Below are 230,686 nucleotides of genomic sequence, written 5' to 3' on the forward strand. Positions count from 1 at the left end.
ATCCGGACCATAGGGCTTGCTCAGCAAGTAGGTGTCGGGGCTAAGCTGATGATTGTCGGAAATGATGTCGCGGGTATGGCCCGAGGTGAACAGCACCGCCACTGCAGGCACCTGGACCTTGGCCCAGGCGGCCAGGTCGGAACTCTTGATCAGCCCGGGCATCACCACGTCGGTAAAAATCAGGTCCACCGTCGCCCCGTCCAGCAGCAACTGCATGGCACTGTCGCCATTGCCCGCGAGCAACACCTGGTAGCCCGAGGCCTGGAGAAATTCGGCGGCGGTACCACGTACTTCCTCGTTGTCCTCCACCACCAGGATCGTCTCGTTGCCGCCTGTGCCTGGCACACTTCGCGATGGCATCTCACGGCTCTGGGCGCGTTCACTGCGAGGAAAATACATGTGCACGCACGTGCCGCCGCCGACCTCGCTGGTCATCTCGATATGCCCACCGCTCTGTTTGACGAAACCGAACACCATGCTCAGGCCCAGGCCGGTGCCCTGGCCGTCGGCCTTGGTGGTGAAGAACGGTTCGAACGCCTGCTTGAGGGTCGCCGCATCCATGCCCTCGCCGGGGTCGATCACCGACAGGCGCACATAGTCGCCAGCGCTGATGCCCTTGCCGACGCACACGAAGCGATCGAGCACGACGTTTTTGCCACTGATCACAATCGTGCCTTCGCTATGCATCGCGTCACGGGCATTGATCGCCAGGTTGAGCAAGGCGTTTTCCAACTGGTTGCGGTCGACCGAAATGCACCAGGGGTCGTCGGGCAGTTGCACATCGATCTGAATGGTTTCGCCCAGCGCACGCTGCAGCAATTCCCCCAGGCGCTGGTAGATTTGCCGAGGGTTGTAGACCGCCGGCGACAAGGGCTGGCGGCGGGCAAAGGCGAGCAGTTGCGAGGACAGCATGGCACCGCGCTCGACGGCTGCCAGGGCGGCACCGACCCGGCGCTGCACGTTGGCGTTCTCGGCTTCATGGCGGGCCAACAGGTGCAGGTTGCCGGCGATCACCTGCAACAGATTATTGAAGTCATGGGCAATGCCGCCGGTCAATCCACCAATGGCTTCGAGTTTCTGCGACTGGCGCAATTGCTCCTCAGCGGCGAGGCGCCCTTCCACCTCATCGGCGACCCGCTGCTCCAGGTTGCGGGTGAACTTGAGCAGGTTCTCTTCGGCAGTCTTGCGCTCGTGGATATCGATCAGCACCCCGGGAAAACGCAGGGGTTGAGCTTGTTCATCGAACTCGCAGCAACCACTGGCCAGCACCCAGCAATAACTGTCATCCGCCCGCCGGATACGGTATTCAGCATTGAACGGGCCACCATTTTCCAGGGCTTGCTCCACCAGCTGATTAACCTCTGGCAAGTCATCGGGATGGATTCTGGTCGCGGCGTACTCGGGTGACATCAGCTCCAGCGACTGCTCGCACGGATAGGAAAAAGTCCGTGCAAACCGCTCATCCCCGGACAGCAGATTGGCCCGAATGTCCCAGACAAACGACCCCAGCAAGGCCCCGGCATTGAGCGCCAGGCGTACCCGTTCGTTGTCGGCACGATAGGCTGCTTCGGCCTGTTCGCGCAGGCGTTCAGAGGTCATGTGGGCGGTGGTTTCCACGACAATCGCGAGGACCCCGGCCGGCACGCCGTCATCATCGGCCACCGGGCTGTAGTAGAGGTCCATGAACACGGCTTCGGGCTGGCCGTTACGCAACAGCTCCAGCTCTTTGTTGCGGTATGAAAGGGTGCCACCAGCCAGGCAGGTGTCGACCACGTTACGGTTGAATTCGGCGACTTCCGGCCAACCCAGTTCCACTGGCGAGCCGAGCAGATAGGGATGACGCCCGCCGGCAAACACCGAATAGGCATCGTTGTAGATCATGTAGCCGGGGCGTCCCCAGAGCATCACCAGCGGCACCGGTGAGGCCAGCAGCAACTGCACCGAACTGCGCAGGCTGCGCGACCAGGTATCGTAGCTGCCCAGTTCGGTGACGCTCCAGTCGAACGCGCGAATGCGTTCGGCCATTTCGCCGCTCCACCCGCTACAACCATGATTCTGCGTTAGAAACTGCATCGATGGACTCTGTGCGCACAGCGCAAAGGTGGAACAACGGACCGACGCAGGTGGGCCCGCGCTCAAAGCTTGGAGCGCGGCCGGCGCTGATGGTTTCATTGTTGTCCAACTCGCGGCGCTTGTCAGCCCGCGATGTGCGGGCCGAGCTACGCTACGCTCAGCAGCAAGCGGAAACTTCAACTGGCAGTTTTTCCCGGTTGCCAGCATTGCCGCGACGCCGCACTCCTCTTCAAATCGATCCTGCAGGGCATGAGCCCACCCACCCCGCCTACAGGACTGTAATGACATGGACGTTGACCCGCGCTTCACCCGTCGCGATAAATCCCGCAACCGACTGCTGGCCCATTTGCTCAGCCTTGCGCTGGCCCTGCTGCCTTGCCTGGCCACGGCCCGTGCCGATGGTTTGCCGCCCCCAGGCACCGCCCTGCAGTCCCGTGCGATTCAGGTCGGTGACACGACCTGGGCCTATTACGAGGGCGAGAAAAACGGCCCGAGCCTGCTGCTCGTCCATGGGTTTGCTTCCGGCAAGGACGTTTGGGCCCGCCTCGCCGCAGACCTCGGCACAGACTTTCACCTGATCATTCCCGACCTTCCTGGCTGGGGTCAATCGACGCGCCTCCCGGGCCAGAACTATGACATTGAAGCCCAGGCGACGCGCCTTGATGGGTTTATCCAGGCGCTTGATCTCCAACAGCTCACCCTGGTCGGTCATTCCATGGGCGGCGCCATAACCGGAGTGCATGCCGTCGAACGGCCACAGCGGATAGCCCGACTGGCGCTGATCGGATCCTTGGGATTGAGCTTTGTCGAAAACGACTTCATCCGTGCCCTGAATGCCGGTGACAACCCGTTTATCTACGATGACCGTGCCGGTGTCGAACGCACCGCGCGCCTGGTCTACCTCGATCCACTGCCGATGTCCGACCAGCAGGTGGCAGACGCCATCAGTCTCAACCGCACCCAGCGCGCCTTCATCGAATCGACCCTGGAGCAAATCCGCCCGCCTTCCCAGTGGCAGGCATTGGACCCGCGCCTGGGCCGGCTCAACATACCGGTGCTCGGCGTCGGCTGTCGCGAGGATCGAGTGATCGATATCTCTGCCCTGCAGACCCTGGAAAACCGTCTGCCGCCCCATCAGGCCCGGCAGTTGGTGACCCTGGACGGCTGCAACCACTTACCCATGCTGGAACGTCCAGTGGAAACCGCGCGACTGTTGCGCAATTTCGCCAACGGCTGACTCAATGAAAATCCCGACTGTGCACGCTGATGCCATTCAGCAGCGGACTCAGGTCGCTCAGGCGGCCGGCGATCAGGTGGCGCACTTCGCCGACCTTTTCCCAGCGCCCGTCGACCTTGAGCAATTGCGCCCCGACCAGGGCCTTGCGCTGGCGCTCGGCGAGGTCGCGCCAGACCACCACGTTGATGTTGCCAAACTCGTCTTCCAGGGTGACGAAGGTCACGCCACTGGCGGTGCCCGGACGCTGGCGGCCGGTGACCAGGCCGGCGACGCTGACGTTGCGCCCGTGTTCGACCTCCAGCAACTGCCGTGAGCTGCGGCAACGCCGGGCCCGCAACTGCTCGCGCAACAGTGCCAGCGGATGAGGGCCGAGCGTGGTGCCGACGCTGTGGTAGTCGGCGTGCAGGTCTTCACTGACGGTGGGGGTCGGCAGGCTCACCGGCGGTTCGTCCTGGCTCGGCAAGCCGGCGAACAGTCCCAGTTGTTGCTGCACCCCCGCCACCTCCCAACGCGCCCGGTGACGATTGCCGGCGAGCGGACGCAAGGCGCCGGCATCGGCCAGCAACGCATGGGCCCGGGCATCGAGCCCGGCGCGCTGGCCAAGGTCGGCCACATCGACGAAGGCCCGGCACAGGCGCGCCGCCTCGATACGCCGGGCGTCCTCCTCGCGAAACCCCTTGATCATGCGCAAGCCCAGGCGGATCGCCGGCTGCTGCTGGGCAATCGGTTCCAGGCTGCAATCCCAGGCACTGGCGCTGATGTCCACCGGGCGGATCTGCAGTTGATGCCGGCGCGCGTCCTGGAGGATCTGGTCGGGACTGTAGAAACCCATCGGCCAGCTGTTGATCAAGGCACAGGCAAACGCCGCCGGCTCATGGCATTTGAGCCAGCAACTGGCGTAGGTCAGCAGGGCAAAGCTGGCGGCGTGGGACTCGGGGAAACCGTAGCTGCCAAACCCCTTGATCTGCTCGAAGATCTGCGCGGCAAACGCCTCTGAATAGCCGTTTTTCAGCATGCCTTCGCGCAGGCGCACCTGGTGCGAGTCGAGGCCACCGTGACGTTTCCAGGCGGCCATGGCGCGGCGCAGTTGATCCGCCTCGCCGGGGCTGTAGTCGGCCGCCACGATGGCGATCTGCATGACCTGTTCCTGGAACAACGGCACCCCCAGGGTGCGCTTGAGCACCGCTTCGAGCGCCACGCTGGGATAGGTTTCTGGCTCCTCCTTGTTCCGCCGCCGCAGATAGGGGTGCACCATCCCGCCCTGGATCGGCCCGGGACGGACGATCGCCACTTCGATCACCAGGTCATAGAAGGTGCGAGGCTGCAGCCGGGGCAGCATCGACATCTGCGCCCGGGACTCGATCTGGAACACGCCAATGGTGTCGGCGCGGCAGATCATCTCGTAGGTCGGCGGGTCTTCGGCCGGGATATTCGCCAGGCTCAGGTCCAACCCGCGGTGGTAGCGCAGCAGGTCGAAACAGCGGCGAATGGCGCTGAGCATGCCCAGGGCCAGGATGTCGACCTTGAGCAAGCCGACCATGTCCAGGTCGTCCTTGTCCCACTGGATGATCGTGCGCTCGGCCATGGCCGCGTTTTCCACCGGCACCAGGCTGTCCAGCGGCTGCTCGGAAATCACGAAGCCACCCGGATGCTGGGACAGGTGCCGAGGGAAGCCGATCAGTTGCCGGGTCAGGCTCAACACCCGGCGCAGCAGCGGGGTGTCAGGGTCAAAGCCACTTTCACGCAAACGCGCAAGCCCCGGCGCGTCGTCACTCCAGTGGCCGCAGCAGTCGGCCAGGGCGTTGATCTGGTCGGGCGGTAAACCAAGGACCTTGGCCACATCGCGGATCGCCCCGGCCGCGTGGTAAGTGCTGACCACTGCCGTCAGCGCCGCCCGGCGCCGACCATAGCGCTGGAACACGTATTGCAGGACCTCCTCACGGCGCTCGTGCTCAAAATCGACGTCGATATCCGGCGGCTCGTTGCGCTCGCGGGACAGGAACCGCTCGAACAGCATGTTCATCCGGCTCGGATCGATTTCGGTAATGCCCAGGGCAAAACACACCGCCGAGTTGGCCGCCGAGCCTCGACCCTGGCACAGGATGCGCTGGCGCCGGGCGAAGCTGACGATGTCCTCGACGGTGAGGAAATAGCTCTCGTAGCCCAGCTCGGCAATCAGTTGCAGTTCCTTGTCGATCAGCGCCTGCACCTTGCTGTCCGGGCCTTGCGGCCAGCGCCGGGCCAGGCCCTGCGCGGTCAAGTGGCGCAGCCAGGAGGTCGGCGTCTGCCCTTCAGGCACCAGCTCACGAGGGTATTGATAGCGCAACTGAGTGAGATCGAAACGGCAGCGTTGGGCAATCTCCAGGGTTTCGTCGAGCAGCGCGCGCGGATACAGCTCACCCAGCGCCTCAAGACTGCGCAGATGCCGCTCGCCATTGGGGTGCAGGCGCTGCCCGGCGGCGGCCACCGGCACGTGCAGGGCAATCGCGGTCATGCAGTCCTGCAGCGCCCGGCGACCACGGGCATGCATGTGCACATCACCGCTGGCCACGGCACGGATCTGCAACTGTGCCGCCAGGGCCTGCAGATCGGCCAGGCGCCGGGCATCGTTCTGCCCGCAATGCAACTCCACCGCCAGCCACAACCGCGCGCCAAACAGCCCTTTTAACCAGGCGCCCTCGCCCGGCGCATCGTCCGGGTCCGGCAGCCACAAGACCAACAGCCCGGGCAGGGGCTCGGCAAAGTCTTCGCGCAGGACCCGGTACTGGCCTTTTTCCGCACGCCGCCGGGCCTGGGTGATCAGCCGGCACAGGGCCTGATAACCCTCGATGTTCTCCACCAGCAGCACCAGCTTCGGGCCGTTCTCGATGCGCATTTCACTGCCGATGATCAGCGGCAACCCCTGCACCCTGGCCGCTTGCCAGGCGCGAACGATGCCGGCCAGGGTGCATTCGTCGGTGATCGCCAGGGCCTGGTAGCCCTGGCGCCTGGCCCGTTCGAACAGTTCCCCGGCACTGGAGGCACCGCGCTGGAAACTGAAGTTCGACAGGCAGTGCAGCTCGGCATACCCGCCGCTCATGCAAACCAGCCCTGCAGCCACAGCGGCCCACCCTCGCCCACCCCGCGATAGGCCCAGCCCTGTTGCCCGGCACGAGTCTGGATCAGGTAATAGTCGCGGCGCACATCGGCGCCATCCCACCAGCCGGACTCGATGCGTTCCGGCCCCATGAGAATCCGTGCCGCGCCTTCCTGTACCGCCTGCGGCTCGGTCAGCAACCAGCCCGGGCGCTGCGCCCGCGACAGCAGCGTGGCAGGCTGGCTCTGGGCATGGGGTTGCCAGGCACACTCGGGGCGGTGGTCGGCCTGGAATCCCAGGCCCTGCACGGCATCGTCGCCCAGGCGGGCGCGCAGGCGCTCGCGCAACTGCTCCCAGGGCAAGGATTGCTGCGGGCGTTCGTCGAACAGCTCGCGGCGCTGCGGTACAAAGCTCGGCAAGTCCTGCGCCGACAGGCGAAACCCACGTACCGGAGCCTCGACCTGTACCTGTTCCAGGCGCCCCCGGGCCAGCTCGAACAGCATGCCCGGGTCGCGCTCGGCACTCAGCAGCCCGACCTTGATCAGGGTATCAGGCAGGCCGGCGTGCTCCAGGTACAGGTCGAACCGCTGCACGCCACTGTCACGACCACAGAGAAACGCCGCCAGGTCAGCGGTCAGCCGGCGCAACGGAAACAGCAGGGCCTGGTGCGATTGCACATCAAAATTCAGTTCGATGCGTACGTCGAAGCGGTCCGGCGGCAGGTAGAAGGCCAAGGCCAGCGGTCGGTCGCCCAGCAGGGTATCGAGGTGCTTGAGCACCGCTGCCTCAAACCGCCGGGCCAGGGTTTGCCGGGGCAGCGCCTGGACCTGGCCCAAGGTGCGCAGGCCCATGCGTGACAGGGCGTTGGCGACCGTCGGCGCCAGGCCGATGCGCTCGACCGGCATCTGCCCAAGCAACGGCCCCAGGGCCTGGGAGTCCGACACCGCCAGGCCGTCGTAGGCGTTGGCCAGGATCCGCGCGGCCAAGGGATTGGGCGCCGCCACCAGGCGATGGCGAAACCCCAGGGCCGTCAGCTCGGCACGCAAGCGGGCCTCGAACTGCGGCCAGGGCCCGAACAGCGCCAGGCTCGACTCGATTTCAAACAGTACGGTACGTGGGAAATGCACGCTGACCTGGGAACTGAAGCGGTAGGCCCAGGCCGCGAGAAACTGCTGCCAGTGTTCCACTCCCGCCTGGTCATAGTCGGCGCAGGCAAAAGCCTTGCTCAGGGCCTGGGCGGCCGTCATCGACTGCCCGGCCCGCAAGCCCAGGGCCCGCGCCGACTCATTCACCGCCTGCAACACCCGGCGTTGTGCCGGGCCGCTCAGCAGCGCCAGCGGCTCGTCGGGGTCGCTGCGCTGACGCAAGACCGCGTCCAGCGCCAGTTGCGGGAACAGGATACAGACCCAGCGCATAGCAACCTCAATGCCCCGGGGCGAAGGCAATGGGCGCCGTACGGGCCAGCCCGCCGCGGCACTTGAGCACCCGCAACTGGGCGGGCCGCGCATCGATAGCGATGCGCAGGGCTGCCGGCGAAGGGTTGATCGCGTCCTTGATCGAGCGATAGGCGAAGGCCAGGGTCTGGCCGGTTTCGGCAGCCACCTGCAAACGCCGCAAGGCGCGGTCATCGGCCTGTTTCGGCCAGCACAGTACTGCGCCGCAACTGCCCGAGCGCAGGCATTGTTCCGCCGCCCACAGGGCCTCGCGGTCACTGGCCTGGATGACCGACAACTGGCGCAGGTCGATCCCGGCGTTCTGCCACGCCTGGGGATAGGGCACGCAGGGCGGCGCCACCAGCACCACCCGCTCACCGTCCGCGGTCAGCCGGGCCAGGGCCGGCCACACCAGCTGCAACTCACCGACGCCCTGCCCCGCAATCAATATCTCGCTGAGTGCCGCTTCCGGCCAGCCGCCGCTGGGCAATGCCGCGTCCAGCGCAGCATGCCCGGTGGGTTGGCGGCTGACGTCGGCGGGCGCAGGCCGGCCTTTCCAGACCTGGCCGCGATGGAACAGGGTGTCCAGCGCAACGACGGCACCCATCAGCCTTGTCTCACCAGGCCGCAGAACACCCCTTCGATTGCCAGGTCCTGATCGGCGCTGACCACAATGGGGCTGTAGGCCGGGTTGCGCGGCAGCAAGCGCACGCTGTCCCCGGCCCGCTCAAAGCGCTTGATGGTGACTTCGCCTTCGAGCCGGGCGACCACAATCTGGCCGTTCTGCACCTCGGCACTGCGGCGCACGCCCACCAGGTCGCCGTCGAGGATGCCGTCGCCGATCATCGAGTCGCCCTGCACCCGCAGCAGGTAGTCCGGGGTCCGCGAGAACAGTGCCGGGTCCAGCCACAGCCGGCTGTGCACCTCGGCATCGACCCCCATCGGCGCACCAGCGGCTACCCGCCCGAGCACCGGGATGTCCAGCAACTCGGGGCGCCGCGGCTGGTTGAGCAGGCGAATGCCCCGTGCCTGATGCGGGTTGACCTCGATGAACCCGCCCTCGGTCAGCGCCAACACGTGCTTGCGCGCCACGCTGCGCGAGGCAAAACCAAAGGCCTCGCTGATTTCAGCGAGGCTCGGGGATTGGCCCTGTTGCGCGATACGGTCGCGGATAAAGGTCAGGATGGCGGCACGGCGAGGCGTTAAAGTATTCATGGAGTACATTTGTACTCCTCTCGAATATTTCTTACAAGAGCCATCCGCCGAGGGGTTACCCATAGCTACAGTGGTTTTGGGTTCTCGCAGGTGCGCCCGCCCAACTTGTGTAGGGACGAGCTTGCTCGCGATGGTGGTGTGTCAGGCGCTATCGATGTTGAATGGACTGGCCTCATCGCGGCATAGGTATCTACACAACTTTGTAGCGGCCTCTGGGGTGTTGGATTAGACCGAGTACATATCCATTTCTGCGGTAACGGCCACCTATGATTCCGCTTTTACAGCGGCTCACTTTTGGAGGAGCCCAAAAGTAAGCAAAAGGCTCATACCGGTATGACTCACCCACATGGGTTACAAATCAGTTCACGCACATAGGTAACAGTTATTAACTGGCATGGTCGATTTCGCGAGGATCTGACCATGCCCTGGAGAGAGCTGAAACCTATGGATCGAAAAGTGATGTTCATCGCTGCCTATCTGGCGGACAAACACACCTTCAGCAAGCTGTGCAGTGACTACGAGATCAGTCGAAAGACTGGCTATAAATGGGTCGAGCGATACAAAGCTGAAGGGCCTAGTGGGCTTGAGGAACGCAGCCGTTGCCGGCACAACCAGAGCTACGTGGTGCCTGTCGCTGTTAGGCAGGCAATCATCGAGCTTCGGTCTATCGGAGAAACAACTCCAGGGCCTAAGAAGATCCAAAATGACTTGCTCAAGCGCTTTCCCGATCAGGATCCGCCGTCAAAAACGACCATCTACAACATCCTTAAAGCAGCCGACTTAATTACGCCGCAGCGTGTACGACGGCGTGTCGCGGTCTATCCCAAACCTTTGAGCAAGGCAGAAAAACCTAATCAGCTCTTTAGCGCGGACTACAAGGGCCAGTTTCTGACGGGCGCCGGAGTTTGGTGCTATCCACTGACGATCATGGATCACGCCAGCCGTTTTCTACTGGCCTGCCAGAGTATGTCCAGTACCAATCTGAAGGAGACCCAACAGACCTTTGAGCGAGTTTTCCGCGAGTACGGGTTGCCGGAGCGTATTCGAACTGACAATGGTGTGCCATTTGCCAGTACCGGCCGTGCCGGGCTGTCGCAGCTGTCGATATGGTGGCTGCGACTAGGGATTATTCCTGAGCGAATTGAGCCTGGCCGTCCGGACCAGAATGGGCGTCACGAACGCATGCACCGAACGCTGAAAAGTACCTTGCCTCAACCGCCCGCCATTCCTTGGGAGGCTCAGCAGAGACAGTTTGACCGCTTTATGCAGCACTACAATTATGAGCGGGGGCACGAGGCGCTTGACCAGAAAACGCCTGCTTCCTGCTATTCACCCTCGACTCGGACTTACCCGGAAAAGTTGCCTGAAATGGGGTATGCGAGCCACGTGGAGTGTTACCTGGCTGATAGTAATGGAATCATTAATCGAGCAGGTCTGCGGATTTATATAGCCAATGTGCTTAAGCATCAGACCATTGGAATGGAGATGATCAGTGATGATGTGTGGGAGGTGATATTCGGTCCGGTAATCCTAGGCCGGGTCTATGCTAGAGAGGCAAAGAACGGGTACGTGTCGATAAAAGTGTTACCTATGTAAAGGTACTTTTTTGTAACCCATGTGGTTGTCCCGTACATACCCCACCACTCGGCACCTCGCTTGGGCTCGGTGTGCCCAGGATCAAAAGCCAGAGCCAGAGCCAGAGCCAGAGCCAGAGCCAGAGCCAGAGCCAGATCAAAAGATGGCTGACTTCGTCAGCGTCTTAGGAAGTAGAAGCCACACCGCGCATGCCCTAGCGATCAGGTCGGCTCTAAGGCCGCCTCGCTTTGTTTTTGATCCTGGGCGCCCCGTTAACCACGCTGGCCGTACTTCGATATTGATTTGGGGGGTAAACCGGCAGGACGCCGGTTTAGCCGCACTGGGCCAGGGAGGGCCCATTGCGGCGGCCCCCCAAATCAATGTCGGAGTACGGGCATGCCGAGCCTAAGCGAGGCACCGAGTGGTGGGGCAAGAGCGTTTTGCTTACTTTTGCGCTGTTCAAAAGTGAGCCGCCGTCAGGCGGAACCATAGGAGGCCGTTACCGCAAAAATGGATATGTACTCCGCTTAATCCAACACCCCAGAGGCCCAGAGGTCAGTACACAAGCAGGTTCTTTCTCCACAGGTGCAACGTCGCACCACAGCTGTGTAGATACCTATGCCTATCGCGGGCAAGCCCGCCCTTACCACTCAACAGCCCGAGCCCGCCTGCAGCTGCATGACCCGCCGTAAGGGCGGAACCCTAAGCCGCCATAACCGCAGCACCGGATATACCCACAAACCCAGGATCAAAAGACCGCAGCTATCGACGGTGAATGCCCGTCAGCCGATATGCAGCGCACGCAGGTCGAGGCGGCCATCCTTGAGGGGTGGGCACCAGTAGTAACCACCGGTGATCGGCCGGCTCATGCGGTACAGGCCATCGGCGATCCCGTCTTCCAGGCCACTCATGCGGCGCAACTGGGCTTCGAAGGCATTGAATGAATGACCGAAGGCCAGGAACATCAGGCCGGCACGCTCGCCTTCGATCCACGGCATCGAGCGACGGACGATGAACGCCTCTGGGGTGAAGCTTTCCTGGGCGGTGCGTTTGACGTGGGCGGAAATCGGCGCGTCGTCGAGCTCTTCGTTATCGCTTTTACGCCGGCCCATGATGTTGTCCTGCTCATGGGACGCCAATGCATTGAAGCCGCTAAGGTCATGCTGCCACTGCTGGATCGCGGCAAAACTGCCACCCACCTGGCCATCCTCGCCCTCAGCCACCAGTGCGGCCGCCACGGCGGCATCATCGTGGGGGTTTTCGGTGCCGTCTTCGTAGCCGGTCAGGTCGTGGCCGGTCATGTGGCGGAAGGTTTCGTTCATCTGCACCAGGCGCAGGGCCGGGGCCAGCGCCGCCTCGATGGCGCGGCTGCGGTTGAGCAGTTCGCCGCGGTCTTCACCGTGCAGCCAGAGCCACAGCGCGTGCTGGGTCGACGGGTTGTCGACGCCCACGCCGATCATCGCCGGGAACGGCCGCAGCCCAGGCACCTTGGCCTCCAGGGCGTTGACCAGCGACTTGCCAAACCCAACCACCGCCGTCTTCCCGTCAACCCACTGCATCAGTTGGTCGAGCGCCGCCGGCAATGCCTCAACGGCCTGCAGCGCAAAAAACAGATGCCGCGCCTGAGGCGGGACGGGGGTGGCGAGGATGCCCGGCTGGTAGTAACTCATGAGAACTCCTTTAGAAAGGCAGGAATTCTACCCGCCACGCGGGGGTTTGTGTGAGGGCAAGGGTTATTGTGCCTGCGCCTCACCTCGGTACGCACTCGGGCTCTGCCCGGTCCAGCGCTTGAAGGCACGCCGGAAACTGCGCACATCGCTGTAGCCGACTTCTTCGGTGATGCGTTCGATGGACATCTCGGGGTTGGCCAACAGGCTCATGGTGCGCGCCTGGCGTACTTGCTCCAGCAGGGCCTCGAAGGTCAGGGCATGTTCGGTCAGGCGACGGCGCAGGGTGCGGCCGCTCATGTTCAGGTCGCCAGCGATTTTCTCGATGTGGCTGCCCTGGGTCAGGTCGCGGGAGATGGCCCGCTCCACTGCTTGAATCAGGTCGAGCTTCTGGTGCACCTCGGCCCCTTCCAGCTCCAGCAGCTTGACCGCCTGGCGCAGCGCCAGGGAATGGTGGTTGGGCAGGCGCACGTCGAGCCAGCGGGCTTCGAGCACCAGGCGGTTGTGCAGGCAGCCAAAGCGCACATCCGTGCCCAGCAGGCGGTGATATTCGGCCAGGTAATCGGGGGCTGCGTGGACGAACTCGACCCGCACACAGCTGAAATCGGCACCCACCAGCGCTCGGCCGTAGACCAGCAGGCTGGCAAAGAACTCTTCCACGGCGAACATCTGCACGTCGGCGAACGGCAGGCGACACTCGGCGTCGACAAACACCTGGGTGGCCACTTCGCGGACGCTGGAGACCACGATCCCGCCCGAGGTGTGCTGGTGGCGCATACCCAGCTCGAATGCGTCACGCAGGGTCTTGCACAGCGACAACACATGCCCCAGCAACCCCAGGGTGCCCAGCACGTTCTGGTTGCCCACCCACAGCCCGAGCCCCTGGTTGGGGATGACCTTGAGTGCGCGCTGGATCATCGCCACGGCCTGGCGGTAGGAAATACGTTGTGCCGGGTCTTGCAGGTCGTCGAGGGAAAACCCCAGGCCACGGCACAGGCTGTGGGGGTCGATGCCGTTGGCACTGGCCACTTCGGCCAGGGTCTGCAGTAGGAACGGTGACACCAGCGCCAGTTCGTAGTGGGGATCGATGACTTTGATGGGCATGGCGACTGGCTTCCGGTCAGGTTCAGTTGTTATTTTTGTAACCAATTATGTCGCAGAACGTTAGCACGTCTGGCCGCCTGACCGCCAACCCGCAACCAACCTCGCCGGCCAGGCGCCATGGCGAGCATAGGCTGGCCGCAGAAGTCCCCTCTGTGTCCGCCAATACCCTGCCCTGTCGGGCGCTGAGGGCTTATTTCTATGTTGCGGCTAGCGTCAAGGCCGGCGATGCGCCCCCAGACAATAATAAGAGTTAAAAAAATGAATCCGACCCGTGTCTCCCCTCCCCTGCGCCTGGCGATAAGCCTGGCCCTGCTGTCGAGTGTCTGCCTGTCGGCACAGGCCACCGAATCCGGTGTCGACAACATCGGCCCGGGCACCGATGGCTTCTTCATGCTGCCATTGGACGTCAACAGCCTTCCGGACAACATGGTTGCGTTCAATCTCTACTACAACTTCTACAAGGCCAGAAAGCTCAATATCAGCTCCCTGGGTGGCAAGGTGCCGGGGGTCGAGATCACCTCCGAAGCAGTGATTCCGCGCCTGGACTACTTGACCCCGCTGCGGATCGCCGGTGGTCGCCTGGGTTTCTACGCAGCCCAGCCCTGGATCAAGCAGCGCGTGCAGGCCTTCGGCCTGGAGGATGACCGCGAAAGCATGGGCGACACCACCGTGGCCCCGATCATTTTGTGGGACATGGGGAAAAACCTGACCTTGGGTGCGGCACTGGAGATCACCATTCCTACCGGCGAATACGACGCCACGCGACTGGCCAACACCAGCAACAACTTCTACACCTACAAACCGCTGTTTTCCTTCACCTGGTTGCCGACCGAGCGGACCGAGCTGTCACTCAAGACCACCTACAGCTTCAACGAAGAGAACCACGACACCGATTACCGCTCAGGGCAGATTTTCCACTTCGACTATTCCGCCAGCTACAAAGTGACCGACAACCTCAACCTCGGCCTCAACGGTTATTACCTCAAGCAGACCACCGACGATAAACAATACGGCAAGACCGTGCAGTTCAACGGCCAGGACGTCAACGACGGGGTGCGTGGCGAGGTGTTCGCCATTGGTCCGGCGATGTATCTGACTTTTCTCAAGTACGCGAGCGCCGAGTTGCGCTGGGCCAAGGAATTCGACGTGGAAAACCGTCCGGAAGGCCAGATGCTGTGGGCCAAGGTCACCATTCCCTACGCGTTCTGACAACGCGCCTCACGCCCGGCGTGCCACGGCCAGCGGAGCGCGAGGTGCGCCCAGGGCGTTGAGCAGGCAGTGCATTGCCTCCTCCCGGCTGCGCTCGAAGCGATATCGCGACTCGATGTACAGCGCCAATTGCAACGCTACCGGTTCGTCCAGGGGCAACGGTGCCTGCTGCATACCCAGGGCCGTGGCGACCCGGCTCGGCAGGCTCAGGCCGAACGGCTGGCGGTCGGCGATCAACTTCGCCGCCAGGGTGCTCTGGGTGCTTACGGCGATGTTGCGCCGCAGGCTTTTCAGGCCCAGGTGCAGATCCACCGGGCTCAGCCCGTCGCGCCGGCTGGAGACCTGGATCTGCGGTTGCGCCAGGTAAGCCTGCAGGGTGCGCGGCGGCTCTCGCAGCGCCTCGCCATAGGCGAACACATAGTGATCGACCGGCAGCACCTGCTTGTGCAAGCCGGCCAGGCCCGCCAGGGGTTGGTCGAGATCGATCAGGATGTCCAGTTTGCCCGCTGCCAGTTCCTGCAGGGCGTCCCGGCGTCGCGGCTGGAAATACCGCACCTGCCAATCGGCATGCGGGGCCTGGAGCAAGGCTTCGAGCAACACCGGCTGCAGGCAGTCCAGGCAACTGATGCGCAGCAGCGGATCGCTTTGCCGCGCGGCCGGGATCATCCGCAAGCCATCGCGCAGGCACTCCAGCGCGGCGCGCACGTAATCGGCCAGGCGGTGCGCCACCAGGGTCGGCGTCACCCCCAGGCGGCTCTTGATGAACAGCGGGTCGCCACACAAGTCACGCAGGCGGCGCAGCGCGTTGCTCATCGCCGGTTGCGACAGGCTCATGACTTCGGCAGCGCGGGTGACGCTGCGTTGCTGGTAGATGGCATCGAAGGCGAGCAGCAGGTTGAGGTCGAGCTGGCGTAAATCAAGCATGGTCTTGCTCCGGCAAATCGCTTAACGTCGGGCAGCCTAACCAGTGAACCGGAACATGCTGTGAGCCCTAAATGACAAAAAGCGATCAGCCGATAGCCAACGCGTTCTACGCCCCCAGCCTGCTGCCGGCCATCGAAGAACTGCTGGCCCGGGGAGTGGCGCGCGAACAGATCGAGGCCTTGTTTCGCCGTACGCTGTTTGAACTGCGCACCCCGTTTACGCGGATACCACTGTTTCTGTCCCGGCGCTTCTGGGCCTTTGCCCAGGCCACGACCGCCGACCCGCTGCTGGGGCTGGCGGCCGGGCGGCGCTTCGTGTCCACCTCGACCAACGGCCTGACCTACCTGTTTGATGTGGCCGCATCGCTGGACAGCGCCTGCGCGTACTTCGTGCGTTTCTTCCCGTTTTTCAACGGCCATTTCCAGGCCCGGGTGGTGCGCAGCGAAGACTCGGTGCAACTGCACTTACTGGACTGCGGCAGCCTGCGCGCCACCGCCGCGATGACTGACTACATCCTCATCAGCATCTGCAGCATGCTGCGCCGCAAGGTGCTGGCCAGCGGGCTGGGGCAAGACCCGATCCTGGGGGTGGGCCTGGTGCACTCGGCCCCAGCCAGCCCCTCGGCTCACGAGCAGGCCTTCCGTGCTCCGGTGCAGTGGCGCCAGGCACACAACGTGATCCACCTCGAACCCCAGGTATTCGTGCAGGCGCTGACCCCGGGCAATCATCAACTGGAGGAGACACTGGTCGAACTGCTGGAGCAGACTCGGCGCAACAGCGAGCCGACCTTGCTCGAACTGGTCAGCGACCACCTGATCCGCGACTTGCCCGGCGCCCACTGGCAAGACTTCTGCACCTCCCAGCACCTGCTCGAACGCACCGCCGCCCGGCGCCTGAAAGCCCTGGGCTGGAGTTTTTCCGAGTTGCTGGACGAGTACCGCAGCTATCGCGCCGAAGACCTGCTGCAACACTCGCCGTTGGAGCTGGTGGAGATTTCCGACCAGCTCGGCTACAGCGATGTGCAAAGTTTCAACCGCGCTTGCCTGCGCTGGTTCGAATGCGCACCGGGGTCGTACCGATCACGCCACCAGGCATGACCGGTACGGGCAGGGTCAGGGTTTCAACGGCCATTCCTGGTCCAGGTCCGAGAGGCTTTTGCCGTCATCGGGGTGTTTCCAGGTCTGTGGTGGCGGGTTCTCTTCAGGGCTGGCTTCGTCCTGATCTTCTTCGTCGTCGTTATCGCGGTATTGATCGTGTTGTTTGTCAGCGGCCATGGCACTCTCCTCCTGAGATGGGTTTCAAATTTCAGGATAGAACAAAGCCACGGCTTCGCTATATTGAGGGCAACGCTGGCTTGCGCGTCTGTCGCGCCAGGCGAAAAGCAAAAAACCTGCGAAGCGTGAGCCGCGCAGGTTTTTTGTGAATCGCAGAAACAAAAAACCCCGGTCTTGCGACCAGGGCCTTTGCTATCGACTCGAAACAGACATCGGCATGACCAATGTTTGCTTCGTAGCACCAAGGCGTTCAGTGGGCCCTGGAGCAGATATGGCGCAGCGGACGGGACTCGAACCCGCGACCCCCGGCGTGACAGGCCGGTATTCTAACCGACTGAACTACCGCTGCGTATCGCTGTGGACTTGCGTCCAGTTAATTCGTCTGACTGTAAAGCTTCGAGGCTTTGCAATCTCAAACCGGGTAAACCCGATCTGGAAAATATGGCGCAGCGGACGGGACTCGAACCCGCGACCCCCGGCGTGACAGGCCGGTATTCTAACCGACTGAACTACCGCTGCGCGTCGGTGGAGGCTTTTCAGCTTCCATCTTGCTTTCGCAAGACTCTCAAGAAGTGGTGGGTGATGACGGGATCGAACCGCCGACATTCTGCTTGTAAGGCAGACGCTCTCCCAGCTGAGCTAATCACCCGTTTGCTTCTCCGAGGCCGCGAAATTTACGCAGATACCGAAGCTAAGTCAATACCCTGATTGAAGTTTTTTTCAAAAACAGCTGAAAGCCACAAGCGGCACGCTCCAAGTCAAAGCAGTGGTGCGCAGGCAGTGACGCCTGCGACCGGCTTTTACTTGTCGCTGCCCTTCACTGCTCGTAGATCATCTTCTTGGTCATGCCGCCGTCGACCACGAACTCCTGGCCGGTGACAAACCCGGCATTGCGCGACAGCAGCCACGCTACCATCGCCGCGACATCTTCGACCGTACCTACCCTGCCCGCCGGATGCTGGGCATGATCGGCATCACTCAATGGTTCGGCACGTCGCGCCGACGGGTCGCGGGCATCGATCCAGCCAGGGCTGACCGCATTGACCCGGACTTCCGGGCCAAGGCTGATGGCCAGGGCGTGGGTCAAGGCCAGCAAGCCGCCCTTGCTCGCCGCGTAGGCCTCGGTGTCAGGTTCCGACTGCCCGGCCCGGGTCGAGGCCAGGTTGACGATGGCACCGTTGTGGGCCCGCAGATACGGCGCACAGTGCTTGGCCAACAGCATTGGCCCACTGAGGTTGACCGCCAACACCCGATTCCAGTAGGCCAGGTCGAGGCTTTCCAGGGTGATATTGCGCGGGTCGGCAACCGCCGCGTTGCACACCAGGGCATCCAGGCGCCCAAACTGCCCCAGTACTTCGGCAACGCCCTGGGTCACTTGCTGCTCATCGGCAACGTCCATAGTGATGAACCAGGCATGCTCACCCAACGCCTTGGCAACCTTGGAACCACGCTCACGGTCGAGATCGGTCAGCACCACCTGCCAGCCTTCGCTGATCAACCAGGCGGCAATCCCCAGACCGATGCCGCGGGCAGCACCTGTGACCAGGGCAACCCGGCCATTGCTGCCGCTAGCAGGCGTTGCGATCTCGATCACAAGGCAGCCAGCCCGCGCGCCAGGTCCGCTTGCAGGTCGACCACATCTTCGAGGCCGACGGCAATCCGGATCAGGCTGTCACGAATACCCGCCGCCTCGCGCTCCTGTGGCGCCAGGCGCCCATGAGAGGTGGTGCTTGGGTGGGTAATGGTGGTCTTGCTGTCACCCAGGTTGGCGGTGATCGAGATCAGCCGGGTGGCATCGATGAAGCGCCATGCGCCTTCTTTGCCACCCTTGACCTCGAAGCTCACGACCGCGCCAAAGCCCTTCTGCTGGCGCTGGGCCAACTCGTGCTGCGGGTGGCTCTTGAGGCCGGCGTAATGCACTTTCTCGATACCGTCCTGCTGCTCCAGCCATTCGGCCAGTTGCTGGGCGTTGGCACAGTGCGCCTTCATGCGCAGGCTCAAGGTTTCCAGGCCCTTGAGGAAGATCCAGGCGTTGAACGGGCTCAGGGTCGGCCCGGCTGTACGCAGGAAGCCGACGATTTCCTTCATCTGCTCGCTGCGCCCAGCCACCACGCCGCCCATGCACCGGCCCTGGCCGTCGATGAACTTGGTGGCCGAGTGCACCACGACGTCCGCGCCGAGCTTGAGCGGTTGCTGCAAGGCAGGCGTGCAGAAGCAGTTGTCGACCACCAGCATTGCGCCTTTGGCGTGCGCGACTTCGGACAATGCGCTGATGTCCACCAGTTCGGCCAACGGATTGGACGGCGACTCGACGAACAGCAGTTTGGTGTTGGACTTGATCGCCGCGCCCCAGCCGGACAGGTCCGCCAGGGGGACGTAGTCGACTTCGATGCCAAAGCGCTTGAAGTACTTCTCAAACAGGCTGATGGTCGAACCAAACACACTGCGCGACACCAGCACATGGTCGCCAGCACTGCACAGGCTCATCACCACCGCAAGAATTGCCGCCATGCCAGTGGCCGTGGCCACCGCCTGCTCGGCGCCTTCGAGGGCGGCAATGCGCTCCTCGAACGCCCGCACAGTGGGGTTGGTGTAGCGCGAGTAGACGTTGCCCGGCACTTCGCCAGCAAAGCGCGCCGCAGCATCGGCCGCGGTACGGAACACATAGCTGGAGGTGAAGAACATCGGATCACCGTGTTCGCCCTCCGGCGTGCGGTGCTGGCCGGCACGTACGGCCAGGGTATCGAACGCTACGCCATCGAGGTCGCTGTCCAGCCGACCGGCATCCCAATCCTGACTCATGCTGTCACTCCTTGCCCTGCTCTTGTCATGAAGAGCCTGTAGTAGATACAAAACCGGCCCCTCAGGGCCGGTAGAAACTCAGTTGTTGTACAGATCGATGATCGCACTGACTGCCTGGGTCTTGACCTTGGAGGCGTCGTTACGCGCCTGCTCGATCTTGTTCAGGTAAGCCTCGTCGACGTCGCCGGTGACGTACTTGCCGTCGAACACTGCGCAATCGAACTTTTCGATCTTGATCTTGCCGCCGCCGACCGCTTCGATCAAGTCAGGCAGGTCCTGATAGATCAGCCAGTCAGCACCGATCAGGTCGGCCACGTCCTGGGTCGAACGATTGTGCGCGATCAGTTCGTGAGCGCTTGGCATGTCGATGCCGTAGACGTTCGGGTAACGCACGGCCGGTGCCGCGGAGCAGAAGTAGACATTCTTGGCGCCAGCTTCACGGGCCATCTGGATGATCTGCTTGCAGGTGGTGCCGCGCACGATCGAGTCGTCCACCAGCATCACGTTCTTGCCGCGGAACTCCAGCTCGATGGCGTTGAGCTTCTGGCGTACGGATTTTTTCCGCGCTGCCTGGCCCGGCATGATGAAGGTCCGGCCGATGTAGCGGTTTTTCACGAAACCTTCGCGGAACTTCACGCCCAGGTGGTTCGCCAATTCCAGGGCCGCGGTGCGGCTGGTGTCCGGAATCGGGATGACCACGTCGATGTCGTGCTCGGGACGCTCGCGCAGGATCTTCTCGGCCAGCTTCTCACCCATGCGCAGGCGAGCCTTGTACACCGACACGCCGTCGATGATCGAGTCCGGACGCGCCAGGTACACGTGTTCGAAGATGCACGGAGTCAGGGACGGGTTGGTCGCGCACTGACGGGTGTGCAGCTTGCCCTCTTCAGTGATGTAGACCGCTTCGCCCGGCGCCAGGTCGCGGATCAGGGTAAAGCCCAGCACGTCCAGGGACACGCTCTCGGAGGCGATCATGTACTCGACGCCTTCGTCGGTGTGACGCTGGCCGAAGACGATCGGACGGATGCCGTGCGGGTCGCGGAAGCCGACGATACCGTAGCCGGTGATCATCGCCACGACCGCGTAGCCACCTATGCAACGGTTGTGCACATCGGTGACGGCAGCGAACACGTCTTCTTCGGTTGGCTGCAACTTGCCGCGCTGGGCCAGTTCGTGAGCGAACACGTTGAGCAGCACTTCCGAGTCGGAGTTGGTATTGACGTGGCGCAGATCAGACTCGTAGATCTCCTTGGCCAACTGTTCAACGTTGGTCAGGTTGCCGTTGTGCGCCAGGGTGATGCCATATGGCGAGTTGACGTAAAACGGTTGAGCTTCGGCCGAGGTCGAGCTACCGGCAGTCGGATAACGCACATGGCCAATGCCCATGTGGCCGACGAGGCGCTGCATGTGACGCTGATGAAACACGTCACGTACCAGACCATTGTCCTTGCGCAGAAATAACCGGCCGTCGTGGCTGGTCACAATCCCGGCAGCGTCCTGGCCGCGGTGCTGGAGGACGGTTAGCGCGTCATACAGCGCCTGATTGACGTTCGACTTACCGACGATACCGACGATGCCACACATGCGACGCAACCCCTACTTAATGAAACTGAACTGAACACGACTCACTGCGGCGTTTTCGCCGTCGGCAAGAGGTGCTCCTTGAACGGTATGTCAGCGGGTACGCTGATACCGCTGGCCAGCCACTGACTGCTCCACCCCAATATGAGGTTTTTGGACCAGTCTGCAACCAATAGAAATTGTGGCACGAGCCGCGACTCCTGCCACCATGAATCCTGCTGTACCGGGCCCAGGCTCAACAGCCCGACTGCGGTGACCACCAGCAAGGCGCCACGCGCCGCACCGAAGGCCATGCCGAGGAATCGATCGGTCCCGGAGAGGCCGGTGACGCGAACCAGTTCGCCGATAAGATAATTGATCATTGCACCCACCACGAGGGTGGCCACAAACAAGATGGCGCAGCCGGCGATCACGCGGGCCGAAGGTGTTTCGATGTATCCGGCGAGGTACTCGGACAATGAGCCACCAAACATCCAGGCAACGGCTCCTGCGATGATCCAGGTCACCAGCGATAATGCTTCTTTTACGAAGCCGCGGCTCAGACTGATCAAAGCGGAGATGGCGATGATTGCAACGATCGCCCAGTCAACCCAGGTAAATGGCACAGTACAGCCTACAGATGGATAAGGCGGCGCATTTTAGCAGAGCCCATGGCTATCGGTAAGCTGCGATTTTCAGTGCATTTCAAATAGGGACGATCGTTTCAGCCGCGCTCGGGCTGGAAACGCACCACAAAACCCTTGAGGTTCTGTTTGCGGTTCAGCAGGTCACGCAGACGGTCGGCTTCGGCGCGCTCGATCAGCGGCCCGACGAACACCCGATTCTTGCCATCCGCGGTGCGGATATAGGCGTTGTAGCCCTGGCTGCGCAGGGTTTTCTGCAGGCTTTCGGCGCTTTCACGATTGGCCAGGCTGGCCAGTTGCACCGACCAGCTGACCGACAGGCCATTGGCATCGACCCGACTCTGGGTGGTGTCAGGCTTGCTGGCGGGCACAGCCGGAGCAGGTACTGGCTTGGGTGCTGGCGGCGGAGTAACTGGCTTGGCCACCACCGGCGCCGCGACGATCGGTGCGCTCGGGGCGACAGTTGGCGTGCTCGCGGCCGGTGCCTGCTCCATGGCAATTTCGGCATCGCTGGGCACAGGTTCCTGCGGCAGCGCTTGTGGCTCGGGAACCACCACCGGCTCGACCTGGACCTGAGGCATGGCCGGCGCCTGTGGTGCGGCCGGAGCCTGGACCACCACCTGGCGCTGTTCATCCTCACGGGAGAACATCATCGGCAGGAAAATCACCGCCAGGGCCACCAGCACCAGTGCACCGACCATCCGCTGCTTGTACGCGTTATCCAGCAAAGCCATCTGCAGCTTCCTCCGTGGAGTGCCGAGCGAGCCATTCAAGGGCCTCGGCGACACAATAAAATGATCCGAACAGCAGAATCTCGTCGTCTGCCGTTGCCTGCGCGCTCTGCCCTTCCAGGGCTTCAGCCACACTTGCATAGGAGGTCACGGACGCGCCAAGGTTCTGCAACGCGGCCTGTATATCCGCAACCGGGCGGGCGCGCGCAGAATCCAGCGGGGCGACAGCCCAGTGCTGGACACTAGCACTCAATTCACCGACAACTCCATCAAGATCCTTGTCGGCCAGCAATCCGAAGACCGCCAGGCGCCGACCCGCCACCGGCCGCCGGGCCAGGCGCTGCGCCAGGTACTCGGCCGCGTGCGGATTGTGCCCGACGTCCAGCATCAGGTTCAGGCGCTTGCCCTGCCAGTTGAACTGACGCCGATCCAGGCGCCCAACCACGCGGGTCGCCTGCAATGCCGTGGCAATCTGCTCAGGCACCCAAGGCAAGTCCAGCAAGGCGTAGGCCTGCAGCGCCAGTGCCGCGTTTTCCATCGGCAGGTCGAGCAATGGCAGATCCCGCAGCTCAAGCGTACGCCCCTGGCCGTCGACACCGCGCCACTGCCAGTGCTGGTCCGTCAGGCCCAGGTCAAAATCCCGACCCCGCAGGAAAAATGGGCAGGCCAGCTCGCGCGCCTTGTCCAGCAGGGGTTGTGGTGGATTGAGGTCGCCACACAGCGCCGGGGCGCCGTGGCGGAAAATCCCGGCCTTCTCGAAGGCCACCGATTCCCGGGTATTGCCCAGGTAGTCGGCATGATCGACACCGATACTGGTGACCAGCGCGATATCTGCATCCACCAGGTTGACCGTGTCCAGGCGCCCGCCAAGACCAACTTCCAGAACCACCGCATCCAGACCTGCGCGCTGGAACAGCCAGAACGCCGCCAGGGTGCCCATTTCGAAGTAGGTCAGGGAGATTTCGCCACGGCCCACCTCCACCGCAGTGAAGGCCTCGCACAGCTGTTCGTCAGTGGCCAACACGCCATTGACCTGCACCCGCTCGTTGTAATGCAGCAGATGCGGAGAATTGTAGACACCCACCTTCAGGCCCTGCGCGCGCAGCAAGGAAGCCACGAACGCACAGGTAGAACCCTTGCCATTGGTGCCGGTGACCGTGATCACCCGAGGCGCCGGCTTGCCCAGCCCCATCCGGGACGCTACCTCTTGCGAGCGCGCAAGCCCCATGTCGATGGCGGACGGATGCAACTGCTCAAGGTAGGCGAGCCATTCGCCAAGGGTACGTTGGGTCATAGGTTGGCAGGCACCGGCGGAACCACGATTGGCTCGATAGGTGCGGCGACGAACTCAGGCGTCGGCAGGCCCATCAGTTGCGCCAGCAGGTTACCCAGGCGTGGACGCAGCTCGGAACGGGCAATGATCATATCGATGGCGCCGTGCTCCAGCAGGAACTCGCTGCGCTGGAAGCCTTCTGGCAGTTTTTCACGTACGGTCTGCTCGATCACGCGCGGACCGGCGAAGCCGATCAGGGCCTTGGGTTCGCCGACGATCACGTCGCCCAGCATCGCCAGGCTGGCGGAAACGCCGCCGTAGACCGGGTCGGTCAGTACCGAGATGAACGGAATGCCTTCTTCACGCAGACGCGCCAGGACCGCCGAGGTCTTGGCCATTTGCATCAACGAGATCAGGGCTTCCTGCATCCGCGCGCCACCGGAAGCGGCGAAGCAGATCATCGGGCAACGGTGCTCCAGCGCATAGTTGGCCGCACGCACGAAGCGCTCGCCGACGATCGCGCCCATGGAACCGCCCATGAAGGAGAATTCGAACGCCGACACCACCACCGGCATGCCCAACAGGGTACCGCTCATGGAGATCAGGGCGTCTTTTTCACCGGTCTGCTTCTGGGCAGCAGTCAGGCGGTCCTTGTACTTCTTGCCGTCGCGGAATTTCAGACGGTCAACCGGCTCCAGCTCGGCGCCCAATTCGGCACGGCCTTCAGCGTCGAGGAAGATGTCGATCCGTGCACGGGCGCCAATGCGCATGTGGTGATTGCACTTGGGGCAAACATCCAGGGTCTTTTCCAGTTCCGGACGGTACAGCACCGCCTCGCAGGATGGGCACTTGTGCCACAGACCTTCAGGCACCGAGCTTTTTTTCACCTCGGAACGCATGATCGAAGGGATCAGTTTGTCTACTAACCAGTTGCTCATGCTTTCTTTCTCCAGTACCGGCGGCCCGAACGCTCTGGTTCGCAGCCCCGTGTATGCCCTTGAGCTAAATTCATGTGTGCGGCGATGATCGGTACGCTACGGCGGTCAGCACTAGGCCGTGACCTGCCTGCAACGCACTCCATCCTCAGCCATCCAGACAACCCGCGCTTGGGGTTGCCACTTCGGTTCTGGCCCGCCCGAAGGCGACGCCTGCCTGCTGTGTGCAGCGCATGTTTTGTACCATGCAGTGGACGGCGGCAGACTGCCAGCCGTCACATCGTCGCGGTGCTGCTGCGTACGGCCTGCATAAATGCGTGAATCCTTGCGTGATCCTTGATGCCCTTGCCCTGCTCTACCCCACCACTGACATCCACCGCGTACGGCCGGACCCGGGCAATGGCCTGCGCCACGTTGTCCGGGGTCAGGCCGCCGGCCAGGATAATCGGCTTGCGCAAACCCGGCGGTATCAATGACCAGTCGAAGGCCTCGCCGGTTCCACCGGGCACTCCTTCGACATAGGTATCGAGCAAGATCCCACTGGCACTCGGGTAGGCATCACAGGCAGCGGCGATATCGTCCCCGGCCTTGACCCGCAGGGCCTTGATATAGGGCCGGTGCCAGCCTTCGCAATCGGCCAGGGTTTCATCACCATGGAACTGCAACAGGTCCAGCGGCACGGCATCGAGGATCTCGCCGAGCTCGCAGCGACTGGCGTTGACGAACAAACCCACGGTGGTCACGAACGGCGGCAGCGCGGCGATAATTGCCCGCGCCTGCTGGACCGTGACCGCCCGCGGGCTCTTGGCGTAGAACACCAACCCGATGGCATCGGCCCCGGCCTCGACCGCCGCCAGCGCGTCTTCAATGCGGGTAATCCCACAAATTTTGCTGCGAACGGCTGGCATGTCGGGGGAACCTCAGGGCAAATCCGGGAAAGTCCCGGATGGTAGCAAATGCATTGGCGGGCGTCAGCCGTCAAGTTCCGAGAAGCCGGTGAGGAAATGCGGCCCGATGTAACGCTCTGGCAGCGGGAATTCATCACGGTACTCGACCTGCACCAGGTACAGCCCGAAGGGATGGGCCGTGACCCCGCCCGTGCGGCGGATCCGGCTCTCCAGCACCTCCTTGGCCCACTCCACCGGACGCTCGCCGGTACCGATGGTCATCAGCACCCCGGCAATGTTACGCACCATGTGATGCAGGAAGGCACTGGCGCGAATGTCCAGCACGATCATTTTGCCGTGCCGGGTCACGCGCAGGTGATGGATCTGCTTGACCGGCGACTTGGCCTGGCACTGCCCCGCGCGAAAGGCGCTGAAATCGTGCGTACCGAGCAAATGCTGCGCAGCTTCGGCCATGCGTTGCTCATCCAGCGGCCGATGGTTCCAGGTCACTTCCTCGTTGAGGTGGGCCGGGCGGATCTGGTCGTTGTAGATGACATAACGATAACGTCGGGCAATGGCCTTGAAGCGCGCATGGAAATCCGCCGGCATGACCTTGGCCCAACTGACGCTGATGTCGTGGGGCAAGTTGATGTTGGCGCCCATGACCCAGGCCTTCAGCGAACGCTCCACCTGGGTGTCGAAATGCACCACCTGGCCACAGGCGTGCACACCGGCATCGGTGCGCCCCGCGCAATGCAGGGACACCGGCGAATCGGCGACTTTCGACAAGGCCGTCTCGAGGGCTTGTTGCACGGTGGCCACGCCGGAGGCCTGGCGCTGCCAGCCGCGGTAGCGCGAGCCTTTGTATTCGACGCCCAACGCGATCCGGAAAAAGCCGTCGGCCGCCATTTCGGCGGCCGGGTTATCTATATTTGCCAAGGGGTGACAGCCTGCTGATTTACGCTAAGGCGGGCATTATAAGGGTGTGCGCCGGGGATGCCATGTTCGCGCTGTTTTTTGTTTTGTGCTTGCTCACAGTGAATCTGGCTACCCGCAAATTTTGCGTACGGCCAACAAACCTGTGGGAGCGGGCTTGCCCGCGATAGCGGTATGTCAGCCACCATCGATGTTGAATGAGCCGGCCCCATCGCGGGCAAGCCCGCTCCCACAGTAGTTCTGGGTGTTCGCAGATTTTGGGTACACCCACTTAACCTGTGGGAGCGGGCTTGCCCGCGATAGCGGTATGTCAGCCACCATCGATGTTGAATGGGCCGGCCCCATCGCGGGCAAGCCCGCTCCCACAGTAGTTCTGGGGTGTTCGTAGATTTTGGGTACACCTACTCAACCTGTGGGAGCTGGCCTGCCAGCGATAGCGGTGGGTCAGGCACCATAGATGTTGAATGGACCGGCCCCATCGCTAGCAGGCTAGCTCCCACAGGGGAAATTCGTACACCAGGTAAAGCCAGGCCGGCCGGTAGGCCGCCTCGCCCGCCCTTACCACTCAACAGGCCGAGCGTTAGCTCGCCTGCTGCTCTTGATCCACCCGCCCCATCACGCCCAGAGCCGCTCAATCACACCAGACGAGCAAGCATCTCCTTGGCTTCGCCTTTCTGTCCGTCGTTGCCCTCGCTGAGGACCTCACCGAGAATATCCCGCGCGCCGTCCTTGTCGCCCATGTCGATGTAGGCCTGGGCCAGGTCCAGCTTGGTAGCGACTTCATCGGTGCCCGACAGGAAGTCGAACTCCGGTTCGTCGTTGTCCATCGCCAGCGCCGCGTCTTCGGCGGTGAAGCTCGGCTCGCCGATAGGCGGATGTTCGAGATCCTCGGCAAAACGGTCCAGTTCAGCGTGAACATCATCCAGGTCGGTGATGAAGTCATCCGATGTGGCGGGTGCATCCATCTCATCAGCCAGGGACAGGTCGAAATCCGCCGGTAACTCCAGGTCGTCAGGCGTCACTTCGGCTACCGCCGGCTCCTCGCTTACGGCCAGGTCCTGGGGCTCATCGTCCAGGCCCAGGACCGCGGCGTCCTCAGCCAGGACCGACTCCGGTACATCGCCAGCCAGGTCCAGGTCGAAATCCGCCAGGTCGGCCGGGCTTTGCGGCGCCTCAGCCGGCGACTCGAAACTCAGATCGTCGTCCAGCGGGAAGTCTTCCAGGTCGGCAACCGGTTCGGTCGCGACCACGGCCGGCGACACCGCCTCCAGTTCGTCCAGGCTGAGATCGAAGGCAGCGTCGAGGTCGTCATCCAGCGCAACTTCTGCTGGCGCAACTGGTGCCGCAACCGGCTCCTCGGGCTGATCCAGGTCGAGATCAAAGGCGCTGTCGAAGTCATCTTCCAGCGCCGTCACTGCTGCAGCCGGCTCTACTGGCGGGGCGGCCTGTGGTGCGTCCAGGTCGAGGTCGAAGGCACTGTCGAAATCATCGTCCAGCGCCGGTTCTTCAGCGCTCGGCGCAGGTTCTTGCGGCTCGTCCAGCAGCAGGTCCTTGACGTATTGCGCATCCAGCTCGGCCGCTACCGCAGCGGCAGCGATACCACCGACTGCAGCGACCGCCGCCATGGCCGGGAAGCGGCTCTTGAGCTCTTCAACTTGTGCAAAGTTCTTGCCATTGGCAACCAACTGGCGCTCCTGCACCACGAACGCATCGCGATCGCCCTGCATGCCGTGGACTTCCATCAGCTTGAGGCGCAGCTCGCTGCGTTGTGGCTCTTGCTTGATGCCTTCCTCGAGCAGGCTGGCGGCCTGGTTCAGGCGCCCCTCATCGATATGGGCCTGGGCATGGCCCAGCACGTCGTCCGCCCGCTCGCCGGCCGGCGCCACCAATGGCGCGGCAATCGGCGTGGTCATTACCACCGGGGTAACAACTGCCGCAACGACCGGCGCTGGCGTCGGCGCGGTGGCCAACTTGGCAGTCGGGGCTGGTTCTTCGAGGCCTTCGAAACTGCTCTCCGGCAGATCCAGGTCTTCGTTGAAATCCGATTCCTCGGCCAACGCACGCGCCATGCGCACATGCTTCTCGGCTTCCTGCTGCGCCTTGCGCCGGCGGGCCAGCAGCAACAGCAGCAACGCCAGGACAATCGCGCCACCCCCGATCAGCCCCATCAACAGCGGGCTGGTCAGCAGTTCGTTGTAGGTTTGCTCAGGTGTCGCCTTGGCAGGTGTTTCGCCAGGGGTGGCAGTCGGTACAGCGTCAGTCGCTGCAGGCGCAGTGGCCGGTACGGACTCGGCAGGCAGCGTCTCGGACGCAACCGCTTCAGGCGTCGCGCCGCCTTCAGCCTGCAACTTGGCCAGTTGATTGTTCTTCAGTTCGATCAAGCGTTGCAGCTTGTCCATCTGGCTTTGCAGGTCGGCCACGCGGCTTTTCAGCTCGGCATTGTCGCGCCGGGTGGTGTCCAGGCTTTCCTGGGTCACCGCCAGTTTGTTACTGATGCCCTTGCTGTCGCCGACCGCGCCTTTACCGGTGTTTTTGCCCGACTCGGCCGAGACCAGGCTCAAGCTGTCGCGGGCCGCACCCTGCGCCGCAGCAGCGTCAGGTGCACGACCGGTGGCATCCAGTTGCTGGGCCTGGGTCCGTGGCACATAGCGACGGCCCTGGCGCCAGGCCTTGTTCTGCGCAGCCACTTCGGCAATGGCCTGGGTCTGCGGCAGTTGGGTGATTTGCGTGGCATCCGGCAGGCGCAGGACCTGGCCGGCCTTCAAGCGGTTGATGTTGCCATCGATGAACGCATCGGGGTTCAACGCCTGGATTGCCAGCATGGTCTGCTGGATCGAACCGCCGTTGCGTGCCTTGGCGGCGATTTCCCAGAGGGTGTCGCGGGCCACGGTGGTGTGTTGTGCTGTCGCCCCGGTGACTGGCGCATTGATCGCCGGCGCGGCTTGCCCGGCAGCCTCGGCCGTTTGCGGCGAGAACTTGGACGGGTCGAGCAGCACGCTGTAGTCGCGCAGCAGGCGGCCGTTGGGCCACATCACCTGGACCAGGAACTTGACCATGGGTTCGGACAATGGCTGGCTGGAGGTCACCCGCAGAATGCTCTTGCCATTGGCATTGAGCACCGGGGTAAAGGTCAGGTCATTGAGGAACGCCTGGCGATCCACGCCGGCCTTGGCGAAGTCATCGGCTGAGGCCAGGCTCGGCACCACTTCGGCCACCGTCAGGTCCTTGACATCGAGCAACTCGATCTCGGCCACCAACGGTTGGTTCAGGGTCGACTTCAGGGTCAGTTCCCCGAGCCCAAGGGCATGCGCCATACCGGAGGACAGCGCCGAGGCGGCCGCTATTGCTAACACCAGTTTGCGAACTTGAACCATAGCCTCATCCTTTGTTTGAACATTCCTCGGCCAGCGAGAAGGTGTTGTTTGTCGCTGCCACAAGGCATTGCGCACAGGCCTCGGATGAGGCTGTACGCGATTATTTCACTGACACGCCAGGGAGCCCCCGCAGGCGCTCCGCTTGCAAGCATAGCGCTCAGCTAGAATCATTCTGAAAATTGTTGCCAAGTATCTTTTACACAAGGGCTTTTATCAACAACTCGGCCACTTGCACCGCGTTGAGCGCTGCGCCTTTGCGCACGTTATCTGACGTCAGCCACAAATTAAGTTCCGTCGGGTCGTCGACCCCGCTGCGAACCCGACCGACGTAGACCACGTCCTGGCCAACCGCATCGCCGACTGGAGTCGGGTAATCGCCCGCCTCCACCAGCTCGACACCTTCGGCAACCTCCAGTGCAGCGTTCACCGCCGCCAGGTCAACCGGCTTGGCCGACGCCAGGGTCACGCTAAAGCTATCGCCAAAAAACACCGGGGCTTGAACGCAGGTTACGGAAATTTTCAGTGCTGGCTGTCCGAGGACCGCACGCAGTTCGTGGACCAGGCGTTTTTCCAGCAGGGTGTGGCCTTGCGCATCCGGCGTGCCGACCTGTGCCAGCAGGTTGAATGCCATCTGCCGATCAAAAAAGCGCGGCTCCAATGGACGCACATTCAACAGCTCGGCGGTCTGCCGGGCCAACTCGGTCACCGCCTCGCGGCCCTGGGTGGACACAGCCAGGCTGGCGGTCAGGGTCACGCGCTGCACATCCAGCAGTTCGCGCAACGGCGCGAGCACCACTGCCAGGGTGGTGGCCGAGGCGCTCGGGCTGCTGACCTGGAACGGTTTTTTCAGGCTGGCCAGCACTTGGGCATTGGCCTCCGGCACCACCTGGGGCGCCTGCTCGGCCGGCAAGGCTCCTGACAGATCGATCAGCGAGCAGCCGGCGGCCGTCGCACGCGGGGCAAAGCTCAAGGTGACCGCTGGGCCTGCGGCGAAGAACACCAGCTGGACTTTGCTGAAATCAAACTCATCGACCTCCCGCACCCGCACGTTCTTGCCACGAAACGGTACCGAATGCCCGGCCGATTCGCTGCTGGCGAGCAGGTGCAGGTTAGCGATCGGGAAGTCGCGCTCTTCGAGAATCTGGACGAGGGTTTCGCCGACAGTACCGGTGGCGCCGACAACGGCGATATCAAAGGACTGGCTCATGGTTCTACCTCAGGCGAAACGGGGGGAGCGGCACTTTACCGGGTGGGTGGCGCACAGGCAATTATGCAGTGTCTGTATCGACTCCATCGCGGGCAAGCCCGCTCCCACAGGGTTCAACGCATGCCCGCGATGACGGACTTTCGGTGGGCAAAAAAAACCCGCGCCTCTCGCAAGGCACGGGTTCTTTCACAACTTCAACCGATCAACGTTCCAGCAGGATCCGCAGCATGCGCCGCAGTGGTTCGGCCGCGCCCCACAGCAACTGGTCGCCGACGGTGAACGCGCCCAGGTACTGGGTGCCCATGTTGAGCTTGCGCAGACGGCCAACCGGTACATTCAGGGTGCCGGTGACCTTGGTCGGGCTCAGCTCCTGCATGCTGCTGTCGCGGTTGTTCGGCACCAGCTTGACCCATGGGTTGTGCTGGCTGATCAAGCCTTCGATATCGGCGATCGGCACGTCTTTGTTCAGCTTGATGGTCAGCGCCTGGCTGTGGCAGCGCATGGCGCCGATCCGCACGCAGATACCGTCCACCGGGATCGGGCTCTTGAAGCGACCGAGGATCTTGTTGGTCTCGGCCTGGGCCTTCCACTCTTCACGGCTCTGGCCGTTCGGCAGTTCCTTGTCGATCCACGGGATCAGGCTGCCGGCCAGTGGTACACCGAAGTTCTCGGTCGGATAGGCGTCGCTGCGCATGGCTTCGGCCACACGGCGGTCGATGTCGAGGATGGCGCTGGCCGGGTTGGCCAGTTCATCGGCAACTGCGGCGTGGGTCGCGCCCATCTGCTTGATCAGCTCGCGCATGTTCTGCGCGCCGGCACCGGAGGCCGCCTGGTAGGTCATGGCGCTCATCCACTCCACCAGACCGGCTTCGAACAGGCCACCCAGGCCCATCAGCATCAGGCTGACGGTGCAGTTGCCGCCGATGTAGTTCTTGGTGCCCGCATCCAGCTGCTGGTCGATGACCTTGCGGTTGACCGGGTCCAGCACGATGACCGCGTCATCCTGCATGCGCAGGCTGGAAGCGGCATCGATCCAGTAGCCCTGCCAACCGGCTTCACGCAGCTTGGGGAAGACTTCGCTGGTGTAGTCGCCACCCTGGCAGGTCAGAATCACGTCGAGGGTCTTGAGCTCTTCAATGCTGTAAGCGTCTTTGAGCGGAGCAATATCCTTGCCCACGGACGGGCCTTGGCCACCGACATTGGAAGTGGTGAAAAACACCGGCTCAATGAGATCGAAATCCTGCTCTTCCAGCATCCGCTGCATGAGCACGGAACCGACCATACCGCGCCAACCGATCAGACCTACACGTTTCATCGCAACTACACCTTTTACAAAAAGTGGGCTCGCTTGCCGGCATCAGCAACAAGCGGGGCCCGAGAGATTACAGATTCCGCAGCGCCGCGACTACTGCGTCGCCCATTTCCTGCGTTCCGACTTTGGTGCAACCGGTCGACCAGATGTCGCCAGTGCGCAAGCCCTGGTCCAGGACCAGGCTGACCGCCTGCTCGATGGCAGCGGCCGCCGCTTGCTGGTTGAAGCTGTAGCGCAGCATCATCGACACCGACAAAATGGTCGCCAGCGGGTTGGCAATGCCAAGGCCTGCGATGTCCGGCGCCGAGCCGTGGCAAGGCTCGTACATGCCCTTGTTGTGGGTATCCAGGGACGCCGAAGGCAGCATGCCGATGGAGCCGGTGAGCATCGAGGCCTGGTCGGACAGGATGTCGCCGAACATGTTGTCGGTAACGATCACGTCGAACTGCTTGGGTGCACGCACCAGTTGCATGGCGGCGTTGTCGACGTACATGTGGCTCAGTTCGACCTCAGGGTAATCCTTGGCCACCTGCTCGACCACTTCACGCCACAGTTGGCTGGACGCCAGCACGTTGGCCTTGTCCACCGAGCACAGCTTCTTGCCACGGACCATGGCCATGTCAAAACCGACACGGGCAATCCGGCGGATTTCGCTTTCGCTGTACGGCAGGGTGTCGTAGGACTGGCGCTCGCCGTTTTCCAGGGTGCGGGTGCCGCGTGGCGCGCCGAAGTAGATGCCGCCGGTCAGTTCGCGAACGATCAGGATGTCCAGGCCGGCAACGATTTCCGGCTTCAGGCTGGAAGCCTCGGCCAGTTGCGGGTAAAGGATCGCCGGACGCAGGTTACCGAACAGGCCCAGTTGCGCACGGATTTTCAGCAGGCCGCGCTCAGGGCGGATGTCACGCTCGATGGTGTCCCATTTCGGGCCGCCCACGGCGCCCAGCAGTACCGCGTCGGCCGCGCGCGCGCGCTCCAGGGTTTCGTCCGCCAGCGGTACGCCGTGCTTGTCGATGGCCGCGCCGCCGATCACGTCGTGGCTCAGTTCCAGGCCCAGGGCGAACTTGTCGCTGGCCAGCTCCAGCACCTTGACCGCTTCGGCCATGATTTCCGGACCAATACCGTCGCCTGGGAGAATCAGAATCTGCTTGCTCATGGGTTCCTCATGTCATCAGTCGGCGCGCCATACGAGGCACGCCCGGAAAAATTCTAGCGTTCGGCTATCAACACCAGCACGTCGGTGCTGAACGAACCGTCGGCTTCGATCTGGAAATACTCGCGCACTTCGCTACCCATTGCCTGCTGCAGCTCGCGGATCGCCCCGCGCATCACTTCAGGGGTGCGCATGCGCTCGACCCAGGAGCTGTATTCCAGGCGCAGCCGTTGACGGCTGGTGCTACGGGCAAACAACCCCGCCTCACTGACCTGGCGCAACCACTCGCCGGCGGAGTAATCGCGCACATGGCTGGTGTCGCGCAGCACTTCGACGCTCTGCAGGTAAGTGTCGAACAACGGGCTACCCGGCGACAAGACATCAATGAACGCCGCCACCCCGCCCGGCTTCAAAACCCGCCGCACTTCGCGCAGGGCCAGGCCGAGATCGCTCCAATGGTGCGCCGAATACCGGCTGAAGACGAAGTCGAATTCAGCATCGGCGAACGGCAACCGCTCGGCGGCGCCCAGGACTGTCGATACGTTGCTCAAGCCACGCTCAACCGCAGCACCGGCGACCACATCGAGCATCTGCTGCGACAGGTCGTAGGCCACCACTTCCTTGACCAGCGCGGCCACATGAAAACTCACATGCCCGGCGCCGCAGCCCAGGTCCAGCACCCGCGCATCACCGCGCCCTGCCACTTCGCCCTGGAGCAGCGCGAACTCAGTGCCCTGGGCGTGCACGGCACTGCTCAGGTAGGCCGCAGCCTGTTCACCGAATTGCTTTTGTACGACTTGGGTGTGCTGGGTGGTGCTGGTCATGGGGACTTCCTTTTAGGCGGTTAGCCTTGTGGTGTCTGATCTGGCCTGATCGCGGGCGAGCCCGCTCCCACAGGTTTTGTGACAGTGCAAATCACTGTGGGAGCGGGCTTGCCCGCGATCAGGGCGACACTACCTACCTGAATCTCGGTTCAATCACGCGTCACGAAACAACCACGGCTGGCTCGCCCGGTGCTTGGCCTCAAACGTGGCAATCGCCTCGTGGTCCTGCAAGGTCAGGCCGATGTCATCCAGGCCATTGAGCAGGCAGTGCTTGCGAAAGGCGTCGATCTCGAAATTCAGCACCTTGCCGTCGGGACGGGTCACGGTCTGGGCCTGCAGGTCGACCTGCAACTGATAACCCGGCGTGCTTTCCACCTGCTGGAACAGTTCGTCAACTTCAGCGTCGCTCAAGATGATCGGCAACAAGCCGTTCTTGAAGCTGTTGTTGAAGAAGATATCGGCGTAGCTCGGCGCGATGATGCTGCGAAAGCCGTACTCTTCCAGGGCCCACGGCGCATGCTCGCGGCTCGAGCCGCAACCGAAGTTCTCACGGGCCAGCAACACGCTGGCGCCCTGGTAACGTTCGGCATTGAGCACGAAGTCCTTGTTCAGCGGACGCTTGGAGTTGTCCTGGTACGGCTGCCCGACATCGAGGTAGCGCCACTCGTCGAACAGGTTCGGACCAAAACCGGTGCGCTTGATCGACTTCAAGAATTGCTTGGGAATGATCTGGTCGGTGTCCACGTTGGCACGATCCAGAGGCGCGACAAGACCAGTGTGCTGGGTAAAAGCTTTCATGCTGCGCTCCTTCAGATCAATTCGCGGACGTCAATGAAACGGCCGTTGACAGCGGCCGCGGCGGCCATCGCCGGGCTTACCAGGTGAGTACGACCACCGGCGCCCTGACGGCCTTCGAAGTTACGGTTGGAGGTGGACGCGCAATGCTCGCCACTTTCCAAACGGTCCGGGTTCATCGCCAGACACATCGAGCAGCCTGGCTCACGCCATTCGAAACCGGCCTCGAGGAAAATCTTGTCCAGGCCTTCCGATTCCGCCTGGGCCTTCACCAGCCCCGAACCCGGGACCACGATGGCTTGCTTGATGGTCGAGGCCACCTTGCGGCCCTTGGCGATCACGGCTGCCGCGCGCAAGTCTTCGATCCGCGAGTTGGTGCAGGAACCAATGAACACGCGGTCCAGCTGAATGTCGGTGATCGCCTGGTTGGCGGTCAAACCCATGTACTTCAAGGCACGGACGATGGAATCGCGCTTGACCAGGTCCATTTCCTTGGCCGGATCCGGCACGTTCTGATCAACCGCCAGTACCATCTCAGGCGAGGTGCCCCAGCTGACTTGTGGCTTGATCTGGGTCGCGTCGAGTTCAACGATGGTGTCGAACTTGGCATCGGCGTCCGACACCAGGTCTTTCCACGCTTCGACCGCCAAGTCCCATTCCGCGCCTTTCGGGGCGAAAGGACGGCCCTTGACGTACGCCACGGTTTTTTCGTCGGCGGCTACCAGGCCCACACGGGCACCGGCTTCGATGGACATGTTGCAGATGGTCATGCGGCCCTCAACGGACAGGTCACGAATCGCGCTACCGGCGAATTCGATCGCATGGCCATTACCGCCGGCGGTGCCGATCTTGCCGATCACGGCGAGCACGATGTCCTTGGCAGTCACGCCAAACGGCAAGGTGCCTTCGACGGACACCAGCATGTTCTTCATTTTCTTGGCCACCAGGCACTGGGTGGCGAGCACGTGCTCGACCTCGGAGGTGCCGATGCCGTGGGCCAGGGCCCCAAAGGCACCGTGGGTCGAGGTATGGGAGTCGCCGCAGACCACGGTCATGCCCGGCAAGGTGGCGCCCTGCTCCGGGCCGATGACGTGGACAATGCCTTGGCGCACGTCGTTCATCTTGAATTCGACGATGCCGTATTCGTCACAGTTGTCGTCGAGGGTCTGAACCTGCAAACGCGAGACCTGGTCGACAATCGCCTCGATGCCGCCCTTGCGCTCCGGGGTGGTCGGTACGTTGTGGTCCGGGGTCGCGATGTTGGCATCGATGCGCCACGGCTTGCGCCCGGCCAGACGCAGGCCTTCAAAGGCTTGCGGCGAGGTCACTTCGTGAATGATGTGACGATCGATATAGATCAGCGCCGAACCATCGTCGCGCTGCTTGACCAAATGCGAATCCCAGAGCTTGTCGTAGAGCGTTTTGCCGGCCATCAGACGTTTCCTCATCAGCTTGTTTCTATGCCCTGGGCCTTGAGCGACTCAATAACCCCTTGGCTTGTGAGGTCGATCCTATGGGGTTACATTAAATAACTCAAATTCATATTTTTCATGCTTTGGATAACCAACTGGAATACGAACATGGACCTGGCCAACCTCAATGCTTTTATTGCCATTGCCGAGACCGGCAGCTTCTCCGGGGCCGGTGAACGCCTGCACCTGACCCAGCCGGCCATCAGCAAACGCATCGCCGGCCTGGAGCAACAGCTCAAGGTGCGCCTGTTTGATCGCCTGGGTCGCGAAGTGGGCCTGACCGAAGCCGGGCGCGCCCTGCTGCCGCGGGCCTACCAGATCCTCAACGTGCTGGATGACACCCGCCGCGCCCTGACCAACCTGACCGGCGAGGTCACCGGTCGCCTGACCCTGGCCACCAGTCACCACATCGGCCTGCATCGCTTGCCACCCTTATTAAGGGCGTTCACCCGCCAATACCCCGAGGTGGCGCTGGACATCCAGTTCCTCGACTCGGAAGTGGCCTATGAGGAAATTCTTCACGGCCGCGCTGAACTGGCAGTGATTACCCTGGCCCCGGAACCCCACACCCTGGTCAAGGCCACCCCGGTCTGGGACGACCCGCTGGATTTCGTGGTGGCCCCCGAGCATTCGCTGATCAGCAATGGCGCGGTCAGCCTGGCCGACATCGCCCTGCACCCGGCGGTCTTCCCCGGCGGCAACACCTTCACCCATCACATCGTCCAGCGCCTGTTCGAGGCCCAGGGACTGACGCCGAACATCGCCATGAGCACCAATTACCTGGAAACCATCAAGATGATGGTGTCTATCGGCCTGGCCTGGAGCGTCCTGCCGCGCACCATGCTCGACGACCAGGTGGCGCGCATCCCATTGCCGGGCATACAACTCACTCGCCAGCTAGGCTATATCGTGCACACCGAAAGGACGTTGTCGAATGCCGCGCGGGCCTTCATGGCTTTGCTGGACGCACAGATCGATTTGCCAGGGACTGATGGCTAACTTGTGCTACTCCTATAGAGCCGCAAAACCCGTGCCTAACGCCCCATTCAGCCCAAGGCCTGCTGCCAATGCCCAAATCTGTTGACCGCCCTCGTCCCCATACGCCATTGATGCCGCGTATCCAGGCGCTTGACCCCCACACTTCGGAGCAAAGTTGGGAAAGCGCTCCGCAGTTGCTGGCCGCCCTTAATGGCGCGCGCCTGGGTGCCTGGTATTGGGACATCGAGCGCGGGCTGATCAGTTGGTCGCGGGGCACCCAGGCATTGTTCGGCTTCGACCCCCGCAAACCCTTGCCGGCCGACCTTGAATACCTCGACCTGCTGCCCGCCGAGGACCGGCCCAAGACCTTGCGTGCGTTCAATGCGGTGATCGCCGGCGCGCCCCTGGAACAAGTGATGCACCACCGCATCCGCTGGCCGGATGGCAGCCTGCACTGGCTGGAAATCAGCGGTAGCCTGCTGCCGGACAAACAGGGCCGGCCACGGATGATCGGGGTGATCCGCGAGATCACCCATCAGCGCCAGCGCGAACAGGCCCTGAGCAGTTCGGAAAAACGCTTCGCCACGCTGTTTCACCTGTGCCCCAACATGGTCTTGCTGACCCGCCAGGAAGACGGCCTGATCACCGAGGCCAACCAGTATTTCGAGAGCCTGTTCGGCTGGCCGGTACAGGACGCCATTGGTCGTACCACTCTGGAACTGGGGTTGTGGGTGCACCCCGAGCAGCGGGCCAAGCTGGTCAAGGCGACCAAGGCCAAGGGCGAGCTGGTAAGCATGGAAGTGCAGTTCCGCGCCAGCAATGGGCAGATCCATGACGGCATCCTCAGCGCGCAGAAGGTCGAACTCGAAGGCCAGCCCTACCTGCTGAGCACCTTTCTCGACACCACCGAACGCAAAATCGCCGAAGACGCGCTCAAGGACAGCCAGGAGCGCCTGGACCTGGCCCTGGATTCCGCCCAACTGGGCACCTGGGACTGGCACATCCCCAGCGGCATGCTCTATGGTTCGGCGCGGGCCGCCCAACTGCACGGGCTGGAACCGATCCCATTTCATGAATCCTTCGAGGAGTTTTTCGAAGGGGTTCCCGGCGAAGAGCGCGACAGCATGCGCGACGCCTACCGCAGCCTGCGTGAAGGTCCGGCCGGCAACTATCAACTGACTTACCGGGTGCAGTTGGCCGATGGCACATCACGCTACCTGGAAAGCCGCGCGCGCCTGTACCGCGACGAAGACGGCCAGCCCTTGCGCATGGCCGGGACCTTGCTCGACATCACCGACCAGGTGGAGCGCGAGCAGCGCCTGGTGGCTTCCGAAGAGAAGTTCGCCACTCTGTTCCAGGTCAGCCCGGACCCGATCTGCGTGACCCGCCAGGACAGCGGCCAGTTCATCGAAATCAACAACAGCTTCACCCAGACCTTCGGATGGACCGCCGCCGACGTGATCGGCCGCAGCGCCGACGACATCGGCCTGTGGGACGCCTCGGCGCAAAGCCTGCGGCGGATCGAACAGGTGATCCGCGAACAGGGCCTGAACAATGTGGCGATCATGGTCCAGCACAAGGACGGCCAGTCCCTGACCTGCGTGATTTCCAGCCGGCAGATCAGCGTCGGCGAACAACCGTGCATCGTCACCACCCTGCGCGACATAACCCAGCAACAGCGCTCGGAGGCCGCGCTCAAGGCCAGTGAAGAGAAATTCGCCAAGGCGTTTCACTCCAGCCCCGACGCCATCACCATCACTGAACGCGACACTGGGCGTTACCTGGAGGTCAACGACGGCTTCTGCCGCCTGACCGGCTACCGTGCCGAGGAAGTGGTCGGCAAAACCGTGTACCAGGTCGGAATCTGGGCCGAAGAAAAGCAGCGCTCGATGCTGCTGGCGGAGCTGCAACTCAAGGGCCGGGTGCACCACCTGGAAATGCTCGGGCGCAACAAGAGCGGGCAGTTGCTCACCGTCGAGGTTTCGGTGGAACCGATCACCCTCAATGAAACCGACTGCCTGCTACTGACCGCGCGGGACGTCAGCCTGCTGAAGAATGCCGAAGCGCAGATCCGTCACCTGGCCTACCACGACTCCCTGACCAACCTGCCCAACCGCGCCCTCCTGATGGACCGCCTGAGCCAGCAGATCGCCCTGCTCAAGCGCCACAACCTGCGTGGCGCGCTGCTGTTCCTCGACCTCGACCACTTCAAGCACATCAATGACTCCCTGGGCCACCCGGTGGGCGATACGGTGCTGAAGATCATCACCGCACGCCTGGAAGCCAGCGTTCGCATGGAAGACACCGTGGCCCGCCTGGGCGGTGACGAGTTCGTGGTCCTGCTCAGTGGCCTGGAAGGCTCGCGCAATGAAGTCAGCGATCAGGTGCGGGACCTGGCCGACACCCTGCGCGAGCTGCTGTCGGAGCCGATGTTCCTCGACGGTCACCGCCTGCAGGTCACGCCCAGTATCGGCGTGGCCTTGATTCCCGACCACGGCTCCACCCCGACCGACCTGCTCAAGCGCGCGGATATTGCCCTGTATCGGGCCAAGGACTCGGGGCGCAACACCACGCAGATGTACCACAACACCATGCAGAAGGCCGCCAGCGAGCGCTTGCGCATGGAAACCGACCTGCGCCTGGCCCTGTCACGGGGTGAGTTCCGGGTGCACTACCAACCCCAGGTCGATGCCCGCGGCGAGCGCATCGTCGGCGCCGAAGCGCTGGTGCGCTGGAACCACCCGCAATTGGGCGCCCAGTCGCCCAACGAGTTCATCAAGGTACTGGAAGACAGCGGTCTGATCCTCGAAGTCGGCACCTGGATCCTCGATGAAGCCTGCCAGGCCTTCAAGCAACTGATCGCCAGGGGCAAGGTCGATCCGCTGAACTTCAGCCTGTGCGTGAACATCAGCCCGCGACAGTTCCGCCAGGCCGATTTCGTCGAGCGCATCGAGCGCAGCCTCAGCAGCCACGGCCTGCCCTGCTCGCTGCTGAAACTGGAAATCACCGAAGGCATCGTGATCCAGAACCTGGAGGACACCATCAACAAAATGCGCCGCCTGAAAAAACTCGGCGTCAGCTTTGCCATGGACGACTTCGGCACCGGCTACTCATCGCTGACCTACCTCAAGCGCCTGCCGGTGGACACCTTGAAAATCGACCAGTCGTTCATCCGCGACGCTACCAGCGACCCCAACGACGCCGAAATCATCCGCGCCATCGTCGCCATGGCCCGCAGCCTGGGACTGGAAGTCATCGCCGAGGGCGTGGAAACCCCGGAACAGCTTGAGTTTTTGCAGGGCCTGGGCTGTCACTTGTACCAGGGCTACCTGCATAGCCGGCCGTTGCCGGTGGAGGAGTTTCAGTTGCTGTTGCAATAACCGGTGGCCAGGTCGCACTCGCCGGGTAACGTGGCCCGCGCGGCCAGAAGCCAGAAGCCATCTACACTCACACCTCATATTTCCCGGCATTGCCTTGCCGCACGCTCCCTCGCCGAGACTCCTTGCCGTGCCCAGCATCTATCAGCTCAAACCTGCGTTTCAGAACTGCTTGCGACCGCTGGTCCGGCGCTTGTTCGCCAACGGCACCACGGCCAATCAGATCACCCTGCTGGCAGGCCTCGGTTCGGTGTTGGTGGGGGTCGCGATCAGCGCGTTTGCCCAGCACGCCTGGATGTTCGCCCTGATTCCCCTGTGGATGCTGCTGCGCATGGCCCTCAACGCCATCGACGGCATGCTCGCCCGCGAGTTCAACCAGCAATCACCGCTGGGGGCCTATCTCAATGAGCTGTGCGACGTGGTCGCCGACTGCGCACTGATCCTGCCCTTCGCCCTGATCGCCGACGTCAGCCTGCTGCTGGTAATGCTGGTCACCCTGCTTGCGGTGTTCAGCGAATACAGCGGCGTATTGGGCCCGATGATCGGTGCTTCGCGGCGTTATGACGGGCCGATGGGCAAGAGCGACCGGGCGTTGGTGCTGGGGCTCCTGGCCATGGCTATCGCCCTGGGTTGGGCCAGCGCCCCGTGGATCAACGGGGTGTTCGCGCTGATCGCGGTCCTGCTGGCCTACACCCTGTTCAACCGGGTCCGCCAGGGTCTCAAGGAAGTCCAGGAAAACGCCCCCTCAGTCTAAGGAAGCTGTCATGCGCCAAGCCCAGCACCAGACATTCACCACCCACGACGGTGTGCAACTGTTCTATCGCTACTGGCCAGGCACCCCGGCCCCCGGCGAACCGCGCAAAGCCGTGCTGCTGTTCCACCGCGGCCATGAACATTCCGCGCGCATCGCCCATCTGGCAGACGAACTGGACCTGCCTGAAGTGGATTTTTTTGCCTGGGATTCACGCGGCCATGGGCTGTCCCCGGGCGAACGCGGCGACAGCCCGAGCTTCGCCACCAGCGTGCGTGACGTGCAGACGTTCTGCGATCACCTGCAGGCGACCTACCAGATCGCCGAGTCGGACATGGCCGTGATTGCCCAGAGCGTTGGCGCGGTGATAGTCGCCACTTGGGTCCACGACTACGCCCCACGCATCCGCGCACTGGTGCTGGCGTCGCCGGCGTTCAAAGTAAAGCTCTACGTACCCTTCGCCCGCCAGGGGCTGGCCCTGATGCGGCGGTTTCGCGGTAACTTCTTCGTCAACAGCTACGTCAAGGCACGCTTTCTCAGCCATGACCCAGAACGGGTGGCCTCCTACGACAGCGACCCGCTGATCACCAAAGCCATTTCAGTGAATGTACTGCTCGGCCTGTATGACGCCGCCGAGCGCGTGGTGGCCGATGCCCAGGCGATTCAGGTGCCCACCCAGCTCCTGATCTCTGGTGCCGACTTCGTGGTGCATCGCCAACCACAGGAGCAGTTCTTCGAGCGCCTGGGCAGCCTGCACAAGGAAAAACACATCCTGCCGGGCTTCTTCCACGACACCCTCGGCGAAAAGCGTCGCGCTATCGCCGTCGCCAGTGCCCGGCGCTTCATAGTGCAGAACTTCCAGCAACCGCTCGCACGCCCTTCGCTGCTGGCCGCCGACCGCCTGGGCCTGACGTGCGCCGAATCGGAAGCCCTGGCCGCGCCCTTGCCGCACAACTCCCTGCGCGACCGCTACTGGCGCATGACCCGCGCCAGTATGCGTTTGGGCAGTCGACTGTCGAGCGGGGTCAAGCTGGGTTTCGACACCGGTTTCGACTCCGGCAGCACCCTGGACTACGTCTACCGCAACACCCCCACTGGCACCTCTGCGATCGGGCGGATGATCGACCGCAGTTACCTGGACTCGATCGGCTGGCGCGGCATTCGCCAGCGCAAACTGCATGTCGAGGAACTGCTGCGCCTGGCGATCGCCCAATTGCGCGAGCAAGGCAGCGCGGTGCGGATCGTCGACATCGCCGCCGGTCACGGACGCTACATTCTCGAAGCCTTGCAGGGGGTTACCCCGCTGCCCGAATCAATACTGTTGCGTGACTACAGCGACATCAACGTGCGCGACGGCAGTGCGTTGATCCGCGAGAAGGGCCTGGAAAACATCGCCCGTTTCATCAAGGCCGATGCCTTCGACCGCTCCGACCTGGCGGCCCTCGACCCGCAACCGACCCTCGCCGTGGTGTCCGGCCTGTATGAACTGTTCGCCGACAACCAGATGGTCGGCGGCTCCCTTGCGGGTCTGGCGGACGCGGTGCCCGTCGGCGGTTACCTGGTCTACACCGGCCAACCCTGGCACCCGCAACTGGAACTGATTGCCCGCGCCCTGACCAGCCACCGCGAAGGCCAGGCCTGGGTCATGCGCCGCCGCAGCCAGGCAGAAATGGACCAGTTGGTGGAAGCCGCAGGTTTTCGCAAAATCACCCAGCGGGTCGATGAGTGGGGCATCTTCAGCGTCGCCCTGGCCCAGCGCGTGCAGGCATGAGCAACGCCATCACCGGGCAGCGTGAACCCGGCTTGTTGAAGCCCGCGGTGCTCTGGCTGCTGGTGTTGGCACCGTTGTTTTTTGCCACCTACGGCTTTGCCACCTGGGCCACTACCCAGCGCGGCGAAGTCGGCAGCCTGGTATTTGGTTGGGAAAACCACATGCCGTTCTGGGCGTGGACCATCGTGCCCTATTGGTCGATCGACCTACTGTATGGCCTGTCGTTGCTGCTACCCGACACTCGCCAGGAGCTCAAGCGCCATGCGTTGCGCCTGCTGACCGCGCAACTGATCGCGGTCAGTTGTTTTCTGCTGTGGCCATTACGCTTCACCTTCGAACGGCCCGAACTCGATGGGGTTTTCGGCTGGCTGTTCGAGGTCCTGGCCGGCTTCGACAAACCGTTCAATCAGGCTCCCTCCCTGCACATTGCCCTGCTGGTGGTGTTATGGACCTGCTACCAGCGACATTTATCGGGCCTCTGGCGCGGGTTGATGCATGTCTGGTTTGGCCTGATCGGGGTGTCGGTGCTGACCACCTACCAGCATCACTTCATCGATTTGCCCACGGGCGCCTTGCTCGGCTGGCTGTGTGTCTGGCTGTGGCCGCTGGATCGCCCGAGTCCGCTGTGCAGTGCCCGGCTGGCCCGCGACAGCCAACGCTGGAAACTCAGCCTGTGCTACCTGGCAGGTGCCGGGATCTTGGGTCTCCTGGCCTGGCGCATCGGTGGCGGCGGGTTGTGGTTGCTCTGGCCGGCGCTGGCCTTGCTGTTGGTCGCGCTGAATTACGCGGTGCTGGACGCCAATGGTTTTCAAAAGCGCGCCGACGGGCGCCTGAGCTGGGCCGCACGCTGGTTGTTGGCGCCCTACCTGGCCGCGGCCTGGCTCAACTCACGCGGGTGGACGCGCCACCATCCGCAGCCCGACCTAGTGCTCGATGGCGTGTGGCTGGGACGGATGCCGACCCACCGGGAACTGCAGGACAGCCCGTTCAAGGCGGTGCTCGACCTGTGTGCCGAGTTGTCGCTGGACCCGGGAAACCTGGCCTACCGCTCGCTGCCCGTGCTCGACCTGACCGCCCCCACCACCGCGCAATGCCTGGAAGCCGCGCAGGCCATCGAAGACCTGCGCCAGCACGGTCCGCTGCTGGTCTGTTGCGCCCTCGGTTATTCACGCAGTGCCACTGCGGTGGCCGCCTGGCTGTTGCGCAGCGGCAGGGCTGCCAACCTCGATCAAGCGCTCCTGCAACTGCAACGAGCCCGCCCGGGCATCGTCCTGCGCCAGGCCCACCGAGTCGCCCTGACACCCTTGTGCTTGAGCACGGAGCCTGCCCATGACCACTGACATGGAACTGCATACGACCGCCAGCCTGCTGCGCCGCGGGGCCTCCCTGGATCAACTGTCCACCGGCCTCGCGCTGGTCGGCGCCTTGCTGGGCTTGAGCCAGTATCTGTTGGCCAGCCCCGGTGTCTGGGCGGTGCTGTGCAGTGCCGCCCTGCTGGTACTGGGCGTGCTGCAAAAATACTGGGCCGTGCGGGTCGCGCTCGACGCGGAACTGTTCCAGCGCATAGCCGACGGCAATCAACCCCTGCCCCTGCGTACCGAGGCCCTGGATCACGCCCTCGCCGCCCTCGGCCTGCAACCTGCCGCGCGGGGTGGTCGCCTGTGGAGCGAACGTACCGGCGGCGCCCTCAACCTGCTTCGGCGCCAGGCCCTGCTGGTGGCGGTGCAGGTGCTGCTGACACTGGGCTTCATCCTGGCCGGCCCCTGGCTGGCCTTCGCTGAATAAGGAACTTTCATGCTCGAACCCTTGGTCGCCACCCTCATCACCTCCGCGGCACGCACCATTACCGGCGCCCGTAGCCTGTGGCTCGGTTGCGCGCCGCAAGCGGTGCAGCGCATCTACTTCGCCAACCACAGCAGCCATGGCGACTTCGTGCTGCTCTGGGCCTCGCTGCCCCCGGCCCTGCGCAAAATGACCCGGCCGGTGGCGGGCGCCGATTACTGGCAAACCACCCCGCTGCGCCGCTACATCATCAATCGTGTGTTCAATGGCGTGCTGGTCGACCGTGAGCGCAAGGAACCGACTGACAACCCCTTGCTGCCGATGCTCGAGGCCTTGGCCAACGGCGACTCACTGATCATCTTCCCCGAGGGCACACGTAACCTCGCGGACGGCCTGCTGCCGTTCAAAAGCGGGATCTATCACTTGGCCAAAGCACACCCCGAGGTCGAGCTGGTGCCGGTGTGGATCGCCAACCTCAACCGCGTCATGCCCAAGGGCCGGTTCCTGCCGCTGCCCTTGCTATGCACCACCCGTTTTGGCGCGGCGCTAACCCTCGATATTGATGAAAGCAAAGAACAGTTTCTCCAGCGCAGCCGTGCAGCGCTGCTGGACCTGGCTGAGGAGCCGGCCTGACATGGACAGACAAACCCTGATGCTGTTTGGCGGGATTGGTGCTTTCCTGCTGCTCGCCTCGCTGATCGGCTGGATCCTCAAGCTGCGCAAGCGCGGTACACCGGACCCGGTGATCGATAATCTCAACGCGCGGATCAACGCCTGGTGGGTGATGGTGGCGGTGATCGGCATCGCTTTCTGGCTCGGCACCAGCGCGGTCATCCTGCTGTTCTACGCCGTATCCTTCTACGCCCTGCGCGAGTTCATGACCCTCACCCCGACCCGGCGCAGCGACTACCCGGCCCTGGTGGCGGCCTTCTACCTGGCGCTGCCGCTGCAGTACCTGCTGATTTATTTCGACTGGTACGGGCTGTTCTCGATCTTCATTCCGGTCTACGTATTCCTGTTGCTGCCGATCCTCGCGTCATTGGGCGGGGACAGCACGCACTTTCTCGAGCGCGCCTCCAAGGTCCAATGGGGGCTGATGATTGCGGTGTTCTGCGTGTCCCACGTACCCGCCCTGCTGACCCTGGACATTGCTGGATACGAGGGCCGCAACCTGCTGCTGATCGCCTACCTGGTGATCGTGGTGCAAATGTCGGACGTGTTGCAGTACGTCTGCGGCAAACTGTTTGGCAAACACAAGATCGCGCCCAACCTGTCCCCGTCCAAAACCGTCGAAGGTTTTATCGGCGGTATCCTCCTGGCTTCCGTGATCGGGGCCGCGTTGTGCTGGATTACCCCGTTCAATGCCTGGCAGTCGTTCCTGATCGCCCTGCTGATCAACCTACTGGGGTTTGCCGGTGGCATCGTGATGTCGGCGATCAAGCGCGACCGTGGCGTCAAGGACTGGGGGCACATGATCGAAGGCCACGGCGGCATGCTCGACCGTCTGGACTCGGTGTGTTTCGCCGCGCCGATCTTCTTTCACCTGGTGCGGTATGGATGGACGTGAGTCTGGCGGCTCCTACAGACAGCCGATAAAAAAGGGCGCCATCGGCGCCCTTCTTCATTGCGGTGACTCAGTGCTGCAGTGCTGGTTTTTGCTCGCCGTTGATCGGGATGCGTTTGGCTTTCGCCTCTTCCGGCACGATGCGCAGCAGGTCAATACTCAACAGGCCATTGCGCAGGTCCGCGGCCTTGATTTCGATGTGATCGGCCAGGCGGAACGACAGTTTGAAAGCGCGCTGGGCGATGCCCTGGTGCAGGAAGGTCACGCTGTCGTTGCTGTCGCGTTTGCCGCCACTGATGGTCAACACGCCTTTTTCGACTTGCAGTTCCAGGTCTTCTTCCTGGAAGCCGGCTGCCGCCACGACGATGCGGTACTGGTCATCACCGTGTTTTTCAACGTTGTAGGGTGGGTAGCTGCTGCCGGGCTCGTTGCGCAGCGCAGACTCGAACAGATCGTTGAAACGATCGAAACCAACCGAAGAACGGAACAGTGGAGCCAGGGAAAATGCGGTACTCATGGTTCAAATCTCCTGAAAACAATCAGCAAGGTTTTTTGTCTCCGCGACCCGAGTTCGGCATCGCGTAACCCTTAGATAGGGACCGCTGATTGCATTTCAAGAGGTTTTCTGCAGTTTTTTTCAGGCCGCCTCCGCGACCTGCAAACCCAGCAAACGCGAGACCTGGTCCAGTTCCGTCTCCCGGCGCATGAGGGTAAACAGCTCCACCGCCTCGGGATAATTGCGGGTCAACATCGCCAGCCATTGCTTCAAGCGACCCGGCGATTGGCGCGCGGTCATCTGCGCCTTGGCCTGCAGCCAGAATTCCTGGATCAACGGCAACAGCTCGGCCCAGGTCATCTCCACCACCTCTTCACCCGCCCGCGCGGCAGCGATCTGTCGCGCCAGGTCCGGGCGCGACACCAGGCCGCGACCCAGCATGATGTCTTCCACTCCACTGATCTCGCGGCAGCGGCGCCAGTCGTCGACGCTCCAGATATCGCCATTGGCGAACACCGGCACCTTGACCACCTCCTGCACCCGCGGGATCCACTCCCAATGCGCCGGCGGCTTGTAGCCATCCATCTTGGTCCGCGCGTGCACCACGATATGCTCGGCGCCGCCTTCGGCCAGCGCCGTGGCACACACCAGCGAACCGTCCGGGCTATCGAAGCCCAGGCGCATCTTGGCGGTCACCGGAATGTGCGCCGGAACCGCACGCCGCACATGCTCGACGATCTGGTTGAGCAGCTCGGGCTCCTTGAGCAATACCGCACCGCCACGGGATTTGTTGACGGTCTTGGCCGGGCAACCGAAGTTCAGGTCGATCACCTGCGAGCCCAGCTCACAGGCCAGCGCCGCGTTTTCCGCCAGGCACACCGGATCGGAACCGAGCAATTGCACACGCAGCGGCACGCCGGCTGCGGTCTTGGCACCGGTGAGCAATTCAGGACCGAACTTGTGGAAATAGGCAGGCGTGAGCAGTTGATCGTTGATCCGGATGAACTCGGTCACGCACCAATCGATACCGCCAACCCGGGTCAGCACGTCCCGCAGGATGTTGTCGACCAACCCCTCCATGGGCGCCAAGGCAATTTGCATGGAAAACACTCAACAAAAATCGTGCGGCAGTTTAGCCGGTTTCGCCGACCAGGGCATGCCGTACCGGTGGACGGTTTCGCGTCGTTTCGACGAAAAAGCCGAGTTAAACCGTCGACACGCCGCAAAGAAAGTCGGGCTGGCAAAGTAAAAGCACTTTCATATGCATTTACTCCGACGCCCAGTTAGTGGATGAACATGTTTGAGTGACTCTTTCGAGACATAACGATCTACTTACGTGACGGCAGTTACGGCTCGGTTCGCGAACTGGATAATTTTCTAGAAACAAAAATGATGTACAGCATCAGAAGTCACCTGGAGGGGGAGTCTAAATCAAGCATTGTGGCGTGCTTACGCTGCAGGCCTAAAAAGCCGAATCGACCAAACACATTGTAGGACTCATCCCTCACAACAAGAGGAAAGTAGAGCGATAACACAGGATAAAGCCGACTCCACAAACTCTCGACAATCGTGAATAGTCAAACTTGCATTATGAACAAATCAAAACCTCAACGTATCCACCTTAAAAACACAGAACGAGACATCATAGAAAACCATCCAAGACTAATGACTCACGAAAGCAAAACAACTGAATTTCATCGACCACGCACCTTAAAACAGAAAACAACATCACCACATCAAGCCAACTTTAACCCACCAAAAACGCAAACTTACGGAGCCACCTCCAACACCTGAAACAACATAAATACACATAAATACACATAAATACACATAAAACCTCACATACAGGATAGACAACATGACAAAAACCAATAGAGACATTATTGTCATCGGAGGCGAATCACCTGAAGAACGAAAGTACATGGCGCCTATTGATGAATACATACGATCACTATCAGAAAAAGCCAACCCTACGATTCTTTTTATTTCAACAGCCAATGGTGACGATCCGATCAAGGCCCGCGAGTTCTTTAACAAATATGAAAGTTCAGGCTGCATTGTCATTCAACTGACATTTTTCATACCGCCGTTCACGCACGCAGCACATATTTCATCATTGATAGACCAAGCTGACATTATCTACGTCGCTGGTGGCAACACGAGAGCAATGCTCGCCATTTGGCGGGAATTCGGTGTAACCGACTGTCTGAGAAAAGCGTGGGTAAACGGTAAAATTCTCTGTGGTGTCAGCGCCGGAGCAATTTGTTGGTTCGACTACGGACACTCGGACTCTGGAGGAGAATACGCACTGATCAACGGCCTAGGGTTACTCTCCGGAGCACTATGTCCGCACTTCAGCTCAGAGGCCGAACGACATGCATCCTTCGTCGAGTTAGTGCGTTCAAAAAACATTCACCCTGCCTATGCAGTAGATGATGGCATTGCGCTCCACTTCAAAAATGGCAAATACCATAAAACAATCCGCAACGAGATGTTACGCAACAGCTATTACATCAATACGGCATACCCACATGTCCGTTCACTGTGAACCCAGAATGCCCACGATATTGTCGCGCCGACACTCAGACTTAACATCACCCTCATCAATTACCTTGCAACGGCCAATAAAACTACCGTCTGCGTAAACGCTTCTGGATTTACAGTGCGCCCCTTTACCCAGCGCGCAGGTGTTTTTCACTTCCGAGTGGAAGCGCTATCCTGGCGCACAAAAAAACGGCACCGTTGCGGCGCCGTTCGTTTATCAAGCCAAATTACTTACGCGCCGCCTCCCACGACTTCAGCAGTTCGGCATAACTCACGGTCTCGCCCTTGGGTTTCTCGTTGGCCAGTTTCGGTTTTGGTGCGCCCGGCTGGTCGAACCAGTATTGCGCGTCGCGTTCCGGGTTCATTTTCGGGCCGCAAACCGGTTGGACCTTGGAGCGTTCGAGGCGGGCCATGATGGCGTCCTGGTCCTTGGCCAGGCCGTCGAGGGCCTGTTGCGGGGTTTTCTCGCCACTGGCGGCTTCGGCAATGTGGCTCCACCACAGCTGGGCCAAGCGCGGGTAGTCCGGCACGTTGGTCCCGGTCGGGGTCCATTGCACGCGGGCCGGGCTGCGGTAGAACTCCACCAGGCCACCGAGCTTGGGTGCCAGGTCGGTCATGGCCTGGGAGTTGATGTCCGACTCACGAATCGGCGTCAGGCCGACGATGGTCTTTTTCAGCGACACGGTTTTTGAAGTGACGAACTGGGCATAGAGCCAGGCCGCCAGTTTCTGTTTCTCCGGCGTCGACTTCATGAACGTCCAAGACCCCACGTCCTGATAGCCCAGCTTCATGCCCTCCTCCCAATACGGTCCGCGCGGCGATGGCGCCATCCGCCATTTCGGCGTGCCGTCGGCGTTCATCACCGCCAACCCTGGCTTGGTCATGTCGGCCGTAAAGGCGGTGTACCAGAAGATCTGCTGGGCGATGTTGCCCTGGGAGGGCACCGGCCCGGATTCGGAGAAGGTCATGCCGGCCGCTTCCGGTGGCGCGTAGGCCTTCATCCAGTCGACATACTTCTGTGTCGCGAACACCGCCGCCGGGCCGTTGGTATCGCCACCACGGGTCACGCTGGAGCCGACCGGGTGGCAATCCTCGACGCGAATGCCCCACTCATCCACCGGCAAGCCATTGGGCAGGCCCTTGTCGCCCCCACCGGCCATGGAGAACCAGGCATCGGTGAACCGCCAGCCCAGGGACGGGTCTTTCTTGCCGTAGTCCATGTGCCCATACACCCGCTTGCCGTCGATTTCCTTGACGTCTTCGGTGAAGAACTTGGCGATGTCCTCATAGGCCGACCAGTTCACCGGCACGCCCAGCTCATAGCCGTACTTTTCCTTGAACTTGGCCTTCAGGTCCGCCCGCTCGAACCAGTCGGCGCGAAACCAGTAGAGGTTGGCGAATTGCTGGTCGGGCAGTTGATAGATCTTGCCGTCTGGCGCGGTGGTGAAGGAAAGACCGATGAAATCCTTGAGATCGAGGGTCGGCGAGGTGTAGTCCTTGCCTTCATTGGCCATCAGGTCGGTGATTGATTCGGTTTTGCCATAGCGAAAGTGCGTGCCGATCAGGTCCGAGTCGTTGACCCAACCGTCATAGATGTTTTTGTCCGACTGCATCTGGGTCTGCAGTTTTTCCACCACGTCGCCTTCTTGCAACAGGTCGTGGGTCAGCTTGATCCCGGTGATTTCGTTGAAGGCCTTGGCCAGCACCTTGGACTCGTATTCGTGGGTGGCGATGGTTTCCGAGACCACGTTGATCTTCATTCCACGAAACGGCTCGGCGGCCTTGATGAACCACTTCAGCTCTTCCAGCTGTTGCTCGGCCGTGAGAGTCGAGGGTTTGAATTCGCTGCCAATCCATTTTTTCGCGGCGTCTTCATAGGCATCGGCCCAGGCTGCAACGCTCAACCCGCTGAGTGCCAGCATGGCTGCCACTGAAATGCTATGTCGCAGCTTATTGTTTTTCTCGAACATAGAGACCTCCTGTATTAGGTTTCGGAGCACGATTGCCGGGTGTCGGCTAGCCCCAACGCATCACGACCAACAGCCACACCAGGGACAGGCCGGTGGCCACCCAGATGCTCCAGCCGGTAGCGCCAATCACCAGCAAATGCAGGTAGGCGCTGCCGAGAAGACCGATAAACAACCGATCACCACGGGTGGTGCTGATCGGTAAAAAGCCGCGCCGGGCGATGCTCGGCGAACGCAGTTCCCAGGTGGTCATGCCCACCAGCAGCAAGGCGATGGCGCCGAAGAACAGCGCGGTCGGCTGGGTCCAGTTCATCCACTCCATCATCAGCTCCTCACACTCGTCCCAGGGCAAAGCCCTTGGCCACATGGTTGCGTACGAACCAGATCACCAGCATGCCCGGCAGGATCGTCAGCACCCCGGCCGCCGCCAACACCCCCCAATCGATCCCCGAGGCCGATACGGTGCGGGTCATCACCGCGGCGATCGGCTTGGCATTGACCGAGGTCAGGGTGCGCGCCAGCAGCAGCTCGACCCAGGAAAACATGAAGCAGAAGAACGCCGTCACACCGATGCCCGAGCCGATCAGCGGGATGAAAATCTTGACGAAGAACTTGGGAAAACTGTAGCCGTCGATGTAGGCGGTTTCGTCGATTTCCTTCGGCACTCCGGACATGAACCCTTCGAGGATCCACACTGCCAGCGGCACGTTGAACAGGCAGTGGGCCAGGGCCACCGCGATGTGGGTGTCGAACAGGCCGATCGACGAATACAGCTGGAAGAACGGCAACAGGAAGACCGCTGGCGGCGCCATGCGGTTGGTCAGCAGCCAGAAGAACAAGTGCTTGTCGCCGAGGAACCGATAACGGGAGAACGCGTAGGCCGCTGGCAGCGCCACGCTCAGGGAAATCACCGTGTTCAGGCTCACGTAGTACAACGAGTTGAGGTAGCCGGTGTACCAGCTCGGGTCGGTGAAGATCACTTTGTAGTTGGCCAGGGTGAAGTCCTGGGGAAACAGGGTCAGGCCACCGAGGATTTCCGTGTTGCTCTTGAACGACATGTTCAGCAACCAGTAGATCGGCACCAGCAGGAACAGGATGTAGAGCAACAGAGGCAGCAGCTTGGTCTTGCTCATGTCGGGCCTCAGCGGTTGGCGTCGGAGTGGGTCATGGCGGTGTAGAACAGCCAGGACACCAGCAGGATGATCAGGAAGTACACCAGCGAGAAGGCCGCCGCCGGCCCCAGGTCAAACTGGCCGATCGCCATCTGGGTCAAGGTCTGGCTGAGGAAGGTGGTGGCGTTGCCCGGCCCACCACCGGTGAGCACGAACGGCTCGGTGTAGATCATGAAGCTGTCCATGAAACGCAGCATCACCGCGATCAGCAGCACACTCTTGAGCTTGGGCAACTGGATGTGGCGAAACACCGCCCAACTCGATGCCCGGTCGATCCGGGCGGCCTGGTAGTAGACATCCGGGATCGCCCGCAGACCGGAGAAACACAACAGGGCCACCAGCGAGGTCCAGTGCCAGACATCCATCACCAACACCGTGACCCAGGCATCCATGGTGTTGGCCGCGTAGTTGTAGCTGATGCCCATGGCGTTGAGGGTCGAGCCCAGCAGGCCGATGTCGGCGCGGCCGAAAATCTGCCAGATGGTGCCGACCACGTTCCATGGAATCAGCAGCGGGATTGCCAGGATGATCAGCACCAGCGACGACCAGCGGCCCTTGGTCGGCATGGTCAGGGCGATGCCGATGCCCAGCGGGATCTCGATCAGCAGCACGCAGGTGGAATAGATGAACTGGCGCAGCAGCGAGTCGTGCAGCCGTGGGTCCAGCAGCACCTGTTTGTACCAGTCGGCCCCGACGAAGTAGCGGCTGGACTGGTCGAAGATGTCCTGCACCGAATAGTTGACCACGGTCATCATCGGGATCACCGCACTGAACGCCACCAGCAGGAACACCGGCAGCACCAGCCACCAGGCCTTGTTGTTCTGCACCTTGTTCATGGCTGCCCCTCGTTGCTGGCGTGCATGGGCAGCAGATAGTCATCGGCGTAGACCATCAGCCACTGCGCCGGAAAGCTGATATAGGCGGTGCCCTGGGGCACCGGCTTGTCTTCGGCCAGGCGCACTTTGAGCGGCACGCCGCCCAGGTTCAGGGTCATGATCTTGTAGGTGCCCAGGTCCTCGACATGCACCACCGTCGCTTGCATTGCCTCATCGAAGGGCTCGTCCCAGACATGCACGAACTCCGGGCGGATGCCAACCTTCAGCGATTTGCCGGCGGCCTCGGCGATGCGCTGCTGCAGACCTTCGGACAACGGCAAGTCGATGTCAGCGAAACCCACGCCCCCGGGACGTGGGCTGACCTCGATCAGGTTCATCCCCGGGCTGCCGATGAAATAACCGACGAAGGTATGGCTCGGCCGCTCGAACAGCTCGCGCGGGGTACCGAACTGGACGATCTGCCCGCCGTACATCACCGCGATCTTGTCGGCGAAAGTCGAGGCCTCGAGTTGATCGTGAGTGACGTAGACCATGGTGATGTTGAATTGCTCGTGGATCTGCTTGAGCTTGCGCCGCAGCTTCCACTTAAGGTGCGGGTCGATCACCGTCAGCGGCTCGTCGAACAGGATCGCCGACACGTCGTCACGCACCAACCCGCGGCCCATCGAGACTTTCTGTTTTTCGTCGGCGCTGAGGTTGCGCGCCTTTTTCCCCAGCAGCGCCTGCAGGTCGAGGACCTCGGCGATTTCCTGGACCTTGCTGTGTACCCGGGCCTCGGCCATGCCTTGATTGCGCAGGGGAAAAGCCAGGTTATCGAACACCGTCATGGTGTCGTAGACCACCGGAAACTGGAAAACCTGAGCGATGTTGCGCTTCTCCGGGGTCAGTTGGTTGACCACCTTGTTGTCGAACAGCACCTGCCCTTCGGAGGGGCTGAGCAGGCCGGAAATGATGTTGAGCAAGGTCGACTTGCCGCATCCGGAAGGCCCGAGCAAGGCGTAGGCCCCGCCCTGCTCCCAGACATGGTTCATCTCACGGATCGCGTAGTCTTCAGGCCCCGCCGGGGTGCGGGTGTAGCTGTGGGCGAGGTTGTGCAAGTGAATTTCGGCCATCAGGCAACCCTCGCGACACGCCGGCCGGGCGCCTGCAGCAGGCGTCCCTGGCCGTCGAAGACAAACAGTTTGTGGGTCGGGATGTAGATGCGGATCGGCGCATCGACGTCGTACTCGTGCACCCCGGGCAAGTGCAGCACCAGCAGGAAGTGTTCGTTGCGCACATGCAGGAAGGTTTCCGAACCGCTGATTTCCGCCACTTCGACGGTCACCGCCAGTTCCAGGTCGTCGTCGTTGCTCGGCACCAGGGAAATATGGCTGGGGCGCACGCCAAAGCGGAACTCACCTTCACCCACCGGACGCAAGTCGACGTTCAGCGGGAAGTGCACAAAATTGGCGAAGCTGACTTCGTTGCCGGCGATGCGCCCCGGCATCAAGTTGATCGGTGGCTCGGAGAACAGTTCGGCGGCCAGCACGGTCTGCGGCTGATGATAGACCTCGGCGGTCTTGCCGCTCTGGATCACCCGGCCCTCGTGCAGGATGGTGGTGGTGCCGCCCAGGGCCAGCGCCTCGTTGGGTTCGGTGGTGGCGTAGATGGCGATGGTATGGCGCGCCTGGAACAACTCGCGCATTTCCTGGCGCAGCTCTTCGCGCAGCTTGTAGTCGAGGTTGACCAGGGGTTCGTCGAACAGGATCAGTTCGGCATCCTTGACCAGCGCCCGGGCCATGGCGGTGCGCTGCTGCTGGCCGCCCGACAACTCCAGCGGATAACGCTTGAGGAACTTGTCGATGCGCAGCATCTGCGCGGTCTCGTGCACCTTGCTCTGGATCAGCTCGGCCGAGACCCCGGCTTGGCGCAAGGGCGAGGCGATGTTCTCGAACACGGTCATGGTCGGGTAGTTGATGAACTGTTGATAGACCATCGACACGTTGCGCAGACGCACCGGGCGCTGGGTGACATCGACCCCGTTCATCAGGAGACGCCCGCTGTCCGGCTTGTCGAGACCGGCCATCAAGCGCATCAGGCTGGTCTTGCCCGACAGCGTGCGGCCCAGCAGGACGTTGAACGACCCGGGCTCGAAGTGCAGGTTGGCATCATCGATCCAGACTTGGCCCTCGACGGTGCGGCTGACATGCTCCAGCGTTAATGACATGGCTCGGCCTTTTTCTTATTGGAGTCAAGCGACCGAGGTGACAGAGCGACATTCGTGCCAGAAATTCCAAAGGCTTGATCTGCCTGGGCTTTGACGAAAAAGAACAGGATGATGGGTTCGCGCCTGAACAGAAATGAACAACTTCACCTGCGCAATTGAACAGTTGCCGAGTTGACTTTGAACAATTGTGAACAACACTCAATCGATTACGTCGTTGCGTTCGTCCATAACAAAAACAATAAATGTTTGCCCAGGGACTGCCTGCCATGTCCGCGCCTGCCTCGCCCTTGCCTCACGATGCCATCATCCAGAACTCCTGGTCTCGCTGCCGCGCGTTCGGGCTCGATCATCAAAGTCCCCCGGCGTTCGACCAACTCCCCGCCGCCGGTATCGCGCGCCTGCTGGAAAGCCAGCACGCACTGGTGCAGACCACCCACCAAGAGGTGCTGCCTTATTACGAGAACATCCTGAGCAACTCCAACTGCCTGATCATGCTGGCCGACAACCAGGGCCAAGTGCTGACCTCATGGGGTACCCAACGTTTTATCGAGCCGAGCCTGAGCCGTGGCTTCAACGCCGGTGCCAGTTGGCGTGAGCAATCCAGCGGCACCAACGCCATCGGTACCGCCCTGGCCTGCGAACAGGCCGTGCATATCGCCCACGATGAGCACTTTCTCAAGGCCAACCGCTTCATGACCGGCTCCGCCGCACCGATTTTCGATGCCGAGCGGCGGCTGATCGCCGTGCTCGATGTATCCAGCGACAGCTACCTGCCCCCGGACCACACCCTGGGCATGGTCAAGATGATGAGCCAGACCGTGGAAAACCGGCTGATCCTCAATCTGTTCAAGGGTGAACACTTCCAGTTGGTGTTCAACACCGGGCTGAACAACCTCGACAGCCAATGGGCCGGCCTGCTGATTTTTGATGAAAGCGGTCAGGTGCTCTCGGCCAATCGGCGCGCGGACAATCTGCTGGGCATCAGCTTGTCGCGGGTCAGCATCGACAGTCTGTTCAAGGTCTCGTTGCTGGAGTTGCTCAACCAGCCCGACGGCCTGCCCTTCGCCCTGCAGGCGGCAGGGCGCAATCGTTTCCATTGCCTGCTCAAGCGGCCGTTGCAGCGCCCGGTGCAGGCCCGGGTGTTTGCCCAAGCCCCCCTCCCCGCGCCACAGCCCATCAGCCTCGGCACCCTGCACTTTGGTGACAGTCGCGTGGAAAAGGCCGTGCGCCAGGCCGAGCGCCTGTTGGAAAAAGACATTCCCCTATTGATTCACGGCGAAACCGGGGTGGGCAAGGAAGTCTTCGTCAAGGCCCTGCACCAGGCGAGCTCACGCAGCAAACTGGCGTTTATCGCCGTCAACTGCGCAGCGATCCCCGCCGAACTGGTGGAGTCCGAGCTGTTTGGCTATGAAAAAGGTGCCTTCACCGGCGCCAATCAGAAAGGCAGCATCGGCCTGATCCGCAAGGCCGACAAAGGCACCCTGTTTCTCGACGAAATCGGCGACATGCCACTGCCGACCCAGGCCCGGCTGCTGCGAGTGCTGCAGGAGCGTTGCGTGCAACCGGTGGGCAGCAGTGAACTGTTCGCGGTGGACATCCGCATCATCTCGGCCACCAACCGTTCATTGCGCGAGCAGGTGCAACTGGGGCGCTTTCGCGAGGACCTGTATTACCGCATCGGCGGCCTGACCCTGGAACTGCCACCGCTGCGCGAGCGCAGCGATAAGCAGGCGTTGTTCAAGTGTCTCTGGGAACAGCACCGCGAGGCGCTCCAGTGGGCCGGCTTGAGCCCGGAGGTACTGGCCCTGTTCGAACGCCATCCATGGCCTGGCAATCTGCGCCAGGTCAGCAGCGTGATCCAGGTGGCCCTGGCCATGGCCGAAGACCAACCGGTGCGGCCGGAGCATTTACCGGACGATTTTTTTGTCGACCTGGAGATGGAGCCGCTTGAGACGCCCGAGACTTTGGCGGTGGACTTGAATGATGCCGAGGATTTGAATCGGCAGTTGCAGGCAGTTGGGGGGAATATTTCGCATTTGGCACGGCGGTTGGGGGTTAGTCGCAATACCCTCTATAAAAGGTTGCGCCAGTGCGAGAGCTGACCGCTGCGCGGTCAATCGCGAGCAAGCTCGCACAGTGGTTCTGGGGTGCTCGCGGATTTTGCATGCGCCGAAGCCAATTTGTGGAAGCTGGCTTCGGCGCGATTTAGCAATGAAGCAACCAGGTGATTCTCAACTGTATGCGTTGATAAACCAGGTGATCATCGGGATAGCCACAATGTCGATCAGCACGGCACCGCACAGCGGCACGATGATGAAGGCTTTGTACGAGAACACTTTGTAATGGTCACAAATGGCGCCCATGTTGGCCACTGCATTGGGCGTCGCGCCCAGCCCGTGCCCCATGAAGCCTGCGCACAAGACTGCCGCGTCGTAGTTGCGGCCAAACAGGCGGAACAGGACGAACACGCACAGCAAAATCATGATCACCACCTGCACCACCAGAATCACCAGCAGCGGCAAGCCAAGCTTCTCCAGCTCCCAAAACTTCAGACTCATCATTGCCATGGTCAGGAACATGCCCAGGCACACATCGCCGATAGTGCTGACGGCATGGTCGGGCATCTCGATAACCTGAGCACGGTCATTGAGGTTGCGCAGGATGATCGCGACGAACATGGCGCCCACATAGCTCGGCAACACGATACCCAGATGCTGTTGCAAGCTGGAGCCCAGCCAGAACCCAAGCACCATGATCACCACAATGCAGGTCAACAAGCGCAACAAGGTGGCAGCATCCAGCGCGGGCTGCGGGGTGTGGACCACTTCTTCGAACGCCTTGAGGCTGCCAACGGCTTCGGCCTTGACTACGAGTTTGTTGCGCTCGATCAACCAGCGCGCCAGCGGGCTACCCAACAAGCCGCCTGCCACCATGCCAAAGGTTGCAGCTGCCAGCGCTGCAGTGGTCGCACCGATCGCACCGAGGTTTTCAGCAATCGGCCCGAAAGCTGCCGCCGCACCAAAACCGCCTTCCAGTGACACCGCGCCGGCCATGATCCCCAGCAACGGGTCGATGCCCAGCAGCTTGGCGACACTGACACCCACCACGTTTTGCACCAGCGCCAGGCCCCAGCACGCACCCAGGTAGATAAACAGCAATTTGCCGCCCTTGCGCAGCAAACCCAGGCTCCCACCCAAACCGACAGTGGTGAAAAACGCCACCATCAGCGGGGTTTGCAGGCTGGTGTCGAGGGTCAGGTTGAGCAGTTGCTGATCACGTAACAGCCAGATCACCAAGGCAAAACCAAAACCACCAATCACCGGTGCAGGAACACACAGGTGACGCAGCCAGTAGCTACGTTTTTTCAGTTGGGCACCCAGGCCCAGCAGGAGCAAAGCGAGAGCGAGGGTGCTCAGCGCATCCAGTTCGAATGTCAGCATGGCGAATTTCTCTTTTTCTTATGATTCAACAAGCGGTTTCAGGGATTTACGGAAAAACTTAATCGATCAGGCTGGCGAGCAGACGCGCGCCAATGCGGGCGGTTCGATTGTCGATATCCAGGCCGGGGTTGAGTTCGGCGATGTCGGCCATGCGCAATTTGCCGCTGGCCTTGGCATGACGTATCAGGTGCTCGACGATCTGCATGTCCACGCCATGGGCAGACGGCGCACTGACACCGGGCGCCTGGCTGGCAGGCAGGACATCAAGGCAGATGGTCATGTAGAGGTGATCGACGTCTTGCAAGAACTCATCGATCAGCGCTTCGCAGGCGGGTATGTCCCAGCTGTTCATTTGCCGGTCGAGGCGGTAACGCACATTCAGTCGCTGCGCCTGCTCAAACAGCGCCTGGGTGTTGTTCATCTGGCTGACACCCAGGCAGCAATAGGTGAACGGCATCTGCGCACGCTGGCAGTACTCGGCTATCTGGCGAAAAGGGGTACCCGAACTGCTTTGTTCACCATGGCGCAGATCAAAGTGGGCATCAAAGTTGAGAACGCCGATCCGCGCATGCGGGGTGGCCTGGCGCAGGTGATCGGCCAGGCCGCTAAAGCTGGCAAAGGCGATTTCATGGCCGCCACCCAACCCCAACGGCAAATGCCCCTGGTTGAGCATATAGCTGACGTGGTGAGCGTAAATCTGCTGCGCGCCTTCGAGGTTGCTGTCGGTGCAGCTCACATCGCCCGCGTCATACAGCGGCGCATGGCCGTGCCACGCCAGGTTGGCCAGCGCCTTGCGCAGTGCTGACGGGCCAAGACGGGCGCCGGTGCGTCCTTGATTACGTTTGACGCCTTCATCACAGGCCAGTCCAATCAGTGCTGCACCCGCAGACTGACCCTCGCAGAAGGGCTTGACCCATTGATGCCAGCGCAGCGCAGCCTGCCCTTCGCCAGCGTCGATACGACCTGTCCACAGGGGTATGTCAGAAACAGCAGTCATGCTTGAAACTCCAGTCACATTCAGTCGAGCCGGGCGCTCAGGCGCAGGGCCACGTCCTGGGTCCAGCGGATCAGGCGTTCACTGCGGGTGTGCGCCCGGAAGGCAGGAGCCATGAGGCTGATGGCGCCTTGCAGGCGATTTCGGCTGTCGAGCAACGGCGCACTGATACCCCAAATGCCGTCGTCGATTTCACTCACACTCACGGCATAACCGGCAGCGCGGATATCGGCAAAACTGCGTTGGTACGTGGCGACGTCCTCGCTTTCGACGCCTTGCGCCAAAAGAGCCGACAGGCTTTGCGCCTCATCCATATAGGCCAACAGCACTCTCGCCGACGCACCGACCAACAGCGGCTGGGCCAGCCCTTTTTGGTAGCAGCAACGCAGCGGTTGCGGGCTGTCGACCAGTTCGATGCAAATCGCCTGGCCATTGCTGGGCACCATTAACGCCACGCTTTCCTGGCTTTGCTCGGCCAGGCGCTTGAGTTCCGGCTTGGCGAGGGTCACCAGCACCGCTTCGCGGTCGAATTTCTTGGCCAGTTGCAAACAAGTTGGCCCCGGCAAATAGCGACCCTGACCGTTCTCTTCGGCAAGCCCCCAGCGCAGCAGGGTCTTGAGATGGCGATAAGTGCTGCTGAGCGGCTGTGCCAGTTGCTCGGACAGTTCTTTGGCGGAGATCGCCTCGCGGGATTGCCCCAGGGTGACGAGGATTTGCAGCAAGCGATCAGTGGGCGTGTTGTAGTTCATATCGGCCTCATGCTCTTGCGGGCATGGTGCACCGAGTTTTCCATTAACTGAAACCGGATTCCCACTGAGTGGGAAAAAACCCGCAAATAACGATCAGTGGTCAGCCCTTAGCCTCACGGATGATCTGCCGAATCGATGGCTTGCGATGCCGGTCAAAACAAAACCCGCACTAGGCGGGTTTGGTTTGTAGCAGCGCAGCAGTCAGTCAGCCAGACGCCAGGTCGTACCACCCTTGCCGTCTTCCAGCACCACGCCCATGGCGGTGAGCTGGTCGCGGATGCGGTCGGATTCGGCCCAGTCTTTAGCGGCACGAGCCGCCAGGCGCGCGGCGATCAAGCCATCGACTGCAGCCGCATCCACCCGTCCTTCGGCGCCAGCCTGCAGGAAGTCATCGGCCTCAAGCTGCAACACACCCAGCACGCTGGCCAGTTCTTTCAAGCGCGCTGCCAGGCCGGCCGCCGCATCGAGATCGCTCTCACGCAGGCGGTTGATCTCGCGCACCATCTCGAACAGCACCGCGCAGGCTTCCGGCGTGCCGAAGTCGTCGTTCATCACCTGGGTGAACCGCTCGACAAAGGCTTCGCCACCGGCCGGCGCCACCTTCGGCAGGCCTTTCAATGCGTGGTAGAAACGCTCCAGGGCGCCCTTGGCGTCCTTGAGGTTGTCTTCCGAGTAGTTGATGGCGCTGCGGTAGTGGCTCGACACCAGCAGGTAACGCACGACTTCCGGGTGGTACTTTTCCAGCACATCGCGGATGGTGAAGAAGTTGTTCAAGGACTTGGACATCTTCTCGCCATTGATGCGAATCATCCCGCAATGCATCCACGCGTTAGCGTAGGTCTTGCCGGTGGCCGCTTCGCTCTGGGCGATTTCGTTCTCGTGGTGCGGGAACTCCAGGTCGCTGCCGCCACCATGAATGTCGAAGGTCTCGCCCAGGCAGCAGGTGGACATCACCGAGCACTCGATGTGCCAGCCCGGACGCCCAGCGCCCCACGGCGACTCCCAACTCGGCTCGCCCGGCTTGACGCCCTTCCACAGCACGAAATCCAGGGGATCGTCCTTGGCTTCGTCGACCTCGATCCGCGCACCGATGCGCAGGTCTTCGATCTTCTTGCGCGACAGCTTACCGTAGCCCATGAACTTGCCGACGCGGTAGTACACGTCGCCATTGCCCGGGGCGTAGGCGTAACCCTTGTCGATCAGGGTCTGGATCATCGCGTGCATGCCCGGAATGTGATCCGTGGCGCGCGGCTCCATGTCCGGCTTCTGGATGTTCAGGCGCGCTTCGTCTTCGTGCATCGCCGCGATCATGCGCTCGGTCAAGGCTTCGAACGACTCGCCGTTCTCATTGGCCCGATTGATGATCTTGTCGTCGATGTCGGTGATGTTGCGCACGTAGGTCAGGTCGTACCCGCTGAACCGCAACCAGCGGGTCACCAGGTCGAACGCGACCATGCTGCGGCCGTGGCCGAGGTGGCAGTAGTCGTACACGGTCATGCCGCACACGTACATGCGCACCTTGTTGCCATCGAGCGGCTTGAAGACTTCTTTGCTCTTGGTGAGCGTGTTGTAGATCGTTAGCACGTTAGTTCCTTGACTGAATCACTGACCCCAGGAGTCGCGCAGGGTCACGGTACGGTTGAATACCGGAGCGCCCGGTTTCGAGTCCTTGATATCCGCGCAGAAGTAACCTTCGCGCTCGAACTGGAAACGGTCTTCCGGCTGTGCATCGCCCAGCGAAGGCTCGGCACGACAACCGGTGAGGACTTGCAGTGAGTCAGGGTTGATGTTGTCCAGGAAACTGGCGCTGTCTTCGGCCTTCTCAGGGTTGGCCGAGCGGAACAGGCGATCGTACAGGCGCACTTCGCACTCGATGCTGGCAGCCGCCGGCACCCAATGCACCACACCCTTGACCTTGCGGCCTTCAGGGTTCTTGCCCAGGGTGTCTGGATCGTAGGAGCAGCGCAGCTCGACGATATTGCCGTCGGCATCCTTGATCGCTTCGTCGGCGCGAATCACGTAGCTGCCGCGCAGGCGCACTTCACCGCCCGGCTCCAGGCGCTTGTAGCCTTTTGGCGGCTCTTCCATGAAGTCATCGCGGTCGATGTAGATTTCACGGGCGAACGGCAGCTTGCGCACGCCCAGCTCTTCTTTCTGCGGATGACGCGGCAGTTCGAGGTTTTCGACCTGGTCTTGCGGATAGTTGGTGATCACCACCTTCAACGGACGCAGCACGCACATGGCGCGCGGAGCGTTCGCGTCGAGATCCTGACGGATGCTGAATTCCAGCATGCCGAAGTCGACCACGCCATCGGAACGGTTGGTGCCAACCATGTCGCAGAAGTTGCGGATCGACGCCGGGGTGTAGCCGCGACGACGGAAGCCCGACAGCGTCGACATACGCGGGTCATCCCAGCCATGTACGTGCTTTTCATCGACCAGTTGCTTGAGCTTGCGCTTGCTGGTGATGGTGTAGTTCAGGTTCAGGCGGCTGAATTCGTACTGGCGCGGCTTGGCCGGCACCGGCAGCGCGTCCAGGAACCACTCGTACAGCGGACGATGGCTTTCGAACTCCAGGGTGCAGATCGAGTGGGTGATGCCTTCGATGGCATCCGACTGACCGTGGGTGAAGTCATAGTTGGGGTAGATGCACCACTTGTCACCGGTCTGGTGGTGGTGGGCATGACGGATGCGGTACATGATCGGGTCGCGCAGGTTCATGTTCGGCGAGGCCATGTCGATCTTGGCCCGCAGCACCCGTGCACCGTCCTGAAACTCACCGGCTTTCATGCGGGCGAACAGGTCGAGGTTTTCTTCCACGCTGCGCTCACGGAACGGGCTGTTCTTGCCCGGCTCGGTCAGGCTGCCGCGGTATTCCTTGGCCTGCTCAGGGGTCAGGTCGTCGACATAGGCCTTGCCCGCCTTGATCAGCTCGACCGCCCAGTCGTGCAACTGGTCGAAATACTGCGAGGCATAGCGCACTTCACCGGACCACTGGAAACCCAGCCACTTGACGTCGCTTTCGATGGCATCGATGTATTCCTGGTCTTCCTTGGCCGGGTTGGTGTCGTCGAAACGCAGGTGCGTGACGCCACCGAACTCCTGGGCCAGGCCGAAGTTCACACAGATCGACTTGGCGTGACCGATGTGCAGGTAACCATTGGGCTCTGGCGGAAAACGGGTGACGATCTGCGTGTGCTTACCCGAGTCCAGGTCCGCCTGGATGATCGGGCGCAGGAAGTTGACCGGCACGGCTGGGCCGTTCTTGGAATTCGAGGCAGGGTCGACAGTGGGCTTGCTCATAGGATCCTTGGGCGTACAAGTGCGTGGCCTACATGCAGGCCGAACAAAACAAAGCCGCTATCATAGCCGATGCGGTCAAGTGCCTGACAGAGCAGGCCGGAAAACTGCTGCTTTTAATCGAACCCAGATGAAAAAACAGCCTCGAAATTCGCGCCCGGCACGCTAAACTGCGCACCTTGGCCGACGCTGGCCAAACCGGTTGGGGGCCGTGCGGCCCCGAAACCCACGAATTCCTTAAAGAGTAGCGATCATGACTCAAGTCAAACTGACCACCAACCACGGCGACATCGTCCTGGACCTGAACGCCGAGAAAGCCCCGATCACCGTGGCCAACTTCATCGAGTACGTTAAGGCCGGTCACTACACCAACACCGTGTTCCACCGTGTAATCGGCAACTTCATGATCCAGGGCGGCGGTTTCGAGCCAGGCATGAAGGAAAAGAAAGACAAGCGTCCAAGCATCCAGAACGAAGCGGACAACGGTCTTTCCAACGACAAGTACACCGTGGCCATGGCTCGCACCATGGAGCCGCATTCGGCTTCCGCGCAGTTCTTCATCAACGTGGCGGACAACAGCTTCCTCAACCACAGCGGCAAGAACGTGCAGGGCTGGGGCTACGCGGTGTTCGCCAAAGTGACTGCCGGCACTGACGTTGTCGACAAGATCAAGGGTGTTTCCACCACCATGAAGTCCGGCCACCAGGACGTTCCAGCAGAAGACGTGATCATCGAGAAAGCCGAGATCATTGAGTGATACTGCTGATTTCAGACTTACATCTGGAAGAGGAACGCCCGGACATCACCCGGGCGTTTCTGGATTTGCTCGCCACCCGTGCCCGCACGGCCAGTGCGCTGTACATACTGGGCGACTTTTTCGAGGCCTGGATCGGCGACGACGCCATGAGCCCCTTCCAACGCTCCATCTGCCAAGCCCTGCGCAACTTGAGCGACAGCGGCACGGCCATCTTTCTGATGCACGGCAATCGCGACTTCCTGTTGGGCAAGGCCTTCTGCAAAGCAGCCGGCTGTACCCTGCTAAAAGACCCGAGTGTGGTGCAACTCGCCGGTGAACCGGTGCTGCTGATGCACGGCGACAGCCTGTGTACCCGCGACATCGGCTACATGAAACTGCGACGTTACCTGCGCAACCCGCTGACGCTGTTCATCCTGCGCCACCTGCCCCTGCGCACCCGCCACGCGCTGGCGCGCAAGTTGCGAAGCGAAAGCCGCGCGCAGACCCGCATGAAAGCCAACGACATCGTCGACGTGACCCCCGAGGAAATCCCGCGGATCATGCAGCAATACGGGGTAAAAACCCTGATCCACGGCCACACGCACCGTCCCGCCATCCACAAGCTGCAAATTGGCGACCTGGCAGCCAAGCGCATTGTGCTGGGTGACTGGGATCGTCAAGGCTGGGCGTTGCAGGTGGACGACCAAGGATTCCAACTGGCCGCGTTCGACTTCCCGGTGGCTGCCTTGCCACAGCTGTAGGAGCGAGCTTGCTCGCGATAGCAGTGGCTCAGGCCCCATCGCGAGCAAGCTCACTGCCACATCTATGGATAACCCCCTACAAGCAGGTCGCCAAAGCCGCCAACCGACGCGTGGCAACCCAGCTATCTTGCACCACGTAATACTTCAACACCCCGCCCTGCACATCGATAAACGACTCAGCCGACCGGGTATAAACAGTAAACCCACCACCGTCCCCCGGCTCCAGGTAACCGCTGGCATCCACCCCAAACACCGCCTCATCCTGCCAGGCAAACTGCACACACTGGGCAACCACCAGATCAGCCTTGTTCGAAGCGAGCGTCTTGTAGGGGCTCTGGGTGCGGGCCTGGTTCATCGTCGATCCCGCACACCCGGCCAGTAACAGCCCCGCCAGTGCCACCAGACAAATACGCATCGTGCTTCCTTAAATGGGTAAAACGGCGACTCTATCACTCCACACCGCCGTCTCGAAGTGCAAAGGCTCTGCTTTACTTCGAGATAAGGCGCGACAGGCCACGGTTATTCACGCACCCTGTCGCGCCATTATGGGCGCCCTGCGCCACGTACTCTTTCTGGAAAGCCAATGACCCCGAACGCCGAGCTGTACAAACCGTCCACCGACTACGCCGACAAACTGATCAGCCAGATCGGCCAGACCCCCTCCTGGATTGCCAAGCGCATTGGCGTGACCGACAAACGCATCCGCTACATTCTCGACGGCGAACGCACGGTAAAGGGCGAGACCACGCCGATCCAGATGACCTACACCGAACAATTTGCCCTCGAGTGCCTGGCAGCCGAGGCCAAGGCCAACCGCAAGAAGACTTCCTGACCCGGATCAAGGCCCGGCCCGGTACCGCGCGCATACTTTCATTTTGACCAGGATGATTCATGGCCTCGATCGAATCGCAACACGAACTGGCGCTGCAACGTTTTCTCAATGCCCATCCGGCACTGCGCGAAGAACTGGACCACCTCAATCCACTGGCCGCCCAGGCCAAAGGCGAGAGCATGGAGCAGTTTCGCAGCGAACACCTGCACCAAGCCTACGAAGCCGAGGCCGAGCGCCTGGGCCTGTTTGCCTGGGAACTGACCTTGCAGTTGACCGCCGCTACCCCCGAGGACTTCGCCGCCCAACGGCTGGAAGTGCACAAGGAGGTGGCGCAGATGGCCGGCATGGACTGGCAGGAGTACTGCGAACTGCACGGCCTCGAGCGTTAGCCGATGCTGCCTTCCCCACCCCATCGCGCACCCACCAGCGGGCTGTTGCACGTGCAGAAATGGCGCGGCCGGGTCGGCCTGTGCCTGGTGGCGAGCCTGTCGGTCCTGGCAGGCATGACCGACGCCATCGGTTTCATGGCCACCGGCGACTTTGTTTCCTTCATGAGCGGCAACACCACCCGCCTGGCGGTGGCGATCAGCGCCAGTGACTGGCAACTGACCCTGCACCTGTCAGTGCTGGTGCTGATGTTTATCGTCGGCAACGCCTTGGGCGTGATCGTCAGTCGCATCGGTCGGCGCCGCGCCCTGCCCTTGATGCTGAGTATCGCCGCCCTGCTGTGCGCCGCTGCGGCCTGGCCATTCGAAACGCAATTCCCGGCATTGCTGGCGGCCATTCTGGCCATGGGCATGCTCAATGCCGCCGTGGAGCAGGTCAACGGCCTGCCGATTGGCCTGACTTACGTGACCGGCGCCCTGTCACGCTTCGGCCGTGGCCTGGGGCGCTGGATGCTGGGCGAGCGGCGCACGGGCTGGCGCGTGCAGTTGATCCCCTGGGCCGGGATGTTTGCCGGTGCCGTGCTGGGGGCGATCCTGGAGCAACGGTTCGGCCTGCAAGCGCTGTACGCCAGCGGCTTGTTGGCGGCCGTGCTGGGCATTGTCTCGCTGAAGATTCCGCGCCGCTGGCAACTGGGCTACATGCCACGCTGAATCGCCCTTCGCCGCACCGCCGATAAAGCATTATCATGGCCGCAGATTTATCGTCAGAGTTCGCCATGAAGTTCGCCATCGCGCTGTTTTCTGCCCCTCACGCGCCCTCCTCGCGCCGCGCCCTGCTGTTCGCCCAGGCTGCGCTGTCCGGCGGGCACCAGATCGTACGGCTGTTTTTCTATCAGGACGGCGTCTACAACGCTTCGAGCAGCGTCGTCACCCCGCAGGATGAGCAGGACGTCGCCCAGCAGTGGCGCACCTTCGTCAGTGCGCACCAGCTCGATGGCGTGGTGTGCATCGCCGCCGCCCTGAGACGCGGTGTGCTGGACGAGACCGAGGCCAAGCGCTATCAGCGCAGCGCGATCGATGTCGACGCGCCGTGGCAGTTGTCCGGCCTCGGTCAACTGCACGACGCGGTGCAAGACGCCGATCGCCTGATTTGCTTTGGAGGGCCATGAGCCGTGCCTAAATCCCTGTTGATTATCAGCCGCCAGGCCCCCTGGTCCGGCCCCGGTGCCCGTGAAGCACTGGACATCGTGCTGGCCGGCGGCGCCTTCGACCTGCCCATCGGCCTGCTGTTTCTCGATGATGGCGTGTTCCAGCTGGCCAGCCAGCAGAATGCCAAGGCGGTCCAGCAGAAAGACCTCAGTGCCAACCTGCAAGCCCTTGACCTGTTCGGTGTCGAAGACCTCTACGTCTGCGCCGACAGTGCCCACGCACGTGGCTTGCAGGCGCAGGACTTGAGCCTCGATGAACTGCAGCTATTGGCCGCCGGGCAGATCTCGGCCGTTATTGACCGCTATGACCAGGTTATTACCCTCTGATGTCGACTTTGCATGTGTTGTCTCATTCACCCTTCTCCGACAACCGGCTGGACAGTTGCCTGCGCTTGCTCGGCGGCAACGATGGCCTGCTGCTCACAGGGGACGCGGTCTATGCCCTACAACCCGGCACCACACCGTGCAATCAGTTACAGCAACGGGCTGACAGCCTGCAGCTGTTTGTCCTGGAAGAAGACGTCCAGGCTCGAGGCTTGCCGGTGCCGCAGTGGATCAAGTCCCTTGACTACCCGGCCTTCGTCGAACTGTCGATAACCTACGACAAGGTCAACAGCTGGTTATGAACACGCTGACCGTGGGTACACGCCAGATCGAACTGGACAAAGACGGCTATCTGCTCGACCTGGCGGACTGGTCGGCGCAAGTCGCCGACGCGCTGGCGGCCACCGAAGAGCTGCAACTGAGCGCCGAACACTGGGAAATCCTCGAGCTGCTGCGCGGTTTCTACCAGGAGTTCCAGCTATCACCGGCAACTCGCCCGCTGATCAAGTACACCGCGCTCAAGCTGGGGCCGGACAAGGGCAACAGCCTGCACCTGAACCGCCTGTTCAAAGGCACTCCCGCCAAACTCGCCGCCAAGCTGGCGGGCCTGCCCAAACCGACGAATTGTCTATGACCGATTTCGCTCCACTGCTTACCGAAACGCCCGCCGAACACCCGTTTGCCCCCTTCGTGCGCATCCTCGGCAAAGGCAAGCGCGGCGCGCGCAACCTGACCCGCGAGGAAGCCCGCGAAGCCATGGGCATGCTGCTCGACGACAAGGTCGAGGACACCCAGCTCGGCGCCTTCCTCATGCTGTTGCGGCACAAGGAAGAGAGCCCGCAAGAACTGGCGGGCTTCACCGAAGCCCTGCGCGAGCGCCTGCACGCCCCGCCCTTGGCGGTCGATCTCGACTGGCCGACCTACGCCGGCAAGAAGCGGCACCTGCCGTGGTACCTGCTGGCAGCCAAGTGCCTGGCCCAGAACGGCGTGCGCATCTTCATGCATGGCGGTGGCGCGCACACTGCCGGGCGCCTGTACAGCGAGCAACTGCTCGGCGAATTGAACATTGCGTTGTGCCGCAACTGGCAGCAAGTCGGTACGGCACTGGACAACGCTGGCCTGGCGTTCATGCCGCTGATGGACTGGGCGCCGCAACTGCAGAAGATGATCGACCTGCGCAACACGCTCGGCCTGCGCTCACCGATTCATTCGCTGGCGCGGATCCTTAACCCCCTGGGCGCGCGCTGCGGCCTGCAAAGCATTTTCCATCCGGGCTATCAGGCTGTGCATCGCGATGCCAGCGGCTTGCTCGGTGACACGGCGATTGTGGTCAAGGGCGATGGCGGTGAAATCGAGATCAACCCGGATGCCGACAGCCATCTGTACGGCACTGCCGGCGGCGAGAGCTGGGACGAAGAATGGCCACAGCTGTCGGCGCAACGTCACGTCAAGCCGGCCTCGCTGGATATCGAGCATCTGAAAGCGGTGTGGCGCGGCGATGTAGTCGACAGCTATCCGCAAATGGCCCTGATTTCGACCATGGCCCTGGCCCTGCGCGGTCTTGGCCAGCCCCGTGAGCAAGCATTTGAAACCGCCGAAAAATACTGGGCTGCTCGCGACAAATCGATTTAACCGATCATTGGCGCCCGATCTTTGCGCTTTTTGTTCGAACTCATCGGAATAGACTCGGCTCCAACGATTATTGGTTTGCGGAGTCTTGATCATGGGTTTACTCGTTGATGGCCACTGGCAGGACCAGTGGTACGAAAGCAGCAAAGACGGCGCGTTCCAGCGCGAACAGGCGAAACGCCGCAACTGGGTCACGGCTGACGGCCAGCCCGGCCCCAGCGGCGAAGGTGGCTTTAGCGCTGAAGCCGGGCGTTATCACCTTTACGTTTCGCTCGCCTGTCCGTGGGCACATCGCACGCTGATCTTGCGCAAACTCAAAGGCCTGGAAGGCCTGATCGACGTTTCGGTGGTCAGTTGGCTGATGCTGGAAAACGGCTGGACCTTCGACACTGCGCTCGGATCAACCGGCGACAAACTCGATCACTTCGACTTCATGCACCAGCGCTATACAGCCGACACGCCCGACTACACCGGCCGCGTCACCGTGCCGCTACTGTGGGACAAAAAGCTCAAACGCATCGTCAGCAATGAATCGGCCGAGATCATCCGCATGTTCAACAGCGCGTTCGATGACTTGACCGGCAATGACCTGGACTTCTACCCGGCACCGCTGCACGGCGAGATCGATGCGCTGAATGAGCGGATCTATCCGGCCGTGAACAATGGCGTGTATCGCGCAGGGTTTGCCACCTCGCAACAGGCATATGCAGAGGCGTTTGATGAGGTGTTTGCCGAGCTCGATCACCTGGAGCGTGTCTTGGGCGCAAACCGCTATCTGGCGGGGGAGTACCTGACTGAAGCGGATGTGCGCTTGTTCACTACGATGATCCGGTTCGATGCGGTGTATCACGGCCACTTCAAGTGCAACCTGCGTCGGATAGCCGATTACCCGAACCTGTCGAACTGGCTACACGAACTGTATCAATGGCCGGGGATTGCCGAGACGGTGGACTTTACCCACATCAAGAATCACTACTACGCCAGCCACAAGACCATCAATCCGACGGGGGTGGTACCAAAAGGACCGCAACAGGATTTCAACGCGGCCCATGATCGGCAGCGCTTGAGTGGCCAGGGGGTTTGGCGTAAGGCCTGATGTTGCGGGGCTTTTGAAGGCCCTATCTCGGTATAGGTATCTACACAACGTTGTAGCGGCCTCTGGGGGGTTGGATTAGGCGGAGTACATATCCATTTCTTCGGTAACGGCCTCCTATGGTTCCGCCTGACGGCGGCTCACTTTTGAACAGCGCAAAAGTAAGCAAAACGCTCTTTCCGGTATGACTCACCCACATGGGTTACAAATCAGTTCACGCACATAGGTAACAGTTATTAACTGGCATGGTCGATTTCGCGAGGATCTGACCATGCCCTGGAGAGAGCTGAAACCTATGGATCGAAAAGTGATGTTCATCGCTGCCTATCTGGCGGACAAACACACCTTCAGCAAGCTGTGCAGTGACTACGAGATCAGTCGAAAGACTGGCTATAAATGGGTCGAGCGATACAAAGCTGAAGGGCCTAGTGGGCTTGAGGAACGCAGCCGTTGCCGGCACAACCAGAGCTACGTGGTGCCTGTCGCTGTTAGGCAGGCAATCATCGAGCTTCGGTCTATCGGAGAAACAACTCCAGGGCCTAAGAAGATCCAAAATGACTTGCTCAAGCGCTTTCCCGATCAGGATCCGCCGTCAAAAACGACCATCTACAACATCCTTAAAGCAGCCGACTTAATTACGCCGCAGCGTGTACGACGGCGTGTCGCGGTCTATCCCAAACCTTTGAGCAAGGCAGAAAAACCTAATCAGCTCTTTAGCGCGGACTACAAGGGCCAGTTTCTGACGGGCGCCGGAGTTTGGTGCTATCCACTGACGATCATGGATCACGCCAGCCGTTTTCTACTGGCCTGCCAGAGTATGTCCAGTACCAATCTGAAGGAGACCCAACAGACCTTTGAGCGAGTTTTCCGCGAGTACGGGTTGCCGGAGCGTATTCGAACTGACAATGGTGTGCCATTTGCCAGTACCGGCCGTGCCGGGCTGTCGCAGCTGTCGATATGGTGGCTGCGACTAGGGATTATTCCTGAGCGAATTGAGCCTGGCCGTCCGGACCAGAATGGGCGTCACGAACGCATGCACCGAACGCTGAAAAGCACCTTGCCTCAACCGCCCGCCATTCCTTGGGAGGCTCAGCAGAGACAGTTTGACCGCTTTATGCAGCACTACAATTATGAGCGGGGGCACGAGGCGCTTGACCAGAAAACGCCTGCTTCCTGCTATTCACCCTCGACTCGGACTTACCCGGAAAAGTTGCCTGAAATGGGGTATGCGAGCCACGTGGAGTGTTACCTGGCTGATAGTAATGGAATCATTAATCGAGCAGGTCTGCGGATTTATATAGCCAATGTGCTTAAGCATCAGACCATTGGAATGGAGATGATCAGTGATGATGTGTGGGAGGTGATATTCGGTCCGGTAATCCTAGGCCGGGTCTATGCTAGAGAGGCAAAGAACGGGTACGTGTCGATAAAAGTGTTACCTATGTAAAGGTACTTTTTTGTAACCCATGTGGTTGTCCCGTACATTCCCCACCACTCGGTACCTCGCTTAGGCTCGGCATGCCCGTACTCCGACATTGATTTGGGGGGCCGCCGCAATGGGCCCTCCCTGGCCCAGTGCGGCTAAACCGGCGTCCTGCCGGTTTACCCCCCAAATCAATATCGGACTCCGGCCAGCGTGGTTAACGGGGCGCCCAGGATCAAAAACAAAGCGAGGCGGCCTAAAAGCCGACCTGATCGCTAGGGCATGCGCGGTGTAGCTTCTACTTCCTAAGACGCTGACGAAGTCAGCAATCTTTTGATCTGGCTCTGGCTCTTGATCCTGGGCGCCCCGTTAACCACGCTGGCCGAACGCAGGCTTGAAGCCGTGGGTAACCCGGCAGGACGCCGGGTTAGCCGCCCCGCGCCATGGATGGCGCGTGGCGGCGGCCCACGGATTCAAGCCGGAGTGAGGGCACACCGAGCCTAAGCGAGGTGCCGAGTGGTGGGGCAAGAGCCTTTTGCTTACTTTTGGGCTCCTCCAAAAGTGAGCCGCTGTAAAAGCGGAACCATAGGAGGCCGTTACCGCAAGAATGGATATGTACTCGGTCTAATCCAACACCCCGCCCGGCCCAGAGACCGCTAAAACGTTGTGTAGATAGCTATGCCCATCGCGGGCAAGCCCGCTCCCACAGGGGATTTGTGTCCAGCACAAGTCATCTGTGGGCGCGGATGCCCGCGATATTGGCAACGCGGACTTCAGACCTGCGCCTGCGCCCCTTCAAACCATGCCAGTTTCTCACGCAGTTGCACCACCTCTCCCACGATCACCAGGGTCGGCGCATGCACTTCATGCTCCGCCACCAGGCGTGGCAGGTCGGCCAGGGTGCCGGTGAAGACTCGCTGGTTAGCGGTAGTGCCCTGCTGGATCAACGCCGCTGGCGTGTCCGCGCCCCGGCCGTGCTTGATCAACTGCTCGCAGATGATCGGCAAGCCCACCAGGCCCATGTAGAACACCAGGGTCTGGGCCGGTGCGACCAGGTCGCTCCACGGCAGGTCGCTGGTGCCGTCCTTAAGGTGACCGGTGACAAACCGCACGGATTGCGCGTAATCACGGTGGGTCAAGGGAATCCCGGCGTAGGCTGCGCAACCGCTGGCAGCGGTAATGCCCGGCACCACCTGGAACGGGATGCCCTGGGCCGCCAGCTCTTCGATTTCTTCGCCGCCGCGCCCAAAGATGAAGGGATCGCCACCCTTGAGTCGCACCACACGCTTGCCTTGCCGAGCCAGGTCCACCAGTTGCTGGTTGATCTGGTCCTGGGGCACTGCGTGATCGGCGCGACGCTTGCCGACGTAGACACGCTCGGCGTCGCGCCGACAGAGTTCGAGAATCGCTGGCGCCACCAGGCGGTCGTACAGCACCACGTCTGCTTGTTGCATCAGACGCAGGGCGCGGAAGGTCAACAGGTCCGGATCACCCGGGCCCGCGCCCACCAGATACACCTCGCCGGTAGTCACGCTGGCTTCACCCGCCAGCTTGGCTTGCAGCAAGCGTTCGGCCTCGGCGCCCTGCCCGGCCAGTTGCCGATCGGCGATCGGTCCCTGGAACACGTCTTCCCAGAAGCCACGGCGTTGCTGCACGTCCGGGAACAGGCCTTTGACCTGGTCACGGAAACGCGCCGCCAAGCCCGCCAACTGGCCGTAGGTCGACGGAATCCAGGTTTCGATCTTGGCCCGGATCAGCCGCGCCAGCACCGGTGCATCACCGCCGCTGGACACCGCAATGATCAGCGGCGAACGGTCGACAATCGCTGGGAAGATCACGCTGCACAGGGCAGGCGCGTCCACCACATTGACCGGCAGGCAACGCCGGTGGGCATCGGCGGAGACTTGCGCGTTCAAGGTTTCGTCATCGGTAGCGGCAATGATCAGCCCGCAGCCATCCAAGTCCGATTCCTGGTAGCCGCGCACCAGCAGTTCGCCGCCACTGTTTTGCACCAGCTCACGCAGCTGGACTTCGATCTCGGGTGCAACGACCCGCAGCAGCGCACCGGCATCGGCCAGCAGGCGGGATTTGCGCAAGGCAATCTCCCCTCCACCGACCACCAGCACACGGCTACCGCGCAGGTTGTGAAACAGTGGCAGATATTTCATTTAGCCGATGACCTCAAGGCCACCCATGTAGGGTTTCAGCACGTCTGGCACGCGGATCGAACCGTCAGCCTGCTGGTAGTTTTCCAGCACCGCCACCAGGGTCCGACCGACTGCCAGGCCAGAACCGTTCAAGGTGTGCACCAGCTCAGGCTTGCCGGTTTCCGGGTTACGGAAACGCGCTTGCATGCGTCGGGCCTGGAAATCACCGCAGTTGGAGCACGAGGAAATCTCGCGGTATTTGTCCTGGCTCGGAATCCACACTTCCAGGTCGTAAGTCTTGACGGCGCTGAAGCCCATGTCGCCGGTGCACAGCGCCAGGGTGCGGTAAGGCAGTTCCAGCAATTGCAGGACCTTCTCGGCGTTGGCGGTGAGGCCTTCGAGGGCTTCCATCGAGGTCGACGGCTCGACGATCTGGACCATTTCAACCTTGTCGAACTGGTGCTGGCGAATCATCCCGCGGGTATCACGACCCGAGGCACCGGCTTCACTGCGAAAGCACGGGGTGTGCGCGACGAACTTGATCGGCAGCAGCTTGGCATCGACGATTTCGCCGGCGACGATGTTGGTCAGCGACACTTCGGCAGTCGGGATCAGGTACAGATCGGCCTCGCCTTCGCGGCTGATCTTGAACAGGTCTTCCTCGAACTTCGGCAGTTGGCCAGTGCCTTGCAGGGCCGGCGCTTGCACCAGATAAGGGGTGTAGGCCTCTTCGTAACCGTGTTCGGTGGTATGCAGGTTGACCATGAACTGCGCCAGGGCGCGGTGCAGACGGGCAATCGGCCCGCGCAGCAGGGCAAAACGGGCACCGGACAGCTTGGCGGCGGTTTCAAAGTCGAGCCAGCCGAACTTCTCGCCCAGGGCGACGTGGTCCTTGACCTCGAAATCGAAAGTGGCCGGGGTGCCCCAGCGACGCACTTCAACGTTGCCGTCTTCGTCTGCGCCTACCGGCACCGACTCATGCGGCAGGTTCGGCAGGCCCAGCAGGATGGCATCCAGCTCGGTCTGGATCGCTTCCAGCTCGACCTTGCCGGCCCCCAGTTCGTTGGCCATGCGCTCGACGTCGGCCATCAACGGTGCGATGTCTTCGCCGCGCTGTTTGGCCTGACCGATGGATTTGGAACGCGCGTTACGTTCAGCCTGCAGTGCTTCGGTGCGGGTCTGGACGGTCTTGCGCTGTTCTTCCAGCGCTTCGATGCGCGCGACATCCAGCACAAAACCACGGGATGCCAGGCGGTCCGCTACGTCCTGAAGGTTGCTACGTAACAGTTTGGAATCGAGCATGTCGGTCTCTCGTTTATCAAAGTTTGGTCAGGGACAGGCCAGCCCAGGTCGCGAGCAGCCCGCCGAATACGCTGATGGCCGCGTAGCCCAGGGCCAGCGGCACTTGCCCGCTTTCCAGCAAGCGCACCGTATCCAGTGAAAAGGATGAAAAAGTCGTCAGGCCGCCAAGAAAGCCAACCATCAACCCGGCGCGCACCTCCAGGGGTACTTCCGGGCGAGTCAAAAACAGGCCGTACAAAATGCCAATCAGCAGACAGCCCACGATATTAACGGCCAGCGTCGCGCTATAGAAGTGCCGCGGCCAATTGGCGTTGATCCAGTTGCCGGTGGCAAAGCGCAATAACGTGCCGGCCACCCCGCCGACGGAAACCGCAACAATCAGTGCAAGCACTATTTTCTCCGCTGCCTAGGGCTTAAACGGTCGAGTTTTGCCAAGTGATTGAGCTTCTCGCCGATTTTCAACTCCAGGCCACGGGGCACCGGTTGATAGAACGGGATCGGCTCGAGCTCTTCCGGGAAATAGTCTTCCCCGGCGGCATAAGCATCCGGTTCGTCGTGGGCATAGCGGTATTCGTCACCATAGCCCAATTGCTTCATCAGCTTGGTCGGCGCATTGCGCAGGTGCAGAGGCACTTCCAGCGAACCGTGCTCGGCAGCGGCACGCAGGGCAGTCTTGAAGCCCATGTACACCGCGTTGCTTTTCGGTGCGCAAGCCAGGTAGGTGATGGCCTGGGCCACCGCCAGTTCGCCTTCGGGGCTGCCCAGGCGCTCCTGCACTTCCCACGCCGCCAGGCACAGGCTGAGGGCGCGCGGGTCGGCATTGCCGATGTCTTCGCTGGCCATGCGCACCACGCGCCGGGCCAGGTACAGCGGGTCGCAACCGCCGTCGATCATGCGCGCGAACCAGTACAGCGCGCCGTCGGGGTTGGAGCCACGCACCGATTTGTGTAAAGCGGAAATCTGGTCGTAGAAGGCTTCACCGCCCTTGTCGAAACGACGACGAGTGTCACCGAGCAAGCTTTGCAGGAGATCGGTGCCGATTTCGCTGTTGTCTTCAGCCAGGTCCGAGGCGTTTTCCAGCAGGTTGAGCAGACGCCGACCATCGCCGTCGGCGGCCGACAGCAGCATCTGGAAGCCTTCGTCGCTGAGGCTCAGGTTGCGCTTGCCCAGGCCCCGCTCTTCGGTCAGCGCGCGCTGCACCAGCTTGCGCAGGGCCGTCTCGTCGAGGCTTTTAAGCACGTACACGCGTGCCCGCGACAGCAAAGCGTTATTGAGTTCGAACGAAGGGTTTTCCGTGGTCGCGCCGATGAAAATCAGCGTGCCGTCCTCGACATAGGGCAGGAACGCATCCTGTTGGGACTTGTTGAAGCGATGCACTTCGTCGACGAACAAGATGGTGCGGCGGCCGTATTGCCCAGCCTGCTGCTTGGCCACTTCCACTGCCTGGCGGATCTCCTTGACCCCGGCCAGCACCGCCGAAACCGTTTCGAAGTGCGCATCCGAAACTTCCGCGAGCAAACGCGCCAGGGTGGTCTTGCCCACACCCGGCGGTCCCCAGAAGATCATCGAATGCAGGGCACCCTGCTCCAGCGCCTCGCGCAAGGGCTTGCCGCGGGCCAGCAGGTGTTCCTGGCCGACGTACTCATCCAGGTTCGCCGCGCGCAAGCGAGCGGCCAGTGGCTGAGCGATCGGGGCACTTCGAAACAGATCCATGACTACGTTTGAAACCTCACTGGGGCCTGACGTCGATGTGCTTGACAACACAATCCCTGTGGGAGCGGGCTCGCCCGCGAAAGCGGCGCATCAGTCACATCAATGCTGGATGTACCGGCGCCATCGCGGGCAAGCCCGCTCCCACAGGCGTTTTGCGGCTGGTTATTCCTGGATCACATCGGCACCCTTGGGGATGTCGAACTTGAACTTGGACGCCGGGATCGGCTCGTTGGCTTTTACACCGGTGAACAGGATATTGGTGCGCTGGCCGACGCTGTCGATCAGTTGCATGTCGTTGACCAGGCCATTACGGAACGACAGGCGCAGGTTGTCGAACAGGGTGTCCTTGGTTTTCGGCTTGAGGGTGAAATCGATCACGCCGCCGGCTTCCTTGGCACTGATATCAAAACTCTGGCTGATCTTCGACACATCACCGGAGAGCAGCAGCGCCGGGGTCTGGGTCAGGCGCTGGTCGAGGGTCTTGATGGTGACCTGCTCCAGGTCCGGGTCCCACAGGGAGACCTTCTTGCCATCGGAAACCATCAACTGTTCCTGCGGCGCATCGGTGTGCCAGTAGAACAGGCCCGGGCGCTGCAGCGACATCTGGCCGGTGGTTTCCTGCAACTGGGTACCGCTGCCGTCGAGGGTCAGCTGGGAGAAACGCGCACTCAGGGTCTGGGACTTTTCCAGCAGTTGAGTCAGACGCGCCACGTCCTTGTCATCGGCATGGGCCGAGAGGGTGGTGAAAGCCAGTACCGGCAACAGCAACATGCGGATAAGACGCATGGGAGTCCTCATAGAGATTCGTTTGAATGACGCGCCGCGTGAGGTCACGCGGCACTGATCAGTCGCGCACCGGGCCAGGGGCCAGGACTTCACGCGAGCCGTTGGTATTCATGGAGGTCACGACCCCGGCCATTTCCATGGCTTCGATCATGCGCGCCGCGCGGTTGTAGCCGATCTTGAGCTTGCGCTGCACCGCCGAGATGGACGCGCGGCGGCTTTCGAGCACGAACTGCACGGCTTCGTCGTAGAGCGCATCGGTTTCGGCGTCATCGTCACCACCGCCGCCGCCATTTTCAAAGCCGCTGCCGGCTTCTTCGACACCGGCGAGGATGTCGTCGTTGTATTCCGGAGCGCCGCGCAATTTCCAGGCCTCCACCACGCGGTGAACCTCGTCATCGGAAACGAACGCACCGTGCACCCGGATTGGCAGGCTGGTGCCAGGTGGCATGTAGAGCATGTCACCGTGGCCCAGCAGTTGCTCGGCGCCGCCCTGGTCGATGATGGTCCGCGAGTCGATCTTGCTCGACACCTGGAACGCCATGCGCGTCGGGATGTTGGCCTTGATCAGACCGGTGATCACGTCCACCGATGGACGCTGGGTCGCGAGAATCAGGTGGATACCGGCCGCACGGGCTTTCTGCGCGATACGAGCGATGAGTTCTTCAACTTTTTTGCCGACGATCATCATCATGTCGGCGAATTCGTCGACGACCACGACGATGGTCGGCAGCTTGGTCAGCAGCGGCGCTTCGTCGTGAATGCTATCGCGGTTGTACAGTGGGTCGGTCAACGGCGTGCCGGCTTCTTGCGCCTCGCGCACCTTCTGGTTGAAACCGGACAGGTTACGCACCCCCATCTTGGCCATCAGCTTGTAGCGCCGCTCCATCTCGGCCACGCTCCAGCGCAGGGCGTTGGCGGCGTCCTTCATGTCGGTGACCACCGGGCAGAGCAGGTGCGGAATGCCTTCGTAGATCGACAATTCAAGCATTTTCGGGTCGATCATGATCAGCTTGGCGTCTTCCGGGCCGGACTTGAACAGGATCGACAGGATCATTGCGTTGACCCCCACCGACTTACCGGAACCGGTGGTACCAGCCACCAGCAGGTGCGGCATTTTGGCCAGGTCGGTGATGATCGGCTTGCCGCCGATGTCGTGGCCCAGGGCCAGGGTCACCGGCGACTTGAAGTTGTCGTATTCCGGGGTCGACAGCACTTCGGAGAAGCGCACGATCTGCCGGTCTTCGTTGGGAATCTCGATACCGACCGTGGTCTTGCCCGGAATCACTTCCACCACCCGCACACTGGTCACAGCCAGCGAGCGCGCGAGGTCTTTCGCCAGGTTGGAAATACGGCTGACCTTGACCCCCGCCGCCGGCTGGATTTCGTAGCGGGTAATCACCGGACCCGGGTGAATCGAGTCCACCGAGACCTCGACCCCGAACTCCTTGAGTTTGATTTCCAGCAGATGCCCGACCGCCGCCAGCGACTCAGGCGAATAGTTGAGTTGTTTCTTTTCCGCCGGGTCGAGAATAGAGATCGGCGGCAAGGTGCCTTCCACGGCGCTGTCGACGAACAACGGCGCCTGCTTCTCTTTCTCCACGCGCTTGCTTGGGGCGGCGGGTTTCGGTGGCGCCGGGGCGATCACCGGCGGGACCTGTTTCTCGCGTTCGGACATGTGCTTGCTCAGGGCCTGCTCGCGCTCGATCAAGCGTTCCTTGACCTTGGCCTGCTCGCGTTTGTCGGTCACGGTCGGTGCGACGACGCTATGCACCCGATCATCCACTTCACGCAATTGCGCGACCAGTTGCTTGCGCTCGGTACGCGCGGCCCACCAGCGATTGGCGGCACCCTGGAACAGTTCGAACAGGTCGAGGGTGATCTTGCCGGTGACGTCCATTACCTTGAACCACGACAGGTCGGTAAACACGGTCAGGCCGAACAGGAACAGCGCAATGAACATCAGGGTGCTGCCCTGGATGTTCAGCGCATTCTTGGCCAACTCACCCAGGCTTTCGCCCAGCGCACCACCGGCGCCGGCCGGCAAGCCGGTGGGGGCATGGAAATGGATGTGGGCCAAGGCTGCGCCCGACAACACCAGGAACACCAGGCCAATCAGGCGCCAGGAGAACAGCCAGCCGCTCCACTCCCACGGATCGTGGCGCTGGCGGAAGATCTGATAGGTCTTGATCGCCAGCAACAGCGGGAAGATATAGGCGAAATACCCCAGCACCATGAACAGGATGTCGGCGCTGTAGGAGCCCGCCGGGCCGCCGAAGTTCTGCACGTCATCGATCTTGCTGTTGTGGCTCCAGCCCGGATCGTCCTTGCCATAGGTCAGCAAGGCCATCATCAGGAACAGGCACAAGGCCCCGATGGCGATCAACGCACCTTCCTTGAGTCGGTAGTGCAGGTGTTGACGCCAAAGCGGAACGACTGGTTTAGGTGCTGCGGTGGATTTCTTCAAAACGCTACTTTTCCTGCGCCAGGGGCGCGTCCATCTGTTGAATGACTATAAAAAACTGCCCAATCCAGGCAGGTAAAAAAGTGTAGAGGCGCAACTGGGACTACTTTTAACACTGCGCTTGGGTTTTTATAAACACGGCACGCTGTGCTTTTTTCCGTAAAGCATTGTTACAGCCTTGCATTGTACGGGTTTGTACGGCCGATGCCATGCTTCAAGTCCATGGCTACAGCATAGCCAGAAGTCTCTGGCACGCGATTCAATTTGAGCATGCATTGTCTTTTGTGACAAAGGCTTATGAGGTGTTTTTATGAGCGATGCGAAGCATTCACGCCTGATCATTCTGGGTTCCGGTCCTGCCGGTTACAGCGCTGCCGTTTATGCCGCCCGCGCCAACCTCAAACCGGTGGTCATCACCGGCATGCAGGCTGGTGGCCAGCTCACCACTACGGTCGAAGTCGACAACTGGCCCGGCGACGTCGAAGGCCTGACCGGCCCGGCACTCATGGAACGCATGCAAAAACACGCCGAGCGTTTTGACACACAGATCGTCTACGACCACATCCATACCGCCAAGTTGCAGCAACGCCCGTTCCAGCTGATTGGCGACAGCGCCACCTACACCTGCGATGCCTTGATCATCGCCACTGGCGCCTCGGCGCAGTACCTGGGACTGCCGTCGGAAGAGGCCTTTGCCGGCAAGGGGGTCTCGGCCTGCGCGACCTGCGACGGGTTCTTCTATCGCAACCAAGTGGTCGCCGTCGTGGGTGGCGGCAATACCGCGGTCGAGGAGGCTTTGTATCTGTCCAACATTGCCCGGGAAGTGCACCTGATTCACCGTCGCGACAAGTTGCGTTCGGAAAAAATCCTCCAGGACAAATTGTTCGAAAAAGCCGCCAACGGCAATATCCGCCTGCACTGGAACCAGAACCTGGACGAAGTCCTCGGCGATGCCAGCGGCGTGACCGGCGCCCGCCTGCGGGACAGCCTGAGCGGGCAAACCCGTGAGCTGCCCCTGGCCGGAGTCTTCATTGCTATTGGCCACAAACCCAATACCGAGCTGTTCCAGGGCCAGTTACCGATGCATGATGGCTACTTGCGGGTCCAGGGCGGCAGTGAGGGCAATGCCACCGCCACCGCGATTGCCGGGGTGTTTGCCGCAGGCGACGTAGCCGACCATGTGTACCGCCAGGCAGTGACATCTGCCGGCGCGGGTTGCATGGCGGCGCTGGACGCTGAAAAATACCTCGACGACAACTGACCCGGATGATGAGCGGCAGCCCGGCGCTGCCGCTGCCCTCCCCTACTGCAAGCTGGATACCATGCTGACCTGGTTACAACGCGACTCCCTGAATTTCCCACCGCTGGAAAAAGCCATGCGCGAGCCCAACGGCTTGCTCGCCGCCGGTGGCGACCTGTCTGCCGATCGCCTGGTCCAAGCCTATCGCCACGGCTGCTTCCCCTGGTTTTCCGAAGGCCAGCCGATCCTGTGGTGGTCTCCCGATCCGCGCACGGTGTTGTTTCCCGACGAACTGCATATCTCGCGCAGCCTCGGCAAACTGCTGCGCCAGCAACGCTACCGAGTGACGTTCGACCAGGACTTCGCCGCCGTGATCAGCGCCTGCGCAGCGCCCCGGGACTATGCCGACGGTACCTGGATCACCGACGCCATGCAGGACGCCTACCGAGAGCTACACGCCCGCGGCCACGCCCACAGCGTGGAAGTCTGGGACCAGGACGTGCTGGTGGGCGGCCTGTACGGCCTAGCCATGGGCCAGTTGTTTTTCGGCGAGTCGATGTTCAGCCGCGCCGACAACGCCTCCAAGGTTGGCTTTGCCAGCCTGGTGCAGCACCTGCGGGAGGCCGGTTTTGTCCTCATCGACTGCCAGATGCCCACCGACCACCTGCACAGCCTGGGCGCCCGCTCGATTGCGCGCCGGGAGTTCGCCGATTATCTGGCCCGCCACCTCGATCAGCCCAACCGCGCCACATGGGTTTATCAGGCGACTTTGACGCCTGTGGCTTACACTTAATTGAACGGCTTACCCCCGAGGGTTGATCCATGACCGAGTTGGCGCGTCTCAAGTTTTATGCCACTCAGCCCCATTCTTGCAGCTATCTGCCAGAGGAGCAGGCGACCACGCTGTTCCTCGACCCTAGCCAGCCCATGGATGTGCATGTCTACGCAGACCTGTCGGAAATGGGTTTTCGGCGCAGCGGCGATCACCTGTACCGGCCCCATTGCCAGAACTGCAACGCGTGCGTGCCTGCGCGCATCCCCGTGGCGCAATTTACCCCCAACCGGCAGCAGAAACGCATTTTCAAGCGCAACGCCGACTTGCAGGTACGCCCGGCCAAACCAGGCTTCAGCGAAGAATACTTCGACCTTTACCAGCGCTACATCGAACAGCGGCATGCCGATGGCGACATGTACCCGCCCAGTCGCGATCAGTTTTCCACCTTCCTGGTGCGCGACCTGCCCTTTTCCCGGTTCTACGAGTTCCGCCTGGAAGGCCGGCTGCTGGCCATCGCCGTGACGGATCTGCTGCCCAATGGTTTATCCGCGGTCTACACCTTCTACGAGCCCGCAGAAGAGCGCCGCAGCCTGGGACGCTACGCGATCCTCTGGCAAATCGGCGAGGCCAGCCGCCTGGGGCTGGATGCGGTGTACCTGGGGTACTGGATCAAGAACTGCAAAAAAATGAACTACAAGACCCAATATCGCCCCATAGAGCTGCTGATTAACCAGCGCTGGGTGGTTCTGAACTAGGGTCAACCCTAAAGCCCTTGGCTTAAACCCCATTTTTCGGGCACAATGCACGCCGCTTTTGCCTGGCGCAGTTGCACCGGGCCATTCATTGGACACCGAGGGCTTTACTGCATGTCGAAAGAAGACAGCTTCGAAATGGAAGGCACTGTCGTCGACACCCTGCCCAACACCATGTTTCGTGTGGAGTTGGAAAATGGGCACGTCGTAACCGCGCATATTTCCGGCAAGATGCGCAAGAACTACATTCGTATTCTTACCGGTGACAAAGTGCGCGTCGAGCTGACGCCCTATGACTTGAGCAAAGGGCGCATCACTTACCGCGCTCGCTAATCAAGTCAATACAAAACGCCCGGTTTATGCCGGGCGTTTTTGTTTGTCTGTTGTTTGTGTAGATTGAGTACATATCCGTTTCTGCGGTTACGGCCGCCGGCGGGTTCGCTCTTACAGCCAGCCCTTTCAAGGTCTTTGATAAAATCCCCCAAAACTCCAGTCAGGGTGACGAAAGCGATGTGGGCAGAAGTTCTAGCGCGGTTTGAGAAAAAAACACCGGCCAGTGTCATGACCAGAGTGATACTGGAGCAGGCTGTTCCTGCCACATGGGTCGATCAGGTGTTCGAAGAACATCGTCAGCGGCAATACCCGCGTGAGCTTCTGTTCTCAACCATCGTTGAACTGATGTCCCTTGTTTCATTGGGCTTGCGACCATCGCTACATGCTGCTGCACGGCAGATGGAGGATCTTCCCGTCAGCTTGGCGGCGCTGTATGACAAGGTCAGCCGCACAGAACCTGCGCTGCTGCGCGCCCTGGTCACCGGCAGCGCAGAGCGCTTGGCCCCGACGATAAAAGAGCTGGGGCACTCAGCCATTTTGCCTGGCTGGCAACTGCGGGTCGTCGACGGCAATCACCTGCCTTCCAGCGAAAAACGCCTGGGCGCTTTGCGCCGTGAACGAGGGGCCGCCCGGCCTGGTTTTTCAGTAGTGGTTTACGACCCCGATCTGGATCAGGTCGTCGATCTTCAGCCCTGTGAAGATGCCTATGCCAGTGAGCGCGTCAGCGTTCTGCCGTTGCTGGAAAAAGCCTGTGCGGGGCAGCTGTGGATGGCTGATCGACTCTATTGCACGCTCCCCGTCATGGACGCCTGCGAAGAGTCCGGAGCCTCGTTCATCATTCGCGAACCGAGCAAGCATCCACGTCTACTTAAGGAAAGCGACTGGCAGGAGTCTGTCGCGGTCGGGGTAGGCAGCGTGCGCGAGCAAATCATCGAGGTCAAAGGTGGTCGCCAGTGGCGGCGTGTCGAACTGAATCTGCAAAACCCCACCGAATCTGGCGACACCACGCTGTTGTTCTGGAGCAACTTGCCCGACTCCATCAGTGCCGAGCAAATCGCCGATTTGTACCGCCGTCGCTGGAGCATCGAAGGGATGTTCCAGCGTCTGGAATCGGTGCTGGACAGCGAAATCGAAACCTTGGGCAACCCTAAGGCCGCCCTGCTGGGATTTGCGTCGGCCGTGTTGGCTTACAACGTCTTGGCCGTGCTCAAGCACAGCGTTGAACAGGCTCATCGCCAGACCCTGCCCGACGATTGGGAAGCATCGATTTTCCACCTGACGGTACAGGTACGCAGCGGTTACGAGGGTATGCAAATAGCCCTGCCAGCAGAACACTCATCCATTCCGATCCCCGCAGGAGGGCTGGCTCAGTATCTGCTTGCACTCGCTCGAAACATCCAGCCCAAAGCGGTCGTCAAGAGTAAACGAGGTCCGAAGGTGCCCAAACCAAAGGAGTGGCTTGAAGGCAAAGCCGCGAATGCCCACGTGTCGACGGATCGGGTGCTCAAGGCCGCTAAAGTCAAAAGACCTTGAAAGGGCTGGCTCTTACAGCGACTCACTTTTCCAAACGCCGAAAAGTAAGCAAAAGGCTTCGCCCCAGCGTACGGCACTTCGCCAAGGCTCAGTGTTCCCTCGCTACGGTATCCATCAGGGGGCATCGCCTACGGTTTGCTTCGCTGCACCTCCTCTCGATGTGTGCGGCTTCGCCGCACGGCGCTACGCGCCTATCCCCCTGATGGACACCTTCGCTCGGCCTGCCGAAGGGGCGAAAGATCAAGAGCCAAAGCAAAGCAAAGCAAAGCAAAGCAAAGCAAAGCAAACGCCAATGCCAATGCCAATGCCAATGCCAACGGTGTGGCGCGGATCGCCATCGCGAGCAAGCTCGCTCCCACAAGGGGGATTTGTACGCAGGGCAAACAGGCCGGCCGGTAGGCCGCCTCGTTCGCTCTTACCACTCAGGCCGACTGTCAGGTCGCCGTGCTTTTGCTCTTGATCTTGATCCACCCGCCCCTTCGGCAGGCTGAGCGAAGGTGTCCATCAGGGGGGAGGCGCGTAGCGCCGTGCGGCGAAGCCGCATGCATCGAGAGGAGGTGCAGCGAAGCAAACCGTAGGCGATGCCCCCTGATGGGCACCGTAGCGAAGGGACCCCGAGCCTTGGCGAGGGGCCGAACGCTGGGGCAAGACTTTTTGGGTACTTTTGTGTCGTTTGACAAAAGTGCCTCGCCGTAAGGGCGAAACCCTAAGCCGCCGTTACCGCAGCAACGGATATGCCCCCAAACCCCCAAACCCCAAGCAGCAAACCCCACACAGCAAAAAGGCGCCTCCCGGCGCCTTCTGCTCTAACACAACCAACCGTCAGGCCATTTCCGCCGTGGTCTCGAAATCGAAGGTCAGCTCGCCGTCCTTGATATCGATATGCACCACGCCACCATGATCGGCCAACTCGCCAAACAGGATCTCCTCCGCCAGCGGACGCTTGATCTTGTCCTGGATCAAACGGGCCATTGGACGAGCGCCCATTGCCGAATCGTAGCCACCCGCCGCCAGCCAGCTGCGTGCGGCATCGGTCACTTCCAGCTGCACGCGCTTGTCTTCCAACTGCGCTTGAAGCTCGGTAAGGAACTTGTCCACCACACTTTTGATGACCTCATGACTGAGGCGACCAAACTGGATAATGGTGTCCAGACGGTTACGGAACTCCGGCGTGAAGCTCTTCTTGATCACTTCCATCGCATCGGACGAGTGGTCCTGATGGGTGAAGCCGATCGACGCACGGGCCGCAGTTTCGGCGCCGGCGTTGGTCGTCATGATCACGATCACGTTGCGGAAGTCCGCCTTGCGTCCGTTGTTATCGGTCAGCGTACCGTGATCCATGACCTGCAGCAGCAGGTTGAAGACTTCCGGATGCGCCTTCTCGATCTCATCGAGCAACAACACGCAATGCGGCTGCTTGGTGATGGCTTCGGTCAACAGACCGCCCTGGTCGAACCCGACGTAACCCGGCGGCGCACCGATCAGGCGCGATACGGTGTGACGCTCCATGTACTCGGACATGTCGAACCGCACCAGCTCGATCCCCAGCGCCTTCGCCAGTTGGCGAGCCGCCTCGGTCTTGCCGACACCGGTCGGACCGGCGAACAGGAATGAGCCCACTGGCTTGTCCGGCGACTTGAGACCGGCACGGGACAGTTTGATCGCAGTCGACAGCGAGTCGATCGCGGCATCCTGGCCAAATACCGTCAGCTTGAGGTCACGCTCAAGGTTGCGCAGCAGCTCCTTGTCGGAACTGGTGACATGCTTAGGCGGAATCCGCGCGATTTTCGCCACGATGTCCTCGACCTGAGGCACCTCGATGCGTTTCACGCGTTTCTCGACCGGCTGCAGACGCTGGTAGGCGCCCGCCTCGTCGATCACGTCGATGGCCTTGTCCGGCATGTGCCGGTCGTTGATGTAGCGCGAGGCCAGTTCGGCAGCGGCGCGCAAGGCCTCATCACTGTATTCGATGTTGTGGTGCGCTTCGAAACGACCCTTGAGGCCGCGCAGGATGCCAATGGTGTCTTCCACCGAAGGCTCCGACACATCGACCTTCTGGAAACGTCGTGCCAGGGCGCGGTCTTTTTCGAAGATCCCGCGAAATTCCTGGAACGTGGTCGAACCGATGCAGCGGATATCACCCGACGACAGCAGCGGCTTGAGCAGGTTCGAAGCGTCCATGACGCCACCAGAGGCGGCACCCGCACCAATGATGGTGTGGATTTCGTCGATGAACAGAATGGCCTGCGGACGTTTTTTCAGCTCATTGAGCAGCGCCTTGAAGCGCTTCTCGAAATCGCCACGGTACTTGGTACCTGCCAGCAGCGCACCGAGATCCAGGGAGTAGACCACGGCATTGGCCAACAGATCAGGCACCTGGTTGTCGACAATGCGCTTGGCCAGGCCTTCGGCAATCGCGGTTTTACCCACGCCTGCCTCGCCCACCAGCAACGGGTTGTTCTTGCGCCGGCGCGCGAGAATCTGCGCCACTCGCTCAACTTCCATTTCACGCCCGACCAGCGGGTCGATACGACCCTGGCGGGCCAGTTCGTTGAGGTTGCTGGCATAAGCGTCCAGCGGATTGCTTGAAGAAGAAGATTCACCACCTTCCTCGTCCTGCATATCTTGCTCACCTTCAGAGTGATCGCCATGCCCCGGCACTTTGGAAATGCCGTGGGCGATGTAGTTGACGACATCAATGCGGGCAACGCTCTGCTGTTTCAGCAGGAACACCGCCTGACTCTCTTGCTCACTGAAGATCGCGACCAGCACGTTGGCGCCGGTCACTTCACGCTTGCCCGAGCTCTGCACATGGAAGACAGCACGTTGCAGTACACGCTGGAAGCCCAGGGTTGGCTGGGTTTCACGATCCTCGTCATGGACGGGAATCAAAGGCGTGGTGGAGTCGATGAACTCCTGCAGGTCGTGCTTGAGTTTGTCGAGGTTTGCGCCGCAGGCACGCAAAACGGTGGCGGCTGCCTCATTATCCAATAGTGCCAACAGGAGGTGTTCGACGGTCATGAACTCATGACGTTTCGAACGCGCCTCCTTGAAGGCGAGATTGAGGGTGACTTCGAGCTCGCGGTTTAACATAGCTTCACCTCATACCCAAGTGGTCGGCGTTAACCGTCCTTCTCGATTTCACAGAGTAGCGGATGCTGGCTTTCCCTGGCGTACTGGTTGACCTGCATGGCCTTGGTCTCGGCGATGTCACGGGTAAACAATCCGCATACTGCCCGTCCTTCTGTGTGGACGGCCAGCATTACCTTGGTCGCCAGCTCACGATTCAGGTTAAAAAACACCTCGAGCACTTCGACGACGAAATCCATCGGTGTGTAGTCATCATTGAACAAAACCACCTTGTACATCGGCGGCGCCTGTAAAGCAGGCTTTGCCTCCTGTACAGCAATGCCTGCGGAATCGTCGTCGTGTGAATCCGGGCGATCCTGATTGAATGTTAGTCGAATCTGGCTGATTGCATGCATGGAAAGAAAGGTTCGTCTGTTGAGCTGAATACAGTGGTGGGGGCGGTCCCAGAGCTTTTCAACTCTGACTGTCCGGTCGCCTTGACTATCGGCAAATCAGTGTTACAACCAATAGAGCCCACAGTGGGTAAAAAAGGTCCGTGCCGTCAAACCCTATTTGCAGGATTTGAGCAGGATCAACTGGATGATACTCCAGTGATGGAGTCTGTTGCAGAGGGAGTTGGGTATGTCAGGCGTCAAGATCAATGGCAAGGTCAAGTGGTTCAACAATGCCAAGGGTTACGGTTTCATCAATGAAGACGGCAAAACGGACGATCTGTTCGCCCACTACTCGGCGATCCAGATGGAGGGATACAAAACCTTGAAGGCCGGCCAGGCGGTGGTCTTCGAGATCATCCAGGGCCCCAAGGGCCTGCACGCCGTGAACATCGGTGCCGCCATTGACGCCAGCGCAATCGACACCACCCCGCAAGAACACTCCGTTACCGCCTGAGACCCTCACCGACCGCAGGTTTTGCATAAAAAAACCGGCCGACTCAATCACTTGAGCCGGCCGGTTTTTGTTTAATGCCGCTCAGCTCACATGTGCGAGATCAGGGCATCGCCAAACGCCGAAGAAGACAGCAACTTGGCGCCTTCCATCAGGCGTTCGAAGTCATAGGTCACGGTCTTGGCCGAGATGGCGCCATTGGTGCCCTTGATGATCAGGTCGGCCGCTTCGGTCCAGCCCATGTGGCGCAGCATCATTTCCGCGGACAGGATCAGCGAGCCCGGGTTGACCTGGTCCTTGCCGGCGTACTTCGGCGCAGTGCCGTGAGTGGCTTCGAACATGGCCACGGTGTCGGACAGGTTGGCACCTGGCGCGATACCGATACCGCCGACTTCAGCCGCCAGGGCGTCGGACAGGTAGTCGCCGTTCAGGTTCAGGGTCGCAATCACGTCGTATTCTGCCGGGCGCAGCAGGATCTGCTGGAGCATGGCATCGGCGATAGCATCCTTGACGATGACGTTCTTGCCAGTTTTCGGGTTCTTGAACTGCATCCACGGACCGCCGTCGAGCAGGGTCGCGCCGAACTCTTCGGCCGCCACTTCGTAGGCCCATTCCTTGAAGGCACCTTCGGTGAACTTCATGATGTTGCCTTTGTGGACGATGGTCAGCGAGTCGCGATCATTGTCGACCACATATTGCAGGGCTTTGCGCGCCAGACGCTTGGTGCCTTCCAGGGAAACCGGCTTGACGCCGATGCCGCAGTTTTCGTCGAAACGGATCTTGGTGACACCCATTTCCTCTTTCAGGAACTTGATGACCTTGGTCGCTTCCGGCGAGCCGGCTTTCCACTCGATACCGGCATAGATGTCTTCCGAGTTCTCACGGAAGATGGTCATGTCGACGTCGCCTGGCTTCTTCACCGGGCTTGGTACACCTTCGAACCAGCGCACCGGGCGCAGGCAGACGTAAAGGTCGAGTTGCTGACGCAGGGCCACGTTCAACGAACGGATACCGCCACCGACCGGGGTGGTCAGCGGGCCCTTGATGGAAACCACGTAATCCTTGACTGCGTCCAGGGTTTCCTGAGGCAGCCAGGTGTCCTGATCGTAAACCTGAGTCGCTTTTTCCCCGGCATACACTTCCATCCAGGAAATCTTGCGTTCGCCGCCGTAAGCCTTCTTAACAGCAGCATCGACAACCTTGATCATGACCGGGCTGATATCAACACCAATACCATCACCTTCAATGAAAGGGATGATCGGGTTGTTAGGAACATTGAGAGAATGGTCTGCATTGACGGTGATTTTGTCGCCGACTGCTGGAACCTGAATCTTCTTGTATCCCATGCTGAACTCCGTTGTGTGGATTGAACATCTGGCTGCGTTCGAGCGTACCCCAGTTGAATCTGCACGGGAACCTCATGTTCCACTCATCTGCCGCCAAGCTAACCAGTTCGCGGCCTACAAGCCTGAAAGCAAAGGGGAAACTGCCAAACTCAAGCACATGGAGCGACTCTACGCCGCAGCACCGGGTGCGACCTTTAGACCAATGGACGAGACCGGAGGTGTATGAACCATCGGCGTTTTGCCAGCTACCTATGTATAATGCCGCCGCTGACCACAGAGTCACGACGGCCGAGCCCTCTACTACAAGAGTTTCGGCCCGAAAAGCCGGGTTGTTACCGCAACCCGAGCGCTTGACGCTCGACTGATGCACCCAACATCACCGCGACGAAATCTCGACATTCGGCTCATGGATGACTTTGAACGAACGCGCTTACCCGGCGCCCCTCGAATTTCCGCGCACGCTTTTAGCAAAGAAGAGAGTTAATCCGAATATGCCCACCCGCTCGAAGATCATCTACACCTTCACCGACGAAGCTCCCGCCCTCGCCACCTATTCCCTGCTCCCGATCGTAGAAGCCTTTACCGCTTCCGCCGATATTGCCGTGGAAACCCGCGATATCTCCCTTGCAGGGCGCATCCTGGCAAGCTTCCCCGAGCAACTGGGTGACAAAGCCGTAGCCGACCACCTCGCCGAACTGGGCGCCCTGGCCGTTACGCCTGAAGCCAACATCATCAAGCTGCCGAACATCAGTGCTTCGGTACCGCAACTGCAGGCCGCGATCAAAGAGTTGCAAGCCCAGGGCTATGCACTGCCGGACTACCCGGAAACCGTGACCAGCGATGCCGACAAAGACGCCAAGGCTCGTTACGACAAGATCAAGGGCAGCGCGGTAAACCCGGTTCTGCGTGAAGGCAACTCCGACCGTCGCGCACCGCTGTCGGTCAAGAACTACGCACGCAAGCACCCGCACAAAATGGGCGCATGGGCCAAGGACTCCAAGTCCCACATTGCGCACATGAGCACCGGCGATTTCTACGGCAGCGAAAAGGCCGCCCTGATCGACGCCGCTGACGCCGTGAAAATCGAACTGATCGCCCAGGACGGCACCGCCACCGTCCTGAAGGCCAAGACCACCGTGCAAGCCGGTGAGATCCTCGATTGCGCAGTCATGAGCAAAAACGCCCTGCGCAGCTTCATCGCCGCCGAGATCGAAGACGCCAAGGCCAAGGGTGTACTGCTGTCGGTCCACCTCAAAGCCACCATGATGAAGGTCTCCGACCCGATCATGTTCGGCCAGATCGTTGCCGAGTTCTATAAAGACGCCCTGGCCAAGCACGCAGACGTGCTGGCCCAGATCGGCTTCAACCTGAACAACGGTATCGGCGACCTGTACGCTCGCATCAAGGCCCTGCCGGCCGACCAGCAAGCGCAGATCGAAGCTGACATCCAGGCGGTCTACGCCGCTCGCCCTTCCCTGGCGATGGTCAACTCCGACAAAGGCATCACCAACCTGCACGTGCCAAGCGACGTGATCGTCGACGCATCGATGCCGGCCATGATCCGTGACTCCGGCAAAATGTGGGGCACCGACGGCCAACTGCACGACACCAAGGCCGTGATCCCGGATCGCTGCTACGCCACCATCTACCAGGCCGTGATCGAAGACTGCAAGGTCAATGGCGCCTTCGACCCAACCACCATGGGCAGCGTGCCAAACGTTGGCCTGATGGCGAAAAAAGCCGAAGAATACGGTTCCCACGACAAGACCTTCCAAATCAAGGCTGACGGTGTGGTTCGTGTTTCCGACAGCGCTGGCCGCACCCTGCTGGAGCAACCGGTTGAGGCCGGCGACATCTTCCGCATGTGCCAGACCAAGGACGCGCCGATCCAGGATTGGGTCAAACTGGCCGTCAACCGCGCTCGCGCCAGCGCCACCCCAGCGATTTTCTGGCTGGACCCAATGCGCGCCCACGATGGCGTGGTGATCGAGAAGGTCCAGGCTTACCTGAAGGACCACGACACCGCCGGCCTGGATATCCAGATCATGGCACCGGTCGACGCCATGAAGTTCACCCTGCAGCGCACCCGCGAAGGCAAGGACACCATCTCGGTGACCGGCAACGTGTTGCGCGACTACCTGACTGACCTGTTCCCGATCATGGAACTGGGCACCAGCGCCAAGATGCTGTCGATCGTGCCGCTGATGAACGGTGGCGGCCTGTTCGAAACCGGCGCTGGCGGTTCGGCACCCAAGCACGTGCAACAACTGCTGGAAGAAAACTTCCTGCGTTGGGATTCGCTGGGCGAGTTCCTGGCCCTGGCCGCTTCCCTGGAACACCTGGGCGTGACCTACAACAACCCTAAAGCGTTGGTGTTGGCCAAGACCCTGGACCAGGCTACTGGCCAGTTCCTCGACAACAACAAGTCGCCATCGCGCAAAGTCGGCAACATCGACAACCGCGGCAGCCACTTCTACCTGGCGCTGTACTGGGCACAAGCCCTGGCCGCCCAGAGCGAAGACACTGCACTGCAGGCGCAGTTCAGCCAACTGGCCAGCACCCTGACCGAGAACGAGGCAACCATCGTTGCCGAGCTCAACGCCGTCCAGGGCAAGCCAGTGGACATCGGCGGTTACTACCACGCCAATGCCGAGCTGATCAGCCAGGCCATGCGCCCGAGCAACACCTTCAACGCGGCGATTGCTGCGCTGGTGTAAGGTTGTAAGGGAACACCACAAACCCCGGCCATGTGCCGGGGTTTGTGTTTATGACTTTTATTGATCGACACAGGCCCCTGTGGGAGCTGGCTTGCCAGCGATGGCGGCTTATCATTCAACATTGATGATGACTGCCCCGTTGCTATCGCTGGCAAGCCAGCTCCCACAGGGTTTCATTGCTCACGACCGAGGACACTTCATGGACTGGAAACCCCACATCACCGTTGCCACCATCGTCGAGGACAACGGCCGCTTTCTGATGGTTGAAGAGCACAAGGCTGGTCGCAACGTACTCAACCAGCCCGCCGGCCATCTGGATCCGGATGAGACCTTGACCGAAGCCGCCGTGCGCGAAACCCTCGAAGAGACCGGCTGGGACGTTGAACCGACCGGCGTGGTCGGCATTTACCTGTACACCGCCCCCAGCAACGGCGTGACTTACCAACGGGTCTGCTTCATCGCCAAAGCGATCAAACACCACCCCGATTACCCACTGGACGACGGTATCGTCGGCGCCAAGTGGCTGACCCGGGACGAGTTGCTGGCCCAGCGCGACAACTGGCGCAGCGAGCTGATCATCCGTTGCATCGACGATTATCTGCAGGGAAATTGCTTCAGTCTCGAACTGATCCGTCCTTCTCTTTAGCCTTGCGGGCGCCAGCCTGTTAGAATCGCGTCCTTTTTCAAGACACTCATTAAATTCCCATGCGTGATCCAGCCCCTTCTGACACCCAATCGAAGCGCGTCATTGTCGGCATGTCCGGCGGCGTGGACTCTTCCGTTTCCGCCCTACTGCTGATCGAGCAGGGTTACCAGGTGGAAGGCCTGTTCATGAAGAACTGGGAAGAGGACGACGGTACGGACTACTGCACCGCCATGGATGACCTGGCCGACGCCCAGGCCGTGTGCGACAAGATCGGCATCAAGCTGCACACCGCCAACTTCGCCGCCGAGTACTGGGACAACGTGTTCGAGCACTTCCTGGCCGAATACAAGGCCGGACGTACGCCAAACCCGGACATCCTGTGCAACCGTGAAATCAAGTTCAAGGCGTTCCTCGATTACGCCATGATGCTCGGCGCCGACCTGATCGCCACCGGTCACTACGTGCGCCGCCGTGACATTGATGGCCGCACCGAACTGCTCAAGGGCCTGGACCCGAACAAGGACCAGAGCTATTTCCTGCACGCAGTCGGCGGTGAACAGATCGCCAAGACCCTGTTTCCGGTCGGCGAACTGGAAAAGCCGGAAGTCCGCGCGATTGCCGAGAAACACGACCTGGCCACGGCCAAGAAGAAAGACTCGACCGGCATCTGCTTTATCGGTGAGCGGCGTTTCAGCGACTTCCTCAAGCAATACCTGCCGGCCCAGCCAGGCGAAATCAAGACCACTGAAGGTGAAGTGATCGGTCGCCACCATGGCTTGATGTACCACACCATCGGCCAACGCCAGGGCCTGGGCATCGGCGGCTTGAAAGACGCCGGCGACGAGCCCTGGTACGTGCTGGTCAAGGACCTGGAGCACAACGAGCTGATCGTGGGCCAGGGCAACAACCACCCATGGCTGTTCTCCGGCGCCCTGCTCGCCTCCGAGATCTACTGGGTCAACCCGGTCGACCTGAGCCAGCCGCGCCGCCTGACCGCCAAGGTCCGCTATCGCCAGGGCGACCAGCTCTGCACCCTGGAACAAACGGCGACCGGCTATCGCGCCACCTTCGATGAACCGCAACGCGCGGTCACGCCCGGCCAGTCCGTGGTGTTCTACGACGGTGAGATCTGCCTCGGTGGCGGTGTCATCGAAGTCGCAGAGCCCTGGAGCAGCAAGGCATGAGCCCCACTCAGGAGCAATTGACCGCGCTGGGCGGTGTCTTCCTGGCCGCTGTGCTGGTGGACAAGATCGCCAAGACCGGCCAGGTCAGCGAAGCCGGCCTGACCTGCATGCTCGGCAGCCTGCTGATCCGCGACCCCAAGGACACCCTGGAAGTCTACGGCGGCGACGACCTCAACCTGCGCGAAGGCTATCGCGCGTTGATTGGCGCCCTGGAGCGCGACCCCAGCACCCTGCAGCGCGAACCACTGCGCTACGCCCTGTCGATGCTCGGTCTTGAGCGGCAACTGGCCAAGCGCGAGGACATGCTCGCGGAAATCGGCAAGCGCCTGCCCCAGATCCAGTCCCAGGTTGAACACTTCGGCCCGGCGCACGAGAACGTGATTGCCGCCTGTGGCGCCCTGTACCAGGACACCCTGAGCACCTTGCGCCAGCGCATCCAGGTGCACGGCGACATGCGCAACCTGCAACAACCCAGCAATGCCTCGAAAATCCGCGCCCTGCTGCTGGCCGGCATCCGCTCGGCACGCCTGTGGCGGCAACTGGGTGGGCACCGCTGGCAGTTGGTGATCAGCCGTCGCAAATTGCTCAAAGAACTTTACCCATTGATGCGCAACGAATAAGTCGCATCAAGGGTCATGTACACCGTGTTAGGCGTAATACGCTGGTCAGTTGGCAACGGACCGGCGGATTTTTTCATGTATGATACGCGCCCCATTTCGTTGCCCGACTGTCCGAGAACACCCCATGCAGCTCTCTTCGCTCACTGCGGTTTCCCCTGTTGACGGCCGCTACGCCGGCAAAACCCAGGCCCTGCGGCCAATTTTCAGCGAATACGGCCTGATCCGTGCTCGCGTCCTGGTGGAAGTGCGCTGGCTTCAACGCCTGGCCGCCCACGCTGCCATCCCTGAAGTGCCAGCCTTCTCCGCGCAAGCCAACGCCGTTCTCAACGAACTGGCCGAGAACTTCTCGCTGGAGCACGCCGAGCGCGTCAAAGAGATCGAGCGCACCACCAACCACGACGTCAAGGCCATCGAATACTTGCTCAAAGAGCAAGCGGCCAAGCTGCCGGAACTGGCCAACGTCAGTGAGTTCATCCACTTTGCCTGCACCAGCGAGGACATCAACAACCTGTCCCACGCGCTGATGCTGCGCGAAGGCCGTGATGACGTGATGCTGCCGCTGATGCGCCAGACCGCCGAAGCCATCCGTGAACTGGCGATCCGCTTCGCCGACGTACCGATGCTGTCGCGCACCCACGGGCAACCGGCTTCGCCGACCACCCTGGGCAAAGAGCTGGCGAACGTGGTGTACCGCCTGGAGCGCCAGATCGCCCAGGTCGCTGCCGTGCCACTGCTGGGCAAGATCAACGGCGCCGTAGGCAACTACAACGCCCACCTGTCGGCTTACCCGCAGATTGACTGGGAAGCCAACGCCCGCGCCTTCATCGAAGACGAACTGGGCCTGGGTTTCAACCCGTACACCACGCAGATCGAGCCGCACGACTACATCGCCGAGCTGTTCGACGCGATCGCGCGTTTCAACACCATCCTGATCGACTTCGACCGTGACATCTGGGGCTACATCTCCCTGGGTTATTTCAAGCAGCGCACCATCGCTGGCGAAATCGGTTCCTCGACCATGCCGCACAAGGTCAACCCGATCGACTTCGAAAACTCCGAAGGCAACCTGGGTATCGCCAACGCACTGTTCCAGCACCTGGCGAGCAAACTGCCGATTTCCCGCTGGCAGCGCGACCTGACCGACTCCACCGTACTGCGTAACCTCGGCGTGGGTTTTGCCCACAGCGTGATCGCGTACGAAGCCAGCCTCAAAGGCATCAGCAAGCTGGAGCTCAACGCGCAGAAAATCGCCGCTGACCTGGACGCCTGCTGGGAAGTGCTGGCCGAGCCGATCCAGACCGTGATGCGCCGCTACAACATCGAAAACCCGTACGAAAAGCTCAAAGAATTGACCCGCGGCAAGGGCATCAGCCCTGAAGCGCTGCAGACTTTCATCGATGCACTGGACATGCCTGCCGAGGCAAAGGCCGAGCTGAAACTGCTCACCCCGGCCAACTACATCGGTAACGCAGTCGAGCAAGCTCGACGCATCTGATCGACCGCTTGACCCGTTTGAGACGCCCGGCAGCGCCGGGCGTTTTTATTCCCGTCTGAAAAGTGCTTTTTTTCAATAGGTTACACATGAATCCTGATATTCCTCTGCAACTTCTGGGCGGCATCACTGCACGCGAGTTCCTGCGCGACTACTGGCAGAAAAAACCGCTGCTGATCCGCCAGGCAATCCCTGACTTCGAAAGCCCGATCGACGCCGACGAACTGGCCGGCCTGGCCCTGGAAGAAGAAGTCGAATCACGCCTGGTCATCGAGCACGGCGAGCGCCCTTGGGAATTGCGTCGCGGCCCGTTCGCCGAAGACGAATTCAGCAAGCTGCCGGAGCGTGACTGGACCCTGCTGGTGCAGGCTGTCGACCAGTTCGTGCCGGAAGTCAGCGAACTGCTGGAAAACTTCCGCTTCCTGCCGAGCTGGCGCATCGACGACGTGATGATCAGCTTCGCCGCCCCAGGTGGCAGTGTTGGCCCGCACTTCGACAACTACGATGTGTTCCTGCTGCAAGGCCATGGCCAGCGCAACTGGAAAATCGGTCAGATGTGCGACTCCGAGAGCCCGCTGCTGCAACACGCCGACCTGCGCATCCTGGCCGACTTCGAAGCTACCGACGAGTGGGTCCTGGAGCCGGGCGACATGCTCTACCTGCCGCCACGCCTGGCCCATTGTGGCGTCGCCGTGGATGACTGCCTGACCTATTCGGTAGGCTTCCGCGCGCCGAGCGCCGCTGAAGTGCTGACCCACTTCACCGACTTCCTCAGCCAGTTCCTGCCGGACGAAGAACGCTACACCGACGCCGACGCACAACCGGCTGCCGACCCACACCAGATCCAGCATGACGCTCTCGACCGCTTGAAAGGCCTGCTGGCCGAGCACATGAGCGACGAGCGCCTGTTGCTGACCTGGTTCGGCCAGTTCATGACCGAGCCGCGCTACCCGGAGCTGGTAGCAGGCCCGGAAGATGTGACCGAGGACGACTTCCTTGGCGCCCTGGAACAAGGCGCAGTGCTGATTCGCAACCCGAGCGCGCGCCTGGCCTGGTCCGAAGTCGACGACGACCTGCTGCTGTTTGCCAGCGGCCAGAGCCGTTACCTGCCAGGCAAGCTGCGCGAGTTGCTGAAAATGATTTGCGCCGCCGATGCGCTGCATGTCGACAACCTCGGCCCATGGCTCAGCGACGAAGACGGCCGCGGCCTGCTGTGCGAACTGGTCAAGCAAGGTAGCCTGGGGTTTGCCGATGAATAAGATTCGCGTACGTGTCGCAGACTGGCAAAAGGATAACGCCGAGATCCGGCGCATTCGTGAAGCGGTATTCATCGCCGAGCAATCGGTTCCACCCGAGCTGGAATGGGATGCCGACGACGCAAGCGCCGTGCACTTCCTCGCATTTGAAGGCGACTTTCCAATTGGTACTGCCCGCCTGCTGTCCGACGGCCACATCGGCCGGGTCTCGGTGCTCAAGGACTGGCGCGGCCTGAAAGTCGGCGACGCCTTGATGCAAGCAGTGATCGGCGAAGCCGAGGAGCGCGGGCTCAAGCAGCAGATGCTCAGCGCCCAGGTGCAGGCCACAGCGTTCTATGAGCGCCTGGGCTTCAAGATTGTCAGTGAAGAGTTCCTCGAAGCCGGGATTCCTCATGTCGACATGGTGCGTGACTCGGCTTGAAACCGGGTTGCGGCCATCGCGGGCAAGCCCGCTCCCACAGGGCTTGCCCATGACCTTGTGGGAGCGGGCCGGGCGGCGCTCCGCTTGCCCGCGATAGCACTATCAGAACCACCCAGAACGCCCCGCCATCCAACGATGCCGGGGCGTTTTGCTGTCGACGATTCAACTTGCTCCACCGCAGGCCGACAAACTGGCACTATCAAGACACTTGAATGCGGAGATAACGGATATGTCCCTACGCGCCCTGCTCACCACCCTGCTGCTCGGCTGCAGCTTTGCGGCCATGGCGGCGACCGAAGTGGTGCCGCTCAACCACCGCACCAGCGCCGACCTGCTCCCCGTGGCACAGAATTTCATCGGCAAGGACGGCACCGTCAGCGCCTATGGCAATCAACTGATTGTCAACGCAGATCCCGCCAGGATCGACGAACTTAAGGCCCTGCTTAGCCAGCTCGACACCGCGCCAAAACGCCTGCTGATCACCGTCGACACCAACCAGAACAACCAGCAGGACAGCAGCGACCAGCAAACGCAGATCATCAGCTACAGCACCGCCAGTCGCGAAGGCGGCATCCAGCAGATCCAGGCCAGCGAAGGCGTGCCGGCACTGATCCAGACCGGCCAGAGCGTCCCGCTCACCAGCACCGGGACCGACACTTACGGCCGCCTGCAAAGCCAGACCGAATACCGCAATGTCACCCAGGGTTTTTACGTGACCGCCAGCGTCACCGGCGAAACCGTGCACCTGGCCATCAGCACCAACCGTGACCGCATGAGCCAGGAACGTCCCGATGTAGTGAATGTGCAAAGCACCGACACAAGTGTCAGCGGCCGCCTGGGCCAATGGATCACCCTGGCCGGGATCAACCGCCAGACCCAGGCCGATAAACAGGGCATGACCCGTACCTATGGGACCCAGGGCCGGGATGACCTGAGCTTGCGGGTGAAAGTCGACACCTTGGACTAACTCACCGAAAACTGACTGATTAGTCGTATTAGACCAAAGATGTAGTGCTTGAAAAAAAGCACTACAAAACGTTTGACGAGGCAAAAAAGCAAAGGCATGATGGCCTCGCTCCCGCTAATCAGAGGCCCTGGCAAGGGCCTTCGAAGCGTTGCTTGCAACCACCCTGCGAGCCGTTTCGTGTCTGTACCGCCCACAAGGTGTGTTTGACGAGGTTGCCGACTGGAACGAAGTTGTCCCGAGGGACGGAAGCGTAAATAGGTAACCCGGCACACCACTGATGTTCGCACCAGGCCCACGACGCCCGAATGCGCCCGACAGCTCGCCCTTACCTGCTCAGCCTCCATCCTCGAGCCCATCGTTCATCCCGTCGCCACCCCCGCCAAACCCGCCTTGACCGGCCAAGCTTCTGGTCAGCGAGCAGCCTGTTACGCCTTTTGACACGCGTACCCGGCAAACGGAATTTTCCACCAAGACCTATGCGACGAGGTTTATCTCCATGGCACTGACACGCGAACAGCAAATTGCAGCCCTCGAAAAAGACTGGGCTGAAAACCCACGCTGGAAAGGCGTGACACGCGCTTACTCCGCTGCTGACGTCGTCCGCCTGCGCGGCTCGGTTCAACCTGAGCACACCTTTGCAAAACTGGGCGCCGAGAAGCTGTGGAACCTGGTGACCCAGGGCGCCAAGCCGTCCTTCCGCCCTGAGAAAGATTTCGTCAACTGCATGGGCGCCCTGACCGGCGGCCAGGCTGTACAACAAGTCAAAGCCGGTATCCAGGCGATCTACCTGTCTGGCTGGCAAGTGGCCGCGGACAACAACTCCGCCGAATCGATGTACCCAGACCAGTCGCTGTACCCGGTTGACTCGGTACCGACCGTGGTCAAGCGCATCAACAACTCGTTCCGTCGTGCTGACCAGATCCAGTGGAAAGCCGGCAAAGGCCCGGGCGACGAAGGCTACATCGACTACTTCGCACCCATCGTGGCTGACGCTGAAGCCGGTTTCGGCGGCGTCCTGAACGCCTACGAGCTGATGAAGAGCATGATCGAGGCAGGCGCTGCCGGCGTCCACTTCGAAGACCAACTGGCCTCCGTCAAAAAATGCGGGCACATGGGCGGCAAGGTACTGGTTCCTACCCAGGAAGCTGTACAGAAGCTGACCGCTGCTCGTCTGGCAGCTGACGTCGCCGGTACTCCGACCATCATCCTGGCCCGTACTGACGCTAACGCCGCTGACCTGCTGACTTCCGACTGCGACCCGTACGACCAGCCATTCGTGACTGGCGAACGCACCCAGGAAGGCTTCTACAAAGTGCGCGCCGGCCTGGACCAGGCCATCGCTCGCGGCCTGGCTTACGCTCCGTACGCCGACCTGATCTGGTGCGAAACCGCCAAGCCGGACCTGGACGAAGCTCGTCGCTTCGCTGAAGCGATCAAGAAGGAATACCCGGACCAACTGCTGTCGTACAACTGCTCGCCTTCCTTCAACTGGAAGAAGAACCTGGACGACGCGACCATCGCCAAGTTCCAGCGCGAACTGTCCGCCATGGGCTACAAGCACCAGTTCATCACCCTGGCTGGCATTCACAACATGTGGCACAGCATGTTCAACCTGGCGCACGACTACGCCCGCAACGACATGACTGCCTACGTGAAGCTGCAAGAGCAGGAATTCGCTGACGCTGCCAAAGGCTACACCTTCGTGGCGCACCAGCAGGAAGTGGGCACTGGCTACTTCGACGACATGACCACCGTGATCCAGGGCGGCTCGTCTTCGGTGACCGCACTGACCGGCTCCACCGAAGAAGAACAGTTCCACTGATCGACTTCGCCTTGAGCACACGGCCATCGCAGACCTGGTAGAAAGCTAACTGCAATGCCGAAAATCTGACGCCCCGACTGGTTCGGGGCGTTTTTTTTGCGTGGGATCCCACGAACACCGTGCGCGCCCCTCCCACAGGACGCATGAAGCAAAACATTGATCCAGAGCGGTGTCGGCAATGGTCAAAACGGTTAAAACCTGCCCCCGGGCAACTTGCTGTAGCAGGCAAGTAACCGTAACTTTGCGCTTACCCGGCCGTGGAATAGTTTAAAAACCGCTACAAATAATATTGATTATCATTCAGCTCAAACTATATTCATTGCAACAGCCACAAAACATAATTAACAAAACCCCGGCTAATGCCCGTACCGCACGGGCTGCAGGGCCTCGCAGGTGCGCTATGTCCTTATTCCTATAAATAATTTCGCTATAGGAATTTTACTTGCACGGTGTTTAGCCATAAAATCACCGCGATTGATTGCGCTGCGACATATCGTCACTGCTTTATTTCTTTATCAAGCTCAGAGACCCTTGCTCTCTGTTAAGGATTACCAGCATGCCCGAAGCGACAGGACTCATGGCCCACAACTGGGGCTTTGCCATTTTCCTTCTGGGTGTCGGCGGCCTTTGTGCCTTCATGCTCGGCGTCTCCAGCCTCCTCGGGTCAAAAGCCTGGGGCCGCAGCAAAAACGAACCGTTCGAGTCCGGCATGCTACCTACAGGTGGCGCCCGCTTGCGGCTCTCAGCCAAATTCTATCTGGTCGCGATGTTGTTCGTGATCTTCGATATCGAAGCCCTCTTTCTCTTTGCATGGTCTGTGTCCGTCCGCGAAAGCGGCTGGACCGGATTCGTCGAAGCTCTCGTTTTCATAGCAATTCTGTTGGCAGGTCTTGTCTACCTATTTCGAGTGGGCGCCCTTGACTGGGCTCCGGAAGCTCGTCGTAAGCGGCAGGCGAAGCTGAAACAATGAGGCTTTGGCAATGCAATACAATCTCACCAGGATCGACCCGGATGCTCCTAACGAGCAGTACCCGATCGGCGAGCGGGAAACCGTTTCCGATCCGTTAGAAGATCAAGTCCACAAAAACATCTACATGGGCAAGCTCGAAGACGTGCTGAACGGCGCGGTCAACTGGGGACGTAAGAACTCCCTGTGGCCGTACAACTTCGGCCTTTCGTGCTGCTACGTGGAAATGACCACTGCCTTCACGGCGCCCCACGACATCGCGCGCTTTGGCGCCGAGGTTATCCGGGCATCGCCGCGCCAGGCGGATTTCATGGTTATCGCCGGTACCTGCTTCATCAAGATGGCGCCGATCATTCAGCGTCTCTACGAGCAAATGCTCGAGCCGAAGTGGGTAATCTCCATGGGCTCGTGCGCCAACTCCGGTGGCATGTACGACATCTACTCCGTGGTTCAGGGAGTGGACAAGTTCCTGCCCGTGGACGTCTACGTGCCTGGCTGCCCGCCCCGCCCTGAAGCTTTCCTGCAAGGCCTGATGCTGCTGCAGGAGTCGATTGGCCAAGAGCGTCGCCCGCTTTCCTGGGTCGTCGGCGATCAAGGCGTGTACCGCGCCGAGATGCCTTCGCAAAAGGAACAGCGCCGCGAACAGCGAATCGCAGTCACCAACCTGCGCAGCCCCGACGAAGTCTGATCCAGATCTGTTCCTGCAAAGAAACCGAAAACTGGCTTCATTCTTTACGTTGACCGAAAGCGATAAATAACCATGACTACAGGCAGTGCTCTGTACATCCCGCCTTACAAGGCAGACGACCAGGATGTGGTCGTCGAACTGAACAACCGCTTTGGCCCTGAGGCATTCACTGCCCAGCCTACCCGCACCGGCATGCCGGTGCTTTGGGTTGCCCGTGCCAAACTCGTCGAAGTCCTGACCTTCCTGCGCAACCTCCCCAAGCCGTACGTCATGCTCTATGACCTGCATGGCGTGGACGAGCGTCTGCGCACCAAGCGTCAAGGGCTGCCTGGCGGCGTCGACTTCACCGTGTTCTACCACCTGATGTCGATCGAACGTAATAGTGACGTAATGATCAAGGTCGCTTTGTCCGAGAGCGACCTCAGCGTGCCGTCCGTCACCAGCATCTGGCCTAACGCCAACTGGTACGAACGTGAAGTCTGGGACATGTACGGCATCGACTTCAAAGGTCACCCGCACCTGTCGCGCATCATGATGCCGCCGACCTGGGAAGGTCACCCGCTGCGCAAGGACTTCCCGGCCCGTGCCACCGAGTTCGACCCGTTCAGCCTGACCCTGGCCAAGCAACAGCTTGAGGAAGAAGCCGCGCGCTTCAAGCCTGAAGACTGGGGCATGAAACGTTCCGGGGCGAATGAGGACTACATGTTCCTCAACCTGGGTCCCAACCACCCTTCGGCTCACGGTGCGTTCCGCATCATCCTGCAGCTGGACGGCGAAGAGATCGTCGACTGCGTACCGGACATCGGCTACCACCACCGTGGTGCCGAGAAAATGGCCGAGCGTCAGTCCTGGCACAGCTTCATCCCGTACACCGACCGTATCGACTACCTCGGCGGCGTGATGAACAACCTGCCGTACGTGCTCTCGGTCGAGAAGCTGGCCGGCATCAAGGTGCCCGAGAAGGTCGACGTCATCCGCATCATGATGGCCGAGTTCTTCCGGATCACCAGCCACCTGCTGTTCCTGGGTACCTACATCCAGGACGTCGGCGCCATGACCCCGGTGTTCTTCACCTTCACCGACCGCCAGAAGGCGTACACGGTGATCGAGGCCATTACCGGCTTTCGCCTGCACCCGGCCTGGTACCGCATCGGCGGTGTCGCCCACGACCTGCCACGCGGCTGGGAAAAACTGGTCAAGGACTTCGTTGAATGGCTGCCAAAGCGCCTCGACGAGTACACCAAGGCCGCCCTGCAGAACAGCATCCTCAAGGGTCGGACCATTGGCGTCGCTGCCTACAACACCAAAGAGGCCCTGGAATGGGGCGTCACCGGTGCCGGCCTGCGTTCCACCGGTTGCGATTTCGACCTGCGCAAGGCGCGCCCGTACTCGGGCTACGAGAACTTCGAGTTCGAAGTCCCGCTGGCAGCCAATGGCGATGCCTACGACCGCTGCATGGTGCGCGTCGAAGAAATGCGCCAGAGCATCAAGATCATCGACCAGTGCATGCGCAACATGCCGGAAGGCCCGTACAAGGCGGATCACCCGCTGACCACGCCGCCGCCTAAAGAGCGCACGCTGCAGCACATCGAGACCCTGATCACGCACTTCCTGCAAGTTTCGTGGGGCCCGGTGATGCCGGCCAACGAATCCTTCCAGATGATCGAAGCGACCAAGGGCATCAACAGTTACTACCTGACGAGCGATGGCGGCACCATGAGCTACCGCACCCGGATTCGTACTCCAAGCTTCCCGCACCTGCAGCAGATCCCTTCGGTGATCAAAGGCAGCATGGTCGCGGACTTGATTGCGTACCTGGGTAGTATCGACTTCGTTATGGCCGACGTGGACCGCTAAGCATGAACAGCACGCTTATCCAGACAGACCGTTTCACCTTGAGTGAAACCGAGCGCTCGGCCATCGAGCACGAGTTGCATCACTACGAAGACCCGCGCGCGGCGTCGATCGAAGCCCTGAAGATCGTCCAGAAGGAACGTGGCTGGGTGCCCGATGGCGCCCTGTACGCCATCGGCGAGATCCTCGGCATCCCGGCCAGCGACGTTGAAGGCGTGGCGACGTTCTACAGCCAGATCTTCCGCCAGCCAGTGGGCCGCCACATCATTCGCGTCTGCGACAGCATGGTCTGCTACATCGGCGGCCATGAGTCGGTGGTCAGTGAAATCCAGAGCAAACTGGGGATCGGCCTCGGCCAGACCACTGCCGACGGTCGTTTCACCCTGCTGCCTGTCTGCTGCCTCGGCAACTGCGACAAGGCGCCGGCGTTGATGATCGACGACGACACTTTCGGTGACGTACAGCCTGCTGGCGTTGCCAAACTGTTGGAGGGCTACGTATGACCCTGACTTCCTTCGGCCCGGCCAACCGCATCAAGCGCTCGGCAGAGACCCATCCGCTGACCTGGCGCCTGCGTGACGACGGCGAGGCCGTATGGCTCGACGAGTACCAGGCCAAGAACGGTTACGCCGCGGCACGCAAGGCCTTCGCCGACATGGCCCAGGACGACATCGTCCAGACCGTGAAAGACGCCGGCCTCAAGGGTCGCGGTGGCGCGGGCTTCCCCACGGGTGTGAAGTGGGGCCTGATGCCCAAAGACGAATCCATCAACATCCGCTACCTGCTGTGCAACGCGGATGAAATGGAGCCCAACACCTGGAAAGACCGCATGCTGATGGAGCAACTGCCCCATCTGCTGATCGAAGGCATGCTGATCAGCGCCCGCGCGCTGAAAACCTACCGTGGCTACATCTTCCTGCGTGGCGAATACACCACCGCCGCCAAGCACCTCAACCGTGCCGTGGAAGAAGCCAAGGCCGCTGGCCTGCTGGGTAAAAACATCCTCGGTTCGGGTTTTGATTTCGAGCTGTTCGTGCACACCGGCGCCGGGCGTTACATCTGCGGTGAAGAAACCGCACTGATCAACTCCCTCGAAGGCCGTCGCGCCAACCCGCGCTCCAAGCCACCCTTCCCTGCCGCCGTAGGCGTGTGGGGCAAGCCGACCTGCGTGAACAACGTTGAAACCCTGTGCAACGTGCCGGCGATCATTGCCGACGGCGTGGACTGGTACAAATCGTTGTCCCGCGAAGGCAGCGAAGACATGGGCACCAAGCTCATGGGCTTCTCCGGCAAGGTCAAGAACCCGGGCCTGTGGGAGCTGCCATTCGGCGTTACCGGCCGCGAACTGTTCGAAGACTACGCTGGCGGCATGCGCGATGGCTTCAAGCTCAAGGCCTGGCAGCCAGGCGGCGCCGGTACCGGCTTCTTGCTGCCGGAACACCTGGACGCACAAATGTACGCCGGCGGCATCGCCAAGGTGGGCACCCGTATGGGTACCGGCCTGGCCATGGCGGTGGACGACAGCGTCAACATGGTGTCCCTGCTGCGCAATATGGAACAGTTCTTCGCCCGTGAGTCGTGCGGTTTCTGCACCCCTTGCCGCGATGGCTTGCCATGGAGCGTCAAGCTGCTGATGGCTATCGAGAAAGGCGAAGGCCAACCCGGTGACATCGAGACCCTGCTGGGTCTGGTCGGCTTCCTCGGCCCAGGCAAGACCTTCTGTGCTCACGCACCGGGTGCCGTGGAGCCATTGGGCAGCGCTATCAAATACTTCCGTCCAGAGTTCGAAGCCGGCATCGCGCCTATCAGCGCCGCCGTCCCGCCCCTGGCAAGGCCGATCGTAATCGGCGCGTAACGCTTAACAAGGCGAAGGGTCCGTGCCCTTCGCCTTCTCGTGTGATGACGCCGCCCGCGGCTGTTTTGACTCACGCGAATGACAAGATTCCATTAGCCACGCCCGCTGACACCGGGCCAACGAAGAACTTTGAACCATGGCCACTATCCACGTAGACGGCAAAGCGCTCGAAGTCGACGGGGCAGACAACCTGTTACAGGCATGTCTGTCGCTAGGCCTCGATATTCCTTACTTCTGCTGGCACCCCGCCCTTGGCAGCGTTGGCGCTTGCCGCCAGTGCGCGGTCAAGCAGTACACCGACGAGAACGACACCCGCGGTCGTATCGTCATGTCCTGCATGACCCCTGCCACCGATGGCACCTGGATCTCCATCGACGATGAAGAGTCCAAGGCCTTTCGCGCCAGCGTTGTTGAATGGCTGATGACCAACCACCCTCACGACTGCCCGGTCTGTGAGGAAGGCGGTCACTGCCACCTGCAAGACATGACGGTAATGACCGGCCACAACGAGCGCCGTTACCGCTTCACCAAGCGTACCCACCAGAACCAGCAACTGGGCCCGTTCATTTCCCACGAGATGAACCGCTGCATCGCCTGCTACCGCTGCGTGCGCTTCTATAAAGACTACGCCGGCGGCACCGACCTGGGCGTGTTCGGCGCCCACGACAACGTGTACTTCGGTCGCGTTGAAGACGGCACCCTGGAAAGCGAGTTCTCCGGCAACCTCACCGAGGTCTGCCCGACCGGTGTGTTCACCGACAAGACTCACTCCGAGCGCTACAACCGCAAGTGGGACATGCAGTTCTCGCCGAGCATCTGCCATGGCTGCTCCAGCGGTTGCAACATCTCCCCAGGTGAGCGCTACGGCGAACTGCGGCGCATCGAGAACCGTTTCAACGGTTCGGTGAACCAGTACTTCCTGTGCGACCGTGGCCGTTTCGGTTATGGCTACGTCAACCGCGAAGATCGCCCGCGCCAGCCTCTGCTGGCCAATGGTGCCAAGCTGAGCCTCGACGAAGCGCTGGATAAAGCCGCCGACCTGCTGCGCGGTCGCAACATCGTCGGTATCGGTTCGCCGCGGGCCAGCCTCGAAAGCAACTACGCGTTGCGCGAGCTGGTCGGCGCCGAGCACTTCTACAGCGGTATCGAAGCCGCTGAGCTGGAGCGTATTCGCCTGGTCCTGCAAGTGCTGAACGACAGCCCGCTGCCAGTGCCGAACATGCGTGACATCGAAGACCACGACGCGATCTTCGTCCTCGGTGAAGACCTGACCCAGACCGCCGCCCGCATGGCGCTGTCCCTGCGTCAATCGGTCAAGGGCAAGGCTGAAGACATGGCCGACGCCATGCGCGTCCAGCCTTGGCTCGACGCCGCCGTGAAGAACATCGGCCAGCACGCGCTGAACCCGCTGTTCATCGCCAGCATCGCTGAGACCAAGCTCGACGACATCGCCGAAGAGTGCGTACACGCCGCGCCCGACGACCTGGCCCGCATCGGTTTTGCCGTGGCTCACGCCCTCGACGCCAGCGCTCCAGCCGTTGAAGGCCTGGACAGCGAAGCCCTCGAACTGGCCAAGCGCATCGCCGACGCCCTGCTCGCGGCCAAGCGTCCATTAATCATTGCCGGCACCTCGTTGGGCTCCAAGGCGCTGATCGAAGCTGCCGCGAACATCGCCAAGGCGCTGAAGCTGCGCGAGAAGAACGGCTCCATCAGCCTGATCGTGCCAGAGGCCAACAGCCTCGGCCTGGCCATGCTCGGTGGCGAATCGGTCGATGCAGCCCTGCAAGCAGTCATCGACGGCCAGGCCGACGCCATCGTCGTGCTGGAAAACGACCTGTACACCCGCACCACCAAGGCCAAGGTCGATGCAGCCCTGAGCGCCGCGAAAGTAGTAATCGTCGCTGACCATCAGAAGACCGCCACCAGTGATCGCGCGCACCTGGTCCTGCCAGCTGCCAGCTTCGCCGAAGGCGATGGCACCCTGGTCAGCCAGGAAGGTCGCGCCCAGCGCTTCTTCCAGGTGTTCGATCCGAAGTACATGGACGCCAGCATCCTGGTCCACGAAGGCTGGCGCTGGCTGCACGCCCTGCGCGCCACCCTGCTGAACCAGCCAATCGACTGGACCCAGCTCGACCACGTGACCGCTGCCGTCGCTTCCAGCACGCCGCAACTGGCACGCATCGTCGATGCCGCCCCGTCCGCCGCGTTCCGCATCAAGGGCATGAAACTCGCCCGTGAGCCGCTGCGTTACTCCGGCCGGACCGCCATGCGCGCCGACATCAGCGTGCACGAGCCGCGCACCCCGCAAGACAACGACACCGCGTTCGCCTTCTCCATGGAAGGTTACTCGGGTTCGGTCGAGCCGCGTCAGCAAGTGCCATTCGCCTGGTCCCCGGGCTGGAACTCGCCGCAAGCCTGGAACAAATTCCAGGACGAAGTCGGTGGTCACATCCGCGCTGGCGACCCAGGCACCCGCCTGATCGAAAGCACGGGTGATGCGCTGAACTGGTTCGCCAATGTGCCTCGCGCCTTCAACCCGGCCCAGGGTACCTGGCAGGTCGTGCCGTTCTTCCACCTGCTCGGCAGCGAAGAGAACTCTTCCAAGGCCGCTCCGGTACAAGAACGCATTCCCGCGGCCTACGTGGCGCTGGCCAAGTCCGAAGCCGATCGCCTGGGGGTCAACGATGGCGCCCTGCTGAGCCTGAACGTGGCCGGCCAGACCCTGCGTCTGCCACTGCGCATCAATGAGCAGCTGGGTGCTGGCCTGGTGGCCTTGCCTGCCGGCCTGGCTGGCATTCCACCAGCGATCGCAGGCTTTTCCGTTGACGGTCTGCAGGAGGCAGCGCAATGACCTGGTTCACCCCTGAAGTGATCGACACCATCATCGCGGTCGTCAAGGCCCTGGTGGTGATGCTGGCCGTGGTGGTTGCAGGTGCCCTGCTCAGCTTCGTCGAACGTCGCCTGCTGGGCTGGTGGCAGGACCGTTATGGTCCGAACCGCGTTGGCCCGTTCGGCATGTTCCAGATCGCCGCCGACATGCTCAAGATGTTCTTCAAGGAAGACTGGACCCCGCCCTTTGCCGACAAGGTGATTTTCACCCTGGCACCGGTCGTGGCCATGAGCGCCTTGCTGATCGCCTTCGCGATCATCCCGATCACCCCGACCTGGGGTGTGGCGGACCTGAACATCGGCCTGCTGTTCTTCTTCGCCATGGCCGGCCTTTCGGTCTACGCGGTGCTGTTCGCCGGCTGGTCGAGCAACAACAAGTTCGCCCTGCTGGGTGCCTTGCGTGCCTCGGCCCAGACCGTGTCCTACGAAGTGTTCATGGGCCTTGCGCTCATGGGCATCGTGGTCCAGGTCGGCTCGTTCAACATGCGCGACATCGTCGAGTACCAGGCGCAGAACCTGTGGTTCATCATTCCGCAGTTCTTCGGTTTCTGTACCTTCTTCGTCGCTGGCGTCGCTGTGACTCACCGTCACCCGTTCGACCAGCCGGAAGCAGAACAGGAACTGGCCGACGGTTACCACATCGAATATGCCGGCATGAAGTGGGGCATGTTCTTCGTCGGCGAGTACATCGGCATCATCCTGATCTCGGCGCTGCTGGTCACCCTGTTCTTCGGTGGCTGGCACGGTCCGTTCGGCATCCTGCCGCAACTGGCTTTCTTCTGGTTCGCATTGAAGACCGCGTTCTTCATCATGCTGTTCATCCTGCTGCGCGCTTCGATTCCGCGCCCGCGTTATGACCAGGTGATGGATTTCAGCTGGAAATTCTGCCTGCCGCTGACCCTGATCAATTTGCTGGTGACCGCTGCGGTTGTGTTGTTGAACACGCCTGCGGGCGCGGTTCAGTGAGGATTTGACCCATGTTCAAATATATTGGCGACATCGTTAAGGGTACTGGTACCCAGTTGCGCAGCCTGATCATGGTTTTCGGCCATGGCTTTCGCAAGCGCGACACCCTGCAATACCCGGAAGAGGCGGTGTACCTGCCGCCTCGCTACCGTGGCCGTATCGTCCTGACCCGCGACCCCGATGGTGAAGAGCGTTGTGTAGCCTGCAACCTGTGCGCCGTGGCCTGCCCGGTCGGCTGCATCTCGCTGCAGAAAGCTGAAACCGAAGACGGTCGCTGGTACCCGGACTTCTTCCGTATCAACTTCTCGCGCTGCATTTTCTGCGGCCTGTGCGAAGAAGCCTGCCCGACCACCGCGATCCAGCTCACGCCGGATTTCGAAATGGCCGAGTTCAAGCGTCAGGACCTGGTTTACGAGAAAGAAGATCTGCTGATCGCAGGTCCCGGTAAAAACCCTGACTACAACTTCTATCGTGTTGCAGGTATGGCCATTGCCGGTAAGCCAAAAGGCTCCGCGCAAAATGAAGCCGAGCCGATCAACGTGAAGAGCTTGCTGCCTTAAGGAAGAAAGATGGAATTCGCTTTCTATTTCGCATCGGGTATCGCGGTGGTGTCCACGCTTCGTGTGATCACCAACACCAACCCTGTGCACGCCCTGCTCTACCTGATTATTTCGCTGATCGCCGTGGCGATGACCTTCTTCAGCCTCGGTGCGCCATTTGCCGGGGTCCTGGAAGTGATTGCCTACGCCGGCGCCATCATGGTGCTGTTCGTGTTCGTGGTGATGATGCTGAACCTGGGCCCGGCCGCGGTTCAGCAGGAACGTGTCTGGCTCAAGCCCGGTATCTGGCTGGGCCCGGTCGTGCTCGCTGCGCTGCTGCTGGCTGAACTGCTGTACGTACTGTTCAGCCACTCCAGCGGCGCTGCCATTGGTCTTACCACCGTGGACGCCAAGGCCGTGGGCATCAGCCTGTTCGGTCCTTACCTGCTGGTGGTCGAACTCGCCTCGATGCTGCTGCTCGCTGCAGCCGTCACGGCGTTCCATTTGGGCCGCAACGAGGCGAAGGAGTAATTCATGCCTGCTATCCCTTTAGAGCATGGACTGGCTGTCGCCGGCATCCTGTTCTGCCTCGGCCTGGTCGGCCTGATGGTCCGCCGCAACATTCTTTTCGTGTTGATGAGCCTGGAAGTGATGATGAACGCCGCTGCCCTGGCATTCATCGTTGCCGGTGCACGTTGGGGCCAGCCGGATGGACAAGTCATGTTCATCCTGGTGATCAGCCTGGCAGCCGCCGAGGCCAGTATTGGCCTGGCGATCCTGCTGCAACTGTATCGCCGCTTCCACACGCTCGATATCGACGCTGCCAGTGAGATGCGCGGATGAACCTACTCTTCCTGACTTTCGTATTCCCCCTGATCGGGTTCCTGCTGCTGTCGTTCTCCCGCGGACGCATCTCGGAAAACCTCGCGGCGCTGATCGGTGTCGGCTCCATCGGCCTCTCGGCGATCGTCACTGCCTACGTGATCTGGCAGTTCAACGTCGCACCGCCTGAAGGCGGCCACTACACCCAGGTGTTGTGGCAGTGGATGGCGGTGGAAGGTTTCACCCCCAACTTCGCCCTGTACCTGGATGGCCTGTCGGTCACCATGCTTGGCGTAGTAGTGGGCGTGGGCTTCCTGATCCACCTGTTCGCGTCCTGGTACATGCGCGGTGAAGCCGGCTACTCGCGCTTCTTCGCCTACACCAACCTGTTTATCGCCAGCATGCTGTTCCTGGTGCTGGGCGATAACCTGCTGTTCCTGTACTTCGGCTGGGAAGGCGTGGGCCTGTGCTCCTACCTGTTGATCGGTTTCTACTACAGCAACCGCAACAACGGTAACGCAGCACTCAAGGCGTTCATCGTCACCCGTATCGGCGACGTGTTCATGGCCATCGGCCTGTTCATCCTGTTCCAACAGGTGGGCACGCTGAACATCCAGGAACTGCTGGTGCTGGCACCGCAGAAATTCCAGGCTGGCGACTTCTGGATCGTGTTGGCGACCCTGATGCTGCTGGGTGGCGCAGTCGGTAAATCGGCTCAGTTGCCGCTGCAAACCTGGTTGGCGGACGCAATGGCCGGCCCAACCCCGGTTTCGGCACTGATCCACGCCGCGACCATGGTGACCGCCGGTGTCTACCTGATTGCCCGTACCCACGGTCTGTTTGCCCTGGCACCGGACATCCTGCAACTGGTCGGCATCGTCGGCGGTGTGACCCTGGTGCTGGCGGGTTTCGCAGCCCTGGTGCAGACCGACATCAAGCGTATCCTCGCCTACTCGACCATGAGCCAGATCGGCTACATGTTCCTCGCCCTGGGCGTCGGTGCCTGGGATGGCGCGATCTTCCACCTGATGACCCACGCCTTCTTCAAGGCGCTGCTGTTCCTCGCATCCGGTGCGGTGATCGTGGCCTGCCACCACGAGCAGAACATCTTCAAGATGGGCGGCCTGTGGAAAAAGCTGCCACTGGCGTACGCCAGCTTCATCGTTGGCGGCGCGGCCCTCGCGGCCCTGCCACTGGTTACCGCAGGTTTCTACTCGAAAGACGAAATCCTCTGGGAAGCCTTTGCCAGCGGCAACCACGCCCTGCTGTACGCAGGCCTGGTGGGTGCATTCATGACCTCGCTGTACACCTTCCGCCTGATCTTCATCGCGTTCCACGGTGAAGCGAAGACCGAAGCCCACGCCGGCCACGGCATTGCCCACTGGCTGCCACTGTCGGTGCTGATCGTACTGTCGACCGCCATTGGCGCGATGATCGTGCCGCCACTGCACGGTGTGCTGCCGCAAAGCGTCGGGCATGCCGGTGGCGAAGCCAAGCACAGCCTGGAAATCGCCTCGGGCGCCATCGCCCTGTCCGGTATCCTGCTGGCCGCCCTGCTGTTCCTGGGCAAGCGTCGGTTTGTCACGGCCATCGCCAACAGCGGCATCGGCCGCCTGCTCTCGGCCTGGTGGTTCGCCGCCTGGGGCTTCGACTGGATCTACGACAAGCTGTTCGTCAAGCCGTACCTGGCGATCAGCCATCTGCTGCGCAAAGACCCGTTCGACCAAACCATCGGTTTGATCCCGCGTCTGGCCAAAGGGGGTCACAACTCCCTGAGCCGCACCGAGACGGGTCAACTGCGTTGGTACGCCGCCTCGATGGCTGCTGGTGCCGTGCTGGTAATCGGCGCCATCGTGCTGGTAGCGGTCTGATATGAACCTTGCGAATTTGCGAAAGGAAACGAGCCCGTCATGATTCTGCCTTGGCTAATCCTGATCCCCTTCATCGGCGGCCTGCTGTGCTGGATGGGTGAGCGCTTCGGCGCCACCCTCCCTCGCTGGATTGCGCTGTTGACCATGACCCTGGAACTCGCCCTCGGCCTCTGGCTGTGGGCCCACGGTGACTATTCATTTGCTCCGGCACCTGGTGCCGATCCGACCTGGGCGCTTGAGTTCAAGCACGTCTGGATCGAGCGTTTTGGCATCAACGTGCACCTGGCCCTCGACGGCCTGTCACTGTTGATGATCCTGCTGACCGGCCTGCTGGGTATCCTCTCGGTACTCTGCTCCTGGAAAGAGATTCAGCGTCACGTGGGTTTCTTCCACCTGAACCTGATGTGGATCCTGGGCGGCGTTGTCGGCGTGTTCCTCGCCCTCGACCTGTTCATGTTCTTCTTCTTCTGGGAAATGATGCTGGTGCCGATGTACTTCCTCATCGCGCTCTGGGGTCACAGTTCTTCGGACGGCAAGAAAACCCGGATCTACGCAGCGACCAAGTTCTTCATCTTCACTCAGGCTTCCGGCCTGATCATGCTGGTGGCGATCCTCGGTCTGGTCCTGGTCAACTTCAACAGCACGGGCGTGATTACGTTCAACTACGCCGACCTGCTGAAAACCAAGATGTCGATGACCACCGAGTACATCCTGATGCTCGGCTTCTTCATCGCCTTCGCGGTCAAGCTGCCCGTGGTGCCGTTCCACTCCTGGCTGCCTGACGCTCACGCCCAGGCACCGACCGCAGGTTCCGTCGACCTCGCCGGTATCTTGCTGAAAACCGCGGCCTACGGCCTGCTGCGTTTCGCCCTGCCGCTGTTCCCGAACGCCTCGGCCGAGTTCGCGCCGATCGCCATGGCCCTGGGCCTGGTCGGGATCTTCTACGGTGCGTTCCTGGCATTTGCCCAGACCGACATCAAGCGTCTGATCGCGTTCTCCAGCGTTTCGCACATGGGCTTCGTGCTGATCGGTATCTACTCCGGCAGCCAGTTGGCCCTGCAAGGCGCGGTGATCCAGATGCTTGCCCACGGCCTGTCCGCGGCGGCACTGTTTATCCTCAGCGGCCAGTTGTACGAGCGCACCCACACCCGCGACATGCGTGAAATGGGTGGCCTGTGGTCGAAGATCGCCTACCTGCCGGCCATCAGCCTGTTCTTCGCAGCCGCCTCCCTGGGCCTGCCGGGTACCGGCAACTTCGTCGGTGAGTTCCTGATCCTGATCGGCACCTTCGCCAGTGCGCCATGGATCACCGCGATTGCCACCTCCGGCCTGGTGTTCGGTTCGGTCTACTCGCTGATCATGATCCACCGTGCCTACTTCGGCCCGTCCAAGTCGGACGCGGTGCTGCACGGTATGGATGCTCGCGAACTGATCATGGTGCTCGGCCTTGCGGTACTGCTGATCTACCTCGGCGTCTACCCGCAACCGTTCCTCGATACCTCTGCTGCGACGATGCATGGTGTGCAGCAATGGCTCGGTACCGCCTTCACTCAACTCGCTTCGGCCCGGTAAGAGCGCTATGGAATTCACGATTCAACACTTTATCGCGCTAGCGCCACTGTTGATCACCAGCCTCACCGTGATTGTGGTGATGCTGGCTATCGCATGGCGCCGCAACCACTCACAGACTTTCCTGCTCTCGGTGGCGGGTCTTAACCTGGCCTTGCTGTCTATCCTGCCGGCACTCAAGGTCGCGCCGCTGGTCGTCACCCCGCTGATGCTGGTCGACAACTTCGCGCTGCTGTACATCGCACTGATCCTCGTGGCGACCCTGGCCTGCGTCACCCTCGCCCACGCCTACCTCGGCGAAGGCGGCACTGGCTACCCGGGCAACCGCGAAGAGCTGTACCTGCTGATCCTGCTGGCTGCGGCCGGCGGTATCGTGCTGGTCAGCGCGCAACACCTGGCCGGCTTGTTCATCGGCCTGGAGCTGCTCTCGGTACCGGTCTACGGTCTGGTGGCGTATGCCTTCTTCAACAAGCGCTCGCTGGAAGCCGGCATCAAGTACATGGTGCTGTCGGCCGCCGGTTCCGCGTTCCTGTTGTTCGGCATGGCGCTGCTCTATGCCGATGCTGGCAGCCTGAGCTTCAGCGGTATCGGTCACGCCCTGGCCGCCAGCGGCGCGGCCAGCCCGCTGGCGCAACTGGGCATGGCGATGATGCTGGTGGGCCTGGCGTTCAAACTGTCCCTGGTGCCTTTCCACTTGTGGACGCCGGACGTGTACGAAGGTGCTCCGGCCCCTGTCGCCGCGTTCCTGGCGACTGCCTCGAAAGTCGCAGTGTTTGCGGTCATGGTGCGTCTGTTCCAGATCTCCCCAGCCGCCAACACCGCCGTGCTGAGCAACGTCCTGACCGTGATCGCGATTGCCTCGATCCTGTTCGGTAACCTGTTGGCACTGACCCAGAGCAACCTCAAGCGTCTGCTGGGTTACTCCTCCATTGCCCACTTCGGCTACCTGCTGATCGCCCTGGTGGCGAGCAAGGGCCTGGCCCTGGAAGCCATCGGCGTGTACCTGGTCACCTACGTGATCACCAGCCTCGGCGCGTTCGGCGTGATCACCCTGATGTCCTCGCCGTACAAAGGCCGTGACGCCGACGCCCTGTACGAGTATCGCGGCCTGTTCTGGCGCCGTCCGTACCTGACCGCCGTGCTGACCGTGATGATGCTGTCCCTGGCCGGCATCCCGCTGACCGCAGGCTTCATCGGCAAGTTCTACATCATTGCCACGGGTGTCGAAGCGCACCAATGGTGGCTGGTCGGCTCGCTGGTGCTGGGTAGCGCCATCGGCGTGTTCTACTACCTGCGCGTGATGGTTACCCTGTTCCTGATCGAGCCTAACCTGCGCCGTGTCGACGCTCAGCTGCACTGGGAGCAAAAGGCTGGTGGCGTGATGCTGCTGGCCATCGCCGCCCTGGCGTTCTTCCTGGGCGTCTACCCGCAACCGTTGCTGACCCTGGTCCAGCAAGCCGGCCTGGCGGGCTGATCGCTCAAGCGAATCGCAGCAACAAAAAAACGGCACCCTCGGGTGCCGTTTTTGCATTTCATCAATCCGTTCAGGCGCGAGCGTGCAACGCCGGGCCGTAGCCTTCAATGAACTCGGCGGGCATGCGCTTGGGCTTGCCGCTGGACAGTTCAATACAGACAAAGGTGGTTTGCGCGCGCAGCAGGGTCGCGTTGTCACTGGGGCGAACCAACTGGAAATGCCGGGTCATTTTCAGGCGCTGGTCCCAGTCGACGATCCAGGTCGCCAACTGCAACTCGTCACCTTCATAGGCCGCTGCCAGGTAATCGATCTCGTGGCGCACCACGGCCATGGCCCGGTCCAGCCGCCGATACTCCACCAGGTCCAGCCCCAGACGCTGTGAGTGGCGCCAGGCGCAGCGCTCGAGCCAGGTAACGTACACCGCGTTATTGGCGTGTCCCAGCCCGTCGATGTCCTCCGCGGCCACCTGCAGGTCAATCACAAAGGGTGTTGCCCGATCCCAGCCCATGCCTCACTCCCGGTCCGCTTATTCGACCGGGAGCAGTGTAACGGATGATCAGGCCGATTGCCGCGCCTGCAGGCTGCTACCCGCGAGCAATCCCAGCACCCCTTCGATCACTCGCGGGTCGGCCAGCACCCGTTGGTGACCGCCCTCCTCCAGGCGCAGCAGGCGACTGTCGAACCAGGCTTCATGGATCAGCTGCGACTCGCTCACCGGGACAAAGGTGTCGTCCTCGGCATGCACAATCAATCCGGGCATATCCAATTGATAGTGGGCGACATCGAGCCTTGAAGCCTGCATGCCGACATCCTGCTCGACCTTGCGGATAAACGCCGAGCGCGCACGCGGTGGCAAACCGAAGTAGCGGGCAAAACCACGCAGCACGCCAAGAATCCGCGCCGGTGCCGCGATGCTCACCAGGGTCTGTGTACGCAGCCCCAACTGCACCGCAAGCATTGCACTGGCGCCGCCCATGGAGTGGCCGACGACCCCTTGCAGCGGCGGTAACTCGGCCGCCGCTTCGAGCATGGCGCGGGCAAACAGTACGACGTTGGCCTCGCGTCCCGGCGAACGACCGTGGGCAGGACCGTCCAGGGCAATCACCGTATAACCGGCGTCCACCAGGGCGCTGATCAGGCTGGCGAACTGGGTCGGCCGCCCTTCCCAACCATGCATCAGCAACACTGCCGGGCCCTGGCCCCAGCGCAAGGCCGAGAGCCCAAAGCGCAAGGTAATGCGCTCGGCACTGGCCAGCAGCGGCATCTCCCAGTCACGGGGCGGTAATTCTCGCGGCGTCATGAACACCTGACGCATCTTGTTCGCAATCAACTTCGGCGCCACCCAGCCCAACGTGCCGTTAACGCCGCGAACCCAACTCAAGGTGTTCATCGCTCATCTCCAAAGGCCAACGCTTCAGGTCACAGCACCGCCGACTTGGCGGCACGCAGCAATCGATCAGACAACTCACCGGCTCCCAGCGCCCGCGCCAGGGCCAGGCCTCCCACCATCAGCGCCAGGTCCGCGAGGACCTTATCGGCGTCTTCCGGGCTGCTGGCCAACTGCGCGACCATCAGCTCGACGTGCTCGTTCAAGGCCACCCGGAAGTCATCCGGCAGGCGACCCAACTCCCCCACCGACGCCGGAATCGGACAGGCGTTTTCGGTGGAGTCGCGGTGTTTGCGCGACAGGTAGAACGCCGCGACCAACGCCCGGCGCTCTTCCCCGGTCAGCTCGGCATCCATGTCGGCGATCAACGCCCGACGCTGGCCGAGCAACTGGGTGAAGGCTTCCAGCATCATTGCGTCCTTGCTTTCGAAGTGCGCATAGAAGCCGCCGACGGTCAGGCCGGCCGCCCCCATCACTTCGCCCACGCTCGGTTCCGCCGGGCCACGTTGAATCAGCGCAGAGCTGGCGGCCTGGAGAATGCGTTCACGGGTTTGAGCTTTTTTGTCGTTCATCGTTGCCTCCGAATATTACGATGGAAATATTATTCTCATAATAAATTTACGCAAGGGCTGGATTTGACCGTTGGTCAGAAGAGCAGAGAGGGTATGGGGGAATTGGCCAAACGCCAGACAAACAAAAGGGCCATTCAATAATTGAATGACCCTTATAAAATCCCGCAGAGCGGGTAATCGTGGCGTCCCCTAGGGGACTCGAACCCCTGTTACCGCCGTGAAAGGGCGGTGTCCTAGGCCACTAGACGAAGGGGACGCAAACCCTTCTATACACTGATCAGCGCTGAGTACTGATCGCTTCAAGGCCGGTGTGGCCAGACCTTGAAGTGTAAAATTGGTGGAGCTTAGCGGGATCGAACCGCTGACCTCCTGCATGCCATGCAGGCGCTCTCCCAGCTGAGCTAAAGCCCCGGATTTTTCGCCTCGCGGCGGAGTGACATCTTGCAACATCACTTCTGTAAAACTGGCGTCCCCTAGGGGACTCGAACCCCTGTTACCGCCGTGAAAGGGCGGTGTCCTAGGCCACTAGACGAAGGGGACACAAACCTTCTATACAACTGATCAACGCTGAGTGCTGATCGCTTCAAGGCCGGTGTGGCCAGACCTTGAAGTGTAAATTGGTGGAGCTAGACGGGATCGAACCGTCGACCTCTTGCATGCCATGCAAGCGCTCTCCCAGCTGAGCTATAGCCCCTCATCGTTGATGTCATCGCTGAGGACGGGGCGAATCTTAAGGGCGTATCGAATGTCTGTCAAACTTATTTTTCAAAAAATTTAAAATTTTTTGCCGACATAACAATCACTTACCGCCCTCCCCCCGGAAATCCGGGGGTTTGGCACAGGCCAAGGGCCTGCCAGGAGCTACCGCAGGGAATCAGGCAATCGCGGCCAGCAGCTTTTCCCACTCCTTGTTTTCTTTCTTCGACACGCCACCGAGCAGGTCGATGGCCTGGCGCAGGCGGAAACGGGTCAGGTCCGGGCCGAGGATTTCCATGGCGTCGAGCACCGACACCGAGCTCGCCTGGCCGGTAATCGCGGCGAACATCAACGGCATGGCATCGCGCAGTTTCAGCTCGAGGGATTCGACCACCGCCTGAATCGTCGCGGTGATGTTGTCCTTCTGCCACTGACGCAGGCTCTCCAGCTTCCACAGGATCAACTGCATCAACTGGCGCACCTGGTCGCCCGAGAGCTTCTTGGATTCGAACAGCTTGGCATCCGGGTTGACGCCACCGGCGAAGAAGAACCCGGCGAGCGGTGCCACCTGGCTGAAGGTTTCCACCCGGCCCTGCACGTGGGGGGCGATCTTCATCATGTACTCAGGGTTCAGCGCCCACGTCTGCAGGCGGCTGGCGAACTCTTCCACCGGCAGGTCACGCAGCCACTGGCCGTTGAGCCAGGACAGCTTCTCGATGTCGAAGATCGGCCCGCCCAGGGACACGCGCTTGAGGTCGAAGTTGTCGACCATCTCTTGCAGGGAGAACTTCTCGCGCTCGTCCGGCATCGACCAGCCCATGCGCCCCAGGTAGTTGAGCATCGCTTCCGGCATGAAGCCCATGCGCTCGTAGAAGGTCACCGAGGTCGGGTTCTTGCGCTTGGACAGCTTGCTCTTGTCCGGGTTGCGCAACAGCGGCATGTAGCACAGCTCCGGCTGTTCCCAACCGAAGTATTCGTACAGCAGGATCAGTTTGGGCGCCGATGGCAGCCACTCTTCGCCGCGCAGGACGTGGGTGATGCCCATCAGGTGGTCATCGACCACGTTGGCCAGGAAGTAGGTCGGCAGGCCGTCGGTCTTCATCAGCACTTGCATGTCCATGCGATCCCACGGGATCTCGACGTCGCCACGCAGCATGTCCGGCACCACGCAGACGCCTTCGGTCGGCACCTTCATGCGGATCACGTGAGGTTCGCCAGCGGCCAGGCGGCGAGCCACTTCTTCCTTGGACAGCAGCAGGGCACGACCGTCGTAGCGCGGGGTCTCGCCGCGAGCCATTTGCTCGGCGCGCATCTGGTCCAGCTCCTCGGCGGTGCAGAAGCACGGGAACGCGTGGCCCATCTCCACGAGCTGCTGGCAGTACTTCTGGTAGATCTCGCCACGCTCGCTCTGCCGGTACGGGCCGTGCGGGCCGCCGACGTCCGGGCCTTCGGCCCAGTCGATGCCCAGCCAACGCAAGGCATCGAAAATCTGCTGTTCGGACTCGCGGGTCGAGCGCAACTGGTCGGTGTCTTCAATGCGCAGGATGAACTCACCGCCATGCTGCTTGGCAAAGCAGTAGTTGAACAAAGCGATGTAAGCGGTGCCGACATGGGGATCGCCGGTAGGCGATGGCGCGATGCGAGTGCGGACGGTGGTCATGGCGTGTCTCGAAAGATGATGAAAAGCGGAGATGAAACAAAGGGCGAATGGTAACAGGCGACACCCGCCCGGCTCCAGTGAGCAGGGCATATAAGCCAAGATTGAGGCTACAAAAGGCGCTAACAGCGGCAAATGCCTGATTATCATTTAGTGGCATTTACCACCTGTCGGCTATGTGCCAGATTCACCGCCTGTTAAATTTCCTTACACTTTATCGACTACAAGCTGCCCATGCCTGCCCAACTCAAGCGTCGCCTGTTTATCTTCCTGTTTATCGTCCTGCTGGTCGCCGGCGGATTTTTCGCCGAATGGTTCTTCAAGGGACGGTTTTACGAAAGCACCGATAACGCCTATGTGCAGGGTGAAATCACCCGCGTTTCCAGCCAGTTGAGCGCGCGCATCGACGAGGTGCTGGTGCATGACAACCAGCACGTGGAAAAAGGCCAGTTGCTGATCCGTCTCGAAGGTGAGGACTTCCGCCTTGCCGTCGACCGCGCTGCCGCCGCCCTCGCCACCCGCCAGGCCGAGCGCCTGCAGGCCCAGAGCAAACTGACGCAGCAAGCCAGCCTGATCGCCTCCAGCGAAGCCCAGGTCGCCTCCAGCCAGGCCAGCCTGGGGCGCTCGCAAATTGACCTGTCCCGCGCCGAAACGCTGCGCAAACCCGGCTATGTCTCGGAAGAACGGGTCACCACCCTGTCGGCGGAAAACCATATCGCCCGCTCACAAGTCACCAAGGCCCAGGCCGACGCCCAGGCACAGCGCCAGCAGGTCAACGCCCTGAGCGCCGAAATCAAGCGCCTCGACGCGCAGATCGCCAACGCCCAGGCCGACCTGGCCCAGGCCGAGCTGAACCTGACCCGCAGCGAGATCCGCTCGCCGATCAGCGGCCTGGTTGGCCAGCGCGCGGCGCGCAACGGCCAGGTGGTTCAAGCCGGCGCGTACCTGCTGTCGATCGTCCCGGACCAGGACATCTGGATTCAGGCCAACTTCAAGGAAACCCAGATCGGCCACATGCAGCCCGGGCAAAAGGCCGAGCTGATTTTTGATGCCTACGGCGACACCCCGATCGAAGCTCGGGTCGACAGCCTGTTCGCCGCCTCCGGCGCCCAGTTCAGCCTGCTGCCGCCAGACAATGCCACCGGCAACTTCACCAAGGTGGTGCAACGGATTCCAGTGAAGCTGACGTTTGCCGCGGATAACCCGCTGCACGGCAAGATCCGCCCGGGCATGTCGGTCACCGCCAAAGTGAACATCAAAGACCCTGTCGATGGCCGGTGATCAACTGATCCGCCCGGTCGGCGAACCGACCCGGCGGGACTGGATTGCGGTGATGAGCGTGATGCTCGGCGCCTTCATGGCGGTACTCGACATCCAGATCACCAACTCCTCGCTCAAGGACATCCAGGGCGCGCTGTCGGCGACGCTTGAGGAGGGCTCGTGGATTTCCACCTCCTACCTGGTGGCGGAAATCATCATGATCCCCCTCACCGCCTGGCTGGTGCAGTTGCTCTCGGCACGCCGCCTGGCGGTCTGGGTCTCGGCCGGTTTCCTGTTCGCCTCCCTGCTCTGCTCCATGGCCTGGAGCCTGGAAAGCATGATCGTGTTCCGCGCCTTGCAGGGCTTCACCGGCGGCGCGCTGATCCCCCTGGCATTCACCCTGACCCTGATCAAGCTGCCCGAACACCACCGCGCCAAAGGCATGGCCATGTTCGCCATGACCGCCACCTTCGCCCCCTCCATCGGCCCGACCCTGGGTGGCTGGCTCACGGAAAACTGGGGCTGGGAGTACATCTTCTACATCAACATCCCGCCCGGCCTGATCATGATTGCCGGCCTGATGTATGGCCTGGAGAAGAAAGCAGCGCACTGGGAACTGCTCAAGAGCACCGACTACACCGGCATCCTCACCTTGGGTGTCGGCCTGGGCTGCCTGCAGGTATTCCTCGAGGAAGGCCATCGCAAGGACTGGCTGGAGTCGAGCCTGATCGTGACCCTGGGCAGTATTGCCCTGGTCAGCCTGATCACCTTTGTCATCGTCCAGGTGTCCAAGCCCAACCCGCTGATCAACCTGGGCATCCTGCGCAACCGCAACTTCGGCCTGTCGAGTATCTCCAGCCTGGGCATGGGGGTGGGGCTGTATGGCTCGATCTACCTGTTGCCGCTGTACCTGGCGCAGATCCAGAACTACAACGCGCTGCAGATCGGCGAAGTGATCATGTGGATGGGCGTGCCCCAGTTGTTCCTGATTCCGCTGGTGCCCAAGCTGATGCAGTACATCTCGCCGAAGTGGCTGTGCACCCTGGGTTTTGGCCTGTTCGGCCTGGCGAGTTTTTCTTCGGGAGTGCTCAACCCGGACTTTGCCGGGCCGCAGTTCAATCAGATCCAGATTATCCGCGCGCTGGGGCAGCCGCTGATCATGGTCACCATCTCGCTGATCGCCACCGCCTACATCCTGCCCCAGGATGCCGGCTCGGCGTCGAGCCTGTTCAACATCCTGCGTAACCTCGGTGGCGCCATCGGCATCGCCCTGCTCGCCACTCTGCTGGATGCCCGGACCAAGACCTACTTCGATTACCTGCGCGAGGCCATCGTGCCGACCAATCCGCAAGTGGCCGAACGCCTGGCCAGCCTCACCGACCGTTTTGGCAGCGAGACGGCCGCGCTGGGCAAGCTCAGTGAGATCGCCCACCAACAGGCATCGATCATGGCGTACAACGACGCCTTTCATTTCGTCGGGATTGCGCTGGGGGTGAGCATGTTGGCGATTTTGCTGACCAAGGCATTGCCGGCGGGGCTCAAGGCGGGTGAGGCGCACTAGGTGAATTTGTAGCGCACTGGCGGGCCTCATCGCGGGCAAGCCCGCTCCCACAGTGATTGAAGGACCCTGTGGGAGCGGGCTTGCCCGCGATGTGGCCCTGCCAGGCGCCGAGGATCAGACCGCCAACAACCGCTCGCGCATCTTGGCGATTTCGTCGCGGGTCTGGGCCGCGGCTTCGAATTCCAGGTCGCGGGCGAGCTGGTACATCTTCTCTTCCAGTTGGCGAATGCGCTTGGTGATCTCGCTCGGCGAGCGCAGCTCGTTTTCGTACTTGGCGCTTTCCTCGGCCGCCTTGGCCATGCCCTTGCGCTTCTTGCTGCGCGAACCCGGCACGGTGGCGCCTTCCATGATGTCGGCGACATCCTTGAACACCCCTTTGGGGGTGATGCCGTTGGCCAGGTTGAAGGCGATCTGCTTGTCGCGACGACGCTCGGTCTCGCCGATCGCCCGCTCCATCGAACCCGTAATGCGGTCGGCATACAGAATCGCCCGGCCGTTGAGGTTACGCGCGGCGCGGCCGATGGTCTGGATCAGCGAACGCTCGGAACGCAGGAAGCCTTCCTTGTCGGCATCGAGAATCGCCACCAGCGATACTTCCGGCATGTCCAGGCCTTCACGCAACAGGTTGATCCCCACCAGCACGTCGAAGGTGCCGAGGCGCAAGTCGCGGATGATCTCCACCCGCTCCACGGTGTCGATGTCCGAGTGCAGGTAACGCACGCGCACGCCGTGATCCGCCAGGTAGTCGGTGAGGTCTTCGGACATGCGTTTGGTCAGCGTGGTGACCAGCACCCGCTCCTCCAGCGCCACCCGCTTGGTGATCTCCGACAGCAGGTCGTCGACCTGGGTCAGCGCCGGGCGGATTTCGATCTGCGGGTCCACCAGGCCGGTCGGACGCACCAATTGCTCGACCACACGCCCGGCATGTTCAGCTTCGTAGTTGCCCGGGGTGGCCGAGACAAAAATCGTCTGCGGGCTGATGTTTTCGAACTCGTCGAAGCGCATCGGCCGGTTATCCAGCGCCGACGGCAGGCGGAACCCGTACTCCACCAGGGTCTCCTTGCGCGAACGGTCGCCCTTATACATCGCCCCGACCTGCGGCACGCTGACGTGGGATTCGTCGATCACCAGCAAGGCATCGGCCGGCAAGTAGTCGAACAAGGTCGGCGGCGCCTGGCCAGAATCCCGGCCGGACAGGTAGCGCGAGTAGTTTTCAATGCCGTTGCAGTAGCCCAGTTCGAGGATCATCTCCAGGTCAAACCGGGTGCGTTGCTCCAGGCGCTGGGCTTCCACCAGCTTGTTGTTGGAACGCAGGTAGTCGAGGCGCTCCTGCAACTCGACCTTGATCCCCTCGATGGCACCGAGCAGGGTTTCGCGGGGCGTCACGTAGTGGCTCTTGGGGTAGAAGGTGAAGCGCGGCAGCTTGCGGATCACCTCCCCGGTCAGCGGATCGAAGGCCGAGAGGCTTTCGACCTCATCATCGAACAGCTCGATGCGGATCGCTTCCAGGTCGGATTCCGCCGGGTACACATCGATCACGTCGCCGCGCACGCGGAACGTGGCGCGGGCGAAATCCATGTCATTGCGGGTGTACTGCAGGTCGGCCAGGCGGCGGACCAGGGCACGCTGATCGAGCTTGTCGCCACGATCGATGTGCAAGACCATCTTCAGATAGGTTTCCGGACTGCCCAGGCCGTAGATGCACGACACCGTGGTGACGATGATCGCGTCCTTGCGCTCGAGCAGCGCCTTGGTCGCCGACAGGCGCATCTGTTCGATGTGGTCGTTGATCGAGGCGTCCTTCTCAATGAAGGTATCGGACGACGGCACATACGCTTCCGGCTGGTAGTAGTCGTAGTAGGAAACGAAGTACTCGACCGCGTTGTTCGGGAAAAACGCCTTGAATTCGCCATACAACTGCGCGGCCAGGGTCTTGTTCGGCGCCAGCACCAGGGTCGGACGCTGCACCTGGGCGATCACGTTGGCGATACTGAAGGTCTTGCCGGAGCCTGTCACACCGAGCAGCGTCTGGTGCGCGAGCCCGGCCTCGATGCCCTCGACCATCAGGCGGATGGCTTCCGGCTGATCGCCGGCAGGCTCGAAGCGGGTGACTAGCTGGAATTCGGACATACCTACCTCTGGTTTTGCGCGGCGCGGGTGCCTGCCTGAGCGGGAGGGCCAGGCAGCCACGATAAACAACGCTGACGACGGATGTCGCGGGGAAAAATCATGATAACCGTTGATGTGGTGGCGAATACCTGTAGTTTCAAGGTAATCGTCCTACATGCCCCGTAATAGACCGTCATGACAATAAGACTAACGGTTGGCAAATAATCCGAAAAACTTGCCGGAAAAGGTCAAACGCCTGTCGCCCTGCCCGGTGATGGCCTCTATACTAGCTCCCCGTTTGTGCACCGCTCTAGTGCATTCGGCTGGAGCGCTACACGTCCCTCCATATTCCATTCAGAGCCGCCGCAATAATGAGCCTGTTCTCCGCTGTCGAAATGGCACCACGCGATCCAATCCTGGGCCTCAACGAAGCATTCAACGCTGACACCCGAACCAACAAGGTCAACCTGGGGGTCGGTGTTTACTGCAACGAGGAGGGGCGAATTCCACTCCTGCGCGCCGTAGTCGAAGCCGAGACAACTCGCGCCGCTCAACACGCTTCCCGCGGCTACCTGCCGATCGACGGCATCGCTGCCTACGACCAGGCCGTGCAAAAGCTGCTGTTTGGCGCTGATTCGCCGCTGCTGGCCGCTGGCCGCGTAGTCACTACCCAGTCCGTGGGCGGTACCGGCGCACTGAAAATCGGTGCCGACTTCCTCAAGCAACTGCTGCCGGACGCCGTAGTCGCCATCAGCGACCCGAGCTGGGAAAACCACCGCGCGCTGTTCGAAACCGCTGGCTTCCCAGTGCAGAACTACCGCTACTACGACGCCGCCACCCATGACGTCAACCGCGTCGGCCTGCTGGAAGACCTCAACGCCCTGCCTGCCAACTCGATCGTGGTGCTGCACGCCTGCTGCCACAACCCGACTGGCGTTGACCTGAGCCCAGCGGACTGGAAAAACGTCCTGGAAGTGGTCAAGGCGAAAAACCTCGTGCCGTTCCTCGACATGGCCTACCAGGGCTTTGGCGACGGTATCGACGAAGACGCCGCTGCCGTGCGCTTGTTCGCCGAGTCGGGGCTGAATTTCTTCGTTTCCAGCTCGTTCTCCAAATCGTTCTCGTTGTACGGCGAGCGCGTCGGCGCACTGTCGATCGTCAGCGAATCGAAAGAAGAAAGCGCGCGCGTGCTGTCGCAAGTCAAGCGCGTGATCCGCACCAACTACTCCAACCCGCCAACCCATGGCGCAGCAGTGGTTGCCGCCGTGCTCAACAGCCCGGAACTGCGCGCCCAGTGGGAGCAGGAACTGGCCGAGATGCGCCTGCGCATTCGTGGCATGCGCACCCAGATGGTCGACCTGCTGGCACAACACGCCCCGGATCACGATTTCAGCTTTGTTGGCCGCCAGTGCGGGATGTTCTCCTACTCCGGCCTGACCGTTGAACAAGTGACCCGCCTGCGCAACGAGTTCGGCATCTACGCCCTGGACACCGGCCGCATCTGCGTGGCCGCGCTGAACCAGAACAACATCGACGTAGTGACCAAGGCTATCGTTGCGGTGATCTAAGCCACGCCCGCGACAAGCAAAGGGGAAGCCGTCTGGCTTCCCCTTTTCGTTGCTGCGCGGACAATCACTAGACTGAAAGATCCATCCAGTAGCCCGCCCTTTCGAGAGATCCCATGAAAAACGACAATTTACGCGCCGACCGCGATGACGACCTCGATCACTTCACCCCTCGCTCCACCACCAAGCGCGGCAACAGCCTGGTGCTGCAAGTGGCAAGCGGAGTGTTTCTCGGTGGCCTGGCCCTGTGGCTGGTACAACTGGCCGCCACTTCGCTGTATGCCAAGTTCATGCTCGGCACCGTCACCTTCGGCGGCTGACGCTTCAGCCGGCCAGTTGGCTCGAACGCTGGCTGGCAGCATCGTCATAAGCCACATACAAAGCCTCGGCCACCTGGCTCTTGATCGCCTTGGCGCTTTCCAGCCCCAGCACAAACCCTTCGGCCTTGCCTCCGGCACGGTTGAGCTCCTCAGCGGTGCCCGCCTGGGTGATCGCTTCGAACAGTTTTTCGGCCGGCGCACCCACGCCTTTGGGCAGGCTGATCTGGGCAATGCTCATGCAAGCACCCCGTACGCCAGGATTGCGGAGAACTGCGGTTGTTGAGTCATGACGCCTACCTTGTGGACGAATGGCCGGCAGCGCGTGAACCACGCCCGGGAACGCATGGTAGCCCTCTACCGCGCTTCTGGTAACCGCCAATGGCTGTCGACTGCCCGCCCCGCAACAAATCGATACCACTCACCGGAAAAGCCGCCACAGATACAATTTTTTGTTGACTTGTTCTTTTTAATCAGTAACATACGGCGAATTCCGCGATAGCTCAGTTGGTAGAGCAAGTGACTGTTAATCACTGGGTCCCTGGTTCGAGTCCAGGTCGTGGAGCCAGACAGCAAGATCAAAAAGCCCCTGAATCGAAAGATCAGGGGCTTTTTTGTGGCCGGCAAAAAATTGCGCCGGCTAATGCTCGCTGCCCAATAAAAAAGGCCGCCCTGTCTAAACAGCAGGTCGGCCTCTTTTTTACCAGTGTCTGTGATCAGACGTGCTCGCTACTCTTCAACTGCGCAGGTCGATGTTCCGGCGTGCCGTGACCGTGGTCCTCGACTATCACCGGCACTTCATTGCCATCGCAGTCATGCAACTTGCCATCACTGAAGTAGTCGCCTTCGCGTAGCGCTGCAAGATCCTGGAAGCGCAAGGTGCGCTCGGTGCCCGCAGCGAATACCGATTGCTGGTCCGAGTTGCCGGTCGTGAAGTGGTTGAACGCCAGGTTCAACAGGATCGCCATGATCGCCGACGAACTGATGCCGGAATGGAAGATGGTGGCGAACCAGCTTGGGAAGTGATCATAGAAGCTCGGCGCGGCGATCGGGATCATGCCGAAGCCGATCGAGGTGGCGACGATGATCAGGTTGACGTTGTTGCGGTAATCGACCTTGGACAGGGTACGAATGCCGCTGGCGGCCACGGTGCCGAACAGCACGATACCGGCCCCACCGAGTACCGAGGTCGGTACTGCGGCAATCACCCGACCCATGAACGGCAGCAGCCCGAGGATCACCAGGAACAGCCCGCCGGTGGCCACCACGTAGCGGCTCTTGATCCCGGTCACCGCCACCAGCCCGACGTTCTGGGCGAAGGCGCTCTGGGTGAAGGAGCCGAAAATCGGCGCGATCATGCTCGACAGCATGTCAGCCCGCAGGCCGTTGCCCAGGCGCTTGGAGTCGACCTTGGTGTCGATGATCTCACCGACCGCGAGGATGTCCGCGGAGGTCTCGACCAGGGTCACCATGACCACAATGCACATCGACAGGATCGCGGCGAAGTGGAAAGTCGGCATACCGAAGTGGAACGGTGTCGGGAAGCCGAACATCGGCCCTTCGCTGACGCTGGAAAAGTCCGCCATGCCGAGGAATACCGCGATCAGGGTACCGATGACCATGGCCAACAGGATCGACAGGCGGGAGATGGTGGCGCTGCCGATCTTGCTCAGCAGCAATACCAGCATCAGGGTCACGGCCGCCAGGCCGATGTTGGCCATGCTGCCGAAGTCTTCGGCATGACTGTTGCCACCCATGGCCCAGCGCGCGGCCACCGGCATTAGCGTCAGACCGATGGTGGTGATCACGATACCGGTCACCAGCGGCGGGAAGAACTTGGTGATCCGCGAGAACACCGGAGTGATCAATAAGCCGATCAACGAGGCGGCAATCACCGCCCCCAGGATCGACTGGAAGCCGCCCTCCCCACCACTGCTGACAATCGCCACCATGGTCGCGACGCCGGAGAACGACACACCCTGCACCAGCGGCAACTGACAACCGAAAAACGGCAGACCCAGGGTTTGCAGCAGCGTTGCCAACCCCCCTGCAAACAACGATGCCGCGATCAACAGACCAATGTCTGCCGGAGAAAGCCCGGCCGCCTGGCCGATGATCAGTGGTACCGCAACGATACCGCCATACATGGTCAGAACGTGTTGCAGGCCGTAAGCCATATTCGCGCCGACCCCGAGGTTTTCATCCTCGGGCCGTTGGTGTGAAACAGAGGGCGTTTTCATCGTGGGGGGTTCCCTGGGTTTTTGTTATGCGCACACTGTATTCAACACCCAAGACAAATGTCCATAGAGTTGTATACAACTTATCAGTCACATAATGGACAAGCATCCACCCAAGCCCGCTTCGAACCGTCTAGCCTGCACTTTCCGGGCTTTACCGTCGGTCGAAAAAAAGCTGATCAACTGATCAGCTTTTTTCTGCGAAGTCGCTACTTATTGCTCAATGGCGATCAATCCTGCCAGGGTCGCCCGCAGTGCCGGATGCTCGGGTACCTCGAGCGAGAACTCACTGCGCAGCAACTCGATCAGCTCCTGCACATCATTGATCTCGCGCCGCTCGCTGGGACTGCCCAGGCGATGCACGGCATAGCTGCCGTTGTTCAGGGTGCGGCGCACGCCCTCCCCGGTCCGCGCCACCATCAGGCGCTGCAAGAACGGTGATTGCGGGTGAGTCGAGACGTACCAGTTGCCGATCTCATAATCGATATCGCCCTGACGCTGCAGGTCGAAGACATACATTGCCCGCCACTCGCCAGCGACCTTGGCGTGCAGGGTGTAGCTTTCGTCCTCGCGGAGGATGCGATACGGCTCATGGGGCGTGGCCTGCTCCTGTTCGGTATCGAGCAGCAGCGGCGCCGTCGGCACCATGCCGCCAAAGCCGACATCGGTGATGTAGCGCAGGCCGTTGAGGGTCACCAGGGTCAGGCGATGGGTACGGGCCGCCCAGGCGTCCGGTGGCGCGTTCATCACCACGCGCCCGGTGATACCGCGCACCTGGTACCCCAGGCGCTCCAGCAGGGTCATGTATAGATTGTTGAGCTCGTAGCAATAACCGCCACGGCCCTCATGCAGCACTTTGTGCTGGATCGATGGCAGGTCGAGGGGCACCGGCAATCCGGCCAGGGGCGAGAGATTTTCGAAAACAAAGGTGCTGGTGTGCCTTAGCTGCAGTTCACCCAAGGCTTCCAGGGTGGGCTTGGGTGGCGCGGCAAAACCAAGACGCTGAAGGTACAGGTCGATGTGTTCGAGCGCAGTCGCGGTCATGAGCGATTCCTTGGACATGAAGGCGCACCGGACCTGGAGCGGTCGAGTGCCGTGCCGATGGGCAAACGTTATACGATAGCCGCCACAGGCAACGACAATTGATTTCCCTCATCGGCCCGGTGAAGAAAAGGTGACGCCCGAGCATGCACATCGACCCACAGCTGATCGTCCATCAAACCGCCCACTGGATCGTCAATCACCGGGTCAACTCGCACCTGCCGGGTTACCTGATGCTCGGAGCCAGGGCCAATGTCAATGCGCTCCACGAGCTGCCCGCCGAGGCGCTGGCTGAACTCGGGGGGTTAATGGCGCGCACCCAGCAGGTGATGCAGAGCCAGCTGCAGCCAAAACGCCTGTACATAGGCCGCTATGGCCATACCCCCGACCAGCCCATCCACTTTCACTTCATCCCGGTGTTCGACTGGGTGGAAAACCTGTTCTGGCAGGACTCGCGCTATCGGCTCCTGCAGGGTTTTGGCGCGCCCACCCCGCAAACCCTTACCGATGGCGCAGAGCTGACGCTGTTTGTCTGGCGCGAGTTCTGTGAACGCCCCGATCCGCCGCCAACTCCCGGGCTGTCCACCGAGCAGACCATCGAACGGCTACGCAAGGCGTTCAGCGCCGACTAGGGGCATCGCTCGGACGCCCCTCCAGGGAGGCCACCTGCGTGCGATTCCTGCCGAAGTTCTTGGCCTGGTACAACGCCGCATCCGCGCACTCGATGAGCCTCTCGATGCTGTCGCCCTCCCTGGGCACAATCGCATGGCAACCAAGACTGACGGTCAACTGCCCCGAAGGTGCGCCGCTGTGGAGAATGTTGGCGCCCTGGACACTGTGCCGGATCTGCTCGGCAATGGCGACGGCACCCTGGATATCGGTATCCGGCAACAGCACCGCAAACTCTTCCCCGCCGTAGCGCACCACCAGGTCGGACGGGCGTTGGCAGCACCCCTTGACCACGCCAGCCACCCGCGCCAGGCACTGGTCGCCGGCGACGTGGCCGTAGTTGTCGTTGAAGCGCTTGAAGTAATCAACATCGAGCATGATCAGGCTTAGCGGACGTTGCTGGCGCAGCCCCCGGGCAAACTCGATCTGCAGCGCCCGCTCGAACAACCGTCGATTCGCCAGGCCGGTCAGGCTGTCATGGGTGGCGATCACTTCCAGACGCTCCTGGGCCGCACGCAGATCTGCTTCGATGCGCTCACCGTTGCGCACCTGCAGCACGAACACCCAACCGAACAGGCTCACGCCGAGCACCACCAGGGCCACGATGACACTGGACTGCACCGCATTGGCATACCAACCGCGCAGCACCACCGCCTCAGGAGTAGCCGCCGCTACCACCAGCGGATACGCGTCCAACTGCTGGTAGCCGTACAGCCGCAGCTCGCCGTCCACCTTCGAGCGAATCATCGCAGTACCCGAGGGTGCATTCGGCAAGTAGTCCTTGAAGATCGCCCCCTGGGCCAGCGACTCACCAATGCGCAACTCCGCACCTGGCCGCCGGGCCAATAAAGTGCCATCCGCCAGGGCCAGAAACATCAAGGCGTGGTCGTCGAGGCTGAAACTTTTGAAAAACCGGTCGAAATACTCCATGCGGATGCCCGCCATCAGCACGCCCTGGAATTGACCATTGTGGTCATTCACCCGTCGCGACAACGGGATGATCCACTCACCATTCTGCCGACTGCGGATCGCCGGACCGATATGGGCCTGCAACGAAGCGTTCTGTTGATGGAACCTGAAATACTCACGATCGGCGACGCCCGGCCAGGTCGGCAACTCACCAAAGGAGGTCACCACCCACTGCCCCTGGCGATCGAACAGAAACAGTCCATGCAATTGTTCCAAGGCCTGCACCCGACGGGTAAAGGTGCGCTGCAGGCGCGGGCTCGACGCCACGCCAAAACCGTCGGCCTGAATCCAGTCGACCAGGCTGGTCACCACCAGATCGGCAGCCAGGAAGGTATCCTCGGCCTGTTGCGCCATCGCCCGCGTGAGGTTCACCGAAGCAATTTGCGCCTGGGACAAGTCGTGATGCCGGGATTGTTCGAGCTGCAGGTACAGCAGGCCGCACAGGCTCAGGCACACCGCCGCAATAAAGATCACCGCCGCCTTGCGCAGGGGTAATCGCTTCAATGGGCCGCCGAGCGTATCGTGGGGGTCGTGAATGGGGGTTGGCAAATGCATCATCCTTGAAGGGTAAAACGCGAGCAGGCGCTCGGATCCCTTGATCGACAAAGCTTAGCCTACGGCAGTGACGAGGGGCAAACCGCGGCAGCGCGACGACACCTATACCGGCAGCCCCCATGTGTTCTGCTAGGCTGAGCCCCTCATTCTTATCGGCTACCCATGGAGGAACGCATGAACCATCAGGACCTTCCACCCACCATCGACACCGTGGTTTTCGACCTGGGTAATGTGCTGATTCGCTGGAACCCGAGAAACCTCTACCGCAAGCTGTTTGGCGATGATGAGCAAGCCATGGAGACCTTTCTGTCCGAGGTCTGCAGTACCGACTGGAACGAACGCCAGGACGCCGGACGCTCATGGCAGGAAGCCATCGACGAAGCCATCGCCCGCCACCCGACACACGAGACGCTGATTCGTGCCTACCGGGAACGCTGGGAAGAAATGCTCGGCGGCGCACTGGAAGAAACCGTCGAGATCCTCGAAGAACTGCACGCCAAGCAAGTACGCCTGCTGGCCCTGACCAACTGGTCGGCGGAAACCTTCCCCATTGCCCTTGAGCGCTTCGCCTTCCTGGACAAATTCGAGGGCATCCTGGTCTCGGGCGCAGAAGGCATCATCAAGCCCGCACCGCAGATTTTCCAACTGCTCAAGTCGCGTTACCAGTTCGAAGGTCACCACGCCGTGTTTATCGACGACCACGCCCCCAACATCGAAGGCGCCCGCCGCGAAGGCTTCAATGCACTGCAGTTCAGCAACGCCGGGCAACTGCGCAAAGACCTGGCCGCCCTGGGCCTGCCCCTATAAAAGCGGCCGTGTCGAACGCCTGCGCACCTGTAGCAGCTATCGAGCAACGCGAGGCAGCTGCTACAAAAACGCATCCAACCCCTCAACGCATCGGCGGCACTCGGATATCACCCGAGCGACACTGGTTTTTCACTCCCTTGCCGCACGCCTGGAACGACAGGTCCTTGGCCATGCACACCCGCACCTCAGACAACTCCGGGCCGCGACAGATCACCGCAATACCGTCAGCCGGTATCCCGGGGTTGCTGCGGCGAAACATCTGCGTGATGTCCTGGGCAGAGAAATACACCTCTTTGCTCAAAGGCTGCAGCGGCTCGGGTATCTTCACCGCGCCGAGCGCCTTGTCCGCAGCCGCCAGGTAGCCCATGGCACCCAGCCCGCTGCAGGTACCGTGCTTGGCCCACTCATGCTTGAGCAAGGCCGGCGTGACAAACAGCGTCAGCCCCCGCGCCCGCTCGGCCGCCGACAACCGCGCATTCGGCACGCAAGACTGCGGCCAGCCACCCTTGGCGTACTGCGGCCACAGACCGTGCAACACAAACCCGTAGCCCTTGCCCGAACACTGGGCATTTTCCGGACGTGTCAGACAAAAGGTCGGCGACCAGGACAACGCCAGCAGGTAATAGTCGAACACCCCCGACGCCGACTCGTTCTGCTGTTTGTTGCGCGAGGATTGCGGTGTATTGCTCAGGATCACACTGCCAATCGCCAGCACAGCAAACAGGACCCATACAGACAGTTTTTTCATTCACCCACCTGAAAACCAAACATCCAATGGGCCTATTGTGAGGGCTGGCCGCGCATCAGCAGAAGACATTCTTCTCTAACCCGCACCAGGGTGGTGCCGGCGACTGGCAATCACTCGGTCAAGTGCAGTACCTTGAAAGCGCAGACTACTCTGAACGCACGATAGGGAATCGGAATGAGCAAGGCAGACGAACTCGCCACGAAACTGAAGCAAAAACAAAAAAGCCGTGTGGACGCCGAAGCCCGCGCCGACCTGGCCATCGAACACTGGCCAAGCCAGGTCTATGACATGTACCACCAACTGGAAACCTGGCTCGAGCCGCTGACCCACGCCGGCCTCAACATCCGCCGGGTACCGACCCGCGTGTTTGAGAGCCTGCCATCCGGCGAGACCTTCAACTACGCCATCGACAAGCTGCAGATCGAAGGCAACCACAACACCATCACCCTGGACCCCATTGCCCGTTTCGTCATCGGCGGCACAGGCCAGGTCGACATCCGCAGCAAAGGCCAGGCGCTGTACATCCGCCGCACCGAGAACGACATGGCCGAGCCCGTATGGCAAATCCAGCCCGTGGCCCGCACCGGACAACCACGCCCCACTCCGGTGGCACTGGATGAGCTGAACTTTCTCGCGGTGATCGAGCAAGGGCTGGAGCTCTAACGACTCCCGAGCGATGCACTAGAACGGGCGACCCACAACGGTCGCCCTTTTCGTTTAAGCCGCCGGCGCCGCATCGATAAAAATCACTCCCGCGCTTTACCTAATATTCGATAATTCGTATATTCGATAATCCATATGTATGACCAGTCACGACTCTGGCCTACACACCACGGAGAAATCGATGAAAGTCCTGTTCATGTGCACAGCCAACAGCTGTCGCAGCATCCTGTCCGAAGCGCTGTTCAACCACCTCGCCCCCACAGGCTTCACGGCAGTGAGTGCCGGCAGCTTCCCCAAGGGCCAGGTCCTGCCCCGCAGCCTGAGCACCTTGCAGGCGGCCGGTATCGCCACCACAGGATTGCACAGCAAAGGCAACGAGGCCTTCGCCGACAGCCCGCCGGACATTGTCATCACCGTCTGTGACAAAGCCGCCGGGGAAACCTGCCCCGTGTACTTCGGCCCCGCACTCAAGGCCCATTGGGGCCTCGAAGACCCCTCCGAGATCAGCGGCAGCGAAGCCCAGATCAATGGCGCATTCAACGCCACGTTGGCCATCATCGAAACCCGTTGCCGCGCATTCTTCCAACTGCCCTTCGCCCAACTCGACGCCGCCGCCCTGCAAACCGAACTCGAACGCATCGCCCGCCTCTGACCCGGAGCCTCCTGATGAACGAACACCTGCCCAACCTCGACACCCAGCTATCCGACACCCTGCACCCGGCCAGCAGCGACCAGCACCCACCGCGCATCCTGCTGCTCTACGGCTCAACCCGCCCGCGCTCCTTCAGCCGCCTGCTGGTAGAGGAAGCCGCCCGCCTGCTGCAACACTTCGGCGCCGAGACACGCATCTTCAACCCATCCGGCCTGCCCCTACCCGATGACGCCCCCAGCGACCACCCGAAAGTCCAAGAACTGCTACAGCTGATGCAATGGTCAGAAGGCCAGGTCTGGTGCTCGCCGGAACGCCACGGCTCAATGTCCGCTGTATTCAAGGCGCAGATCGACTGGGTGCCCCTGGCCCTCGGCGCCATCCGCCCGACCCAGGGTAAAACCCTGGCCGTGATGCAAGTCTCAGGCGGCTCGCAGTCCTTCAACACCGTCAACCAACTGCGGGTCCTGGGCCGCTGGATGCGCATGTTCACCATCCCCAACCAGTCCTCCGTGCCAAAAGCCTTCATCGAGTTCGACGAACACAACCGCATGAAACCCTCGGCGCTCTATGACCGAGTGGTAGATGTGATGGAAGAGCTGGTGAAGTTCACGCTGCTGCTGCGTGATCGGCCGGACCTGGTGGATCGGTATTCGGAGCGCAAGGAGACTGCGCAGGAGTTGAGCGGGCGGGTTAATCAGCGGGGGATTTGAGGGTTGGATGTACAGCGGATGTGTCCAACCACTGGCCAGCCAGGGGAGTCGGCACGTATTGAAGGAAATCTCTGTGTTTACTTAACCACCATAGGGTGTTTCAGGGCTCAATATCCAATACTCATCCCTACATTTACCCACCGAGCCACATTGCAAGCATGGCTGGAGAAAACCCAGCCACAAGTGACGGCGCAAAAGGCACTGGACAAAGCGATCAGCTACCTAGCCCGCAACTGGATCAAGTTGGTGCGTTACACCGGAGTCGGTTACGTGCCGATCGACAACAATGCGGTAGAACGTGCGATCATGCCCTTCTTTGTCGGGCGCAAGAACTGGCTGTTCTGCGTTCAGGCGAATAGTACGGCACGACCAGTCTATTGTAAGCGCTCCATAAACCCCACATTCAAACTCACCACCTGATCCCCGATGCTGTGCTCCCGATTCCTTTCCGGAGCCAGCACCTCATGATGCGTCCCGACGCAAAAGTCGAAAAAGTCTATCTCTACCCCAAGCCCGTCGACTTCCGAAAATCCATCGACGGCCTTGCCGCTCTGGTCGAACAGGACATCAAGGTCGCGGTGTTTGACCCGGTGCTTTTCGTGTTCCTCAACAAGCCTCGAAACCGAGTGAAGATTTTGTATTGGGAGCGCAACGGCTTCTGCCTTTGGCTAAAGCGCCTGGAGTCCGAGCGCTTCAAAACATCGCCGGATTGTTCGGATGAAGCCATCGTACTGACGGTTCAAGAACTCAACTGGTTACTGGACGGTTTTGATTTGTGGCGCAACCGTCCGCATCAAGTTTTGACGCCTCGATTCGTCGCTTGATTCGGTATAATCCAGGGCATGATTTCCATGCCCAAAGACCTTCCTGACGACCCTGTTTTGCTCAAGCGACTGCTTGAGCAAATGCTGAGTGAGCGCGAGTCGGATAAGGGCAAAATCGTTCATCTCGAAGAAGAAAACGCGCTGTTGCGTCAGCGCCTTTTCGGGCGCAAGTCAGAGCAAACAGCCGATCCCGCGACCCCGCAAATGGCCTTGTTCAACGAAGCTGAAAGCGTGGCCGAGTCTGTCGACGAAACGGTGGAAGAAGAGGTCGTAGCTCCGACCAAACATCGCGGTAAACGCCAGCCTCTGCCCGCCGATCTTCCGCGCATTGAAGTCATCCACGAACTGCCCGAGCACGAACTGATCTGCGCCTGCGGTTGCCGTAAACACACCATTGGCGAGGAAATCAGCGAGCAGCTTGAGATCGTGCCGATGCAAATCCGCGTGATCAAACATGTGCGCAAGATCTACGGTTGCCGCGATTGCGAAACTGCACCGGTTACAGCGGACAAGCCCGCTCAACTGATTGAAAAAAGCATGGCCAGCCCGAGTGTCCTGGCGATGCTGCTGACGACCAAATACGTCGACGGCTTACCGCTTCACCGCTTCGAAAAAGTGCTGGGCCGCCACGGTATCGATATCCCACGCCAGACCTTGGCTCGATGGGTTATCCAGTGCGGTGAACACTTGCAGCCGTTGCTGAATTTGATGCGCGACCGGCTACTGGAAAGCCGCGTCATCCACTGCGACGAAACGCGTGTACAGGTGCTGAAAGAGCCAGATCGAGAGCCCACCAGCCAATCCTGGATGTGGGTGCAAACCGGCGGGCCGCCGGATCAACCCGTTATCTTATTTGACTACTCGACCAGCCGGGCACAGGAGGTTCCGTCGCGCCTGCTCGAAGGTTATCGCGGCTACCTGATGACCGATGATTACGCTGGTTATAACTCCTTGGGGGCGCAATCCGGTGTCGACTGTTTAGGCTGTTGGGCACATGCGCGGCGCAAGTTTGTCGAGGCGCAAAAAGTGCAGCCTAAAGGCAAAACCGGGCGTGCCGATATCGCCCTGAATCTGATCAACAAGCTGTACGGTATCGAGCGAGATTTGAAAGAAGTCGGCGATGAATATCGCCACGAGAGCCGACAGCAAAACAGCCTGCCGGTGTTGGCGCAGTTGCACACATGGCTGGAGAAAACCCAGCCACAAGTGACGGCGCAAAATGCACTGGGCAAAGCCATCAGCTACCTGGCCAGCAACTGGATCAAGTTGGTGCGCTACACCGAAGCCGGTTACTTGCCGATCGACAACAATGCGGCCGAGCGTGCGATCCGGCCCTTCGTTATCGGGCGCAAGAATTGGCTGTTCAGCGACACGCCCAAAGGCGCGATGGCCAGCGCTCAACTTTACAGCCTGGTCGAGACGGCTAAAGCCAACGGCCAAGAGCCCTATGCGTGGCTGCGCCACGCACTTGAACGCCTGCCACAGGCAACCTCGGTTGAAGATTACGAAGCCTTACTGCCTTGGAACTGCTCGTTCGCATCGCACCGCTAAGCGCGCCGCCTATTTTTGAATAGGTGGGGTTCATGGAGCGCTTACGGTCAAACACCGCGACCTTGATGTCCAGTTCGACCAGAGCGGCAAGGCCGTCGATGGATTTTCGGAAGTCGACGGGCTTGGGGTAGAGATAGACTTTTTCGACTTTTGCGTCGGGATGCATCATGAGGTGCTGGCTCCGGAAAGGAATCGGGAGCACAGCATCGGGGATCAGGTGGTGAGTTTGAATGTGGGGTTTATGGAGCGCTTACAGAGGATCTAGCCGAAGGCGTGTGAAGGGCTATGATTTGACTAGCCCCACTCCACGCTTCATACAGCAATATCAAAAAGCCCAGCAGGATTGTTACTAGGCTAGATTGTTTTTAGGTAAAGAAAATATCGTTAATGGCTGGCGTCAGGATGCAATGACTTTATCATACGTTTCACAAAGTCCTCTTTTGACTCGGATCGTGCGTCCGGAACCAATACCATATTGCTCGTTCGCTCAATAGAATTATAGCGCAGCTCGTGATTGGAATAGTGATAATCGAGCAAGCAGAATAATGCCGTCTGATCTACAAACCAATAATTTTGGTCATTCTTTTGAATAAAATGCATTAGAAATTTCTTCAAATTATTTGCGAGCTTTATTGTTGGATCGCTGTATTTAAAAATCACAAAGGAAGCAATTAATTGTCTCCATGGATAATAGTGTAGCGCGCATGAGTGGTCTGACTTTATCGCTACATCATCCTCCCCAAGCAAAGCTCGCGCATCAAAATCCGAAACAAAACAGGAGTCCATATCGCAAACTACAATATCTTTTTTGTAAAAGCTAAGAAACTCTTCGAGCCTAACGAATCTAGAGCATGCAAATTCCAATTTTTGTGCGCCTGGATTTGCCTCATAGGAAAAGTTAAAAAAATCGTATTTCCCCGACAGCTCCGAACACCTATCTAGTGTACTACTTACTGGATTGATAAGGTGTATGTGCAATAATTTCCTGGTGAGTTTTTTGGAGAAGCTAGCAATAATCAGATCTATGAAAATATTAAAATAACCATCATCACAGGATGCTAAAAGCACAGTTTCGAAATTAGATATCGAAACGTTATTTTTGCTGAAGTAGATTACTGGCAAGCTTTCACTATAATCGCCTTCCAAGACTTCTATTAATGACGCGCCATAGCTAAATGATGCAGCGCCAGTTGACCGCACCCCAAATTTCTCGACATTGGTTATCTTGTTAAAGTTATCTGACGCAAGTTCCATTTTTTTCGTATTGGCGTTTACTATTCCTTTATAGAAGTTGTAAAAATCATCCTCGCCCAACCTGTACTTGTAATATTCTAAAAGGCTATCTATCAAAGTCAGTACGCCTGGAATATTGTAATCCAAGATCGTATTAAATACCAAGTGATATGAGTTCTCTCTATCCGTTAGTTTTTCGCTGTGGTTTATCATATCTATCAGAGTAGGAACAATAGAATCAAATTGTTTCTGATTATATAGAACAGATATTTTTATTCCGTAGGCGCCAACCCAGTCCTGCTTTAAAGATATTACTTTGTCTATGCTAGTTAACGCTGCATTGTAGTCTTTGAGCGCCAAATATGATTTAGCTGCCTCACAGTAATGATAACGGTCTTTGTTCTCAATCCCTTCTAAGGCCTCAAGTGCACCATTATAGTTTCCAATTTTGTTAAGTTTTCTTACATTATCAATCATCTGTAGCACCTTTTTCTGCTCTTTGCATTGCACGATCCGATTTGCTGGCCAGTTGGTGGCGAACAATGCGGCTAGGTTACCAGCGATTAATTTGTATTTCACTAAGGTAGCCGCCTAACGGGTCTCGTTCGGCAGCCTTCGCAGCCAGATCCAGCATTTCGCGACCTGTCATGCTCATCGACCTATCCCCTCCTAAAGGTATCTAACATGCGGCCCGGACGCAGAATCACGCGATAGACTTTGGTGCCTCGCGGATCTGCTGCGAGCCCTTCCAGAACCGTAAGCGCTCCATAAACCCCACATTCAAACTCACCACCTGATCCCCGATGCTGTGCTCCCGATTCCTTTCCGGAGCCAGCACCTCATGATGCGTCCCGACGCAAAAGTCGAAAAAGTCTATCTCTACCCCAAGCCCGTCGACTTCCGAAAATCCATCGACGGCCTTGCCGCTCTGGTCGAACAGGACATCAAGGTCGCGGTGTTTGACCCGGTGCTTTTCGTGTTCCTCAACAAGCCTCGAAACCGAGTGAAGATTTTGTATTGGGAGCGCAACGGCTTCTGCCTTTGGCTAAAGCGCCTGGAGTCCGAGCGCTTCAAAACATCGCCGGATTGTTCGGATGAAGCCATCGTACTGACGGTTCAAGAACTCAACTGGTTACTGGACGGTTTTGATTTGTGGCGCAACCGTCCGCATCAAGTTTTGACGCCTCGATTCGTCGCTTGATTCGGTATAATCCAGGGCATGATTTCCATGCCCAAAGACCTTCCTGACGACCCTGTTTTGCTCAAGCGACTGCTTGAGCAAATGCTGAGTGAGCGCGAGTCGGATAAGGGCAAAATCGTTCATCTCGAAGAAGAAAACGCGCTGTTGCGTCAGCGCCTTTTCGGGCGCAAGTCAGAGCAAACAGCCGATCCCGCGACCCCGCAAATGGCCTTGTTCAACGAAGCTGAAAGCGTGGCCGAGTCTGTCGACGAAACGGTGGAAGAAGAGGTCGTAGCTCCGACCAAACATCGCGGTAAACGCCAGCCTCTGCCCGCCGATCTTCCGCGCATTGAAGTCATCCACGAACTGCCCGAGCACGAACTGATCTGCGCCTGCGGTTGCCGTAAACACACCATTGGCGAGGAAATCAGCGAGCAGCTTGAGATCGTGCCGATGCAAATCCGCGTGATCAAACATGTGCGCAAGATCTACGGTTGCCGCGATTGCGAAACTGCACCGGTTACAGCGGACAAGCCCGCTCAACTGATTGAAAAAAGCATGGCCAGCCCGAGTGTCCTGGCGATGCTGCTGACGACCAAATACGTCGACGGCTTACCGCTTCACCGCTTCGAAAAAGTGCTGGGCCGCCACGGTATCGATATCCCACGCCAGACCTTGGCTCGATGGGTTATCCAGTGCGGTGAACACTTGCAGCCGTTGCTGAATTTGATGCGCGACCGGCTACTGGAAAGCCGCGTCATCCACTGCGACGAAACGCGTGTACAGGTGCTGAAAGAGCCAGATCGAGAGCCCACCAGCCAATCCTGGATGTGGGTGCAAACCGGCGGGCCGCCGGATCAACCCGTTATCTTATTTGACTACTCGACCAGCCGGGCGCAGGAGGTTCCGTCGCGCCTGCTCGAAGGTTATCGCGGCTACCTGATGACCGATGATTACGCTGGTTATAACTCCTTGGGGGCGCAATCCGGTGTCGACTGTTTAGGCTGTTGGGCACATGCGCGGCGCAAGTTTGTCGAGGCGCAAAAAGTGCAGCCTAAAGGCAAAACCGGGCGTGCCGATATCGCCCTGAATCTGATCAACAAGCTGTACGGTATCGAGCGAGATTTGAAAGAAGTCGGCGATGAATATCGCCACGAGAGCCGACAGCAAAACAGCCTGCCGGTGTTGGCGCAGTTGCACACATGGCTGGAGAAAACCCAGCCACAAGTGACGGCGCAAAATGCACTGGGCAAAGCCATCAGCTACCTGGCCAGCAACTGGATCAAGTTGGTGCGCTACACCGAAGCCGGTTACTTGCCGATCGACAACAATGCGGCCGAGCGTGCGATCCGGCCCTTCGTTATCGGGCGCAAGAATTGGCTGTTCAGCGACACGCCCAAAGGCGCGATGGCCAGCGCTCAACTTTACAGCCTGGTCGAGACGGCTAAAGCCAACGGCCAAGAGCCCTATGCGTGGCTGCGCCACGCACTTGAACGCCTGCCACAGGCAACCTCGGTTGAAGATTACGAAGCCTTACTGCCTTGGAACTGCTCGTTCGCATCGCACCGCTAAGCGCGCCGCCTATTTTTGAATAGGTGGGGTTCATGGAGCGCTTACCCAGAACCGGAGCGACATAGCGGCGCTGAAGGCTAACGATTTCGCCGTGCTCGAGAATGAAGCGTATTTCAGTCATCGTTTCCATCAGCGCGCCTCCTTGGACTTTCCAATCTCGGCGGCGGTGCGGACGATGACGCGACGGGTGGCTGCTGCGGGATCAAGGCCGTACAGTTCGCTCAGCTTCACGTCGTAGCTGCGCAGACTGTATACCGCATATTTTGCGGCGGTCAGCTTAGTGTTACTTGATGATTAGATATGCTCACGTCCTGCGGCCACAGACCGAGCCACACAAAGCTATAAAAAATACAGCTTAGTTTGCGAAACCAGCACCGACAAGTAACCCCGAGCGATCAAACATAAATTCCCCCAGTATAAAGCACTTCGAGAATCAATGAGTTTAAGCTTCAACAACTTTAAACGCACCGTCAACATTCGCACGCCCCATCAAAGGCAAAAGCCCTTGAATTTCAACCATCCCTAAGGATTTAACCATATCAATATCACCACCAAACAAGAAAGGAACACCAATTTTATATCGGTCAGATCTAATAATTACAGATGAAATTAGCGCCTGACAGACCTTAGAACTGTCAACCTCGCCCGAGTTCGCCGTTACTCTCACACAAACTTTTCCGCTCGACGATACAACAGTATTTTTCAGCGGTCTAAAAGCCAAAATCACTCCTGCGCCAGTGGAGCTCCAGTCCTCATTGTAATAAGAGCTAGATAACTTATACTCACACTCGTTATCACCTATGATTTTCAGGAAGCCACACGAAGCCTTCAAATCGATACAGACAGAAATTATTTCGGCCCCTCTGGGAACTGAAATTTCAAAATCACCATGCGATTGCGAAACATGAGAAAACACTTCACCAGCACGCGACGTTCTTCGCACACAAACATCATCGCCAAACTGCGAACCAAGATGTAAAACGTGATGCCTCACCAGAGTCTTAAAAACGAAGGAATCACCTACCCCCAAATTTTTTTTATAATTTGCTAAGCACCCATCGATCAGCCTAGACAACTCGACACCAAAATCATCACGTACGTGCACGCTGTCTTTGAATAACCGTAGCAATTCGCCATGCGAAGAATCGCGATCAGACTTGAGTTTTTCCATCAACTCATAACAATCAAAATAGGGGATCCGCAATTCCATGCACAACTCCCGCAAGAGAGCCGTTATTTTGCCGCTATCCGAAATCAAGTCAGGGGTCGGCAGCACCAGAATCACGGGCACACACCCCGACGAAAGAATGCGACAACATACCTCAGCTAGAATATCTATCCAATGCTGTGGATCGACATGCTTCGCCTTCATCCACAAGCCATCATTCACACACAGATCCAGAATGCAAAAATCATAGTTAGCCATGTTGATTTTTGCGAGGTTATAGAAGACGAAAGAACTAGTACACGCCCCAATTGAAAAATTATCAAAACACTTCACATTGCTTGAGGAAGAAAAATATGAAGAATAGCCGTTTTTTATTACCCCGTTCGAGGTGCCTAATAGACACAGAGAATATCCATCATCAGATCTATCATCAGCACTTGAACGTAAATCCACAACCACCCCCAAAAACACCTAAAAATAAAAAACTTAAAAACAACAAAAACCTACGCTAAACACTTCTACTCGAAAACATCCTAACTCAACAACGGCTCAACCTTATAAACTCAAAATTCTGAAAATCTGAACTCATGATCAACAGAAACAAGTTGACAACTGGGACGCTTATTCGGCATGAAGCCCGACTCAAAACCTCAAGGCGCCAGAATCGACGTAAAATACGGGTAGAATTGTATTGCCAGCATCGCAAAATTGTACACAATCTTCGGCAGCCTATCGCCCAGCAGGACACAGCGCATCCTAAAAAATAAGCGAACCGTGATGGCATTGCAACACCATTGGTGCGGAATTGGAATTCACTCTGTCACTTTTAAGAAGTTATATATTTTCGCACTTCTGTACAACCCGTGAAGTGATATGCACCCATAGGAAAGCATTTTAATCCTTGTAGGCATAAAGGAATGATTCTCGCTTGACGCTAATACCACCCAGCGATTAATCTCACGCCCCTTGAGCACGGAAGCCGCCCGAATCCCCAAGTCACCGCGCGGATACGGGCCATTTCTGAAACGAATTCACCGGCGCGCCCAGGCACGCCGCTTTGCTGTGCGGTAAAAATCGTGAAACCTCGCTCCTCTTTCCAGATTCAAAAATCAGTCATCTTTGCTCTGATACTGCGTGAGGCCCGGGCGCGGTTCGGCGACCGTAGAATGGGGGCTGTGTGGACGTTGATTGAGCCGATCTGCCATCTATTGCTTTTCACCCTACTTTTTTCTCTGATTCGCGGCAGAACTGTCGCTGGCGTCGAATATCCCGTATTCGTGCTTGTCGGAATGGCCCCATTTTTACTCTATCGCAACATTGCGCTTCGATTAATGGACAGCCTTAGGGAAAATCGCTCACTTTTTGCTTACAAACAGATCAAACCGCTGGATACCTACATCGCTCGCGCATTGGTAGAAGCGTGTATCAGCGCCACGGTGTACGCGATATTGGTATTTGGCTTCGCTTGGTTCGGTTTCGATATGACGGTGCACAGTCCACTACAGTGGACGGCTACGCTCAGCATCGGGCTTCTATTTGCTTTCGGCCTGGGGATGCTGCTGGCATTGGTCACTCACGCCCTACCCAGCCTAAAAATAGTGATTCGGATGGCTTTTTTCCCTCTTTACTTCATTTCTGGTGTTCTGATGCCCGCATCCTACCTTCCTCAAGAGATGATGCCTTTGTTGCTATTAAATCCATTTCTGCATCTGGTTGAACTGGTCCGCGCCGAAGTGTTGCCGCACTACGCCCCCGTAGACGGCGTATCTATCCAGTATGTGATTACGTTCACTGTGATTTTGCTGTTCGTAGCTCTGGGCAGCTATCGCGCTCGTCGCCTGCATTTGATTTCCACGAAGAACGGATGAGGATCGGCAAACGTGTTTGAGCTCAAGAACGTCACCAAGTCCTACCTCACTCCAAAAGGTCGGAGGCATGTTTTCCGCAACCTTTCACTATCGATTCCACCAGACAAGAATATTGCTCTGATCGGACGAAACGGCGCAGGCAAATCAACGCTGATGCGTCTCCTTGGTGCCGCCGACATTCCTGACTCAGGCTCCATCGTTACTGACAAAAGCATTTCCTGGCCCGTCGGACTCTCGGGTGGTTTTCAAGGTAGCATGACCGGTCGCGACAACATCAAATTCGTTTGCCGAGTTTACGGCGCTGAAGGCGATGCAATGCGTGAAAAGGTTCGATACGTGCAAGACTTCGCTGAAATCGGCGACTGGATTGACGAACCCATCAAGACCTATTCGTCAGGCATGCGTTCACGCTTAGCCTTCGGCCTCAGTATGGCCTTTGACTTCGATTACTACTTGATCGACGAGGTAATGTCAGTGGGCGACGCCCAATTTCGACGCAAGTGCGCAGAAGTTTTTCAGGAAAAGCGCCAGCAATCAAAAGTCGTACTGGTAACTCACAACATGCCCGAAGTCGAAAAGCTCTGCGACATCGTTCTATTGATCAACGACGGCAATATCCAGATCTACGAAGACGTCGCCGAAGGCATCAAGGCATACAACACCTGAACAAACATCTTCCTATATCGCAGCACCGTTTCACATCAAGGATGCATCACATATGAGCAGTACGGGTAAACTCAAGAGCTGGCGCCTGGCAATTGGCCTGGTCGTCCTTCCACTAGCCTTGGCAGCCATTTACTACGGCATGTTCGCCATTGATCGTTATGTGAGCTCCGCGCAAGTGGTCGTGCGCCAGGACGGTGGCAACCCAGGCGCTGCCGTACCCGGACTGGCAACCTTGCTCACTGGCACCAATCCTGCCTCGCGCGAAGAAACCCTCTATCTGCGCGAGTATATCGTGTCCATGGACATGATGCTGCTGCTGGAAGAACGCTTGCACTGGATCGAGCAATACGCCGCCCAGCGCAACGATATTTTCTTCTGGCTGGACAAGGACGCCGAGCGCGAAGACCTGCTCAAGTACTACCAGCGCATGGTTTCTGCCCACTACGACGAAACCACCGGCCTGCTGCGCGTCGAAGTCCAGGCGTTCACCCCGGAATTGTCCGAACAGATGCTGCGCACCATCCTTGAGGCCAGCGAGCATTTCGTCAACGAAGTCAGCCACAGCATCGCTCGCGAGCAAATGGCCTTCGCCAAGAGCGAACTGGAAACCGCGCGCGTCAACTACGCCGAACGCAAAACCGAGTTGCTGGACTTCCAGAACGACAACAAGGTACTGGACGGTGCCAACACTGCACAAAGCCGCGCAACCATCATTGCCGACTTGGAAGGCCAGTACACCAAGGAACAGGCAATCCTCACCGAGATGCAATTCAAGTTGCGCGCCGACTCACCGCAGGTGAAACAGCAAAAGCAAAAGGTCAATGCCATTACTCAGCAACTAGCCAAGGAAAAGCGCCTGCTGGTTTCCTCGCCCAATGGCTCGCAACTGAACGTCGTCGCCTCGCGCTTCCAGCAACTGACCCTGGATGCAGGCATCGCCGAAGAAAGCTACAAGACAGCCGTCGCTGCCCTCGACAATGCCCGTATTGAAGCCAGCAAAAAAATTCGCACCCTGGTCACAGTAGTCAGCCCGAACAGTCCGCAACTCGCCTTGTACCCAGAGCGTCTGTACAACCTGGCAACGATCTTGCTTGGCCTGCTCATGCTGTACGGCATCACCCGCTTCATCCTGGCTTCGATCGAGGATCATCGTGATTAAATCCCTTACAACTCCAGCAAAATTCAAACTGAAACTGGCAGCGCTGGCCCTCGCCGGCCTGGGACTCAGCGGTTGTGGCGGCACGCTGTCGGGCGCAGGCCCGTACAAGGGTGATATCGAGAGCAAGAACGAAACCTACAACCTGGTCGAGATCAACGCCAACACCATCGGCCCCTACATGCGCGGTGCCGTGCGCCCGGTGCAAGCCTCGATTGCCAAGCCAGTCGCGCCTTCCGCGCGCCTGATGGCTGGCGACATCCTCAATGTGCTGATCACCGACAACGCCCCTGAAGGCTCGGCGCTGTTCGCCCCGCTCTCCAGCGGCGGCACCCAACTGAAGACCCGCATTGACGATCAAGGCATGATTTCCCTGCCCTACGTCGGTCGTCAGTTCGTGGCGGGTATGACCCTCAACCAGGTTGAGAACATGATCCGCAAGCAGCTCAAAGGTGTCACAACCGACGTACAAACTCACGTTGAACTGGTGGGCGATCTGTCGGGGTCGGTACTGGTTGCCGGCGCGGTGAAATCCCCTGGCCGCTTCAGCACCCTGCAGGGTCCACTGACCTTGCTGGACGCCGTCAACCAGGCCGGTGGTCCGGTGCTTGAGCCTCATCTGGTCAATGTCACAGTGCGTACCGGCAGCCAGGTGCAACAGTTCAACTATGAAGACGTGCTGGCCGGCAACAACATGGTGCTGCGCCCGAACTCGGAAGTCGTCCTGGACCGCGCTCGCCAACGCTTCGTTGCAATGGGCGCTGTCGGCGAGCCCGGCCTTAAGGATCTTCCTGGGCAGAACACCAGTTTGCTTGACGCTTTGGGTAGCGTCGGCGGCCTGAGAGAAGCCAGCGCGAACCCAGAGGGCGTATTTGTCTTTCGCATGGGCGAAGGAACCAATGCCAAGCCTACTGTTCTACGCCTGGACATGCGTGATCCAGCAGCCGTTTTCTATGCTCGCCAGATCATAGTCAAGCCTGATGACACCATTTACGTAACCAACGCAGCAGTTTACGAGTGGCAAAAAGTTATCTCGCCAGTCGTACAAACCATGATGTTGGGCCGTGCCACTGGCGCCTACAAGTAACTTTATAAATTCGATCAGCGATAGGGAAATTACATGATCCCGGTAATTCTTTCTGGCGGCTCCGGCTCCCGACTTTGGCCACTTTCGCGTGCCATGCACCCGAAGCAATTCCTGACCCTGCACGGCGACCAGTCGCTATTCCAGAATACGCTGTCGCGCCTCGCTGGCATTCAGGATGGACCACTGACACCGATTGTCGTCAGCAACGAAGACCACCGTTTCCTGGTTGCCGAACAGTGCCGCGCACTGGGCATCAACCCACAAGCCATCCTGCTCGAGCCAATCGGTCGCAATACTGCGCCTGCGATTGCTGCAGCGGTCGTGAAAGCACTGGCAACCGGCAAGGATGAGCTGCTGCTGGTGCTGCCAGCTGACCACGTCTTCGATGACCTGGAAGCACTGCGCGCCGCCTTCCAGAAGGGCGTGCCCGCTGCCCGTGATGGCCGCATCGTGACATTCGGCATCGTGCCTAACAAAGCGGAAACCGGCTACGGCTACATCCGTGTGGCCGAGAAGTCGAATGCTATTCAGGCAGTCGATGAGTTTGTCGAAAAGCCGGATCTGCCTACCGCCGAACACTACGTCGCCGACGGCCGCTACTACTGGAACAGCGGCATGTTCCTGTTCCAGGCGTCGAGCATGCTCGCCCAGTTGCGCGAGCACGCACCCCAAGTGCTGGCAGCGGTAGAAGCTGCACTGAGCAACGCCAAAGAAGACATGGATTTCACGCGCCTCGACATGCTGAGCTTCGCGGCCGCTGAAAACATCTCGATCGACTATGCCGTGATGGAACGCTCCGACCAGGTCTCGGTTGTGCCTCTGGATGCAGGCTGGAACGACGTGGGCTCGTGGTCGGCGGTCTGGGAGATCGCAGACAAAGACGCGCAAGGCAATGCCTCTCGTGGCGACGTGATGCTTGAATCCACCAGCAATGCCTATGTTCACGCTGAACATCGTATGGTGACAGTCCTGGGACTCGATGACGTGATCGTGGTGGAAACCGCAGACGCTGTGATGGTCGCCGCCAAAGACAAGTCACAAGACGTCAAGCTCCTGGTTGATCGCATCAAACAGAGCGCCCGCACGGAAGCGACCAACCATCGCAAGGTATATCGTCCATGGGGCGCCTACGATTCCATTGATAATGGACCTCGTTACCAGGTGAAGCGCATCACTGTTTCCCCAGGACAGAAACTCTCGGTACAGATGCACCATCACCGTGCAGAACACTGGATTGTTGTGACTGGCACAGCAAAAGTGTCGATTGGCGATAAGCAGATACTGCTCACCGAAAACCAGTCGACCTATATTCCAGTTGGGGTAGTACACGCACTTGAGAACCCAGGGAAAATCCCTCTGGAAATGATTGAGGTGCAGTCGGGTGGTTACTTGGGCGAAGATGACATTGTCCGTTTTGAGGACCGCTACGGCCGTAGCGTTGAGTCCCAGCGAGTGCCTGCATAACCTCGAGTAACCGCGTACAAAAACCTTGTGCGAATTAGTAGCAAGCCCTGCTCCTCAACGTTAAAACGTCGGGAGCACGGCAAATCAAAGTGCAGATATGAACATACTTATTCAATGCGGCGACCACTTAGAGAACCAAAACAGAATAATGACACTGGCCCTTGAACTCAAAGAGGCTGGGCATTCACCGACAATCCTTTTGTACTCTAACTTAAAGGGACGTTACTTCGAGAACAAGGGAATCAATACCATTTCACTCGAAGCGCATGCTTTCCAAGACACTCCAGCAAAAGAGATTACAATCGATTCCTTTCTCGAGGACGGGATCAAATATAACGATGTAATGGTTGCTGAAGCAAGAAGACGTCCAATCGTGGGCTGGCCCGGACAGCGCGTAAAAACCATCCGAGACATCCATAGGATCCACAAGACGCTTTCTCACATCATATCAACCCAAAACCCAGAAAAAATAATCATCTGGAACGGGTTCACAGGATATGTTGCCAATATCCTGCGGCTTGTCTGCGAGCATCGAAAAATAGAGTGCGCATTCCTTGAGCGCGGACTGCTTAAGGGCTCACTTTTTATTGATCGCCTAGGCGTGAATGGCGCTTCATCGCTAAATCAACTGACCCCTACCTCAGTCGACAATTACTTACTGTCGAGCGAGGAGACAACATTTGTAAAGCAGCTATTCAATATCGGCTCTCAAGCCATTGAAAAAGCCGAGCCCAAGAAAAACCTAAATATTTTTTTCCCACTGCAGGTTCAACTGGATACGAACATTATCCTGTACTGCAAATACCGCTCGATGCGAGAGACATTTTTAGACATTTACTCGGCACTGAATACTGCTGACAGCTCCTTCCTGATTCGGCCACATCCAGAAGAGACCGCTGAAACGCTGATTAACATCCCTCGCTTTGACAATGTTAAAGTATCCAGTGAGAAAAGTCTCGACCATTGGCTGGACTGGTCGGATTTGGTCGTCACTATCAACAGCACCGTGGGTCTTGAGGCACTGATCAAAGGGAAACAGGTCATTTCCTTGGGACAGTCAATCTACTCCTCTGCGGGGCTGACAAGCGCACTCAACACCAAGAAACTACCTGGCGCCGTAAACCACCAAAGATTGATAAATTACTTAGGCATACTAGTAAAATCAAACTTACTTCTGCCGGATGGCCCGTACAACAAATCAGTAGTGAGCGAACAGCTTTCAATTAGTCCTGACAGCGTCTCGACCACTGACAAACAGCAAAATTCAGGAGCTGTTAAGCCCAAAGCCGAGACCGCCGAAGTGCACCTTGCCTTCCCACTTAACGCAACACTTGACCTGACATACAGAAAAAACAAGGCGCCCATCACCAAAGACTGGCTAACTGAAATAGCGAAGAAACATATAGATGCCAAGCAATATGAGTTCTCAACTTCAAGAAAGCCAAATAAAGACCGATACTCTATTAAAATAGTCAATGAAGGCAAATCAGCAAAAGCTGACTATAAATTCAACAAGACTATCGACATTTACGGCAATGAAGTACGATAACCAGAGAACATACTCATGAAAAAAATTGCGATCTTTATTGATACTATCAACGCCGCTCAGCAAGCAACAGTCAGCGAGCTATTGTCCAAGAACAAAGACAACACTTACATTGGATTAAATCTAAAAAAAGTAACTCCACACCCCAATTTAAAGGACGCCAAGGATACTCAAGCCTTTTTGGACTTCTGCTGCAGCGCCCAAGACTTGATCCTGATTGCACCGGACAATTTTTCTGTCGACGAAAAAATGCTCAACAGCTTTTTTTCCAACAGCCTTGGAAATGTTTGGCATATCCGTACCGATGGTAAACTCGCCCGGTATAGGCTCAACCCGAACAGAAAAGCATCTACCCTGCTAGTATTCCCCGGCTCCATCCTGCCATTGACATTAGGGTCACATCAGCGCGTATTCAATTTGCTGGTCAACCTCGGCAAGAATGGCATCCTGGTTGACGTATTGATCACCACCCCGAAAAATGTAAAACAAAGCGAATACCAAACAGCTCTAAAAACAATTTGTAATAATGTTTACATCTATAAAAACAACAAGAAAAAACATAGCACCACCGTAAACACCAAGCGCTACCTTGAATCCAAGGCACGAACTTTCCTGGGCAAATCAAAAGAGCTTCCCGAGCTATTCTCGGAGCGTTTGAATACTCGCCCAACAGAGTCGTGCAAACGCTGGGTAAACTCGCTCCATCTCGCAAACAAATACGAGTCAGTTATCGTTTCTTATGCGTGGATGATGGGCGCACTTGAATACATAATACATGACAGCGATAACTTCAAAGTCATTTGCGACACCCATGATGTCCAGTTCACCCGGAACGATGATATCTTGAATCGCAAGGAGCGCATTTTCTTCAATAGCTTAGCTGAAAAAAAATGCGAACTCGACGAGTTGAAAAAATGCGATTCGGTGCTTGCGATATCAGTATCAGATGAAGACATTCTAAATAAAGCCCTAAAAAAATCCGTTAACACCAATGTTATTCGCGCGTCTTCCGGATTTGATTATGCGCTTTCGCAGGTCAAGTCTCGCCCGCACGGAAAACCTCTGTTCTTCGGTTTTATCGGCGGCCAGATGTCGGCCAACGTAAAATCCCTGGTGCACATCCTGGACATTTGGTGGCCTGCGATAAAACAGTACTCGCCAGACAGCAAGCTGTTCATAGCAGGCTCCATTTGCAAATCCGCAGAAATCCTGCCAAAGATCTTTCTTGACACCAATATCGTACCGCTGGGCTTCGTAAACAACATCGGTGAATTTTACAATAACATCGATGTTTCACTTAACCCGGTACTGGTGCAGGGCGGCCTTAATTTCAAAAGTGTTGAAGCTGTATTTTCCGGCAAGCACTTGGTCACGAACAAACTTGGCCAAGAGTGCTTAGGCACGGAGTTCCCCTCAACAATTGTTGAAAAGCCTGAAGATATCATTGAATTTATTTCAAAGTACGAATTCAATCTAAAAAAATGTTACGGCATTCGGGTAGCCAACCAGAACAAAGCGAAACAACTCTTCGCAAACAAAAAGACCTACCGCGAGCTCGTCAATTATCTAGCCGGCCAGCACGCATAGGCGTGCAACTAATATTAGTCTTCAGAATAATGCAGTCAGTTACTGACTGCTATAATCATCATTTAATGCGAATACGATCATGATCAAAATCACCCCAACCATCGAATGCTCCAACAACGCCCCCTTCGTCCTGTTCGGCGGCATCAACGTCCTGGAATCCCTGGACCTGGCCCTGACCGCTTGCGCCGAATACGTGCGCGTCACCGAGAAGCTGGGCATCCCTTACGTATTCAAGGCCAGCTTCGACAAGGCCAACCGCTCCTCGATCCACTCCTATCGTGGCCCAGGCATGGAAGAAGGCCTGCGCATTTTCGAAAAGGTCAAGGCTGAATTCGGCGTACCGGTGATCACCGACGTCCACGAGATCTATCAGTGCGCTCCGGTTGCCGAAGTGGCCGATGTACTGCAACTGCCTGCGTTCCTGGCACGCCAGACTGACCTGGTAGTGGCCCTGGCCAAGACCGGCAAGCCGGTGAATATCAAGAAGCCGCAGTTCCTGAGCCCGTCGCAGATGCAGAACATCGTGCACAAGTTCAAGGAAGCCGGTAACGACCAGTTGATCCTGTGCGACCGCGGCACCTGCCTGGGTTATGACAACCTGGTGGTGGACATGCTCGGTTTTGGCGTGATGAAGCGCACCTGCGATGACTTGCCGATCATTTTCGACGTGACCCACGCACTGCAGCAACGCGATCCATCGGGCGCTGCGTCCGGCGGTCGTCGCGAACAGGTCGTCGAACTGGCTCGTGCTGGCATGGGCGTTGGCCTCGCCGGTCTGTTCCTGGAAGCTCACCCAAATCCGGACCAGGCCAAGTGCGACGGCCCTAGCGCCCTGCCGCTGGACCAACTTGAGCCGTTCCTGGCACAGATCAAGGCTCTGGATGACCTGATCAAATCGTTCGCCCCGCTGAACATTGCCTGAAACAGCGGTTCTTGACGCAAGGATTGTGAACATGGCAAGTACAGAACAACGGGTCGCGATCGTCATTCCGGCCCGCTATGGCTCGACACGCCTGCCGGGCAAACCGCTGGCCGACATTGCCGGCAAGCCGATGGTGCAGCACGTTTACGAACGCGCCCTGCAAGTGGGCAATGCCCAGGTAGTGGTAGTAGCCACCGACGATGAGCGCGTCGCGCAAGCGGTGCGGGCTTTCGGCGGTGTATGTGTAATGACCTCGCCGGACCATCCGTCCGGCACCGACCGCCTGGCAGAAGTCATGGCCCAGGTCGACGCGGACATCTACATCAACCTGCAGGGTGATGAACCGCTGGTGCGTCCAGCCGACATCGAAGCCCTCGCGGCCGGCATGCTCGCCGATGCGCAGGTGAAGGTCGGCACCCTGTGCCACCCGATCGATGCGCACGAAGCCGGCAACCCCAACACCGTGAAAGTGGTGTTGGCCAACAACGGCAACGCCCTGTATTTCAGCCGCTCACCGATCCCCTACCCACGGGATGGCGAAGTTGCGCACTACCTCAAGCACGTAGGTGTGTATGGCTATCGTCGCGAAGTGCTGGCCGACTACAGCGGCTTGCCGCAACCGATGCTCGAGCACGCCGAGAAACTCGAACAACTGCGACTGATGGCGGCTGGTTACTGCATTCGTGCGTATCTGGTTGAACCGACCGGTCCGGGGGTCGATACACCGGAGTGCCTGGAGCAAGTGCGGGCAATCATGAGCGGCCAGGCGCCTGCGCCACAGCCGACCCTGAACGACGTGCGCCTGGTGATCACCGATGTCGATGGCGTACTGACCGATGGTGGCATCTATTACGACGCCACGGGTGAATGCCTGAAGCGCTTCCATGTGCGTGATGGCATGGGCATGCGCCTGCTCGAAGAGAACGGTGTACGGGTGGCGGTGCTGTCCGGCCGCGACTCGGCGACGCTGCGCAAGCGCGTGGCTGACCTGGGCATCACCCTCTGCCAGTTCGGCGTCAAGGACAAGCAGGCCGCCTGCAATCAACTGATGGCCGAGGCCGGCGTCAGCGCAGCGCACACTGCGTGCATCGGCGACGACTGCATCGACCTGCCGGCCTTTGCGGCCTGCGCCCTGTCCTTCGCAGTGGCTGACGCGCCGGTGTACGTGAAAGCCGCGGCCACCCACACGCTGAACGCAGCAGGCGGTACTGGCGCGTTCCGTGAAGTCGCGGACGCGATTCTGTTTGCCCAGGGCAAGGAGGCCGTACTCGGCACTGCGGCAGGTTATGCGCAGGTGATGGCGAAGATGGCGCAGTAGTGGATGGACTAGCTGGCGCGGGCGATCTGTTGGTCGCCTTCGCTGACTGAAACGAAAAAACGGTAGGAGCCACTAGCTCCTACCGTTTTTTTTGCTACCGAACATGGCAGCTCAGGGTCGTCTCGACCCCGAACTTTGCACCTGCAATACGATCAGTCGAAGATTTCGACCACGCCAACCACCGCGTTTTCGTGGTTGGTCACAGCCAGGGCACGGATCTTGTTATCAAGCATGTAGGCTTCGGCCTCGGCCAGCTGCGAATCATCCTTGATGGTGTGCGGCTTGGGGGTCATGAAGTGAGCGACGGTGGTGTGGATTACCCCTTCGTCTTCCAGCAGCGCACGACGCAAGTCGCCGTCGGTAACGATGCCGACCAGAACACCGTCGTCCATCACAACCGTCAGGCCCATGCGGCTTTGGGTCATGACCATCAGGCAGTCGTGGAAACTGGTGGCCGGCGTCACGATCGGTGCCGGTGTGTGCATCACGTCGCTGACGCGGGTCAGCAGTTTACGTCCCAGGCTGCCGCCCGGGTGGTAGCGTGCGAAGTCCATCGGTTTGAATTGCAGGGCCTCGATCAAGGCCACTGCCAGGGCGTCACCCATGGCCATGGTCGCCAGGGTCGAGGTGGTCGGCGCCAGGTTGTTCGGGCACACTTCGCGCTCGACGGAGATATCCAGCCAGATATCGGCGTGCTTGGCCAACGTCGATTTACCGTTGCCGGTCATCGCGATGATTTTGTTGCCGAAGGACTTCAGGCTAGGGATCAGCTTGATCACTTCTTCGGTTTCGCCGCTGTAGCTGATCAGGATCAGCACGTCGATCGGCTTGAGCATGCCCAGGTCGCCGTGGAAGGCTTCGGCTGGATGCAGGAAGAAGCTCGGGGTGCCGGTGGAGGCGAAGGTGGCAACCATTTTTTGCCCGATCAGGCCGGATTTGCCCATGCCACAGACCACAGCACGACCTTTGCAACCGAAGATCAGCTCGACGGCATTCTGGAACTCACCATCCAGGCGAGCGGCCATCTGAGTGACGGCCTGCGCCTGGGCGATAAGGGCTTCTTTAGCGATAGCGAGGTGATTCATGTTTGACTTTCGTCCCTGAAAACAACGTAGTGTTAAGCGGCGAATTTTAAGGTCTTTGCAACATTTAGCAAAGTCCCAATCCTGCACGCAGAGGATTTTAACCGGTTTAATGCCGCCTCGAGCCACGGCAGCGGCGTTTTTAGTAAACTTTTCGTTGAATCAGTGATCTGTATCACGCAGCATATTGTTACCAAAACCGCTACAAATCGGACATACGGCACTTGCCTAAGTTGAAGTCATGAATCTGGATCTACACCCCCTGCAAGGCCGCAGAATCATCTACCGTTGGCAACAAGGCACCCTGCAACAGCACTTACGCGCCTTGCTGCCCCACTGGGGCAATGAGCCACTTTCCATTAGCAGTCAGGACCTGGACTCCAACGCCTCCTTCGTCAATTACGTGCGCCATCATCGCCTGGTGGATCCAAGCAATGGTCAGACCTTGGATCTGGTGGAAAAGTCCATTCGCAAAGTGGCTTTTATTGGCAGTCAGGAAGCGCGCTTCTATCGCACCGGGGAGATGCTCGAGGGCAGCGAACATTTTCAGTACCCGGCCTGCCTGGGGGTAATCGAAACCCCGTGGGAAAGCTTGATCTTCACTGACTTCGTCATTGGCAAACCGCCGCGCATGCACGCGATCGCTCCCCAACTGGCGCTGGGCATCGCTGAACTGGAAAGCCTCAGTCACCGCTTTCTCGATTCTCGTCCAGTGCATCAGGCGCCCCTGTACTGGAGCATGGACTTCTACCGCCCGTGGTTCCTGCTGCGCCCGCGCTTCAACTTCGCCCGCTGCCTGCCCGAGCTCGAACGCCTGGCGCAGAGCGATGAGCGCTTCGCCGGCCTGGCCGATTCATTCAAGGCTTTCGAGCCCGAGTTGGCCCGCCTTGGTCGAGCCGCACGTCGTAGCCCACGCTGCATCAGTCACATGGACTATCTGCGTAAAAACTTGTTCGTCGATGGCGCAAAACTGCAATTGATCGACTGGAGCGAGGTCAAGGTCGGGCGCGTGGGTTTCGATGGCGGAGCCTACCTGGGGAGCTTGTTCCGGCGTAAGGACATGACATTGTTTCTTACCGCACAAAAGCAGTTCATCGAGACTTATCGCAAAGCATTACCGGCAGAGTTCGATACCGACGATGCGCTGCGTAATCTGCACTACATGTTCCTGCTTAATGCACTCTTCCATTGCCTGCGCCCGGAGACTATCGCCGAGTACCAGGACAAGGAACGCATGCCCCTGCTTCGGCAGAAATATGATTACTTGCTCAGCTTGCTCTAACGCCGCGGCGAAAATGATGGCACACTGTCATCAAGGATTTTGTTGATCTATGTTGCGTATTCGTCCGAAAGACCGTTCTCCAATTATTAAATTGTATTAACATCCTCGCGATATTTGTTAACGGTGGAGACCTCCAGCGTTAACACCTCCACAGCACACACTCGAATGGATCTGCGCTTCACGTTTATGGATGACGTTTCTCCTCGCCCGCGTTTGTTGGTCCTCTCCAAGGGTGCCCAGCGCATCGTCACGCTACCCGCCTTGCTGCCCGATTACGCGCTGCATAACGGGAGCGTGGGCGATATGAATCAGGTCGACTGTGTCATGGCCTGGGGCCGCAAACCCAGTGCATTGAAGGCCATTTCCCACGCCTCGCAAGCGAACTTGCCGATCCTGACGTTGGAAGATGGCTTCATTCGTTCGGTGGGCCTGGGTGCCGATGAGCCACCACTCTCCCTGGTTGTCGACGACATGGGCGTCTACTACGATGCCAACGCGCCTTCACGACTCGAGCAACTTATCGCCGAACCACTGAGTGGCGCCCAGGCCGAGCGAGCCCTCGCGCTGCAACAGCTGTGGCAACAGCAGCGAGTGTCAAAATACAACGACGCGCGTATCACCCACCCCGAACTGCCAGCCGATTGCGTACTGGTGGCCGACCAGACTTTCGCCGATGCGTCCCTGCAAGGGGCCACTGCGGCCGATTTCAGCGCCATGCTCGAAGCCGCCCTGGCGCGCTACCCCGCCAGCACCATTGTGCTCAAGGTCCACCCGGATGTGATCGCCGGGCGCAAGCGCGGGCATTTCGACCTCGCAGCCCTGGCCAACCACCCGCGAGTGCAGGTGTTGGTACAGAATGTCCATCCCGCCGAACTGCTGCCACACATGCGCGCGGTGTATGTGATGACTTCGCAGCTGGGCTTCGATGCCCTGCTGTGGAATGTCCCCGTGCACACCTGGGGCATGCCGTTCTACGCCGGCTGGGGGCTGACCGAGGATCGTCTGCCTGCACCGTCACGGCGCCAACCCGCCAGCCTTGCGCAGTTGATACACGCCAGCCTGGTGCGTTATCCGCGCTATGTCAGCCCCGAAACCGGTCAGCCCTGTACACCAGAAGTGCTGATGAATTGGCTCGGGCTGCAGCGTCGCCAGCGCAGTGCGCTGCCGGAGTCCGTGCAGATGCTGGGCTTCAGTCGCTGGAAAGAGCCACTGGTTAAGCTGTTCTTCAATGGTTGTGCCATTCAGTTCGTCAACCCCGCACAACCATTGGACGCCGCTCTCCCAGTGGTGTCCTGGGGCTGTAAGCATGACAGCGACCTGACGCGACATGCGCAATTGGTCAGCCGGGTAGAGGACGGATTCCTGCGCTCGGTCGGCCTCGGCGCCGGCAAGGCCCGCCCGCTGTCGTGGGTCGTCGATGACCTGGGCATCTATTACGACGCCACGCGCACCTCGCGCCTGGAACACATCTTGCTCAATAAGTCCTTTGACCCAGCGCTGGTAGCCCGGGCGCGAGCCCTGCGCGAAGCCATCTGCCACGCCGGGCTGACCAAATACAACTTGCCTGGCAACGCCTGGCAACGCCCCACCGCGGCACAACGAGTGATCCTGGTAACCGGCCAGGTTGAGGGCGATGCGTCTATCCGTTTTGGAGCAAACCGCATCCGCAGCAACCTGCAATTATTGCAGGCGGTACGCGAGCAGAACCCCGGTGCCTGGGTGCTCTACAAGCCGCACCCCGAAGTACTGGCTGGCACCCGCGCCCGAGGCGACGACGAGGCGCAGACCGTTAACTGGTGCGACGAAGTGATCGGCGATACACCGTTGCAACAATTGCTGGAGTTGGTCGACGAAGTTCACGTCCTGACCTCGCAATCGGGCTTCGAAGCCCTGCTGCGCGGCGTACCGGTGACCACCTACGGCCAGCCGTTCTATGCCGGCTGGGGGTTGACCCAAGATCAGGACCTGCAACCCGAAGTACAGGCCAGGCGCATGCGCCGCCTGGACCTCGACGAACTGGTGGCCGGCACCTTGCTGCTCTACCCCACCTATGTCAGCCGCATCACCAACCGCTTTACCACTGCAGAACAGACTCTTTACGAATTACAGAATTGGCATGCTTTACCGCAGCCAGGAGCACCATCCAGATGGCAGGAATTGAAACAGCGCTTGAGCAGTTTATTGGGCATCAGTCGCCTGAGAAGCTGAAGGCGCGGGCGCCCGATCGCCCTCTTCCGCCTCAGCCACACAACAGCTTCTTGTTCCTGCAGGGCGTCAGCTCGCCGTTCTTCGCGCGACTGGCGAAGGCCTTGCGGGCGATCGACCAGCGGGTGCACAGCATCAATTTCAACGTCGGTGATGTGCTGTATAGCGCCGGCTCGCGCCATGGTTTTTCGGCGCGCCCAGAAGAGCTCGATGCGTTCTATAGCCAACGGTTTCGCGACCTGGACATCACCGACCTGGTACTGTTCGGCGACTGCCGCCCGGTGCATCGCCCGGCCATCGCCCTGGCCCGGCGCCTGGGCATTCGTGTGCACGTGTTCGAAGAAGGTTACTTCCGGCCCTACTGGATCACCCTTGAGCGCGATGGAGTCAACAACAACTCCCTGCTGCCCCGGGACCCGGATTGGTACCGTGAAGTCGGCAAGCACGTACCGCGCTATGACAATGGCAGCCCGTTCAAATTATCGTTCGTCTCCCGCGCCGCACACGATGTGGCCTACCACTGTGGCGGCGCACTGAACAAACTGTGCTTCCCGCATTACCGCACCCACGCGCCCTTCAATGCCGCCAAGGAGTACGCCGGTTTCATTCGCCAGGGCGTGCGCCTGTTGTTCGCCGGACGGCGTGACGATGCGCTGGTGACCGAAGTGGCGCGTGAACGCCACCCGACCTTTTTGCTGCCGCTGCAACTGGACAGTGATGCGCAAATCAAGGATCACTCGGCGTTCGCCAACATGTTCGAAGTCATCGACCATGTCATTGCTTCGTTCGCCGCCTTTGCCCCAGGCGAGGTCCGCTTGCTGGTGAAAAACCATCCGCTGACCCCGGGCCTGGTGAACTATCACCGCATTACCCAGGCGCTGGCCAAGCAGTATGGCGTGGCCGACCGGGTCGACTTCCTGCAGAGCGGGCACATGCCGACGCTGCTGTCGCACATCGCCGGAATGATCACGGTCAACAGCACCGCAGGCGCCTCGGCACTGCTGCACAAACGCCCGACCTACACCCTCGCCAACCCGATCTACGCCATGCCGGGGCTGACCCAACAGGGCAGCCTCGACGACTTCTGGCGCCATCGCGAAGCGCCGGACATGGCGCTGTTCCGGGATTTTCGCAATAGCGTGATCCACACCACCCAGATCAATGGCGGCTTCTACACCGGCTGCGGGATCGACATGGCGGTGAACAACTGCCTGGACGTGTTGCTGGCTAAAACTTCGAGAATCGAAAACTTCCTATGACGCACCCGTCTGCACCCCGCTGCATCCTCATCACCGGCGCCACGGGCGGCATCGGCGGCGCCCTGGCGCCTGCCTACGCCGCGCCGGGCGTGACTTTGATCCTGCAAGGCCGGCGCATGGACCGCCTTGAGGAGATGGCCAGCGAATGCCGCGCCCTCGGTGCCCGAGTGTTGCTCGAAGCCCTCGACGTACGGGATCTGGACGCCTTGCGTGCCATGGTCCGGCGGGTCAGCGAGGCCGAGCAGCCAGACCTGGTGCTGGTCGGTGCCGGCCTCAACACCGCCGTAGGCAGCAACGGCGAGGCCGAGTGCTGGGACGACAGCCGCGCCCTGTTGGAAGTCAACGTAATGGCCGCCCTGGCCACCGTGGAAGCGGCGTTGCCGGCCATGCGTGCGCGCGGCAATGGGCAAATCGCCCTGTTCAGCTCACTGGCAGGCTGGCGCGGCTTGCCGGTCACCCCGACCTACAGCGCCAGCAAGGCGGCGATTCGGGTCTACGGCGAGGCGATCCGCGATTGGCTGGCGCCGGAAGGGGTGAAGATCAACGTGATCCTGCCGGGTTATGTCGAATCGAAAATGTGCTTCGAGATGCCCGGCCCCAAGCCGTTCCTGTGGACCGCCGAAAAAGCCGCGCGACGCATCAAGCGCGGCCTGGCCGCCAACCAGGGGCGCATCAGTTTCCCGTTTCCGCTGAACCTCGGCACCTGGTTGCTAGGGGTGATTCCCCAGCGCCTTTCTTCGTTCATCCTGCGTGGTCTGAATTACAGTGAGTGAATTGTCCATCCTTCAGGCTGCGGTAGTCGGCCTGCTCCTCACCGTGCTCATCGAACGCCTGCTGATCCCGCGCCCGAACCTGCGCCGCCCGCTGAACAACTGGTGGTTGCACGCCGGCTTGTGGTGCGTGTGCCTGGCCGTGCTCTACGCACTGACGGCTCGCCCGCTGTTCAGTGCGATCAACGTACTGCTGTTGTGGCTGTTGATCGTGATGGTCAGCAACGCCAAATACCACTCCCTGCGCGAGCCGTTCGTGTGCGCCGACTTCGAGTATTTCAGCGATGCCGTGCGCTTCCCGCGGCTGTACCTGCCGTTCTTCGGTTTCGGTAAGGCGGCGCTGCTGGCGGTCGGTTTCCTGGTGTACCTGTGGGCCGGATTGACCTTCGAGCCCGAAGTTGCGGGTGGCCGCAACAGCGCACTGTGGCTTGGCCTGGCCGGGTTGCTCCTGTTGCGTCTCGGCCACCGCCGCCGTAGCACGCCGACCTTCGACGCCGAAGCCGATGTGCAGCGCTGGGGCCTGGCAGGCAGCCTATGGGGTTACTTCTGGGCCGCCCGTGCCACAGTCGATCCAACCACCCTGGGTTCGCCATTCAGCAAAGCCCCCTCGCACACACCAGCGGCCGCCCTGCCCGACCTGGTATCGGTGCAGAGTGAATCTTTTTTTGACGTACGCGACCTGTGGCCCGGAGTGAAAACCCAGGTGCTCAGCGAATACGACCGCCTTGCCGCGCAAGCACTGGCGCGGGGCAAGCTGCAAGTGGCCGCCTGGGGCGCCAATACCGTGCGCACCGAATTTGCCTACCTGACCGGCATTCCCGGCGACCGCCTCGGCGTACACCGCTTCAACCCGTATCGGGTGCTGGCCCGCCAAGGCCTGCCGAGTATTGCCACGCACCTCAAGGCGCAGGGCTATCGCACCATCTGCGTGCACCCCTACGACGGCAGTTTCTATGGCCGCAACCAAGTGCTGCCCGCCCTGGGTTTCGACGAATTCATCGATGTGCGCGCCTTCAACGATTCGCAAAAGGCCGGGCCGTTCATTGGCGATTGCGCGGTGGCCGAGAAGATCCGTGAACTGCTCGATGACCCGACTCGTACCCAGCCCTTGTTCATCCACGCAGTGACCATGGAAAACCACGGACCTCTGCACCTGGAAACCGTCGACGCCAGCGAACTGCCGAACTGGTTCGACCGTCCGCTGCTGACTGGCATGGACGACCTCGCGCCCTACCTGCGGCACATCAGCAACGCCGACCGTATGCTCGGGCAACTGCGCGCCACCTTGCTCGAACAGCCGCGCGAGGCGTTGCTGTGTTTCTTCGGCGACCACGTGCCGATCCTGCCCAACGTCTACCAGGCCGTAGGCGCGCCAGTGGGCGACACCGACTACCTGATCTGGTCCAACCGTCACCAGCCCGGTGCCAGCCCCTGTCCGATCCGCGTCGAGGCGCTGTCCAGCCAACTGCTCGCCTGCGCCCATCCAGCGCGCACGCCGACAGCTGCAGCGCAGGTACTCTGAGGTCGTGGCCAAGATCGTTCTGGGCAGCGACCTGACACCTGAGGCGCTGGCGGATCCGCAACTGGCGCGCCTGGTCACGGGCGGGCGCGGCTCCCTGGCATTCCTGATCGGTGACAACGCCTGCCGCGAGCGGCTGCTCGGCCCCAGCATTCACTGGGACCGCGTGCTGCTGGCCTTTGAAGACGGTATCGCCGTCGGCTATGTCGCGTTCAAGCATCACCAGCGCGGCCCCTTCGCACTGCGCCCGCAACCCTTTGTCCGTGAGTTCGGCTGGCTGATGGGCTGGCTGCGGTTTGGCGGATTCTGCTTGAGCGAACTGCGCGAGTGGCGCTATCCATTCCTGTTGTACGGCCTGCGCGTGAGCAAGACGGCACGTAACCACGGCGTCGGCTCGGCGCTGGTCCAGGCCTGCTGCCAACAGGCGGCGACCAGTGGTTTTCAGGAGGTGTTCCTGGAAGTGCCGCTGGACAACGATCGGGCCCGCGCGCTCTACCTGCATAACGGTTTCCGCCTGCTGCGCAAGCGCTGGGTGCCCTGGCCGCCGGTGCGCAGCATGCAGCGGCGCCTGGAGGCAATCCATTGAACGGCCTCGAATCGCCACCGATCAATCTCACGCCGCTAGTGGAAGGCCCGGGCTGGGTCGGCATCATGCAGCAGTGGGTGGCCTGGAACGTCCTGCACCTGCCGCAATTTCTCGGGCCAGAGGGTTCGCCCTTCTGGTTGTGGCGCCGTGGGCGGCACGCGCCCAAAGGCATGAAGGCGATTGCCGGGATCGGCTACAAGGACTCCTCGGCCCAGGCGCGAGTGCTGTGCAAGCGCTGGGGCCTGCCCTACATCGCCATCGAGGACGGCTTCCTGCGCTCCTCATCGCTGGGCATCGAGGGCGACACGCCGATGTCGCTGGTGGTCGACCCGGTGGGCATCCACTACCTGGCCGACCGCCCTTCGCTGCTGGAAAACATCCTCCAGGACCCCGCCAGCCTGACCGCGGGCGAACTGGACAGCGCGCGCCAGTTGATCGCCCTGATGCGCAGTAGCGGCATCGGCAAATACAACAATGCCCCGGACCTCGACCCCAAAGACCCCTTGGGCCGCGAGCGTCCATTGGTGTTGGTGGTGGACCAGACTGCCGGCGATTATTCGATCCCCGGTGGTGGTTTGTGCGAGGCCGACTATGTGCGCATGCTCGACGCAGCCATCGCGGAAAACCCCGACGCCGAGGTGCGCGTGCGCATTCATCCGGATTGCGTCGGCGGCCAGAAACCCAGCTGCCTGTTGGCTGCCGCCACCGAGCGTGGCGTCACCCTGGAAGCGCGCCCGGTGTCCTGGGCCTCGTTGGCTCGGCGTGCCCGGCGGGTCTACATCGGTACCAGCCAGGCAGGATTGGAAGCCTTGATCCAGGGTGTGCCGGTGACCTGCTTCGGCCTGCCGTTCTATGCTGGCTGGGGCCTGACTGACGACCGCATGCCGATTGCCCGGCGTCAGGCGCAACCGGACCTGGTGCAACTGGTGGCCGCGGCCTATGTGCGCTACTGCCGCTACGTCGACCCGTTGACCAGCCAGCCCACCGACGCCCTGACCGTGGCCCATCAACTGGCGCGCCAGAAGGCCCGGGACAGCGAGTTTGCCGGGGACTTCACGGTATTGGGGGTCAAGCGTCACAAACAGCACAACGTCCGACGCTTTTTCAGCAGCCGCTGGGGGCGTCTGGAGTTCGCCGAAGACCGCCCGGCGCTGGTCGCGGAAGTCGCGGCCAAAGGCGGCAAGCTGCTGGTCTGGGCGGCGCGTGAGCCAGCCGATCTCAAGGCTCGCGCCAACAACCATGGGGTCGCTCTGTGGCGAATTGAAGACGGTTTTCTGCGCTCCAACGGGCTCGGCGCACTGAATGCACCCGCCCTGTCACTGGTGCTCGACCGCAGCGGCATGCACTTCGATGCCAGCGCCAGCAGCGACCTGGAGTCGCTGCTCGAGCACGGGGAGTTCGCTGCGGCCACGCTGGCCGAGGCGGCGCGTCTGCGCGAGCGGATCGTGACCCTGGGGGCCAGCAAATTCAATCTCAAGAGTGACCTGGCCGCTCAGGTTTGCGCGCGTCCCGGCCAGCGTCGGATCCTGGTGCCCGGCCAAGTGGAGGACGATGCCTCGCTGCGCTGCAGTGGCGGCCCCTTGCACGACAACTTCGAGCTACTGAAACAGGTCCGCCGCAACGCTCCCGATGCCTGGATCGTCTACAAACCGCACCCGGATGTCGAAGCCGGCAAACGCCATGGCGCGGTGTCGGCCGACCGCCTGCTGGGCCTGGCAGACCAGGTGCTGCCGGGGATCGATATCGCCCGTCTGTATGGGCAGGTCGATGAAGTGCACACCCTCAGTTCCACCGCCGGTTTCGAAGCGTTACTGCGTGGCCTCACGGTAGTCACCTACGGCACCCCGTTTTATGCTGGTTGGGGCCTGACCCGTGACCAGCAGCCTTTGCCGCGCCGCACCCGGCGCCTGACCCTGGACCAGTTGGTAGCCGGCGCCCTGTTGCGCTATGCGCGCTATGCCGACCTCCAGCAAGCTTTGCCCTGCGATGCCTGGCATGCCCTGACATGCCTGTCGACCCCGAGGCCGCCGCGCCTGACGCTCCCTGCGCGTCTGCTGCCGCTGCGCAACTACACCCGGACCATGCTCGGCTGCGACCGTGCAGCGGTCCCACTCAAGGATTAGACCATGCCTGCATCACTCAAGGATCTCGGCCGCTATGCGGCACTCCCCTGGCATTGCCTGCAATTGCTGACCCACGCCAAATCGTTCGAGAACAACCCGGTACTGGGCAGCGCCCGGCTCAACGCCCTAGGCTTGCACGTCCAGCGTCGACAGTTGGCCATGGGCATGGCCGCGATGCGGCGCCGGGCCCTGGCACCACGGCTGGACAGTGCAGAACTGGCGAGTTTCGAGGAGCAGGGGTTTTTCGTGCGCGAGAACGCCCTGCCCGCCGAGCAGTTTGCGGCCTTGCGCGCCGAACTGGGCGACCTGCGCAGCACCGGCTGGGAAATGCGCCAAGGCAAGGCGGTGACCCGGCGGGTCAGCCTCGACCAGGACGTGCTGGCGAAAAACCCGGCCAGCGCCGCCTTTGTCGCCGACCGTAGCGTGCGCGACCTGATTGCGTATGCCTCGTCGAACACCGGCGGGATCACCTATCAATTGCAGTCGATCGTGATCGATGGCGTGAACGCCGAGCAGGACCCGCAAACCCGCCTGCACGCCGACACCTTCCACCCAACGGCCAAGGCCTGGCTGTTTCTCGATGACGTGGCCGACGATCAAGGGCCGTTCAGTTACGTACCTGGCTCCCACCGGCTGACGCCGGAGCGTCTGGCCTGGGAGTATCGCCAAAGCCTCGGTGCGGCACGCTCCCACGAGCAGATGCACCGCGAGGGCTCGTTCCGCATTCATGAACACGAATTGGCCGAACTGGGTTTGCCGGCACCTCGACGTTTCTCGGTCCCGGCCAACACCCTGGTGGTGGCCGACACCTCGGGCTTCCACGCCCGCTGCCCGAGCTTGCGCCCGAGCCATCGCGTGGAAATCTACGCCAGCCTGCGCCGCAACCCATTCATCCCCTGGCGCGGCGCCCACCTGTTCGCCCTGCCCTGGATCGCCAACCACCACATGCGCTGGGACATCCGCCTCAAGCGCCTGATGGGCTTCGACAAACGCAGCCACTGGCGCTTCATCGAACAGCTCAACGCCTACGAAAAGCCGTACATCTGAGACAGCGGCTTGCAAGGCTTGCCCGCGGCGCTCTCCAGACCATCGCGAGCAAGCCGCAAGCGGGCGCTCGCTCCTACAGTGGTTCTGGGTGTTCGAAAATTTTGCATACACCCACCAGACCTGTGGGAGCGGGCTTGCCCGCGATGGCGGTATGTCAGCCACCATCAATGTTGAATGAGCCGGCCTCATCGCGGGCAAGCCCGCTCCCACAGTGGTTCTGGGTGTTCGAAAATTTTGCATACACCCACCAGACCTGTGGGAGCGGGCTTGCCCGCGATGGCGGTGTGTCAGGCAACATCGATTTTGACTGTGCTGGCCTCATCGCGGGCAAGCCCGCTCCCACAGTGGTTCTGGGTGTTCGAAAATTTTGCTTACACCCACCAGACCTGTGGGAGCGGGCTTGCCCGCGATGGCGGTGTGTCAGGCAGCATCGATGTTGACTGTGCTGGCCTCATCGCGGGCAAGCCCGCTCCCACAGTGGTTCTGGGCGTTCGCAAATTTTGCTTACACCCACCAGACCTGTGGGAGCGGGCTTGCCCGCGATGGCGGTGTGTCAGGCAGCATCGATGTTGACTGTGCTGGCCTCATCGCGGGCAAGCCCGCTCCCACAGTGGTTCTGGGTGTTCGCAAATTTTGCTTACACCCACCAGACCTGTGGGAGCGGGCTTGCCCGCGATGGCGGTGTGTCAGGCAGCATCGATGTTGACTGTGCTGGCCTCATCGCGGGCAAGCCCGCTCCCACAGTGGTTCTGGGCGTTCGAAAATTTTGCATACACCCACCAGACCTGTGGGAGCGGGCTTGCCCGCGATGGCGGTATGTCAGGCAGCATCGATGTTGACTGTGCTGGCCTCATCGCGGGCAAGCCCGCTCCCACAGTGGTTCTGGGTGTTCGCAAATTTTGCATACACCCACCAGACCTGTGGGAGCGGGCTTGCCCGCGATGGCGGTGTGTCAGGCAGCATAGATGTTGAATGAGCCCGCTCCCACAGTGGTTCTGGGTGTTCGAAAATTTTGCATACACCCACCAGACCTGTGGGAGCGGGCTTGCCCGCGATGGCGGTGTGTCAGGCAGCATCGATGTTGACTGTGCTGGCCTCATCGCGGGCAAGCCCGCTCCCACAGTGGTTCTGGGCGTTCGAAAATTTTGCATACACCCACCAGACCTGTGGGAGCGGGCTTGCCCGCGATGGCGGTATGTCAGCCACCATCAATGTTGAATGAGCCCGCTCCCACAGTGGTTCTGGGCGTTCGAAAATTTTGCATACACCCACCAGACCTGTGGGAGCGGGCTTGCCCGCGATGGCGGTGTGTCAGGCAGCATCGATGTTGACTGTGCTGGCCTCATCGCGGGCAAGCCCGCTCCCACAGTGGTTCTGGGCATTCGAAAATTTTGCATACACCCACCAGACCTGTGGGAGCGGGCTTGCCCGCGATGGCGGTGTGTCAGGCAGCATCGATGTTGACTGTGCTGGCCTCATCGCGGGCAAGCCCGCTCCCACAGTGGTTCTGGGTGTTCGCAAATTTTGCTTACACCCACCAGACCTGTGGGAGCGGGCTTGCCCGCGATGGCGGTGAGCCGCCTGGGCTCAACCAATCTTGGCCAACTCTTCGGCAACTATGGCCACGGTCTGGATGATTTGCTCTTCCGTGTGCTCACACGAGACAAAGAAGCGCACCCGTGCGACGTGCTCGGGAACTGCCGGGTAGAGGATCGGCTGGGCATTGATGCCGCGGTCGAACAAGGCGCTGGACAGCCGTCCGGCCTTGAATGAACTGCCGGTGATCACCGGGATCACGGCCAGGCCGCTGCTGGTGGCGGTGTTCAGGCCAGCGGCCTTGGCCAGGCGCAGGAACAGCTCACCTCGCGCCTGCACCGTCCGCACCCGATCACCGTCGTTGGCCAGGCAACGCAACGCCGCCAGTGCCGAGGCCGTCACCGAAGGCGGCATGCCGACGCTGTAGAGGAAACCTGGGGCGAGGAATTTCAGGTGCTCGACCAGCGCCGTGCTGCCGGCAATATAGCCTCCGCAACTGGCGAGGGTCTTGCTCAGCGTGCCCATCCAGATATCGACGTCATCACCGGCCAGGTGGAAGTGCTCGCGAATACCTTTGCCGGTCGCCCCCATCACGCCCAGCGAATGCGCCTCATCGACCATCAGGAAGATTTTGTGCTTGCGCTTGAGTTCGACGAAACGCGGCAGGTCCGGGTAGTCGCCGTCCATGCTGTAGATGCCTTCGACCACCACCAGCACCCGCTCGAAGTGCTGACGCTGCTCACCGAGGATCCGGTCCAGGGCCTGCCAGTCGTTGTGGGCGAAGCTCAGGCGTCGCGCACCGGACAACTGGATGCCTTGCAGGACACTGTTGTGGATCAGCTCGTCGTGCAGCACCAGGTCACGGGGGCCGAACAGATGGCCGATGGTAGTGACGTTGGTGGCATGCCCACTGACAAACACAATGGCGTCGTCGACCTCGTACAGATTGGCCAACTCACGCTCCAGCTCGCGGTGCAGCGGACGATCACCAGACACCAGCCGGCTGGCCGACACCGAGGTGCCGTAACGGTCGATGGCGGCCTTGGCCGCTTCGGCCACCGCCGGGTGACCGGAGTAGCCGAGGTAGTTGTAGCTGGCGAAGTTGACGTATTCGCGGGCACCAATGCGGGTCTCGGCGCCCGCCAGGCCTTCGTGCAAACGAAAGAACGGGCTGCTCAGGCCCAGGCGCGCAGCACCCTGTTGCATCACGCGCAACTGCTGATAACCCGGGTGCTGGTCGAAGCGATAAAACGCTTCAGGCACCTTCAGCGCCGCCTGTTGCGCCTGCTCCAGGGTGGCACCGCCGGCCGCGTCGCCCGCCTCGCTGCGACGGCGCTCCAGCGCTTGCTGGATCAACCGTTGCTTGATTCCGACACTCAGGCCGGTGGGCGTTTTTGCAGTCATCGCACTATCACTCAATCAAACATCACTCAATCAGACGGTTAGGTGCCGCAGCGCTGTCAGCCAGTTCGGCGTTCAGCTCGGCCATTTGCTCGCGGCTCAATTCACTGCCGTGGCGGGCCAATACGTTTTCCGCCAGGGCTGCAGGCGCCGCAGTTTCATTGGCCCCCGCTTCACCACGCAGCAGGTCAAGGATGCGCACGCTGAGCTTATCGATGCTGGAACTCTCGCTGAGTTCCATCACTGGCAGGCGAATGCCGAAGCGTTCTTCCAGCGCCACCACCAACTCGACACTCATCAGCGAGTCCAGGCCCAGCTCCTGCAGCGGACGCTGGGTATCCAGGCGCGCGGCCGGCAAGCGCAGAATCTCGCAGACTTCGTGCTTGAGCAGTTCGACGAAACGCTCCAGCAGTTGCTCGTCATCAAGCTCGGCGAGCATGCGTTGGATGTCCTCGGCGTCGTTCTCATCGTCCTGGTCACCGCCATGGGCACGAACCAGCTCGACGAAACGTGGGGTCGCAGCGCTCGGCAGGAAGCGCGACAGGGCTTTCCATTCCAGCTCCAGTACGCCGATCCCGTCGTCACCCTTGAGCAGCATCTGCTCCAGGTGCGCCAGCGCCACTTCGGCGCGCAGCGCGGCGCCACCCATGCGGCTTTGCAGCGCGTCCTTGATTTGCTCGTTGCGTGCCAGGAAGCCAACGTCGTCGATCGCGCCCCAGAGCACCGCGGTGGCGGCCAGGCCGTGACCTCGACGATGCCGAGCCAACGCTTCGAGCCAATAGTTGGCGGCCACGTAGTTGGCCTGGCCCGGGTTGCCGAACAGCGTGGTGGCTGAGGAGAACATCACGAAGAAGTCCAACGGCAACTCGCGGGTCAGCTCATGCAGGTATTGCGCGCCCTTGGCCTTGGGCTCCAGCACACGCTGCAGTTGTTCGGCATCAAGGTTGCGAATCAGACTGTCGTCGATCACTGTCGCCGCATGCACCAGGCCACGCAATGGATACGGGCTGGCGGCAATGCGTTCGAACACGCCGCGCACTTGCATCACATCGGTGATGTCGCAGGCCAGCGCCTGCACGTCGATGCCCTGCGCCTGCCAGGCCGCCAGGCACGGCTGCGCCTCGACACTGGCCGGGCCACGACGACCGAGCAGCACCAGGTGCCGCGCGCCCTTGTCCACCAGCCACTGCGCGGTGCGCAGGCCGAAGCCGCCCAGGCCGCCCGTGACCAGGTAGGTCACCTCGGCACTGAGTTGCAACGACTGCACCGGCTGTTCGCGGGTTTCCACCAGGCGTTCGATCGGGTTGCCATAGGTCACCACGATCTTGCCGATCTGCCGCGCCTGCTGCATGTAGCGGAAGGCCTCGGTCACGTGGTTGGCGTCGAACTCGCGGAACGGCAGCGGGTGCAGGATGCCCTGCTCGAACAGCTCCATCATTTGCCCGAACAGGCGCCGGGTCAGGTCTGGACGCTCACTCATCAACTGGTCGGCGTCGATGCCGAAGTAGCTGATGTTGTTGCGGAACGGACGCAGGCCGATGCGGGTGTTCTGGTAGAAGTCGCGCTTGCCCAGTTCAAGGAAGCGGCCGAACGGCTTGAGCACCTGGAAGTTGCGGTTGATCGCTTCGCCAGCCAGGGAGTTGAGCACCACGTCGACGCCACGCCCATCGGTCAGGGCCAGCACTTCGTCGGCATAAGCCAGGGAGCGCGAATCAAAGACCTTGTCGACGCCCAGCAGACGCAGGAAGTCGCGCTTCTCGTCGCTGCCGGCGGTGGCATAGATCTCGGCACCACACCACTTGGCGATCTGGATCGCGGCAATCCCGACACCACCAGCGGCGCCGTGGATCAGCACCTTCTCGCCCGGCTCCAGGCGCGCCAGATGATGCAGCGCGTAGTACACGGTGAAGAAGGTACTTGGAATGGTCGCCGCGGCCTCGAAGGACATGCCTTCGGGGATGCGAGCCACCGCGTTGGCGTTGGTCACCAGGCGGTTGGCGAAACTGCGCGGGCCAAAACCCACCACGCGATCGCCCGGGGCGAAATCGCCGAACACGGCAGACCCTTTGCCGTGGACCACACCGGAAAATTCAAAGCCCATGGTCGGACCGGAGAAGCCATTTTCGATGGCCTCGTCGGACAGCAGGCCGAGGGCAAACATCACGTCACGGAAGTTCAGGCCGGTGGCGCGTACTTCAATGTCCAGCTCGTCCGCCGCCGGCGCGGTCAGCTCACGGGCTTCCCAGCGCAGGTTGCGCAATTGCCCCGGCAGGTCGAAGCCCAGGCTGATGCGTGTGTTGCCGTCAGCGCTGGCACCGTTGTGTTCGTGCAGGACGCGCAAGCGCGGCACATAACGCTGGCCGGCGGCGCTGATCGCCACTTCGGTCTCGGCGTCGGCGTGCAACAGGGCCGGGACCAGGCTGGCGACAGGCGCAGCGCAGGCCAGGTCGAGCAGACGGATCCGGCAACCGGCAGACTCGTTCGCCAGGGTTCGACCGAAGCCCCAGAACGCCGCATCGGCAATCGCATCGACATCGCTGCTTTGCTCGGCAGCGTACAGGTGACCAGCCGCGCCACGGGTCAGCAGCCAGCACTGTGGCGCGATACTCAGCGACTCGCAGGCCTGGACCAGCGCCGCCGCCAGCATGCAGCGCGCGCCCTGGCCATCGAGCCCTTGGCTGCTGTCAAAACCGGCCAGGTGCAACACGTGCTCTGGCGCTTGATCCAGCGCGCCGAGTTGCTGCGCCAGGGATTGCGCATCACCGGGCTGCAACAGGCTGACCTGCTGGCCTTGCTCACGCAGGGCCTGGGCCAGTTGCTCGGCAGCCGCCTGCCCGGATTCGGCCAGCAACGCCCAGCGTTGCACGGTGACTTCCGGCAAGGCGGCCGCTGCATTCACGCCATGAGCGGCCAACAGCAGATAACTGCCGCAGGCATTGCCCGGCAGTGCTTCCAGGGTGTGGCTGACGCTCAGGCCGTGACGCTGCAACTCATGCAGCCAGAACTGCGGCCGCTGTTGACGCGACAGCGCCTGCTCAGGGCCTGCCAGCCACCAGTCGGCCTGGGCGCCAAACACGAAGTCGGCCCAGCGCGACGGGTGTTGCGCCAGCACGGCCAACTGCCCGTGCGGGTTGAGGTGACTGGCTGCCTGGCGCAGCGCTTCGCCAATGTTGTCCAGGGCCGCCAGATCGGTCGGCAACAGCACCCAGTCGTAACCAGCGGCGCTGCTCAGTTGTGCAAAATCGATGACCTGCAGTGCCGGGCAATCATCGCCGAGCATCTGCACCAGTTCTGGTTCCGCTACGCAGTAGCTGTAGTCGACGCGATCAAAATCGATCCCGGCGTACAGCGATTCAGCGAAAGATGGCCCGCCAAAACCAAACTCCAGCACCCGCAGGCGTTGCCCGGCCGGCAACGCGGCGAGACGCTGGGCCAGGGTTTCGCGCAGGCCGGCGAGCAGACGCTGCTGGCCTGCGGCACCCAGCACCAGGCGCGACAGATTGGCGCCGCTGGTTTCCCGTGGCAGCAACTGCTCCAGGGTCTGGCGAGCGTCGAGCAGGGACAGCAGGTGGCGACCGATCCGGCCTACCGAGTGGATGATCTGGAAGTGCTCCGGGTAGCTCTGGAACAACTCCTGCCAGATCGCCTCGGAAGCCGGACGCTCGCCCACCTCGGCGACGCACCAGTTGCCGTCGGCATCGCAATTCAAGCTGCCGTCTTCCAGGCCCTGACGCAGCAAGGTCGCCAGGTAATCGCTTGGCACACCGTCCTGTTGCGACCACAGCGCAACCTGTTCGGCGCTCAAGCGGCCGCCGGCCTGCTCGATCAGGTCCTGCACAAAACTCGCGCACAGGGCATCGAGCAATGGTTCGACTTCATTCAGATAACGCTGCTGCACCGGCTCATCGGCCAGGCCCTGCAGGTGTTCTACCAACGGCGTGGCGCTGCTGGCTGCGCGCAGCACGGGCACCGCCTGACCTGGCGCGGCGAGACCAACGTGGGCCAGGCGCTTGATGTCATGGGAACGGTCGCGTTGCAGGCGCACGCCACGGAAACGTGCGTCCTTGATGAACAGCACCGCTGCGCCGGTCGCGTCGTACAGGGTGAAATCCACCAGCAACGAATGCTCGGTACGCTTGAGCTGGCGCACTTGGGCCAGGCACGGCACGCCGCCGGCCTTGGCAAATGCGATGCGCCCGAGCTTGACCGGGATGAACGCCAGGCCCTTGTTGCTGCCCGGCTGGCCGACCAGCAATTCGGTGATCAACTGGAACGCGCCGTCGAGCAACGCCGGGTGCAGGTGCAGGGTCGCCAGCTCCTGGCTGATGGCCTCGGGAACGCTCAGTTGCGCGAGGATGTGGGCCGGTTCGACCCACACCGCCGCCACGGCCTGATAGGCCGGGCCATAGTTCAGGCCCACCGCACGGGTCAGCGCCAAATGCTGTTCGCCGGTGAAGTCGGCCGGGCGCTGCGGCAGTTCCGGTGCACGCGTGCCGAGCAAGACGCCACGGGCTTCGCCGGGCAGGCGCGCGACCACGTGCTGGACCCACTCTTCACGTTGGGCCAGGCTGCGCGAGGTGATCCGCAAGGTGCCGTCGGCTTCCTCGATGTTGACGCGGATCTTCTTGCTGCCTTCGTTGCCGAGCAACAGCGGGTTGTGAATCTCCAACTCTTCGATGTCGACGAACTCGCCCGGCTGGTGCAGCAAGGCCACCGCCAGCGCCAGCTCGGTGAAACCGGCGCCGGGGAACAGCACCGCTTCACCGACCTTGTGGTCAGCCAGGGTCGGGAACAGCTGCGTGTCGAGTCGGTTTTCCCAGGTCAGGGCACGATCGGCCAGCGGGTAGCCGAGCAATGGGTGCACACGTTCGCGCGCCAGCACGCCGAACGACTCGGCGCTGACCGGCAATTGAAAACGTTCGCGCTGCCAGGCGTAGTTGGGCAGGCGCAAGTTGTTGCCGGCCACCGGGAATTGTTGCTGCCAATCCGGCTCTGCGCCAGCAATCAACAGCCGCGCCATGCAACGCTCAAGCAGTGCTGGACTGTCGTCCTTGCGCAGCAAGGTGGCGACCACCTGACCGGGCAGCTCGCGCTGGGTCAGGGCATCGCTGACGTAAGAGCGCAGGATCGGGTGCGGACCCACCTCGACGAACAGGTTGAAGCCCTGCCCCACCAGCTCGTCCATCGCCCCCTGGAACAGCACCGGGAAGCGAATGTTCTGCCACCAGTAACGGCTGTCCAGACGTTGACCATCGAGCTCGCCGCCGACCACCGTGGAATAGAACGGAATCTGCGCACTGCGTGGACGGATGTGCGCCAGATCGGCAATTACTTGCTGCTCGATCGGGTTCATCGCCGGGGAGTGGAAGGCGTAATCCAAATCCAGCAGACGGACAAACACCTGGCGTTCGGTCAGGGCCTGTTCGAGTTCGCTGAGGGCATCGACAGGGCCGGCCACCGTAGCGCCCCGCGCACTGTTTTCACCGGCCAGAACCACCCGATCGTCCAGCCCCAGTTCCACTAGCAACATCGCCGTGGCCTCGCCACTGAGACCGACGGCAGCCATTTTCCCGGTGCCGCGGGTCGTTCCCTGCAAACGGCTGCGATGGAAAATAACCTGGGTCGCGTCTTCCAGGCTCAGCGCGCCGCTGGCCCAGGCCGCGGCGACTTCGCCCACGCTGTGCCCGATCACCGCTGCCGGATGGAAACCCTGGGCTGCCAGTACGCGCGTGACCGCCACTTGCAGGGCGAACAAGGCCGGTTGGGCGATCTCGGTGCGCGCATAACGCCCCTCACCGTTTTCGCCCAGCAGTTCGGCGCGCAACGAATAGCCGGCCAGCGGCTGGAACAGCGCGTCGACTTCAGCCACCGCAGCTTCGAACACCGGCTGGCCGAGCATCGCCCGGCCCATGCCTTGCCATTGCGATCCATTGCCGGAGTACACGAACACCGGGCCCTGGACTTTATCCAACGCCTGGCCCACCTCAAGCACCGAGCTCAGCTCGCTGAGGCTCGGATCCTGGGCATAGTCGGCCAGCGCCTGAGCAGCCTCGGCCGGGTCGGCAGCGATCAACAGCAAACGATGGGGATGGGCATCGCGCCGGAACATGGCCTGGTAGGCGACATCGTAATAATTGCCCTGCGGGTGGGCGGCCAGGTACTCGGCAAAACCCTCGGCTGTGGCGCGCAGGCCTTCGGCATCCTTGGCGCTGAGCAGCAGCGGCACACGTCGGGTGTTGCCCGCCGTGGTGGACGCCGGCAGCGGCTCGGCACTTTGCAGGATCACGTGCGCGTTGGCGCCACCAAAACCGAACGAGTTGATGCCGACAGTCAGTTGCCCTTCAGCTTTCAGCGCACGGCTTTCGGTGACTACCTGCAAGTTCAGGTCGGCAAACGGGATATTCGGGTTGAGTTCTTCAATGCCGATGGTGGCCGGCACTTCCCGCTCGATCAGGCAGTTGAGGGCCTTCATCAGGCCGGCAACGCCGGAGGCAGCCTCAAGGTGACCGAGGTTGCTCTTGATCGAACCGATCGGCAACGGGTTGCCGGCCTTCCGGGCCTGGCCCAGGGCCTCGCCGATGGCGCGGGTCTCGATCGGATCACCAACAGCCGTGCCAGTGCCATGGGCTTCCAGGTAGTCGAGCTGCGACGGATCGATCCCGGCCTTGGCGTAGGTGCGCTTGAGCAGCACCGCCTGTGCATCGGCGCTCGGCAGGGTCAGGCTCGACTTGCGACCATCGGTGTTGACCGCACTGGCGGCGACCACCGCCAGAATCGGGTTGCCATCGGCCAGGGCCTGATCGTAATCCTTGAGCAGGAACAGACCACCGCCCTCGGAACGCGCATAACCGTCGCCGCGCTCATCGAACGCCTGGCAACGCCCAGTACGCGAGAGCATCGAGGCCTTGGCGAAAATCATGAAGCCGAAGGGGTGCATGTGCAGGCTGATACCGCCCGTCACTGCCTGGTCGATATCACCACTGATGATCGCCTGGCAGGCCTGGTGAAAGGCCACCAGGGACGACGAGCAGGCGGTATCGATGGCCATGCTCGGCCCGCGCAGGTCATAGAAGAAGGACAGGCGGTTGGCGGCAATGCTCATGGTATTGCCGGTGGCAGTGGCCGCATCGATCGAGGCCAGGTCTTCGACCAGGCGATAGGCCTGCTCGACGCCAGCAATGCCCAAGTACACCCCGCAGTTGCTGCCACGCAGGCTCGACGGCTTGACGCCGGCGTTCTCGAAGGTTTCCCAGCACATCTCCAGCAACATCCGCTGCTGGGGGTCCATCACGGCTGCTTCACGCGGCGAAATATTAAAGAAGCCCGCGTCAAACGCACTGATGTCGCCCAAAGATCCGGCGGCGAAGGTGTAGCTGGTGGCAGGATTGGCCTTGTCCGGGTGCAGGAACTCGGCATGGTCCCAGCGCGAGGCATCGACCTGGGTCACCAGGTCCTGCCCCGTCATCAGGTTCTGCCAGAAACTGCTGGTTGTGGAACCGGGGAAACGAAAAGAACAACCAACAATTGCTACCTGTCTACGCTTTGTCAAAACCCATTCCTTTAAAACGCTACCGGACACCGTCCCATCCTGCGGACAGCCGCATGCCTGGCCGATATATTTTTTGGCAAGTCGCTAAACGTCACCTGAGGAGAATCTTTTTTATCTGGAGGTTGCCTTGCATAGCACGCTGGGGCGCAAGGCTGATGACCTGACGGTTACACACAGGAAATCTTCAGACATATTTGTGGGAATAATACGCGGTCTCGACGGCCAGGGAAAACCCTAAGCGACGGTTGCAGGGTTAAATGTTCGAATCGGTTCACTGCAGTGAAAGACTGACGTATAACGAATTAAATGGTGTCGATAGGCCACCCACAGGACGCAGCCAGCAAGAATTCACCGCAACCGCTCAACGACTTAAAGAGGAATCGACATGAACAAGGCAGACGAGCTCGCGGCAAAACTGAAAAACCGCCTGCAACGAACCGATGAGGCGGAAATCTGCACCGACACTGCGATCGATCATTGGCCGACCCAAGTCAACGACCTCTATCGCCAGGTAGAAACCTGGCTGACCCCCTTGAGTGAAGCGGGCCTGAGCATCCGCCGCAATCCCACTCACGTGTTCGAAAGCCATCCGAGCGGCGCAACCTACAACTACGCCATTGACCAGTTGCTGCTCGAGGCCCTGCACCACACCATCAGGTTCGACCCGATTGCCCGCTTCTCACCCCAAGCCGAAGGACTGGTGGAAATTCACCTGCAGGGCAAAAACTTCCGCGCACTGCGCAGCACCGACGAACACGGCGAATCGCAATGGCACCTGCAGAAAGTCCCACCACTGGGACAGGTGGCACAGGCACCGGTGGAATGGAATGAGGAGAATCTGTTGTGGATTGTTGAGGTGGGGTTGGGGCTTTAGTGCGTCCGGAAGACCGCAGCACGCTTGAAGCATCACAAAGTCAGGGGCGGTCCGCAGCAATTGCGCTCAGCCGCTGACGCATGCCGGTAGTGGCCGCGGGGCCCGCTTGCACCGAACATTGTTCCAACGATACCAAATGCCCATCGACAACATCCGCCATCATCGGCTGCACGGGCCGTCCAGTCTCGCGCTCGACAATCTGCACACTTTCCCCCTCCGGCGCGTAATGCCGATTGCCCCATGCCACAAAAGCCATCAGCACCACACGAAAGTCCTCGCCCTTAGCGGTTGGCACATATTCATAACGTAAAGGCCGCTCACTGTAGGCGCGCCGCTCCAACAACCCATCCTCGACCAACGAATTCAGGCGCCGGGTGAGCATGTTCGGCGCAATGTCCAGGCTGCGGGAAAACTCGTCGAATCGGCGCAACCCGTGCAAGGCGTCACGCATGATCAAGATACTCCACCACTCACCCACCCTTTCCAGGCTGCGGGCGATCGGGCATTCGGCGTGGGCCAGGGTTTTGCGTTGCATGGCGGTTCCTTGGGGGATGCGCTCGGACATTTATCGTTCGAGCATGTTACTTTCATGATGATAGTTACGTCCACACATCACTATCCCCGACAAAGCTGAAGGAGCTGGACTGTCATGAGCAAACGCATTGTTGTCACAGGCATGGGCGCATTGACCCCGCTGGGCTGCGGAGTCGAACCGGTTTGGCAACGCCTGCTGGCGGGCGAATCCGGTATTCGTCGACTCCCGGAATCGCTGATTGGTGACCTGTCGATCAGCATCGGCGGCCAGGTTCCCGACCGGACGCAGGACCCTGAAGCCGGCTTCGACCCCGACCAACTGCTGGCGGCAAAAGAACAGCGCAAAATGGATCGCTTCATTCTGTTTGCCCTGGCCGCCGCCCATGAAGCCCTGGCACAAGCCGGTTGGGCGCCACAGACCGCGGAGCAACAGGAGCGCACGGCAACTATCATCGCCTCGGGCGTGGGTGGCTTTCCGGCGATCGCCGAGGCCGTACGCACCACGGATAGCAAGGGGCCGCGACGCCTGTCTCCATTCACCATCCCTTCCTTCCTTAGCAACATGGCCGCCGGCCACATCTCCATTCAACATGGGTTCAAGGGACCGCTGGGCGCCCCGGTAACGGCGTGCGCCGCTGGGGTTCAAGCCATTGGCGACGCCGCACGCATGATCCGCGCAGGCGAAGTGGACATTGCCATTTGTGGCGGGGCCGAAGCGGCCATTCACCGGGTCAGCCTGGCCGGCTTTGCTGCGGCACGAGCGCTATCAAGCGATCACAACGAAACACCTGAACAGGCCTCTCGCCCCTTCGATACGGCGCGCGACGGTTTTGTCATGGGCGAAGGCGCCGGCCTGCTGGTGATCGAAGAACTGGAACACGCCCTGGCTCGTGGCGCCAAGCCAATCGCCGAACTGGTGGGCTACGGCACCAGCGCCGATGCCTACCACATGACCGCCGGCCCGGAAGACGGAGACGGCGCACGCCGAGCCATGCAGCAAGCCCTGCGCCAGGCCGGCATACAAGCCTCCCAGGTCCAGCACTTGAACGCCCACGCTACCTCGACGCCGGTCGGCGACAAAGGAGAATTGGCGGCGATCAAGACGGTGTTCGGCACCCACAGCGGCCTGGCGATCAGCGCCACCAAATCCGCCACTGGCCACCTACTGGGGGCTGCAGGTGGCATCGAAGCGATCTTCGCCATCCTGGCCCTGCGTGACCAGGTCGCCCCGGCAACTCTTAACCTACAAACTCCGGATAGCGCAGCCGAGGGCCTTGACCTGATTCAGGGCGAAGCCCGGCACATGCCAATGGAATATGCACTGTCCAATGGCTTCGGGTTTGGCGGGGTGAATGCCAGCGTACTGTTTCGGCGCTGGGTTTAATCCGAAATGAAAAATGCCCTGTATTTCTCAATAAAGGGCATTTTTTATCGTCGCTTAGACAACCAAGCTTTGATAGAGCCTACGGCTTATCAGTAAGCCTTGCCCGTCTTGTAGAAGTGCTCGAAGCAGAAGTTGGTGGCTTCGATGTAGCCTTCGGCGCCACCGCAGTCAAACCGGGTGCCCTTGAACTTGTAGGCAATCACGCAACCGTCTAGCGCCTGCTTCATCAGCGCGTCGGTGATCTGGATCTCGCCACCCTTGCCTGGCTCAGTGTCTTCAATCAGCTTGAAGATGTCCGGGGTCAGAATGTAACGACCGATGATGGCCAGGTTGGACGGCGCATCTTCAGGTTTTGGTTTTTCCACCATGTTGCGCACGCGGTATAGGTCGTCACCGATCAGGTCACCGGCGATCACCCCGTACTTGTGGGTTTCCTGCGGGTCGACTTCCTGGATCGCGACGATGGTGCAGCGGTACTGCTTGTACAGCTTGACCATCTGGGTCAGGACGCCGTCGCCTTCCAGGTTGACGCACAAATCGTCCGCCAGCACTACGGCGAAGGGTTCGTCGCCGATCAACGGACGACCGGTCAGGATCGCGTGGCCCAGGCCCTTCATTTCGGTCTGACGGGTATAGGAGAACGAACACTCGTCGAGCAGTTTACGGATACCGACAAGGTATTTCTCTTTGTCGGTGCCCTTGATCTGATTTTCCAGCTCGTAGCTGATGTCGAAGTGGTCTTCCAGGGCGCGTTTGCCGCGACCGGTAACGATGGAGATTTCAGTCAGGCCAGCGTCCAAGGCTTCCTCGACGCCGTACTGAATCAGTGGCTTATTCACCACCGGCAGCATTTCTTTAGGCATGGCCTTGGTCGCTGGCAGGAAACGAGTGCCGTAACCGGCTGCTGGGAACAAGCATTTTTTGATCATAAAAGTCCTTAAAACGGGCGGTCCTTGCGAATGTGGCGCAGTCTAATCACGCAGCAATCATCTTGCAACGCTCTCTCTGACCGCCTACAGCATCCTTGCACCATCCTATTAAGCCGTGGTACCGCTACCAGCAAGCTCAGAGACCGAATCCGCTTTCAGTCAAAGCACCCACCGATACAACACTCCTGAAACACGACAGCACTGCTACTTTGGCGTACCGGAAACACAACCCGTATGATCCCTGACATATTAACAAGCAATATACGGTTTTAAACTCAAACCAAACAGCTTAGGTACCAGCACCATTCAGCCGTCATCGAAACGGACATCATTTACAGATTTCCGAGCCCGAGAACTCTACCCTGCTACCGTTTCCGCAGGACTTATCCCCGCCCACTAAAAGCAAGGGTCGCGAGTCTTTTGGTATTAGACATAACTTTACCGTAAATTAAAATCCAGGGGGAGTGACGAGCATTAATTTTTTGAGCTTTTTTAAGGAAGCCACTGTCTATGTGGAACAAGCCAACGCGACAATAATAGACTCGCATCATCAGTAGCGCGCTCAACTACCAACTGTGCGATCCACAAAAATTTGCGAACCCAACCAATGACAGTCGACGCAAAACCAGAAAACCCTCTCGACACGAAGGACAGAAAAGAAGTAGTTATTTACGAAGACGAACAGGTCAAAGTACTATTCTGGAGAGGCAACTCTGACAGAATTGCAGTTACGTTCAGCGATCTTATATCACTCGCAAAAGAAACTAGATACTTCACTGACATACCACTCAAAACAACTAGGTTTATCCTCAATTGGATTCATGGCAAAGCGAGGAAACTGGCTTCCACAACAAAGCATGCATCTCGCCGCCAAAAAAGCCGTACCAATTATTTCAAAGTACGATAAAAATATAATATACGGCGGCTCCATGGGTGGTTATGCCGCACTTAAATACTCCAAACTACTCAAAGGCAATGTAATAATTTCACTCTGCCCACAGTGGCCCATCACCTACCCTGCATTACTCATATCGCTCTTTTTGAAATGCCCACCCTGTCTTAAGAATGAGTCTCAAGAAAAATGCTGTTTTTCATGGAGGACGTATTGCCTGCAGGAAGGTGAATCTGATGGTCCATCGCCGTCAGTTCTGTGAAATCCACCAAACCGACCACAGCCCGCGTCATCCGTCGCTTGCAGGGAGTTCAGACTTTCTCCGCAGAGCCAAAATGTACGGAACAACCACATGGGTTACAAAAAAGTGCATTCACATAGGTGACACTTTGATTGAAACATAGCCGTTTTTTGCGTCCCGGGCATTGACGTGACCTAGGATCACCGGACCGAAGATAACATTCCATACCCCGTCTTTGATCATCTCCATTCCAATGGTTTGATGCCTGAGCAGGTTCCCCACATATATCCGCAGACCATCTCGATTAATGATTCCGCTACCATCGGCCAGGTAACACTCAACATGGCTCGCATATCCCATTTCCGGTAGTTTCTCCGGGTAAGCTCGGGGTGAGAGGGTATAGCAGGACGCCGGGGTTTTCTGGCCGAGTGCCTCATGTCCCCGTTCGTGATTGTAGTGCTGCATAAATCGATCAAAGTGTTTTTGCTGAGCCTCCCAGGCAATGGCCGGCGGTTTGGGAAACGTACTCTTCAATGTCCGGTGCATACGCTCATGACGTCCATTTTGATCTGGTCGACCGGGCTCAATTCGCTCAGGAATAATCCCAAGGCGTAGCCACCAGATCGATAACTGCGACAACCCCGCACGCCCCGTGCTCGCAAACGGCACGCCATTATCGGTTCGAATGCGCTCAGGCATCCCATACTCCCGAAAGACGCGCTCGAAGGTTTGCTGGGTCTCCTTGAGATTGGTGTTAGCCATGCTCTCGCAGGCAAGCACGAAACGACTGGCATGGTCCATGATCGTCAGCGGATAACACCAGACACCCGCTCCGGTGAGAAATTGGCCTTTGTAATCTGCGCTGAAGAGTTGATTAGGCGATTCTGCCTTACGCAAAGGCTTGGGATAGACAGCGACACGCTGGCGTAACGGTCGAGACGTGATCAGGTCCGCTGCCTTAAGGATGTTGTAGATGGTCGTTTTCGAAGGCGGATCCTGCCCGGGAAAGCGTTTCATCAGATCGTTCTGAATCTTTTTAGGACCCGGAACCGTTTCGCCAGTAGAGCGAAACTCAATGATTGCCTGCCTCACAACCAGCGGCACCACATAGGTCTGGTTGTGCCGACGCCGACTGCGCTCATCGAGCCCACTGGGCCCCTCTAGCTGATAGCGTTCGACCCAATTATAGCCAGTCTTTCGGCTGATCTGATAGTCCTGACATAGCTGGCTAAAGCTGTGCTCTTCAGACAGATACGCCGCGATGAACATCACTTTGAGGTCCATAGGTTTCAGCTCTTTCCAGGGCATGGTCAGATCCTCGCGAAATCGACCATGCCAGTTAATAACTGTTACCTATGTGCTTGAACTGATTTGTAACCCATGTGGGTGAGTCATACCAGAACCCGTCTCAAAAAGAACGTGTGCGTTTTGGAAAACACCCTCAAACCCATGTTTTAAAAGTTTCCACCCAATGAAACCGGGGTTTCCAGCACCACCCGTCCGTGACCGCCCTGAGTGCCGCCGTGCGGCCGCAGTGCATACCCCTTCAAAACTTTGCACTCTGTACAATGACCGCTCCCCTGCAGAACCCCACGGCCCGCCTGGGCTGCAGGTTCGTTTGCACCACATCCGGATTTGCACAAAAAATGACACAAGGCCCGTCGGCGGGAGGGGAAAAAGTGCTTTTTTTTGGTTCTTCACGGATTACCGGGAAAGACGCTCTTGATCTTCATGAAAAAGAATTCGCTGTCCCGGTAACCGTACGCCATCCGCTTGATGACCTTTATTCGATTGTTTATTCCTTCCAACTGACCGGTGTGCATCGGCCAGCGAACCCGGCTGACGATGCCCCGCCAGTAACCCTTTAGCCGTTTGGCGAACTGGATCAGAGCTGGTATTTCGCTTTCGTGCGCATGGCGCAGCCATTGCTTCCAGGCCGATCGCCAATCCCAGGCAGTACTCGGGGTCCAGAGTGTTTTGAGTTCAGCCTTCATCAAGTAGACCGTCATCAACGCTTGGTTGGCCGCCAGTAGATCCTCCAGGCGGACCTGTTGTTCCGGCGTTTTCAAGTTCTGCGGATTGCGCAGCAACAGCCATCGCGCCTGCTTGATGACCTTGCGGGCAGGCTTGTCGTGACGCAACCGGTTAGCCTCGTCGACGCGGACCCGATCAATCACCTCTCGGCCATATTTGGCCACCACATGGAAGAGGTCGTAGACCACTCGCGCGTTGGGACAGTGCTGACGAACCTCCAGGTCAAAAGCGGTGTTCATGTCCATCGCCACCGCTTCGATTCGAGCACAACCCTCTGGCCCCAGTTCTTCGAAGAAAGGCCTGATCGCTGCTCGGCTGCGACCTTCACCGATCCACAGCACTCGTCGTGTATCCGCATCCAGCACCACGCTGGCGTAACGATGACCTTTGAACAGGGCGAACTCGTCCATCACCAGACGTCGCGGTTGCGCCTTTGGCAAAACGCTCAACGCCGCTTGCAAGGCTCGACGCTCCAGCAACCGAACGGTGTCCCAGTGCAGCCCAAACAGTTGAGCCACGTGCAGTGTGGGAAGGCGCTCGCAGGCTTGAATGACCGCCTCGGCCAGACGCCGCGTCATGCGGGCATAGCGGTCCAGCCAACTGACGGCCTCCATACGTTTACCGCAGTCACGACAGCCAACACGCCTGAGCAACACGCTGAGGCGCACCGCACGGCCGAGAATCGGTAAATCGCGGACGGTCCGCTCGCAATACTCATGCGTGGTTGAACAGGGTTTTTGGCAGCCGCTACAGGAAGGGAACCGGGTGGCGTGGGGAATCAGGTCGATCTGAAGCGCGTCGCCATCAGGCTTGATGGTGACGACAGAAAAGCCCTCCCAAAAAGGAAGGAAAGTATTAATATCGTGCATAAGAACGCCGTTTTGTTAGATGTGTTTGCTCGCACGAACATCATCAAGCAAATCGGCGTTCTTGTTTCTGTGTTTCCCGGGATTCCGTGAAGAACCTTTTTTTTTGCTAAGTTTTTTTCCCAGACCGATTTTCCGCTATCCGAACACCTACCTTTGTTTGCCGGGGCTACTGGGCATCGTCGATTACCTATTGATAACTCAGTGGGTTAGCGTGTAAAAGCAGGGCAATTTGGCAGGCTTTTTGAGCCAGTGCAGGTGCGCCATAGGGTTGAATGGGGCGACACCTTTAGGCTCACTGACCCGTAATTGACGCTTTGAATTAAGAGCGCAGCACAGCGCATAAAGAATGAGGTTGAGTTGATGGCTACGCGTTACTCCGATGTGACATTACTTCCAAAAGAAGTAACTTCCAAAAACCTGAAGATGTCCTCTTCGTGGATTGAAGTTGATGCTGGTGCAACCGTTGAATTCGGTTTGGAAGTTAAGCTGATCAGCGCACAAATCACCGTAGGCCGTGGTTCCGAGCTTCGAATTGGTGGATTGAGCGAAATCCGTGGACGGATCATCATTGCACCGGGGTGCAAAGTTAATATTGGCGAAGGTCTGGTCTGCAATTCCGAAATCAAAATTCACGCTTACGAGAAGGGCAACGTGACAATTGGCAAAGACTGCCTGTTTGCGAATCCTCAGCTACTGTCGTCCGACATGCACTCGATTTTCTCCGAGGACGGAGAACGAATTAATCATTCCAGGGACATCGTTCTCGGTGATCGAGTATGGCTCGCAACCAATACATTGATCCTGAAAGGCGCTCAGATTTCCAACGACACTGTTGTTGGGGCGGGCGCCGTTGTCAGCGGTCGTCACCCAAGCAAAGTAGTAATCGGTGGCAACCCAGCGAAGGTCATCAAAACCGGCACCACCTGGTCGAGATTCCTCGTCGCAGGTCGCCCAGTCGATTTCGGTGATGACTTTTCTCAGAGTTCGCTCAGTCTGGCTGCTCGAGAGTCTAGGCACCAAGAAGTTCTATCGATGGGCATGCCTGCTTGGGATAGCTGGCGCGACATGGATGTGAGCAATCACTATATTTTCTATTACTTGGCCAAGAGTCTACTGTCATCACTGTTCGCTAAAGGAAATGCAGTAGCCGAAGTTGATGGACGCAAGGTTTTTTTACAAGATGTATATGACTGTTTAGTTCGGTCTTTCGAGCTAACTGATCGCCGAAACTTCCCGTGCGCCGCTTATGCTTATCTAGCCGCGCAGATGCTCGGGTTACCTGATAGTGCAAAAGCTTTGCACAAAGAAATCAAACCGTCTTGGAGTTACATAGACGGAAGCGCGTTTCAATTTAAAGGTTGATGTGTACCCTTCTGGCCACCAAAATCGACTGGAATTTTCCAGCTAATGGATCATTCCCTAAAATAGAGAGAGTGGCGGGAGGGGCCCGTACTACGGCTCACATCCTCGCCTCCAACAATGATCCATTCATTAGGATTGCTCTTAAATGCATAGAGTTAAAGCCGGAATTGCGTAGCTATCGAGCCGAAAAATCCATCTACTCCCCTTTTCTGATGCGCATCATGACCCTCATCCATGTAGCTGCCGCGTGAGTCCTCGGGTAGTAACTCACCGACTCAAGTCGACGCACCCAGGCCTGCGCCGCCTGTTTTCGGGCGAAGGTCAGGCTCTCTTTGGTAGACTTGCACTCCGTCGCGCTTGATACGGATCTGAGCCGTGTAGCTCAGCGTCCCATCTGCCAGTTTTCTTGCCCTGATAGTCGCCATATCGAAAGTGGTACGCGTCAGTTTCTGAGTGGTACTTTGTACCATCGAGATTAAAAAAACGCCTGAAAATGCCCAAAAACAAGTCGATAACACGTTGAGTAAAATGATTCAAAAAAAGAGCTTTAGCCCAGCAGAATCAAGCGCCGCACTGTCTCGGCGCTTTAGCGTTGCCCCAATGATGGACTGGACCGACCGCCACTGCCGGTTCTTCCTGCGCCTGCTCTCCAAACACGCCCTGCTTTACACCGAAATGGTCACCACCGGTGCGCTGCTCAACGGTGATCACGAGCGTTTTCTGCGGCACAACGAGGCTGAGCATCCGCTGGCGTTGCAGTTGGGCGGCAGTGCTGCGCTGGATCTGGCGGCCTGTGCGCGGATGGCGCAGGAGCATGGGTATGACGAGGTGAACCTCAATGTCGGCTGCCCGAGTGATCGGGTGCAGAACAATATGATTGGTGCGTGCCTGATGGGGCATCCGCAGTTGGTGGCTGATTGCGTGAAGGCGATGCGCGATGCGGTGTCGATTCCGGTCACGGTCAAGCATCGGATCGGGATCAATGGACGCGACAGTTACGCGCAGCTGTGTGATTTCGTCGGTACGGTGCGCGATGCCGGCTGCACCAGCTTTACCGTGCATGCGCGCATTGCGATTCTTGAAGGTTTGTCGCCCAAGGAGAACCGCGATATCCCGCCACTGCGCTATGACGTGGCGGCGCAGCTAAAGGCGGACTTCCCGGAGCTGGAGATCATTCTCAACGGCGGGATCAAGACGCTGGAGGCCTGCCATGAGCATTTGGCGACCTTTGACGGGGTAATGTTGGGCCGTGAGGCGTATCACAATCCTTATGTACTGGCAGAGGTGGATCAGCAGTTGTTTGGCAGCACCGCGCCGGTGATCAGCCGGGCCGAGGCGCTGGCGCAGTTGCGTCCGTACATTGCCGCACACCTTGAGGCTGGCGGCGCGATGCACCACATCACCCGGCATGTCCTGGGGCTCGGCACAGGCTTTCCTGGGGCGCGCAAGTTTCGCCAGTTGCTGTCGGTGGACATTCATAAGGCTAAGGACCCACTGGCCCTACTCGATCAGGCGGCTGCGTTGCTGGAAGGCCGCTAGCCGTCGCCGCGATTGAACCTGTGGACGGTTTTGCCATCGTAGTTAGCGGATAGCGCCGGGCCTTTCAAACATCTGTTTTGCAGATGTTGCCGCCCAGGCCGTTGTTACGCATTTGTGCCCTTGAGTGGCTGCCAGCGCTCGGGTAATGTCAACAGACCCACAGGATAGAGCACACCCATGACTTCCAAGCTGGAACAACTTAAACGATTCACCACTGTCGTGGCCGATACTGGCGATTTCGAAGCAATCGCTCGCGTCAAACCAGTGGACGCTACCACCAACCCTTCCCTGCTGCTCAAGGCTGCGGCCATTCCTGCCTATGCCGAACTGCTCAACGCCAGCGTTACCGACTGCAAGGGCGACGTGGGCCTGGCCAGTGACCGTTTTGGGGTCGCAGTGGGCCAGGAGATCCTGAAAGTGATTCCGGGACGCATTTCCACTGAAGTGGATGCGCGCCTGTCGTTCGATACCGATGCCATGCTCAAGCGTGCGCACCGCCTGATCGAACTCTACGACAAGGCCGGCATTGGCCGTGACCGTGTGCTGATCAAGATCGCCTCCACCTGGGAAGGTATCCGCGCCGCTGAACAGCTGGAGCGCGAAGGCATCCAGACCAACCTGACCCTGCTGTTCTCCTTCGCCCAGGCAGTGGCCTGCGCTGAAGCCGGGGTGTTCCTGATTTCGCCGTTCGTAGGGCGCATCTACGACTGGTACAAGAAGGCCAACGGTACCGACTACAGCGGCGCCGATGATCCCGGCGTGCAGTCGGTAACGCGCATCTACAACTACTACAAAGCCAATGACTACAAGACCGTAGTCATGGGTGCGAGCTTCCGCAACCTCAATCAGATCGAGCAACTGGCGGGCTGCGATCGCCTGACCATCAGCCCCGACCTGATCGAGAAGCTGGCGGCCGACACCGGCAAGCTGGAGCGCCAGCTGGCGCCAGGGCATGCCGGTGAAGCACGCCAGAGCCTGAACGAAGCACAGTTCCGCTGGGCATCCAACGAGGATGCGATGGCCACCGAGAAGCTGGCCGAAGGCATTCGGCAGTTTGCCCGCGACCAGGAGAAGCTGGAGGCGTTGCTGCAGGCCAAGCTGTAAGGTTACAGCGCAATGCAAAAAGGGCGAACCCTGCTGGGTTCGCCCTTTTTTGTGTGCCTGGTTTGACGCAGTGTTTTGCCTTCGCCAGCGCCTACCAGGGATTGTAGGGGCTATCAGTGCCGCTCGAGAGCGTTTACCAGGTCATGGAACGCTTCGCGGTTGGAATCGTTGAGCCCCATGAGGATCTTGTGCGCTTCCAGCACCTTGATCCGCACCACCTCTTCGGACTGGTCCTGGTCAGGCAGGTCGGTCAGGCACTCCGGGCACGGCACCGGGCGGTCAACGATGTTGAACACCTGCTCGAAACCCATGGACTCCAACAGACGGGTGATGTCTTCGTGAGTGGTGACGACGGTCGGCAGCAGGCCGACCTTTTGCCGCGACATGATCGACAGCTTGGCCAACAGGCCCAGGGTGGTGCTGTCGATGCTGCGGGCTTCGGTCAGGTCGATCACGATCGCGTTGAAATTCAACGCGGTGAAGATCCGCTCGATAGTCGCATCCAACGCCGAACACAGGGTCAGGCGAACCTCACCGACGAACTTCAGGACAAAGGTGCCATCCTGCTCGGCGAACTGGATTCTACCGGTACTCATTGAAGATTCCTGCTCAACACTAACAGGGCGATATCATCCGGCATCTCCCCTAGCGTGGCCAATCCAAAAACCTGCCGCAGACCATCCAGGCTGCCGCCCGCCGATCTTACCCGTTGCGGTAAGGCGGCCTCTTTTTCTTTGAGTGTCGGTTCTGGCAAAAGGTCCAGAATGCCATCGGACATCAGCGTCAGGCTGAACACCGGCGGCAGTTCGATGACGTGGTCTTCGTAGGTGGCTTCATTGAACAAGCCCACCGGCAGACCGCGGCCTTCGAGGTATCCCACACTGTCTGGCGTGTACAACACAGGCAACGGCAGGTGTCCGCCGATGCTATAGGTCAACAAACCGGTCTCCTCGTCGATGACTCCACCGACCATCGTGACATGTTTGCCCAGCTTACAGCTGATCAGGCCCCGGTTGATATGGCCGAGCACCTCTGAAGGGGTGAATTCCGGCAAGGTGCCGTTGCGCTTGGATTCGAACAGCAGGCGCGTGGTCATGAACTTGAGCAGCACGGTGACGAAGGCCGAAGACGCGCCATGCCCGGAAACATCCGCCAGGTAGAACGCGACTCGGCGTTCGTCGACCCGAAAATAGTCGACAAAATCACCCGACAGGTACAACGACGGGATGATCTGGTGGGCGAACTTGAACTCGTCGATGGCCCAGGGGCTCACCGGCAACATGTTCATCTGCACCTGGCGACCGGCGTTCTGGTCTTCCTGCAGCAGGTTCAGGCTGGCTTCGAGCTCACGGTTGGCGGTTTCAAGCTTGGTCCGGTAACGCTGGTTCTCCAGGAGCAGGCGCGCGCGATCCAGGGCCCGGCGCACGGAGTGCTCGAGCACGGCCAGGTCTTCCAGCGGCTTGATCAGGTAGTCGGCCGCGCCCAGGCGCAAGGCTTCGACCGCGTCGTTCATCACGCCGGCACCGGACACCACGATCACCGGCGTTTGCGGCGACAGGTCAGTCACCTGGCGAATGAGTTCGAGCCCGCCCATCTGCGGCATGCGCAGATCGCAGATCACGAGATCGGGGTGGCTTTGCTCGAATACCGCTAGCCCTTGCAGTCCATTGCTGGCCTGCAGGACGCTGAACCCACTGTCTTCCAAATAGGCCGCGAGACTCGCGCGCACTACTTCGTCGTCATCGATTATCAGCAGCGTGGCACTGGTTTTTTGCATGTGGGCAAACGGCGCCAGAATTAGGTTGGCGTAGCTGGCGGGGTGATTGGCCCGGCACACACTACTGGATTCGCTTTCTAGCCTCTCTGCTGCACTGCTTTCGAGCATTTGCCCGACACACATGTTCATCAGAGGTGCCCTTCTAAGGCGCAGACGGTACTCCCATCCGCGAGGCGTTTCAAGCTCACGCCGATGGTCATCAGGCGTCTTTACCCTGCAAATCACCGGGAGTTATAAGAACCGCAAAATTTGCAACAAAATGCAAGGTTGGAACGCCAGCCATAAAACGAAGAAGGCGGCCCGTGGGCCGCCTTCCTGTTATTGAAGCGCCGACTCAGAAGTCGTCTTCAACCTGGCCATCCTTGACCTTGAATTCGCGGTTCTGCAAGTAAGCGTTGCGGATGAAGACGTACTTGTCGCCATTGATCAGCTTCTCGGCCGACAACAGGCTGGCACGGGTATCGATCACATCCATGCCGAGCGCCATGTTGCGCGCGGGAATGTCGTGCATGTAGCGGTAGGGTTCGGCATAGCTGTCGACGTACTTGGACGGCGCGTCACGCAGGGTGCTCGGGCCGAGGAACGGCAGCATCACGTAAGGGCCGCTGGGCATGCCCCAGTAGCCAAGCGTCTGGCCGAAGTCTTCGTCGTTGCGGTGCAGGCCCATCTTGGTGCCCACATCGAAGAACCCGGCCAGGCCCAGGGTGGTGTTCATCAACAAGCGTGCAGTGTCGACGCCCGCCGCATGGGGCTTGACCTGCAGGATGTCGTTGGCCAGGTTGCCGACGTCACCGATGTTGCGAAACATGTTGTGAATGCCGTCTTCGAGGAACTGCGGCGTGACGAACTGATAGCCCTGGGCCAGAGGCTTGAGGGCGTAGGTGTCCAGCACGTCGTTGAAGGTGTAGATCGGGCGGTTGATGCTTTCCCAGGGATCTTCTTCGGTGGCCGCCTGGGCAGCGAACGGAACCAACAGGACGCCGGCAAATAGACTTAGTCGAGCCAGGCAATTGCTCCAGCGCATAGCAGAAACTCCTTGGATTGTACTGGCGCGGATCGCGAAACCCGCGCGGTAAGCTGGCTAGTATAAGACGGATGCCGGCTTTCAGGGAAACGCCCTACGACACCTTGCATGTTTCCCCGGCCGGTCAAGAGAATGTCACTTAACTGTCACGAGGCAGGCCTACCCTCTCTGATTATTTCAGGGATGTTGAAATGCCCCAACCTCAGGTACACCCCCAAGCCCTCCCCCAACCCACCGCCGTGCTTTTTGGCCTGAGTGGCTGCCTGGTGGATTTCGGCGCGCAAACCCGACTCTACGGCAGCGGCTGTGCCCCACATGGCCAATTCACCCCGGGGGCCGAGCAAGCCTTGCTGTCGTTGCGGCTGCAAGGCATTCCCTGCGCCTGGCTGGATGAGTTACCTGCCAACCAGAGCCAGTCGCTGGCGACCGAACTACCCGACTGGATCAGCGCCAGCCCACGGCCCCCGAGCGTCCGCCCATGGCCAGCTCCCGATGCTTGCTGGTCATCGTTGATGGCGCTGAACATCCATCGCCTGGACGGTTGCGTGCTGGTCAGCGGAGAGCCACGCTTGCTGCAATCGGGCCTCAATGCCGGGCTGTGGACCATTGGCCTGGCGTCCTGTGGCTCGCTCTGTGGCCTGGCACCCAAGGAATGGCAAGCCCTGAGCCGACAGGAGCGCGAACTCATGCGCGGTAAAGCGACCTTGCAATTGTTTGGCCTGGGGGTGCATTCGGTGATCGATCACCTCGGCGATCTCGACACCTGCCTGTCGGATATCGGCCTGCGCCGGCGCAAGGGCGAGAAACCCTGATCGATCATTCTTGATCAAGATCATGCACTTCGCTCGCCAGTGGATTAATCTACAGGTCAGACGTAGACCTTTGGATCACTGCTGCGGTCTATGCCAGTGCCTATCGATAAAAGGAAAGTAGCCATGCCTGCCCGCGAACTGCAAGAACAGCTCAATACCCTGCGCGAGCAACTGGAGCAGAACCCGCCGCTCTCGCAGGAAGAACGTGACCACCTGCTGGACCTGATGACGCAGATCGAAGCACAGCTGCAACTGGAAACCGCCACTAACGACAGCAGCCTGGCCGATGGCGTCAACCTGGCCGTAGAACGCTTCGAACTCGACCACCCGGCGCTGGCCGCCACCTTGCGCAACATTGTGCAGACCCTGGGCAACATCGGGATCTGATCCACACGAATACCAAAAAGCCCCGCTGGCGACAGCGGGGCTTTTTCGTTTCCTGATCGGCAAAAAATCCCGGGATTTCGCGCTGCCCGCGCTTACTGGCGAACCAGGCGATGGTTGGGCAACTGCACTTCTTCGGTGCTGCGGTACGGGTTGATGTCCAGCCCGCCACGGCGCACATAACGGGCGTAGACGGTGAGTTTTTCCGGCTTCAGCAAGCGCTGCAGGTCGAGGAAGATCCGCTCCACGCACTGTTCGTGGAAGTCCGAGTGCTGGCGGAAGCTGACCAGATACGCCAACAGGCTGGCGTGATCCAGCGCCGCGCCACGGTACTCCACCGCCACGCTGCCCCAGTCCGGCTGGCTGGTGACCGGGCAGTTGGATTTGAGCAGATGGCTGTGCACGCGCTCCTCGACGACGCGCGACTCATCACAACGCAGCAGTTCCGGACGCGGGTGCTCGTAGTTGCTGACGCTGATGTCAAGGTCGTCGATGCACACACCCGGCAGGGCCACCACACCTTCAGCCTGCACTTCGTTCAAGCTACGAATGCGCACGCCCACGGGCTTGCCCGCTGCCGCCGAGAGATCCTTGGTCAGGGTAGCTTGCAGGGTCTGGGTGTCGGCGAATGGTGTCTGGTTCAGTGAGTTCAGGTACAGCTTGAACGACTTCGATTCAATGATGTTCGGCGAGTCCGCCGGGATGCTGAACTCAGCGATGGCCACCACCGGCTTGCCCGACGGCAGCAGCCAGGACAGTTCGAAGCAGTTCCAGAAGTCCACGCCCTTGTACGGCAAGGTGTCGGCCGTCAGCCCCAACTCGGCCCATTTGGCGGTGCGCGGGATCGGGAACAACAAAGACGGCGTGTACGTGGCGATGTATTCGCTGGATTTGCCCAGCGGCGAGTGTTCGGCTGCGGGATGCATGGCGGAAACCTGACTGAAGAATCAGCCGATTCTACCAGCCTTTGCTCCCGCCTTTGAGTGCTTACTGACTGACCGTCAGTTTGCCGACCATGCCCGCCTGATAGTGACCCGGGATGTTGCAGGCGAATTCCAGGTTGCTGGCCTGCTTGAAGGTCCAGGTCAATTCGGCGGTTTTGCCCGGCTCCACCAGCACGCTGTTGGGGTCATCGTGCTGCATCGCCCCATGGTCCATGCCCGCCATCGAGCCGTGGCCCATGGCCGCGTGATCCATCGCCGGCGCTTTCATTGCGGTCGGGGTGAGCTGGCCGCTTTGCTGCATCTTGAGCATTTCGGCCTGGTGCTGGCTGTGCATCGCCACGTCGCCCAGGTTGAATTCGTGGAGCAATTGGCCTTTATTGATCAACACAAAACGCACGGTCTCACCGGCCTTGATCTGCAGGGCCTTGGGATTGAACGTCATATCGCCCATGACAATTTCCACCGTGCGCGTCGCCTTGGCCGCCGGGGCAGGCGCACCAAAGGTGTAGGACTGCGCCGGTGCGGCCAGTAGCGGAGAACTCAATGCCAACAAGCAGCCGGCCAGCACCCAGGATTTAGCGAAATACATGATCACACTCCAACAAGATAAGGTTCAGCTTGTGGGAAACTCTAAGGGTGCGCCGCTGCCAGGTAGCTGACGAGTAGATTACAACTTTGTCAGGTTGAGCTGGCTGAGCGCCCGCCGCGGTATAACGCTTGTGTCCCATCCACCCTGAGTCGCCCATGAAACTGCTGATCGTCGAAGACCAACCGAAAACCGGCCACTACCTGCGCCAAGGCCTGACCGAGGCCGGGTTCAACGCTGAACTGGTGGCCGACGGCATCACGGGCCAGCAACTGGCGTTGAGCGGGGATTATGGGCTGCTGATTCTCGATGTGATGCTCCCTGGCCGCGACGGCTGGCAGATCCTGCAAGCGGTGCGCGCCGCCGGCCTGGACGTGCCGGTGCTGTTCCTCACAGCCCGGGATGCGGTGCAGGACCGGGTGCATGGCCTGGAACTGGGGGCCGATGATTACCTGGTCAAGCCCTTCGCCTTTTCCGAACTGCTGGCCCGGGTGCGCAGCCTGTTGCGCCGTGGCAGTGCGGCCCCGCAGGAAACCAGCCTGCAACTGGCGGATCTGCGCCTGGACCTGATCCGCCGCCGGGTCGAACGCAACGGGCAGCGGCTGGACCTGACCGCGAAGGAGTTCGCCCTGCTGGAAATGCTCCTGCGCCGCCAGGGCGAAGTGCTGCCCAAATCGTTGATCGCCTCCCAGGTCTGGGACATGAATTTCGACAGCGACACCAATGTTATCGAAGTGGCGATCCGTCGTTTGCGCCTGAAAATCGACGATGACTTCCCCAACAAACTGATTCATACCGTACGCGGCATGGGGTATGTGCTTGAAGAGCGTCCAAGCTGATGCCCCGCCTGTCTTTGAGCAGTCGCCTGGCGTTGCTGTTTGCGGCGTGCACCGCAGTGGTCTCGCTGATTGCCGGCGTGCTGTTCAGTCGCGCCAGCGAGACCCACTTCATTGAGCTGGACCAGCAACTGCTGGACGGCAAGCTGGTGGCCCTGCGCAGCGCCCTGCAAGGCGCCGACGACCCAGCGCTGTTCGCCCAGCGCAAAGCCCGCCTGCAGGAAGAAATGAGCCATCAGACTGACCTCGCACTGCGCGTACGCGGTGCCGATGGCCACGTGTGGTTCGACAGCGCGCCCAGTTTGCCTGGCGACCTGCCCACCCTGCCCGGCCTGTCTAGCCTGCACAGCGCCGGCACCGCCTATCGGGCCTACAGCGCGCCACTGGAGCCAGGCAGAACCGATGGGGCGCAACTGACCCTGGTGCTCGACATCACCCACCATCAGCACTTTTTGCAGCGCATGCAGCATTTGATCTGGCTGACGGTCGGGCTCTCGGCGCTGGCCACGGCCTTGCTCGGGGCCTGGGCGGCGCGCAGTGGCTTGCGCCCGTTACGGCGCATGAGCGAAGTGGCTGCCGGGGTGTCCGCCAGCTCCCTGACCCAACGCCTGTCACACGCGCAGATGCCGGCCGAGTTGGCTGAACTGGCCCACGCATTCAACGCCATGCTCGGACGCCTCGACGATTCATTCCAGCGGCTGTCGGCGTTTTCCGCCGACATCGCCCACGAACTGCGCACGCCGCTGTCGAACCTGCTGACCCACACCCAGGTTACCTTGACCCGTCCACGGGACCTTGAGGACTACCGCGAAGCCTTGCACAGCAACCTCGAGGAACTGCAATGGATGGCGCAACTGGTCAACGACATGCTCTATCTGGCCAAGGCTGACCACGGTTTATTGATGCCTCGGCGTGAGCCGCTGCAACTGGCGCAAGAGGCGGATGCGCTACTGGAGTTTTATGCGCCCCTGGCCGAAGACGCGCAAATCCGCCTGACCCGCCAGGGCGAAGCCGCCATCAGCGGCGACCGCAGCATGCTGCGTCGGGCCCTGTCCAACCTGCTGGACAACGCCCTGCGTTTTACTCCAGCGCAGGGTGAGGTTCAGGTGCAGATAGTGGACTCGGCGCAGGGATTGCACCTGAGCATCGCCAACACCGGCGAAGGCATTCCCCCCGCCTTGTTACCGCGCCTGTTCGACCGTTTTTATCGGGCCGATCCGGCGCGCCGTGAAGGCAGCAGTGAACATGCGGGATTGGGCCTGGCGATTACCCAGTCAATCATCCGCGCCCATGGCGGGACCATTCGTTGCGAATCGGCCCAGGGCTGGACGCGCTTTGTGATCGAACTGCCCAAAGGCAATTGAGCCAGCGCAGGCAACCTGTGGGAGAGAGGCCACCGCGCTCATCCTGAGGCTGAGCGTTATCGTTGACGTCCATCGCGAGCAAGCCGCAAGCGGGCGCTCGCCCCTACAATGTCTTCGGTAAACCCAGGGGCTGTGGCACCCCACGGATCGTAGTCAGGAATAACGCAAGGCGTGCGCTGGTTCGATCTTCGCGGCGCGCCAGGCCGGGTAGACGGTGGCCAGGAAGCTCAGGATAAACCCGGCCGAGCAGATCAACAGCACATCGGCGCCCTGCAACTCCGACGGCAGGTTGCTGACGAAGTACACGTCGGAACTGAAGATGTGCTGGCCGCTGACGCGCTCCACCCAGCCCACCAGCGCACTGACATTCAGCGCCGCGATCACGCCAAGCACACCGCCAATCAGGGTGCCGACGATACCGATCACCGTACCCTGAACCATGAAGATCGCCATGATCTGCCGTGGCGTAGCGCCAATGGTACGCAGGATCGCGATGTCGGCACCCTTGTCGTTCACCACCATGATCAGGGTCGCGATGATGTTGAACGCCGCCACCGCGACGATCATCAGCAGCAACAGGCCGATCATGGTTTTTTCCATTTTCATGGCACTGAACAGGCTGCCCTGGGTGTGAGTCCAGTCATCGGCCTTGTATCCAGCCCCCAGGCTGCCAGCAATCGCCGCCGACACCTGAGGCGCGGCGTACAGGTCCTTCACCGCCAGGCGCACGCTTTGCACCTGGTTGGGCGCCCAGCGCTGCATTTGCGCAGCGTCGGCGACATGGATCAGGGCCATCGAACCATCGAGCTCAGCACCGACCTTGAACACCCCCACCACGTTCAGGCGCTGCATACGCGGGGTGATGCCCCCCGGCGCGCTGCTGATTTCCGGCACGATCAGGGTGAGCTTGTCGCCGACATTCAAGCGAAAACGCCGCGCGGTGATTTCGCCGACCACCACCCCGAACTCACCTGGCTTCAAGTCATCCAGGCGCCCTTGCACGATGTGCTGGGTGACAATCGACACCTTGCCTTCCTGGGCCGGGTCGATGCCGCTGATCTGGATCGGCTGCATCGAACCCTTGTAGGAGAGCATGCCTTCCATCTCGGTGAAGGGCACCGCGGCGGTCACTGCCGGATTTTTCAGCGCGGCGGCAGCCACCGGCGCCCAGTCGTCGATCGGCTTGACGCCGACGATGGTCGCGTGAGGCACCATGCCAAGGATGCGCGAGCTCATTTCGCGCTGGAAGCCGTTCATCACCGACAGCACCACGATCATCGCCAACACGCCCAGGGCGAGGCCGATCATCGAGGTCATCGAGATAAACGAAACAAAGCGATTGCGGCGCTTGGCGCGGGTATAGCGCATGCCGATAAAGATCGATAACGGTCTGAACATTCGCTGGGGCACCGTATAAAAATAAAAGACCCGGCGCCTGTTCAGGCACCGGGTTGCAAAGCATCAGATGGGCGTCAAGCGACCTTCCTGCAAGTGCAGAACGCGATCCATCTGCCGTGCCAGGTTCATGTCGTGGGTCACCACCAGGAACGCCGTGCGCATCGAGGTGCTGAGTTCCAGCATCAGGTCCTGGATACCTTGCGCGGTATGGGAGTCGAGGTTGCCGGTTGGCTCGTCGAGCATCACCAGCCCTGGGTTGTTCACCAGCGCACGGGCGATGGCCACGCGCTGGCGCTCGCCACCGGACAGTTCGGCCGGCTTGTGCTCCAGGCGATGCCCCAGGCCGACCCGCTCCAGCAAGGCGGTCGCGCGCTGGCGGGCCTCGGGGATCGCGGTCTTGCCGATCAACAACGGCATGCAGACGTTTTCCAGGGCGGTGAACTCAGGCAACAGGTGATGGAACTGATAAACGAAGCCCAACGAACGGTTGCGCAGCAAGCCGCGGTTCTTTTCATTGAGTGCCGACAGCTCTTCACCGGCCAGCCAGACGCTGCCCTGGGTCGGTGTATCGAGCCCGCCCAGCAGGTTGAGCAAGGTACTCTTGCCCGATCCCGAAGTCCCGACGATCGCCACGCGCTCACCCGGGTGCAACTCCAGCTGCAGACCGGCCAGCACTTCCACCGACTCCGGGCCTTCCTCGTAGGATTTGCCCAGGTTGCGGCAACTCAAGATTGCTTTTTCGCTCATGCCCAACTCACTCATAACGTAGCGCCTCCGCCGGCTGGGTGCGCGCGGCACGCCAGGCTGGATACAGGGTGGCGAGGAAACTCAGGACCAACGCCGCGCCGCAGACCATAAACACATCCTGGGCCTGCAACTGCGACGGCAGGTAGTCAATGAAGTACACATCGGCGTTGAGAAACTTGTGCCCGATCAGGCCTTCGAGGGCGGAGATCGCCGCGCTCACATTCAGTGCGGCAAACATCCCCACCAGCGCGCCGATGGCCGTGCCGACCACCCCGATCACCGTGCCCTGGACCATGAAGATCGCCATGATGGTGCCCGGCGTAGCGCCCAGGGTGCGCAGGATCGCGATGTCGCCCTTCTTGTCGTTGACCACCATTACCAGGGTGGAAATGATGTTGAACGCTGCCACCGCGACGATCAGCAGCAGCAACAGGCCGATCATGGCTTTTTCCATACGGATGGCCTGGTACAGGTTGCCGTGGGTGCGGGTCCAGTCACGGGCGTAGAAACGGTCATCGCCTAATTGTTGGGCGATGTTCCAGGCCGCGCGCGGGGCCTGGAACAGGTCGTCGAATTTCAGCCGCAGGCCCTGGATCTGGTCCGGCTTCCAGCGATGCAGTTTCGACAGGTCCTGCTGGTTGGTGACACCCAGGTAGCCGTCGATCTCACCAGCGCCGACATGGAAGATGCCGACCACGGTAAAACGCTTCATGCGCGGGAACATCCCGGCCGGGGTCACGGTGACTTCCGGCGCGACGAAGGTCAGCTTGTCGCCGAGGCCTACCCCGAGCTTGGCCGCCGCCTTGTCGCCGATGACAATGCCAAAGCTGCCGGGTGCCAGGGCATCGAGCTGGCCCTGTTGCATGAAGTTATCAATGATCGAGACCTGGCGCTCCAGCGCCGGGTCGATGCCATTGAGCAATACCTTGGAGACCTGGCCATTGTTGGTCAGCAACCCCTGCATCTGGGTAAAGGGCGCGACGGCCACCACCTGCGGGTTCTGCTTGACCTTGGCGGCCAGGCTCGGCCAGTCGCTGATCGGCTCACCGGATTCGATGGTCGCGTGGGGCACCATGCCCAGCACGCGGGTGCGCATCTCATGATCGAAGCCATTCATTACCGACAGCACCACGATCATCACGACCACGCCCAGGGCGAGTCCGATCATCGAAGTCAGGGAAATGAACGACACAAAATGATTGCGTCGCTTGGCACGGGTATAACGCGTACCGATAAATACGAAGAGAGGTCTGAACATGTCGGGGCTTGTTCGGAGGGAAAAGGAACGTCCTTGTGGCGGGGGTCGATAACCAGCTTTACACTCAGACCACCGCCGCTACCATGGGTTCGCCATGTCGACATTAGATGAAGAAGATCGCCGCGAATACTACCGTATCGAGGACAGGATCGCACTGGAAATTCAGACCCTGACAGGCCCTGCCGCCACGGCGGAGGAAGTGTTGCAGGATGCTTCGCCACTGTTCAATCTGCTCAGTGAACTGCACCTGAGTGAATTCGAATCCCAGCACCTGCTGCGCCAGATCAGCGAGCGCGATCGCAATACCGCGGCCTACCTGAAAGTACTCAACAAACGTATCGACCTGCTCAGCCAGGTAGTCGCGTTGACGGTGCTCGGCCAGATCGGCGAACCGCAACCGGTGATCCTTTCCGAAGGCGGCATCGACTTCCAGCATGCCACCCCGCTCGCTCCCGGCAGCCACCTATCGATCAAACTGGTGCTGATGCCCCAGGCCCTGGGCCTGCTGGTCCGCGCCCGAGTCACTCATTGCGATGCCAAGGACGGCGGTTTTGACGTCGGCACCGAATTCCAGCACTTGAGCGATGCCCAGCGCCAACTGCTGGCACGCTATATCCTGCAAAGACAGGCCCAAGAACGCCGCCTGGCGCGCGAAATCACCGAATCCGGCAACTAATTAAGGAACCACCGTGACCCTCATCTACGGCCACCGCGGCGCTAAAGGCGAAGCACCGGAAAACACCCTGAGCAGCTTCCAGCAATGCCTCAAGCATGGCGTGCGTCGCTGCGAACTGGACCTGCACCTGTCCATGGACAACGAGTTGATGGTGATCCATGACTCGACGCTCAAGCGCACCACCGACCGCCGCGGCAAGGTCGTCGAGCACAAGGCGGCGGACCTGGTGACCTACGACGCACGCAAGGGCGGACCGGGCTGGATCAAGCCCTGCCCGATCCCGACCCTGGAGCAACTGTTCGAACAGTGCGACTTCGACCACTGGCAACTGGAAGTCAAAAGCGCTTCACGCACCCGCGCCGCCACCACCGTGCTGGCGATTCGCGAAATGGCCCAGCGTTTTGGCATGCTGGACAAAGTCACCATCACCTCAAGCTCGCGGGAAGTGCTCAAGGCGGCCCTGGACCTGGTGCCGGATGTATCCCGGGGGCTAGTGGCCGAATACGCCTGGCTCGACCCGCTGAAGGTCGCGCAAAGCTATGGCTGTGAGATTCTGGCGCTGAACTGGACCCTGTGTACGCCGGAACGCCTGGAGAAGGCGCAGCGTCAGGGCTTGCATGTGTCGGTGTGGACCGTCAACGAGCCCGCGCTGATGCGCAGGCTCGCTGATTTCGGCGTTGACAGCCTGATTACAGACTTTCCCGGTTTGGCCACTGCCACCCTCGAGAATTGCTGAAATCGGTCTCCCCGGCCGGCTCAGGCCACCGGCCGGAGCCGCTCAAAAAAGCCGGTTGAGGCCATCGTATGCAGCTACCCGATAGGCTTCGGCCATGGTCGGGTAGTTGAACGTGGTGTTGACGAAGTACTTCAAGGTGTTCAATTCGCCCGGCTGGTTCATGATCGCCTGGCCGATGTGCACGATCTCCGACGCTTGATAACCGAAGCAATGCACGCCCAGCACTTGCAGGGTCTCGCGGTGGAACAGGATCTTCAGCATGCCTTGTGGCTCGCCGGCGATCTGCGCCCGCGCCATGCTCTTGAAGAACGCCTTGCCGACTTCGTAAGGCACCTTGGCCTGGGTCAGCTCCTGCTCGTTCTTGCCGATCGAGCTGATCTCCGGAATGGTGTAGATCCCGGTCGGTACGTCGTTGACGAAACGCCAGCTGCCGTTGTCGACAATGCTGCCAGCGGCCGAACGACCCTGGTCATGGGCGGCACTGGCCAGGCTCGGCCAGCCGATCACATCGCCGGCGCCATAGATGTTCTGGACGCAGGTGCGGTAGTTCTCGTCGACTTCGATCTGGCCACGGCTGTTGACCTTGACCCCGATGTTTTCCAGACCCAACTGATCGGTGTTACCGGTCCGGCCGTTGCACCAGAGCAAGGCATCGGCCTTGATCTTCTTGCCGGACTTGAGGTGCAGGATCACCCCGTTGTCCACGCCTTCAACGTGATCGTAATCTTCGTTGTGGCGCACGGTGATGTTGTTGTTGCTGAAGTGGTAGCTCAGGGCCTGGGAGATTTCCGAGTCGAGGAAGCTCAGCAACTGGCCACGGTTATCCACCAGTTCCACCAGCACACCCAGGCCACTGAAGATCGAGGCGTACTCACAACCGATCACGCCGGCGCCGTAGACAATCAGTTTACGCGGGGTGTGACCGAGGCTGAGGATGGTGTCGCTATCGTAGATACGCGGGTGGTGGAAATCGATATCGGCCGGGCGATACGGACGCGAGCCGGTGGCGATGATGATGTGCTTGGCCACCAGTTTTTCGACCACGCCGTTGGCGCAGACCACTTCGATGGTTTGCTCGTCAGCAAAGCTGCCGGTGCCGAAGAACACGTCAATCCGATTGCGCGCGTAGTAGCCGGTGCGCGAGGCAACCTGCTTGGAGATGACTTTCTCGGCGCTTTTCAGCACGTCCGGGAACGAGAACCAGCGCGGCTCACCAATGGCCCGGAACATCGGGTTGGTGTTGAACTGCATGATCTGCCGGACCGAGTGCCGCAACGCCTTGGACGGGATGGTGCCCAGGTGAGTGCAGTTGCCGCCGACCTGGCGACGACTATCAACCATCGCCACCTTGCGCCCTGCCTTGGCGGCATTCATTGCCGCGCCTTCTCCTGCCGGGCCGGAACCCAGCACCACCACGTCGTAGTTGTAGACAGCCATGCGTACTCCTCAGAACAGGCCGCGGCGCCCCGTTGGCACCTGCGGCTAAATCATGCCGGCCATGCGGCATGAAGGAACAATTTGGGGTCAGTCGAAAACCCAGGAACAGTCTATAGAAGCGTCAACGCCGCGCACATTAACCCTTGGTCGCGTCGTAGGCTAGTTTTGCCTGCACTACAACGCCAGCCGCGCTTGGGATCGGCGCCCGATTCATTGGGGTTTTTCCCCGCTCAGGCGGATAAACGCCTGACTGCTACGTGTGACGAAACCGCGCTCGGTGCGCATCACAAAAAAAGCCGCGATCGCGTGTTTTTCTGCGTATGCAAGGCCCTGCTCCGGCCCGAGGATCAACAACAGGGTCGACCAGCCATCGGCCATCAGCGCTTGCGGAGCAACCACCGTAACCGCTGCCAGGTCATGCAGCACTGGCGCCCCGCTGCGGGCGTCGAAGGTATGGGAATAGCGCCGCCCACCCTGCTCGAAATAGTTGCGGTAGTCACCCGAGGTCGAGACCCCATAGCCATCCAGCGCCAGTATCCGTTCCACCACCTGCTGGTCGTCACGGGGTTCTTCCAGGGCTATCTTCCAGGGGTTGCCGTCGAGCTTTATGCCGGCGGCCTTGAGCTCACCAGTGACTTCGACGAGATAGTTGCTGATGCCCAGGCTGCCCAACGCGGCGGCTATCCGGTCGACGGTGTAGCCGGCAGCAATACTGTCGAAGTCGACCTCCACCGCGGCGTCCTTGCACAGTTGCCCTGCGTCGATCCGCAAGTGCTGGTAGCCGACCCGCTGCCGCACCTGCGCCAGCGCTTGCTCACTGGGGACCTGCACGGTGCGCGCCTGCGGGCCGAAGCCCCAGAGGTTCATCAGCGGCCCAACCGTCAGGTCGTAGGCCCCCTCGCTGGCGCGGGAAAGCTGCTCTCCGACCTGGACCAGTTGCAGGACTGCCGCCGGCATCGGCTGACAGCTATTGGCCGGCAACGCGTTGAAGCGCTCGATGTCGGAGTCGCTGCGATAGGTCGACAGCTGTTGGTCGACCTCGGTCAATATCGCCTCGACCTGCTGGCGCACCTGCGCCGGCCCGGGCAGGCCCGCATGGCGAACGTACTGGATCGAATAACTGCTACCCATGGTCGGCCCGCCAAATTTTTCCTGGGAGTCGCCGCTGCCGCAGCCGGCCAGGGCCGCGATCAACAGCAGCAATCCGGCCGAGCCGCTCCATTGCCTACCCAACATGTGCACAACTCCCGCAATCACACCCTACCTTGTAGGAGCGAGCTCGCTCGCGATGGCATTCGACGCTGAGGGCATCGCGGGCAAGCCTTGCCCCTACAGCAAAGGCGCCCTGCCGTATCTTCTTCAGCGCTCCAGCTCACTGAAGATCCGATACGCCAAGCGCACCCGCGCTTCATTGGGATAACTCTTGTTCGCCAGCACCACAATGCCCAGCTTCTTCTCGGGTACAAAGGCCACATAAGCCGAGAACCCGCCCGTCGATCCCGTCTTGTTGATCCAGGCAGCTGCCTTGGGTGGCTGGGGCGGGTTGATTGCGCTAACGACGTGACTGTCGTAGATCATCTTGTCGCCATTACCCTCGATCAGCGTCTGGAGGGCTACGGGATAGTCGTACTGCTCCCAGATCAGGTCCTGGGTCATGGCGCCCACCTGGAAATAGCCCTTGTGGGTTTCCAGCAATGCAGTGCGCAAGTTTGCCGCGACCTTGGTTACGCCAAGGTTGGCTTCGACAAACCGCAGCAGATCGCCAGAAGAGGTTTTCACCCCATAGGCTTCATCACCCAGCACCCCGGAGTTCAAGCGGACTGGAGCGTCCTGCTTGTTGTAGCCCTGGGCGTAGAGCGCCTGCTTGCCCGGCGGTACGTTGATGTAGCTGTTGGTCATGCCCAGCCCGGGAAACAATTGACCCTCCAGCGCCTGGGCGTAAGGCACGTTCATGCTGATGGCGGTAATCATGCCCAACGCGCCAATACTCGGATTGGCATAGGTGCGCTGGGCACCTGGCGCATAGGACGGCTGCCAGGTCTTGAAGTATTCCAGCAACTGTTGGTGGTCCTGCACCTGATCCGGCATCTGCAACGGGAAGCCGCCTGCGGTATGGGTCGCCAGGTTCAGCAGCGACACCTGGTCGAACGGGCTGCCGGCCAGTTGTGGCAGGTACTTGCCCGGGTGGTCGGCGAGCGAGAGCTGGCCATTGACCTGCGCGTAGGTCGCCAGGGTGGCGGTGAAGGTCTTGCTGATCGAACCGATCTCGAACAACGTGTCGCTGCCGACCTTGCGCTGCGTGTCCCTGGAGGCCACGCCAAAATTGTAGAAGCGCTGCTGGCCGCCTACGGACAGCCCAATAGCCAGCCCGGGAATGTTGTACTGCTGCATCAGCGTTTGTGCAGCCTCTTGCACCACACCGTCGATCGCCGGGCGCTCGGTACTCGCCACGGTGAGCGGCGCGAAAGAAGCGGCGCAAGCCAGTGCAAGCAAGGCGGTACAGGGCAGTCGGATCAGGCGCATCAAAGTCGTCCTCAGTATTCTGTCGGGGGCGGAAGTCGCCCAACCTAGCATTTTGCCTCTCACGCACATACAAAAACGCCCCGACACTGTCGGGGCGTTTTTATCTGCAGCTAAGGCTTAGCGCGGGAATGCTGGCGGGTTGACCCCGGCCATGTCTTCCATCACGCGAACTACCTGGCAGCTGTAACCGAATTCGTTGTCGTACCAAACGTACAGCACAACGCGGTTGTCTTGGGTGATGGTGGCTTCAGCGTCGACCACACCGGCGTGGCGCGAGCCAACGAAGTCAGTGGACACCACTTCCTGCGAGTTGACGTAGTCGATTTGCTTGTGCAGATCGGAGTGCAGCGCCATGTAGCGCAGGTACTCGTTCATCTCTTCACGGGTAGCGGCTTTCTCAAGGTTCAGGTTGAGAATGGCCATCGACACGTTTGGCGTCGGTACACGGATCGCGTTGCCGGTCAGCTTGCCAGCCAGCTCAGGCAGGGCCTTGGCAGCGGCGGTAGCAGCACCGGTCTCGGTGATAACCATGTTCAACGCAGCGCTACGACCACGGCGATCGCCTTTGTGGAAGTTGTCGATCAGGTTCTGGTCGTTGGTGTACGAGTGAACGGTTTCAACGTGACCGTTGATGATGCCGAACTTGTCGTTCACTGCCTTGAGCACCGGCACGATGGCGTTGGTGGTGCAGGAAGCGGCGGACACGATCTTGTCGTCAGCGGTGATTTCACCGTGGTTGATGCCGTGAACGATGTTCTTCAGCTTGCCTTTGCCCGGCGCGGTCAGGACCACGCGGTCGATACCCGGGCACGCCAAGTGCTGACCCAGGCCATCGGCGTCACGCCATACACCGGTGTTGTCCACCAGCAGCGCGTCTTTGATGCCGTACTGGGTGTAGTCCACCTCAGTTGGGTTCTTGGCGTAGATAACCTGGATCAGGTTACCGTTGGCGGTGATGGTGTTGTTTTCTTCGTCGATGGTAATGGTGCCGTTGAACGAACCATGGACCGAATCGCGACGCAGCAGGCTGGCGCGTTTCACCAGATCGTTTTCGGCGCCTTTGCGCACCACGATGGCGCGCAGACGCAGGCCGTCGCCACCACCGGTTTTTTCGATCAGGATGCGGGCCAGCAGACGGCCGATGCGACCGAAGCCGTACAGGACAACGTCGGTGCCTTTGCGGGCCGAAGCGTTTTGCTGGCCAACCACGTCAGCCATTTCTTCACGTACGAACTGCTCGGCGCTGCGGCCATTGCCTTCGTTGCGGAATTTGAACGCCAACTTGCCCAGGTCTACCGAAGCCGCGCCGAGCTTGAGCTCGCTCATGGCTTTAAGCAGTGGGAATGTTTCGTGGACGGAGAGTTCGCTGTCGTCGGAAGAACGGTGGCGAGCAAAGCGGTGAGCTTTGAGAATCGCGATGACAGACTGGTTGATCAGACTGCGGCCATAGATCGAGCTCACCACGTTGTTATTGCGGTAGAGCTGGCCGATCAGCGGAATCATCGCTTCTGCGAGTGCTTCACGGTCGATCCATTCACCAAGACACTGGTCGGGCTTCTGAGTCACGGTAACCTTCCACATGTAGGGGCAGAAAAAAGGGGCTACATTATGCCGCCGACTCCCTCCCGTAGCAATGCGCGCTTGTCGTGCAGACAGTAACAATTTCCCCCTGAAAAAACATCGACCCCGCTGAAGCCCAGTAAAACCGTGGCCTGCAGCACACCCCATTTTTCATAGACAGCGCTGTCTTGTCTGTAACCCTCCGTAACACTCGCTACTTTTGTCACTACATAATCACTAAAAAAGCGCTGGATTTTGTGATTACCACTACATTTCGCCCAACCTGCGTAATAGACACAGTCTGCAACTGACAGGCGGCACCCGGGACCGTTACAATTACCGACTTTGTCGCAACGCTTGGAGCTCAACCTTCCGTGCCCGTTCTGCGTCTACCGCTTCTCCCTGCCGCGGCAGGTAAACAGCACTGGGGCAACCTGCCCGGTGCCGCCCTGAGCCTGGCCATTGCCGAGGCCGCCAGCGCTGCCAAGCGCTTTACCCTGCTACTGACCGCCGACAGCCAAAGCGCTGAGAGGCTGGAACAGGAGCTGAGTTTCTTCGCCCCGGATTTGCCGGTGCTGCATTTCCCTGACTGGGAAACCCTGCCCTACGATCTGTTTTCCCCGCACCAGGACATCATTTCCCAGCGCATCGCCAGCCTCTATCGCCTGCCCGAGCTGAGCCATGGCGTGCTGGTGGTGCCGATCACCACCGCCCTGCATCGCCTGGCGCCGACCAAGTTCCTGCTGGGCAGCAGCCTGGTGCTGGATATCGGCCAGAAGCTCGACGTCGAGCAAATGCGCACCCGCCTGGAAGCCACCGGCTACCGCTACGTCGACACAGTGTACGAACATGGCGAATTCACTGTGCGCGGCTCGCTCATCGACCTGTTCCCGATGGGCAGCAAACTGCCCTATCGCATCGATCTGTTCGATGACGAAATCGAGACCCTGCGCACCTTCGATCCGGAAAACCAGCGCTCCATCGACAAGGTCGAATCGGTCAAGCTGCTGCCGGCCCGCGAGTTTCCGCTGCAGAAAGATGCAGTCACGCGCTTCAAGGCCCGCTTTCGTGAACGCTTCGATGTCGACTTCCGGCGCTGCCCGATCTTCCAGGACCTGAGCAGCGGGATCACCCCGGCCGGTATCGAGTACTACCTGCCGCTGTTCTTCGACGAAACCTCGACCCTGTTCGACTACCTGCCGCAGGACACCCAGGTGTTCTCCCTGCCGGGCATCGAACAGGCTGCGGAGAATTTCTGGAACGACGTGCGCAATCGCTACGAAGAGCGCCGCGTCGATCCTGCGCGACCTTTATTGCCGCCTGCCGAACTGTTCCTGCCGGTGGAAGACTGTTTTGCCCGCCTGAAAAACTGGCCGCGCGTGGTGGCCAGCCAACAGGATGTCGAAACCGGGGTCGGCCGCGAGCGCTTCCCGGCCCAGGCGCTGCCTAACCTGGCGATCGAAGCCAAAGCCAACCAGCCACTGGAAGCCCTGGCCGGCTTCCTCGACCAGTTCCCCGGCCGCGTGCTGTTCACCGCTGAATCGGCGGGGCGCCGCGAGGTGCTGCTGGAGTTGCTGGAACGCCTGAAGCTGCGGCCGAAAACCGTCGACAGTTGGCCGGACTTCGTCGCTGGCAAAGAACGCTTGGCGATCACCATCGCCCCACTCGACGAAGGCCTGTTACTGGACGACCCGGCCCTGGCCCTGATTGCCGAAAGCCCGCTGTTCGGTCAGCGCGTGATGCAGCGTCGGCGCCGGGAGAAACGCGCCGACGGCAACAACGACGCGGTGATCAAGAACCTCACCGAGCTGCGTGAAGGCGCGCCGGTGGTGCACATCGACCACGGGGTCGGCCGCTACCTGGGCCTGGCAACCCTGGAGATCGAAAACCAGGCCGCCGAATTCCTTACCCTTGAATACGCCGAGGGCGCCAAGTTGTATGTGCCGGTGGCCAACCTGCACCTGATCGCCCGCTACACCGGCAGCGACGACGCCCTGGCCCCGTTGCATCGCCTGGGCTCCGAAACCTGGCAGAAAGCCAAGCGCAAAGCCGCCGAACAGGTGCGCGACGTCGCCGCCGAGCTGCTCGACATCTATGCCCGTCGCGCCGCCCGCGAAGGTTATGCGTTCGCCGACCCGAAAGCCGACTACGCAACCTTCAGCGCCGGCTTCCCGTTCGAAGAAACCCCGGACCAGCAAACCACCATCGACGCCGTGCGCGCCGACATGCTCGCCCCCAAGCCGATGGATCGCCTGGTCTGCGGCGATGTCGGCTTCGGCAAGACCGAAGTGGCGATGCGCGCAGCCTTCATCGCCGTGCACGGTGGTCGCCAGGTGGCGATCCTGGTGCCGACCACCCTCCTCGCCCAGCAGCACTACAACAGCTTTCGCGATCGCTTCGCCGACTGGCCGGTGACCGTTGAGGTGATGAGCCGCTTCAAGTCGACCAAGGAGGTCAATGCCGCAGTGGCCGACCTGGCCGAGGGCAAGATCGACATCGTCATCGGCACCCACAAGCTGCTGCAGGACGACGTCAAGATCAAAAACCTCGGGCTGGTGATCATCGACGAAGAGCACCGCTTTGGCGTACGACAGAAAGAACAACTCAAGGCCCTGCGCAGCGAAGTCGACATCCTGACCCTGACCGCCACGCCGATTCCACGCACGCTGAACATGGCAGTGTCGGGCATGCGCGACCTGTCGATCATCGCCACGCCACCGGCGCGACGCCTGTCGGTACGCACCTTCGTCATGGAGCAGAACAAGAGCACGGTCAAAGAAGCCTTGCTCCGCGAGCTGCTGCGCGGCGGCCAGGTCTACTACCTGCACAACGATGTGAAGACCATCGAGAAATGCGCCGCCGACCTCGCCGAACTGGTGCCGGAAGCACGGATCGGCATCGGCCACGGGCAGATGCGTGAACGCGAACTCGAACAGGTGATGAGCGACTTCTACCACAAGCGCTTCAACGTGCTGATTGCCTCGACCATCATCGAGACCGGCATCGACGTGCCGAGCGCCAACACCATCATCATCGAGCGGGCCGACAAGTTCGGCCTGGCGCAACTGCACCAATTGCGCGGCCGCGTCGGACGTAGTCACCACCAGGCTTACGCCTACCTGCTGACACCGCCGCGCCAGCAAATCACCACGGACGCGGAAAAACGCCTGGAAGCCATCGCCAATACCCAGGACCTCGGCGCCGGTTTTGTGCTGGCCACCAACGACCTGGAAATCCGTGGCGCCGGCGAACTGCTGGGCGACGGCCAGAGCGGGCAGATCCAGGCCGTCGGCTTCACCCTGTACATGGAAATGCTCGAACGGGCCGTGAAGTCGATCCGCAAGGGCGAGCAACCGAACCTCGACCAGCCCTTGGGTGGCGGTCCGGAGGTCAACCTGCGGGTACCGGCCCTGATCCCCGAGGACTACCTGCCGGACGTGCACGCGCGCCTGATCCTGTACAAACGTATTGCCTCGGCAACCGACGAGGAAGGCCTCAAGGACCTGCAAGTGGAGATGATCGACCGCTTCGGCCTGCTCCCGGAGCCGACCAAGAACCTGGTGCGCATCACCGCGCTGAAACTGCAGGCCGAACAACTGGGGATCAAGAAGATCGATGGCGGCCCCCAGGGTGGCCGTATCGAGTTCGACTCGCAAACGCCGGTCGACCCCCTGACCCTGATCAAGCTGATCCAGAGCCAGCCCAAACGCTACAAATTCGAAGGCGCCACGATGTTCAAGTTCCAGGTGCCGATGGAGCGCCCGGAAGAGCGCTTCAACACCGTAGAGGCGCTGCTTGAGCGCCTCATCCCGAAAACTGCTTGAAGGACGCCACATGCGCCTGTTTCGCTCACTGACCCTGTTGCTCACGCTGGTCGCCCCGACGGCATTTGCCGACAGCCTGTACCAGGTAGAAATGATCCTGGTGCGCCAGAACGCCGTACCCGCCGTGGCCAGCCGCGCCGCGCCGGAGGACTGGGCCGCCGGGGCACAGTCGATCAGCGCCGACAGCCTACGCACTCCGGCCCTCAACGCCGAAGTGGAAAAACTCGGCACCAGTGCCGACTACAGCGTGCTGCTGCATAAAACCTGGCAGCAGAACCTCGGCGAGACCTCGAGCAAAGTGGCGATCAGCGACGGCGAAGAGCAATACGGGCACTTCCCGATCGAGGGCACGCTGGATCTCAAGCTGGGTCGGTTTACCGACGTCAACGCCAGCTTCTGGGTCAATCAGTTCAGCAGCGATGGACTGGTCAGCGCCAGCGAACGCCTGCAACAGGAAAGCCACACCAAAAATGGCCAACTGAACTTTCTCGACAACGGCCACCTGGGCCTGCTGATCAAGATCACCTCGCTGACGGCACCGGCCCCGCAACAAGCGCCTGATGTCGTACCGGACTGATTGAAGTCCCTATGTCCCCGAGCCTGAGCAAACCCCTGGCCCCTTCCTGGGTCAGTCGATTCAAGGAACAGAGCCTGGAGCGCGGCCGTCGCTACGCCCTGGAGAACCGCGTCAGGATCGTCGAAGCCGGCGACAGCACCCTCACCGCCAGTTGCGAAGGCTCTGGCGGCAATGTCTACCGCCAGACCATCACCCTGCGCGAATCAGCCAAAAGCACCTTGCTGCTGGTGGAAGCCACCTGCAGTTGCCCGGTACGGGTCAACTGCAAGCACTGCGCCGCGGTGCTGCTCAAAGTCCAGGACACCCTGGAGTACCCGGCCGCCGCCAAGGACGCCCTGCTCCTGGAAAAACTCCAGGCCGTATTGGAGAACCGCGCGCCCGCGCCGTTGCCACAGCAGGTGCTGGACAATGTGCAACCACTGCCACGCCTGTGGCTGGCCAGCGTCGAGTTCAGCGCCTTCGAGCCACGCAATGGCAAGATGCAGCGCTACATCCAGCACCGCGCGGCACTCTCATTCAGCTACCTGGACGAGTACGTCAGCGGGCAGAAAAACAACGACGTGCTGATCCGCCAGGAACACCAGACCCTGCGCATCAAACGCCAGCCGGAAGTGGAAAAGCTCTACCGCGAGCAGTTGCGTATCCTCGGCTTCAAGGTCGCGACCCGGCAAAGCAAGGCCCTGCCGGAAAGTGCCGGCGAACTCTATGAGATGGTCAATGACAGCGCCTGGCTGACCTTCACCCTCAATGAGCTGCCCAAGCTGCGCAGCCAAGGCTGGGAGCTGGAGATCGACGAGGACTTCGGTTTCGACCTGACCACCGTCGACGACTGGTACGCCACGGTCGATGAGGCGCCGGAGCGCGACTGGTTCGACCTCGAGCTAGGGATCATCGTCAACGGCGAGCGCCTGAGCCTGCTGCCGATCCTGCTGAACCTGATGCGCTCGCATACCGAAATCCTCAACCCGGAACGCCTGGCCCGGCGCCGTGACGACGAGCTGATCCTGGTGAACATTCCCCACCGCCCCAACTCCGAGCAGGGCCCGCTCCAAGTGGCCCTGCCGTTCGGCCGCTTGAAGCCGGTACTGGCGACCCTGGGCGAGTTCTATCTGCAAGAGCCCAGCGAAACCAGCCTGCGCCTGAGCAGCGCCGACGCCACGCGCCTCAATCCACTGGAAGACCTGCCACTGCTATGGGAAGGCGGCGAGCACATCCGCTCCTTCGCCCAGCGCCTGCGAGACATCAAGGACTACAGCGCCGAGCCCCCGGCCGGTCTCAACGCGACGCTGCGCCCCTATCAGTTGGAAGGCCTGAGCTGGATGCAATCGCTGCGGCAACTGGAAGTCGGCGGGATCCTGGCGGACGACATGGGACTGGGCAAGACCCTACAGACTCTGGCCCACGTACTGACCGAGAAAAACGCCGGGCGCCTCGACCGGCCGTGCATGGTGGTGATGCCCACCAGCCTGATTCCCAACTGGCTCGACGAAGCCGCGCACTTCGCGCCCCAGCTCAAGGTCCTGGCACTGTATGGCGCCGCGCGCAAAAAACACTTCGATCACCTGGCCGACTACGACCTGATCCTCACCACTTATGCGCTGCTGCCCAAGGATGTCGAGCGCCTGGCCCAGCACCCCCTGCACATCCTGGTGCTCGACGAAGCGCAATACATCAAGAACCCCACCAGCAAGGCGGCGCAAGCGGCCCGCGAGCTGACTGCCCGGCAGCGCCTGTGCCTCAGTGGTACGCCCCTGGAAAACCACCTGGGCGAACTGTGGTCACTGTTCCACTTCCTGCTGCCCGGTTGGCTGGGGGATGTCAAAAGCTTCAACCGCGACTACCGCGTGCCAATTGAAAAGCGCGCCAGCGACGTCCGCCTGCAGCACCTCAATGGCCGGATCAAACCCTTCCTGCTGCGTCGCACCAAGGAACAGGTGGCCACCGAGCTGCCGCCAAAAACCGAAATCATCCACTGGGTCGACCTCAACGAGGCCCAGCGCGACGTTTATGAAACCATGCGCCTGGCGATGGACAAGAAAGTCCGCGACGAAATCACCCGCAAAGGCGTGGCCCGCAGCCAGATCATCATTCTCGAGGCGCTGCTCAAGTTGCGCCAGGTGTGCTGCGATCTACGCCTGGTCAATGACGCCGCCCTACCCACCCGCGGCAGCACTTCGGGCAAGCTGGACAGCCTGATGGAGATGCTTGAGGAGCTGTTCGAGGAGGGGCGCAAGATCCTGCTGTTTTCCCAGTTCACCTCAATGCTCTCGCTGATCGAGCAGGAGTTGGAAAAACGCGGTATCGCCTACGCGCTGCTGACCGGGCAGACTCGGGATCGGCGCAGCCCGGTGAAGGATTTTCAGAGCGGCAAGCATCAGATCTTCCTGATCAGCCTCAAGGCCGGTGGCGTGGGCCTGAACCTGACGGAAGCCGACACCGTGATTCACTACGACCCATGGTGGAACCCGGCTACCGAAAACCAGGCAACGGATCGCGCGTACCGGATCGGTCAGGAAAAACCCGTGTTCGTCTACAAGATGATCGCCCGTGGCACGGTCGAGGAGAAAATCCAGCATCTGCAAAAGGAAAAATCCGACCTCGCCGCCGGCGTGCTGGATGGCCGCACCACGGGTGACTGGAAGCTGCAGAGCGACGACATTGACGCCCTGTTTGCGCCGCTGCCGGACAAGTCGAAGGTCTAGCAGAGCCTGACAGATCGCCATCGCGAGCAAGCCGCAAGCGGGTGCCCGCGATGGGTTCAACTCGGTAAGCGCAACCAAGCCCTCAATCGATCAACTGCGCATCCCTGAGCGCACCCAACGCCGCCAACCAGCGCGGGTCCTGGCGATAGTCGGTGCTGGCGAACGCCTGGCCGCGCATCCGCGCGATACGCGCAGACGGCTTGACCTTCAAGCGTTGCGCCGCGGTCAGTGCCAGCTCGGCTGCTGCCCGGTCATTGCATACCAGGCCCATGTCGCAACCGGCAGTCAGCGCCGCCTCGATGCGACTGGCGGCATCTCCCACCACGTGAGCTCCAGCCATTGACAGGTCGTCACTGAAAATCACCCCATCAAACTGCAACTCGCCACGCAGGATGTCTTGCAGCCAGCGCCGCGAGAAACCTGCGGGTTGCGAATCGACCTGCGGGTAAATGACGTGGGCCGGCATCACCGCCGCCAGCTGTTTGCTCAAGCGGGCGAACGGCACCAGGTCGTGGGCGCGGATCTGCTCCAGGCTGCGCTCATCATTAGGGATCGCCACGTGGGAATCCGCCTCGGCCCAGCCATGTCCCGGGAAGTGCTTGCCGGTGGCGGCCATGCCAGCCTGGTTCATGCCACGCATGAACGCGCCGGCGAGCAACGCCGCGCGCTCGGGATCACCCTCGAAGGAGCGCGTGCCGACCACCGCACTGCGCTGATAGTCCAGGTCCAGCACCGGGGCAAAGCTCAGGTCCAGGCCCACGGCCAGCACTTCGGTAGCCATGATCCAGCCACACTGCTCGGCCAGGTACTCGGCGTTGGGGTTATCGGCAATCGCCCGCATCGCTGGTAGCCGGACAAAACCCTGGCGCAGACGCTGCACCCGACCACCCTCCTGATCCACTGCCAGCAACAGGTCGGGACGCACGGCGCGGATCGACGCGCTCAACTCGCGCACCTGGCGTGGATGCTCGATATTGCGGGCAAAAATGATCAGGCCACCCACCTCGGGCTGACGCAACAGTTGGCGATCTTCAGCCGTCAGCCAGGTACCGGCGACGTCCACCATCAACGAGCCTTGCAGGCCAGCAGTCATAAAAATTCCTTGATCTGGAAATGCGCGCGCGGCGCGTCTTGAAAGTCCCGAGCCCAACGCAGCCACGCAGCTTCGGCGCCACAGGCGATGCCCGGCAAAATGAGCGCGGTCGGGGAAACAGGGGACAGGGTTGAAACGGCAGTCGGCATGGGCGGCTAGCTTAGCGGATGTCCGCTGCCGCGCCCAGCCATACGCGGCTAAACCCTGGCGGCGGCCGGTACCGACTTGCTGCGTGGGCGCAGTTGCGCGGCAGCCATGCTGGCGTCGGTGACGCCGGTTTCGGCGCGCATACCTGCGGCCAGGAACGGCACCATCAGGCGCATCACCTGTTCGATCGAGGTATTGACGCCGAAATCGGTCTCGGCGATCGCACGCAGGGCCTTGATCCCGGACATGCTGAACGCCGCGGCCCCCAGCATGAAGTGCACCCGCCAGAACAGCTCGATAGGCGGAATACGCGGGGCGGCTTCGTTGACCAGCGTCATGTAGCGGCGGAACACCTTGCCGTACATATCTTCCAGGTAACGCCGCAAGTGCCCCTGGCTCTGGCTGAAGGCCAGGCCGAGCAAGCGCATGAAGATCGACAGGTCATTGCCGCTGCGTGGCTGGACCACCAGGGCTTGTTCGACGAGGATTTCCAGCAGTTCTTCCAGGCTCGGCTTGTTGTCCGGCTTGGCGGAACGCCGCTCCAGCTCACGATCGAGGCTGGTGCAGAACGGCCCGAGAAAACGCGAGAAGACTGCCTGGATCAAGGCCTTCTTGGAGCCGAAATGATAGTTCACCGCAGCCAGGTTGACCCCGGCCTTGCTGGTGATCAACCGCAATGAAGTTTCGGCAAAACCTTTTTCCGCGAACAACTGCTCGGCAGCATCGAGAATGCGTTCTACGGTTTCCGACTGGGCCATGGCTACTCCGCCTGACAAACACTTGTTTGAAACATACGTTTCAGCCTGTGTATTGTCAAGTCTGCCCGTCCGTTTTGGGAATGCTCAGTCAGCTATTTAACCATACAAGCTGCTGGCTGTAGCCAGTCCTACAACACCGGCAGCAGCGAACTGCCGGCCGACCGTCCGGCGGTCACCGCAAAAAGGAGGATTGCCAAGATCATTCCACTGTATATAATCCCAGTCACTGTATAAAAAGACAGAGCGATCGAGATGCTAAAACTGACGCCACGCCAAGCTGAGATTCTGGCTTTTATCAAACGTTGCCTCGAAGACAACGGTTATCCGCCAACCCGCGCGGAAATCGCCTTGGAACTCGGCTTCAAATCGCCCAATGCGGCGGAAGAACACCTCAAGGCCCTTGCCCGCAAGGGCGCTATCGAAATGACCCCCGGCGCATCGCGCGGCATTCGTATTCCTGGTTTCGAGGCCAAGGCCGACGAATCCACTCTGCCGATCATTGGCCGGGTCGCCGCCGGTGCACCAATCCTCGCCCAGCAGCACATCGAAGAATCCTGCAACATCAACCCGGCCTTCTTTCATCCGCGCGCCGACTACCTGTTGCGCGTACACGGCATGAGCATGAAGGACGTCGGGATACTCGACGGCGACCTGCTGGCCGTCCACACCACTCGCGAGGCCCGCAACGGCCAGATTGTCGTCGCACGCATTGGCGATGAAGTCACCGTCAAACGCTTCAAGCGTGATGGCAGCAAGGTCTGGCTGATGGCCGAAAACCCCGAGTTCGCCCCGATCGAAGTGAACCTGAAAGATCAGGACCTGGTGATCGAAGGCTTGAGTGTCGGCGTCATTCGCCGATAAAGGAGGCGTTATGCAGTTCCCACACACACCACAGCCCGCCCAACTGCCGTTGTTCGAAGCGTTCATGGCCCAGCCACTGGCGCCGATCCTCAAAGACGTGGTCGAGGCGCCCTGGAGCGCCGAACCTGAAGCATTCAGCGAGCTGTCTCTACGTGGTGCGGCCGGGAACTGCCTGAGCCTCCTGGCGCCGATCCTCAGGGAGTTGAGCCAGGACCAGGACGCCCGCTGGCTGACCCTTATCGCCCCTCCAGCCAGCCTGACCCAAGCCTGGCTGCGCGATGCAGGCCTGAACCGCGAGCGCATTCTCCTGCTCCACCCACGCGGCACGCAAAGCGCCCAGCAACTGGCCTGCGAAGCCCTGCGCCTGGGCCGCAGCCACACCGTTGTCAGCTGGCTGAACCCGCTGAACAGCAGCGCGCGGCAACAGTTGATCGGCGCCGCACGTATCGGCGATGCACAAAGTCTGAATATTCGATTGGGCTAAGTAGCAGCCAGGGCGCACGCGTTAGACGCAGGGCTTCTCCAGGGCAGAGAAGCCAATCTGTAACGAAGATCTGTAAGGATACTTACGAAAAAAGCCGACAGACGGAATCAATGCAGAATCCGCGGCCCCTCTTCCTTTTCAAAATCGCCTTCAACCAGGCGCCCAGCCATCTGCACACCCACGCTCAACATCGCCTTGGCGACTTCAACGTGCTGGCCTTGCAGGAACGCCTTGGCATCTTCCGAGAAGTCCAGCGTCACTAGGGAACCCTCGTCCTCAGCCCTGCGCAGTTCAATTCGGCCGTCTGGCAGTTCGACAATTTCTAGAAAGGACGTTGGCATAAAGGTCTGTTCTCCACGAAAGGCGGGGATTATATAGGCATCGGTGATGCTTCGCTCAGGATCTTGACCGACAGCATGTAACCGAAACCCTTGTTTGAGATCATCCCTGACCCTTGCTGCTCAGCTTCCTGCCGGATGTTTCAGCACTCGTTCAAGCCTTCACGGAAACGCAGTGCCAGGCTCTTGAGGTTCTGGCGCCAGCTTTCCAGTTCTTCCCTGCTCAGCTCCTCTTCAGGCTCCTCATCGAGACTCACCGCCACGATCAGCGGTTGCGTCACGTCGCCCTTGGGCTTGTGCGGTGCACGAGGCGGCTGAAAAAGCGCGGTGTGGGCCGCCAACAGCTTGGCCAGCCAGGTTTCACGATTGCGGGCCAGCTCGACCATTTCCGCCAGCTCTGGGATGGCCAGGGTCTCGAGCACCTCAGGGGTCAGCAAGAGCTCCGCCCGAGGTGCATTGGCCTGCGGCAGGCGGTAGAACCCGGCGATCTCATGGCACAGCCCCAGCAACGCGCCGTACAAGTGAAACAGCGCTGACTCGCGCCCGGCCTGGATCAGCGCCGGGGAATTCATCGCCCGCCCGTCTTCCGCTCGGGCCAGGGCCTCTAGCGACAAGCCGGCGAAGTAGATTTTCTGGTTGGTGCGGGTATAGAGCTCAAAGGCCATGACGGCAGTCTCCACAACGAAATAGGACGCGTAATGCTGGCCTGACAGTGTCACGGATCAGACAAGGCATCCGCAAGCCCAAAACAAAGGCCGCATGCTCACCCGAGGGTAGGCATGCGGCCTGCTTGTAACGCGCTGCCGGCTTACTTGGCTACGCGCTTGTCTTCAACCACCCATTTGCCGCCGTCGTAGAAGGCCTTCCAACCGGTAGGCTTGCCCTCGACTTCAGTCTGCACGTACTGCTCCTTGGTCTTGCGGCTGTAGCGAATCACGGCTGGCAGGCCATCCGGATCCTTCTTCGGCGCTTCACAAAGGAAGTGGTACTTGGGATCGATCTCGTCCTTGTGGGGCACGATCTCGATCACCAGCGGGGCACGGGTCTCGCGGTTTTTCGGGAACTGGCTGGCCGCCAGGAACAGGCCGGAAGCACCGTCGCGCAGGATGTAGGTGTCGTTGACCTTCTCGCACTTGAGCTCGGGCATCTTCACCGGGTCCATCTTCGGCGGCGCTGCGTCACCGCTTTTCAGCAGTTTGCGGGTGTTCTTGCAGGTGGCGTTGGTGCAACCGAAGAACTTGCCGAAACGGCCGGTCTTGAGCTGCATTTCGCTGCCACACTTATCGCATTCCAGGCTAGGGCCTTCGTAGCCCTTGATCCGGTAGCTGCCCTGCTCGATCTCGTAGCCATCGCAATCGGGGTTGTTCCCGCAGATGTGCAGCTTGCGCTTCTCATCCAGCAGGTAAGCATCCATCGCGGTGCTGCAGATCGGGCAACGGTGCTTGCCACGCAGCACCAGGGACTCCGACTCGCCCTCGTCGTCCGCGGCGATTTCATCGCCCGGCACCAGGTTGACGGTGGCCTTGCAGCGTTCTTTCGGCGGCAGGCTGTAGCCCGAGCATCCGAGGAACACGCCGGTCGACGCGGTACGGATCTGCATCGGGCGACCGCAGGTCACGCACGGGATATCGGTCATTACCGGCTGGTTGGCCCGCATGCCGTGCTCCGGACTCTCGGCCACTTCGAGCTTCTTCTTGAAGTCGCCGTAGAACTCGTCCAGCACGCTTTTCCAGTCACGCTCGCCCTGGGCGACGTCATCGAGGTTCTCTTCCATGCCGGCGGTAAAGCCGTAGTCCATGAGGTTGGAGAAGCTCTCGGACAGACGCTCGGTGACGATGTCACCCATTTTTTCCGAATAGAAACGACGGTTGTGCAGCGCGACGTAGCCACGGTCCTGGATGGTCGAAATGATTGCCGCATAGGTCGACGGACGACCGATACCGCGTTTTTCCATTTCCTTGACCAGGCTCGCTTCCGAGTAGCGCGCCGGCGGCTTGGTGAAGTGCTGGCTGGGATCAAGCTTGATCAGCTTCAGCACATCGCCCTGGGCCATGTCCGGCAGCACATCATCGTCGCCCGGCTTGGCCATTTGCGGCATCACGCGGGTATAGCCGTCGAACTTCAGGATACGGCCCTTGGCACGCAGCTCGAAGCCACTGGCAGCGACGCTGACGGTGGTCGACAGGTATTTGGCCGGCAGCATCTGGCAGGCGACGAATTGGCGCCAGATCAGCTCGTAGAGACGCTCAGCATCACGTTCCATGCCCGACAGCTTGCTTGGATCGGTATTCACGTCGGAAGGACGAATCGCTTCGTGAGCCTCCTGGGCGCCTTCCTTGCTGCTGTAGACATTCGGAGTTTCCGGCAGGTACTTGCCGCCGAACTCGCCTTCGATATAAGTGCGCGCCATCGCCACGGCATCGGCCGAGAGGTTGGTCGAGTCGGTACGCATATAAGTGATGTAGCCGGCTTCGTACAGACGCTGGGCCATCATCATGGTTTTCTTCACACCGAAGCCCAGGCGGTTACTGGCGGCCTGCTGCAGGGTGGAGGTGATGAACGGGGCCGACGGCTTGCTGCTGGTCGGCTTGTCTTCACGCTTGGCAATGGTGTAGCTGGACGACTTGAGCTTTTCCAGGGCCGCCATGGCCTGGGCTTCGTTGAGCGGCTTGAAGGCTTCACCGTTTTCACGGGCCACTTCAAAACGCACGTTGGCGCCCTTGGCGGTGCCGAGGTCAGCGTGGACTTCCCAGTACTCTTCGGGGTTGAACGCACGAATCTCGCGCTCACGCTCCACCACCAGCTTCACGGCAACCGACTGGACACGGCCGGCCGACAGGCCACGGGCGATCTTCGACCACAGCAGCGGCGAGACCATGTAGCCCACTACGCGGTCGAGGAAGCGCCGTGCTTGCTGGGCGTTGACCCGGTCGATATCCAGCTCGCCTGGCTGGGAGAAGGCTTCCTGGATCGCCTTCTTGGTGATTTCGTTGAACACCACGCGCTTGTAGCGGCTGTCATCCCCACCGATGGCTTCGCGCAGGTGCCAGGCAATGGCTTCCCCTTCGCGGTCCAAGTCCGTTGCGAGATAGATGGTGTCGGCGTCCTTGGCGAGCCGACGCAGTTCTTCGATGACCTTTTCCTTGCCCGGGAGGATCTCGTACTTGGCTTTCCAGCCGTGGTCCGGATCGACACCCATGCGCGCAACCAGTTGCTTGCGCGCTTTTTCCTTAGGCGACAGCGCCGGCACTTCACCAGCAGCGGCCTTGCCGCGCTTGGCGGCTGGCTCTTTGCTGGCGCTAGCCGAACCGCTGGTGGGCAGGTCTCGGATATGGCCGATACTCGACTTCACCACGTATTGGTTGCCCAGATACTTGTTGATGGTCTTGGCCTTAGCCGGGGATTCCACAATGACCAGCGATTTGCCCATGGATCAGAAAATTCCTGAATTCGAGAAGTGAAAGGCGGTTGGCGCCTGACGCGGCACCGCTATATATAGTGGCAACAAGGTGAGGTCAAGCGCAGGGTTCTGCGCGACTTGCGCTTATGGCCGGGAAAAAAGGCTGGGTTCGGCCTGCACCAAAGCAAAGCGCGGGACCTGCTCGCCGTCAACTTCGACCGACTCCAGGAACATGCTCAAAGGGCGCACCCAAAAGCCGTAATCGCCATACAGGGCTTGGTAGAAGACCACTTCTTCTTCGGTTTCGGAGTGCCGTGCAACGTTGAAAACACGGTACTGCGGACCTTTGTAATGCTGGTAGAGCCCGGGTTGGATCGGCATGCTCTGGGCCTCGTTCAAATACGTCGAAATAAAAAACAAAAAAATCTTCAGAAAAACAAAAACCGGGGCACTTGGCCCCGGCTTCCGTCAACGCAACGCTTAAACGCGTTCGAAGACGGTGGCAATGCCCTGGCCGAGGCCAATGCACATGGTCGATACACCGAAGGTGCCGCCATTCTGCTTCATGACATTGAGCAGGGTGCCGGAGATACGTGCACCGGAACAACCGAATGGGTGACCCAGGGCGATCGCGCCGCCGTGCAGGTTAACCTTCTCGTTCATCTTGTCGAGCACTTTCAAATCTTTCAGCACCGGCAGGGCCTGTGCAGCGAAAGCTTCGTTGAGTTCGAAGAAGTCGATGTCGGAGATGCTCAGACCCGCGCGCTTCAGTGCTTTTTGTGTCGCCGGTACTGGACCATAGCCCATGATCGCCGGATCCACACCCGCCACTGCCATCGAACGGATCACCGCCATTGGCTGGATACCCAGGTCCTGGGCACGCTGCGCCGACATCACGATCATGCACGAAGCACCATCGGTGATCTGCGACGAAGTACCGGCGGTCACGGTGCCGCCCTTTGGATTGAACGCTGGCTTCAGAGCCGCCAGGCTTTCCAGGGTGGTTTCCGGACGAATGGTTTCGTCGTAGTCGAACAGTTTCAGGAAACCGTTCTCGTCGTAGCCCTGCATCGGGATGATTTCGTCCTTGAACTTGCCTTCCACGGTCGCCTTGTGGGCGAGTTGGTGGGAGCGCACGCCGAAGGCATCCTGCTGCTCACGGGTAATGCCGTGCATCTTGCCCAGCATTTCCGCGGTCAGGCCCATCATGCCCGAGGCTTTCGCCGCGTACAGCGACATGTGCGGGTTCGGATCGACACCGTGCATCATGCTCACGTGACCCATATGCTCGACGCCGCCGACGACAAATACGTCACCGTTGCCGGTCATGATTGCTTGCGCGGCAGTGTGCAGCGCACTCATCGACGAGCCACACAGGCGGCTGACGGTCTGGCCGGCAGCTGTGTGCGGGATCTGCGTCATCAGGGACGCCATGCGGGCGATGTTCCAGCCCTGCTCCAGGGTCTGGTTGACGCAGCCCCAGATCACGTCCTCGACTTCGCTCGGATCGACCTTGACGTTGCGTTCCAGCAGTTTGCTGATCAGGTGCGCCGACATGTCTTCAGCGCGGGTGTTGCGGTGCATGCCGCCCTTGGAGCGGCCCATCGGAGTACGACCGAAGTCGACAATCACGACGTCTCTAGGATTCAAGCTCATAAAATTTCACTCTCGCTCAAAAGTTGGACGCTTAACCGAAGAACCGCTGGCCAGTCTTGGCCATCTCACGCAGTTTTGCGGTCGGGTGGTACAGCGCGCCCAAATCAGCGTACTGGTCAGCCAGGGCAACGAACTCGGCAACACCGAGCGAATCGATGTAGCGCAGTGCGCCGCCACGGAATGGAGGGAAACCAATACCGTAGACCAGACCCATGTCGGCTTCGGCAGCAGTCTCGACAATGCCGTCTTCCAGGCAACGCACGGTTTCCAGGCACAGCGGGATCATCATCCAGTTGATGATGTCTTCGTCAGTGACTTCGCGCTGCTCGTAAACGATTGGCTTGAGCACTTCCAGTACCGACGGGTCGGCCACTTTCTTCTGCTTGCCGCGCTTGTCGGTCTCGTAGGCGTAGAAGCCCTTGCCGTTCTTCTGGCCCAGGCGCTTGGCTTCGTAGAGCACGTCAACGGCCGAACGACGGTCGTCTTTCATGCGGTCCGGGAAGCCTTCAGCCATCACATCACGACCGTGGTGACCGGTGTCGATGCCGACCACGTCCATCAGGTACGCCGGGCCCATCGGCCAGCCGAATTTTTCCATGATCTTGTCGATGCGCACGAAGTCCACACCGGCGCTGACCAGCTTGGCGAAACCGCCGAAGTACGGGAACAGCACGCGGTTGACCAAGAAGCCCGGGCAGTCGTTGACCACGATCGGGTTCTTGCCCATTTTCTTGGCGTAGGCAACGGTGGTGGCCACCGCCAGCTCGCTGGACTTCTCGCCACGGATCACTTCCACCAGCGGCATCATGTGCACCGGGTTGAAGAAGTGCATGCCGACGAAGTTTTCCGGACGCTTGAGGGCCTTGGCCAGCAGGCTGATGGAAATGGTCGAGGTGTTGGACGCGAGGATGGTGTCCTCTTTGACCTGGTCTTCGACTTCAGCCAGCACGGCTTGCTTGACCTTCGGGTTCTCGACCACGGCTTCAACCACCAGATCGACGTGACCGAAGTCGCCGTAGGACAAGGTAGGACGAATACCGTTGAGCACTTCAGCCATTTTCGCGGCGGTCATGCGACCTTTATCAACGCGGCCCACCAGCAGCTTGGCGGCTTCTGCCAGGCCCTGCTCGATACCGTGCTCATTGATGTCTTTCATCAGGATCGGCGTGCCTTTGGACGCCGACTGATACGCGATACCGCCACCCATGATACCGGCGCCCAATACGGCAGCCTGCTTCACGTCCTTGGCGATTTCGTCGTAGGCCTTGGCCTTTTTCTTCAGCTCCTGATCGTTCAGGAACAGACCGATCAAGCTCTGCGCAGCAGAGGTCTTGGCCAGTTTGACGAAACCGGCAGCTTCGATTTCCAGGGCCTTGTCGCGACCGAAGTTCGCGGCCTTCTGGATGGTCTTGATCGCTTCAACCGGCGCCGGGTAGTTCGGGCCCGCTTGACCGGCGACAAAACCCTTGGCGGTTTCGAACGCCATCATTTGCTCAATGGCGTTGAGCTTGAGCTTTTCCAGCTTCGGCTGACGCTTGGCCTTGTAGTCGAACTCGCCGGAAATGGCGCGCTTGATCAGTTCCAGCGCAGCTTCCTGCAGTTTGTCGGCTTCAACCACCGCATCCACCGCACCGACTTTCAGTGCGTCTTCAGGACGGTTTTCCTTGCCGGCGGCAATCCACTCGATGGCGTTGTCGGCACCGATGATGCGCGGCAGGCGCACGGTACCGCCGAAGCCCGGGTAGATGCCCAGCTTGACTTCCGGCAGACCGATCTTGGCCTTGGTGGACATGACGCGGTAATCCGCCGCCAGGCACATTTCCAGGCCGCCACCCAGCGCGATGCCATTGATCGCGGCGACGGTTGGCACGTTGAGGTCTTCGAAATCGCTGAAAATCTTGTTGGCTTCGAGGTTGCCAGCAACCAGCTCGGCATCCGGCAGCTTGAAGTTGTCGACGAACTCAGTGATGTCGGCGCCGACGATGAACACGTCTTTACCGCTGCTGACGATCACGCCCTTGACCGACGCATCTGCCTTGATGGCGTCCACGGCCTGACGCAGTTCGTTCAGGGTTAGACGGTTGAACTTGTTGACGGACTCACCCTTGAGGTCGAACTTCAGTTCGACGATGCCACTTTCAAGAGCCTTAACCGTGATGGCTTTACCTTCGTAAATCATCAACTGATCTCCACGATATGGAAGCTGAACAGTACACGTCGGACGCTGATGTCCTGGCTGGGCATAGACGCTACTGTCGATGCTAACGCCATTCCACCAGGCACACCCGCCAACGCGATAGTCGGGATTCTGTAGGAGCGTTCTGACATACAAACGCTCAATTCATACGCCCGTTTGATTTGGGTACGCCACCTTCACGGAATTTCCGACAATTGTCAATCGCCCAAAACGTTGGTTTAAACGCGACTTTGCGGTCATTTCCGTACCACGAAGACCAGCAACACGCGGCTGCATGTACTGTCATTCATAGAATCAATATTTAGAATCGTCGCCCTAATCTGCGGCAGGCGTTGCTTTAGCAGCTACGCTGGCAGGGGCGATAGAGGAAAAATCAGCGCGCCGGGAGGGAAACCGAGCGCAGGATCAGTACGACAGAAAATTTCCGGCCTGCCTGGCCAACTCCAGCCCGATGCTGATTGTCGGGCTTTTTATTGCCGATCATTAAACGCGCCGTGCTCAGGCGAGCGCCTTGAGGGTGGCATCGATCTGCTGCAGTACCTGGGATTCGCCCTTCTCACCCCAATACAAGGTGATCATCTGCTTGTCCGCCTCGACCTTGTACACGTTGCCTGGCAACTTTTCGAAATGAATCAGCAAGGCCGGATCCTCGCAGGGCTCCTGCCACTGATTGACCCACTGCCCAGGAGTTTTCTGCCAGTAGCTCCAGCACGCCGGCCGAGTACCCCGGCGCGGCCGATGGTACTGCGCGCACGGGCTAGGGGGCTCCGGTTGCAGCCAGTGCGGCCACTCCTGCGGCGCCAGTTGCATGGCCAGGCCGATGCGTCGCGCCTCCATGCGCAAGGCCATCCTGCCGCCCTGGCGACGCGACGGCGCGAGCCATGCCAGGGGGCTGAGCATTACCGCAAGGATTGACACCACTATCCAGACCGTCATATCTGTACTCCCGATTCTTGATGGGCGCATTGATCTCTGTCGAAACCAATACGCTTGAAACCAGCCATACTTACCCTTATCGCAATCCTCAGGAGGTGCACCCCATGCCCTACCACCATATTCTGGTCGCCGTCGATCTAACCGAAGAATGCGATCCGGTGATTCACCGCGCTCGCGAGCTGGCAGTGGGCAACAGCGCCAAACTGTCCCTGGTGCACATCGTCGAACCAATGGCCATGGCCTTTGGTGGTGACGTGCCGATGGACCTGTCGCAACTGCAACAACAGCAGTTCGACCAGGCCAAGGAACGCCTCGAGCGCCTGATCCTCAAGTATCCGGAACTGACCAAGGACTGCAGCCACCTGACCTACGGCCAGCCGCGCCAGGAAATCCACCATTTCGCCAAGGAACAGGCGTGCGACCTGATCGTGGTTGGCAGCCATGGTCGCCACGGCCTGGCATTGCTACTGGGTTCCACCGCCAACGACGTACTGCACGGCGCGCCGTGCGATGTGCTGGCGGTACGCCTGGTCAAAAGCTGACACGCCCCCTGTAGGAGCGAGCTTGCTCGCGATGGTCGTCAACGATGACGCGTCAAGCCTGATTCAGCGCGGCGTCCTTACGTCCTTCGCGAGCAAGCCGCAAGCGGGCGCCCGCCCCTACAGAGGAGCGCTTCGATCCTGCTGCATACAAAAAGCCCGGCACTCATCACTGAGCGCCGGGCTTTTTTATCGCAGGATCACTCAGGCATCCAGCTCGGCCCAACGCTCGACCATGACTTCCAGCTCAGCCTGCAACTGCTCCAGCTGGGCAATCACGGCCGCTGTCTCGGCAGCGGGACGCTGATAGAAACTGGCGTCGGCCATTTGCGCTTCAACTGCCGCGATCTGCTGCTCCATGGCTTCGATCTGCCCCGGCAGGGCTTCGAGCTCACGCTGCAACTTGTAGCTGAGCTTCTTCTTGGCCGCTGGAGCTTCCACCGCTGCCGCTGCCGCTGCCGCAGGCGCCGCAGCGACCACGGCCGAGTTCAGGTCAGCCTTGCCGGATTTGCTCTCGGTCACGCCCAGCAGACGTGGCGAGCCACCCTGGCGCAGCCAGTCCTGGTATCCGCCAACATATTCACGCACCTTGCCTTCACCTTCGAAGACCAGGGTGCTGGTCACCACGTTGTCGAGGAATGCCCGGTCGTGACTGACCATCAGCACGGTGCCATTGAAGGTCAGCAGGACCTCTTCCAGCAGTTCGAGGGTTTCCACGTCCAGGTCGTTGGTCGGTTCGTCGAGCACCAGCAGGTTGGCTGGTTTGCTGAACAACTTGGCCAGCAACAGACGGGCACGCTCGCCCCCGGACAGCGCCTTGACCGGCGTGCGGGCACGCTGCGGGCTGAACAGGAAGTCGCCGAGGTAGCTCAGCACGTGGCGGCTCTGACCGTCGATATCGATGAAATCGCGACCTTCGGCGACGTTGTCGATCACCGTCTTTTCCAGGTCCAACTGGTGACGCAACTGGTCAAAGTAGGCCACGTCGATGCGCGTACCCTCTTCCACTTTGCCGCTGGTCGGTTGCAGACCGTTGAGCATCAGCTTGAGCAAGGTGGTCTTGCCGGTACCGTTGGCGCCGAGCAGGCCGATACGGTCGCCGCGCGTCAGGACCATCGAGAAATCCTTGATCAGGAACGGGCCACCCGGGTGAGCAAAACTCACGTTCTCGAGGACCATCACCTGCTTGCCGGATTTGTCAGCGGTGTCCAGCTGGATGTTCGCCTTGCCGGTACGCTCACGACGCTCGCTGCGCTCAACACGCAGGGCCTTGAGGGCACGCACGCGGCCTTCGTTACGGGTGCGACGGGCCTTGATGCCCTGGCGGATCCAGACTTCTTCCTGGGCCAGCTTTTTGTCGAACAGCGCGTTGGCGGTCTCTTCGGCCGCCAGCGTGGCTTCCTTGTGCACCAGGAAGCTGGCGTAGTCGCCGTTCCAGTCGATCAGCCCGCCGCGATCCAGTTCGAGGATGCGGGTGGCAAGGTTCTGCAGGAATGAACGGTCGTGCGTGATGAACAGCACGGCGCCCTGGAAATCCTTCAGGGCTTCTTCAAGCCAGGCAATCGCACCGATGTCCAGGTGGTTGGTTGGTTCGTCGAGTAGCAGCAGGTCCGGCTCGGAAACCAGGGCCTGCGCCAGCAGGACGCGACGACGCCAGCCGCCGGACAATTCGGCGAGGGTCTTG

192 protein-coding genes, 8 tRNA genes and 3 pseudogenes (2 of these 203 running past the window's edge) are annotated in these 230,686 nt (G+C 60.4%); 106 read left to right on the plus strand and 97 right to left on the minus strand.

The genetic code is table 11. The annotated features are described in order from the left end of the window. A protein-coding gene (locus PspS04_RS17375) for a hybrid sensor histidine kinase/response regulator (RefSeq protein ID WP_174244585.1) crosses the window boundary here: on the minus strand, nt 1-2,025 show its 5' portion. The gene continues 51 nt to the left of window position 1, outside the view; only the first 2,025 of its 2,076 coding nucleotides appear in the window; its start codon is at nt 2,023-2,025; its stop codon lies off the left edge, out of view. A gap of 334 nt (nt 2,026-2,359) precedes the next feature. Between PspS04_RS17375 and PspS04_RS17380 the strand changes: the two genes are divergently transcribed. Then, nucleotides 2,360-3,310: an alpha/beta fold hydrolase gene (locus PspS04_RS17380; RefSeq protein ID WP_159996851.1), complete on the plus strand. Its 951-nt coding sequence runs from the start codon at nt 2,360-2,362 to the stop codon at nt 3,308-3,310. 1 nt (nt 3,311) lies between these two features. On the opposite strand, the gene PspS04_RS17385 is transcribed toward PspS04_RS17380, so the two are convergent. From PspS04_RS17385 to lexA (PspS04_RS17400), 4 genes are read right to left on the minus strand one after another with little or no spacing between them, the layout of a single operon-like run. Beyond that, complete coding sequence (locus tag PspS04_RS17385; protein WP_202982079.1) at nt 3,312-6,410, minus strand: error-prone DNA polymerase; 3,099 nt, start codon at nt 6,408-6,410, stop codon at nt 3,312-3,314. Then, nucleotides 6,386-7,801, minus strand: a complete 1,416-nt coding sequence (locus PspS04_RS17390; protein WP_159996855.1) for a Y-family DNA polymerase — start codon at nt 7,799-7,801, stop codon at nt 6,386-6,388. The genes PspS04_RS17385 and PspS04_RS17390 overlap by 25 nt, the downstream gene beginning before the upstream one ends. A gap of 7 nt (nt 7,802-7,808) precedes the next feature. Beyond that, nucleotides 7,809-8,426: a translesion DNA synthesis-associated protein ImuA gene (gene imuA, locus PspS04_RS17395; protein ID WP_159996857.1), complete on the minus strand. Its 618-nt coding sequence runs from the start codon at nt 8,424-8,426 to the stop codon at nt 7,809-7,811. Further along, nucleotides 8,426-9,043, minus strand: a complete 618-nt coding sequence (gene lexA, locus PspS04_RS17400) for a transcriptional repressor LexA (protein ID WP_095171750.1) — start codon at nt 9,041-9,043, stop codon at nt 8,426-8,428. The genes imuA and lexA (PspS04_RS17400) overlap by 1 nt, the downstream gene beginning before the upstream one ends. A gap of 411 nt (nt 9,044-9,454) precedes the next feature. Between lexA (PspS04_RS17400) and PspS04_RS17405 the strand changes: the two genes are divergently transcribed. Next, the gene (locus tag PspS04_RS17405) at nt 9,455-10,630 is read left to right on the plus strand and encodes an integrase core domain-containing protein (RefSeq protein WP_159993658.1); all 1,176 of its coding nucleotides are present in this window, start codon (nt 9,455-9,457) and stop codon (nt 10,628-10,630) included. A 761-nt stretch (nt 10,631-11,391) separates the two neighbouring features. Here PspS04_RS17405 and PspS04_RS17410 read toward each other — a convergent pair. Together PspS04_RS17410 and PspS04_RS17415 are read right to left on the minus strand one after the other, a co-directional pair. Beyond that, complete coding sequence (locus tag PspS04_RS17410) at nt 11,392-12,279, minus strand: Dyp-type peroxidase (RefSeq protein ID WP_159996859.1); 888 nt, start codon at nt 12,277-12,279, stop codon at nt 11,392-11,394. 63 nt (nt 12,280-12,342) lie between these two features. Beyond that, nucleotides 12,343-13,380, minus strand: a complete 1,038-nt coding sequence (locus tag PspS04_RS17415; RefSeq protein ID WP_159996861.1) for an AraC family transcriptional regulator — start codon at nt 13,378-13,380, stop codon at nt 12,343-12,345. 258 nt (nt 13,381-13,638) lie between these two features. Here PspS04_RS17415 and PspS04_RS17420 point away from each other — a divergent pair, with 258 nt between their 5' ends. After that, nucleotides 13,639-14,589: a SphA family protein gene (locus tag PspS04_RS17420; RefSeq protein WP_159996863.1), complete on the plus strand. Its 951-nt coding sequence runs from the start codon at nt 13,639-13,641 to the stop codon at nt 14,587-14,589. Nucleotides 14,590-14,598: 9 nt separating this feature from the next. On the opposite strand, the gene PspS04_RS17425 is transcribed toward PspS04_RS17420, so the two are convergent. Next, a complete protein-coding gene (locus tag PspS04_RS17425) occupies nt 14,599-15,513 on the minus strand; it encodes a LysR family transcriptional regulator (RefSeq protein ID WP_095171976.1) in 915 nt (304 codons plus the stop codon). Nucleotides 15,514-15,584: 71 nt separating this feature from the next. Between PspS04_RS17425 and PspS04_RS17430 the strand changes: the two genes are divergently transcribed. After that, on the plus strand, nt 15,585-16,610 hold the full coding sequence (locus tag PspS04_RS17430; RefSeq protein WP_159996865.1) for an AraC family transcriptional regulator ligand-binding domain-containing protein: 1,026 nt from the start codon (nt 15,585-15,587) through the stop codon (nt 16,608-16,610). 15 nt (nt 16,611-16,625) lie between these two features. On the opposite strand, the gene PspS04_RS27525 is transcribed toward PspS04_RS17430, so the two are convergent. From PspS04_RS27525 to leuC, 20 genes are all read right to left on the minus strand, one after another. Continuing rightward, the gene (locus PspS04_RS27525; RefSeq protein WP_174244586.1) at nt 16,626-16,787 is read right to left on the minus strand and encodes a hypothetical protein; all 162 of its coding nucleotides are present in this window, start codon (nt 16,785-16,787) and stop codon (nt 16,626-16,628) included. A gap of 272 nt (nt 16,788-17,059) precedes the next feature. After that, a tRNA-Asp gene (locus PspS04_RS17435) sits at nt 17,060-17,136 on the minus strand. Between the two features lie 93 nt (nt 17,137-17,229). Continuing rightward, nucleotides 17,230-17,306, minus strand: a tRNA-Asp gene (locus PspS04_RS17440). A 54-nt stretch (nt 17,307-17,360) separates the two neighbouring features. Next, nucleotides 17,361-17,436 (minus strand) — tRNA-Val (locus PspS04_RS17445). A gap of 168 nt (nt 17,437-17,604) precedes the next feature. Next, nucleotides 17,605-18,381, minus strand: coding sequence for an SDR family oxidoreductase (locus PspS04_RS17450; RefSeq protein ID WP_159996867.1), 777 nt, complete (start codon nt 18,379-18,381; stop codon nt 17,605-17,607). Then, nucleotides 18,378-19,589, minus strand: coding sequence for an O-succinylhomoserine sulfhydrylase (locus PspS04_RS17455; RefSeq protein WP_159996869.1), 1,212 nt, complete (start codon nt 19,587-19,589; stop codon nt 18,378-18,380). Before PspS04_RS17455 ends, PspS04_RS17450 begins: the two co-directional genes overlap by 4 nt. Nucleotides 19,590-19,667: 78 nt before the next feature. Next, nucleotides 19,668-21,173, minus strand: a complete 1,506-nt coding sequence (gene purF, locus PspS04_RS17460; RefSeq protein WP_095171983.1) for an amidophosphoribosyltransferase — start codon at nt 21,171-21,173, stop codon at nt 19,668-19,670. Between the two features lie 41 nt (nt 21,174-21,214). Next, the gene (locus tag PspS04_RS17465; RefSeq protein ID WP_095171985.1) at nt 21,215-21,775 is read right to left on the minus strand and encodes a CvpA family protein; all 561 of its coding nucleotides are present in this window, start codon (nt 21,773-21,775) and stop codon (nt 21,215-21,217) included. Nucleotides 21,776-21,873: 98 nt separating this feature from the next. Further along, the gene (locus tag PspS04_RS17470; RefSeq protein WP_159996871.1) at nt 21,874-22,527 is read right to left on the minus strand and encodes an SPOR domain-containing protein; all 654 of its coding nucleotides are present in this window, start codon (nt 22,525-22,527) and stop codon (nt 21,874-21,876) included. Next, nucleotides 22,511-23,818 (minus strand): bifunctional tetrahydrofolate synthase/dihydrofolate synthase, encoded by a 1,308-nt coding sequence (folC, locus tag PspS04_RS17475; RefSeq protein ID WP_159996873.1) that lies wholly within the window; start codon nt 23,816-23,818, stop codon nt 22,511-22,513. Before folC ends, PspS04_RS17470 begins: the two co-directional genes overlap by 17 nt. Then, nucleotides 23,815-24,735 (minus strand): acetyl-CoA carboxylase, carboxyltransferase subunit beta, encoded by a 921-nt coding sequence (gene accD, locus PspS04_RS17480; RefSeq protein ID WP_095171991.1) that lies wholly within the window; start codon nt 24,733-24,735, stop codon nt 23,815-23,817. The genes folC and accD overlap by 4 nt, the downstream gene beginning before the upstream one ends. Nucleotides 24,736-25,007: 272 nt before the next feature. Further along, complete coding sequence (locus PspS04_RS17485) at nt 25,008-25,640, minus strand: phosphoribosylanthranilate isomerase (RefSeq protein ID WP_159996875.1); 633 nt, start codon at nt 25,638-25,640, stop codon at nt 25,008-25,010. A gap of 63 nt (nt 25,641-25,703) precedes the next feature. Next, nucleotides 25,704-26,528, minus strand: a complete 825-nt coding sequence (truA, locus tag PspS04_RS17490) for a tRNA pseudouridine(38-40) synthase TruA (RefSeq protein WP_159998870.1) — start codon at nt 26,526-26,528, stop codon at nt 25,704-25,706. Between the two features lie 662 nt (nt 26,529-27,190). Beyond that, complete coding sequence (locus PspS04_RS17495; RefSeq protein ID WP_159996877.1) at nt 27,191-29,929, minus strand: FimV/HubP family polar landmark protein; 2,739 nt, start codon at nt 29,927-29,929, stop codon at nt 27,191-27,193. Nucleotides 29,930-30,125: 196 nt separating this feature from the next. Continuing rightward, complete coding sequence (locus PspS04_RS17500; RefSeq protein WP_159996879.1) at nt 30,126-31,136, minus strand: aspartate-semialdehyde dehydrogenase; 1,011 nt, start codon at nt 31,134-31,136, stop codon at nt 30,126-30,128. A 202-nt stretch (nt 31,137-31,338) separates the two neighbouring features. After that, nucleotides 31,339-32,451 carry an aspartate-semialdehyde dehydrogenase gene (asd, locus tag PspS04_RS17505; protein ID WP_095171322.1) on the minus strand — a complete coding sequence of 371 codons (1,113 nt, stop codon included), beginning with the start codon at nt 32,449-32,451 and terminating at the stop codon, nt 31,339-31,341. 67 nt (nt 32,452-32,518) lie between these two features. Continuing rightward, complete coding sequence (leuB, locus tag PspS04_RS17510) at nt 32,519-33,601, minus strand: 3-isopropylmalate dehydrogenase (RefSeq protein WP_095171324.1); 1,083 nt, start codon at nt 33,599-33,601, stop codon at nt 32,519-32,521. 53 nt (nt 33,602-33,654) lie between these two features. Continuing rightward, nucleotides 33,655-34,422 (minus strand): class I SAM-dependent methyltransferase, encoded by a 768-nt coding sequence (locus tag PspS04_RS17515; RefSeq protein ID WP_159996881.1) that lies wholly within the window; start codon nt 34,420-34,422, stop codon nt 33,655-33,657. A 153-nt stretch (nt 34,423-34,575) separates the two neighbouring features. Continuing rightward, nucleotides 34,576-35,220 (minus strand): 3-isopropylmalate dehydratase small subunit, encoded by a 645-nt coding sequence (leuD, locus tag PspS04_RS17520; RefSeq protein WP_095171328.1) that lies wholly within the window; start codon nt 35,218-35,220, stop codon nt 34,576-34,578. 11 nt (nt 35,221-35,231) lie between these two features. After that, nucleotides 35,232-36,650, minus strand: a complete 1,419-nt coding sequence (gene leuC / locus PspS04_RS17525) for a 3-isopropylmalate dehydratase large subunit (RefSeq protein WP_159996883.1) — start codon at nt 36,648-36,650, stop codon at nt 35,232-35,234. Between the two features lie 147 nt (nt 36,651-36,797). On the opposite strand from leuC, the gene PspS04_RS17530 reads away from it, so the two are divergent. The 8 genes from PspS04_RS17530 (at nt 36,798) to PspS04_RS17565 (ending at nt 46,915) form a co-directional block, all read left to right on the plus strand. Further along, nucleotides 36,798-37,688, plus strand: a complete 891-nt coding sequence (locus tag PspS04_RS17530; protein ID WP_095171332.1) for a LysR family transcriptional regulator — start codon at nt 36,798-36,800, stop codon at nt 37,686-37,688. Between the two features lie 68 nt (nt 37,689-37,756). Next, nucleotides 37,757-41,047 carry a PAS domain S-box protein gene (locus PspS04_RS17535; protein ID WP_159996885.1) on the plus strand — a complete coding sequence of 1,097 codons (3,291 nt, stop codon included), beginning with the start codon at nt 37,757-37,759 and terminating at the stop codon, nt 41,045-41,047. A gap of 127 nt (nt 41,048-41,174) precedes the next feature. Further along, the gene (locus tag PspS04_RS17540) at nt 41,175-41,798 is read left to right on the plus strand and encodes a CDP-alcohol phosphatidyltransferase family protein (RefSeq protein ID WP_159996887.1); all 624 of its coding nucleotides are present in this window, start codon (nt 41,175-41,177) and stop codon (nt 41,796-41,798) included. 10 nt (nt 41,799-41,808) lie between these two features. Then, on the plus strand, nt 41,809-43,566 hold the full coding sequence (locus PspS04_RS17545) for a bifunctional alpha/beta hydrolase/class I SAM-dependent methyltransferase (protein WP_159996889.1): 1,758 nt from the start codon (nt 41,809-41,811) through the stop codon (nt 43,564-43,566). Then, nucleotides 43,563-44,906 carry a phosphatase PAP2/dual specificity phosphatase family protein gene (locus PspS04_RS17550; RefSeq protein WP_159996891.1) on the plus strand — a complete coding sequence of 448 codons (1,344 nt, stop codon included), beginning with the start codon at nt 43,563-43,565 and terminating at the stop codon, nt 44,904-44,906. Before PspS04_RS17545 ends, PspS04_RS17550 begins: the two co-directional genes overlap by 4 nt. Further along, nucleotides 44,896-45,351, plus strand: coding sequence for a hypothetical protein (locus PspS04_RS17555; protein WP_095171341.1), 456 nt, complete (start codon nt 44,896-44,898; stop codon nt 45,349-45,351). The genes PspS04_RS17550 and PspS04_RS17555 overlap by 11 nt, the downstream gene beginning before the upstream one ends. 9 nt (nt 45,352-45,360) lie before the next feature. After that, nucleotides 45,361-45,981: a lysophospholipid acyltransferase family protein gene (locus tag PspS04_RS17560; RefSeq protein ID WP_095171343.1), complete on the plus strand. Its 621-nt coding sequence runs from the start codon at nt 45,361-45,363 to the stop codon at nt 45,979-45,981. 1 nt (nt 45,982) lies between these two features. Then, nucleotides 45,983-46,915: a phosphatidate cytidylyltransferase gene (locus tag PspS04_RS17565; RefSeq protein WP_159996893.1), complete on the plus strand. Its 933-nt coding sequence runs from the start codon at nt 45,983-45,985 to the stop codon at nt 46,913-46,915. Nucleotides 46,916-46,982: 67 nt separating this feature from the next. On the opposite strand, the gene PspS04_RS17570 is transcribed toward PspS04_RS17565, so the two are convergent. Both PspS04_RS17570 and PspS04_RS17575 read right to left on the minus strand, forming a co-directional pair. Then, complete coding sequence (locus tag PspS04_RS17570) at nt 46,983-47,429, minus strand: Hsp20 family protein (protein ID WP_095171347.1); 447 nt, start codon at nt 47,427-47,429, stop codon at nt 46,983-46,985. A 120-nt stretch (nt 47,430-47,549) separates the two neighbouring features. Beyond that, the gene (locus PspS04_RS17575) at nt 47,550-48,509 is read right to left on the minus strand and encodes a tRNA dihydrouridine synthase (RefSeq protein WP_095171348.1); all 960 of its coding nucleotides are present in this window, start codon (nt 48,507-48,509) and stop codon (nt 47,550-47,552) included. Between PspS04_RS17575 and PspS04_RS27570 the strand changes: the two genes are divergently transcribed. The 3 genes and pseudogenes from PspS04_RS27570 (at nt 48,508) to PspS04_RS17580 (ending at nt 49,956) form a co-directional block, all read left to right on the plus strand. Next, the gene (locus tag PspS04_RS27570) at nt 48,508-48,657 is read left to right on the plus strand and encodes a hypothetical protein (RefSeq protein WP_162530190.1); all 150 of its coding nucleotides are present in this window, start codon (nt 48,508-48,510) and stop codon (nt 48,655-48,657) included. The genes PspS04_RS17575 and PspS04_RS27570 overlap by 2 nt on opposite strands. Next, nucleotides 48,658-48,794, plus strand: a pseudogene (locus PspS04_RS27530) (IS630 family transposase); the annotation flags it as partial. Nucleotides 48,795-49,266: 472 nt separating this feature from the next. Continuing rightward, a complete protein-coding gene (locus tag PspS04_RS17580; RefSeq protein WP_159996895.1) occupies nt 49,267-49,956 on the plus strand; it encodes a peptidase E in 690 nt (229 codons plus the stop codon). Nucleotides 49,957-50,179: 223 nt separating this feature from the next. Here the strand turns inward: PspS04_RS17580 and PspS04_RS17585 are convergent, their stop codons facing one another. From PspS04_RS17585 to PspS04_RS17610, 6 genes are read right to left on the minus strand one after another with little or no spacing between them, the layout of a single operon-like run. Continuing rightward, nucleotides 50,180-51,922, minus strand: coding sequence for an ABC transporter substrate-binding protein (locus PspS04_RS17585; protein ID WP_095171352.1), 1,743 nt, complete (start codon nt 51,920-51,922; stop codon nt 50,180-50,182). 46 nt (nt 51,923-51,968) lie between these two features. Next, a complete protein-coding gene (locus tag PspS04_RS17590; protein WP_095171353.1) occupies nt 51,969-52,241 on the minus strand; it encodes a DUF2160 domain-containing protein in 273 nt (90 codons plus the stop codon). Between the two features lie 10 nt (nt 52,242-52,251). After that, nucleotides 52,252-53,052 (minus strand): carbohydrate ABC transporter permease, encoded by an 801-nt coding sequence (locus tag PspS04_RS17595; RefSeq protein WP_095171355.1) that lies wholly within the window; start codon nt 53,050-53,052, stop codon nt 52,252-52,254. A gap of 8 nt (nt 53,053-53,060) precedes the next feature. Beyond that, nucleotides 53,061-53,927 carry a carbohydrate ABC transporter permease gene (locus tag PspS04_RS17600; RefSeq protein ID WP_095171356.1) on the minus strand — a complete coding sequence of 289 codons (867 nt, stop codon included), beginning with the start codon at nt 53,925-53,927 and terminating at the stop codon, nt 53,061-53,063. Next, entirely contained in the window at nt 53,924-55,039 is a 1,116-nt protein-coding gene (locus tag PspS04_RS17605; protein ID WP_159996898.1) for an ABC transporter ATP-binding protein, read from the minus strand. Before PspS04_RS17605 ends, PspS04_RS17600 begins: the two co-directional genes overlap by 4 nt. Then, nucleotides 55,039-56,133, minus strand: coding sequence for an ABC transporter ATP-binding protein (locus PspS04_RS17610; RefSeq protein WP_095171361.1), 1,095 nt, complete (start codon nt 56,131-56,133; stop codon nt 55,039-55,041). Before PspS04_RS17610 ends, PspS04_RS17605 begins: the two co-directional genes overlap by 1 nt. Nucleotides 56,134-56,399: 266 nt before the next feature. Here PspS04_RS17610 and PspS04_RS17615 point away from each other — a divergent pair, with 266 nt between their 5' ends. Beyond that, nucleotides 56,400-58,235, plus strand: coding sequence for a sigma-54-dependent Fis family transcriptional regulator (locus PspS04_RS17615; protein ID WP_159996900.1), 1,836 nt, complete (start codon nt 56,400-56,402; stop codon nt 58,233-58,235). A 129-nt stretch (nt 58,236-58,364) separates the two neighbouring features. Here the strand turns inward: PspS04_RS17615 and gltS are convergent, their stop codons facing one another. The 5 genes from gltS to PspS04_RS17640 all read right to left on the minus strand — a co-directional run bounded on the left by gltS (nt 58,365) and on the right by PspS04_RS17640 (nt 64,619). Beyond that, nucleotides 58,365-59,573, minus strand: a complete 1,209-nt coding sequence (gltS, locus tag PspS04_RS17620) for a sodium/glutamate symporter (protein ID WP_159996902.1) — start codon at nt 59,571-59,573, stop codon at nt 58,365-58,367. A gap of 58 nt (nt 59,574-59,631) precedes the next feature. Continuing rightward, a complete protein-coding gene (gene hutG, locus PspS04_RS17625; protein ID WP_159996904.1) occupies nt 59,632-60,570 on the minus strand; it encodes a formimidoylglutamase in 939 nt (312 codons plus the stop codon). A gap of 20 nt (nt 60,571-60,590) precedes the next feature. Further along, the gene (locus PspS04_RS17630) at nt 60,591-61,316 is read right to left on the minus strand and encodes an IclR family transcriptional regulator (RefSeq protein ID WP_159996906.1); all 726 of its coding nucleotides are present in this window, start codon (nt 61,314-61,316) and stop codon (nt 60,591-60,593) included. Between the two features lie 201 nt (nt 61,317-61,517). Beyond that, on the minus strand, nt 61,518-62,900 hold the full coding sequence (cysS, locus tag PspS04_RS17635) for a cysteine--tRNA ligase (protein ID WP_159996908.1): 1,383 nt from the start codon (nt 62,898-62,900) through the stop codon (nt 61,518-61,520). Between the two features lie 18 nt (nt 62,901-62,918). Next, nucleotides 62,919-64,619: a glutamine--tRNA ligase/YqeY domain fusion protein gene (locus tag PspS04_RS17640; RefSeq protein ID WP_159996910.1), complete on the minus strand. Its 1,701-nt coding sequence runs from the start codon at nt 64,617-64,619 to the stop codon at nt 62,919-62,921. A gap of 250 nt (nt 64,620-64,869) precedes the next feature. Between PspS04_RS17640 and PspS04_RS17645 the strand changes: the two genes are divergently transcribed. After that, complete coding sequence (locus PspS04_RS17645; protein WP_095171372.1) at nt 64,870-65,373, plus strand: peptidylprolyl isomerase; 504 nt, start codon at nt 64,870-64,872, stop codon at nt 65,371-65,373. Then, nucleotides 65,370-66,113, plus strand: coding sequence for a UDP-2,3-diacylglucosamine diphosphatase (lpxH, locus tag PspS04_RS17650; RefSeq protein ID WP_095171374.1), 744 nt, complete (start codon nt 65,370-65,372; stop codon nt 66,111-66,113). Before PspS04_RS17645 ends, lpxH begins: the two co-directional genes overlap by 4 nt. Before the next feature lie 76 nt (nt 66,114-66,189). Here lpxH and PspS04_RS17655 read toward each other — a convergent pair whose 3' ends face one another. Next, on the minus strand, nt 66,190-66,528 hold the full coding sequence (locus PspS04_RS17655; RefSeq protein ID WP_095171376.1) for a hypothetical protein: 339 nt from the start codon (nt 66,526-66,528) through the stop codon (nt 66,190-66,192). Between the two features lie 168 nt (nt 66,529-66,696). Here PspS04_RS17655 and PspS04_RS17660 point away from each other — a divergent pair, with 168 nt between their 5' ends. From PspS04_RS17660 to PspS04_RS17705, 10 genes are all read left to right on the plus strand, one after another. Continuing rightward, a complete protein-coding gene (locus PspS04_RS17660; RefSeq protein ID WP_095171377.1) occupies nt 66,697-66,945 on the plus strand; it encodes a hypothetical protein in 249 nt (82 codons plus the stop codon). Nucleotides 66,946-67,004: 59 nt separating this feature from the next. Then, nucleotides 67,005-67,334 carry a DUF6388 family protein gene (locus PspS04_RS17665; RefSeq protein ID WP_159996912.1) on the plus strand — a complete coding sequence of 110 codons (330 nt, stop codon included), beginning with the start codon at nt 67,005-67,007 and terminating at the stop codon, nt 67,332-67,334. Between the two features lie 3 nt (nt 67,335-67,337). Then, nucleotides 67,338-68,042: a YoaK family protein gene (locus tag PspS04_RS17670; protein ID WP_159996914.1), complete on the plus strand. Its 705-nt coding sequence runs from the start codon at nt 67,338-67,340 to the stop codon at nt 68,040-68,042. A gap of 65 nt (nt 68,043-68,107) precedes the next feature. Continuing rightward, complete coding sequence (gene tusD, locus PspS04_RS17675) at nt 68,108-68,500, plus strand: sulfurtransferase complex subunit TusD (protein WP_159996916.1); 393 nt, start codon at nt 68,108-68,110, stop codon at nt 68,498-68,500. Nucleotides 68,501-68,503: 3 nt separating this feature from the next. Further along, nucleotides 68,504-68,866, plus strand: coding sequence for a sulfurtransferase complex subunit TusC (gene tusC / locus PspS04_RS17680; protein ID WP_159996918.1), 363 nt, complete (start codon nt 68,504-68,506; stop codon nt 68,864-68,866). Beyond that, on the plus strand, nt 68,866-69,165 hold the full coding sequence (gene tusB, locus PspS04_RS17685; RefSeq protein ID WP_159996920.1) for a sulfurtransferase complex subunit TusB: 300 nt from the start codon (nt 68,866-68,868) through the stop codon (nt 69,163-69,165). Before tusC ends, tusB begins: the two co-directional genes overlap by 1 nt. After that, nucleotides 69,162-69,497, plus strand: coding sequence for a TusE/DsrC/DsvC family sulfur relay protein (locus PspS04_RS17690; RefSeq protein WP_159996922.1), 336 nt, complete (start codon nt 69,162-69,164; stop codon nt 69,495-69,497). The genes tusB and PspS04_RS17690 overlap by 4 nt, the downstream gene beginning before the upstream one ends. Further along, nucleotides 69,494-70,495, plus strand: a complete 1,002-nt coding sequence (locus PspS04_RS17695) for a glycosyl transferase family protein (protein WP_159996924.1) — start codon at nt 69,494-69,496, stop codon at nt 70,493-70,495. Before PspS04_RS17690 ends, PspS04_RS17695 begins: the two co-directional genes overlap by 4 nt. A 91-nt stretch (nt 70,496-70,586) precedes the next feature. Continuing rightward, a complete protein-coding gene (locus PspS04_RS17700) occupies nt 70,587-71,588 on the plus strand; it encodes a glutathione S-transferase family protein (protein ID WP_159996926.1) in 1,002 nt (333 codons plus the stop codon). A gap of 268 nt (nt 71,589-71,856) precedes the next feature. Next, the gene (locus tag PspS04_RS17705) at nt 71,857-73,032 is read left to right on the plus strand and encodes an integrase core domain-containing protein (RefSeq protein WP_159993658.1); all 1,176 of its coding nucleotides are present in this window, start codon (nt 71,857-71,859) and stop codon (nt 73,030-73,032) included. A gap of 749 nt (nt 73,033-73,781) precedes the next feature. Here PspS04_RS17705 and cysG read toward each other — a convergent pair. The 6 genes from cysG to ftsK form a co-directional block, all read right to left on the minus strand. Further along, nucleotides 73,782-75,176: a siroheme synthase CysG gene (gene cysG / locus PspS04_RS17710; protein ID WP_095165209.1), complete on the minus strand. Its 1,395-nt coding sequence runs from the start codon at nt 75,174-75,176 to the stop codon at nt 73,782-73,784. After that, complete coding sequence (gene serS / locus PspS04_RS17715) at nt 75,177-76,457, minus strand: serine--tRNA ligase (RefSeq protein ID WP_159996928.1); 1,281 nt, start codon at nt 76,455-76,457, stop codon at nt 75,177-75,179. A gap of 16 nt (nt 76,458-76,473) precedes the next feature. Further along, nucleotides 76,474-76,848: a fluoride efflux transporter CrcB gene (gene crcB, locus PspS04_RS17720; RefSeq protein ID WP_095165211.1), complete on the minus strand. Its 375-nt coding sequence runs from the start codon at nt 76,846-76,848 to the stop codon at nt 76,474-76,476. Continuing rightward, on the minus strand, nt 76,848-78,170 hold the full coding sequence (locus PspS04_RS17725) for a replication-associated recombination protein A (protein WP_095165212.1): 1,323 nt from the start codon (nt 78,168-78,170) through the stop codon (nt 76,848-76,850). The genes crcB and PspS04_RS17725 overlap by 1 nt, the downstream gene beginning before the upstream one ends. A gap of 162 nt (nt 78,171-78,332) precedes the next feature. Then, nucleotides 78,333-78,956, minus strand: coding sequence for an outer membrane lipoprotein chaperone LolA (gene lolA, locus PspS04_RS17730; protein ID WP_095165214.1), 624 nt, complete (start codon nt 78,954-78,956; stop codon nt 78,333-78,335). A gap of 58 nt (nt 78,957-79,014) precedes the next feature. After that, the gene (gene ftsK / locus PspS04_RS17735; protein ID WP_159996930.1) at nt 79,015-81,420 is read right to left on the minus strand and encodes a DNA translocase FtsK; all 2,406 of its coding nucleotides are present in this window, start codon (nt 81,418-81,420) and stop codon (nt 79,015-79,017) included. 307 nt (nt 81,421-81,727) lie between these two features. Between ftsK and trxB the strand changes: the two genes are divergently transcribed. The 5 genes from trxB (at nt 81,728) to PspS04_RS17760 (ending at nt 86,050) form a co-directional block, all read left to right on the plus strand. Continuing rightward, nucleotides 81,728-82,678, plus strand: coding sequence for a thioredoxin-disulfide reductase (trxB, locus tag PspS04_RS17740; RefSeq protein WP_159996932.1), 951 nt, complete (start codon nt 81,728-81,730; stop codon nt 82,676-82,678). 61 nt (nt 82,679-82,739) lie between these two features. Next, entirely contained in the window at nt 82,740-83,450 is a 711-nt protein-coding gene (gene aat / locus PspS04_RS17745; RefSeq protein ID WP_159996934.1) for a leucyl/phenylalanyl-tRNA--protein transferase, read from the plus strand. A 29-nt stretch (nt 83,451-83,479) separates the two neighbouring features. Continuing rightward, a complete protein-coding gene (locus PspS04_RS17750; RefSeq protein WP_095165218.1) occupies nt 83,480-84,187 on the plus strand; it encodes an arginyltransferase in 708 nt (235 codons plus the stop codon). Between the two features lie 111 nt (nt 84,188-84,298). Next, complete coding sequence (gene infA, locus PspS04_RS17755; RefSeq protein WP_002553999.1) at nt 84,299-84,517, plus strand: translation initiation factor IF-1; 219 nt, start codon at nt 84,299-84,301, stop codon at nt 84,515-84,517. A gap of 228 nt (nt 84,518-84,745) precedes the next feature. After that, nucleotides 84,746-86,050, plus strand: a complete 1,305-nt coding sequence (locus PspS04_RS17760) for an IS4 family transposase (RefSeq protein ID WP_159994352.1) — start codon at nt 84,746-84,748, stop codon at nt 86,048-86,050. A gap of 822 nt (nt 86,051-86,872) precedes the next feature. Here the strand turns inward: PspS04_RS17760 and clpA are convergent. Both clpA and clpS read right to left on the minus strand, forming a co-directional pair. After that, nucleotides 86,873-89,143 carry an ATP-dependent Clp protease ATP-binding subunit ClpA gene (gene clpA / locus PspS04_RS17765; protein WP_095165219.1) on the minus strand — a complete coding sequence of 757 codons (2,271 nt, stop codon included), beginning with the start codon at nt 89,141-89,143 and terminating at the stop codon, nt 86,873-86,875. A 29-nt stretch (nt 89,144-89,172) separates the two neighbouring features. Next, on the minus strand, nt 89,173-89,535 hold the full coding sequence (clpS, locus tag PspS04_RS17770) for an ATP-dependent Clp protease adapter ClpS (protein ID WP_093421263.1): 363 nt from the start codon (nt 89,533-89,535) through the stop codon (nt 89,173-89,175). A 226-nt stretch (nt 89,536-89,761) separates the two neighbouring features. Between clpS and cspD the strand changes: the two genes are divergently transcribed. Next, the gene (cspD, locus tag PspS04_RS17775; RefSeq protein WP_159996936.1) at nt 89,762-90,028 is read left to right on the plus strand and encodes a cold shock domain-containing protein CspD; all 267 of its coding nucleotides are present in this window, start codon (nt 89,762-89,764) and stop codon (nt 90,026-90,028) included. Between the two features lie 86 nt (nt 90,029-90,114). On the opposite strand, the gene icd is transcribed toward cspD, so the two are convergent. Continuing rightward, entirely contained in the window at nt 90,115-91,371 is a 1,257-nt protein-coding gene (gene icd, locus PspS04_RS17780; RefSeq protein ID WP_007905029.1) for an NADP-dependent isocitrate dehydrogenase, read from the minus strand. 491 nt (nt 91,372-91,862) lie between these two features. Between icd and PspS04_RS17785 the strand changes: the two genes are divergently transcribed. The 22 genes from PspS04_RS17785 to nuoN all read left to right on the plus strand — a co-directional run bounded on the left by PspS04_RS17785 (nt 91,863) and on the right by nuoN (nt 117,990). After that, nucleotides 91,863-94,088, plus strand: coding sequence for an NADP-dependent isocitrate dehydrogenase (locus PspS04_RS17785; RefSeq protein ID WP_095165222.1), 2,226 nt, complete (start codon nt 91,863-91,865; stop codon nt 94,086-94,088). A 199-nt stretch (nt 94,089-94,287) separates the two neighbouring features. After that, on the plus strand, nt 94,288-94,734 hold the full coding sequence (locus PspS04_RS17790) for an NUDIX hydrolase (protein ID WP_159996938.1): 447 nt from the start codon (nt 94,288-94,290) through the stop codon (nt 94,732-94,734). Nucleotides 94,735-94,793: 59 nt separating this feature from the next. Further along, a complete protein-coding gene (gene mnmA, locus PspS04_RS17795; protein ID WP_095165224.1) occupies nt 94,794-95,918 on the plus strand; it encodes a tRNA 2-thiouridine(34) synthase MnmA in 1,125 nt (374 codons plus the stop codon). After that, a complete protein-coding gene (gene hflD, locus PspS04_RS17800) occupies nt 95,915-96,538 on the plus strand; it encodes a high frequency lysogenization protein HflD (RefSeq protein WP_095165225.1) in 624 nt (207 codons plus the stop codon). The genes mnmA and hflD overlap by 4 nt, the downstream gene beginning before the upstream one ends. Nucleotides 96,539-96,662: 124 nt before the next feature. Then, nucleotides 96,663-98,033: an adenylosuccinate lyase gene (gene purB / locus PspS04_RS17805; RefSeq protein ID WP_095165226.1), complete on the plus strand. Its 1,371-nt coding sequence runs from the start codon at nt 96,663-96,665 to the stop codon at nt 98,031-98,033. Between the two features lie 86 nt (nt 98,034-98,119). Next, complete coding sequence (locus PspS04_RS17810; protein WP_095165228.1) at nt 98,120-99,289, plus strand: ribosomal protein uL16 3-hydroxylase; 1,170 nt, start codon at nt 98,120-98,122, stop codon at nt 99,287-99,289. Further along, nucleotides 99,282-99,707 carry a GNAT family N-acetyltransferase gene (locus PspS04_RS17815; RefSeq protein ID WP_095165229.1) on the plus strand — a complete coding sequence of 142 codons (426 nt, stop codon included), beginning with the start codon at nt 99,282-99,284 and terminating at the stop codon, nt 99,705-99,707. The genes PspS04_RS17810 and PspS04_RS17815 overlap by 8 nt, the downstream gene beginning before the upstream one ends. 229 nt (nt 99,708-99,936) lie before the next feature. Further along, nucleotides 99,937-100,674: a secretin N-terminal domain-containing protein gene (locus tag PspS04_RS17820; RefSeq protein WP_159996940.1), complete on the plus strand. Its 738-nt coding sequence runs from the start codon at nt 99,937-99,939 to the stop codon at nt 100,672-100,674. A gap of 496 nt (nt 100,675-101,170) precedes the next feature. Next, on the plus strand, nt 101,171-102,496 hold the full coding sequence (gene aceA / locus PspS04_RS17825; protein ID WP_008032724.1) for an isocitrate lyase: 1,326 nt from the start codon (nt 101,171-101,173) through the stop codon (nt 102,494-102,496). Nucleotides 102,497-103,052: 556 nt separating this feature from the next. After that, nucleotides 103,053-103,466: an NADH-quinone oxidoreductase subunit A gene (locus tag PspS04_RS17830; protein ID WP_007905050.1), complete on the plus strand. Its 414-nt coding sequence runs from the start codon at nt 103,053-103,055 to the stop codon at nt 103,464-103,466. A gap of 10 nt (nt 103,467-103,476) precedes the next feature. Beyond that, complete coding sequence (locus PspS04_RS17835; RefSeq protein ID WP_093421209.1) at nt 103,477-104,151, plus strand: NuoB/complex I 20 kDa subunit family protein; 675 nt, start codon at nt 103,477-103,479, stop codon at nt 104,149-104,151. Between the two features lie 72 nt (nt 104,152-104,223). Continuing rightward, a complete protein-coding gene (gene nuoC / locus PspS04_RS17840; RefSeq protein ID WP_095165240.1) occupies nt 104,224-106,008 on the plus strand; it encodes an NADH-quinone oxidoreductase subunit C/D in 1,785 nt (594 codons plus the stop codon). A 2-nt stretch (nt 106,009-106,010) separates the two neighbouring features. Beyond that, nucleotides 106,011-106,508, plus strand: a complete 498-nt coding sequence (nuoE, locus tag PspS04_RS17845; protein WP_008020715.1) for an NADH-quinone oxidoreductase subunit NuoE — start codon at nt 106,011-106,013, stop codon at nt 106,506-106,508. Next, complete coding sequence (nuoF, locus tag PspS04_RS17850; RefSeq protein ID WP_159996942.1) at nt 106,505-107,860, plus strand: NADH-quinone oxidoreductase subunit NuoF; 1,356 nt, start codon at nt 106,505-106,507, stop codon at nt 107,858-107,860. Before nuoE ends, nuoF begins: the two co-directional genes overlap by 4 nt. 136 nt (nt 107,861-107,996) lie before the next feature. Beyond that, nucleotides 107,997-110,711 (plus strand): NADH-quinone oxidoreductase subunit NuoG, encoded by a 2,715-nt coding sequence (nuoG, locus tag PspS04_RS17855; protein WP_095165242.1) that lies wholly within the window; start codon nt 107,997-107,999, stop codon nt 110,709-110,711. Continuing rightward, complete coding sequence (gene nuoH / locus PspS04_RS17860) at nt 110,708-111,715, plus strand: NADH-quinone oxidoreductase subunit NuoH (RefSeq protein WP_095165243.1); 1,008 nt, start codon at nt 110,708-110,710, stop codon at nt 111,713-111,715. Before nuoG ends, nuoH begins: the two co-directional genes overlap by 4 nt. A gap of 11 nt (nt 111,716-111,726) precedes the next feature. Beyond that, nucleotides 111,727-112,275, plus strand: a complete 549-nt coding sequence (nuoI, locus tag PspS04_RS17865; protein ID WP_159996944.1) for an NADH-quinone oxidoreductase subunit NuoI — start codon at nt 111,727-111,729, stop codon at nt 112,273-112,275. A 9-nt stretch (nt 112,276-112,284) separates the two neighbouring features. After that, complete coding sequence (gene nuoJ, locus PspS04_RS17870; RefSeq protein ID WP_095165244.1) at nt 112,285-112,785, plus strand: NADH-quinone oxidoreductase subunit J; 501 nt, start codon at nt 112,285-112,287, stop codon at nt 112,783-112,785. Between the two features lie 3 nt (nt 112,786-112,788). After that, nucleotides 112,789-113,097, plus strand: coding sequence for an NADH-quinone oxidoreductase subunit NuoK (nuoK, locus tag PspS04_RS17875; RefSeq protein WP_093421177.1), 309 nt, complete (start codon nt 112,789-112,791; stop codon nt 113,095-113,097). Next, entirely contained in the window at nt 113,094-114,947 is a 1,854-nt protein-coding gene (gene nuoL, locus PspS04_RS17880; protein ID WP_159996946.1) for an NADH-quinone oxidoreductase subunit L, read from the plus strand. Before nuoK ends, nuoL begins: the two co-directional genes overlap by 4 nt. Before the next feature lie 39 nt (nt 114,948-114,986). Beyond that, nucleotides 114,987-116,519 carry an NADH-quinone oxidoreductase subunit M gene (gene nuoM, locus PspS04_RS17885; protein WP_159996948.1) on the plus strand — a complete coding sequence of 511 codons (1,533 nt, stop codon included), beginning with the start codon at nt 114,987-114,989 and terminating at the stop codon, nt 116,517-116,519. 7 nt (nt 116,520-116,526) lie between these two features. Continuing rightward, nucleotides 116,527-117,990 carry an NADH-quinone oxidoreductase subunit NuoN gene (nuoN, locus tag PspS04_RS17890; RefSeq protein WP_159996950.1) on the plus strand — a complete coding sequence of 488 codons (1,464 nt, stop codon included), beginning with the start codon at nt 116,527-116,529 and terminating at the stop codon, nt 117,988-117,990. Nucleotides 117,991-118,060: 70 nt separating this feature from the next. Here the strand turns inward: nuoN and PspS04_RS17895 are convergent, their stop codons facing one another. The 8 genes from PspS04_RS17895 to gltX all read right to left on the minus strand — a co-directional run bounded on the left by PspS04_RS17895 (nt 118,061) and on the right by gltX (nt 122,305). Next, the gene (locus PspS04_RS17895) at nt 118,061-118,498 is read right to left on the minus strand and encodes an acyl-CoA thioesterase (protein WP_159996952.1); all 438 of its coding nucleotides are present in this window, start codon (nt 118,496-118,498) and stop codon (nt 118,061-118,063) included. A 48-nt stretch (nt 118,499-118,546) separates the two neighbouring features. Continuing rightward, complete coding sequence (locus tag PspS04_RS17900; protein ID WP_159996954.1) at nt 118,547-119,380, minus strand: alpha/beta fold hydrolase; 834 nt, start codon at nt 119,378-119,380, stop codon at nt 118,547-118,549. A 29-nt stretch (nt 119,381-119,409) separates the two neighbouring features. After that, the gene (locus tag PspS04_RS17905) at nt 119,410-119,949 is read right to left on the minus strand and encodes a TetR/AcrR family transcriptional regulator (protein WP_159996956.1); all 540 of its coding nucleotides are present in this window, start codon (nt 119,947-119,949) and stop codon (nt 119,410-119,412) included. Nucleotides 119,950-120,129: 180 nt separating this feature from the next. Then, nucleotides 120,130-120,205 (minus strand) — tRNA-Glu (locus PspS04_RS17910). A gap of 79 nt (nt 120,206-120,284) precedes the next feature. Then, a tRNA-Ala gene (locus PspS04_RS17915) sits at nt 120,285-120,360 on the minus strand. 53 nt (nt 120,361-120,413) lie between these two features. Beyond that, nucleotides 120,414-120,489, minus strand: a tRNA-Glu gene (locus PspS04_RS17920). Between the two features lie 78 nt (nt 120,490-120,567). Further along, nucleotides 120,568-120,643 (minus strand) — tRNA-Ala (locus PspS04_RS17925). Nucleotides 120,644-120,823: 180 nt separating this feature from the next. After that, nucleotides 120,824-122,305, minus strand: coding sequence for a glutamate--tRNA ligase (gene gltX, locus PspS04_RS17930; RefSeq protein ID WP_095165252.1), 1,482 nt, complete (start codon nt 122,303-122,305; stop codon nt 120,824-120,826). A gap of 231 nt (nt 122,306-122,536) precedes the next feature. Here gltX and PspS04_RS17935 point away from each other — a divergent pair, with 231 nt between their 5' ends. Next, nucleotides 122,537-123,583 (plus strand): HlyD family secretion protein, encoded by a 1,047-nt coding sequence (locus PspS04_RS17935; protein ID WP_159996958.1) that lies wholly within the window; start codon nt 122,537-122,539, stop codon nt 123,581-123,583. Between the two features lie 49 nt (nt 123,584-123,632). Continuing rightward, a complete protein-coding gene (locus PspS04_RS17940; RefSeq protein WP_174244621.1) occupies nt 123,633-125,123 on the plus strand; it encodes an MDR family MFS transporter in 1,491 nt (496 codons plus the stop codon). Between the two features lie 114 nt (nt 125,124-125,237). Here the strand turns inward: PspS04_RS17940 and uvrB are convergent, their stop codons facing one another. Further along, entirely contained in the window at nt 125,238-127,253 is a 2,016-nt protein-coding gene (uvrB, locus tag PspS04_RS17945) for an excinuclease ABC subunit UvrB (protein ID WP_159996962.1), read from the minus strand. Between the two features lie 350 nt (nt 127,254-127,603). Here uvrB and PspS04_RS17950 point away from each other — a divergent pair, with 350 nt between their 5' ends. Both PspS04_RS17950 and PspS04_RS17955 read left to right on the plus strand, forming a co-directional pair. Next, the gene (locus PspS04_RS17950) at nt 127,604-128,800 is read left to right on the plus strand and encodes an amino acid aminotransferase (RefSeq protein WP_095165256.1); all 1,197 of its coding nucleotides are present in this window, start codon (nt 127,604-127,606) and stop codon (nt 128,798-128,800) included. A 113-nt stretch (nt 128,801-128,913) separates the two neighbouring features. Further along, complete coding sequence (locus PspS04_RS17955; RefSeq protein ID WP_159996964.1) at nt 128,914-129,117, plus strand: hypothetical protein; 204 nt, start codon at nt 128,914-128,916, stop codon at nt 129,115-129,117. 4 nt (nt 129,118-129,121) lie between these two features. On the opposite strand, the gene PspS04_RS17960 is transcribed toward PspS04_RS17955, so the two are convergent. Next, a complete protein-coding gene (locus tag PspS04_RS17960) occupies nt 129,122-129,355 on the minus strand; it encodes a hypothetical protein (RefSeq protein ID WP_095165258.1) in 234 nt (77 codons plus the stop codon). 251 nt (nt 129,356-129,606) lie between these two features. Between PspS04_RS17960 and PspS04_RS17965 the strand changes: the two genes are divergently transcribed. Next, a tRNA-Asn gene (locus PspS04_RS17965) sits at nt 129,607-129,682 on the plus strand. Between the two features lie 148 nt (nt 129,683-129,830). On the opposite strand, the gene PspS04_RS17970 is transcribed toward PspS04_RS17965, so the two are convergent. Together PspS04_RS17970 and PspS04_RS17975 are read right to left on the minus strand one after the other, a co-directional pair. Continuing rightward, a complete protein-coding gene (locus tag PspS04_RS17970; RefSeq protein WP_159996966.1) occupies nt 129,831-131,354 on the minus strand; it encodes a nucleobase:cation symporter-2 family protein in 1,524 nt (507 codons plus the stop codon). A 210-nt stretch (nt 131,355-131,564) separates the two neighbouring features. Then, on the minus strand, nt 131,565-132,395 hold the full coding sequence (locus PspS04_RS17975) for an arylamine N-acetyltransferase family protein (protein WP_159996967.1): 831 nt from the start codon (nt 132,393-132,395) through the stop codon (nt 131,565-131,567). Nucleotides 132,396-132,538: 143 nt separating this feature from the next. Here PspS04_RS17975 and PspS04_RS17980 point away from each other — a divergent pair, with 143 nt between their 5' ends. After that, on the plus strand, nt 132,539-133,024 hold the full coding sequence (locus PspS04_RS17980) for an HIT family protein (RefSeq protein WP_159996968.1): 486 nt from the start codon (nt 132,539-132,541) through the stop codon (nt 133,022-133,024). On the opposite strand, the gene PspS04_RS17985 is transcribed toward PspS04_RS17980, so the two are convergent. Next, nucleotides 133,011-134,579 (minus strand): sensor domain-containing diguanylate cyclase, encoded by a 1,569-nt coding sequence (locus PspS04_RS17985; protein ID WP_159996969.1) that lies wholly within the window; start codon nt 134,577-134,579, stop codon nt 133,011-133,013. The genes PspS04_RS17980 and PspS04_RS17985 overlap by 14 nt on opposite strands. A 180-nt stretch (nt 134,580-134,759) precedes the next feature. On the opposite strand from PspS04_RS17985, the gene PspS04_RS17990 reads away from it, so the two are divergent. Beyond that, nucleotides 134,760-135,392 carry an HAD family hydrolase gene (locus tag PspS04_RS17990; protein ID WP_159996970.1) on the plus strand — a complete coding sequence of 211 codons (633 nt, stop codon included), beginning with the start codon at nt 134,760-134,762 and terminating at the stop codon, nt 135,390-135,392. Nucleotides 135,393-135,474: 82 nt separating this feature from the next. Here the strand turns inward: PspS04_RS17990 and PspS04_RS17995 are convergent, their stop codons facing one another. Then, nucleotides 135,475-136,140 carry a ribonuclease T2 family protein gene (locus PspS04_RS17995; protein ID WP_159996971.1) on the minus strand — a complete coding sequence of 222 codons (666 nt, stop codon included), beginning with the start codon at nt 136,138-136,140 and terminating at the stop codon, nt 135,475-135,477. Between the two features lie 174 nt (nt 136,141-136,314). On the opposite strand from PspS04_RS17995, the gene PspS04_RS18000 reads away from it, so the two are divergent. The 6 genes and pseudogenes from PspS04_RS18000 (at nt 136,315) to tnpC (PspS04_RS18025) (ending at nt 140,540) form a co-directional block, all read left to right on the plus strand. Next, on the plus strand, nt 136,315-136,803 hold the full coding sequence (locus tag PspS04_RS18000) for a hypothetical protein (RefSeq protein ID WP_159996972.1): 489 nt from the start codon (nt 136,315-136,317) through the stop codon (nt 136,801-136,803). Between the two features lie 181 nt (nt 136,804-136,984). After that, nucleotides 136,985-137,455: an arsenate reductase ArsC gene (locus PspS04_RS18005; RefSeq protein WP_159996973.1), complete on the plus strand. Its 471-nt coding sequence runs from the start codon at nt 136,985-136,987 to the stop codon at nt 137,453-137,455. 14 nt (nt 137,456-137,469) lie between these two features. Beyond that, a complete protein-coding gene (arsH, locus tag PspS04_RS18010) occupies nt 137,470-138,165 on the plus strand; it encodes an arsenical resistance protein ArsH (RefSeq protein WP_159996974.1) in 696 nt (231 codons plus the stop codon). A 144-nt stretch (nt 138,166-138,309) separates the two neighbouring features. Beyond that, nucleotides 138,310-138,507 (plus strand): annotated as a pseudogene (locus tag PspS04_RS18015) (IS66 family transposase); the annotation flags it as partial. Between the two features lie 122 nt (nt 138,508-138,629). After that, nucleotides 138,630-138,989, plus strand: coding sequence for an IS66 family insertion sequence element accessory protein TnpB (gene tnpB / locus PspS04_RS18020; RefSeq protein WP_237234930.1), 360 nt, complete (start codon nt 138,630-138,632; stop codon nt 138,987-138,989). A gap of 18 nt (nt 138,990-139,007) precedes the next feature. Beyond that, nucleotides 139,008-140,540, plus strand: coding sequence for an IS66 family transposase (tnpC, locus tag PspS04_RS18025; RefSeq protein WP_159996975.1), 1,533 nt, complete (start codon nt 139,008-139,010; stop codon nt 140,538-140,540). Between the two features lie 384 nt (nt 140,541-140,924). Here the strand turns inward: tnpC (PspS04_RS18025) and PspS04_RS18030 are convergent, their stop codons facing one another. Further along, entirely contained in the window at nt 140,925-142,250 is a 1,326-nt protein-coding gene (locus tag PspS04_RS18030) for a tetratricopeptide repeat protein (protein ID WP_159996976.1), read from the minus strand. 364 nt (nt 142,251-142,614) lie between these two features. Here PspS04_RS18030 and tnpB (PspS04_RS18035) point away from each other — a divergent pair, with 364 nt between their 5' ends. Both tnpB (PspS04_RS18035) and tnpC (PspS04_RS18040) read left to right on the plus strand, forming a co-directional pair. Further along, complete coding sequence (gene tnpB / locus PspS04_RS18035; protein WP_237234930.1) at nt 142,615-142,974, plus strand: IS66 family insertion sequence element accessory protein TnpB; 360 nt, start codon at nt 142,615-142,617, stop codon at nt 142,972-142,974. 18 nt (nt 142,975-142,992) lie between these two features. After that, nucleotides 142,993-144,525, plus strand: a complete 1,533-nt coding sequence (tnpC, locus tag PspS04_RS18040; protein WP_159996975.1) for an IS66 family transposase — start codon at nt 142,993-142,995, stop codon at nt 144,523-144,525. Between the two features lie 442 nt (nt 144,526-144,967). On the opposite strand, the gene PspS04_RS18045 is transcribed toward tnpC (PspS04_RS18040), so the two are convergent. Further along, nucleotides 144,968-146,146, minus strand: a complete 1,179-nt coding sequence (locus PspS04_RS18045; RefSeq protein ID WP_159996977.1) for a hypothetical protein — start codon at nt 146,144-146,146, stop codon at nt 144,968-144,970. Nucleotides 146,147-146,769: 623 nt separating this feature from the next. Between PspS04_RS18045 and PspS04_RS18050 the strand changes: the two genes are divergently transcribed. The 9 genes from PspS04_RS18050 (at nt 146,770) to kdsB (ending at nt 157,307) form a co-directional block, all read left to right on the plus strand. Further along, nucleotides 146,770-147,561, plus strand: coding sequence for an ABC transporter permease (locus PspS04_RS18050; RefSeq protein ID WP_159996978.1), 792 nt, complete (start codon nt 146,770-146,772; stop codon nt 147,559-147,561). Nucleotides 147,562-147,573: 12 nt separating this feature from the next. After that, complete coding sequence (locus tag PspS04_RS18055) at nt 147,574-148,227, plus strand: ABC transporter ATP-binding protein (RefSeq protein ID WP_159996979.1); 654 nt, start codon at nt 147,574-147,576, stop codon at nt 148,225-148,227. Between the two features lie 52 nt (nt 148,228-148,279). Further along, nucleotides 148,280-149,386 (plus strand): ABC transporter permease, encoded by a 1,107-nt coding sequence (locus PspS04_RS18060; protein ID WP_159996980.1) that lies wholly within the window; start codon nt 148,280-148,282, stop codon nt 149,384-149,386. After that, a complete protein-coding gene (locus tag PspS04_RS18065) occupies nt 149,379-150,470 on the plus strand; it encodes a polysaccharide biosynthesis/export family protein (protein ID WP_174244587.1) in 1,092 nt (363 codons plus the stop codon). The genes PspS04_RS18060 and PspS04_RS18065 overlap by 8 nt, the downstream gene beginning before the upstream one ends. 33 nt (nt 150,471-150,503) lie before the next feature. Then, nucleotides 150,504-151,934, plus strand: a complete 1,431-nt coding sequence (locus tag PspS04_RS18070) for a mannose-1-phosphate guanylyltransferase/mannose-6-phosphate isomerase (protein WP_159996981.1) — start codon at nt 150,504-150,506, stop codon at nt 151,932-151,934. A 97-nt stretch (nt 151,935-152,031) separates the two neighbouring features. After that, nucleotides 152,032-153,483, plus strand: coding sequence for a capsular polysaccharide export protein, LipB/KpsS family (locus PspS04_RS18075; protein ID WP_159996982.1), 1,452 nt, complete (start codon nt 152,032-152,034; stop codon nt 153,481-153,483). A 15-nt stretch (nt 153,484-153,498) separates the two neighbouring features. After that, nucleotides 153,499-155,067: a glycosyltransferase gene (locus PspS04_RS18080; protein WP_159996983.1), complete on the plus strand. Its 1,569-nt coding sequence runs from the start codon at nt 153,499-153,501 to the stop codon at nt 155,065-155,067. 79 nt (nt 155,068-155,146) lie between these two features. Continuing rightward, the gene (gene kdsA, locus PspS04_RS18085) at nt 155,147-155,989 is read left to right on the plus strand and encodes a 3-deoxy-8-phosphooctulonate synthase (RefSeq protein WP_159996984.1); all 843 of its coding nucleotides are present in this window, start codon (nt 155,147-155,149) and stop codon (nt 155,987-155,989) included. 31 nt (nt 155,990-156,020) lie between these two features. Continuing rightward, nucleotides 156,021-157,307 carry a 3-deoxy-manno-octulosonate cytidylyltransferase gene (gene kdsB / locus PspS04_RS18090; RefSeq protein WP_159996986.1) on the plus strand — a complete coding sequence of 429 codons (1,287 nt, stop codon included), beginning with the start codon at nt 156,021-156,023 and terminating at the stop codon, nt 157,305-157,307. 152 nt (nt 157,308-157,459) lie between these two features. Here the strand turns inward: kdsB and PspS04_RS18095 are convergent, their stop codons facing one another. Continuing rightward, on the minus strand, nt 157,460-158,392 hold the full coding sequence (locus PspS04_RS18095; protein WP_159996988.1) for a KpsF/GutQ family sugar-phosphate isomerase: 933 nt from the start codon (nt 158,390-158,392) through the stop codon (nt 157,460-157,462). A gap of 238 nt (nt 158,393-158,630) precedes the next feature. On the opposite strand from PspS04_RS18095, the gene PspS04_RS18100 reads away from it, so the two are divergent. From PspS04_RS18100 to PspS04_RS18135, 8 genes are all read left to right on the plus strand, one after another. Next, entirely contained in the window at nt 158,631-159,671 is a 1,041-nt protein-coding gene (locus PspS04_RS18100; protein WP_159996990.1) for a phosphotransferase, read from the plus strand. A 186-nt stretch (nt 159,672-159,857) separates the two neighbouring features. Continuing rightward, complete coding sequence (locus PspS04_RS18105; RefSeq protein WP_159998876.1) at nt 159,858-161,879, plus strand: capsular polysaccharide biosynthesis protein; 2,022 nt, start codon at nt 159,858-159,860, stop codon at nt 161,877-161,879. Further along, nucleotides 161,819-163,135 (plus strand): capsule biosynthesis protein, encoded by a 1,317-nt coding sequence (locus PspS04_RS18110; protein ID WP_159996992.1) that lies wholly within the window; start codon nt 161,819-161,821, stop codon nt 163,133-163,135. Before PspS04_RS18105 ends, PspS04_RS18110 begins: the two co-directional genes overlap by 61 nt. Next, the gene (locus tag PspS04_RS18115) at nt 163,132-163,908 is read left to right on the plus strand and encodes an SDR family NAD(P)-dependent oxidoreductase (RefSeq protein WP_095165283.1); all 777 of its coding nucleotides are present in this window, start codon (nt 163,132-163,134) and stop codon (nt 163,906-163,908) included. The genes PspS04_RS18110 and PspS04_RS18115 overlap by 4 nt, the downstream gene beginning before the upstream one ends. Beyond that, nucleotides 163,901-165,427: an LTA synthase family protein gene (locus tag PspS04_RS18120; protein ID WP_159996994.1), complete on the plus strand. Its 1,527-nt coding sequence runs from the start codon at nt 163,901-163,903 to the stop codon at nt 165,425-165,427. Before PspS04_RS18115 ends, PspS04_RS18120 begins: the two co-directional genes overlap by 8 nt. Nucleotides 165,428-165,431: 4 nt before the next feature. Then, a complete protein-coding gene (locus PspS04_RS18125; protein WP_159996996.1) occupies nt 165,432-166,010 on the plus strand; it encodes a GNAT family N-acetyltransferase in 579 nt (192 codons plus the stop codon). Further along, nucleotides 166,007-168,133, plus strand: a complete 2,127-nt coding sequence (locus PspS04_RS18130) for a capsular polysaccharide biosynthesis protein (RefSeq protein WP_159996998.1) — start codon at nt 166,007-166,009, stop codon at nt 168,131-168,133. The genes PspS04_RS18125 and PspS04_RS18130 overlap by 4 nt, the downstream gene beginning before the upstream one ends. A gap of 3 nt (nt 168,134-168,136) precedes the next feature. Next, on the plus strand, nt 168,137-169,180 hold the full coding sequence (locus tag PspS04_RS18135; RefSeq protein ID WP_159997000.1) for a phytanoyl-CoA dioxygenase family protein: 1,044 nt from the start codon (nt 168,137-168,139) through the stop codon (nt 169,178-169,180). 1,587 nt (nt 169,181-170,767) lie between these two features. Here PspS04_RS18135 and PspS04_RS18140 read toward each other — a convergent pair. Both PspS04_RS18140 and PspS04_RS18145 read right to left on the minus strand, forming a co-directional pair. Beyond that, the gene (locus PspS04_RS18140; protein ID WP_159997002.1) at nt 170,768-172,120 is read right to left on the minus strand and encodes an aminotransferase class I/II-fold pyridoxal phosphate-dependent enzyme; all 1,353 of its coding nucleotides are present in this window, start codon (nt 172,118-172,120) and stop codon (nt 170,768-170,770) included. Nucleotides 172,121-172,142: 22 nt separating this feature from the next. Next, nucleotides 172,143-179,666 carry a type I polyketide synthase gene (locus tag PspS04_RS18145; RefSeq protein ID WP_159997004.1) on the minus strand — a complete coding sequence of 2,508 codons (7,524 nt, stop codon included), beginning with the start codon at nt 179,664-179,666 and terminating at the stop codon, nt 172,143-172,145. A gap of 385 nt (nt 179,667-180,051) precedes the next feature. Between PspS04_RS18145 and PspS04_RS18150 the strand changes: the two genes are divergently transcribed. Continuing rightward, on the plus strand, nt 180,052-180,540 hold the full coding sequence (locus PspS04_RS18150; RefSeq protein ID WP_159997006.1) for a hypothetical protein: 489 nt from the start codon (nt 180,052-180,054) through the stop codon (nt 180,538-180,540). A gap of 40 nt (nt 180,541-180,580) precedes the next feature. Here PspS04_RS18150 and PspS04_RS18155 read toward each other — a convergent pair whose 3' ends face one another. Next, nucleotides 180,581-181,075, minus strand: coding sequence for a winged helix-turn-helix transcriptional regulator (locus PspS04_RS18155; RefSeq protein WP_159997007.1), 495 nt, complete (start codon nt 181,073-181,075; stop codon nt 180,581-180,583). Between the two features lie 114 nt (nt 181,076-181,189). Here PspS04_RS18155 and fabF point away from each other — a divergent pair, with 114 nt between their 5' ends. Further along, nucleotides 181,190-182,458: a beta-ketoacyl-ACP synthase II gene (fabF, locus tag PspS04_RS18160; RefSeq protein ID WP_159997009.1), complete on the plus strand. Its 1,269-nt coding sequence runs from the start codon at nt 181,190-181,192 to the stop codon at nt 182,456-182,458. Between the two features lie 89 nt (nt 182,459-182,547). Here fabF and galU read toward each other — a convergent pair whose 3' ends face one another. From galU to PspS04_RS18175, 3 genes are all read right to left on the minus strand, one after another. Next, nucleotides 182,548-183,387, minus strand: a complete 840-nt coding sequence (galU, locus tag PspS04_RS18165; protein ID WP_159997011.1) for a UTP--glucose-1-phosphate uridylyltransferase GalU — start codon at nt 183,385-183,387, stop codon at nt 182,548-182,550. A 1,265-nt stretch (nt 183,388-184,652) separates the two neighbouring features. Next, nucleotides 184,653-185,828: an integrase core domain-containing protein gene (locus tag PspS04_RS18170; RefSeq protein WP_159997013.1), complete on the minus strand. Its 1,176-nt coding sequence runs from the start codon at nt 185,826-185,828 to the stop codon at nt 184,653-184,655. Nucleotides 185,829-186,217: 389 nt separating this feature from the next. Beyond that, nucleotides 186,218-187,414 carry an ISL3 family transposase gene (locus PspS04_RS18175; protein WP_237235003.1) on the minus strand — a complete coding sequence of 399 codons (1,197 nt, stop codon included), beginning with the start codon at nt 187,412-187,414 and terminating at the stop codon, nt 186,218-186,220. Between PspS04_RS18175 and PspS04_RS27865 the strand changes: the two genes are divergently transcribed. Both PspS04_RS27865 and PspS04_RS18180 read left to right on the plus strand, forming a co-directional pair. Then, complete coding sequence (locus PspS04_RS27865; RefSeq protein WP_237235035.1) at nt 187,325-187,513, plus strand: hypothetical protein; 189 nt, start codon at nt 187,325-187,327, stop codon at nt 187,511-187,513. The genes PspS04_RS18175 and PspS04_RS27865 overlap by 90 nt on opposite strands. Nucleotides 187,514-187,783: 270 nt before the next feature. Then, a complete protein-coding gene (locus PspS04_RS18180; RefSeq protein ID WP_159997015.1) occupies nt 187,784-188,785 on the plus strand; it encodes an acyltransferase in 1,002 nt (333 codons plus the stop codon). A gap of 271 nt (nt 188,786-189,056) precedes the next feature. Here the strand turns inward: PspS04_RS18180 and PspS04_RS27870 are convergent. After that, a pseudogene (locus PspS04_RS27870) lies at nt 189,057-189,210 on the minus strand (site-specific integrase); the annotation flags it as partial. Between the two features lie 103 nt (nt 189,211-189,313). On the opposite strand from PspS04_RS27870, the gene dusA reads away from it, so the two are divergent. Continuing rightward, entirely contained in the window at nt 189,314-190,324 is a 1,011-nt protein-coding gene (gene dusA, locus PspS04_RS18190) for a tRNA dihydrouridine(20/20a) synthase DusA (RefSeq protein ID WP_159997017.1), read from the plus strand. 177 nt (nt 190,325-190,501) lie between these two features. After that, a complete protein-coding gene (tal, locus tag PspS04_RS18195) occupies nt 190,502-191,428 on the plus strand; it encodes a transaldolase (RefSeq protein WP_095165296.1) in 927 nt (308 codons plus the stop codon). Nucleotides 191,429-191,541: 113 nt separating this feature from the next. On the opposite strand, the gene rssC is transcribed toward tal, so the two are convergent. The 3 genes from rssC to PspS04_RS18210 all read right to left on the minus strand — a co-directional run bounded on the left by rssC (nt 191,542) and on the right by PspS04_RS18210 (nt 194,229). Beyond that, nucleotides 191,542-192,024: an anti-sigma factor antagonist RssC gene (gene rssC, locus PspS04_RS18200; protein WP_093421055.1), complete on the minus strand. Its 483-nt coding sequence runs from the start codon at nt 192,022-192,024 to the stop codon at nt 191,542-191,544. Beyond that, nucleotides 192,021-193,205: a two-component system response regulator RssB gene (gene rssB, locus PspS04_RS18205; RefSeq protein ID WP_095165297.1), complete on the minus strand. Its 1,185-nt coding sequence runs from the start codon at nt 193,203-193,205 to the stop codon at nt 192,021-192,023. The genes rssC and rssB overlap by 4 nt, the downstream gene beginning before the upstream one ends. A gap of 334 nt (nt 193,206-193,539) precedes the next feature. Continuing rightward, nucleotides 193,540-194,229, minus strand: coding sequence for an MlaA family lipoprotein (locus tag PspS04_RS18210; protein ID WP_095165298.1), 690 nt, complete (start codon nt 194,227-194,229; stop codon nt 193,540-193,542). 191 nt (nt 194,230-194,420) lie between these two features. On the opposite strand from PspS04_RS18210, the gene PspS04_RS18215 reads away from it, so the two are divergent. Further along, nucleotides 194,421-195,041, plus strand: coding sequence for a phosphatase (locus PspS04_RS18215; RefSeq protein ID WP_095165299.1), 621 nt, complete (start codon nt 194,421-194,423; stop codon nt 195,039-195,041). Nucleotides 195,042-195,164: 123 nt separating this feature from the next. After that, nucleotides 195,165-195,428: a DUF4404 family protein gene (locus PspS04_RS18220; protein WP_095165300.1), complete on the plus strand. Its 264-nt coding sequence runs from the start codon at nt 195,165-195,167 to the stop codon at nt 195,426-195,428. Nucleotides 195,429-195,520: 92 nt separating this feature from the next. Here PspS04_RS18220 and queF read toward each other — a convergent pair whose 3' ends face one another. Together queF and copI are read right to left on the minus strand one after the other, a co-directional pair. Next, nucleotides 195,521-196,351 carry an NADPH-dependent 7-cyano-7-deazaguanine reductase QueF gene (gene queF, locus PspS04_RS18225; protein WP_159997019.1) on the minus strand — a complete coding sequence of 277 codons (831 nt, stop codon included), beginning with the start codon at nt 196,349-196,351 and terminating at the stop codon, nt 195,521-195,523. Between the two features lie 61 nt (nt 196,352-196,412). Beyond that, entirely contained in the window at nt 196,413-196,958 is a 546-nt protein-coding gene (gene copI / locus PspS04_RS18230) for a copper-resistant cuproprotein CopI (protein ID WP_095165302.1), read from the minus strand. 155 nt (nt 196,959-197,113) lie between these two features. On the opposite strand from copI, the gene PspS04_RS18235 reads away from it, so the two are divergent. Both PspS04_RS18235 and PspS04_RS18240 read left to right on the plus strand, forming a co-directional pair. Further along, complete coding sequence (locus PspS04_RS18235; protein WP_159997021.1) at nt 197,114-197,794, plus strand: heavy metal response regulator transcription factor; 681 nt, start codon at nt 197,114-197,116, stop codon at nt 197,792-197,794. Continuing rightward, nucleotides 197,794-199,155, plus strand: a complete 1,362-nt coding sequence (locus tag PspS04_RS18240; RefSeq protein WP_159997023.1) for a heavy metal sensor histidine kinase — start codon at nt 197,794-197,796, stop codon at nt 199,153-199,155. Before PspS04_RS18235 ends, PspS04_RS18240 begins: the two co-directional genes overlap by 1 nt. Before the next feature lie 153 nt (nt 199,156-199,308). On the opposite strand, the gene PspS04_RS18245 is transcribed toward PspS04_RS18240, so the two are convergent. From PspS04_RS18245 to PspS04_RS18255, 3 genes are all read right to left on the minus strand, one after another. Next, on the minus strand, nt 199,309-200,553 hold the full coding sequence (locus PspS04_RS18245) for a lipoprotein-releasing ABC transporter permease subunit (protein ID WP_159997025.1): 1,245 nt from the start codon (nt 200,551-200,553) through the stop codon (nt 199,309-199,311). Nucleotides 200,554-200,616: 63 nt separating this feature from the next. Then, nucleotides 200,617-201,300 carry a lipoprotein-releasing ABC transporter ATP-binding protein LolD gene (gene lolD / locus PspS04_RS18250; RefSeq protein WP_174244588.1) on the minus strand — a complete coding sequence of 228 codons (684 nt, stop codon included), beginning with the start codon at nt 201,298-201,300 and terminating at the stop codon, nt 200,617-200,619. Between the two features lie 7 nt (nt 201,301-201,307). Then, entirely contained in the window at nt 201,308-202,558 is a 1,251-nt protein-coding gene (locus PspS04_RS18255) for a lipoprotein-releasing ABC transporter permease subunit (protein ID WP_159997027.1), read from the minus strand. A 94-nt stretch (nt 202,559-202,652) separates the two neighbouring features. Here PspS04_RS18255 and PspS04_RS18260 point away from each other — a divergent pair, with 94 nt between their 5' ends. Together PspS04_RS18260 and PspS04_RS18265 are read left to right on the plus strand one after the other, a co-directional pair. Further along, nucleotides 202,653-203,234: a PilZ domain-containing protein gene (locus tag PspS04_RS18260; RefSeq protein WP_095165309.1), complete on the plus strand. Its 582-nt coding sequence runs from the start codon at nt 202,653-202,655 to the stop codon at nt 203,232-203,234. A 13-nt stretch (nt 203,235-203,247) separates the two neighbouring features. Beyond that, a complete protein-coding gene (locus PspS04_RS18265; protein WP_095165310.1) occupies nt 203,248-203,970 on the plus strand; it encodes a glycerophosphodiester phosphodiesterase in 723 nt (240 codons plus the stop codon). A 42-nt stretch (nt 203,971-204,012) separates the two neighbouring features. Here PspS04_RS18265 and sthA read toward each other — a convergent pair whose 3' ends face one another. The 4 genes from sthA to PspS04_RS18285 form a co-directional block, all read right to left on the minus strand. Beyond that, nucleotides 204,013-205,407 carry a Si-specific NAD(P)(+) transhydrogenase gene (sthA, locus tag PspS04_RS18270; protein ID WP_095165311.1) on the minus strand — a complete coding sequence of 465 codons (1,395 nt, stop codon included), beginning with the start codon at nt 205,405-205,407 and terminating at the stop codon, nt 204,013-204,015. A gap of 210 nt (nt 205,408-205,617) precedes the next feature. After that, complete coding sequence (locus tag PspS04_RS18275; RefSeq protein ID WP_159997029.1) at nt 205,618-206,643, minus strand: FAD:protein FMN transferase; 1,026 nt, start codon at nt 206,641-206,643, stop codon at nt 205,618-205,620. 123 nt (nt 206,644-206,766) lie between these two features. Then, nucleotides 206,767-207,930: a class C beta-lactamase gene (gene ampC / locus PspS04_RS18280; protein WP_159997031.1), complete on the minus strand. Its 1,164-nt coding sequence runs from the start codon at nt 207,928-207,930 to the stop codon at nt 206,767-206,769. 117 nt (nt 207,931-208,047) lie between these two features. Next, the gene (locus PspS04_RS18285; RefSeq protein WP_095165314.1) at nt 208,048-209,511 is read right to left on the minus strand and encodes a glyceraldehyde-3-phosphate dehydrogenase; all 1,464 of its coding nucleotides are present in this window, start codon (nt 209,509-209,511) and stop codon (nt 208,048-208,050) included. 353 nt (nt 209,512-209,864) lie between these two features. Between PspS04_RS18285 and mfd the strand changes: the two genes are divergently transcribed. From mfd to PspS04_RS18300, 3 genes are read left to right on the plus strand one after another with little or no spacing between them, the layout of a single operon-like run. After that, nucleotides 209,865-213,314, plus strand: a complete 3,450-nt coding sequence (gene mfd / locus PspS04_RS18290; protein WP_095165315.1) for a transcription-repair coupling factor — start codon at nt 209,865-209,867, stop codon at nt 213,312-213,314. Nucleotides 213,315-213,324: 10 nt separating this feature from the next. Further along, nucleotides 213,325-213,891 (plus strand): CsiV family protein, encoded by a 567-nt coding sequence (locus PspS04_RS18295; protein ID WP_095165316.1) that lies wholly within the window; start codon nt 213,325-213,327, stop codon nt 213,889-213,891. An 11-nt stretch (nt 213,892-213,902) separates the two neighbouring features. Continuing rightward, the gene (locus tag PspS04_RS18300; RefSeq protein WP_159997033.1) at nt 213,903-216,593 is read left to right on the plus strand and encodes a DEAD/DEAH box helicase; all 2,691 of its coding nucleotides are present in this window, start codon (nt 213,903-213,905) and stop codon (nt 216,591-216,593) included. An 82-nt stretch (nt 216,594-216,675) separates the two neighbouring features. Here the strand turns inward: PspS04_RS18300 and nagZ are convergent, their stop codons facing one another. Together nagZ and PspS04_RS18310 are read right to left on the minus strand one after the other, a co-directional pair. Then, nucleotides 216,676-217,686: a beta-N-acetylhexosaminidase gene (gene nagZ / locus PspS04_RS18305; protein WP_159997035.1), complete on the minus strand. Its 1,011-nt coding sequence runs from the start codon at nt 217,684-217,686 to the stop codon at nt 216,676-216,678. A 197-nt stretch (nt 217,687-217,883) separates the two neighbouring features. Further along, the gene (locus tag PspS04_RS18310; RefSeq protein WP_159997037.1) at nt 217,884-218,591 is read right to left on the minus strand and encodes a TetR/AcrR family transcriptional regulator; all 708 of its coding nucleotides are present in this window, start codon (nt 218,589-218,591) and stop codon (nt 217,884-217,886) included. A 252-nt stretch (nt 218,592-218,843) separates the two neighbouring features. Between PspS04_RS18310 and lexA (PspS04_RS18315) the strand changes: the two genes are divergently transcribed. Beyond that, nucleotides 218,844-219,452, plus strand: coding sequence for a transcriptional repressor LexA (gene lexA / locus PspS04_RS18315; protein WP_095165320.1), 609 nt, complete (start codon nt 218,844-218,846; stop codon nt 219,450-219,452). 10 nt (nt 219,453-219,462) lie between these two features. Next, on the plus strand, nt 219,463-219,936 hold the full coding sequence (gene sulA / locus PspS04_RS18320) for an SOS-induced cell division inhibitor SulA (RefSeq protein WP_159997039.1): 474 nt from the start codon (nt 219,463-219,465) through the stop codon (nt 219,934-219,936). 107 nt (nt 219,937-220,043) lie between these two features. On the opposite strand, the gene PspS04_RS18325 is transcribed toward sulA, so the two are convergent. From PspS04_RS18325 to PspS04_RS18355, 7 genes are all read right to left on the minus strand, one after another. Then, on the minus strand, nt 220,044-220,277 hold the full coding sequence (locus PspS04_RS18325; protein WP_095165324.1) for a hypothetical protein: 234 nt from the start codon (nt 220,275-220,277) through the stop codon (nt 220,044-220,046). A gap of 140 nt (nt 220,278-220,417) precedes the next feature. Continuing rightward, entirely contained in the window at nt 220,418-220,939 is a 522-nt protein-coding gene (locus tag PspS04_RS18330) for a DUF6586 family protein (protein WP_159997041.1), read from the minus strand. Nucleotides 220,940-221,082: 143 nt separating this feature from the next. Then, complete coding sequence (gene topA / locus PspS04_RS18335; protein ID WP_095165327.1) at nt 221,083-223,704, minus strand: type I DNA topoisomerase; 2,622 nt, start codon at nt 223,702-223,704, stop codon at nt 221,083-221,085. Between the two features lie 114 nt (nt 223,705-223,818). Continuing rightward, on the minus strand, nt 223,819-224,055 hold the full coding sequence (locus tag PspS04_RS18340) for a DUF1653 domain-containing protein (RefSeq protein WP_095165329.1): 237 nt from the start codon (nt 224,053-224,055) through the stop codon (nt 223,819-223,821). 99 nt (nt 224,056-224,154) lie between these two features. After that, nucleotides 224,155-225,330 carry an acetyl-CoA C-acyltransferase FadA gene (fadA, locus tag PspS04_RS18345; protein WP_095165331.1) on the minus strand — a complete coding sequence of 392 codons (1,176 nt, stop codon included), beginning with the start codon at nt 225,328-225,330 and terminating at the stop codon, nt 224,155-224,157. Between the two features lie 31 nt (nt 225,331-225,361). Next, nucleotides 225,362-227,509 carry a fatty acid oxidation complex subunit alpha FadB gene (gene fadB / locus PspS04_RS18350; protein WP_095165333.1) on the minus strand — a complete coding sequence of 716 codons (2,148 nt, stop codon included), beginning with the start codon at nt 227,507-227,509 and terminating at the stop codon, nt 225,362-225,364. Nucleotides 227,510-228,025: 516 nt separating this feature from the next. Next, the gene (locus PspS04_RS18355) at nt 228,026-228,463 is read right to left on the minus strand and encodes a hypothetical protein (protein ID WP_095165335.1); all 438 of its coding nucleotides are present in this window, start codon (nt 228,461-228,463) and stop codon (nt 228,026-228,028) included. A gap of 104 nt (nt 228,464-228,567) precedes the next feature. Here PspS04_RS18355 and PspS04_RS18360 point away from each other — a divergent pair, with 104 nt between their 5' ends. Next, on the plus strand, nt 228,568-229,005 hold the full coding sequence (locus tag PspS04_RS18360; protein ID WP_095165337.1) for a universal stress protein: 438 nt from the start codon (nt 228,568-228,570) through the stop codon (nt 229,003-229,005). 201 nt (nt 229,006-229,206) lie between these two features. On the opposite strand, the gene PspS04_RS18365 is transcribed toward PspS04_RS18360, so the two are convergent. Next, nucleotides 229,207-230,686 carry the 3' portion of an ATP-binding cassette domain-containing protein gene (locus PspS04_RS18365; RefSeq protein ID WP_159997043.1) on the minus strand. 443 nt of this gene lie beyond the right edge of the window, so 1,480 of the gene's 1,923 nt are visible here — the last part of the coding sequence; the start codon falls outside the window, past its right edge — the gene reads right to left on this strand; the stop codon is at nt 229,207-229,209.

Origin of the sequence: Pseudomonas sp. S04, assembly GCF_009834545.1 — a bacterium.
Lineage (GTDB): Bacteria > Pseudomonadota > Gammaproteobacteria > Pseudomonadales > Pseudomonadaceae > Aquipseudomonas.

Bases quoted from the DNA above. Each gene is read 5' to 3' on its own strand.
- PspS04_RS17380 (WP_159996851.1), top strand. From the start codon at position 2,360: ATGGACGTTGACCCGCGCTTCACCCGTCGCGATAAATCCCGCAACCGA.
- PspS04_RS17390 (WP_159996855.1), bottom strand. From the start codon at position 7,801: ATGCGCTGGGTCTGTATCCTGTTCCCGCAACTGGCGCTGGACGCGGTC.
- imuA (WP_159996857.1), bottom strand. From the start codon at position 8,426: ATGGGTGCCGTCGTTGCGCTGGACACCCTGTTCCATCGCGGCCAGGTC.
- lexA (WP_095171750.1), bottom strand. From the start codon at position 9,043: ATGTACTCCATGAATACTTTAACGCCTCGCCGTGCCGCCATCCTGACC.
- PspS04_RS17405 (WP_159993658.1), top strand. From the start codon at position 9,455: ATGCCCTGGAGAGAGCTGAAACCTATGGATCGAAAAGTGATGTTCATC.
- PspS04_RS17410 (WP_159996859.1), bottom strand. From the start codon at position 12,279: ATGAGTTACTACCAGCCGGGCATCCTCGCCACCCCCGTCCCGCCTCAG.
- PspS04_RS17415 (WP_159996861.1), bottom strand. From the start codon at position 13,380: ATGCCCATCAAAGTCATCGATCCCCACTACGAACTGGCGCTGGTGTCA.
- PspS04_RS17420 (WP_159996863.1), top strand. From the start codon at position 13,639: ATGAATCCGACCCGTGTCTCCCCTCCCCTGCGCCTGGCGATAAGCCTG.
- PspS04_RS17425 (WP_095171976.1), bottom strand. From the start codon at position 15,513: ATGCTTGATTTACGCCAGCTCGACCTCAACCTGCTGCTCGCCTTCGAT.
- PspS04_RS17430 (WP_159996865.1), top strand. From the start codon at position 15,585: ATGACAAAAAGCGATCAGCCGATAGCCAACGCGTTCTACGCCCCCAGC.
- PspS04_RS27525 (WP_174244586.1), bottom strand. From the start codon at position 16,787: ATGGCCGCTGACAAACAACACGATCAATACCGCGATAACGACGACGAA.
- PspS04_RS17455 (WP_159996869.1), bottom strand. From the start codon at position 19,589: ATGAGTCAGGATTGGGATGCCGGTCGGCTGGACAGCGACCTCGATGGC.
- purF (WP_095171983.1), bottom strand. From the start codon at position 21,173: ATGTGTGGCATCGTCGGTATCGTCGGTAAGTCGAACGTCAATCAGGCG.
- PspS04_RS17470 (WP_159996871.1), bottom strand. From the start codon at position 22,527: ATGGCTTTGCTGGATAACGCGTACAAGCAGCGGATGGTCGGTGCACTG.
- folC (WP_159996873.1), bottom strand. From the start codon at position 23,818: ATGACCCAACGTACCCTTGGCGAATGGCTCGCCTACCTTGAGCAGTTG.
- accD (WP_095171991.1), bottom strand. From the start codon at position 24,735: ATGAGCAACTGGTTAGTAGACAAACTGATCCCTTCGATCATGCGTTCC.
- PspS04_RS17485 (WP_159996875.1), bottom strand. From the start codon at position 25,640: ATGCCAGCCGTTCGCAGCAAAATTTGTGGGATTACCCGCATTGAAGAC.
- truA (WP_159998870.1), bottom strand. From the start codon at position 26,528: ATGGCGGCCGACGGCTTTTTCCGGATCGCGTTGGGCGTCGAATACAAA.
- PspS04_RS17495 (WP_159996877.1), bottom strand. From the start codon at position 29,929: ATGGTTCAAGTTCGCAAACTGGTGTTAGCAATAGCGGCCGCCTCGGCG.
- PspS04_RS17500 (WP_159996879.1), bottom strand. From the start codon at position 31,136: ATGAGCCAGTCCTTTGATATCGCCGTTGTCGGCGCCACCGGTACTGTC.
- asd (WP_095171322.1), bottom strand. From the start codon at position 32,451: ATGAAACGTGTAGGTCTGATCGGTTGGCGCGGTATGGTCGGTTCCGTG.
- leuB (WP_095171324.1), bottom strand. From the start codon at position 33,601: ATGAGCAAGCAGATTCTGATTCTCCCAGGCGACGGTATTGGTCCGGAA.
- PspS04_RS17515 (WP_159996881.1), bottom strand. From the start codon at position 34,422: ATGACCAGCACCACCCAGCACACCCAAGTCGTACAAAAGCAATTCGGT.
- leuD (WP_095171328.1), bottom strand. From the start codon at position 35,220: ATGAAAGCTTTTACCCAGCACACTGGTCTTGTCGCGCCTCTGGATCGT.
- leuC (WP_159996883.1), bottom strand. From the start codon at position 36,650: ATGGCCGGCAAAACGCTCTACGACAAGCTCTGGGATTCGCATTTGGTC.
- PspS04_RS17530 (WP_095171332.1), top strand. From the start codon at position 36,798: ATGGACCTGGCCAACCTCAATGCTTTTATTGCCATTGCCGAGACCGGC.
- PspS04_RS17535 (WP_159996885.1), top strand. From the start codon at position 37,757: ATGCCCAAATCTGTTGACCGCCCTCGTCCCCATACGCCATTGATGCCG.
- PspS04_RS17545 (WP_159996889.1), top strand. From the start codon at position 41,809: ATGCGCCAAGCCCAGCACCAGACATTCACCACCCACGACGGTGTGCAA.
- PspS04_RS17550 (WP_159996891.1), top strand. From the start codon at position 43,563: ATGAGCAACGCCATCACCGGGCAGCGTGAACCCGGCTTGTTGAAGCCC.
- PspS04_RS17555 (WP_095171341.1), top strand. From the start codon at position 44,896: ATGACCACTGACATGGAACTGCATACGACCGCCAGCCTGCTGCGCCGC.
- PspS04_RS17560 (WP_095171343.1), top strand. From the start codon at position 45,361: ATGCTCGAACCCTTGGTCGCCACCCTCATCACCTCCGCGGCACGCACC.
- PspS04_RS17565 (WP_159996893.1), top strand. From the start codon at position 45,983: ATGGACAGACAAACCCTGATGCTGTTTGGCGGGATTGGTGCTTTCCTG.
- PspS04_RS17570 (WP_095171347.1), bottom strand. From the start codon at position 47,429: ATGAGTACCGCATTTTCCCTGGCTCCACTGTTCCGTTCTTCGGTTGGT.
- PspS04_RS27570 (WP_162530190.1), top strand. From the start codon at position 48,508: ATGGAAAACACTCAACAAAAATCGTGCGGCAGTTTAGCCGGTTTCGCC.
- PspS04_RS17575 (WP_095171348.1), bottom strand. From the start codon at position 48,509: ATGCAAATTGCCTTGGCGCCCATGGAGGGGTTGGTCGACAACATCCTG.
- PspS04_RS17580 (WP_159996895.1), top strand. From the start codon at position 49,267: ATGACAAAAACCAATAGAGACATTATTGTCATCGGAGGCGAATCACCT.
- PspS04_RS17585 (WP_095171352.1), bottom strand. From the start codon at position 51,922: ATGTTCGAGAAAAACAATAAGCTGCGACATAGCATTTCAGTGGCAGCC.
- PspS04_RS17590 (WP_095171353.1), bottom strand. From the start codon at position 52,241: ATGGAGTGGATGAACTGGACCCAGCCGACCGCGCTGTTCTTCGGCGCC.
- PspS04_RS17595 (WP_095171355.1), bottom strand. From the start codon at position 53,052: ATGAGCAAGACCAAGCTGCTGCCTCTGTTGCTCTACATCCTGTTCCTG.
- PspS04_RS17600 (WP_095171356.1), bottom strand. From the start codon at position 53,927: ATGAACAAGGTGCAGAACAACAAGGCCTGGTGGCTGGTGCTGCCGGTG.
- PspS04_RS17605 (WP_159996898.1), bottom strand. From the start codon at position 55,039: ATGGCCGAAATTCACTTGCACAACCTCGCCCACAGCTACACCCGCACC.
- PspS04_RS17610 (WP_095171361.1), bottom strand. From the start codon at position 56,133: ATGTCATTAACGCTGGAGCATGTCAGCCGCACCGTCGAGGGCCAAGTC.
- PspS04_RS17615 (WP_159996900.1), top strand. From the start codon at position 56,400: ATGTCCGCGCCTGCCTCGCCCTTGCCTCACGATGCCATCATCCAGAAC.
- gltS (WP_159996902.1), bottom strand. From the start codon at position 59,573: ATGCTGACATTCGAACTGGATGCGCTGAGCACCCTCGCTCTCGCTTTG.
- hutG (WP_159996904.1), bottom strand. From the start codon at position 60,570: ATGACTGCTGTTTCTGACATACCCCTGTGGACAGGTCGTATCGACGCT.
- PspS04_RS17630 (WP_159996906.1), bottom strand. From the start codon at position 61,316: ATGAACTACAACACGCCCACTGATCGCTTGCTGCAAATCCTCGTCACC.
- PspS04_RS17640 (WP_159996910.1), bottom strand. From the start codon at position 64,619: ATGAGCAAGCCCACTGTCGACCCTGCCTCGAATTCCAAGAACGGCCCA.
- PspS04_RS17645 (WP_095171372.1), top strand. From the start codon at position 64,870: ATGACTCAAGTCAAACTGACCACCAACCACGGCGACATCGTCCTGGAC.
- PspS04_RS17655 (WP_095171376.1), bottom strand. From the start codon at position 66,528: ATGCGTATTTGTCTGGTGGCACTGGCGGGGCTGTTACTGGCCGGGTGT.
- PspS04_RS17660 (WP_095171377.1), top strand. From the start codon at position 66,697: ATGACCCCGAACGCCGAGCTGTACAAACCGTCCACCGACTACGCCGAC.
- PspS04_RS17665 (WP_159996912.1), top strand. From the start codon at position 67,005: ATGGCCTCGATCGAATCGCAACACGAACTGGCGCTGCAACGTTTTCTC.
- PspS04_RS17670 (WP_159996914.1), top strand. From the start codon at position 67,338: ATGCTGCCTTCCCCACCCCATCGCGCACCCACCAGCGGGCTGTTGCAC.
- tusD (WP_159996916.1), top strand. From the start codon at position 68,108: ATGAAGTTCGCCATCGCGCTGTTTTCTGCCCCTCACGCGCCCTCCTCG.
- tusB (WP_159996920.1), top strand. From the start codon at position 68,866: ATGTCGACTTTGCATGTGTTGTCTCATTCACCCTTCTCCGACAACCGG.
- PspS04_RS17690 (WP_159996922.1), top strand. From the start codon at position 69,162: ATGAACACGCTGACCGTGGGTACACGCCAGATCGAACTGGACAAAGAC.
- PspS04_RS17695 (WP_159996924.1), top strand. From the start codon at position 69,494: ATGACCGATTTCGCTCCACTGCTTACCGAAACGCCCGCCGAACACCCG.
- PspS04_RS17700 (WP_159996926.1), top strand. From the start codon at position 70,587: ATGGGTTTACTCGTTGATGGCCACTGGCAGGACCAGTGGTACGAAAGC.
- PspS04_RS17705 (WP_159993658.1), top strand. From the start codon at position 71,857: ATGCCCTGGAGAGAGCTGAAACCTATGGATCGAAAAGTGATGTTCATC.
- cysG (WP_095165209.1), bottom strand. From the start codon at position 75,176: ATGAAATATCTGCCACTGTTTCACAACCTGCGCGGTAGCCGTGTGCTG.
- serS (WP_159996928.1), bottom strand. From the start codon at position 76,457: ATGCTCGATTCCAAACTGTTACGTAGCAACCTTCAGGACGTAGCGGAC.
- PspS04_RS17725 (WP_095165212.1), bottom strand. From the start codon at position 78,170: ATGGATCTGTTTCGAAGTGCCCCGATCGCTCAGCCACTGGCCGCTCGC.
- lolA (WP_095165214.1), bottom strand. From the start codon at position 78,956: ATGCGTCTTATCCGCATGTTGCTGTTGCCGGTACTGGCTTTCACCACC.
- trxB (WP_159996932.1), top strand. From the start codon at position 81,728: ATGAGCGATGCGAAGCATTCACGCCTGATCATTCTGGGTTCCGGTCCT.
- aat (WP_159996934.1), top strand. From the start codon at position 82,740: ATGCTGACCTGGTTACAACGCGACTCCCTGAATTTCCCACCGCTGGAA.
- PspS04_RS17750 (WP_095165218.1), top strand. From the start codon at position 83,480: ATGACCGAGTTGGCGCGTCTCAAGTTTTATGCCACTCAGCCCCATTCT.
- infA (WP_002553999.1), top strand. From the start codon at position 84,299: ATGTCGAAAGAAGACAGCTTCGAAATGGAAGGCACTGTCGTCGACACC.
- PspS04_RS17760 (WP_159994352.1), top strand. From the start codon at position 84,746: ATGACCAGAGTGATACTGGAGCAGGCTGTTCCTGCCACATGGGTCGAT.
- clpA (WP_095165219.1), bottom strand. From the start codon at position 89,143: ATGTTAAACCGCGAGCTCGAAGTCACCCTCAATCTCGCCTTCAAGGAG.
- clpS (WP_093421263.1), bottom strand. From the start codon at position 89,535: ATGCATGCAATCAGCCAGATTCGACTAACATTCAATCAGGATCGCCCG.
- cspD (WP_159996936.1), top strand. From the start codon at position 89,762: ATGTCAGGCGTCAAGATCAATGGCAAGGTCAAGTGGTTCAACAATGCC.
- icd (WP_007905029.1), bottom strand. From the start codon at position 91,371: ATGGGATACAAGAAGATTCAGGTTCCAGCAGTCGGCGACAAAATCACC.
- PspS04_RS17785 (WP_095165222.1), top strand. From the start codon at position 91,863: ATGCCCACCCGCTCGAAGATCATCTACACCTTCACCGACGAAGCTCCC.
- PspS04_RS17790 (WP_159996938.1), top strand. From the start codon at position 94,288: ATGGACTGGAAACCCCACATCACCGTTGCCACCATCGTCGAGGACAAC.
- mnmA (WP_095165224.1), top strand. From the start codon at position 94,794: ATGCGTGATCCAGCCCCTTCTGACACCCAATCGAAGCGCGTCATTGTC.
- hflD (WP_095165225.1), top strand. From the start codon at position 95,915: ATGAGCCCCACTCAGGAGCAATTGACCGCGCTGGGCGGTGTCTTCCTG.
- purB (WP_095165226.1), top strand. From the start codon at position 96,663: ATGCAGCTCTCTTCGCTCACTGCGGTTTCCCCTGTTGACGGCCGCTAC.
- PspS04_RS17810 (WP_095165228.1), top strand. From the start codon at position 98,120: ATGAATCCTGATATTCCTCTGCAACTTCTGGGCGGCATCACTGCACGC.
- PspS04_RS17815 (WP_095165229.1), top strand. From the start codon at position 99,282: ATGAATAAGATTCGCGTACGTGTCGCAGACTGGCAAAAGGATAACGCC.
- PspS04_RS17820 (WP_159996940.1), top strand. From the start codon at position 99,937: ATGTCCCTACGCGCCCTGCTCACCACCCTGCTGCTCGGCTGCAGCTTT.
- aceA (WP_008032724.1), top strand. From the start codon at position 101,171: ATGGCACTGACACGCGAACAGCAAATTGCAGCCCTCGAAAAAGACTGG.
- PspS04_RS17830 (WP_007905050.1), top strand. From the start codon at position 103,053: ATGCCCGAAGCGACAGGACTCATGGCCCACAACTGGGGCTTTGCCATT.
- PspS04_RS17835 (WP_093421209.1), top strand. From the start codon at position 103,477: ATGCAATACAATCTCACCAGGATCGACCCGGATGCTCCTAACGAGCAG.
- nuoC (WP_095165240.1), top strand. From the start codon at position 104,224: ATGACTACAGGCAGTGCTCTGTACATCCCGCCTTACAAGGCAGACGAC.
- nuoE (WP_008020715.1), top strand. From the start codon at position 106,011: ATGAACAGCACGCTTATCCAGACAGACCGTTTCACCTTGAGTGAAACC.
- nuoF (WP_159996942.1), top strand. From the start codon at position 106,505: ATGACCCTGACTTCCTTCGGCCCGGCCAACCGCATCAAGCGCTCGGCA.
- nuoG (WP_095165242.1), top strand. From the start codon at position 107,997: ATGGCCACTATCCACGTAGACGGCAAAGCGCTCGAAGTCGACGGGGCA.
- nuoH (WP_095165243.1), top strand. From the start codon at position 110,708: ATGACCTGGTTCACCCCTGAAGTGATCGACACCATCATCGCGGTCGTC.
- nuoI (WP_159996944.1), top strand. From the start codon at position 111,727: ATGTTCAAATATATTGGCGACATCGTTAAGGGTACTGGTACCCAGTTG.
- nuoJ (WP_095165244.1), top strand. From the start codon at position 112,285: ATGGAATTCGCTTTCTATTTCGCATCGGGTATCGCGGTGGTGTCCACG.
- nuoK (WP_093421177.1), top strand. From the start codon at position 112,789: ATGCCTGCTATCCCTTTAGAGCATGGACTGGCTGTCGCCGGCATCCTG.
- nuoL (WP_159996946.1), top strand. From the start codon at position 113,094: ATGAACCTACTCTTCCTGACTTTCGTATTCCCCCTGATCGGGTTCCTG.
- nuoM (WP_159996948.1), top strand. From the start codon at position 114,987: ATGATTCTGCCTTGGCTAATCCTGATCCCCTTCATCGGCGGCCTGCTG.
- nuoN (WP_159996950.1), top strand. From the start codon at position 116,527: ATGGAATTCACGATTCAACACTTTATCGCGCTAGCGCCACTGTTGATC.
- PspS04_RS17895 (WP_159996952.1), bottom strand. From the start codon at position 118,498: ATGGGCTGGGATCGGGCAACACCCTTTGTGATTGACCTGCAGGTGGCC.
- PspS04_RS17900 (WP_159996954.1), bottom strand. From the start codon at position 119,380: ATGAACACCTTGAGTTGGGTTCGCGGCGTTAACGGCACGTTGGGCTGG.
- PspS04_RS17905 (WP_159996956.1), bottom strand. From the start codon at position 119,949: ATGAACGACAAAAAAGCTCAAACCCGTGAACGCATTCTCCAGGCCGCC.
- gltX (WP_095165252.1), bottom strand. From the start codon at position 122,305: ATGACCACCGTCCGCACTCGCATCGCGCCATCGCCTACCGGCGATCCC.
- PspS04_RS17935 (WP_159996958.1), top strand. From the start codon at position 122,537: ATGCCTGCCCAACTCAAGCGTCGCCTGTTTATCTTCCTGTTTATCGTC.
- uvrB (WP_159996962.1), bottom strand. From the start codon at position 127,253: ATGTCCGAATTCCAGCTAGTCACCCGCTTCGAGCCTGCCGGCGATCAG.
- PspS04_RS17950 (WP_095165256.1), top strand. From the start codon at position 127,604: ATGAGCCTGTTCTCCGCTGTCGAAATGGCACCACGCGATCCAATCCTG.
- PspS04_RS17955 (WP_159996964.1), top strand. From the start codon at position 128,914: ATGAAAAACGACAATTTACGCGCCGACCGCGATGACGACCTCGATCAC.
- PspS04_RS17960 (WP_095165258.1), bottom strand. From the start codon at position 129,355: ATGAGCATTGCCCAGATCAGCCTGCCCAAAGGCGTGGGTGCGCCGGCC.
- PspS04_RS17970 (WP_159996966.1), bottom strand. From the start codon at position 131,354: ATGAAAACGCCCTCTGTTTCACACCAACGGCCCGAGGATGAAAACCTC.
- PspS04_RS17975 (WP_159996967.1), bottom strand. From the start codon at position 132,395: ATGACCGCGACTGCGCTCGAACACATCGACCTGTACCTTCAGCGTCTT.
- PspS04_RS17980 (WP_159996968.1), top strand. From the start codon at position 132,539: ATGCACATCGACCCACAGCTGATCGTCCATCAAACCGCCCACTGGATC.
- PspS04_RS17990 (WP_159996970.1), top strand. From the start codon at position 134,760: ATGAACCATCAGGACCTTCCACCCACCATCGACACCGTGGTTTTCGAC.
- PspS04_RS17995 (WP_159996971.1), bottom strand. From the start codon at position 136,140: ATGAAAAAACTGTCTGTATGGGTCCTGTTTGCTGTGCTGGCGATTGGC.
- PspS04_RS18000 (WP_159996972.1), top strand. From the start codon at position 136,315: ATGAGCAAGGCAGACGAACTCGCCACGAAACTGAAGCAAAAACAAAAA.
- PspS04_RS18005 (WP_159996973.1), top strand. From the start codon at position 136,985: ATGAAAGTCCTGTTCATGTGCACAGCCAACAGCTGTCGCAGCATCCTG.
- arsH (WP_159996974.1), top strand. From the start codon at position 137,470: ATGAACGAACACCTGCCCAACCTCGACACCCAGCTATCCGACACCCTG.
- tnpB (WP_237234930.1), top strand. From the start codon at position 138,630: ATGATGCGTCCCGACGCAAAAGTCGAAAAAGTCTATCTCTACCCCAAG.
- tnpC (WP_159996975.1), top strand. From the start codon at position 139,008: ATGATTTCCATGCCCAAAGACCTTCCTGACGACCCTGTTTTGCTCAAG.
- PspS04_RS18030 (WP_159996976.1), bottom strand. From the start codon at position 142,250: ATGATTGATAATGTAAGAAAACTTAACAAAATTGGAAACTATAATGGT.
- tnpB (WP_237234930.1), top strand. From the start codon at position 142,615: ATGATGCGTCCCGACGCAAAAGTCGAAAAAGTCTATCTCTACCCCAAG.
- tnpC (WP_159996975.1), top strand. From the start codon at position 142,993: ATGATTTCCATGCCCAAAGACCTTCCTGACGACCCTGTTTTGCTCAAG.
- PspS04_RS18060 (WP_159996980.1), top strand. From the start codon at position 148,280: ATGAGCAGTACGGGTAAACTCAAGAGCTGGCGCCTGGCAATTGGCCTG.
- PspS04_RS18070 (WP_159996981.1), top strand. From the start codon at position 150,504: ATGATCCCGGTAATTCTTTCTGGCGGCTCCGGCTCCCGACTTTGGCCA.
- PspS04_RS18075 (WP_159996982.1), top strand. From the start codon at position 152,032: ATGAACATACTTATTCAATGCGGCGACCACTTAGAGAACCAAAACAGA.
- PspS04_RS18080 (WP_159996983.1), top strand. From the start codon at position 153,499: ATGAAAAAAATTGCGATCTTTATTGATACTATCAACGCCGCTCAGCAA.
- kdsA (WP_159996984.1), top strand. From the start codon at position 155,147: ATGATCAAAATCACCCCAACCATCGAATGCTCCAACAACGCCCCCTTC.
- kdsB (WP_159996986.1), top strand. From the start codon at position 156,021: ATGGCAAGTACAGAACAACGGGTCGCGATCGTCATTCCGGCCCGCTAT.
- PspS04_RS18095 (WP_159996988.1), bottom strand. From the start codon at position 158,392: ATGAATCACCTCGCTATCGCTAAAGAAGCCCTTATCGCCCAGGCGCAG.
- PspS04_RS18100 (WP_159996990.1), top strand. From the start codon at position 158,631: ATGAATCTGGATCTACACCCCCTGCAAGGCCGCAGAATCATCTACCGT.
- PspS04_RS18105 (WP_159998876.1), top strand. From the start codon at position 159,858: ATGGATGACGTTTCTCCTCGCCCGCGTTTGTTGGTCCTCTCCAAGGGT.
- PspS04_RS18110 (WP_159996992.1), top strand. From the start codon at position 161,819: ATGGCAGGAATTGAAACAGCGCTTGAGCAGTTTATTGGGCATCAGTCG.
- PspS04_RS18115 (WP_095165283.1), top strand. From the start codon at position 163,132: ATGACGCACCCGTCTGCACCCCGCTGCATCCTCATCACCGGCGCCACG.
- PspS04_RS18135 (WP_159997000.1), top strand. From the start codon at position 168,137: ATGCCTGCATCACTCAAGGATCTCGGCCGCTATGCGGCACTCCCCTGG.
- PspS04_RS18140 (WP_159997002.1), bottom strand. From the start codon at position 172,120: ATGACTGCAAAAACGCCCACCGGCCTGAGTGTCGGAATCAAGCAACGG.
- PspS04_RS18150 (WP_159997006.1), top strand. From the start codon at position 180,052: ATGAACAAGGCAGACGAGCTCGCGGCAAAACTGAAAAACCGCCTGCAA.
- PspS04_RS18155 (WP_159997007.1), bottom strand. From the start codon at position 181,075: ATGCAACGCAAAACCCTGGCCCACGCCGAATGCCCGATCGCCCGCAGC.
- fabF (WP_159997009.1), top strand. From the start codon at position 181,190: ATGAGCAAACGCATTGTTGTCACAGGCATGGGCGCATTGACCCCGCTG.
- galU (WP_159997011.1), bottom strand. From the start codon at position 183,387: ATGATCAAAAAATGCTTGTTCCCAGCAGCCGGTTACGGCACTCGTTTC.
- PspS04_RS18170 (WP_159997013.1), bottom strand. From the start codon at position 185,828: ATGCCCTGGAAAGAGCTGAAACCTATGGACCTCAAAGTGATGTTCATC.
- PspS04_RS18180 (WP_159997015.1), top strand. From the start codon at position 187,784: ATGGCTACGCGTTACTCCGATGTGACATTACTTCCAAAAGAAGTAACT.
- dusA (WP_159997017.1), top strand. From the start codon at position 189,314: ATGATTCAAAAAAAGAGCTTTAGCCCAGCAGAATCAAGCGCCGCACTG.
- tal (WP_095165296.1), top strand. From the start codon at position 190,502: ATGACTTCCAAGCTGGAACAACTTAAACGATTCACCACTGTCGTGGCC.
- rssC (WP_093421055.1), bottom strand. From the start codon at position 192,024: ATGAGTACCGGTAGAATCCAGTTCGCCGAGCAGGATGGCACCTTTGTC.
- rssB (WP_095165297.1), bottom strand. From the start codon at position 193,205: ATGCAAAAAACCAGTGCCACGCTGCTGATAATCGATGACGACGAAGTA.
- PspS04_RS18210 (WP_095165298.1), bottom strand. From the start codon at position 194,229: ATGCGCTGGAGCAATTGCCTGGCTCGACTAAGTCTATTTGCCGGCGTC.
- PspS04_RS18215 (WP_095165299.1), top strand. From the start codon at position 194,421: ATGCCCCAACCTCAGGTACACCCCCAAGCCCTCCCCCAACCCACCGCC.
- PspS04_RS18220 (WP_095165300.1), top strand. From the start codon at position 195,165: ATGCCTGCCCGCGAACTGCAAGAACAGCTCAATACCCTGCGCGAGCAA.
- queF (WP_159997019.1), bottom strand. From the start codon at position 196,351: ATGCATCCCGCAGCCGAACACTCGCCGCTGGGCAAATCCAGCGAATAC.
- copI (WP_095165302.1), bottom strand. From the start codon at position 196,958: ATGTATTTCGCTAAATCCTGGGTGCTGGCCGGCTGCTTGTTGGCATTG.
- PspS04_RS18235 (WP_159997021.1), top strand. From the start codon at position 197,114: ATGAAACTGCTGATCGTCGAAGACCAACCGAAAACCGGCCACTACCTG.
- PspS04_RS18240 (WP_159997023.1), top strand. From the start codon at position 197,794: ATGCCCCGCCTGTCTTTGAGCAGTCGCCTGGCGTTGCTGTTTGCGGCG.
- PspS04_RS18245 (WP_159997025.1), bottom strand. From the start codon at position 200,553: ATGTTCAGACCGTTATCGATCTTTATCGGCATGCGCTATACCCGCGCC.
- lolD (WP_174244588.1), bottom strand. From the start codon at position 201,300: ATGAGCGAAAAAGCAATCTTGAGTTGCCGCAACCTGGGCAAATCCTAC.
- PspS04_RS18255 (WP_159997027.1), bottom strand. From the start codon at position 202,558: ATGTTCAGACCTCTCTTCGTATTTATCGGTACGCGTTATACCCGTGCC.
- PspS04_RS18260 (WP_095165309.1), top strand. From the start codon at position 202,653: ATGTCGACATTAGATGAAGAAGATCGCCGCGAATACTACCGTATCGAG.
- sthA (WP_095165311.1), bottom strand. From the start codon at position 205,407: ATGGCTGTCTACAACTACGACGTGGTGGTGCTGGGTTCCGGCCCGGCA.
- PspS04_RS18275 (WP_159997029.1), bottom strand. From the start codon at position 206,643: ATGTTGGGTAGGCAATGGAGCGGCTCGGCCGGATTGCTGCTGTTGATC.
- ampC (WP_159997031.1), bottom strand. From the start codon at position 207,930: ATGCGCCTGATCCGACTGCCCTGTACCGCCTTGCTTGCACTGGCTTGC.
- PspS04_RS18285 (WP_095165314.1), bottom strand. From the start codon at position 209,511: ATGTGGAAGGTTACCGTGACTCAGAAGCCCGACCAGTGTCTTGGTGAA.
- PspS04_RS18295 (WP_095165316.1), top strand. From the start codon at position 213,325: ATGCGCCTGTTTCGCTCACTGACCCTGTTGCTCACGCTGGTCGCCCCG.
- PspS04_RS18300 (WP_159997033.1), top strand. From the start codon at position 213,903: ATGTCCCCGAGCCTGAGCAAACCCCTGGCCCCTTCCTGGGTCAGTCGA.
- nagZ (WP_159997035.1), bottom strand. From the start codon at position 217,686: ATGACTGCTGGCCTGCAAGGCTCGTTGATGGTGGACGTCGCCGGTACC.
- PspS04_RS18310 (WP_159997037.1), bottom strand. From the start codon at position 218,591: ATGGCCCAGTCGGAAACCGTAGAACGCATTCTCGATGCTGCCGAGCAG.
- lexA (WP_095165320.1), top strand. From the start codon at position 218,844: ATGCTAAAACTGACGCCACGCCAAGCTGAGATTCTGGCTTTTATCAAA.
- sulA (WP_159997039.1), top strand. From the start codon at position 219,463: ATGCAGTTCCCACACACACCACAGCCCGCCCAACTGCCGTTGTTCGAA.
- PspS04_RS18325 (WP_095165324.1), bottom strand. From the start codon at position 220,277: ATGCCAACGTCCTTTCTAGAAATTGTCGAACTGCCAGACGGCCGAATT.
- PspS04_RS18330 (WP_159997041.1), bottom strand. From the start codon at position 220,939: ATGGCCTTTGAGCTCTATACCCGCACCAACCAGAAAATCTACTTCGCC.
- topA (WP_095165327.1), bottom strand. From the start codon at position 223,704: ATGGGCAAATCGCTGGTCATTGTGGAATCCCCGGCTAAGGCCAAGACC.
- PspS04_RS18340 (WP_095165329.1), bottom strand. From the start codon at position 224,055: ATGCCGATCCAACCCGGGCTCTACCAGCATTACAAAGGTCCGCAGTAC.
- fadA (WP_095165331.1), bottom strand. From the start codon at position 225,330: ATGAGCTTGAATCCTAGAGACGTCGTGATTGTCGACTTCGGTCGTACT.
- fadB (WP_095165333.1), bottom strand. From the start codon at position 227,509: ATGATTTACGAAGGTAAAGCCATCACGGTTAAGGCTCTTGAAAGTGGC.
- PspS04_RS18355 (WP_095165335.1), bottom strand. From the start codon at position 228,463: ATGACGGTCTGGATAGTGGTGTCAATCCTTGCGGTAATGCTCAGCCCC.
- PspS04_RS18360 (WP_095165337.1), top strand. From the start codon at position 228,568: ATGCCCTACCACCATATTCTGGTCGCCGTCGATCTAACCGAAGAATGC.